General features: G+C 73.9%; 193 protein-coding genes and 5 pseudogenes (1 of these 198 cut by a window edge). 105 read left to right on the plus strand and 93 right to left on the minus strand.

What is annotated here, in order from left to right; all coding sequences use genetic code 11:
• Positions 1-93: 93 nt before the first annotated feature.
• On the minus strand, positions 94-1,095 hold the full coding sequence (locus IF73_RS0103775; RefSeq protein WP_031003377.1) for an ABC transporter substrate-binding protein: 1,002 nt from the start codon (positions 1,093-1,095) through the stop codon (positions 94-96).
• A 438-nt stretch (positions 1,096-1,533) separates the two neighbouring features.
• Between IF73_RS0103775 and IF73_RS0103780 the strand changes: the two genes are divergently transcribed.
• Positions 1,534-2,550 (plus strand): zinc-dependent alcohol dehydrogenase, encoded by a 1,017-nt coding sequence (locus IF73_RS0103780; RefSeq protein ID WP_031003378.1) that lies wholly within the window; start codon positions 1,534-1,536, stop codon positions 2,548-2,550.
• A gap of 12 nt (positions 2,551-2,562) precedes the next feature.
• On the opposite strand, the gene IF73_RS0103785 is transcribed toward IF73_RS0103780, so the two are convergent.
• The 5 genes from IF73_RS0103785 to IF73_RS0103805 all read right to left on the minus strand — a co-directional run bounded on the left by IF73_RS0103785 (position 2,563) and on the right by IF73_RS0103805 (position 8,761).
• A complete protein-coding gene (locus tag IF73_RS0103785) occupies positions 2,563-4,032 on the minus strand; it encodes a GH1 family beta-glucosidase (RefSeq protein WP_031003380.1) in 1,470 nt (489 codons plus the stop codon).
• 49 nt (positions 4,033-4,081) lie between these two features.
• Positions 4,082-4,990, minus strand: coding sequence for a carbohydrate ABC transporter permease (locus IF73_RS0103790; RefSeq protein ID WP_031003381.1), 909 nt, complete (start codon positions 4,988-4,990; stop codon positions 4,082-4,084).
• Positions 4,991-5,003: 13 nt separating this feature from the next.
• Complete coding sequence (locus IF73_RS0103795) at positions 5,004-6,008, minus strand: carbohydrate ABC transporter permease (protein WP_051716510.1); 1,005 nt, start codon at positions 6,006-6,008, stop codon at positions 5,004-5,006.
• 125 nt (positions 6,009-6,133) lie between these two features.
• Positions 6,134-7,444 carry an extracellular solute-binding protein gene (locus IF73_RS0103800; protein ID WP_031003384.1) on the minus strand — a complete coding sequence of 437 codons (1,311 nt, stop codon included), beginning with the start codon at positions 7,442-7,444 and terminating at the stop codon, positions 6,134-6,136.
• 303 nt (positions 7,445-7,747) lie between these two features.
• Complete coding sequence (locus IF73_RS0103805) at positions 7,748-8,761, minus strand: LacI family DNA-binding transcriptional regulator (protein WP_031003385.1); 1,014 nt, start codon at positions 8,759-8,761, stop codon at positions 7,748-7,750.
• Positions 8,762-9,114: 353 nt separating this feature from the next.
• On the opposite strand from IF73_RS0103805, the pseudogene IF73_RS37395 reads away from it, so the two are divergent.
• From IF73_RS37395 to IF73_RS38505, 4 genes and pseudogenes are all read left to right on the plus strand, one after another.
• A pseudogene (locus IF73_RS37395) lies at positions 9,115-10,079 on the plus strand (glycoside hydrolase family 6 protein).
• Between the two features lie 91 nt (positions 10,080-10,170).
• Positions 10,171-11,451, plus strand: a complete 1,281-nt coding sequence (locus tag IF73_RS0103815) for a glycoside hydrolase family 6 protein (protein ID WP_031003386.1) — start codon at positions 10,171-10,173, stop codon at positions 11,449-11,451.
• A 302-nt stretch (positions 11,452-11,753) separates the two neighbouring features.
• The gene (locus IF73_RS0103820; protein ID WP_234338146.1) at positions 11,754-13,892 is read left to right on the plus strand and encodes a glycoside hydrolase family 9 protein; all 2,139 of its coding nucleotides are present in this window, start codon (positions 11,754-11,756) and stop codon (positions 13,890-13,892) included.
• A 215-nt stretch (positions 13,893-14,107) separates the two neighbouring features.
• Positions 14,108-14,863 (plus strand): ricin-type beta-trefoil lectin domain protein, encoded by a 756-nt coding sequence (locus tag IF73_RS38505; protein WP_051716511.1) that lies wholly within the window; start codon positions 14,108-14,110, stop codon positions 14,861-14,863.
• Here the strand turns inward: IF73_RS38505 and IF73_RS40890 are convergent, their stop codons facing one another.
• Complete coding sequence (locus tag IF73_RS40890) at positions 14,864-15,040, minus strand: hypothetical protein (protein ID WP_158821907.1); 177 nt, start codon at positions 15,038-15,040, stop codon at positions 14,864-14,866.
• On the opposite strand from IF73_RS40890, the gene IF73_RS40895 reads away from it, so the two are divergent.
• The 5 genes from IF73_RS40895 to IF73_RS0103855 all read left to right on the plus strand — a co-directional run bounded on the left by IF73_RS40895 (position 15,029) and on the right by IF73_RS0103855 (position 20,398).
• Positions 15,029-15,376, plus strand: coding sequence for a hypothetical protein (locus IF73_RS40895; protein WP_158821909.1), 348 nt, complete (start codon positions 15,029-15,031; stop codon positions 15,374-15,376). The two genes, IF73_RS40890 and IF73_RS40895, sit on opposite strands and share 12 nt — an antisense overlap.
• Positions 15,377-16,189: 813 nt before the next feature.
• A complete protein-coding gene (locus IF73_RS0103840) occupies positions 16,190-16,654 on the plus strand; it encodes an SRPBCC family protein (RefSeq protein WP_037878204.1) in 465 nt (154 codons plus the stop codon).
• Positions 16,647-18,236: a phytoene desaturase family protein gene (locus tag IF73_RS0103845; protein WP_037878206.1), complete on the plus strand. Its 1,590-nt coding sequence runs from the start codon at positions 16,647-16,649 to the stop codon at positions 18,234-18,236. The genes IF73_RS0103840 and IF73_RS0103845 overlap by 8 nt, the downstream gene beginning before the upstream one ends.
• Before the next feature lie 78 nt (positions 18,237-18,314).
• Positions 18,315-19,601 carry a cytochrome P450 gene (locus tag IF73_RS0103850; protein ID WP_037878208.1) on the plus strand — a complete coding sequence of 429 codons (1,287 nt, stop codon included), beginning with the start codon at positions 18,315-18,317 and terminating at the stop codon, positions 19,599-19,601.
• Positions 19,598-20,398: an SDR family NAD(P)-dependent oxidoreductase gene (locus tag IF73_RS0103855; protein WP_031003395.1), complete on the plus strand. Its 801-nt coding sequence runs from the start codon at positions 19,598-19,600 to the stop codon at positions 20,396-20,398. The genes IF73_RS0103850 and IF73_RS0103855 overlap by 4 nt, the downstream gene beginning before the upstream one ends.
• Before the next feature lie 28 nt (positions 20,399-20,426).
• Here IF73_RS0103855 and IF73_RS0103860 read toward each other — a convergent pair whose 3' ends face one another.
• Positions 20,427-21,050, minus strand: a complete 624-nt coding sequence (locus IF73_RS0103860) for a LysE/ArgO family amino acid transporter (RefSeq protein ID WP_031003396.1) — start codon at positions 21,048-21,050, stop codon at positions 20,427-20,429.
• 69 nt (positions 21,051-21,119) lie between these two features.
• Between IF73_RS0103860 and IF73_RS0103865 the strand changes: the two genes are divergently transcribed.
• Positions 21,120-22,049 (plus strand): LysR family transcriptional regulator ArgP, encoded by a 930-nt coding sequence (locus IF73_RS0103865; protein WP_037878210.1) that lies wholly within the window; start codon positions 21,120-21,122, stop codon positions 22,047-22,049.
• A gap of 77 nt (positions 22,050-22,126) precedes the next feature.
• A complete protein-coding gene (locus tag IF73_RS0103870; protein WP_037878212.1) occupies positions 22,127-23,320 on the plus strand; it encodes a hypothetical protein in 1,194 nt (397 codons plus the stop codon).
• A 139-nt stretch (positions 23,321-23,459) separates the two neighbouring features.
• Here the strand turns inward: IF73_RS0103870 and xdhC are convergent, their stop codons facing one another.
• The 3 genes from xdhC to IF73_RS0103885 are packed head-to-tail and all read right to left on the minus strand — an operon-like array spanning position 23,460 to position 28,109.
• Positions 23,460-24,269 (minus strand): xanthine dehydrogenase accessory protein XdhC, encoded by an 810-nt coding sequence (xdhC, locus tag IF73_RS0103875; RefSeq protein WP_031003399.1) that lies wholly within the window; start codon positions 24,267-24,269, stop codon positions 23,460-23,462.
• 1 nt (position 24,270) lies between these two features.
• Positions 24,271-26,646, minus strand: coding sequence for a xanthine dehydrogenase molybdopterin binding subunit (xdhB, locus tag IF73_RS0103880; protein WP_037878214.1), 2,376 nt, complete (start codon positions 26,644-26,646; stop codon positions 24,271-24,273).
• Complete coding sequence (locus tag IF73_RS0103885) at positions 26,643-28,109, minus strand: xanthine dehydrogenase small subunit (protein WP_031003401.1); 1,467 nt, start codon at positions 28,107-28,109, stop codon at positions 26,643-26,645. Before IF73_RS0103885 ends, xdhB begins: the two co-directional genes overlap by 4 nt.
• Before the next feature lie 434 nt (positions 28,110-28,543).
• Here IF73_RS0103885 and IF73_RS0103890 point away from each other — a divergent pair, with 434 nt between their 5' ends.
• Positions 28,544-29,542: a MerR family transcriptional regulator gene (locus tag IF73_RS0103890; protein ID WP_037878215.1), complete on the plus strand. Its 999-nt coding sequence runs from the start codon at positions 28,544-28,546 to the stop codon at positions 29,540-29,542.
• 33 nt (positions 29,543-29,575) lie between these two features.
• On the opposite strand, the gene IF73_RS0103895 is transcribed toward IF73_RS0103890, so the two are convergent.
• From IF73_RS0103895 to IF73_RS0103910, 4 genes are all read right to left on the minus strand, one after another.
• Entirely contained in the window at positions 29,576-30,178 is a 603-nt protein-coding gene (locus IF73_RS0103895; RefSeq protein ID WP_051716512.1) for a sigma-70 family RNA polymerase sigma factor, read from the minus strand.
• 133 nt (positions 30,179-30,311) lie between these two features.
• Positions 30,312-31,685, minus strand: a complete 1,374-nt coding sequence (locus IF73_RS0103900) for a cryptochrome/photolyase family protein (RefSeq protein ID WP_031003406.1) — start codon at positions 31,683-31,685, stop codon at positions 30,312-30,314.
• Between the two features lie 172 nt (positions 31,686-31,857).
• Positions 31,858-33,384: an SDR family oxidoreductase gene (locus IF73_RS0103905; RefSeq protein ID WP_031003407.1), complete on the minus strand. Its 1,527-nt coding sequence runs from the start codon at positions 33,382-33,384 to the stop codon at positions 31,858-31,860.
• 359 nt (positions 33,385-33,743) lie between these two features.
• Positions 33,744-35,483 carry a lysyl oxidase family protein gene (locus IF73_RS0103910; protein ID WP_031003408.1) on the minus strand — a complete coding sequence of 580 codons (1,740 nt, stop codon included), beginning with the start codon at positions 35,481-35,483 and terminating at the stop codon, positions 33,744-33,746.
• A 418-nt stretch (positions 35,484-35,901) separates the two neighbouring features.
• Between IF73_RS0103910 and IF73_RS0103915 the strand changes: the two genes are divergently transcribed.
• The 3 genes from IF73_RS0103915 to IF73_RS0103925 are packed head-to-tail and all read left to right on the plus strand — an operon-like array spanning position 35,902 to position 41,025.
• Positions 35,902-37,590 (plus strand): GMC oxidoreductase, encoded by a 1,689-nt coding sequence (locus IF73_RS0103915; RefSeq protein ID WP_199806611.1) that lies wholly within the window; start codon positions 35,902-35,904, stop codon positions 37,588-37,590.
• A complete protein-coding gene (locus tag IF73_RS0103920) occupies positions 37,587-39,134 on the plus strand; it encodes a patatin-like phospholipase family protein (RefSeq protein ID WP_031003410.1) in 1,548 nt (515 codons plus the stop codon). The genes IF73_RS0103915 and IF73_RS0103920 overlap by 4 nt, the downstream gene beginning before the upstream one ends.
• A 16-nt stretch (positions 39,135-39,150) precedes the next feature.
• Complete coding sequence (locus IF73_RS0103925) at positions 39,151-41,025, plus strand: hypothetical protein (RefSeq protein WP_063833398.1); 1,875 nt, start codon at positions 39,151-39,153, stop codon at positions 41,023-41,025.
• Here the strand turns inward: IF73_RS0103925 and IF73_RS37400 are convergent.
• Positions 40,946-41,737, minus strand: a complete 792-nt coding sequence (locus tag IF73_RS37400; RefSeq protein WP_078867945.1) for a TetR/AcrR family transcriptional regulator — start codon at positions 41,735-41,737, stop codon at positions 40,946-40,948. The genes IF73_RS0103925 and IF73_RS37400 overlap by 80 nt on opposite strands.
• Positions 41,738-41,839: 102 nt before the next feature.
• On the opposite strand from IF73_RS37400, the gene IF73_RS0103935 reads away from it, so the two are divergent.
• The 7 genes from IF73_RS0103935 to IF73_RS0103970 all read left to right on the plus strand — a co-directional run bounded on the left by IF73_RS0103935 (position 41,840) and on the right by IF73_RS0103970 (position 55,761).
• Positions 41,840-43,777 carry a hypothetical protein gene (locus IF73_RS0103935; protein ID WP_031003415.1) on the plus strand — a complete coding sequence of 646 codons (1,938 nt, stop codon included), beginning with the start codon at positions 41,840-41,842 and terminating at the stop codon, positions 43,775-43,777.
• Entirely contained in the window at positions 43,734-45,491 is a 1,758-nt protein-coding gene (locus IF73_RS0103940) for a S8 family serine peptidase (RefSeq protein WP_031003417.1), read from the plus strand. Before IF73_RS0103935 ends, IF73_RS0103940 begins: the two co-directional genes overlap by 44 nt.
• A 22-nt stretch (positions 45,492-45,513) precedes the next feature.
• On the plus strand, positions 45,514-45,783 hold the full coding sequence (locus IF73_RS0103945; RefSeq protein ID WP_031003424.1) for a hypothetical protein: 270 nt from the start codon (positions 45,514-45,516) through the stop codon (positions 45,781-45,783).
• Positions 45,784-45,958: 175 nt separating this feature from the next.
• On the plus strand, positions 45,959-53,338 hold the full coding sequence (locus IF73_RS37405) for a DNRLRE domain-containing protein (RefSeq protein ID WP_158821911.1): 7,380 nt from the start codon (positions 45,959-45,961) through the stop codon (positions 53,336-53,338).
• Positions 53,339-53,405: 67 nt separating this feature from the next.
• Entirely contained in the window at positions 53,406-54,257 is an 852-nt protein-coding gene (locus IF73_RS0103960; RefSeq protein ID WP_031003426.1) for a hypothetical protein, read from the plus strand.
• A 90-nt stretch (positions 54,258-54,347) separates the two neighbouring features.
• Positions 54,348-55,016 carry a CBS domain-containing protein gene (locus tag IF73_RS0103965; protein ID WP_037878218.1) on the plus strand — a complete coding sequence of 223 codons (669 nt, stop codon included), beginning with the start codon at positions 54,348-54,350 and terminating at the stop codon, positions 55,014-55,016.
• A gap of 52 nt (positions 55,017-55,068) precedes the next feature.
• Positions 55,069-55,761 (plus strand): response regulator, encoded by a 693-nt coding sequence (locus IF73_RS0103970; RefSeq protein WP_031003437.1) that lies wholly within the window; start codon positions 55,069-55,071, stop codon positions 55,759-55,761.
• Here the strand turns inward: IF73_RS0103970 and IF73_RS0103975 are convergent.
• The gene (locus tag IF73_RS0103975) at positions 55,755-57,500 is read right to left on the minus strand and encodes a GAF domain-containing sensor histidine kinase (RefSeq protein WP_031003439.1); all 1,746 of its coding nucleotides are present in this window, start codon (positions 57,498-57,500) and stop codon (positions 55,755-55,757) included. The genes IF73_RS0103970 and IF73_RS0103975 overlap by 7 nt on opposite strands.
• A gap of 385 nt (positions 57,501-57,885) precedes the next feature.
• Here IF73_RS0103975 and IF73_RS0103980 point away from each other — a divergent pair, with 385 nt between their 5' ends.
• From IF73_RS0103980 to IF73_RS37410, 4 genes are all read left to right on the plus strand, one after another.
• The gene (locus IF73_RS0103980) at positions 57,886-58,512 is read left to right on the plus strand and encodes a CBS domain-containing protein (RefSeq protein ID WP_031003441.1); all 627 of its coding nucleotides are present in this window, start codon (positions 57,886-57,888) and stop codon (positions 58,510-58,512) included.
• Positions 58,513-58,538: 26 nt separating this feature from the next.
• Positions 58,539-59,528 (plus strand): Acg family FMN-binding oxidoreductase, encoded by a 990-nt coding sequence (locus IF73_RS0103985; protein ID WP_031003444.1) that lies wholly within the window; start codon positions 58,539-58,541, stop codon positions 59,526-59,528.
• 317 nt (positions 59,529-59,845) lie between these two features.
• A complete protein-coding gene (locus IF73_RS0103990) occupies positions 59,846-60,499 on the plus strand; it encodes a CBS domain-containing protein (protein WP_031003447.1) in 654 nt (217 codons plus the stop codon).
• 118 nt (positions 60,500-60,617) lie between these two features.
• On the plus strand, positions 60,618-60,812 hold the full coding sequence (locus IF73_RS37410; protein WP_031003448.1) for a hypothetical protein: 195 nt from the start codon (positions 60,618-60,620) through the stop codon (positions 60,810-60,812).
• 113 nt (positions 60,813-60,925) lie between these two features.
• Here the strand turns inward: IF73_RS37410 and IF73_RS0104000 are convergent, their stop codons facing one another.
• From IF73_RS0104000 to IF73_RS0104015, 4 genes are all read right to left on the minus strand, one after another.
• Positions 60,926-61,510, minus strand: coding sequence for a hypothetical protein (locus IF73_RS0104000; protein ID WP_031003449.1), 585 nt, complete (start codon positions 61,508-61,510; stop codon positions 60,926-60,928).
• A 45-nt stretch (positions 61,511-61,555) separates the two neighbouring features.
• Entirely contained in the window at positions 61,556-62,059 is a 504-nt protein-coding gene (locus IF73_RS0104005) for a flavodoxin domain-containing protein (protein ID WP_031003450.1), read from the minus strand.
• Complete coding sequence (locus IF73_RS0104010) at positions 62,056-62,511, minus strand: Hsp20/alpha crystallin family protein (RefSeq protein ID WP_031003451.1); 456 nt, start codon at positions 62,509-62,511, stop codon at positions 62,056-62,058. The genes IF73_RS0104005 and IF73_RS0104010 overlap by 4 nt, the downstream gene beginning before the upstream one ends.
• A gap of 286 nt (positions 62,512-62,797) precedes the next feature.
• Positions 62,798-63,736: a universal stress protein gene (locus IF73_RS0104015; protein ID WP_051716515.1), complete on the minus strand. Its 939-nt coding sequence runs from the start codon at positions 63,734-63,736 to the stop codon at positions 62,798-62,800.
• A 192-nt stretch (positions 63,737-63,928) separates the two neighbouring features.
• On the opposite strand from IF73_RS0104015, the gene IF73_RS0104020 reads away from it, so the two are divergent.
• On the plus strand, positions 63,929-64,789 hold the full coding sequence (locus IF73_RS0104020; RefSeq protein ID WP_031003459.1) for a universal stress protein: 861 nt from the start codon (positions 63,929-63,931) through the stop codon (positions 64,787-64,789).
• 81 nt (positions 64,790-64,870) lie between these two features.
• Here the strand turns inward: IF73_RS0104020 and IF73_RS0104025 are convergent, their stop codons facing one another.
• Positions 64,871-65,764, minus strand: coding sequence for a universal stress protein (locus IF73_RS0104025; RefSeq protein ID WP_031003462.1), 894 nt, complete (start codon positions 65,762-65,764; stop codon positions 64,871-64,873).
• 675 nt (positions 65,765-66,439) lie between these two features.
• Between IF73_RS0104025 and IF73_RS0104035 the strand changes: the two genes are divergently transcribed.
• The 6 genes from IF73_RS0104035 to IF73_RS0104060 all read left to right on the plus strand — a co-directional run bounded on the left by IF73_RS0104035 (position 66,440) and on the right by IF73_RS0104060 (position 71,148).
• Positions 66,440-66,832: an ABC transporter permease gene (locus IF73_RS0104035; RefSeq protein WP_031003465.1), complete on the plus strand. Its 393-nt coding sequence runs from the start codon at positions 66,440-66,442 to the stop codon at positions 66,830-66,832.
• A 115-nt stretch (positions 66,833-66,947) separates the two neighbouring features.
• Positions 66,948-68,456 (plus strand): DUF4246 domain-containing protein, encoded by a 1,509-nt coding sequence (locus IF73_RS0104040; protein WP_031003466.1) that lies wholly within the window; start codon positions 66,948-66,950, stop codon positions 68,454-68,456.
• Between the two features lie 184 nt (positions 68,457-68,640).
• The gene (locus IF73_RS0104045) at positions 68,641-69,099 is read left to right on the plus strand and encodes a MarR family winged helix-turn-helix transcriptional regulator (protein WP_031003467.1); all 459 of its coding nucleotides are present in this window, start codon (positions 68,641-68,643) and stop codon (positions 69,097-69,099) included.
• A gap of 75 nt (positions 69,100-69,174) precedes the next feature.
• Positions 69,175-70,137 carry a pirin family protein gene (locus tag IF73_RS0104050; protein WP_031003470.1) on the plus strand — a complete coding sequence of 321 codons (963 nt, stop codon included), beginning with the start codon at positions 69,175-69,177 and terminating at the stop codon, positions 70,135-70,137.
• A gap of 30 nt (positions 70,138-70,167) precedes the next feature.
• Entirely contained in the window at positions 70,168-70,512 is a 345-nt protein-coding gene (locus IF73_RS0104055) for a GNAT family N-acetyltransferase (protein ID WP_031003471.1), read from the plus strand.
• A gap of 63 nt (positions 70,513-70,575) precedes the next feature.
• Positions 70,576-71,148 (plus strand): antibiotic biosynthesis monooxygenase, encoded by a 573-nt coding sequence (locus tag IF73_RS0104060; RefSeq protein WP_031003473.1) that lies wholly within the window; start codon positions 70,576-70,578, stop codon positions 71,146-71,148.
• 15 nt (positions 71,149-71,163) lie between these two features.
• Here the strand turns inward: IF73_RS0104060 and IF73_RS0104065 are convergent, their stop codons facing one another.
• Positions 71,164-72,375, minus strand: a complete 1,212-nt coding sequence (locus tag IF73_RS0104065; protein ID WP_031003476.1) for a glycosyltransferase — start codon at positions 72,373-72,375, stop codon at positions 71,164-71,166.
• Positions 72,376-72,873: 498 nt separating this feature from the next.
• Between IF73_RS0104065 and IF73_RS0104075 the strand changes: the two genes are divergently transcribed.
• Positions 72,874-73,278, plus strand: a complete 405-nt coding sequence (locus IF73_RS0104075) for a PPOX class F420-dependent oxidoreductase (RefSeq protein WP_031003478.1) — start codon at positions 72,874-72,876, stop codon at positions 73,276-73,278.
• Between the two features lie 84 nt (positions 73,279-73,362).
• Here the strand turns inward: IF73_RS0104075 and IF73_RS38510 are convergent, their stop codons facing one another.
• Positions 73,363-74,772 carry a DUF5685 family protein gene (locus IF73_RS38510; protein WP_031003479.1) on the minus strand — a complete coding sequence of 470 codons (1,410 nt, stop codon included), beginning with the start codon at positions 74,770-74,772 and terminating at the stop codon, positions 73,363-73,365.
• A gap of 274 nt (positions 74,773-75,046) precedes the next feature.
• Between IF73_RS38510 and IF73_RS0104085 the strand changes: the two genes are divergently transcribed.
• Together IF73_RS0104085 and IF73_RS0104090 are read left to right on the plus strand one after the other, a co-directional pair.
• Positions 75,047-76,204: a S1 family peptidase gene (locus tag IF73_RS0104085; protein ID WP_031003480.1), complete on the plus strand. Its 1,158-nt coding sequence runs from the start codon at positions 75,047-75,049 to the stop codon at positions 76,202-76,204.
• A gap of 168 nt (positions 76,205-76,372) precedes the next feature.
• A complete protein-coding gene (locus tag IF73_RS0104090; protein WP_051716516.1) occupies positions 76,373-77,278 on the plus strand; it encodes a potassium channel family protein in 906 nt (301 codons plus the stop codon).
• Positions 77,279-77,347: 69 nt separating this feature from the next.
• Here the strand turns inward: IF73_RS0104090 and IF73_RS0104095 are convergent, their stop codons facing one another.
• Positions 77,348-78,475, minus strand: coding sequence for a LacI family DNA-binding transcriptional regulator (locus tag IF73_RS0104095; RefSeq protein WP_051716517.1), 1,128 nt, complete (start codon positions 78,473-78,475; stop codon positions 77,348-77,350).
• Positions 78,476-78,705: 230 nt separating this feature from the next.
• Here IF73_RS0104095 and IF73_RS0104100 point away from each other — a divergent pair, with 230 nt between their 5' ends.
• A complete protein-coding gene (locus IF73_RS0104100) occupies positions 78,706-81,657 on the plus strand; it encodes a polysaccharide lyase family 8 super-sandwich domain-containing protein (RefSeq protein WP_063833400.1) in 2,952 nt (983 codons plus the stop codon).
• 21 nt (positions 81,658-81,678) lie between these two features.
• Here IF73_RS0104100 and IF73_RS0104105 read toward each other — a convergent pair whose 3' ends face one another.
• From IF73_RS0104105 to IF73_RS0104115, 3 genes are all read right to left on the minus strand, one after another.
• The gene (locus IF73_RS0104105) at positions 81,679-83,610 is read right to left on the minus strand and encodes a DUF2264 domain-containing protein (RefSeq protein ID WP_031003485.1); all 1,932 of its coding nucleotides are present in this window, start codon (positions 83,608-83,610) and stop codon (positions 81,679-81,681) included.
• A gap of 90 nt (positions 83,611-83,700) precedes the next feature.
• Positions 83,701-83,871: a hypothetical protein gene (locus IF73_RS39325; RefSeq protein ID WP_420706537.1), complete on the minus strand. Its 171-nt coding sequence runs from the start codon at positions 83,869-83,871 to the stop codon at positions 83,701-83,703.
• A 238-nt stretch (positions 83,872-84,109) separates the two neighbouring features.
• Positions 84,110-85,135 (minus strand): LacI family DNA-binding transcriptional regulator, encoded by a 1,026-nt coding sequence (locus tag IF73_RS0104115; RefSeq protein WP_031003487.1) that lies wholly within the window; start codon positions 85,133-85,135, stop codon positions 84,110-84,112.
• Between the two features lie 151 nt (positions 85,136-85,286).
• Between IF73_RS0104115 and IF73_RS0104120 the strand changes: the two genes are divergently transcribed.
• From IF73_RS0104120 to IF73_RS0104135, 4 genes are read left to right on the plus strand one after another with little or no spacing between them, the layout of a single operon-like run.
• Positions 85,287-86,594 (plus strand): ABC transporter substrate-binding protein, encoded by a 1,308-nt coding sequence (locus tag IF73_RS0104120; protein ID WP_031003489.1) that lies wholly within the window; start codon positions 85,287-85,289, stop codon positions 86,592-86,594.
• Positions 86,595-86,623: 29 nt separating this feature from the next.
• Positions 86,624-87,571 carry a carbohydrate ABC transporter permease gene (locus IF73_RS0104125; protein ID WP_031003492.1) on the plus strand — a complete coding sequence of 316 codons (948 nt, stop codon included), beginning with the start codon at positions 86,624-86,626 and terminating at the stop codon, positions 87,569-87,571.
• Positions 87,571-88,389, plus strand: coding sequence for a carbohydrate ABC transporter permease (locus IF73_RS0104130; protein ID WP_031003493.1), 819 nt, complete (start codon positions 87,571-87,573; stop codon positions 88,387-88,389). The genes IF73_RS0104125 and IF73_RS0104130 overlap by 1 nt, the downstream gene beginning before the upstream one ends.
• Before the next feature lie 8 nt (positions 88,390-88,397).
• A complete protein-coding gene (locus tag IF73_RS0104135) occupies positions 88,398-90,761 on the plus strand; it encodes a beta-glucosidase (protein ID WP_420706539.1) in 2,364 nt (787 codons plus the stop codon).
• Here the strand turns inward: IF73_RS0104135 and IF73_RS0104140 are convergent.
• The gene (locus tag IF73_RS0104140) at positions 90,737-91,549 is read right to left on the minus strand and encodes an ABC transporter permease (RefSeq protein WP_031003495.1); all 813 of its coding nucleotides are present in this window, start codon (positions 91,547-91,549) and stop codon (positions 90,737-90,739) included. The genes IF73_RS0104135 and IF73_RS0104140 overlap by 25 nt on opposite strands.
• 175 nt (positions 91,550-91,724) lie before the next feature.
• Between IF73_RS0104140 and IF73_RS0104145 the strand changes: the two genes are divergently transcribed.
• Positions 91,725-91,949: a hypothetical protein gene (locus tag IF73_RS0104145; RefSeq protein ID WP_031003496.1), complete on the plus strand. Its 225-nt coding sequence runs from the start codon at positions 91,725-91,727 to the stop codon at positions 91,947-91,949.
• A gap of 41 nt (positions 91,950-91,990) precedes the next feature.
• Here IF73_RS0104145 and IF73_RS0104150 read toward each other — a convergent pair whose 3' ends face one another.
• Together IF73_RS0104150 and IF73_RS0104155 are read right to left on the minus strand one after the other, a co-directional pair.
• Positions 91,991-92,434 carry a DUF2199 domain-containing protein gene (locus IF73_RS0104150; protein WP_031003503.1) on the minus strand — a complete coding sequence of 148 codons (444 nt, stop codon included), beginning with the start codon at positions 92,432-92,434 and terminating at the stop codon, positions 91,991-91,993.
• A gap of 176 nt (positions 92,435-92,610) precedes the next feature.
• A complete protein-coding gene (locus tag IF73_RS0104155) occupies positions 92,611-93,219 on the minus strand; it encodes a TetR/AcrR family transcriptional regulator (RefSeq protein WP_031003504.1) in 609 nt (202 codons plus the stop codon).
• 94 nt (positions 93,220-93,313) lie between these two features.
• Here IF73_RS0104155 and IF73_RS0104160 point away from each other — a divergent pair, with 94 nt between their 5' ends.
• The gene (locus IF73_RS0104160) at positions 93,314-93,730 is read left to right on the plus strand and encodes a DUF4345 domain-containing protein (protein ID WP_031003507.1); all 417 of its coding nucleotides are present in this window, start codon (positions 93,314-93,316) and stop codon (positions 93,728-93,730) included.
• Positions 93,731-93,767: 37 nt separating this feature from the next.
• Here IF73_RS0104160 and IF73_RS0104165 read toward each other — a convergent pair whose 3' ends face one another.
• Positions 93,768-94,508, minus strand: a complete 741-nt coding sequence (locus IF73_RS0104165; protein ID WP_031003509.1) for a GntR family transcriptional regulator — start codon at positions 94,506-94,508, stop codon at positions 93,768-93,770.
• A 218-nt stretch (positions 94,509-94,726) separates the two neighbouring features.
• Between IF73_RS0104165 and IF73_RS0104170 the strand changes: the two genes are divergently transcribed.
• From IF73_RS0104170 to IF73_RS0104190, 5 genes are all read left to right on the plus strand, one after another.
• Positions 94,727-95,890, plus strand: a complete 1,164-nt coding sequence (locus IF73_RS0104170) for an ABC transporter substrate-binding protein (RefSeq protein ID WP_031003512.1) — start codon at positions 94,727-94,729, stop codon at positions 95,888-95,890.
• Positions 95,887-96,786 (plus strand): ABC transporter permease, encoded by a 900-nt coding sequence (locus IF73_RS0104175; protein ID WP_031003514.1) that lies wholly within the window; start codon positions 95,887-95,889, stop codon positions 96,784-96,786. Before IF73_RS0104170 ends, IF73_RS0104175 begins: the two co-directional genes overlap by 4 nt.
• On the plus strand, positions 96,774-97,616 hold the full coding sequence (locus IF73_RS0104180; RefSeq protein ID WP_031003516.1) for an ABC transporter permease: 843 nt from the start codon (positions 96,774-96,776) through the stop codon (positions 97,614-97,616). The genes IF73_RS0104175 and IF73_RS0104180 overlap by 13 nt, the downstream gene beginning before the upstream one ends.
• Positions 97,613-98,692, plus strand: coding sequence for an ABC transporter ATP-binding protein (locus IF73_RS0104185; protein WP_031003518.1), 1,080 nt, complete (start codon positions 97,613-97,615; stop codon positions 98,690-98,692). The genes IF73_RS0104180 and IF73_RS0104185 overlap by 4 nt, the downstream gene beginning before the upstream one ends.
• 67 nt (positions 98,693-98,759) lie before the next feature.
• Positions 98,760-100,277 (plus strand): HAD-IA family hydrolase, encoded by a 1,518-nt coding sequence (locus IF73_RS0104190; RefSeq protein WP_267883564.1) that lies wholly within the window; start codon positions 98,760-98,762, stop codon positions 100,275-100,277.
• 4 nt (positions 100,278-100,281) lie between these two features.
• Here IF73_RS0104190 and IF73_RS0104195 read toward each other — a convergent pair whose 3' ends face one another.
• Entirely contained in the window at positions 100,282-100,890 is a 609-nt protein-coding gene (locus IF73_RS0104195) for a DUF998 domain-containing protein (RefSeq protein ID WP_031003522.1), read from the minus strand.
• A gap of 87 nt (positions 100,891-100,977) precedes the next feature.
• Here IF73_RS0104195 and IF73_RS0104200 point away from each other — a divergent pair, with 87 nt between their 5' ends.
• A complete protein-coding gene (locus tag IF73_RS0104200; protein ID WP_031003523.1) occupies positions 100,978-101,649 on the plus strand; it encodes a DUF2278 family protein in 672 nt (223 codons plus the stop codon).
• 56 nt (positions 101,650-101,705) lie between these two features.
• Here IF73_RS0104200 and IF73_RS0104205 read toward each other — a convergent pair whose 3' ends face one another.
• The 20 genes and pseudogenes from IF73_RS0104205 to IF73_RS37420 form a co-directional block, all read right to left on the minus strand.
• A complete protein-coding gene (locus tag IF73_RS0104205) occupies positions 101,706-103,838 on the minus strand; it encodes a PQQ-dependent sugar dehydrogenase (protein ID WP_031003524.1) in 2,133 nt (710 codons plus the stop codon).
• Positions 103,839-103,877: 39 nt separating this feature from the next.
• Entirely contained in the window at positions 103,878-105,038 is a 1,161-nt protein-coding gene (locus tag IF73_RS0104210) for a sugar phosphate isomerase/epimerase family protein (protein WP_031003525.1), read from the minus strand.
• Between the two features lie 139 nt (positions 105,039-105,177).
• Positions 105,178-106,581 carry an alkaline phosphatase family protein gene (locus IF73_RS0104215; protein WP_031003527.1) on the minus strand — a complete coding sequence of 468 codons (1,404 nt, stop codon included), beginning with the start codon at positions 106,579-106,581 and terminating at the stop codon, positions 105,178-105,180.
• A 10-nt stretch (positions 106,582-106,591) separates the two neighbouring features.
• A complete protein-coding gene (gene eboE / locus IF73_RS0104220) occupies positions 106,592-107,761 on the minus strand; it encodes a metabolite traffic protein EboE (RefSeq protein ID WP_031003530.1) in 1,170 nt (389 codons plus the stop codon).
• Between the two features lie 13 nt (positions 107,762-107,774).
• Positions 107,775-108,623 (minus strand): TatD family hydrolase, encoded by an 849-nt coding sequence (locus IF73_RS0104225; RefSeq protein WP_031003531.1) that lies wholly within the window; start codon positions 108,621-108,623, stop codon positions 107,775-107,777.
• Positions 108,623-109,246 (minus strand): EboA domain-containing protein, encoded by a 624-nt coding sequence (locus IF73_RS0104230; RefSeq protein ID WP_031003532.1) that lies wholly within the window; start codon positions 109,244-109,246, stop codon positions 108,623-108,625. The genes IF73_RS0104225 and IF73_RS0104230 overlap by 1 nt, the downstream gene beginning before the upstream one ends.
• Complete coding sequence (locus IF73_RS0104235; protein ID WP_037878225.1) at positions 109,240-110,109, minus strand: sugar phosphate isomerase/epimerase family protein; 870 nt, start codon at positions 110,107-110,109, stop codon at positions 109,240-109,242. The genes IF73_RS0104230 and IF73_RS0104235 overlap by 7 nt, the downstream gene beginning before the upstream one ends.
• Positions 110,106-111,062: an SCO3242 family prenyltransferase gene (locus IF73_RS0104240; RefSeq protein WP_234338147.1), complete on the minus strand. Its 957-nt coding sequence runs from the start codon at positions 111,060-111,062 to the stop codon at positions 110,106-110,108. The genes IF73_RS0104235 and IF73_RS0104240 overlap by 4 nt, the downstream gene beginning before the upstream one ends.
• Positions 111,059-112,177, minus strand: a complete 1,119-nt coding sequence (locus IF73_RS0104245) for an inositol-3-phosphate synthase (protein WP_031003535.1) — start codon at positions 112,175-112,177, stop codon at positions 111,059-111,061. The genes IF73_RS0104240 and IF73_RS0104245 overlap by 4 nt, the downstream gene beginning before the upstream one ends.
• Before the next feature lie 362 nt (positions 112,178-112,539).
• Positions 112,540-113,547, minus strand: coding sequence for a sugar phosphate isomerase/epimerase family protein (locus tag IF73_RS0104250; protein WP_031003537.1), 1,008 nt, complete (start codon positions 113,545-113,547; stop codon positions 112,540-112,542).
• 30 nt (positions 113,548-113,577) lie between these two features.
• Entirely contained in the window at positions 113,578-114,810 is a 1,233-nt protein-coding gene (locus tag IF73_RS0104255) for a Gfo/Idh/MocA family protein (protein ID WP_031003539.1), read from the minus strand.
• Between the two features lie 79 nt (positions 114,811-114,889).
• Positions 114,890-115,933: a substrate-binding domain-containing protein gene (locus IF73_RS0104260; protein WP_031003541.1), complete on the minus strand. Its 1,044-nt coding sequence runs from the start codon at positions 115,931-115,933 to the stop codon at positions 114,890-114,892.
• Positions 115,934-116,000: 67 nt separating this feature from the next.
• Entirely contained in the window at positions 116,001-117,035 is a 1,035-nt protein-coding gene (locus IF73_RS0104265) for an ABC transporter permease (RefSeq protein ID WP_031003543.1), read from the minus strand.
• Complete coding sequence (locus IF73_RS0104270) at positions 117,032-118,567, minus strand: sugar ABC transporter ATP-binding protein (RefSeq protein ID WP_031003548.1); 1,536 nt, start codon at positions 118,565-118,567, stop codon at positions 117,032-117,034. Before IF73_RS0104270 ends, IF73_RS0104265 begins: the two co-directional genes overlap by 4 nt.
• 344 nt (positions 118,568-118,911) lie before the next feature.
• Complete coding sequence (locus IF73_RS0104275) at positions 118,912-120,093, minus strand: ROK family transcriptional regulator (protein ID WP_031003549.1); 1,182 nt, start codon at positions 120,091-120,093, stop codon at positions 118,912-118,914.
• A gap of 233 nt (positions 120,094-120,326) precedes the next feature.
• Entirely contained in the window at positions 120,327-121,766 is a 1,440-nt protein-coding gene (locus tag IF73_RS0104280) for a cellulose binding domain-containing protein (RefSeq protein WP_031003551.1), read from the minus strand.
• Positions 121,763-123,439 (minus strand): beta-N-acetylhexosaminidase, encoded by a 1,677-nt coding sequence (locus IF73_RS0104285; RefSeq protein WP_234338148.1) that lies wholly within the window; start codon positions 123,437-123,439, stop codon positions 121,763-121,765. The genes IF73_RS0104280 and IF73_RS0104285 overlap by 4 nt, the downstream gene beginning before the upstream one ends.
• Before the next feature lie 56 nt (positions 123,440-123,495).
• Positions 123,496-124,350, minus strand: coding sequence for a carbohydrate ABC transporter permease (locus tag IF73_RS0104290; RefSeq protein WP_031003553.1), 855 nt, complete (start codon positions 124,348-124,350; stop codon positions 123,496-123,498).
• Positions 124,347-125,273 carry a carbohydrate ABC transporter permease gene (locus IF73_RS0104295; RefSeq protein ID WP_051716518.1) on the minus strand — a complete coding sequence of 309 codons (927 nt, stop codon included), beginning with the start codon at positions 125,271-125,273 and terminating at the stop codon, positions 124,347-124,349. The genes IF73_RS0104290 and IF73_RS0104295 overlap by 4 nt, the downstream gene beginning before the upstream one ends.
• Positions 125,274-125,276: 3 nt before the next feature.
• A pseudogene (locus tag IF73_RS37420) lies at positions 125,277-126,535 on the minus strand (extracellular solute-binding protein).
• 254 nt (positions 126,536-126,789) lie between these two features.
• Here IF73_RS37420 and IF73_RS0104305 point away from each other — a divergent pair.
• Positions 126,790-127,635 (plus strand): GntR family transcriptional regulator, encoded by an 846-nt coding sequence (locus IF73_RS0104305; protein WP_031003555.1) that lies wholly within the window; start codon positions 126,790-126,792, stop codon positions 127,633-127,635.
• Between the two features lie 13 nt (positions 127,636-127,648).
• On the opposite strand, the gene IF73_RS0104310 is transcribed toward IF73_RS0104305, so the two are convergent.
• Positions 127,649-128,587: a GlxA family transcriptional regulator gene (locus tag IF73_RS0104310; protein ID WP_031003557.1), complete on the minus strand. Its 939-nt coding sequence runs from the start codon at positions 128,585-128,587 to the stop codon at positions 127,649-127,651.
• A gap of 202 nt (positions 128,588-128,789) precedes the next feature.
• On the opposite strand from IF73_RS0104310, the gene IF73_RS0104315 reads away from it, so the two are divergent.
• The 4 genes from IF73_RS0104315 (at position 128,790) to IF73_RS0104330 (ending at position 131,448) form a co-directional block, all read left to right on the plus strand.
• Positions 128,790-129,260, plus strand: a complete 471-nt coding sequence (locus tag IF73_RS0104315) for a DUF2269 family protein (protein WP_031003559.1) — start codon at positions 128,790-128,792, stop codon at positions 129,258-129,260.
• Between the two features lie 131 nt (positions 129,261-129,391).
• On the plus strand, positions 129,392-129,973 hold the full coding sequence (locus tag IF73_RS0104320; RefSeq protein ID WP_051716519.1) for a type 1 glutamine amidotransferase domain-containing protein: 582 nt from the start codon (positions 129,392-129,394) through the stop codon (positions 129,971-129,973).
• A gap of 35 nt (positions 129,974-130,008) precedes the next feature.
• Positions 130,009-130,197 carry a CsbD family protein gene (locus IF73_RS0104325; protein ID WP_031003563.1) on the plus strand — a complete coding sequence of 63 codons (189 nt, stop codon included), beginning with the start codon at positions 130,009-130,011 and terminating at the stop codon, positions 130,195-130,197.
• A gap of 204 nt (positions 130,198-130,401) precedes the next feature.
• Positions 130,402-131,448 carry an RNA-binding protein gene (locus IF73_RS0104330; RefSeq protein ID WP_234338149.1) on the plus strand — a complete coding sequence of 349 codons (1,047 nt, stop codon included), beginning with the start codon at positions 130,402-130,404 and terminating at the stop codon, positions 131,446-131,448.
• Here IF73_RS0104330 and IF73_RS0104335 read toward each other — a convergent pair.
• The 3 genes from IF73_RS0104335 to IF73_RS0104345 all read right to left on the minus strand — a co-directional run bounded on the left by IF73_RS0104335 (position 131,427) and on the right by IF73_RS0104345 (position 133,918).
• Positions 131,427-131,939 (minus strand): DUF6924 domain-containing protein, encoded by a 513-nt coding sequence (locus IF73_RS0104335; protein WP_031003565.1) that lies wholly within the window; start codon positions 131,937-131,939, stop codon positions 131,427-131,429. The two genes, IF73_RS0104330 and IF73_RS0104335, sit on opposite strands and share 22 nt — an antisense overlap.
• A 90-nt stretch (positions 131,940-132,029) precedes the next feature.
• Positions 132,030-132,725, minus strand: a complete 696-nt coding sequence (locus IF73_RS0104340) for a response regulator transcription factor (RefSeq protein WP_031003566.1) — start codon at positions 132,723-132,725, stop codon at positions 132,030-132,032.
• The gene (locus IF73_RS0104345) at positions 132,722-133,918 is read right to left on the minus strand and encodes a sensor histidine kinase (protein WP_234338150.1); all 1,197 of its coding nucleotides are present in this window, start codon (positions 133,916-133,918) and stop codon (positions 132,722-132,724) included. Before IF73_RS0104345 ends, IF73_RS0104340 begins: the two co-directional genes overlap by 4 nt.
• A gap of 230 nt (positions 133,919-134,148) precedes the next feature.
• Here IF73_RS0104345 and IF73_RS0104350 point away from each other — a divergent pair, with 230 nt between their 5' ends.
• From IF73_RS0104350 to IF73_RS0104365, 4 genes are all read left to right on the plus strand, one after another.
• The gene (locus IF73_RS0104350) at positions 134,149-135,084 is read left to right on the plus strand and encodes an ATP-binding cassette domain-containing protein (protein ID WP_031003568.1); all 936 of its coding nucleotides are present in this window, start codon (positions 134,149-134,151) and stop codon (positions 135,082-135,084) included.
• Positions 135,081-136,574 carry a hypothetical protein gene (locus IF73_RS0104355; RefSeq protein WP_031003570.1) on the plus strand — a complete coding sequence of 498 codons (1,494 nt, stop codon included), beginning with the start codon at positions 135,081-135,083 and terminating at the stop codon, positions 136,572-136,574. The genes IF73_RS0104350 and IF73_RS0104355 overlap by 4 nt, the downstream gene beginning before the upstream one ends.
• Positions 136,571-137,320, plus strand: coding sequence for an ABC transporter permease (locus IF73_RS0104360; protein ID WP_234338151.1), 750 nt, complete (start codon positions 136,571-136,573; stop codon positions 137,318-137,320). The genes IF73_RS0104355 and IF73_RS0104360 overlap by 4 nt, the downstream gene beginning before the upstream one ends.
• A 177-nt stretch (positions 137,321-137,497) precedes the next feature.
• On the plus strand, positions 137,498-138,160 hold the full coding sequence (locus tag IF73_RS0104365) for a hypothetical protein (protein WP_234338152.1): 663 nt from the start codon (positions 137,498-137,500) through the stop codon (positions 138,158-138,160).
• On the opposite strand, the gene IF73_RS0104370 is transcribed toward IF73_RS0104365, so the two are convergent.
• Together IF73_RS0104370 and IF73_RS0104375 are read right to left on the minus strand one after the other, a co-directional pair.
• Positions 138,102-138,857: an SDR family NAD(P)-dependent oxidoreductase gene (locus IF73_RS0104370; RefSeq protein WP_031003576.1), complete on the minus strand. Its 756-nt coding sequence runs from the start codon at positions 138,855-138,857 to the stop codon at positions 138,102-138,104. The genes IF73_RS0104365 and IF73_RS0104370 overlap by 59 nt on opposite strands.
• Before the next feature lie 346 nt (positions 138,858-139,203).
• On the minus strand, positions 139,204-139,479 hold the full coding sequence (locus IF73_RS0104375) for a hypothetical protein (protein WP_234338153.1): 276 nt from the start codon (positions 139,477-139,479) through the stop codon (positions 139,204-139,206).
• Between the two features lie 270 nt (positions 139,480-139,749).
• Here IF73_RS0104375 and IF73_RS0104380 point away from each other — a divergent pair, with 270 nt between their 5' ends.
• Positions 139,750-140,586, plus strand: a complete 837-nt coding sequence (locus IF73_RS0104380; protein ID WP_031003581.1) for a DUF4157 domain-containing protein — start codon at positions 139,750-139,752, stop codon at positions 140,584-140,586.
• Positions 140,587-140,659: 73 nt separating this feature from the next.
• Here the strand turns inward: IF73_RS0104380 and IF73_RS0104385 are convergent, their stop codons facing one another.
• Positions 140,660-142,012 (minus strand): hypothetical protein, encoded by a 1,353-nt coding sequence (locus tag IF73_RS0104385; RefSeq protein WP_031003583.1) that lies wholly within the window; start codon positions 142,010-142,012, stop codon positions 140,660-140,662.
• A 223-nt stretch (positions 142,013-142,235) separates the two neighbouring features.
• Here IF73_RS0104385 and IF73_RS0104390 point away from each other — a divergent pair, with 223 nt between their 5' ends.
• The 4 genes from IF73_RS0104390 to IF73_RS0104405 all read left to right on the plus strand — a co-directional run bounded on the left by IF73_RS0104390 (position 142,236) and on the right by IF73_RS0104405 (position 147,696).
• The gene (locus IF73_RS0104390) at positions 142,236-142,865 is read left to right on the plus strand and encodes a helix-turn-helix transcriptional regulator (protein ID WP_030758266.1); all 630 of its coding nucleotides are present in this window, start codon (positions 142,236-142,238) and stop codon (positions 142,863-142,865) included.
• A gap of 142 nt (positions 142,866-143,007) precedes the next feature.
• A complete protein-coding gene (locus IF73_RS0104395) occupies positions 143,008-145,077 on the plus strand; it encodes an HYR domain-containing protein (protein ID WP_031003585.1) in 2,070 nt (689 codons plus the stop codon).
• A gap of 13 nt (positions 145,078-145,090) precedes the next feature.
• Positions 145,091-145,675, plus strand: a complete 585-nt coding sequence (locus IF73_RS0104400) for a DUF4255 domain-containing protein (RefSeq protein WP_031003587.1) — start codon at positions 145,091-145,093, stop codon at positions 145,673-145,675.
• Positions 145,672-147,696: an ATP-binding protein gene (locus tag IF73_RS0104405; protein ID WP_031003589.1), complete on the plus strand. Its 2,025-nt coding sequence runs from the start codon at positions 145,672-145,674 to the stop codon at positions 147,694-147,696. Before IF73_RS0104400 ends, IF73_RS0104405 begins: the two co-directional genes overlap by 4 nt.
• A 645-nt stretch (positions 147,697-148,341) precedes the next feature.
• Here the strand turns inward: IF73_RS0104405 and IF73_RS37425 are convergent.
• Positions 148,342-148,720 (minus strand): annotated as a pseudogene (locus tag IF73_RS37425) (helix-turn-helix domain-containing protein); the annotation flags it as partial.
• Between the two features lie 7 nt (positions 148,721-148,727).
• Complete coding sequence (locus IF73_RS0104415; RefSeq protein ID WP_031003591.1) at positions 148,728-149,057, minus strand: hypothetical protein; 330 nt, start codon at positions 149,055-149,057, stop codon at positions 148,728-148,730.
• A gap of 332 nt (positions 149,058-149,389) precedes the next feature.
• Between IF73_RS0104415 and IF73_RS41825 the strand changes: the two are divergent.
• Positions 149,390-149,476: pseudogene (locus IF73_RS41825) on the plus strand (transposase family protein); the annotation flags it as partial.
• Between the two features lie 56 nt (positions 149,477-149,532).
• Positions 149,533-150,144 (plus strand): transposase family protein, encoded by a 612-nt coding sequence (locus tag IF73_RS37430; protein WP_234338154.1) that lies wholly within the window; start codon positions 149,533-149,535, stop codon positions 150,142-150,144.
• 126 nt (positions 150,145-150,270) lie between these two features.
• On the opposite strand, the gene IF73_RS0104425 is transcribed toward IF73_RS37430, so the two are convergent.
• Both IF73_RS0104425 and IF73_RS37435 read right to left on the minus strand, forming a co-directional pair.
• Positions 150,271-150,810 carry an SUKH-4 family immunity protein gene (locus tag IF73_RS0104425; protein ID WP_031003593.1) on the minus strand — a complete coding sequence of 180 codons (540 nt, stop codon included), beginning with the start codon at positions 150,808-150,810 and terminating at the stop codon, positions 150,271-150,273.
• 30 nt (positions 150,811-150,840) lie between these two features.
• The gene (locus IF73_RS37435) at positions 150,841-154,368 is read right to left on the minus strand and encodes a phage tail protein (protein ID WP_234338155.1); all 3,528 of its coding nucleotides are present in this window, start codon (positions 154,366-154,368) and stop codon (positions 150,841-150,843) included.
• Between the two features lie 248 nt (positions 154,369-154,616).
• Here IF73_RS37435 and IF73_RS0104440 point away from each other — a divergent pair, with 248 nt between their 5' ends.
• From IF73_RS0104440 to IF73_RS0104500, 14 genes are all read left to right on the plus strand, one after another.
• Positions 154,617-156,188 (plus strand): phage tail sheath family protein, encoded by a 1,572-nt coding sequence (locus IF73_RS0104440; protein ID WP_031003597.1) that lies wholly within the window; start codon positions 154,617-154,619, stop codon positions 156,186-156,188.
• Positions 156,189-156,198: 10 nt separating this feature from the next.
• Positions 156,199-156,642 (plus strand): phage tail protein, encoded by a 444-nt coding sequence (locus tag IF73_RS0104445; protein ID WP_031003599.1) that lies wholly within the window; start codon positions 156,199-156,201, stop codon positions 156,640-156,642.
• Positions 156,642-157,076 carry a hypothetical protein gene (locus IF73_RS0104450; protein ID WP_031003600.1) on the plus strand — a complete coding sequence of 145 codons (435 nt, stop codon included), beginning with the start codon at positions 156,642-156,644 and terminating at the stop codon, positions 157,074-157,076. The genes IF73_RS0104445 and IF73_RS0104450 overlap by 1 nt, the downstream gene beginning before the upstream one ends.
• The gene (locus IF73_RS42695; RefSeq protein ID WP_324616067.1) at positions 157,073-157,216 is read left to right on the plus strand and encodes a DUF6760 family protein; all 144 of its coding nucleotides are present in this window, start codon (positions 157,073-157,075) and stop codon (positions 157,214-157,216) included. The genes IF73_RS0104450 and IF73_RS42695 overlap by 4 nt, the downstream gene beginning before the upstream one ends.
• A gap of 22 nt (positions 157,217-157,238) precedes the next feature.
• Complete coding sequence (locus tag IF73_RS40900; protein ID WP_158821913.1) at positions 157,239-158,870, plus strand: hypothetical protein; 1,632 nt, start codon at positions 157,239-157,241, stop codon at positions 158,868-158,870.
• An 18-nt stretch (positions 158,871-158,888) separates the two neighbouring features.
• A complete protein-coding gene (locus tag IF73_RS0104460; protein WP_031003604.1) occupies positions 158,889-159,329 on the plus strand; it encodes a phage tail protein in 441 nt (146 codons plus the stop codon).
• Between the two features lie 5 nt (positions 159,330-159,334).
• Positions 159,335-160,141, plus strand: coding sequence for a LysM peptidoglycan-binding domain-containing protein (locus IF73_RS0104465; protein WP_031003606.1), 807 nt, complete (start codon positions 159,335-159,337; stop codon positions 160,139-160,141).
• Positions 160,138-161,982, plus strand: a complete 1,845-nt coding sequence (locus tag IF73_RS0104470) for a VgrG-related protein (RefSeq protein WP_037878283.1) — start codon at positions 160,138-160,140, stop codon at positions 161,980-161,982. The genes IF73_RS0104465 and IF73_RS0104470 overlap by 4 nt, the downstream gene beginning before the upstream one ends.
• A 22-nt stretch (positions 161,983-162,004) precedes the next feature.
• Positions 162,005-162,289 (plus strand): PAAR domain-containing protein, encoded by a 285-nt coding sequence (locus tag IF73_RS0104475; RefSeq protein ID WP_031003610.1) that lies wholly within the window; start codon positions 162,005-162,007, stop codon positions 162,287-162,289.
• Positions 162,290-162,297: 8 nt separating this feature from the next.
• Complete coding sequence (locus IF73_RS0104480; RefSeq protein WP_051716520.1) at positions 162,298-162,756, plus strand: GPW/gp25 family protein; 459 nt, start codon at positions 162,298-162,300, stop codon at positions 162,754-162,756.
• The gene (locus IF73_RS0104485; protein ID WP_031003614.1) at positions 162,753-164,723 is read left to right on the plus strand and encodes a putative baseplate assembly protein; all 1,971 of its coding nucleotides are present in this window, start codon (positions 162,753-162,755) and stop codon (positions 164,721-164,723) included. Before IF73_RS0104480 ends, IF73_RS0104485 begins: the two co-directional genes overlap by 4 nt.
• Before the next feature lie 5 nt (positions 164,724-164,728).
• On the plus strand, positions 164,729-165,280 hold the full coding sequence (locus IF73_RS0104490) for a phage tail protein (RefSeq protein ID WP_031003617.1): 552 nt from the start codon (positions 164,729-164,731) through the stop codon (positions 165,278-165,280).
• Positions 165,277-166,314, plus strand: a complete 1,038-nt coding sequence (locus IF73_RS41830; RefSeq protein ID WP_234338156.1) for an NADase-type glycan-binding domain-containing protein — start codon at positions 165,277-165,279, stop codon at positions 166,312-166,314. The genes IF73_RS0104490 and IF73_RS41830 overlap by 4 nt, the downstream gene beginning before the upstream one ends.
• 93 nt (positions 166,315-166,407) lie before the next feature.
• A complete protein-coding gene (locus IF73_RS0104500) occupies positions 166,408-166,665 on the plus strand; it encodes a hypothetical protein (RefSeq protein WP_031003621.1) in 258 nt (85 codons plus the stop codon).
• An 86-nt stretch (positions 166,666-166,751) separates the two neighbouring features.
• Here the strand turns inward: IF73_RS0104500 and IF73_RS0104505 are convergent, their stop codons facing one another.
• The 4 genes from IF73_RS0104505 to IF73_RS0104520 all read right to left on the minus strand — a co-directional run bounded on the left by IF73_RS0104505 (position 166,752) and on the right by IF73_RS0104520 (position 172,577).
• Complete coding sequence (locus tag IF73_RS0104505) at positions 166,752-168,677, minus strand: helix-turn-helix domain-containing protein (protein ID WP_031003622.1); 1,926 nt, start codon at positions 168,675-168,677, stop codon at positions 166,752-166,754.
• 97 nt (positions 168,678-168,774) lie between these two features.
• Positions 168,775-170,148 carry an MFS transporter gene (locus IF73_RS0104510; protein ID WP_037878234.1) on the minus strand — a complete coding sequence of 458 codons (1,374 nt, stop codon included), beginning with the start codon at positions 170,146-170,148 and terminating at the stop codon, positions 168,775-168,777.
• A gap of 111 nt (positions 170,149-170,259) precedes the next feature.
• Positions 170,260-171,051 carry a 3-hydroxybutyrate dehydrogenase gene (locus tag IF73_RS0104515; RefSeq protein WP_031003627.1) on the minus strand — a complete coding sequence of 264 codons (792 nt, stop codon included), beginning with the start codon at positions 171,049-171,051 and terminating at the stop codon, positions 170,260-170,262.
• A 95-nt stretch (positions 171,052-171,146) separates the two neighbouring features.
• Entirely contained in the window at positions 171,147-172,577 is a 1,431-nt protein-coding gene (locus IF73_RS0104520) for a 3-hydroxybutyrate oligomer hydrolase family protein (protein ID WP_031003629.1), read from the minus strand.
• 371 nt (positions 172,578-172,948) lie between these two features.
• Between IF73_RS0104520 and IF73_RS0104530 the strand changes: the two genes are divergently transcribed.
• Together IF73_RS0104530 and IF73_RS0104535 are read left to right on the plus strand one after the other, a co-directional pair.
• Entirely contained in the window at positions 172,949-173,728 is a 780-nt protein-coding gene (locus IF73_RS0104530) for a CoA transferase subunit A (RefSeq protein ID WP_031003631.1), read from the plus strand.
• Positions 173,728-174,387 (plus strand): CoA transferase subunit B, encoded by a 660-nt coding sequence (locus tag IF73_RS0104535; protein ID WP_031003633.1) that lies wholly within the window; start codon positions 173,728-173,730, stop codon positions 174,385-174,387. Before IF73_RS0104530 ends, IF73_RS0104535 begins: the two co-directional genes overlap by 1 nt.
• 16 nt (positions 174,388-174,403) lie before the next feature.
• Here the strand turns inward: IF73_RS0104535 and IF73_RS0104540 are convergent, their stop codons facing one another.
• The 3 genes from IF73_RS0104540 to IF73_RS0104550 all read right to left on the minus strand — a co-directional run bounded on the left by IF73_RS0104540 (position 174,404) and on the right by IF73_RS0104550 (position 176,729).
• On the minus strand, positions 174,404-174,925 hold the full coding sequence (locus tag IF73_RS0104540) for an HAD domain-containing protein (RefSeq protein WP_031003635.1): 522 nt from the start codon (positions 174,923-174,925) through the stop codon (positions 174,404-174,406).
• Positions 174,926-174,952: 27 nt separating this feature from the next.
• Positions 174,953-175,825 carry a membrane protein gene (locus IF73_RS0104545; RefSeq protein WP_031003637.1) on the minus strand — a complete coding sequence of 291 codons (873 nt, stop codon included), beginning with the start codon at positions 175,823-175,825 and terminating at the stop codon, positions 174,953-174,955.
• Between the two features lie 121 nt (positions 175,826-175,946).
• The gene (locus IF73_RS0104550; RefSeq protein ID WP_031003639.1) at positions 175,947-176,729 is read right to left on the minus strand and encodes an NAD(P)H-dependent oxidoreductase; all 783 of its coding nucleotides are present in this window, start codon (positions 176,727-176,729) and stop codon (positions 175,947-175,949) included.
• 140 nt (positions 176,730-176,869) lie between these two features.
• On the opposite strand from IF73_RS0104550, the gene IF73_RS0104555 reads away from it, so the two are divergent.
• Together IF73_RS0104555 and IF73_RS0104565 are read left to right on the plus strand one after the other, a co-directional pair.
• Positions 176,870-177,766 carry a helix-turn-helix transcriptional regulator gene (locus tag IF73_RS0104555; protein WP_199806612.1) on the plus strand — a complete coding sequence of 299 codons (897 nt, stop codon included), beginning with the start codon at positions 176,870-176,872 and terminating at the stop codon, positions 177,764-177,766.
• Positions 177,767-178,061: 295 nt separating this feature from the next.
• On the plus strand, positions 178,062-178,340 hold the full coding sequence (locus IF73_RS0104565; RefSeq protein WP_031003645.1) for a hypothetical protein: 279 nt from the start codon (positions 178,062-178,064) through the stop codon (positions 178,338-178,340).
• 296 nt (positions 178,341-178,636) lie between these two features.
• On the opposite strand, the gene IF73_RS0104575 is transcribed toward IF73_RS0104565, so the two are convergent.
• Both IF73_RS0104575 and IF73_RS0104580 read right to left on the minus strand, forming a co-directional pair.
• Positions 178,637-179,020 (minus strand): Imm7 family immunity protein, encoded by a 384-nt coding sequence (locus tag IF73_RS0104575; RefSeq protein WP_031003647.1) that lies wholly within the window; start codon positions 179,018-179,020, stop codon positions 178,637-178,639.
• A complete protein-coding gene (locus IF73_RS0104580) occupies positions 178,962-179,894 on the minus strand; it encodes a DMT family transporter (protein WP_078867935.1) in 933 nt (310 codons plus the stop codon). Before IF73_RS0104580 ends, IF73_RS0104575 begins: the two co-directional genes overlap by 59 nt.
• A gap of 41 nt (positions 179,895-179,935) precedes the next feature.
• Here IF73_RS0104580 and IF73_RS0104585 point away from each other — a divergent pair, with 41 nt between their 5' ends.
• From IF73_RS0104585 to IF73_RS0104605, 5 genes are all read left to right on the plus strand, one after another.
• Entirely contained in the window at positions 179,936-180,484 is a 549-nt protein-coding gene (locus IF73_RS0104585; protein ID WP_037878236.1) for a MarR family winged helix-turn-helix transcriptional regulator, read from the plus strand.
• Between the two features lie 86 nt (positions 180,485-180,570).
• The gene (locus tag IF73_RS0104590; protein ID WP_031003652.1) at positions 180,571-181,254 is read left to right on the plus strand and encodes a class I SAM-dependent methyltransferase; all 684 of its coding nucleotides are present in this window, start codon (positions 180,571-180,573) and stop codon (positions 181,252-181,254) included.
• Between the two features lie 89 nt (positions 181,255-181,343).
• The gene (locus tag IF73_RS0104595) at positions 181,344-182,021 is read left to right on the plus strand and encodes a VanZ family protein (protein ID WP_031003655.1); all 678 of its coding nucleotides are present in this window, start codon (positions 181,344-181,346) and stop codon (positions 182,019-182,021) included.
• Between the two features lie 9 nt (positions 182,022-182,030).
• Positions 182,031-182,834, plus strand: a complete 804-nt coding sequence (locus IF73_RS0104600) for a response regulator transcription factor (protein ID WP_037878238.1) — start codon at positions 182,031-182,033, stop codon at positions 182,832-182,834.
• Positions 182,827-183,927 (plus strand): sensor histidine kinase, encoded by a 1,101-nt coding sequence (locus IF73_RS0104605; RefSeq protein WP_037878240.1) that lies wholly within the window; start codon positions 182,827-182,829, stop codon positions 183,925-183,927. Before IF73_RS0104600 ends, IF73_RS0104605 begins: the two co-directional genes overlap by 8 nt.
• Positions 183,928-183,938: 11 nt before the next feature.
• Here the strand turns inward: IF73_RS0104605 and IF73_RS0104610 are convergent, their stop codons facing one another.
• Positions 183,939-184,580, minus strand: a complete 642-nt coding sequence (locus tag IF73_RS0104610; RefSeq protein WP_031003659.1) for an NAD(P)-dependent oxidoreductase — start codon at positions 184,578-184,580, stop codon at positions 183,939-183,941.
• Between the two features lie 125 nt (positions 184,581-184,705).
• On the opposite strand from IF73_RS0104610, the gene IF73_RS0104615 reads away from it, so the two are divergent.
• Both IF73_RS0104615 and IF73_RS0104620 read left to right on the plus strand, forming a co-directional pair.
• A complete protein-coding gene (locus IF73_RS0104615) occupies positions 184,706-185,284 on the plus strand; it encodes a TetR/AcrR family transcriptional regulator (protein ID WP_037878241.1) in 579 nt (192 codons plus the stop codon).
• Between the two features lie 50 nt (positions 185,285-185,334).
• Positions 185,335-185,889: a GNAT family N-acetyltransferase gene (locus tag IF73_RS0104620; RefSeq protein WP_031003661.1), complete on the plus strand. Its 555-nt coding sequence runs from the start codon at positions 185,335-185,337 to the stop codon at positions 185,887-185,889.
• Positions 185,890-186,299: 410 nt separating this feature from the next.
• Here IF73_RS0104620 and IF73_RS0104625 read toward each other — a convergent pair whose 3' ends face one another.
• Positions 186,300-187,541, minus strand: coding sequence for an MFS transporter (locus IF73_RS0104625; RefSeq protein WP_031003662.1), 1,242 nt, complete (start codon positions 187,539-187,541; stop codon positions 186,300-186,302).
• Positions 187,538-188,881, minus strand: a complete 1,344-nt coding sequence (locus tag IF73_RS0104630) for a GH1 family beta-glucosidase (protein ID WP_031003663.1) — start codon at positions 188,879-188,881, stop codon at positions 187,538-187,540. Before IF73_RS0104630 ends, IF73_RS0104625 begins: the two co-directional genes overlap by 4 nt.
• A gap of 55 nt (positions 188,882-188,936) precedes the next feature.
• Between IF73_RS0104630 and IF73_RS0104635 the strand changes: the two are divergent.
• Positions 188,937-189,245: pseudogene (locus tag IF73_RS0104635) on the plus strand (GNAT family N-acetyltransferase); the annotation flags it as partial.
• Here IF73_RS0104635 and IF73_RS0104640 read toward each other — a convergent pair.
• From IF73_RS0104640 to IF73_RS0104655, 4 genes are all read right to left on the minus strand, one after another.
• The gene (locus IF73_RS0104640) at positions 189,242-189,745 is read right to left on the minus strand and encodes a DinB family protein (protein WP_031003665.1); all 504 of its coding nucleotides are present in this window, start codon (positions 189,743-189,745) and stop codon (positions 189,242-189,244) included. The pseudogene IF73_RS0104635 and the gene IF73_RS0104640 sit on opposite strands and share 4 nt — an antisense overlap.
• Before the next feature lie 52 nt (positions 189,746-189,797).
• Positions 189,798-190,094 (minus strand): hypothetical protein, encoded by a 297-nt coding sequence (locus IF73_RS0104645; RefSeq protein ID WP_031003667.1) that lies wholly within the window; start codon positions 190,092-190,094, stop codon positions 189,798-189,800.
• Between the two features lie 30 nt (positions 190,095-190,124).
• Complete coding sequence (locus IF73_RS0104650; RefSeq protein ID WP_051716521.1) at positions 190,125-191,483, minus strand: diacylglycerol/lipid kinase family protein; 1,359 nt, start codon at positions 191,481-191,483, stop codon at positions 190,125-190,127.
• Between the two features lie 179 nt (positions 191,484-191,662).
• Positions 191,663-192,745 (minus strand): hypothetical protein, encoded by a 1,083-nt coding sequence (locus tag IF73_RS0104655; protein ID WP_234338157.1) that lies wholly within the window; start codon positions 192,743-192,745, stop codon positions 191,663-191,665.
• 187 nt (positions 192,746-192,932) lie between these two features.
• On the opposite strand from IF73_RS0104655, the gene IF73_RS0104660 reads away from it, so the two are divergent.
• Complete coding sequence (locus IF73_RS0104660) at positions 192,933-194,771, plus strand: caspase family protein (protein WP_031003681.1); 1,839 nt, start codon at positions 192,933-192,935, stop codon at positions 194,769-194,771.
• A 27-nt stretch (positions 194,772-194,798) separates the two neighbouring features.
• On the opposite strand, the gene IF73_RS0104665 is transcribed toward IF73_RS0104660, so the two are convergent.
• From IF73_RS0104665 to IF73_RS0104680, 3 genes are all read right to left on the minus strand, one after another.
• On the minus strand, positions 194,799-197,627 hold the full coding sequence (locus IF73_RS0104665) for a CHAT domain-containing protein (protein WP_031003683.1): 2,829 nt from the start codon (positions 197,625-197,627) through the stop codon (positions 194,799-194,801).
• Positions 197,628-198,342: 715 nt separating this feature from the next.
• Positions 198,343-198,897: a GNAT family N-acetyltransferase gene (locus tag IF73_RS0104675; protein ID WP_031003687.1), complete on the minus strand. Its 555-nt coding sequence runs from the start codon at positions 198,895-198,897 to the stop codon at positions 198,343-198,345.
• Between the two features lie 120 nt (positions 198,898-199,017).
• Entirely contained in the window at positions 199,018-199,830 is an 813-nt protein-coding gene (locus IF73_RS0104680) for an isocitrate lyase/PEP mutase family protein (protein WP_031003689.1), read from the minus strand.
• 158 nt (positions 199,831-199,988) lie between these two features.
• Here IF73_RS0104680 and IF73_RS0104685 point away from each other — a divergent pair, with 158 nt between their 5' ends.
• Both IF73_RS0104685 and IF73_RS0104690 read left to right on the plus strand, forming a co-directional pair.
• Complete coding sequence (locus IF73_RS0104685; RefSeq protein ID WP_031003691.1) at positions 199,989-203,426, plus strand: hypothetical protein; 3,438 nt, start codon at positions 199,989-199,991, stop codon at positions 203,424-203,426.
• A gap of 86 nt (positions 203,427-203,512) precedes the next feature.
• Positions 203,513-204,943: a polysaccharide lyase 6 family protein gene (locus IF73_RS0104690; RefSeq protein ID WP_031003693.1), complete on the plus strand. Its 1,431-nt coding sequence runs from the start codon at positions 203,513-203,515 to the stop codon at positions 204,941-204,943.
• A gap of 24 nt (positions 204,944-204,967) precedes the next feature.
• On the opposite strand, the gene IF73_RS38515 is transcribed toward IF73_RS0104690, so the two are convergent.
• Entirely contained in the window at positions 204,968-206,095 is a 1,128-nt protein-coding gene (locus IF73_RS38515; RefSeq protein ID WP_031003695.1) for a peptidoglycan-binding protein, read from the minus strand.
• Between the two features lie 270 nt (positions 206,096-206,365).
• On the opposite strand from IF73_RS38515, the gene IF73_RS0104700 reads away from it, so the two are divergent.
• Complete coding sequence (locus IF73_RS0104700) at positions 206,366-206,863, plus strand: hypothetical protein (RefSeq protein ID WP_031003697.1); 498 nt, start codon at positions 206,366-206,368, stop codon at positions 206,861-206,863.
• A 289-nt stretch (positions 206,864-207,152) separates the two neighbouring features.
• Here the strand turns inward: IF73_RS0104700 and IF73_RS40260 are convergent, their stop codons facing one another.
• Positions 207,153-208,664: a serine/threonine-protein kinase gene (locus tag IF73_RS40260; RefSeq protein WP_107049192.1), complete on the minus strand. Its 1,512-nt coding sequence runs from the start codon at positions 208,662-208,664 to the stop codon at positions 207,153-207,155.
• A gap of 90 nt (positions 208,665-208,754) precedes the next feature.
• Here IF73_RS40260 and IF73_RS0104710 point away from each other — a divergent pair, with 90 nt between their 5' ends.
• The 4 genes from IF73_RS0104710 (at position 208,755) to IF73_RS0104725 (ending at position 212,609) form a co-directional block, all read left to right on the plus strand.
• Positions 208,755-209,303 (plus strand): GNAT family N-acetyltransferase, encoded by a 549-nt coding sequence (locus tag IF73_RS0104710; RefSeq protein ID WP_031003701.1) that lies wholly within the window; start codon positions 208,755-208,757, stop codon positions 209,301-209,303.
• 268 nt (positions 209,304-209,571) lie between these two features.
• Positions 209,572-210,831 (plus strand): threonine--tRNA ligase, encoded by a 1,260-nt coding sequence (thrS, locus tag IF73_RS0104715; protein WP_051716523.1) that lies wholly within the window; start codon positions 209,572-209,574, stop codon positions 210,829-210,831.
• Between the two features lie 54 nt (positions 210,832-210,885).
• The gene (locus IF73_RS0104720) at positions 210,886-211,449 is read left to right on the plus strand and encodes a DUF4291 domain-containing protein (protein WP_031003705.1); all 564 of its coding nucleotides are present in this window, start codon (positions 210,886-210,888) and stop codon (positions 211,447-211,449) included.
• Positions 211,450-211,568: 119 nt separating this feature from the next.
• A complete protein-coding gene (locus tag IF73_RS0104725) occupies positions 211,569-212,609 on the plus strand; it encodes a vWA domain-containing protein (protein ID WP_031003707.1) in 1,041 nt (346 codons plus the stop codon).
• A 128-nt stretch (positions 212,610-212,737) separates the two neighbouring features.
• Here IF73_RS0104725 and IF73_RS0104730 read toward each other — a convergent pair whose 3' ends face one another.
• Positions 212,738-213,238 (minus strand): hypothetical protein, encoded by a 501-nt coding sequence (locus IF73_RS0104730; RefSeq protein WP_234338158.1) that lies wholly within the window; start codon positions 213,236-213,238, stop codon positions 212,738-212,740.
• Complete coding sequence (locus IF73_RS0104735; protein WP_031003711.1) at positions 213,235-213,639, minus strand: YunG family protein; 405 nt, start codon at positions 213,637-213,639, stop codon at positions 213,235-213,237. Before IF73_RS0104735 ends, IF73_RS0104730 begins: the two co-directional genes overlap by 4 nt.
• A gap of 62 nt (positions 213,640-213,701) precedes the next feature.
• On the opposite strand from IF73_RS0104735, the gene IF73_RS39345 reads away from it, so the two are divergent.
• The gene (locus tag IF73_RS39345; protein WP_078867949.1) at positions 213,702-214,166 is read left to right on the plus strand and encodes a hypothetical protein; all 465 of its coding nucleotides are present in this window, start codon (positions 213,702-213,704) and stop codon (positions 214,164-214,166) included.
• A 73-nt stretch (positions 214,167-214,239) separates the two neighbouring features.
• Here IF73_RS39345 and IF73_RS0104740 read toward each other — a convergent pair whose 3' ends face one another.
• The 3 genes from IF73_RS0104740 to IF73_RS0104750 form a co-directional block, all read right to left on the minus strand.
• Entirely contained in the window at positions 214,240-217,299 is a 3,060-nt protein-coding gene (locus tag IF73_RS0104740; protein WP_031003713.1) for a hypothetical protein, read from the minus strand.
• Between the two features lie 2 nt (positions 217,300-217,301).
• Positions 217,302-219,200: an HSP90 family protein gene (locus tag IF73_RS0104745; protein WP_078867937.1), complete on the minus strand. Its 1,899-nt coding sequence runs from the start codon at positions 219,198-219,200 to the stop codon at positions 217,302-217,304.
• 323 nt (positions 219,201-219,523) lie between these two features.
• Complete coding sequence (locus tag IF73_RS0104750; protein ID WP_031003717.1) at positions 219,524-220,501, minus strand: hypothetical protein; 978 nt, start codon at positions 220,499-220,501, stop codon at positions 219,524-219,526.
• A gap of 162 nt (positions 220,502-220,663) precedes the next feature.
• Here IF73_RS0104750 and IF73_RS0104755 point away from each other — a divergent pair, with 162 nt between their 5' ends.
• Entirely contained in the window at positions 220,664-221,884 is a 1,221-nt protein-coding gene (locus tag IF73_RS0104755) for a glycosyltransferase (protein ID WP_031003719.1), read from the plus strand.
• A gap of 25 nt (positions 221,885-221,909) precedes the next feature.
• On the opposite strand, the gene IF73_RS0104760 is transcribed toward IF73_RS0104755, so the two are convergent.
• Positions 221,910-222,902 (minus strand): RNA polymerase sigma-70 factor, encoded by a 993-nt coding sequence (locus tag IF73_RS0104760; RefSeq protein WP_031003721.1) that lies wholly within the window; start codon positions 222,900-222,902, stop codon positions 221,910-221,912.
• Positions 222,903-223,097: 195 nt separating this feature from the next.
• Here IF73_RS0104760 and IF73_RS0104765 point away from each other — a divergent pair, with 195 nt between their 5' ends.
• A complete protein-coding gene (locus IF73_RS0104765) occupies positions 223,098-223,577 on the plus strand; it encodes a carboxymuconolactone decarboxylase family protein (protein WP_031003723.1) in 480 nt (159 codons plus the stop codon).
• A 46-nt stretch (positions 223,578-223,623) separates the two neighbouring features.
• Here IF73_RS0104765 and IF73_RS0104770 read toward each other — a convergent pair whose 3' ends face one another.
• Positions 223,624-224,148 (minus strand): hypothetical protein, encoded by a 525-nt coding sequence (locus IF73_RS0104770; RefSeq protein ID WP_031003725.1) that lies wholly within the window; start codon positions 224,146-224,148, stop codon positions 223,624-223,626.
• Positions 224,149-224,205: 57 nt separating this feature from the next.
• Here IF73_RS0104770 and IF73_RS0104775 point away from each other — a divergent pair, with 57 nt between their 5' ends.
• Entirely contained in the window at positions 224,206-225,132 is a 927-nt protein-coding gene (locus tag IF73_RS0104775) for an aminoglycoside phosphotransferase family protein (RefSeq protein ID WP_031003727.1), read from the plus strand.
• Positions 225,133-225,173: 41 nt separating this feature from the next.
• Here the strand turns inward: IF73_RS0104775 and IF73_RS0104780 are convergent, their stop codons facing one another.
• A complete protein-coding gene (locus IF73_RS0104780) occupies positions 225,174-226,676 on the minus strand; it encodes a carboxylesterase/lipase family protein (RefSeq protein ID WP_031003729.1) in 1,503 nt (500 codons plus the stop codon).
• A gap of 259 nt (positions 226,677-226,935) precedes the next feature.
• On the opposite strand from IF73_RS0104780, the gene IF73_RS0104785 reads away from it, so the two are divergent.
• Positions 226,936-227,779, plus strand: the 5' portion of a protein-coding gene (locus IF73_RS0104785) for an NAD-dependent protein deacetylase (protein WP_031003732.1). It continues 41 nt past the right edge of the window; only the first 844 of its 885 coding nucleotides appear in the window; the start codon lies at positions 226,936-226,938; its stop codon lies beyond the right edge, outside the window.

A 227,779-nucleotide genomic window follows, 5' to 3' on the forward strand; every position in this document is an offset into this window, starting at 1 on the left:
GTCCGGGGGGTGGGTGGGGCTGTCATCCGCCCTCCTCTCCTGAGGGACCGGGGGCGGCGCGAGGGCCGCCCCCGGTCGGGTGCGGGCGGTGGGTCAGTACTGGCGTCCGGGCAGGGCGGCCGCGGCCTGGTCCTGCGTGAAGACGCCCTCCTCCACCTCGACCCGTCGCGGGACGGTCTCCCCCGCCGCGACCTTCTTGACGAGTTCCATGAGCTGGTCGCCGAGGAGCGGGTTGCACTCGACCACCACGTTGATCTTCTTCTCCTGCATGGCGACGAAGGCGTCCTTGATGCCGTCGACGGAGATCACCTTGATGTCGGTGCCCGGCTTCTTGCCCGCCTCCTCGATGGCCTGGATGGCGCCGAGGGCCATGTCGTCGTTGTGGGCGTACAGGACGTCGATGTCCTTGTGGGACTTGAGGAACGCCTGCATGACCTCCTTGCCCTTGGCGCGGGTGAAGTCGCCGGTCTGGGAGGCGATGACCTTGAACTTGGGGTCGCCCTTGATGGCCTCGGCGAAGCCGGCCTTGCGGTCGTTGGCGGGGGCGGAGCCGGTGGTGCCCTGGAGCTCGACGACGTTGACGGGGTCGGAGGTGCCCTCGTACTCCTTCACGAGCCACTTGCCGGCCTCCTGGCCCTCCTTGACGAAGTCGGAGCCGAGGAAGGTCTGGTAGAGGGAGGTGTCCTGCGAGTCGACGGCGCGGTCGGTGAGGATCACCGGGATGCCGGCGTTCTTGGCCTCCTTCAGGACGGTGTCCCAGCCGGACTCCACCACCGGCGAGAAGGCGATGACGTCCACCTTCTGCTGGATGAAGGTGCGGATCGCCTTGATCTGGTTCTCCTGCTTCTGCTGGGCGTCGGAGAACTTCAGCGTGATGCCGGCCTTCTCGGCGGACTCGCGCACGGACTTGGTGTTGGCGGTGCGCCAGCCGCTCTCGGCTCCCACCTGGGCGAACCCGAGCACCAGCTTGCCGTCGGAGGAGCCCTTGCCGGCACCGCCGGTGGTGCCGGTGGGCGCGGGCTCGGTGGTGCAGGCGGTCAGCACACCAGCGGCCAGGACGGCGGCGGTGATGACGCGGAGGGCTCTGTGGGCCATGTCGTGGTTCCTCTCGGGGACGTGCGTCGTACCAGGCGGAGCCCTGAAGGGGTCGGACCCGGCGAAGGCAGGGCTGCGCAGCGGTGGTTGACCGGGCAGGGGCAGGGTGAGACGTCGACCCCCGGCGATCGGTGAGCTGGCGAACGCGACACATTGTGAGCGCTAACAGACTCGTAACTCAAGGGCTTGTACGGGAGTTACCCGTTCTTGATACGCGAGTCCGCGACGGCGGTCGGGAGTATCAGCCCCACAGTTGTGAGCGTTAACACTCACCCTCACAGGAGCACGGCGACCCCCGAGAGTCCACGGGGCGAAGACCGTTGACACCCTCCACCGCGCTTCGTATCGTCGCGACACGATTTCGGACACCGCCCGAGATTTCGAACGACGGGAGTGCCTCATGCGTTCCGCCCGGTCCGGCGCCCGAGACGGCTCGCGGTGAGCCCTCAGGGGAAGGCCGTCGTCCTCGACGCTCCCGGTTCGTGCCGCCTCGTAGAGCACGTGCCCCGGCGGCCGGGGCCCGGTGAGGCGCAGGTGCGGGTGCACGCCGTCGGGACGTGCGGGAGCGACCTCGACGCCTATCTGGGCCGCCGCCCCGCCCCGTACGTGCGCTACCCGCTCACCCCCGGCCACGAGTGGTCCGGCACCGTCACCGCCGTGGGAGAGGGCGCGCCCGCTTCCCTGGTCGGCCGCAAGGTCGTGGGCGAAGGGCTGCGGAACTGCGAGAGCTGCGCGCCCTGCCGCGCCGGCGAGACCGACCTGTGCGCCGCCGGCTACGAGGAGACCGGGTTCACCCGTCCCGGTGCGATGGCCCCGACGCTGACGCTCCCCGCCCGCCTGCTGCACACCCTGCCGCCGGACACCGACCTCACCGCCGCCGCGCTCCTCGAACCCGCCGCCCGCGCGGCCGCCGCCGTCCTCAAGGCGAGCCCCCTGCCCGGGTCGCGGGTGGCCGTCATCGGCTCCGGCGCACTCGGCCTGCTCGCCTCGCAGCTCCTCGGCGCCTTCTCGCCGGGCCGGCTGACGGTCGTCGGTACGCACCCCGGCCGAGCCGGCCTGGCCGACCGCTTCGGGGCCACCGCCTACCGCACCTGGGACCGCTCCTCCGATCTCACGGACCTCGACGTCGTGATCGACGCCGTGGGCGGGGCGTCGACCGCGCGCGCCGCGACGTCCCTGCTGCGGCCGGGCGGACGCCTGGTGCTCACCGGCATCCCGGTCCACGGGGCGGAACGGCTCGACCCCGCCCACGTCGTCGCCCGGCAGCTGTCGATCGGAACCGCCTTCGGAGCCTCCTCCGGCGCCTGGTCCTACGCCGTGCGCGCCTTCACCCTGGCACGGCTGACACCGCTCGAACTCCTCACCCACGAGCTGGGCGTCGCGGAGTTCGAGCGGGCCATGGACCTCATGGCCGGCGGCGACCCAGGCGTCGGCAGGGTCCTGCTCCGCCCCTAGCGGACCACTGACTCAGAGCCCCGGGATCGCGTTCGCGGCGATGGCCCTGGCGTACCAGCGGGCGCTGCGCTTCGGGGTGCGCAGCTGGGTGGCGTAGTCGACGTGGACGGCGCCGAAGCGCTTCTCGTATCCGTAGGCCCACTCGAAGTTGTCGAGCAGGGACCAGAGGAAGTAGCCGCGTACGTCGGCGCCGTCGGCGATGGCACGGTGGACGGCCGCGAGGTGCTGGTGGAGGTAGTCGATCCGGTCGTGGTCGTGGATCCGGCCGTCCGCCGCGGGGACGTCGCGGAAGGCCGCGCCGTTCTCGGTGACCGCCAGCGGGAGGCCGGGGTGGGCGCGGGAGACGGCGGTCAGGAGGTCGTACAGGCCGGTGGGGTCGATGGCCCAGTCCATGTCCGTGGTGTCGCCGGGCGGGCGGTGGAACTGGACGTGCTCGGAGCCGGGCCACGGCGAGTGGTCGCTCTCGCCGTGGGAGTGGTCGGCCGCGGCCGTTCCGGATCCGGGGGCGGAGACGACGGCGGGCGTGTAGTAGTTGATGCCCAGGAGGTCGATGGGGGCGCCGATGGCGGCCTCGTCGCCGGGCCTGACGAGGGCGTCCCAGTCGACGACGTGGGCGGTGTCGGCGAGGAGGTCGTCCGGGTAGCCGCCGGAGAGCATCGGGCCGGTGAAGACGCGGTTGGCGACGGCGTCGATGCGGCGGGCCGCGTCGAGGTCGGCGGGGTCCGCGGTCAGCGGGCGGACGTGGTGGAGGTTGAGGGAGACCGCGACCCGGGCGTGGCCCGGCAGGGCCGCGCGCAGGGCGGCGGTGGCGCGGCCGTGGCCGAGGTTGAGGTGGTGCGCCGCGCGCAGGGCGAGGGCGGGGTCGGTGCGGCCGGGCGCGTGGACGCCGGAGCCGTAGCCGAGGAAGGCGGAGCACCAGGGCTCGTTGAGCGTGGTCCACAGGGCGACCCGGTCGCCCAGGGCGTCGGCGGCCAGGGCCGCGTACTCGCCGAAGCGTTCGGCGGTCTCGCGCACCGTCCAGCCGCCCCCCGCGGCGGAGCCGCTCGTGTCTCCAGTCTCCAGCGCCTGGGGAAGGTCCCAGTGGTAGAGGGTGGCGACGGGCTGGACGCCGGCGTCGAGCAGTTCGTCGACGAGCCGGCTGTAGAAGTCGAGGCCGGCGGCGTTGGCGGGGCCGCGGCCGCCGGGCTGGATGCGCGGCCAGGCCAGGGAGAAGCGGTACGCCTGGAGGCCGAGGTGGGACATCAGGGTGACGTCGGTGCGGTAGCGGTGGTAGTGGTCGCAGGCGATGTCACCGGTGTCGCCGTTGGCGACCTTGCCGGGGGTGTGGGAGAAGGTGTCCCAGATGGAGGGGGTGCGGCCGTCCTCGGCGACGGCGCCCTCGATCTGGTAGGCGGCGGTGGCCGCGCCCCACAGGAAGCCGGGCGGGAACCGCAGCCGGTCGACGGCCGTGGTGGCGGGGGCGGTGACGGGGGTTGCGGACATGGCGGGGTCTCCCTTTGACGGAGGGTGCGTGGACGAGGAGGGAAGGCGGTCAGCCCTTGATGGCGCCCTGGGTGATGCCGCCGACGATGTGCCGGCCGAAGAGGGCGAAGACCAGCAGGAGCGGCAGGGTGCCCATGAGCGCTCCGGCGGTGATGACGGACCAGTCGGTCGACCAGCCGGTGCCCAGTCCGGCGAGGGCGACCTGGACGGTGGGGTTGGTGGAGCCGTTCATGACGATGATCGGCCAGAGGAAGTCGTTCCAGGACTGGACGAAGGTCAGCATGCCCAGGACCGCCATCGCCGGGCGGGCGACGGGGAAGACGACGTGCCAGATGACGCGCAGCGAGTTGGCGCCGTCGACCCGGGCGGCCTCCAGGAGTTCCGTGGGCAGCGCCTGGGAGAGGAACTGGCGCATGAAGAACACGCCGAAGGCGGTGACCAGGACGGGCAGGATCAGCGCCCCGAGGTGGTTGGCGAGCCCCAGGTTCTTGGTGAGGATGAACAGGGGCACGACGCTGAGCTGCGCGGGCACGGCGAGGGTGGACAGCACCAGGCCGAGCATGACCTTCTTGCCGCGGAAGCGGAGTTTGGCGAAGGCGAAGCCCGCGAGCACGGAGAAGGTCACCGTGCTGACCGTGACGGCGCCGGCCACCAGCGTGGAGTTGAGCAGGGCGACGCCCATGCCGCGCCCGCCGGCGTTGTGCCAGACGTAGCTCATGTTCTCGAAGAGGTTGCCGCCGGGCAGCAGCGGCGGCGGGCTGGAGACGACCGCGTGGCTGTCGGTGGAGGCGGCGACCAGCGTCCAGTACAGCGGGAACAGCGAGGCCAGGGCGGCGAGTCCGAGGACGACCTGCGCGAGTCGCCCGGCCCGGTGCTGGCCGCCGGCGCTGCCGGCTCGGCCGGACGGTCGCGTCGCCGTCCGGCGGGGGCGGTCGGATACGGGGGCGGTGGTGGTCATGTGGTACTCCACGTCACTGTGAGGCGCGCAGGCGGCGGGTGATCAGCGCGTTGACGAGCCCGATGAGCAGCAGCAGGCCGAACATGATCCAGGCGACCGCGCTGGCGCGCCCGAGCATGCTGGAGTGGAAGCCCTGGTCGTACATGAGGATGCCGAGGGTCTCGTACTGGTGGTCGGTGCCGCCCTGGTGGCCGCTCTGGCCGCCGAACAGGTAGGGCTCGCCGAAGAGCTGGGTGGCCCCGATGGTCGAGACGATCACCGTGAAGAGGATCGTCGGCCGCAGGGCGGGGATCGTGACGTGCAGGAACTGCTGCCAGCGGTTGGCGCCGTCCAGGGCGGCGGCCTCGTACAGTTCGCGCGGCACGGCCTGCATGGCGGCGAGGTAGATGAGGGCGTTGTAGCCGGTCCAGCGCCAGGTGACGATGGTGGAGATCGCGAACTGCGAGCTCCAGCGGCCGGCCTCCCAGTGCACGGGTCCGGCGCCGAACAGGCCGAGGAACCAGTTGGCCATGCCGCCCTCGGGGCTGAAGATCAGGGCGAAGACGAGGGTGGCGGCGGCGACGGACGTCGCGTACGGGGCGAGGAGTGCCGTGCGCAGGAATCCGCGGGCGCGCAGCCGGTAGTTGAGCAGGTGGGCGAGGCCCAGCGCCATCAGCAGCTGCGGGACGGTGGACAGGACGCCGAGGGTGAAGGTGTTGAGGAGGGCGTTCCAGAAGTAGTGGCTGACCTGGCCGGTGAACAGGTCCGCGTAGTTGCGCAGGCCGACCCATTCGGCGCGGTCGACGTTGTACAGGCTCACCCGGTGGAAGGAGAGCCATCCCGTGTAGAGCAGCGGGAAGAGGCCGAAGGCGGCGAAGACGAGGAAGAAGGGGGCGACGAGGGCGTACGGGGTGCCCTTGGTGTCCCAGCGGTGCAGGCGGCTGCGCCAGGCCGAGGTCCGGGCGGGACGGGGCGGGGGCGGCGGGGTGGGCTGCCGGCCTGTGGGGCCGTTGCGGCTGGGTGCGGTCGTGGAGGCCACGGGCGGTTCCTTCGGTGGTGACGGCCGGTGCGGCGGTACGGGGGTGGGGGCGGCCGGCTCCCCTGTGGCCGGCCGCCCCCTCCCTCGCGACGGCGGCCGGGGAGAGGCGGGCGAGGCGGGGAGCGTTACTGGATGGTGCTGTCGACCTCGCGCACCGTGGCGTCCCACGCCTCGGCCGGGCTCTTGCCGTTCTGCTCCATGAGCTGGACGCCGGTGCCGAACGCGCCCGACAGGTCCTGCGCGTGCGGGCCGATCTCGGCGGGCTTGATGGCCTGGGCGGCGGTGGAGAAGATCTTTCCGGTGGCGGCGCCGGGGCCGATGTAGGGGTTCTTGTAGTCCACGACGCCCGGCAGGTCGTAGGCGGCCTGGTTGGCGGGGATGTTGCCGACCTTCTGGAAGACCTTCGCCTGCTGCTCGGGCGCGGTGAGCCAGGCGACGAGCTTCCTGGCCTCCTCGACGTGCTTGCCGGAGGCGGGCACGGCCAGGAAGGAGCCGCCCCAGTTTCCGGCGGCCGGGGGCTGGGCGATGTTCCACTTGCCCTTGTTGGCGGGGCCGGAGAACTGCTGGATGTTGGCCTGCTGCCAGGAGGGGCAGACGGTGGTGGCGAAGGTGGACTTGGAGAACGCGGTCTGCCAGGGGGTGTCGAACATCTTCAGGCCCTGGCTGGTCTTGCTCTGGACGGCCTTGACGGCCAGGTCCCAGGCGGTCCGGACGCTGGGCGAGTCCTTGTAGGCGAGCTTGCCGTCCTTGTAGTACTGGACGGGGCTGCTGGAGACGACGGCGTTGAACAGTCCGGTGGCGCTGTCCATGAAGTAGGTGCCCTTGGGCGCCTTGGCCTGGTACCGCTTGCCCGTCTCGACGAACTTCGCCCAGTCGCCGGCCCACAGCCGGCCGACCGACTCGGGGTCGGAGGGCAGGCCCGCGGCCTTGAACAGGTCCTGGCGGTAGCAGATGGCCATCGGGCCGACGTCGGTGCCCAGACCGATCGTCCTGCCGTCCCGGGTGGTGGCCTGGTCCCACTTCCAGGGCAGGTAGTTCTTCTTCTCGACGCCGGGGGCGTCGGACAGGTCGGCGAAGGCGTCGGCGAGGTCCTCGGAGGTGGCGAGGGATATGCGGCCGACCTCCAGGGCCTGGACGTCGTCGAGGCCGCCGCCGGACAGGCGGGTCTGCAGGGCGGTCCAGTAGTTGCCCTCGACGGTCGTCGGGTTCTCCTTGATGGTGATCCCCGGGTGCGCCTTCATGTAGGCGTCGTACAGGCCGGCCTCCTTGTAGCCGAAGGTCCCGAAGGTGCCGACGGTCAGGGTGATCTTCCCGTCGGCGGCGGCGGATCCGCCGTCGGAGGACGAGCAGCCGGCGAGGACGAGCGCGAGCGCCGCCGCGGAGGAGGCGAGAACGGCGGAGCGGACACGGGCGCGCTGCACGGTCGGGCGGGACATGGCATCTCCTCGATGCGTCAGGGAGGGGTGGGGGTTACGCCGGCGGCTCGCCCGGAGGGCGGGTGACCGGCGCGGGATGAAGGGGCCTTCGAAGGCCGGGGAGAGGCCACGCTGTCGGGGCTGAATCCCGGTTTGGGAGCGCTCCCAAACGGTGGCGTCGAAACCCTGCCGCCCCCTTGACGGTCTGTCAAGGCGGTCGGCCGGGGGCGGGCGTCGCGCGCGGATCGGCGCACGGCGGAACCCGGACGGGCACAGGCGGCGGGCGGAGGCGGCGGGCCGGGAGGCCCGCCGCGACGTGCCCCGTCAGGCGCTGGCGCGCACCACCATGCGGGTCGGGAGGATCAGCGGGGTGGGGTCCTGTCCGCCGAGGAGCGCGACGAGCATGCGCGCCATCTCGCGGCCGAGACCCTCTATGGGCTGGTGCACCGTGGTCAGCGGCGGATCGGCGATCCGGGCCACGGCCAGGTCGTCGAAGCCGATCACGGCGAGGTCGTCGGGGACGCGGCGGCCGGCCGCGCGCAGGGTGCGCAGCGCCCCCACGCCCATGTTGTCGCTGGCGGCGAAGACCCCGTCCAGGTCCGGATGACGTGCCAGCAGCTCGTCCATGGCCTCCGCCCCGCTGGCCTCGGTGAAGTCGCCGGCCCGCGGCGGATACGGCTCCAGGCCCGCCGCCAGCATCGCATCCCGGTAGCCGCGGTGACGGGCGCGCCCCACCTCGGTGTCAAGGCGCCCGCAGATCGTGGCGACGCGGGTCCGGCCGAGCGAGATCAGGTGCTCGGTCGCCGCGCGCGCTCCGCCGACGTTGTCGACGTCCACGTACCACCGGGGGTCTAAACCGACCGGGCGCCCGCCGAACACGACGGGCATCTCCGCCTCCTGCGCCATGCGGGCCAGTGGATCGTCCTCGCGCAGCGCCATGAGCATCACGCCGTCGGCCCCCTTGGACCGGAGCAGTTGCTCCACGCGCCTGCGCCCCCGGTCGGAGGCGGCCAGACACAGCATCAGATGCAGGTCGGCGTCCTCCAGGGCCGCCGAGGCCCCCACGATCACCTGGGCGAAGAACGGATCCGCGAAGATCGACGGATCCTCCCCCGAGACGACCAGGGCGGCCGCGCCGGTCTGACGGGTCGCCAGCGCCCGGGCGGTCGGGTTCGGTACGTATCCGAGGCGGTGGACGGCCCGTTCGACCGCCTCGCGTTTGGCGCGGCTGACGTGCGGAGCGTTGTTGAGCACACGCGAGGCCACCGACCGTGAGACTCCGGCCAGTTCGGCCACCTCGTCGAGGGTCGACTGCCGGCGCGGCACCTCTTCGGCCATGATCCGCCTTCCTGTCGCGGCCTGAACGCCTGGAAGGCTGGAAGCGCTTCCAGTTCCAGGACTGTAAAGGGTGATCGCCGTCATGTGAAGTGTCGGTTACACGAGGCCACTTGACAGTGACGATCAGCGGAACACACGATACGGCCACGCCCCGGACATGCAGACCGAGGACTGGAACCGCTTCCAGTGGGAGCGCTTCCAAGGATCTCCGCACGTCCGAGGCGTGCTGGTGTCCCCCGAGGTCGGAGCCACCGCCACACCGGGGACCTCGTACCACCGCACTTCCTCAGTGCGCCGCACGCTCGGGACGAGAGCGCGCGGCGCGTCCGCCGCCAGGAAACCGAGGTACAGCCATGCGCCGCCGAATCCGCGCCCTCGTCGCAGCCCTTGCCGCGCTGCCGTTGGCGCTCACCCTCGCCCCGTCCGCCCACGCGGCGGACCCCACGACCATGACCAGCGGGTTCTACGTGGACCCGGACTCCAGCGCGAAGAAGTGGGTCGCCGCCAACTCCGGCGACGGCCGCGCCCCCGCGATCAACACCTCCCTCGCCAACACGCCGATGGCCCGCTGGTTCGGCTCCTGGAGCGGCACGATCGGCACCGCGACGGGCGCGTACGTCGGCGCGGCCGACTCCCGCGACAAGCTGCCCATCCTGGTCGCGTACAACATCTACCTCCGCGACTCGTGCGGCGGGCACTCCGGCGGCGGGGCCTCCTCGGCCTCCGCCTACGCGACCTGGATCGCGCAGTTCGCCGGCGGGATCGCCAACCGCCCGGCCGTCGTCCTCCTCGAACCCGACTCCCTCGCGGACTACGGCTGCCTGAACCAGACCCAGATCCGCGAACGCCAGGGCATGATCAGCGGCGCCGTCGCGGAGTTCAACCGCCAGGCCCCCAACACCTGGGTCTACCTCGACGCCGGCAACCCCGGCTGGATCAGCGCGGCGGCGATGGCCCAGCGTCTCCACGAGGCCGGGCTCCGGCAGGCGCACGGCTTCTCCCTCAACATCTCGAACTACTACACCACCGCCCAGAACACCGCCTACGGCAACGCCGTCAACGGCGAACTGGCCGCCCGCTACGGCTACACCAAGCCGTTCGTCGTCGACACCAGCCGCAACGGCAACGGCTCCAACGGCGAGTGGTGCAACGCGGCCGGCCGCCGCATCGGCACGCCACCCGACTGGGCGGCGGCGCCGAGATGCTGCTGTGGATCAAGGCCCCGGGCGAGTCCGACGGCAACTGCGGCGTCGGGACCGGCTCCACGGCCGGCCAGTTTCTGCCGGAGGTCGCCTACAAGATGATCTACGGCTACTGACATCCGACTCCTGTGGCCCGGACTCCGCCGCCCCGCGACCGGGCCACAGGCTCCACCACCCCCGCCCCCGCCCCTCCGACCAGGAGCCCCCATGAAGCCACGCACCCTACGGCGCCGTGCGACCGCCGCCCTCGCGGCACTCGCGGCCTGCGCCGCCCTCACCGCGACGCAGGGACAGGCGCAGGCCGCGCCCGCCACGGACCCGCTCACCCCGGCCACGAAGTTCTACGTGGACCCGCACAGCAAGGCCGCCAGGCAGGCGCTCACCGACCTCGGGAACGGCGACCTCACGAACGCCGTGAACATGGCCCGGCTCGCGAGCTGGCCGCAGGCCGAGTGGTTCACCGAGGGCACGCCGGACGAGGTCCGGGCCAAGGTGAGGGGCCTCGTCCGCGAGGCCCGGGTGGTGAACCGCACCCCCGTCCTGGTCGCCTACAACGTCCCGGGCCGCGACTGCTCCCAGTACTCCAGCGGCGGCGCCGCGTCCTCCGCCGCCTACCGGCAGTGGATCGACGCCTTCGCCGCCGGCATCGGCGACAGCAAGGCCGTCGTCGTGGTCGAGCCCGACGGCCTGGCGCTCCTCCCGAACGACTGCGGACCGGACGTCGACCCGACCGGCGAGCTCACCGCGACCCGCGTCGCCGACCTCGCCTACGCCGTCAGGACCCTCAAGTCCCAGGCCCGCACCGCGGTCTACCTCGACGCGGGCAACGTCCTGTGGCGGCCCGTCGGCGAGATGGCGCGGCGCCTGCTCGACGCCGGCGTCCAGGACAGCGACGGCTTCGCCCTCAACGTCTCCAACACCCACCCGACCGACCACAACGCGCGTTACGGCACCTGGATCGCCAAGTGCATGTGGTACGCCACCGAGGGCCCCGAGCACGCCCGCGGCCACACCGACTGGTGCGCCACCCAGTACTACTCGGCCGCCGCGCCCAACGACGGCGCCTCGGGCAACGCGGTCGACTCCGCCGACCCGGCCACCTGGCGCTGGACCGACGCCTGGTACGACCAGGCCATGGGGAACCCGCCCGCCGACGCGCTGGAGCACTTCGTCATCGACACCAGCCGCAACGGCCTGGGCGCCTGGACCCCCGAGCCCGGCAAGTACACCGGCGACCCGGAGATCTGGTGCAACGCGCCCGGCCGCGGCCTCGGCCCGCGCCCGACCGCCGACACCGGTGTCCCGCTCGTCGACGCCTACCTGTGGATCAAGATCCCCGGCGAGTCCGACGGCAGCTGCACGCGCAACACCGGCGGCACGATCGACCCCGAGTACGGCATCGTCGACCCGCCGGCGGGCACCTGGTGGCCCGAGCAGGCCCACACCCTGGCCCGCAACGCGGCACCGCGGCTGACCTTCAACCGCTGACGCCCGCTCCCGCCCCCGTCCGGCCCCGGGCAGGCTCTCGCCCGGGGCCGGAGCACCCGTCGTACCGTCTCGCCCTCCGCGAGCGGGCCGGGCGGCCGCCTTCTCGCCGTCGTCGTCGCGACCGTTGACGGTGGACGGCGGGCGTCACTAACCTCCGTTGCTTGGGAGCGCTCCCACGTCCCCTGTGTCGCACGGAGGCCGAGCCTTCCGGGGAGCTCCGCTCCCCACCGGCTCGCGCGCCACCCCGCCCCGTCCCGCCGACGCCCCACGACATCCCGCAGGAGCCGCACATGCCCCCCGCCATGACCTCGTTACCCGCCGCGCTCCTCACGGGCGCGCTCCTCCTCGGCGGCCTCGCGGCCGCACCGGCCGCCCCGGGCGCGTCCGCCACGACCGCGGCGGCGACCTCGGCCGTGCGCGTCAACCAGGTCGGCTACCTGCCCGACGGACCGAAGCGCGCCACCGTCGTCACCACGGCGAGCCAGGCGCTCGCCTGGCAGCTGCGGAACGCCTCCGGCACGGTGGTCGCCTCCGGATCGACCGTTCCACGCGGCGCGGACGCCCCCTCCGGGCAGTCCGTCCAGGTGGCCGACTTCTCCGCGCACCGGGCGACCGGCAGCGGATACGTCCTGACCGTGGACGGCAGCAGCAGCGCGCCCTTCGACATCCGCACGGACCTCTACGACGCGCTGCGCTCCGACTCCATGGCCTTCTTCCACCACCAGCGCAGCGGTATCGCGATCGACGCCTCCCTGGTGGGTTCCGCCTACGCCCGCCCGGCCGGACACCTGGGCGTCGCGCCCAACAAGGGCGACGTCTCCGTCCCCTGCCAGGCCGGCGTGTGCGACTACACGCAGGACGTGCGGGGCGGCTGGTACGACGCCGGCGACCACGGCAAGTACGTGGTCAACGGCGGCCTCTCCACCTGGCTGCTCGTCAACTCCTTCGAGCGGGCCGAGCGGGCGGGCAAGGAGGCGGCGCTGGGCGACTCCACCCTGCGCGTCCCCGAGCGCGGCAACGGCGTGCCCGACGTCCTCGACGAAGCGCGCTGGGAGCTCGACTTCCTCATGCGGATGCAGGTGCCCGACGGCAAGCCGTTCGCGGGCATGGCCTTCCACAAGATCCACGACGCGGCCTGGACCGGCATGCCGATGCGTCCCGAACAGGACCCCCAGCCGCGCGAACTGCACCGCCCGTCCACGGCGGCCACCCTCAACCTGGCGGCCGCCGCCGCGCAGTGCGCCCGGGTCATCCGGCCGTACGACGCCGGCTACGCCGACCGCTGTCTGGCGTCGGCCCGCCGTGCCTGGACCGCCGCGAAGGCCAACCCGGCGATGTACGCGCCGGCTTCGGACAGCACGGGCGGCGGCGCCTACGAGGACGCGCGGGTCACGGACGAGTTCTACTGGGCGGCCGCCGAGCTGTACGCGGCGACCGGCGAGAGCGCCTACCGGGACGCGGTCACCTCCTCGTCCTGGCACACCTCCGCCGACGCCTTCAGCCCGTACGGCTTCGGCTGGGCGGACACCGCCGCGCTCGGCCGGCTCGTCCTGGCCACCGTCCCGACCGGGCTGCCCGCCGCCGACACGGCCCGGATCCGCTCCTCGGTGACCGCCGCGGCCGACGGCTACCTCGCCAGGATGGCCGCCCAGGGATACGCCGTCCCCGTGCCCGCGGACGGCTACTTCTGGGGATCGAACGGCGAGGTCGCCAACGACGCGATCGTCATGGCGGTCGCCGGCGAGCTGACGGGCGACGCGCGCTACCGCGCCGGCGCCCTGGAGACCATGGACTACCTGCTGGGACGCAACGCCCTGGGCCTGTCCTACGTCACCGGCCACGGCGAGACGTCCGCGCAGAACCAGCACCACCGCTTCTGGGCGCACCAGCTGGACGCCTCGCTGCCCCACCCGCCGGCCGGCTCGCTGGCGGGCGGCCCCAACAGCGCGCTCCAGGACCCGGTGGCCCAGGAGCGGCTGCGCGGCTGCGCCCCCGCGGCCTGCTACATCGACCACATCGACTCGTACTCGACCAACGAAGTGGCGGTCAACTGGAACGCCCCCCTGGCCTGGCTCGCCGCCTACGCCGCCGAGCGGACCTCCGACGGCGGCGGCGAACCGCCCGCCGCCGCCTGCGCGGTGACGTACACCGTGACCAACTCGTGGAACACCGGCTTCACCGCGAACGTCACCGTCAGGAACACCGGCCCGACGGCCGTGGACGGCTGGCAGCTGGCCTGGACCCACCCGGCCGGCCAGACCGTCACGAGCGCGTGGAACGCCACCGTCACCCAGAGCGGCACGGCCGTCAGCGCCCGCAACACCGACTGGAACCGGACGATCGCCCCCGGCGCGACCGTGAGCTTCGGAGTCCAGGGGACCCACACCGGCTCGACCTCCTCCCCCACGGCCTTCACGCTCAACGCGGGCGCCTGCGCCTGAACCCGGCCGGCCCGGCTCCCCCTCGCGCGGGGAGCCGGGCCCTGCGCGTTCCGGCCGGATCGGCCGGGCGGTCCGCTGGCGTGATCTCCACCCCGCGTTGTTGACCGTCCTCACACCGGGCCCGAAGCTCTCACCTGACCCGCACAACCGACACGTCGTCACCACGACCGCGTGGCGGCGGGCCGCCCGGTTCCCCGTCTCCGTAAGGACCTTCGATGCGCCGTATCGCCGCACTGTTAGCCACCGCCCTGCTCACGGGAGCCGCCGCGCTCTCCGCGCCCGCCGCGAGCGCGGCCGAGAGCCCCGCCGTCACCGCGCGGTCCGCGGCGACGACCGTCCCGGGCCCCGGCGGCGTCGGCAGCTGCACCTCGGGCGGCATGTCCGCCACCTGCACCGGCCTCGACCCGATGCAGACCTGGACCGTCGGCGGCACGTGCATGGCGTGGGACTTCACCACCAACTCGTACGTCTTCTCGCCGGCGTGGAGCAGCTGGGTCGCCGGCGACGGCACCCACTCGGCGAGCTGCTTCGGCACGAGCACGTGGTGGGCGGGCGGCGTCTCGTTCGGGTCCGCCGTCCCGCCCGGCCCGGTCGGGCAGGTCACCGGCCTCGGGGGCAAGTGCCTGGACGTGCGCGGCGGCAGCATGGCCAACAAGACGCCCACGCAGATCTGGGACTGTCTCGGCAACGTCAACCAGCGGTGGAAGATCGGCACCGACGGCACCCTCCGCGCCGTCGGCGTGTGCCTGGACATCTGGAACGGCCGGACCGACAACGGCACCCAGGTGCACACCGGCCCCTGCAACGGCAACATCGCCCAGCAGTGGTGGGTCCGGAGCGACGGAGCGATCGTCAACACGAAGTCCGGCCGCTGCCTGGACATCCGGGGCTACGACACCACCAACGGCAACGTCGTGCAGATCTGGGACTGCAACGCCACCTCGAACCAGCTCTGGAACCTGCCCGTCTGACTAGGACGCCAGCCGCCGGAACAGCTCGCGGATCTCGTCCTGGTCCGCGACCAGCGGCAGCGTGTCGAAGTACAGCTCCCACTCCCCGCCCGGGCCGAAGCGCTCCACGATCCCGAAGGGGACGCCGGTCCGGGTCGCGGTGCCGTCGTGCACGGTGGCGGTGCCGTGCCACTCCACATACGTCGTGGTGGCGCCGACGGCGACCTGCCCGGCCCGCAGCCGCAGGTCGGCCGCGGAGAACAGCCGCTCCAGGTAGGCGCGCCGTCCGGCGTCGGTGGCGAGCGGGGCGGCGAGGCCGGGGCCCGCGAGGCGGGCGCCGGGCAGGCGGCCGAGGAGGGCGCCGGTGTCCCCGGCGTTCCAGGCGGCGAGGCGGGCGGGGACCTCGCCCGCCCGGAAGCGGGGGGCGGCGGGCGCGGCGGCCGGGGCCCGGTGCCGGAGTCGGCGACGCCGGCGAAGAGGGCCGGGGGCGCGGTGTCGGGCAGCGTGTCCTGGAAGAGGACGGCGCGGTCGTAGTAGCGGCGGGCCTGGATCGTGCGGCCGTCGTCGCCGAGGACGTTCCGGGCGATCTGCGGGTAGACGACGGTACGGCCCTTGAGGGTGACCTCGTTGCGCTGGCCGAAGACGACGGTGCTGCCGTCGGCGACCACGTCGGTGCCTTCGTAGCTGAGGCTCGGGACGAGGCGCAGGGAGTTCGCGATGGAGGCGCCGATGACGGCGGGGCCGCGCTGCGCGGCGGAGCCGGCCTCCCAGAGGGAGGCGTCGGGGTCGAAGATGTCGAGGTAGGCGGCGACCCGGGGGTGGCCGTCCCCGCCGGGGGCGGGCGGGGTGCCGGTGGGCATCTCGCCGAAGGTGATCTGCCGCCGCAGGAAGGCGCAGGTGTTGGGGGTGAGACGCCCTTCGAGCCGCTCCACCCTCGCCCGCGCCTCCGGGCAGTCCGCCTGGCCGGCGGCCACGACCCCGCCGGGCTCCGCCCCCGCGGAAGCGGTGACCACGCTCCCCGCGACCAGCGCCGCCACCACCGCGATGCTCACCGTCGTCCGTCGGCCCGTACCCATGGCTCACCCCTTGTGTGTCTCGTGCGGCTTCCCGCCGGGGCGCTGCCGCCCCGGTGTGATCACCCTGCCGGTCGAGGGGGTGGGGGGCGATTACCCGTCAGGTAATGCCCGTCGACGCTGCGGAAGCGGCGGGTGCCGCACGGATCCCGGGGGTGTGGCGCCCCGTGCGGGGGTAGACGCCCGGGCGTGAACCCGGCGGAACAGCGGCGACGCGACGCCCCGCCCACGGTCGGGGGCAGCCCAGCCGCTGATCGACTCAGGAGGACTCCTCATGGCCGTCCGTCATCAGCTCATCCGGCACGCTCCCGCCGCGGTGTGGGCCGTGCTCGCGGATCCGGCACTGTACGGCGAGTGGGTGGTGGGAACGTCGCGTTCCGAGCCCCTGGACGGGTCCTGGCCCGAGGTCGGCTCCCGCATCCGGTACACCGTACGGCTGGGGCCCTGGTCCGCCGAAGGGACGACGACCGTACGTCACCAGGAGCTCGTCCGGGAGCTGGAGCTGGAGGCCGCTTTCGGACGGCTCGGCACGGCGCGGATCTTCCTCCGGCTCCGCCCGTGGGGCGAGGAGACGCTCGTCGTCTGCGACGAGCACCCGCTGCGCGGACCCGGCCAGGTCCTGCACAACGGCGTGAGCGAGGCGGCGCTCCAGCTCCGGCACCGGAGCATGCTGGCCCGCCTGGCCGAGGTCGTCGAGCACCGGGAGGAGCGGGATCGCACGAGGGCCGGCCGTGCCTGACGCGGTGGTGATCGGCGCGGGCCCCAACGGGCTCGTGGCCGCGAACCTGCTCGCCGACGCGGGATGGAGCGTGGAGGTCCTGGAGGCGCAGGACGTCCCCGGGGGCGCGGTCCGCAGCGACCGCGGCGTCCACCCGGACTACGTCTCGGACCTGTTCAGCGCCTTCTACCCCCTCGCGGCCGCCTCCCCCCTCCTCGCCGCCCTCGACCTGGGCTCGGAGGGCCTGCGCTGGAGCCGCGCCCCGCGGGTCCTGGCCCACCCCCTGCCGGACGGCCGCTGCGCCGTGCTCGAACGCGAGGCCCCGGACACCTGCGCGGGGCTCGCCGGGTTCGCGGCCGCCGACGCGGCCGCCTGGCAGCGCATGTACGACAGCTGGCGCACGCTGGAGCCCGCCCTGATCTCGGCCCTCTTCACCCCCTTCCCACCCGTCCGGGCCGGGCTGCGCCTGGCGGGCCGGTTCCGGGCCGCCGGCGGGCTGCGGCTGGCCCGCAGCCTGACGCTGCCCGTCCGGCGTCTGGGCGAGGAGGAGTTCCGCGGGGAGGGCGGCCGGCTGCTGCTGGCGGGCAACGCGCTGCACGCCGACCTGGCTCCGGAGGCGGCGGGCAGCGGCGGCTTCGGCTGGCTGATGTCGATGCTCGGCCAGAGCCACGGCTTTCCGGTCCCGGTCGGTGGCGCCGGGGCCCTCACGGCGGCCCTGGTGCACCGTCTGCGCCGTCGGGGCGGTGTGCTGCGGTGCGGGGAGCCGGTCACGTCCGTCGTCGTGCGCGGGGGTACGGCGGTCGGGGTCGTCACCGCGGGCGGGGAAGGCGTCAGGGCTCGGCGGGCCGTGCTGGCCGACACGTCGGCACCGGCCCTCTACCGGGACCTCGTGGGCGAGGAGCACCTGTCCGCCCGCCTGCTGAGGGACCTGGAGCGCTTCCAGTGGGACTCGGCCACGTTCAAGGTCGACTGGGCGCTGACCGGCCCGGTCCCGTGGACCGCGCAGGGGGCCGTCGGGGCGGGCACCGTACACCTGGCCGACGGCGTCGACGGCCTGACCCGGTTCGCCGCGCAGATCGCCACCGGGCACGTCCCCGACGAACCGTTCGTCCTCTTCGGCCAGATGACCACGGCCGATCCCAGCCGCTCCCCCGCGGGCACGGAGTCCGCGTGGGCCTACACCCACCTCCCGCAGCACATCACCGCCGACGCCGGCCCCGACGGCGTCACCGGCCGCTGGGACGCCCGTGAGCAGGAGGCCATGGCCGCGCGCGTCGAGGCACAGGTGGAACGCTTCGCACCCGGCTTCCGCGCCCTGATCGCCGCCCGCCGGATCCTGGCCCCGACCACTCTCCAGCGCATGGACCAGAACCTCCACAACGGAGCCGTCAACAACGGGACCGCGGCCCTGCACCAGCAGACGGTCTTCCGCCCCGTCCCGGGGACCGGCCGGCCCGAGACCCCCGTCAGGCACCTCTACCTCGCCTCCGCCGCCGCCCACCCCGGCGGAGGAGTCCACGGCGCGCCCGGTGCGAACGCCGCCCGCGCCGCCCTGCGGCGGCACGGCCCGCGCACCCCGCTCCACCGTGCCCGACGCGACTGACGTCCGCCGGCCGCCCCGTACGGGTGGCGGCGGTCACCGGAGGCGTGTCCGCGGTGCCGCACCGGGTACGCGCCTCCCATGAGCCCCTCCAGGAACGTCGCGCCGTGGACGGACAGCACGCTCGGGCTGCTCGCCCAGGGCTACGCGTGGCTGCCCGACCGGATGCGCCACAGCCTCGACGGCAGCGTCCGCTGCCGCCTGCTCGGCCGGCCCGCCGTCGCCCTGCGCGGCCCCGAAGCCGCCGCCTTCTTCTACGACGAGAAGCACGTCGTGCGGACCGGGGCCCTCCCCGGCCCCGTCCTCGACACGCTGTTCGGCCGAGGTGCCGTCCACACGCTCGACGGTGAGGCACACCGGGTGCGGAAGGCGCTGTTCGTGGCCCTCCTCACGGAGGACGCCGGCGTCGCCGCGCTGGGCCGGACCGTCGGCCGGCGCTGGCGGGAGGCGATGGCCGCCCGACGGGGACAGCACGTCGTGCTCTTCGAGGAGGCCGCCCGTGTCCTCGCCCTCGCCGTCCGGGACTGGGCGGGCGTGCCGCTCTCCGACGAGGCGACCGCCGGGCTGGCCCGTGACTGCACCGCCATGGTCGACGGATTCGCCGCTCCCGGCCCCCGCCACCTCCGCGCCCGCCGGGCCCGTCGCCGCCAGGAGCGGGCCTTCGCCGACCTGGTCACGGAGGCGCGCCGGACCCCGGAGGCGGACACCGGGGGTTCGGTGCTGCAGACGGTGGCCTGGCACCGGGACCGGGACGGGGCGCTCCTCTCCCCCGCGACCGCCGCGGTCGAGATGCTGAACATCATCCGGCCCACCGTCGCCATCGCCTGGTTCGCCGCCTTCGCGGCCCATGCCCTGCACCGGTGGCCCGCCCATCGCGACCTGCTGCGCGCCGACGCCTCCGGCGCGCACGCCGAAGCGTTCGCGCACGAGGTGCGCCGCTTCTACCCGTTCGCCCCGTTCGTGGGAGGGCTCGCGGCACAGGACCTGACGTGGCGCGGTGAGGGCATCCCCCGGGACACCCTGGTCCTGCTCGACCTGTACGGCCAGAACCACGATCCGGTCCTGTGGGAGCACCCGTACCGATTCGATCCGCACCGGTTCACCAGCCCCGGCCGGCCGCGGAACCCGCTGGACGTCCTCGTCCCCCAGGGGGGCGGGGACGCGTCCCGCGGCCATCGGTGCCCGGGCGAGGACATCACCGTCACGGTGCTCGCGGTCCTCGCGACGGAACTCGCACGGCTCGACTACGACGTCCCCGAGCAGGACCTCGCCATCCCGCTGTGCCGCGTCCCCACCCTCCCCGGCAACGGTGTCGAGCTGCGTGTGCGGGGGCATGGCGGGCCCCCTGCGGGTAGGCGCGGTGCATGACCCAGAACCGAGAACTCGCGATCGTGACGGGCGCGTCGAGTGGCATCGGGTTCGAGCTCGCCCGGCAGCTCGCCGAGCGGGGCTTCGACCTGATCGTGAACTCGGCCGACGAGGAACGGCTGCGGCCCGCGGCGGAGGAGATCAGCCGACGCACCGGAGCGCACGTGCAGCCGGTCCGGGCCGACCTGCGCAGCTACGCGGAGGCGGAGCGTCTCGTGGCGGCGGTGGCCGCCACCGGGCGTCCGGTGGCGGTCGCGGTGCTCAACGCCGGCGTCGGGGAGGGCGGGGCCTTCCTCGACACCGAGCTGGAGGACGAGTTCGAGATCATCGATCTGAACGTCCGCTCCACGGTGCACCTGGCCAAGCGGCTGCTGCGGTCGATGGCCGCGGCGGGCGAGGGACGGGTGTTGATCACCTCGTCCGTCGCCTCCGCCATGCCGGGCCCGTTCCACTCCGTGTACAACGCGTCGAAGTCGTTCCTGCAGTCCTTCTCCCAGGCGTTGCAGAACGAGCTCAAGGACACGCCGCTGACGGTGACCGCCTTGATGCCCGGCCCCACCGAGACCGACTGCTTCCACCGCGCCGACATGGACGACACCAAGGTCGGCCGGAGCCGGAAGGCCGATCCCGCCCAGGTGGCCGCGCAGGGTCTCGACGCCCTCTTCGCCGGCAGGGACAAGGTCGTCGCCGGCTCGCTGAAGACCAAGGCGCAGGCGCTGGCCAACAAGGTGCTGCCCGACAGCGTCAAGGCAGCGGTCCACCGCCGCATGGCCGAACCCGGATCCGCGGACCGCTGAAGCGTCTCGCGGCCTGCCGCGGCGCGCGTCAGGCGCCGGCCACCAGCATGCCGCCCATCGTCAGCATGGTCGCCGCGACCAGGCCGTCCAGGACGCGCCATGCCTTCGGGCGGGACAGGATGCCGCTGAGGAGCCGGGCGCCGAAGCCCAGGGCGAAGAACCAGGTCAGGCTGGCCAGGGCCGCGCCGACGCCGAAGGCCCAGCGCAGGTCGCCGCGGTCGGAGGCGAGCGAGCCCAGGAGCAGGACGGTGTCGAGGTACACGTGCGGGTTCAGCCACGTCATCGCCAGGCAGGTGAGGACGGCCCGGCGGGCCGAGCCGGCGTCGGGGCCGCCGGCGGTGAGGGCGGCGGAGGCGTCGGGGCGCAGGACGCGCCGGGCGGCGAGGAAGCCGTAGGCGAGCAGGAACGCCCCGCCGGCCAGGCCCACGACGGTCAGCGCGGCCGGCCACGCCGTGACGACCGCGCCGACGCCGGCCACGCCGAGGGCGATCAGGACCGCGTCCGAGACGGCGCAGATCGCGACCACGGCGAGGACCGCGTGGCGGCGGGCGCCCTGGCGCAGGACGAAGGCGTTCTGGGCGCCGATGGCGACGATGAGGGAGAGTCCGGTTCCGAAACCGGCGAGTACGGCGGCGAGGAGGCTGCTGGTCATGAATGCGACCGTAGGAACCGTCAGCCGATGAGTACAGCTAAAGATTCTTAGGTACCCTTAGCCGTACTTATGGATGAGCTTCCCCTGGACCAGGTGCGGACACTGCTCGCGGTGGTCGACGAGGGCACCTTCGACGCCGCGGCCGCGGCCCTGCACGTGACGCCGTCCGCCGTCAGCCAGCGCGTCAAGGCGTTGGAGCAGCGCACCGGCCGGGTGCTGCTGATGCGCACCAAGCCGGTGCGTCCCACCGAGTCCGGCGAGGTGGTGGTGCGGTTCGCCCGCCAGCTGGCCCGGCTGGAGCGGGACGCGCGCGCCGAGCTGGGCCTGGCGGCCGAGCCCGGGCCGGTCCGGGTGCCGATCGCGGTGAACGCCGACTCGCTGGCCACCTGGTTCCTGCCCGCGCTGACCCGGGTGCCGCAGGATCCGCCGATCTGTTTCGAGCTCCACCGCGAGGACGAGGCCCACACCACCGCCCTGCTGCGCGAGGGGCAGGTGATGGCGGCCGTCACGTCGTCCCCCGACCCGGTGGCCGGCTGCACGGTACGGCGGCTCGGCCTGGCCCGCTACCGGGCGGCGGCCACGCCCGGGTTCGCCGCCGCCCATCTCGCCGGGCCCCTGCCGGAGGCGCTGCGCGAGGCGCCGACGGTGGTCTTCGACCGGCGTGACCGCCTGCAGGACGCCTTCGTGCAGTCGCTCACCGGGGGCCGGTGGGGCGCGGGGCCCGTGCGCCATCTGGTGCCGACCTCCGACGGGTTCCGGGACGCGGTGGCGTTCGGCCTCGGCTGGGGCATGGTGCCCGAGCCGCAGGCGGAGCCGCTGTTGCGCTCGGGGCGGCTGGTGGAGCTGGCGCCGGGGCGGCCCATGGACGTCCCGCTGTACTGGCAGCAGTGGAAGCTCGACTCGCCCGCCCTGTCCACCGTGGCCGAGGTGGTGGCGACGGCCGCCGCGGAGGCGCTGCTGACCGGTCGGGCGAGCGGCGCGCCCGCCGGCCCGGTGTGACGGGTCGCCTCGTCCTTCCCCCGGGCCGCGGACCATACTGGTCAGGCCCTGATCGCCATCGCCCACCGAACGGTTCCATGGCCAAGAACACGACCTCATCGACCACCGTCCCCGACACCGCCTGGGTCGGGCGCGGGCGTCACCTCGGGCCCGAGCCCGAGCAGGACGTCCGGCGCAACCTGATCGCCCTCAAGGCGGCCCGGGTGATCGACGACTTCCTGGATCTCGACCCCGTCGAGGCGGCGCGCTCCACCGACCTGTACCCCCGGGACGAGTCCGCCGACCCCGGCCCCTCCGCCCGCCGCCTCTTCGAGGCCCGCTGGCGCGTGGCCGACGACGTGACGGTGCGGGCCCAACTGACCACGTACCAGCCGGAGTCCCGCGCCATGAAGCGCGAGGGCGTCCTCTGGGTCCTCGCCGCCGAGGCCGAGCGGGCGTGGGAGGCGAGCTGGCCCTCGCCGGCCACCGTCTTCTGGCCCGACAGCGACCAGGTCGCGTGGGACCACGAGACGGTCCCGGGTGTGCGGCTGCGGACGCCGAACCACCTGCCGAAGGACGACGACGACCTGCGGCGCCTGCTGCGGGCCTGCATCCGGCAGAGCTGGTTCATCCACGTCGTGGTGCACGAGGCGATGACGCCGGACGCGCTGGGCCGCCGGCCGGTCACGGCGTTCCTGCCGCCCGGCCTGCGCCACCGGGTGGTCGAGCACCGGGCCACGCCCGAACAGGCCCTGATCGCCGACTTCGTGATGAGGCGTGAGCTGGGTGTGGGGCTGCCGCGCGGCGGCGCCGTCGTCCTGCCCCCGGCACCGCGCCCGCCGGAGGACGACGAGGAGCGCTTCACGGTGCGCAACGTGTTCCTGGACGGTACGGAGCCGACCGAACTCATCCGCAAGATCGAGGAGTTCGCCGCCCTGCCCCAGCCGATGCCGGCCGAGGCCGAGCAGGCCCTGACGCGGCTGCGCCAGGGCTGGCACCTGCTCACCCCGGCCGAGGAACTGGCGCACGCGCAGGCCATGGTCACCCGGTACGCCAAGGCGCTCGAGGCCATGACCACGTCCTGCGACGCGTACCGGGAGGCCGCCGAGGCGGCGCTGGAAGCCCTCGCCGCGGCGAACGGCGGCGAGGGCCCCGTCCGGACGGCACCGCCCGCGGCGACCAGGCAGGACGACTCGCCCTGGAAGAGCTTCGGAAAGGCGTTCGCCCGCTTCCGCGGCCCGAACGGCCCGGCGCCGGAGACGGAGGTCGGGCAGCCGCCGCCCGGCCGGTGAGACGCGGCTGCGGGACGACCACGAGGTCGCGGGCCACGACCCGGCTGGCCCGGCGCGCCGGCGTCGGCCGGCCCGCGAGGTCGTCCTGCCGTGACGGCGCCGACGTACGGGACGTCCGGCCGGCGGGCACGTCCGACCGTCAGGTGGCCTCCGTCTCGAAGGTGCGGAGCAGGTCGGCGGCGACGCTCACGGCGATGGTCGCGGGTTCCTTGCCGGTGATGTCGGGCAGTCCGATCGGCGTCTTGATCCGGTCGACGGTGGCCTCGTCGTGGCCCCCCTCCGTGAGGAGACGGGCGCGGAACCGCGCCCACTTGGCCGCCGACCCGATCAGGCCGATGGAGCCGAGGTGCGGTGTGCGCAGGGCCGCGTCGCACAGGGCGGCGTCCTCCGCGTGGTCGTGCGTCATGATCAGGACGTGCGTGCCCTGCGGGAGTTCCGCGAGGACCTCCTCGGGCAGCAGGGGCGTGTGGTGCACCCGTATCCGCGCGACGGCGTCCGTGAGGGCGGCGAGCCGCTCCTCGGCGAGGACGTCCTCCCGGCTGTCGACCAGATGGAGGTCGAGGTCCTGACGCGCCAGGATCCGCGCCAGTTCCGTCCCGACGTGTCCGACGCCGAAGACGGCCACCGCCCGTACCACCGGGAGGGGTTCGAGCAGCACCGACACCGTGCCGCCGCAGCACTGGACGCCGTGCCGGTTGGTCACCTTGTCGTTCAGGGCGAAGTCGAGCAGCTCCGGTTCGGAGGCGGACGCGGCCATCAGCTCCCGGGCCCGGTCGACGGCGACGGCCTCGACGTTGCCGCCGCCGATCGAGCCCCACGTACCGGTCGGACCCACGACGAGTTTCGCGCCGGCCTTGCGGGGGGCGTGGCCGCGCACGGTCGCGACGGTCACGAGCACGCCGGGCTCCCGGCGTGCTCGCAGCCCCGCGACCGCGGTGACCCAGGTCATGTCAGGCACGGTGCGACACTTCGGCCTCGGCGTCCGGGGAGGGGTCCGCGGCGCGGGCCGCCTGGATCGCCCAGTACACCGCCTCCGGCGTGGCGGGCGAGGCGAGTTCCACGCTCGCTCCGGCGGGCCCGAACGCCGCGGCGGCCTGCCGCAGCGCCTCGCGCACCGAGAACGCCAGCATGAGGGGCGGCTCGCCCACGGCCTTGGAACCGTAGACGGCTCCTTCCTCGGTGGCGTTCTCGAGGAGCCGGACGTGGAACTCCTCGGGCATCTCCGAGAAGCTGGGCAGCTTGTACGTGCTCGCCGCCTGCGTCAGCAGCCGGCCGCGGTCCGGCCCGTCGCCGGTGTCCCAGCGCAGGTCCTCCAGGGTCAGCCAGCCCGCGCCCTGTACGAAGCCGCCCTCGACCTGGCCGATGTCGATCATCGGGGAGAGGCTGTCGCCGACGTCGTGCACGATGTCCACCCGCCGGATCCGGTACGCGCCGGTGAAGCCGTCCACCTCGACCTCGGCCGCCGCGGCGCCGTAGGAGAAGTACTTGAACGGCGAGCCCCTGAACGTCCGCGCGTCCCAGTGCAGGCCCTCGGTCCGGTAGAAGCCGGCCGCCGACAGCTGCACCCGCTGGAGGTACGCGGTGCGCACCAGCTCGTCCCAGGCCAGTTCCTCGTCCTTGCCGAGGACCCGCGCGACTCCCTCGACGATGCGGACGTCCGAGGCGTTCGCTCCCAGGCGGGTGGCGGCCACCTGCGTCAGCCGGTCGCGCAGCTGCTCGCAGGCGTTCTTCACCGCGGCGCCGTTCAGGTCCGCTCCGGAACTGGCGGCGGTGGCCGAGGTGTTGGGCACCTTGTCGGTACGGGTCGGGGCGAGGCGGACCCTGTGCGGCGGGATGCCCAGGGTGGTCGTCGCCACCTGCAGCATCTTGGTGTGGAGGCCCTGGCCCATCTCGGTTCCGCCGTGGTTGATCAGGACGGAGCCGTCCTTGTAGATCAGCACCAGCGCGCCCGCCTGGTTGAAGGCGGTGAGGTTGAACGAGATGCCGAACTTGATGCCGGTGACCGCGAGGCCGCGCTTGGTGTGCGGGTGCGCGGCGTTGAACGCCGCGATCTCGCGCCGGCGGTGGTCGACGTCACCGTCGGACCGCACCTGCCGCCAGACGGTGCTGATCCGCTCGGGCTGGCTGACCGGCTGTCCGTACGGTGTCGTCTGCCCCTGCCCGGGCCGGTAGAAGTTGCGCTCCCGCAGCTCCATCGGGTCGAGGCCGAGGAGCGGGGCGCACCTGCCCATGATGTCCTCGATCACCAGCATGCCCTGGGGGCCGCCGAAGCCGCGGAAGGCGGTGTTGGAGACCTTGTGGGTCTTGGCGATGCGGCCGGTGACGCGGGCGTTCGGGATCCAGTAGGTGTTGTCGATGTGGCAGAGCGCGCGGGCGACCACCGGCTCGGAGAGGTCCAGGCTCCAGCCGCCGTCCGCGGTCAGGGTGGCGTCCAGGGCCTGGACGCGGCCGTCGGCGTCGAAGCCGATCCGCCACGCGGCGTGGAAGCCGTGGCGCTTGCCGGACATGGTCAGGTCCTGGGTCCGGGTGAGGCGCACCCGGACCGGTCGGCCGGTCAGCCTGGCGCCGAGCGCGGCGACGGCCGCGAAGCCGTGCGGCTGCATCTCCTTGCCGCCGAAGCCGCCGCCCATCCGCAGGCACTGCACGGTCACCTCGTGGCTGGGAACGCCGAGGACGTGCGCGACGATCTCCTGTGTCTCCGAGGGGTGTTGGGTGCTGCTCTGGACGAACACCTGCCCGTTCTCGTCGACGAGGGCCAGCGCGGCGTGCGTCTCCAGGTAGAAGTGCTCCTGGTCGGAGAACTCGAACTCGCCCGAGAAGACGTGCGCGGAGTCGGCGAAGCCGGCGTCGACGTCGCCGGTGAGGAGCTCGGGGCGGGCGCCGTGGAAGCTGTCCGCCGCGATCGCGTCCCGCAGGGCGATCACGGAGGGCAGTTCGTCGAGCTCCACCTCGACGGCTGCCGCGCCGAGACGCGCCGCCTCCAGGGTCTCGCCGAGCACCCAGGCCACCGCGTGGCCGTGGAACATGACCTCGTCGGGGAAGAGCGGTTCGTCGTGCTTCATCCCGGCGTCGTTGACCCCGGGCACGTCGGCGCCGGTCAGCACGCGGACCACGCCGGGCACGGCGAGCGCGGGCGCGGTGCGCAGCGCGGTGATCCTGCCGTGGGCCTTCATGACCTGGACGGGATGGGCGTGCAGCACGTCCTTGGTGCGGTGCACCAGGTCGTCGGTGTATAGGGCGGCGCCCGTGACGTGCAGGTGGGCGCTCTCGTGGGGCATCGAGACGCCGACGACGGGGTTCTCGGGACGTTCGGACAACCGGCTCATGACGACACCGCCTCGGTGGCTCGCGCGTACAGCTTTCTCAGGCTCTGGCCGAGCATCTCGGCGCGGTAGGCGGCGCTCGCGCGATGGTCGTCCAGGGGGGTGCCCTCGGTCCGCAGCACCCGGGCCGCGGCCTCGACGGTCTCCGCCGTCCACGGCTCGCCCTCCAGGGCCGCCTCGGCGGCGAGGGCGCGGATCGGGGTGGCCGCCACGCCGCCCAGGCCGATGCGGGCCTTGCGGACGGTCCCGTCCACGATGTCGAGGGCGAAGGCGACGGCCACGCTGGAGATGTCGTCGAAGCGCCGCTTGGCGATCTTGTGGAAGGCGGTGACCGGCGACAGGGGCAGCGGGACGCGGACCGCGCGGATCAGCTCGCCGGGCCGGCGCACGCTCTGCCGGTAGCCGGTGAAGTACTCCGCCAGCGGGACCTCGCGCTCGCCGTCGGCGTCGGCGAGCAGCACCGACGCCTCCAGCGCGAGCAGGGCCGGCGGGCTGTCGCCGATGGGGGATCCGGTCCCCAGGTTGCCGCCGAGGGTCGCGCCGTTGCGGATCAGCCGGGACGCGAACTGCGGGAGGAGCGCGGCGAGGAGGGGTACGGCTCCGCCGAGGCGGCGTTCGATCTCGGTGAGCGTCAGTGCCGCCCCGATCTCGATGTGGTCGGACGCGACCCGAAGCTCGCGGAGTTCGGGCAGCCGGTCGACGGCGACGACGCAGTCCGCCCGCCGGGACCGGATGTTGACCTCGACGCCCCAGTCGGTCGAGCCGGCGACCACCACCGCGTCGGGGCGCTCGCGCAGCAGCCGCAGGGTCTCGTCCAGGGTGCTCTTCCGCAGGTACGTGCTGCCGTCCCGGGTGTACGTGGTGGCCACCGGTTCCGGCGGGGACTGCTCCCGGCGCCGGGCCAGGGGGTCGTCCTCGGCGGGCGTGCCGACGGCGAACGCGGCGTCGCGGATGGGGCGGTAGCCGGTGCACCGGCACAGGTTGCCGCTCAGCGCGTGGAGGTCGAAACCGTTGGGACCGTGCTCGGGGTCGCCGCCGGGGCCGGCCGGGTCCGCGTGCGGCCGGCGGTCGGGGCGGTAGTACTCGGCGGCCATGCTGCAGACGAAACCCGGTGTGCAGTAGCCGCACTGGGAGCCGCCGCGGGCCGCCATCTCCGCCTGCACCGGGTGCAGCGCGCAGGTGTCGCCGACGCCGGTGGTGGGGGCGAGCCCTTCGGAGGTGACGACCTCCTGTCCGTCGAGCGACGCGGCCGGGAGGAGGCAGGCGTTGACGGCCACCCAGTCGGTGGCCTCGTGCGTCCCCGGCCGGGCGACCAGGACCGCGCAGGCGCCGCACTCGCCTTCGGCGCAGCCCTCCTTGGTGCCGGTGAGACCGCGCTCGCGCAGGAGGTCCAGCAGGGAGGTGTGGGGGGCGGCAGGTGCGATCGGGGTGTCCTGCCCGTTGACCGTGATCCGTGCCGCTGTCACGTCAGGTCCTCGATTCGGCGCTCGGTCGACACGTACGTCAAAGGCATCATTCTTCGGGCGGCTTTCTGTTCTGGGACGCGCCACGGGAGCGTGGAGAGGGAGCGGGCGCGGGACGGCACACGGCAGCGAGGTGCCGGGGGAAGGAAGGAAGTGGGGAGACCCACGCGGTGCCACGAGAGGGCACGTGAGGAGACGGCGCTCAGCAGCCGTGCGCGATGCGGCCCGGGACCCAGGCGGTGCACTCGGCGAGGCGGCCGAGGTCAGAGTAGGTGAGCATCTGCGGGTCGCCTCCTTCCGGGAGCCACGGGTGGTGATGTCGACGGCAAGGTAGTGGGCGGCGCCGCGGGGGGTCAAGGGGGCGGGGACCTCTCGTCGGCGGTCCCGCCGCACCGCCCGGGAGGCTCGCACCGTTTCCGCGTCGTATCGTGGTGGCCATGGACGACACCGCGCACGGCATCACCACGGGCGCCGTCGCCCGACGCCTGGGGGTCTCCCCCACCACCGTGCGGTCCTGGGACCGGCGGTACGGCATCGGGCCCGCCGTCCGCGCGGACGGGCGGCACCGGCGCTGGAGCCCCGCGGACGTCGCGGTGCTGGAGGAGATGTGCCGGCTCACGGCGTCCGGCGTCCCGCCCGCGGAGGCCGCGGAGGCCGCGCGGGCCGCCCGGCACGCGCGGTCCCCGCAGACGCCGGAACCGCGTCCCCACCCGGCCGGGGGCGCCACGGCCGGCAGCGGTCTGCCGCTGGGCGACGTGCGGCAGGAGTGCCGCGGGCTCGCCCGGGCCGCCGTGCGCCTCGACGGGCCTCTCATGGAGGCCATCCTCCGGTCGGCGCTGGCGACGTACGGGCTCGTCACCGCCTGGGAGGAGATCATGACCCCGACGCTCCACGCGGTGGGCCGCAAGTGGGAGTCGTCGGGCGACCGGTACGTCGAGGTCGAGCACCTGCTCTCCTGGCACGTCTCCACCGCCCTGCGGCGGGCCGCCGTCACCGGACCGCCGGCCGCCCCCCAGGCGCCTCCCACCGTGCTGGCCTGTGTCCCCTCGGAGCAGCACACGCTGCCCCTGGAGGCACTCACCGCCGCTCTCGCCGAACAGGGCCTGCCGACACGGATGTTCGGCGCCGCCGTGCCCGCCGAGGCCCTCGACGCGGCGGTACGCCGGTCGGGACCGGCCGCCGTCGTCCTGTGGTCCCAGGCCCGCTCCACCGCGAACCACGCCCTGGCCCGGCACGTCGCGGGCACGGAGTTCGGCGTACGGGGCGCGCGCACCGCCCCTCTGGTCGTCCTCGCGGGCCCGGGCTGGCGCGGCCGCACCCCCGACGCCGGTACGGCACGCCCCGCCGGCCTGCGGGAGGCGATCGACGTCGTCTCCCGGCTGTACGGAGAACCGGCCGCGGACGGGGACGGGCGGGCCGCGGGCACCGGAGCCTGACCGGCGGAGGGCCGGGCGGCGATCCGGCACGGGTCAGCGGGCGGCGTGGACGCCGGCGAGTTCGAGGCTGTTCCGCATGCGCCGGAGGCCGCGCCGGGTATGGCTCTTGACCGTGCCGAGCGGCATTCCCGTGCGGTCGGCGATCTGGGTCTGGGTCAGGTCGGCGAAGTAGGCGAGTTCCAGGACGTCGCGCTGCACGCGGGGCAGGCGGGACAACTCCTCGGTGACGATCAGCCGTTCGAGGACCCGCTCGGGCTCCTCGTCCCTGCGGCCCTCGTGCTCCAGGGAGGCGCCGAGGGACTCCGTGAGCCGCGTGCGGCGGGTGCGCGCGGTCAGCGCGTCGGCGACCTTCCGGCGGGTGATACCGACGAGCCAGGCGCTCAGGGTGCCCCGCTCGGGACGGAAGTTCGCCCGGCCCCGCCAGACGGCGACGAACACCTGCTGGGTGACGTCCTCCGCCTCGCGGGGGTCGCCCAGGGTTCGGGCGGCCAGGGCGTGGACCAGGGGGCTCCAGCGCCGGTACGCGGCGGCCAGACACCGTTCGTCGCCGCCGACCAGGCCGCGGGCGATCCGGTCGTCGGCGTCGGCGGGGTCCTCCGCGACAGCGAGCACTCCGCTCGTCCGGTCTGCGGTCATGACGCTTCCTCCTCTGCCGGGACCTCGGAGAGGCCGTGCTCCCTCACGGTCCCGCCGACCGCACCCGGGGAACAACATGCGTCGTTTCCGCATCGAAATCTTCCGGAGATGCCCTCACGGGCGCGCCGCGCGCTCAGGAAGGGACTCGGAGCCGGCGGAAGCGCGCCAGCCCTTCCGAGAGGTCGACCAGCGGATCCGGATAGTCGAAGGCAGCCCGGTCCAGCCCCGTGAGCCGCCACGGCTCGTGGACGGCCGGCCCGTCGAGACCCGCCAGTTCCGGCACCCAGCGGCGGACGTAACCGCCCTCGGGGTCGTACCGCTTGGCCTGGGCGACCGGGTTGAGGACGCGGTGGGGGCGGGTGTCGGTGCCGGTGCCGGCCACCCACTGCCAGTTGAGCTGGTTGTTCGCCACGTCGCCGTCCACCAGCAGGCCGAGGAAGTGACGGGCCCCCTCGCGCCAGTCGACGCAGAGGGTCTTCGCCAGGAAGGAGGCCGTGACCAGCCTGCCCCGGTTGTGCATCCACCCCTCGTGGGCGAGCTGCCGCATGGCGGCGTCGACGAGGGGATAGCCGGTGCGGCCCTCGCGCCAGGCCGCGAGGTCCGCCTCCGCGTCCGCGCCGGTCCGCCACCGCCCGGACCGGCTCCGGTAGTCGGCGTCGGCCGCCTCGGGGCGCGCGGCCAGCACCTGGTGGTGGAAGTCCCGCCAGCAGAGCTGCCGTACGAACGCGTCGGCGCCCGCCCCGCCGCGTGCGGCCGCCCGGTGCACGACCTCGGTGGCGGAGAGGGCGCCGAAGTGGAGGTAGGGCGAGAGGCGGGAGGTGGCGTCGCCCGCCAGGTCGTCGTGTCGCTCCTCGTATCCGTCGAGATGAGCCGCCAGCCATGAGGTGAGCCGCTTGCGCCCCTCGCGCTCCCCGCCCACGAGGAGGGCCGGTGACACGTCCGGGACGGCGGAGCGCCGCGGGACGGGCTCGGAGCGGGGGCCCGACGGGACGCGCAGCGTTCTCGGGGCCGCGAACGGCGTCCGGAGGGGCTCGGCGGCCCAGCGGCGGTGGTAGGGCGTGAAGACGGCGAAGTGGTCCGAGCCCTGCGGGACGACGTCGCCGGGCGGGACGACGGTGACCACGCCGTCGTGCACGTACAGCCGGCAGCCGTCCTCCTCCAGCGCCTCGCGGAGCCGGGCCTCCCGCCGCCGGGCGAAGGCCGTCACGCCGGCGGCCATGTGGACCTCGTCGGCGTCGGTCTGCCGCACCACGGCCCGCACCTCGGAGACCGTGTCGCCCTCCCGCACCACGAGACGGCCGCCCCGCTCCCGCAGGGACCGGTCGAGGTCCTCCAGACAGTCCGCGAGGAAGGCCAGCCGGTTGGGCACCGCGAATCCGGCGCGGGCCACCGCCGGGTCGCGGACGAACAGCGGCACCACCTCGTCGGCCCCGTGGGCCGCCGCCCTCAGCGGCGGATGGTCGTGGACCCTGAGGTCCGAGGTGTACAGAACGACGGAGACGGTCATCGCGTCCTCCCTGCTCGGCCGCCGGTCACGGACGCGCGGCGCCGCGCCGGGGCACTGGTGTGGCACTCCTGCCCTCGCGGTTCCCCCGTTCGCGAGCCGCCGGATGCACGGGACGGACCGGCTCGCCCCCGTGCGTGCCGAACCGGCACCGGCGCGCCCACGCGCCCGGGGATCACCCTCCGCCCGGTGCCGCGCCCGTCCGCTCGCTCTCCCGCTCGGCGGTCCGGGCGATGTTCCTGGCCATGCCGCCGAAGACCACGGCGTGGAAGGGCGAGACGCCCCACCAGTACGCCTGCCCGGCGAGGCCGCGGGGGTGGAAGATCGCCCGCTGCCGGTACGACGTGCGGCCCCGCTCGTCCCGGTCCACCGCCATCTCCAGCCAGGCCAGACCGGGGAGACGCATCTCGGCCCGGAGGCGCAGCAGGCGCCCGCGGTCCATCGCCTCCACCCGCCAGAAGTCCAGGGCGTCGCCGACCCGGAGGTGTGACGCGTCCCTCCGGCCCCGGCGCAGTCCCACTCCCCCGGCGACCCGGTCGGCCCATCCCCTGACGGCCCAGGCCAGCGGGAAGGAGTACCAGCCGTTCTCCCCGCCGACCCCCTCGATGACCCGCCACAGCGCGTCGGGGCTCGCGTCGACGGTGTGGGACCGCTCGTCCGTGTAGAGGCTGCCGCCCGCCCAGTCCGGGTCGGTCGGGAGCGGGTCGCTGGGTGCCCCGGGCGGTGCGGCGGAGGACCAGCGGGTGGTGACCCGTGCTTCCCGCACGCGGCGGAGGGCCAGCCGGAGGGCCTCGGTGAAGGGGAGGGGCCGGCCGGGAAGGTCGGGGACGTGGCGGGCGATGTCGTGCTCGGTGCAGACCACCTCGTGCCGCAGCGATTCGGTGAGGGGGCGGGCCAGGGAGGCCGGTACCGGTGTGACGAGGCCGATCCACTGGCTGGACAGCCGGGGGGTGAGCACCGGCACGGGGACGATGATCCGCCTGCGGAGCCCGGCGACCTCCGCGTACCGTCCCATCATCTCCCGGTACGTGAGCACGTCGGGGCCGCCGACGTCGAAGGTCCGGTTCACGTCGGCGGGCAGGGCGGCGCTCTCCGCCAGGTACCTCAGCACGTCGCGGACCGCGATGGGCTGGACGCGGGTGTCGACCCACCTGGGGGTGACCATGACAGGGAGCCGCTCGGTGAGGTAGCGGAGCATCTCGAAGGAGGCCGAACCGGAGCCGATGACGACGGCCGCGCGGAGCACGGCGGTGGGGACGCCCGAGTCGAGGAGGATGCGGCCCACCTCGGTGCGGGAGCGCAGATGCGGCGAGAGCTCGCTCTCCGGCACTCCGCTCGGGACCAGGCCGCCGAGGTAGACGATGCGCCGCACCCCGGCGGCACGGGCCTCGGCGGCGAACGTGCGGGCGGCGAGCCGGTCGGCGTCCTCGAAGCGTGCCGTGGAGCTCATGGAGTGCACGAGGTAGTAGGCGACGTCGACGCCGGCGAACGCCTCGCGGAGGCTCTCGGCGACCGTGACATCGCCGCGTACGGTCTCCACCCGGTCGGCCCAGGGGAAGTCCCGGAGCTTGTCGGGGTGCCGGGCGAGACAGCGCACCCGGTACCCCTTGTCGAGCAGCTCCGGTACGAGGCGGCCCCCGATGTAGCCGCTCGCGCCGGTGACCAGGCACAGGGGTCCGTCGCCAGGGGTGGGAATGTCCATGGGCTGATCCGTTTCACCGGCTGCTGTGGCGTACACGCTCCATGGGGTTGTTTCGTCGCCACGGGGCACACGGATGCACCCCGATGACGGCGCGTGCCGGTCAGGCGGCGTGGATGACGTGGGGGGCGGGGGTGGTGGCGCGCAGGTCGGAGGGTGCGCTCGCCCTGCCGCGTCAGCGTGTGGGAACGCTCCCACGGGAAGGGAGCGTAGGAATCCGCTGATGCCCGGTCAAGAATCCTGTCGCATGTCGTTGTTGGCCGATGTGGGGATCCGTGAGGTTCCTTGCCGGACGTGACGACATGACGACCGAGCCGGCCCGTTCGGGCCGGCTCGGTGGGTACATCGGGTGCGCGCCGGTGTCAGTTCGCGTTCACGAGCTCGTGGGCCGGGACCTTGACGGTGCGTCGGCCGGGGGTGCCGCCGAGGACGACCTTGCGCAGGGCGCTGTTGTTGTCGAGGTTGGTCTCCTTCAGCCGCTTGGCCGGGTTGGCGAGGACCTGGATGTAGTAGGTGCCGTTGGGCAGGTCCGTGATGTCGAAGGACTGGCCCGGCAGGTCCTGGGTGTAGGTGTCACCGGAGCCGACGTCCAGGACCTCGCGGACGGAGATGGAGTTCTCCTGGCCGCAGGCGGTGGACAGGTCGGTGTTGTTCGGGTGCCAGTTGGCGTTCTTCACCGTGTAGTCGACGGCGTCGGTGTTGGCGAGGCAGAACGCCTCCTTGCCGCTGCGGACCGCCTCCTTCTTGTCGGCCTTCAGCAGCCGGTAGCTGGCGAAGTCGGTGAAGTGCCAGTGGACGTGGCCGGGGCGCGGGTCCCACTCCATGGTGCCGGTGGGCGTGTAGCCGACCTGCTTGCCCTTGGCGTCGTAGAAGTACTGGTAGGCGTCCATCTTGGCCTTGCCGGGCGAGCGGAAGCCGTCGACGACGAGCTGGGCCGGGCCGGCGTTCCAGACGTTCGCGCTGAAGGCGAGGTAGTCCTTGCCGGGGGTGCCCTGGCCGGCGCCGTCGCTGATGGTGATGCCGTACGCCGGCAGCGACCGCAGGTCGGGCTTGGGGACGTTCGGGACGGACGGCGTCCCGGTGGGGCGCGCGGCCCGGGGGCTGAGGGCGGGGGCCTTGCGCGAGCCGTCGGTCTGCCCGGTGGTGTCACCGGCGGCCTGGACGCCGGCGCGCCCGGCCTGCTGCACCTTCATCGCCCACGGCAGGGCCGGGGGCGCGGCCTTGAGCGGGCCGTGGCCCACGTTGTACGAGGGGGTCGCGCCGCTGGTCTGCGGTGCGCCGGCCTGGGCGGGGGTCGGGGCGTGCCCCGGTCCGTGCCCGGCGTGGGCGGAGGGGGCCTGGTGTGCGGCGCCGTGTCCGGCGTGCTCGCCGGCGGCGGCCGCCCGGCCGTTCTCCCAGCTGCGCTCCTCGATGGTGAGCTTCACCGTGGCGGGCTTGTCCGCGATGCCGAAGAGGTCGCGGTACTTCTTGGCGACCCTGACCTTGGCCGTGTACGTGCCCGCGGCGAGCTTCACGGGGTCGGTGTAGGAGCCGGCGTACGTGTTGGCCGCCCACCCCTTCTCGACGCCCCACACGGAGCCGAGGGTGAAGGGGTTGGTGGGACAGCTCTCCGGATACTTCGAGGTGGCGGGCGCGTCGGGCCGGATCCGTCCGCTGGCGTTGTTCGGGCAGAAGCTCTCCGCCCGCTTGACGACCACCTTGCCGTTCTTGTCCGTGACGGTGATCTCGGCGAAGCCCGGCAGTCCGGAGAAGTCCTTCACGGTGCCCAGGGGCAGCGGCTTCGCCTTGGTCTTGCCGTTCTCGAACACGGTCTGGGTGACCGTCACCGGGTCCTTGTAGGACTTCCGCGTGACCTTCAGCTCCAGCGGCCTCCCCTCGGCGGTGAGGTACGTGCCCAGGTCCAGGTAGACGCCGGGCTCCTCCTTCCACGAGGTGAGCGTGACCGAGCCGGTCGCCGCGACGAGGCTCAGCTTCGGCCCCGTCGCGGCCGTCGCCCGCTCCGGGGCGGCGGTCATGAATCCGACCGTCACGGCCATGGCGGCGACCGCCGTGGTGCCCGCGAGCAGGGGCCGCCGTAGCCGGTGGGTGCGCGTCGTGCTCATCGTTCTCTGGTCCTCCGGATGCTGTGGGGAAGCACATCGGCCGCGTCCCGGCGGGGCGGTCTCCGCCCCGCGGCTCACGCGGTGTGGGGTGCTCGGTGCACCCGCGCTATGAGAGGAGGGCGGCGGACGTCCGGTTGTCCCGCGTGCCGAAACGGCACGATGTTGGCCGGAAGACGCCGCTGCGGCGAAACCCGGGCACGTCCGTCGAAGCGGCGCCCCACCAAGGGAAACGGGACCCGGTTGCGCAGGCGCCCGGAGAGTCTCCGCTGGCCCGAAAACACCCCTGCCCGATCCCGTGCCCCGAGGTGCGTCCCGCCCCGCGCGGGTGAACCATGGAGAGAGGTCGTGCGTGCGGCAACCGCCGGCGAGGGGGAAGCGAAGGCAGCTGTTCCGGTTCTTCCCTCCAGAGGTGGCGAGCGTGGACGTATTCGATGCCGTCGTCGTCGGCTCGGGTTTCGGCGGGTCCGTGACGGCGTATCGCCTGGCCGAGGCCGACCTCGACGTGTGCGTTTTGGAGCGGGGCAAGCCGTTCCCGCCCGGGTCCTTCCCCCGCAGCCCCCACGAGGCCGCCAAGAACTTCTGGGACCCCGACTCCGGGCTGTACGGGATGTACGACATGTGGAGCTTCTCCACGATGGACGCGCTCGTCTCCAGCGGGCTCGGCGGCGGGTCGTTGATCTACGCGAACGTGCTGATCCGCAAGCCGGAGAGCTGGTTCGTGCACGAGTCGTTCGACGGCGGCTACGAGAACTGGCCCGTCACCCGCGAGGAGCTCGACCCGCACTACGGAACCGTCGAGACCATGCTGGGCGCGCACCCGTACCCCTTCGACGTGGAGCCGTACCGGAGCACGCCCAAGACCCTCGCCATGCGGCAGGCGGCCGAGCGGCTGGGCCTGCCGTGGGAACTCCCGCGGCTGGCCGTGTCGTTCGGGGATCCCCCGGTGCCCGGCGCGCCGCTCGCCGGCGGCGAGGACAATCTGCACCACGCCCCCCGCTATGCGTGCCGGCTCGTCGGCGAATGCGACCTGGGCTGCAACTTCGGCAGCAAGAACAGTCTGGACTTCACCTACCTCAGCGCCGCGCAGCGGCTCGGCGCGGACATCCGGCCCCGCTGCGAGGTCCGCTCCTTCGAGCCGGTCCGGGAGGGCTTCCAGGTCTCGTACGTCGAGCACCGCGCCGCCGGCGACGAGGACCCGTCGGCGCCTCCCGTACGGCGGACCGTCCGGGCCAGGCGGCTGATCCTCTCCGCCGGCACGCTCGGCACCACGTATCTGCTGATGCGCAACCGCAGCGCCTTCCCGGCGCTCAGCCCCGCGCTGGGCAGCCGCTTCTCCGGGAACGGGGACTTCCTCGGGCTGGTGCTCAAGGCCCGGAAGCCGCGTCCGGACCGGCCGGGAGAGACGGAACCCCGGCTGCTGGAGCCGAGCTTCGGGCCGGTCATCACGAGCGCGCTGCGGGTGGACCGGAAGGGGAGCGGCGAGCGGGACCGCGGCTTCTACATCGAGGACGCCGGGTACCCCGAGTTCCTCGACTGGCTCGTCGAGCACAACGTCCTCACCCTCTCCCACCGGGTCGCGAGGTTCCTGCTGCGCCGTGGCTGGTCACGGCTGACCTGCACCGCGCGCAGCCAGGTGGGACGGCAGCTCGGCGACGCCATGGGCAAGGGCCTGTTCACCGCGACGACCCTGCCGCTGCTCGGCATGGGCAGGGACGTCCCCAACGGCCGGATGTTCCTCCGGGACGGGCATCTGGACCTGGACTGGCGACTCGCCGCGTCCGACGCGTACTTCGAGCAGATGAACGCGACCATGGAGGGCGTCTCCCGCAGTCTCGGCGGACGGTACGCGGCGAATCCCCTGTGGTTGCTGAACCGCCTGATCACCGTGCACCCCGTGGGCGGCGCCCCGATGGGGCGCAGCGCGCGGGAGGGCGTGGTGGACCCCTTCGGCCGCGTGTACGGCTACCCGGGGCTCTCGGTCGCCGACGGCTCGGTGCTGCCGGGCCCGGTCGGCCCGAACCCCTCGCTCACCATCGCGGCGCTGGCCGACCGTTCGGCCATCCGCATCCTCGAAGACCACCGGCAGACCCCCGAGGGGCCCTCATGACGACCGGACCGGGCACGGCGCCCCCCAGCGGATCCCCGCGCAGATCCCTCCTCCTCGCCGGCGGCGGCCTGAAGGTGGCCTACCAGGCCGGTGTCCTCCAGGTCCTGCTGGACGAGGCCGGGCTGACCTTCGACCACGCCGACGGCGCCAGCGGTGGCGTGTTCAACCTCGCGATGTACTGCCAGGGGATGTCCGGGCGGGAGATCGCGGACAACTGGCGCACCCTCTCCCCGCTGGAGGGCGTCACCCCGAACTGGCGCGAGCTGCCGAAGGGGCCGTACGCCCGCTCGCTCTTCACCCTGGACGGCTACCGGCGCCGGGTCTTCCCGAAGTGGGGGCTCGACTGGGAGCGGATCCGGGCCACCGACCGCGAAGCCACCTTCAACCTCTACAACTTCAGCGCCAACGAGCTGGAGCCGGTGACCGCCGACCGCATGGACGAGGACCGGTTCTGCGCCGGGGTGGCGCTGCCCATGTGGTTCCCCCCGGTCGTCATCGACGGGCAGACGTACATCGACCCGGTCTATCTCACCGACGCGAACGTGGAGGAGGCGATCCGGCGCGGCTGCGACGAGCTGTGGATCATCTGGACGGTCAGCCGGCGCCACCGCTGGCGCGACGGCTTCGTGGCCAACTACTTCCACATCATCGAGACGACGGCCAACGGGCGGCTGAAGGAGTGGCTGCGCCGGATCGAGGCCAGCAACGCCGCGCTCCGCGCCGGGGAGGACGGCGAGTTCGGGCGCCCGATCGAGGTCCGGCTGCTGAGCGGGGAGGTCCCCCTCAACTACCTGATCAACTTCGGCCGGGACCGGTTCGCCCAGGCCGTCGAGCTCGGCGTCCAGCACGCGCGCCGCTGGTGCACGGACCAGGGGATCGCCTGGAAGCCGAGCGGGCCTCCGGACCTCCCCGACGACCCGACCCGCATGCGCTTCACCGAGCGCATGGTCGGCCGAATCGTCTTCGGGGCGGACGACGCCCGGACGGCCGACCCGTCGACGGGCGGAGCCGTCGCCGGCCTCGCCCTGCACCTGACCGTCGACATCCGGGGCATGGACCGCTTCCTCGCCGACCCGGAGCACGAGGCCGAACTGCGCGGCGAGGTCGTCTGCCAGGAGCTGGGCGGGCGCCTGCCGGTCGAGCACGGCACCTTCGGGCTGTTCGTGGAGCACTCCGACCCCCAGCACCTGCGGATGCTCTACCGCCTGCACTTCACCGACCGGGCCGGCCATCCGCTCACCCTCAGCGGGTACAAGGACGTCAGCGAGGACTCGCGCCTGGGGATCTGGAAGGACACGTCCGTCCTCCACACCCGCGTCGTCCGCGGCCACGTCGGGGCCGACGAGGAGCCGGACGCCGAGCCGGTGGCCGCGGGGACCGTGCGCATCCGCCCCGCCGACTTCCTGCGACAGCTCACCACCTTCCGGGCCGAGGCGCCGACGCTGCCCGGCCGGGTGACCACCCTGGGACGGTTCGGGCGGTTCTTCGCCGGCAAGCTGTGGGACGTGTACGCGCAGAACGTCCTGCCCTGGTCCCCGCTCTGACCGAGGAGGTGCCGGCATGGACTTCGCAGAGCTGCGCGGACGCGCGGAGGAGCTAGGGTTCACTCCCCGGGAGCCGGTGCGCTGGCTCGCGCCGAAGGAGCTGGCGCGCACGGCGGTCAAGGTCGGTCTGGCGGCCGTCTTCGCCGGCTACTCCGACAAGCGGGAGATCCAGGGCGCGCTGGAGGCCGGGCTCCTGCGGGCGCCGGCGGCGGATCCCGACGCCGAGGAGCTCTGGATCGACTTCGCCGCGGACCTCGGCGACGGGTTCGAGGCGACGGCCTCGGTGGCCGCCGCCCTCGGGGCGGACCGGCTCGCCGTCGAGGGGCCGGGCCCGCTCCCCCGCGGCTCGCTGCTCGTCCTCGGCGGCGACCAGGTGTACCCGGTGGCGTCGGCGGCCGCGTACGAGGACCGGATGAAGGGCCCGTACCGCGCGGCGCTCCCGTCGGCGGCGGACCGGCCGCTCATGGTCGCGCTGCCGGGCAACCACGACTGGTACGACGGACTCACCGCCTTCCTGCGGATGTTCGCCCAGGAGAACGTGATCGGCGGCTGGCAGACCCGGCAGACCCGGAGCTACTTCGCCGTGGAACTGCCGCAGCGCTGGTGGCTCGTCGGCCTGGACAGCCAGCTCGGCAGCTACGTCGACGATCCGCAGCGCCGCTACTTCGAGACCCACCTCTCGCCGCGGCTGTGTCCGGGGGACAGCGTGATCGTCTGCTCGGCCGAGCCGACCTGGGTGCGGAGCGACGAACGGCCCGACGCCTTCAACTCGCTGCACTGGTTCGACCGCACCATCGTGCGGACCCGCTTCGACCGGACCACCGGCACGCGCGAGGAGACCGGCGCCGCCATCCGGCTGTGGCTGACCGGCGACAAGCACCACTACGCCCGCTACGCGGAGCGGCTGCCCGACGACGTGGCCGGGGCCGACGCGATCCTGCCCCCGGATCCCCGGCGGCGCCAGATGGTGACGTGCGGCCTGGGCGGGGCGTACCTCTCCTCGACCCACCGGCTCCCGAAGGCCCTGCCGCTGCCGCCGGACGCGTCGCGGATGCGGGCGAAGGACCGGCCGCCGACGGCGTTCGCCCTCGCCCAGCACACGTATCCGGACGCGGCGGAGTCGCGGGCGCTGGCCCGCGGGATCGCCGAGCCCTGGTCGCGGTACTGGCTGCCGCGGCGCAACCCGGGCTTCGCCGTCCTGGCCGGGGCGGTGCAGACGGTGCTCGTCCTGCTGATGAGCGGCGTGTTCGCGCTGGCCGAAGGGCGGCACCATCCCGTCGGGGCGCTGCGGAGCGCCGGCGCCGACGACGTGCTCGGCCTGCTGTGCACGAGCGCCGCCCTCTTCCTCCTGCCCTTCGTGATCGGCTGGTGGCGGGGGCTGCTGCGCGAACGGCGGCCCAGGGCGCCGTCCGGTCCGGTCATGGCCGTCCTGTTCCAGGCGGCCGTCGCGGCCGCGGCCCTGACCGTCGCAGTGGCGATCGCCCGGGCGGTCCCGTCCTCCTGGAACGGGCTGGTGTTCCTGGCGGTCCTGCTGGTCGTCGCCGCGGTGATCGGCGCTCTCCTCGGCTCCCAGTTCTTCGCCCTGTGGGTGCTGTGGACGCACCGGGGTCTGCCCGCCGAGTGGCAGATGTCCGGGCAGTCCATGGACGACCGCAAGGGCTTCCTCCGGATGCGCCTCGGCCCGGACGGCACGCTCACGCTCTACCCGCTGGCGCTCGACCGGACCTGCCGCGACTGGAAGGTGGAGGACGTCGAGGACGCCGAGGGGGTGTGGCGGCGGCCGGTGCCCGACCCCGCGCCGACCGTACGGCTCATCGAGGAGCCCGTCGTGATCGCCCGGAACGCCCGGCGGCCGGACCCCGACCGGCCGTGTCCGGACCCAGGACGGTGAGCAGGGCGTCGAGTCCGGCGGCGAGCTCCTCCTCGCCGCCCCGTTCGGCGAGGGCGGGGCCGTACGCCCGGAGCAGGGGGAAGTCGCGGGCCGGGAGCCGGTGCAGGCCGAGCCGGAAGGCGGGGTCGGGTTCGTCCGGATCGTCGACGACCGCGCGCAGATCGATCACGACGTAGCCCAGCACCCAGGAGATGAAGGCCCGGTAGGTCCGCAGCGCCGCGCCGTCGTCCAGGCCGGCCGCCCGGAACAGCGTCAGCAGGCGTTCGTGGACGCGCAGCACCGCGGCGGGCCGGCGCGCCAGCGGTACGGTGAGGGGACGGCTCGCGCACAGCGAGATGACGTGGGGGTGCTCGACGGCGACCCGGTACAGCTCCCTGGCGATGCGGTGCAGTGCGTCCCGCAGCTCGGGGAGGGCGACGGTGGCTCCTCCGGGCGCCTCGGCGCCGCCGGGCCGCCGGGCCCCGTCCGGCCGCGCGGCGTCGGACAGCCGCTCCTCCACCTGCATGAAGAGGGTCTCGACGAGCCCGTCGAGCAGGTCGTCCTTGCTCTCCGTGTAGCGGTAGAGCGCCATGGTCTCCACGCCGAGCTCCACCGCGACCCGGCGCATGCTCAGGGCGGGGAGCCCCTCGGCGTCCGCCACCGCCAGCGCGGCGCGCAGCACGCGCTCGCGGGTCAGCCGTTCCCGACGCGAGGTCGACGGTTCGCCGCTCATGACCAGGACCACCCTTGACGACTCGGCCCCCGCCGGAGCAGCATATACCACATAAGCGTACGAAGTACGCATACGGTGCACGCGTAGGGTGGTGTACTGGTCATGGACCCCTGGTGGCTGCCGCTTCTGCTGTGGGTCGTCCTCGTCTCCGGCGCGGGACTACTGCTCGCCGCGCCCCTGGTGTCCCGGTGGACCAACCGGCTGCTGCTCCTGACCGCGATCGTCACCTGGTGCGTGCTCGCCGTGAACGTGTCCATGGCGGCCGCGACCACGACCGGGAGCCGGACCATCGACGTCTCCGTCGCGGACGGACTCGGCGTCACCACGGGCTGTCTGCTGGACCACGGGGTGCTGTGCCTGGGCCCGCAGAAGGACCTGGCGTACCCGTTCTCCCCCGGCATCGTCACCTGGATCGTGCTCGGCGCCCTGCTCGTCGGATTCGTACGGCTCCTGGAGATCCGCAACGCCCGCGGCGACTCGATCGCCATCGAGGTCGACGACCTGATCTACGCCAACCCGGGGAGCGACGGCGACAGTCCGGGTGCGGCGGGACGCCACGCGGCCACGTGCACCGCGAAGATGCGCACCATCCTCGCCACCCAGGTGCAGACACCGCCGCCGCTGCCCGGAGGCGAGCCGGTGCTCAGCCTCCCCACCGTGCTGTACGAGGCCAAGCCCAAGGACGGCGACCTCGTCACCAAACTGCTCGCCCTGGCCTGGCAGTCGGCGTTCCCCGAGCGCGGCTGGCGGCTGACCGGCCACGTCCAGCAGTCCGGCGAGGGGTTCGGCGTGACCGTGAACATGACCGAGAAGTCCACGCACCGCAGCGTCCTCCAGGACACCTACTGGGAGGAGACCGAGGAGGAGGCCGTCCACAAGGCCGCGTACACGGTGGCCCAGCTCGCCGTGGCGAGCACCGTGGGGATTCCCCGCTGGACCAAGTGGCGGGCCAAGAACGGCCGCGGGCTGCGGCACTACCGGGACGGCGTGGACCTGCTGCGCAACGGCGGCGAGAAGGACCGCGCCGCGCGGGAGTTCAGCGCCGCGGTGAACCTGGACCCGTCCAACGGCCTGGCCCGCTCCGAACTGGGCCTGCTGAAGGAGGGCACGCCCGAGGGGTACCTCCAGGCGCTGGAGATCTATCTGGGGCTCATCACGGCGTACCCGGCGATGGCGCAGCCCCGCTACCGGGCCGGGATCGTCCTGGACCTGGTGGACGAGTGGCTGGACGCCTGGCTGGCCGACCCGGCCTGGCAGAAGCGCCTGGACCGGGCCCTGACCGGCGCACGCCTCCCGGCGGCGACCGGACCGGACGGTGAGGTGAGCCGGCGGGCGGCGCGCGAGCACTTCCTCGACGCCTCGCTCCACGTGCTCACGTCCCTGCGCGCGGATCTCGACACCGTCCCGCTGATCAGGGGCTGGTGGGCGACCGAGACCCGGGGGCTCTACCGCGAGCTGATCCGGCCTGCCGGGAGCCTGCGCGGCCAGACCCGCGCCGCCGTCGACGCCGCGATCCTCGCCCGGGGCCTGCACGTGCGGTTCGACCGGGGGGCACACGTGCCCTCACTCCAGGACCTGCGGAAGGACGGAAGCGACTTCGCGGAGTGCGAGGAACGGCTGCGGACCGCGTGCGGGTACGACAGGAGCCGCCGGTACCGGGCCGCCTCCGCCCGCTCGACGAGCGACGGCGAGGCCCAGGGCCGGATCCAGATCGCGGGACTCGTCCAGTACAACGCCGCCTGCTTCTACGCCCGGCTGATCGGCCCGCCTCCCGGCGACGGGGACGGCGACGGCGGCTGGGCCGGGCGCACGGAGGAGGCCGCCGCCCTGGCACTCGACCATCTCACGGCGTCGATGCGGAACTCGGAGCTGCTGGACGACTGGTTCGACTCCCTGGAGGGCGACCCGGACCTGCGGCACCTGCGCGGTCATCCGGAGTTCCGGGAATGGGCGCTGACGCGGCAGACGGGGGCCGACACACGAGGAGGAGACGGTCATGACCGTCGAGAAGTTGGCGCCGCCGCTCGCAGCGGCGTATGAGCGCTACGTCCAGGAAGGCCGCCGCCGCGCCCCGCTGAGGAGGCCCGCGGCCATGATGGGGCTCGTCTCCGTCGAGCAGCGCGCCAAGCCGGTGCGGGTCGTCGTCTCGGTCGAGTGCGACCCGGACACCCCGCCCGTCGGCGTGGGCGACACCGAGATCAACGACGGCGGACGGTCGATCCGAACCGGCATCGTGCCCCTCGACGCCCTGGAGGAACTGGCCGCGCAGCCGGGCGTGCGCCGGATCGCGCCGGCCGCGCAGCTGCGGCCGTGCCTGGACGTGGCCCTGGCCAAGGTCGGCGTGCCCGCCTTCCGCAGCCGTCTCGACCGCAGCGGGGACGGCGTGCTCGTCGGAGTGGTGGACACGGGCATCTTCCTGGGGCATCCCGCCTTCGAGGGACGGGTCGAGCGCATCTGGGACCAGACCCTGGCGGGCGGCAGCGGCGTCCCCGAGGGCCGGTACGGGGCGGAGTTCACCGGCCTCGCCGGCGCCGTGGACGTGCTGTCGCACGACGAGGACGGCCACGGCACCCATGTCGCGGGCATCGCGGCCGGCAGCGACGGCGTCGCCCCCGGGGCCCGGATCGTCGCCGTCAAGACCGACTTCCAGGACGCCCACATCATCGACGGCATCCAGTACGTGTTCCGGCTGGCGGACGAGCTCGACATGCCCGCGGTCGTCAACCTCAGCCTCGGCGGCCACTCCGACCCGCACGACGGCACGGACGTCATGTCCCTCGCCATCGAGGAGGAGAGCGGACCCGGCCGGATCGTGTGCTGCGCCGCCGGCAACGAGGGCGAGGACGACATCCACGCCCGCCTCACCGTGCCCGAGGGCGCCACCCGGTCCGTGCCCTGCCATCCGGGGCGGATCGACGGCTCCCCCGACCTGTTCTGGCTCAACGGCTGGTACGCGGGCGGGGACCGGCTGGAGGTCGCCGTCGCGTCCCCGTCCGGCGACTCGACCGACTTCCAGGCGGTCCTGACGGCCGGCTCGCCGGTCCGCGCCTACGACCTGGCGGACGGCGTCGTGCAGATCGTCACCCCCGGCCCCGACCCGGGCAACGGCGACCACAACTTCTTCGTCACCGTGGAACCCACCTCGCCCACCTCCGTCACCGGGTCGCGGCGGTGGCGGCTCGTCCTGCGCGGCGCGCGGGTCGGCGGCCAGAGCTGCCGGGCCGACGTGTGGATCCTGGGCAGGGCGGAGGCGGACCCCCAGCCGCAGTTCAGCGGTCCCGCCGTGCAGGACGCGCTGAAGATCGGCTCGCCGGGCGCGGCGACGTCCGCGATCACCGTGGCCGCGTCCACGACCCGCACCCGGTGGCGGGACGTCGACGGCGTGGAGCGCACCGCCACCTGGCTGGTCGAGGACGACATCGCGGGCTTCAGCAGCGAAGGGCCGCGCCGGGACGGCATGCCCAAACCCGACGTCGCGGCCCCGGGCGCGATGATCCTCTCCGCCCTCTCCCGCGACGCCGTCGGCGTGCGCCGGGCCTTCATGCTCGACGACGGCCTGCTGGCGCTCCAGGGCACCAGCATGGCCTGCCCGTTCGTCGCGGGACTCACCGCGCTGCTCCTGGAGGGCGACCCCAGCGCCGACCCCGAGAAGATCCGCTCCTTCCTGACGGCCGCGTCGGCGGTCCCCGGCGGGGCGCCCGGATCCTTCGACCCCCACTGGGGGCACGGGCTCGTCGACGCGTCCCTCCTGTGACCCGCCGAGGCAGAATCGGGCCATGGACTACGCCAAGCTCGACCCCGCCCTGTCCGCCGCCGTGGAAGCCGGCGACGGCGGTTCCGAGGTCAGGAACCTCCTGGTGACCGTGGTTCTGGAGGCGGCGCCCACGGAGGCGCAGCGCGCGGTCCTCCGCGGCGCGGGCGTGGACGCCGGCGCCGCGGACCGGTCCGTCGTGAGCGGCACGCTCTCGCGCCGCGGGGTCGAGGAGCTCTCCCACGCACCGTGGGTCCGTTCCCTGACCCTGTCGTCGAGCCGCCGCCCGCTCTGAGCGACACCCGGGACCCCATGAACAGGGGTCCCATTAGCGTAAAATGACACCATATCAGTTTGCTGTACATTCCTCCCTCGTCACCGACGGGTGATCGACAGAGGGAGGAACGAACAGGATGAGACGACGGACGTCCGCTCTGCGTGAGCGGCATCCGCTGCCTTCGCCCGGCCGGATGAGGCGCATAGCCCTGGCCACGGCGCTGGTGATGACCTTCGGGTTGATGGAGGGAATGGCGTCCGCGGCGATACCCGACCGGGTGGCCGCCGACGAACCGCGGGACGTCAGGGGGGCGGCGGAGGCACAGGACGCCGCGTCGGCCCTGCTGATGGCGCGGCTGCAGGACCGGCGGATCGAGGTCACCGGGGAACGCACCGAGACGACGACGAGCTGGGCCAACCCGGACGGCTCGATGTCGCTGGAGTCGTACACGGGGCCGGTCCGGTTCAAGGACGACGCCGGAACCTGGCGGATGGTCGACCCGAGTCTGGTCGAGACGCCCGGCGGCGGGGTGCGCGCCGCGGGCCACCCGCTCGACCTGGCGCTGGCGGGAGAGTCGTCGGCCGAGGAGGTCGCGCGGATCGAGGCGTCGGGCGGCGAACCCGGCGAGAAGCGGACGCCGGCCGTCCCGCTGGTCTCGCTCGACAGCGGCGAGGGCCACGAGATGACCCTCTCGTGGCGCGGCGCCCTGCCCGATCCGACGGTGCACGGCACCGAGGCCCGCTATCCGGGGGTGACGACCGGCACCGACATGGTGATCGAGTCGACCCGCACCGGCTTCGAGCAGTTCCTGGAGCTGAAGGACCGCAGCGCCGTCGACGCCACCGGTTCGGTGACACTGTCGCTCAAGGCCAAGGGCCTGACCGTCAAGGCCAACGCCGACCGCTCGGTGACCTTCCTGGACCGGAAGACCGGCAGGCAGGCGGGCGTCCTGCCCGCCCCGGTGATGTGGGACGCGACGGTCGACCCGCGGACGGGCGAGCACGAGAACCGCGCCGACGTCGGCCTGAAGGTCACGCAGAACGGTGACACGGTCGACCTCACGCTCACCCCGGACCCGGCCTTCCTCGCCGACCCGGCGACGGCGTTCCCGGTCACCGTCGACCCGGCCGTCAACATCGGCGCGAGCTTCGACGCCTTCGTCCAGCAGGGGTTCACGTCCGACCAGTCGGCCTCGACGGAGCTCAAGCTCGGCTACAACGGCGAGGGCCAGATCGCCCGTTCGTTCCTCGCCTTCCCGATGGCCAAGATCACCGGCAAGGTGATCAAGTCGTCGAGCCTGAACCTGTGGAACTTCCACTCCTGGTCGTGCAGCGCGCGCAGCTGGGAGGTGTGGGACACCAGCTCCGCCTCCACCGCCACGCGCTGGACGGCCCAGCCGAACTGGAACCGGAAGTGGGCCACCTCCACCGCCACGAAGGGCTACTCGTCCTCGTGTGCCGACGGCTGGGTGTCCACCGACATCACCAGCCTGGCCGCCGCCTGGGCGGGGAACGGCAACGGGACGAACACGCTCGGCATCCGGGCCACGGACGAGACCGACGAGTTCGCCTGGAAGAAGTTCAACTCCGGTAACGCGGCCTCGAACACGCCGTACATCTCGGTCACCTACAACACCAAGCCGGGCGCGGCCACGCCGCTCTCCCCGCTGACCGGTGCGGCGACGAACGACACGACGCCGACCCTGTCCGCCAAGGCGGTCGACGCCGACGGCAACACCGTCCGGCTGACCTTCGAGGTCTGGGCGTCGAACGGCACGGCCGCGCTGCAGTCCGGCACCTCGGCGTACGTCGCCTCCGGCGCCACCGCGACCTGGACACCGGGCACGGCCCTGGCGCAGGGCTCGTACAAGTGGCGGGCGGCGGTCTACGACGGCCAGGACTGGAACGGGACCTGGTCGGCCTGGCAGACCTTCACGGTCGACACCACCAAGCCCGGCGCGCCGTTCGTCTCCTCGACGGACTACCCGCAGGACAACCAGTGGCACGGCGGCGGCGGAGTACCGGGCACCTTCACCTTCACCCCCGCCTCCGGTTCGACGGATCTGGCCGGCTACGTCTACTCGCTGGACGGCGCCGCGGCCGTGACCGTCGCCGCGACCGGCACGACGTCGGTGTCCGTGACCCCGGCCGCCGACGGCCACCGCACCCTGCGCGTCCAGGCGAAGGACAAGGCGGGCAACCTCTCGACCGCCGTCGTGTACGACTTCCTGGTCGGCCAGGGCGCGATGCTGCGGCCCGCCGAGGGAGCGGTCACCGCGCGGCGCGTCCAGATCGCGGTCGACGCCCAGCCGAAGTACACCCGCGTCACGTACCAGTGGCGGCGCGGCCCCGGTGCCTCGGTCTACGACGTACCGCTGGCGAACCTGACCAAGCAGGACAACACCCCGGTCACCGCCCCGAAGACCCCGCTCGCGGAGATCGGCGCCTACGCGAACTGGTCGGTCCTGGAGACCCTCGGCCAGGTCGGCGGCGTCGTCCAGGTCCGCGCGATGCTGTACACCAACAGTGACAGCGACCCCGCGTACATCAGCGAGTGGCGCGGCTTCACCGTCGACCCGGACGCCGACGGCGCCGCCACCGACGAGGTCGGCCCCGGTTCGGTGAACCTGCTGACCGGTGACTACTCGGTCAACGTGACGGACGTCGACGAGTTCGGTCTGGCCTCGACCCGTACGGCCTCCTCCCGGGGCACGGACCGCGGCTGGATGCCGCAGGGCCAGCGCCTGACCGCCAACCAGCAGGACGTCTCCACGGACCTGACCGGCTTCTCGGCGACCACGGCGACGCTCACCCGGGACACCGCGCTCGGCCAGGACGGCTCCACCGACTCGCTGAAGATCGTCCCCACCACCCACACCAGCGGCGACTCCTTCGCCATGGTCGGCGGCGACCAGAACGCCCTGCAGCTGGGCATGAAGCCGGGCCGGACCTACCGGTTCTCCGCCTGGGCCTACGTGCCCTCGTCGACCGGCCTCTCCCCCCAGCACGCGCGCGGCCTGCGTCTGTACGCGGGCTTCGCCACGCCGGCCGGCTACGTCGAGCCGACCTCCAGGAAGGTGCCGTACACCGACGCGTGGGCCGAGCTGACGCTCGACTTCACGGTCCCGAAGGACGCCACCACGGCCTTCCTGCGGCTGTACAACGGCTTCCCGGCGGGCTCGGGCAAGGCCGTGTACTTCGACCACCTGTCGCTGCGCGAGCTGGTCGCCCCGTTCGGTCCCGAGTGGGCCGGCGGCGCGGCGGGCGGCGTGACCGACAACGAGCTGCACTCGCTGACCTTCCCGGGCAAGGACGTCGCGGTCATCACCGGCTACGACGACTCCACCATCACCTTCGCGAGGAGCTCGGACGGCACGTTCAGCCCCGAGCCCGGGTCGGAGGGGCTGATCCTCGCCGCGTCCGGTGCCGACTACGTCCTCACCGACGACGACGGCACGATCACCCGCTTCCGGAAGCAGCCCGGTTCGGACGTGCACGTCGTGGACGCCGTCTCCGGTACGGACGAGGCGTCGACCAGCCGGTACACGTACGACACGACCGACGGCCGCGTCCTCGTCAAGCGCGTCATCGGCGAAGTCGAGCCGGGCGTGGACGACACCGGGCAGTGCACCGGGGCCGTTCCCGCGCGTGGCTGCGAGGTGCTGGAGTACGTCTACGCCACCGCCACCACCGCCACGGCCGCCACCCCGGGTGACGTCGCCGACCGCGTGAAGGCCGTGCGGGTCTGGTCGTGGGACCCGGCGGCGAACGCGGTGAACTCCGTCGACGTGGCCGCGTACCGCTACGACGTCCAGGGCCGTCTCGTCGAGGCGTGGGACCCGCGCAAGGCGTCGGCCGAGGACACGACGGTCTTCAAGACGGTCTACTCGTACGACTCCGGAAACCGCCTCGCGAAGATCGACACCGCGGGCGAGCTGCCGTGGATGTTCGACTACGGCAAGGCCGGGGCCGACCAGGACCCGGGCAGGCTGCTCCAGGTCCGCCGCCCCGCGCTCAAGCCGGGCAGCAAGGACGTCGTCGAGGGCGAGACCGCCTCGACGGTCGTCTACGAGGTCCCGCTGACCAAGGCGGCCGGCGGTCCGTACGACCTCGACGGCGCGAGCGCCGCGAAGTGGGGTCAGGCGGACGTGCCGACGGACGCGACCGCCGTCTTCGACGTCGAGTCCACCCCGGCCGTGAACACGGCCACCGCCACCGTCCCCGGCAAGGACGGCTACCAGCAGGCCGTCGTCCACTACCTGAACGCCTCGGCGCAGGAGGTGAACACCGCCACCTGGTCGCCGACCGGGGCCGGTGACATCGACACCGCCGAGTACGACCGCTTCGGCAACACCGTCCGCACCCTCGACGCCACCGGCCGCCTCCTGGCGCTCGGTCTCGGCGAGAACGTGGACGAGAAGGTCGTCGAGCTCCAGTTGCCCGACGAGTCCGCGGCCCGTGCCGCGCTGCTCGACTCCCGCAGCGTCTACAGCCGCGACGGCCAGGACCTCCTGGAGGAGACCGGTCCGGTCTTCCGCGCCCTGCTGGACGAGGCGGTGCCGGCGCAGGCCGACCCGCCGATGCCCGCGCTCGGCGCCGGCGCCTCGGTGGTCGCGCGCGAGCACACCGTGCACCGGTACGACGAGGGCAAGCCCGACGGCGCGGCGTACCACCTGGAGACCACCACCCTCGACGGCGCCCGCATCGAGGGGTACGTCAACGACGTCGAGGTCCGGGTCACCAAGACCGGCTACGGCACCCCGATCGGCGGCACGTCCGGCTGGGCGCTGCGCGCCGAGACGTCGGTGACCACGGACGCGGTGACCGGCGGCGCCAACCTGACCGCCACCATCCGGTACGACGCGGCGGGCCGCGCGGTCGAGTCCCGCAGGCCGGGCTCGAACGGCGCCGACACCGGCACGGTCAGGACGGTGTTCTACACGGCCGGCGCCAACCCGGACGACGCCGCGTGCGGCAACCGCCCGGAGTGGGCGGGCGAGCCGTGCGTCACGCTGCCCGGCGGCAAGGTCACCGGCGCGGACACCACCCGCATGCCCGACACCCTGCCGGTCAAGCGGATCACCCGCTACTCCCGCTTCGGCGACATCGAGGAGACCACCGAGACCAACGCGGGCAGGACCCGTGTGGCGACCACCGTCTACGACGCGGCCGACCGGATCGTCTCCACGAAGATCACCGGCGACCTCGGCCAGGACCTTCCCGAGGTCACCACCGAGTACGACCCGGTGACCGGCAACGCCGTCAGGACCACGGCCGGCGGGAAGACCATCACCCGGGTCTTCGACGCGCTCGACCGCCTGATGTCGTACACGGACGCCGACGGCGGCACGACCACGACCGAGTTCGACAGGTTCGGCAAGCCGGTCAAGGTCACCGACGACACCGGATCCACCACCTACACCTACGACCGCGCCCAGGAACCGCGCGGCATGGTCACCTCGGTGACCGACTCCGTCGCCGGCACCTTCACCGCGAAGTACGGCCCCGACGGTCAGCTCACCGAGCAGACCTACCCGGGCGGCTACGTCCGCAAGGACACCTTCAACGCGAGCGGCGCGGCCACCGGCCGCACGTACAGCCGGGTCTCCGACGGCGAGGTCGTCTACGGCCAGCACCTGGACATGACGACCCAGGGCGCCGTCGCGGCCGACACCAACTCCACCGACAGCAAGGAGTACACCTACGACCGTCTCGGCCGGCTGACCAGGGCCGCCCAGACCACCGTCGCCGGCTGCACCACCCGCGCCTACGCCTTCGACGAGGCCGGCCGCAGCATCACCGGCCGCATGAACCGCACCTCCAGGACGGTGTACGCCGCCGCCGAGGACGGTTCCTGCACGTCGGCGAACGGCACGGTCACGACCAGCTCGTACGACAGCGCCGACCGGCTCCTGACCGCCGGCTACACGTACGACGCCTTCGGCCGCACCACGGCCACCGGCACCGGCTCGGTCAACACCTACTGGGACAACGACCTCGTCGCCTCCCAGACCGTCGGCGACAAGCGCCAGTCCTGGTCCCTCGACCCGGCCCACCGCTTCACCGCCTTCACCACGGAGGCCAAGCAGGCGGACGGCACCTGGGCCAACGCGACCAGCAAGCTCAACCACTACGGAGACGACTCCGACGAGCCCCGCTGGATCATCGAGGACACCACCCAGGGCACCCTCACCCGCAACGTCTCCGGCCCGGACGGCGACCTGACCGCCACCACCTCCGCCACCGGCGACGTGGAGCTGCAGTTCGCCAACCTCCACGGCGACGTGGCCGTCACCCTCGACACCGCCATGACCGCGCCGAAGGTCCTCACCTTCGACGAGTTCGGCGTACCGACCGAGGGCCAGGCCACCCAGCGCTACGGCTGGCTCGGCGCCGAACAGCGGTCCTCCGAGGCGCTCGACGACGTCATCCTCATGGGAGCCCGCCTCTACGCGCCCGCGCTCGGCCGGTTCCTCCAGGTCGACCCGGAGCCCGGAGGCAACGCCAACCCGTACGACTACTGCAGCGGCGACCCCGTCAACTGCACGGACCTCGACGGGAACTGGGGCTTCAGCTTCAAGAAGATGTTCAAGAAGGTCGCCCGCGTCGCGGAGATCGCCTCGTACATCCCCGGCCCCATCGGCAACATCGCCTCCGCCGTCGGAGCGATCTCCTACGCCGCCACCGGCAACTGGCGCAAGGCCGCCGAGATGAGCGTCGGCGTCGCCTTCGGCTCCGCCGGCCGCCTCGCGGTCAGGGGCTTCAAGGCGGCCCGGGCCCTCCGCAAGGCCGGCCGCGTCAAGCGCGCGGCCTCACGGGCGAAGAGGACCTTCCGGCGCTCCCGGTGCAACTCCTTCGCGCCGGACACACCCGTGCTGATGGCCGACGGCAGCTATCTGCCGATCGGCGACGTCCGGCCGGGCGACCTGGTGGCGGCGACGGACCCGACGACGGGTCTGACCGGCGCCCAGCCCGTCCTGGACGTCCACACCGGCGCCGGCACCAGGCACATGGTGGCGATCGACACGGACCTCGACCCGGCGACCCCGCCGCTCATGGCGACGGCGGACCACCCGATGTGGGTCGAGGACAAGGGCTGGACCAAGGCCGTCGACCTCGTGCCCGGCGACGCGCTCCGGTCGGCGGACGACACCGCCCACCCGGTGCGGGCCGTCCGCAACCTGGGCGAACTCCCGGACCAGTTGGTCTTCAACCTCAACGTCGGCAACGTCCACACGTACCTCGTCTTCGACGGGACCGCCGACACCCTCGTCCACAACGCCAGCTGCAACCTCAACCGGCACGCCCGGAAGGCCCCCCGCAAGCGGGGCGTCTACGTCATCAAGTACAAGAACGGCTCGTACTACGTCGGCAAGTCGAAGAACATGCACCGGCGTATGCACCAGCACGACAAGAAGGGCAAGCTCAACAACGTGAAGTCGATCCGCTACCACGAGCGGAGCAAGGGAAGCCTCCGTAAGCTCGAACAGGGCTTGTACAATCGCTACAAGTGCTACGGCGGCGCGAGACTGACCAACAAGATCCGGCCGTCCAGGAAGTACGCTCACTGCTGACGGAGCGGGGGGTGGGGACGTTCCGTCCCCACCCCCCTTCTTCTTCTCGTTTTCCGGAGGAGTACGCATGAAGATCGCCCGACGGCGCGACGGGTGGTCCGAGATGTTCGTGGCCGACGAGCCGTGGGACCCCGCCTACGCCGAGCGGTTCGCGGACGGCACCTGCGACGGACTGGTCGTCGGAGCGCCCACGCGGGCGAAGTCCGCTCCCGCCGTCGACCTCGCCTTCCTGCCGGACCTCGTGGGACTGCGCAGTCTCCGGATCCTGAACGGCCTGCCGGACCTCTCCCCGGTGGCACGCTGCGCCGGACTCGAACGGCTGCGGCTGCCCGCGTCGACCACCGGCGAACTGGACCTGTCGGCGCTGTCGCGCCTCCGGGAACTGGAGGCGCCCTGGCCGGTCGTCGCCCGCTCCCTGCCTCTCCTCGCGGCCCTCGACGACCTCGTCCTGCCGGAGTGGAAGGGCGCCTCCCTCTCCGCGCTCGGGCCCCAGCCGGCCCTGCGGGCGCTGCGGCTGGAGACGACCCGGAAGCACGTCACCGACATGGAGGGGGCCGCGCTCTTCCCGGCCCTCCGCGAACTCCGCCTCTACGACGGCCGGCTGGACCACCCGGAGCTGCTGGCGGGCGCCACCGCGCTGGAGGACGTGTCCCTGCTCTCCGCCAGGACCGACTCGATCGCCTTCGTCTCCGGTCTCCCGCGGCTGCGGCGCCTGGAGCTGGAGAACTGCGGCGACATCGCCTCGCTCGCCCCGGTCGCGGACCGTGCGGCGCTCCGCGAGGTGATCCTCTCCGGCTCGACGCGGGTGGCCGACGGAGACCTCTCCCCCCTGCTCGCCAACACCCACCTCGCCTTCGTCGCGGTCGAGCGCGGCCACGCCCACTACAGCCACCCGCCGCGCGAGGTCCGCAAGGGCTGACGGGACCTCCGTGCGGGAGGGGACCGTTCGGCCCTCCCCCACGCGCCGGGCCCCGCCGAGAATGGCAAGGGACGATACCGAGGAGGCGCCATGCCCGCCGCAGTCCCTTCGCGCTACACCGTCAGTGAGGTGATGACCCACACCGCCGTGGCGATCGGCCGCGACGCGTCCTACAAGGAGATCGTCGCCCTGATGGACCAGTGGGCCGTCAGCGCCCTGCCCGTGCTGGAGGGGGAGGGGCGGGTCGTGGGGGTGGTCTCCGAGGCGGACCTGCTGCCGAAGGAGGCGTACCGGGGCGAGGATCCCGATCCGGAGCGGTTCGCCGACGCGGCGAAGGCCGGGGCGGTGCGGGCCGGGGACCTCATGTCGGCCCCGGCGGTGACCGTGCACGCGGACGCCTCCCTCGCGGAGGCGGCGCGGATCATGGCCCGGCGCGGGGTGAAGCGGCTTCCGGTGGTGAACGACGTCGGGCTGCTGGAAGGGGTCGTCAGCCGGAGCGACCTGCTGAAGGTGTTCCTGCGCGAGGACGACGAGATCGCGCGGGAGGTCCGCCGTTCGGTGCTCGGAGGCGGGGCCCTCAGCGGGCTGGACGTGACCGTCACGGAGGGGGTGGCGACGCTTCGGGGCACCCTCTCCGACCGTTCGCTGGTGCCGCTGCTGGCGCGTGCCGCGCGCGCCGTCGAGGGGGTCGTGGACGTGCGGGTGGAGCTCGTCGGCCCGGCGGACGTCCCCGAGGCATCACACGAAACCGGGTCATGACGGACAATCCTTGTGGGGGTGGGTACGCCGCCCATCGAGCACAGGGGTCGCCATGACCGAACTTCCGGCCGCCGGGACACCGACCCGGGTCTTCCTCGTGGACGACCACGAGGTGGTCCGGCGGGGACTGCGTGACCTGATCGACGACGAGCCCGACATGCGGGTGGTCGGCGAGGCGTCGACGGCCGACCAGGCGCTGGCCCGGGGGCCCGCTCTCCGTCCCGACGTGGCCGTCCTCGACGTGCGGCTGCCCGACGGTGACGGGATCGCCGTGTGCCGCGAGCTGCGCTCCCGGATGCCCGAGCTGGCCTGCCTGATGCTGACCTCGTTCGACGACGAGGACGCGCTGCTCGACGCCATCATGGCGGGGGCGGCGGGGTACGTCCTCAAGCAGATCAAGGGCTCCGACCTGGTGTCGGCGGTGCGCACCGTGGCGACGGGACAGTCGATGCTCGACCCGGCCACCACCGCCCGGCTGATGCGTTCGCTGCGGGACCCGGAGGCCGCCCAGCCGCCCGAGGACGAGCGTCTCGCGGCGCTCTCCGAGCGGGAGCGGTCCGTGCTGGAACTGATCGGCGAGGGTCTCACCAACCGGCAGATCGCCAAGCGGCTCTACCTGTCGGAGAAGACGGTGAAGAACCACATCTCCCGGCTGCTCGGGAAGCTCGGGGTCGAGCGGCGAGTCCAGGCCGCCGTGATCGCCGCGCAGGCCCATGAGACCGAACACCCCGACAGGGATCAGTAGGACGGCTCCTCCGCCGCCGGCAGGGGGACGCGCCATTCGATCACCGTGCCGTGCCCCGGCGCCGCCGGCGCCCGGACGGAGAGCGAGCCGCCGAGGCGTTCGGCGCGTTCGGCGAGGTTGCGCAGGCCCCTGTGCTGCCGGTCCCGTGGCATGCCGACGCCGTCGTCGCTCACCGTCACGGTCAGGACGCCGTCCTCGGCGAGGACCGCGACCTCGGCCCGGCGGGCGCCCGCGTGCCGGGCCACGTTGGTGAGCGCCTCCCCGACGACCGCGACGACGTCGTCGGCCACCCCGACCGGCACGTCCGTGTCCAGCAGTCCCTCCATCCGGAGCGCGGGGGCGAACCCCAGGGTCGCCGCGGCGGAGTCGGCCGTGCTGACGATCCTGCTCCTGAGCCGGGGCGTGCTTCCGGGCGTGTCGTGTTCCCGGAGGCCGAAGATGGACGACCGGATGATCTTGATGGTGGCGTCGAGGTCGTCGATCGCCCGGGTCAGCCTGGCTGCCGCCTCCGGGTGCTCGACGAAGCGCCGGGCGCTCTGGAGCGTCATGCCGGTGGCGAAGAGGCGCTGGATCGCGAGGTCGTGCAGGTCGCGGGCGATGCGGTCGCGGTCCTCCAGCAGGATGACCTGCTCGGCGTCCCGGCGCCGGTCGGCCAGTTCGAGGGCCAGGGCCGCCTGGCCCGCGTAACCGGGAAGGGCGGCGGCCTCGGTGCTCAGGAACGGGGCCCGCCCGCGCCGCCGGGCCAGGATGAGCACCCCGCTCATCCGCTCCTTGGTGCCCACGGTGACCGCCACGGCGGGGCCGAAGCCCCGCCAGCGCTCGGGCTGCACGGTGACCCGCCCGTCGCGCTCGACGTCCGTCATGATCACCAGGCCGTCCTTCTCCGCGAGGGCCGCGGCGGCGAGCGTGCCCTCGCTGCTCGGCAGGACGACGCCCCGGTGGAGCTCGGCCCCCTCGCCGCGGGCCAGCGAGCCGCGCAGTTCACCGCCCGCGCCCACCAGGTAGAAGACGCCCATGTCGGCGCCGGCGATGTCCACCGCCTGCTCCAGCATCCCGTCCAGGACCTCGGCCTCGCCCGTGCCGGAGAGCAGGGCGCTGGTGAAGTCGGAGCTCGCGGCGAGCCAGCGGGCCCGCCGCCGCCCCTCCTCGTACAGCCGGGCGTTCTCGATCGCGATCCCCGCGGCGACGGCCAGGGTCGACACGACGGCCTCGTCCTCGGCGTCGAACTCTCCGCCACCGCGCTTCTCGGTGAGGTAGAGGTTCCCGAAGACCTCGTCGCGGACCCTGATGGGCACGCCGAGGAACGAGTGCATGGGGGGATGGTGGGCCGGGAAGCCGTACGAGGCCGGGTGCTCGGACAGCTCCGCCAGACGCAGCGGCTCCGGATGGCGGATGAGCTCGCCGAGGATGCCGTGTCCGGACGGCAGGGCCCCGATCCTCTCGCGCTGGTCCTCGTCGATCCCGACGGGGAGGAAGGCGGACAGCCGCTGGTCCTCGCCGATGACGCCGAGCGCCCCGTACCGGGCGTCGACCAGGACGACGGCGGCCTCGACGATGCCCTGCAGCACCTGGGGGAGGTCGAGCTCCCGGCCCACGGACATGACCGCTTCGAGGAGCCCCGTGAGCCGGTCCCGGGTACCCCTCACGTCGTCGATGCGTGCCTGGAGCTCGTCGAGCAGCTCGTCCAGCCGGAGGCGCGGCAGCCTGGTGTCGGCTGCCCCGAGGTCTTCCCCGCCCATCGGAACCTCCGGTCGTGTCCAGGACGTGCGCCGCCCGCCGTGCCTGCCTTCACGGTAGTCCGGGTGGCCCGCCGGTTCCTGACGAGGCCGTCCCCCGGAGGACGGTCACGGTCGGGCCCGCCGTCCCCGCGGCGGGTGCGGTGGCCGGGGTCGTCCGGGCGGGGTCACCCGGGCGGGACGGTGATCACGGGCAGTGGGCGCGGTGCGGCAGGCCGTGGACGACGGAGCCGACGCGCGTCCCGGAGTGGCCGCCGCGCAGGGGGGGGCGCGGGTCCGGTCGGACCTGCGGGTGGCCCGTTCGGCCCCTCGCGGTCGGCTCCCGTCCGGCGCACGGTGGTGACGAAGGACCGGTCCCGCCGTCGAGGGTGCGAGGAGGAGGACCGCGATGAAGCACATGAAGGTCGGTGGTCTGATGACCGACGACGTGGTCACCGCACTCGCCGGCACGCCGTTCCGCGAGGCGGCGAAGCTGCTCGCCGAGCACGACATCAGCGGGCTCCCGGTCGTGGACGACGACGACCACGTCGTCGGAGTCGTCTCCGGGAGCGACCTCCTGGCCCGGCGGGCGCCGACCGTCCGGGGCGTGATGAGCGCTCCGGCGGTGACGGTGCACGCCGAGGAGGCGGCCGCGGACGCCGCCCGCCTGATGGTCCGCCGCGGTGTGGAGCGCCTGCCCGTGGTCGACGAGGAGGAGCGGCTGGTGGGCATCGTGACCCGCCGCGACCTGCTGCGGGTCTTCCTGCGCCCGGACCCCGAGATCCGGCGCCGTATCCGCGAGGAGATCCTCGCGGACGCCATGGCGCTGCCCGAGGACGCGGTCGACGTGCACGTGCTGGACGGCGTGGTCACCCTCGTGGGCCGGCTCCGGACCCGCGGTCAGGTCGTGACGCTCCTGCGGCTCGCCGAACGGGTGGAGGGAGTCGTCACGGTCGTCGACGGGCTGTCCGCCCGCGACGACGACACCGGCCTCGCATCGTCGTCCGCCCGGACGGCGTACGCCCTTCCCGACTGACCGTCTCCGCACAGACAGGACGCGACGTGTCCCCCACCGCTCTTCCCCTCCCGCTCGTCACGGCTCTGGTCGAGGACGCCGTCACGGCTCCGTCGATGCACAACGCCCAGCCCTGGAGGTTCGTCCTCCGTGAGGCGTCCGGCACCGTGGAGCTGCACGGCGACCCCGCTCGCGCGATGCCCCGGGAGGACCCCGATCACCGCGCTCTCCATCTCGGCTGCGGCGCCGCCCTGTTCGGTCTTCGGGTGGCCGCCGTGCACCGGGGCCTGCGCCCCGCCGTACGGCTGCTGCCGTCCCCCGCTGACCCGTGGCACTTCGCGGACGTCCGGTTCGGCGGAGCCGAGAACGCCGACGACGGGCTCGACCTCCTGCATCCCGCGCTGTCCCGTCGGCACACCAGCCGCTTCCCCTTCACCGAGGAGCGGATCCCCGGCGAACTGTTCGACGGTCTCCGCGCCGCCGCCCTCCTGGAGGACTGCCGTCTGGTCGTCCCCGGGGACTGGCATGCGGACACCGTGATGGGCCTCGTCCACGCCTCCGAGCTGTTCGAGGCGGCGGACGAGGCCGTACGGGCGGAGATCGCCGCCTGGATGCGCACCGGCGAGGCCGGGGAGGCCGCCTCCGCCGACGGCATCCCCGCGTACGCGCTCGGTCCGCGGCAGTACGACGTGACGGCCCCGGTCAGGGAGTTCGCCGGACGGGACCGGCTGTCCGGCCGTCCGTCGGAGCGCTTCGAGAAGAACCCCCAGATCGCCCTCCTCGGCACCGCGGACGACACCCCGGAGGCATGGCTGAAGGCGGGTCAGGCGATGCAGCGGATCCTGCTCCAGGCCACCCTCGACGGACTGGCCACGTCCCTCATGTCGCAGCCCCTCGAATGGCCGGAACTCCGTTTCGACGCGCGTGATCCCCTCTCGGCCGTCGGCTACGTCCACATGGTGTTCCGTCTGGGCTACGGACCGACGGGCCGGGCGACGCCCCGGCGGCCGGTCTCCGAGGTGCTCGACCTCGCCTGAGCCCGCGCGCGTCCGGCGATCCGGTGTGCCTCGACGGCCGGACCCGGGCACGTCCTGCCCGACCGGGGCGGAGTGTCCGCGTCCATGGGCCGGCCGGCCCCCCCCGGCGGGGCCCGAGGGCCCCTTCCGCGGCGGGCCGGCGCGGCGCGAGGGTGGGGGTGGGCCGCCACGGACCCGGCGGGATCCCGGAGGCGCAGCCGAAGGACACCATGACCACCGGGTCCCTGCCACCGGGACGCGTGCCGGACACCTTCGACGGCATCGCGCCCCCGCCGGAGCGGAAGCCCCGGCGTACGCCCGCTGAGAAGGAGACCGAGATGACCTCGCGACCGTTCACCGTCGCCGACGTGATGACGAAGAAGGTCATCGCCGTCCGGCCCGACACCTCCTTCAAGGAGATCGTCGCCGCCATGGAGCGCTGGAAGGTGACCGCGCTCCCCGTCCTGGAGGGCGAGGGGCGGGTCGTGGGGGTGGTGTCCGAGGCGGACCTGCTGCTCAAGGAGGAGTTCCACGACCAACGTCTCGGCATGCTGGAACAGCTGCGCCGCCGCGACGCCACCGCGAAGGCGGGTTCGGACCGGGCGGCCGACCTCATGAGCGCGCCCGCCGTCACGGTCGGTCCCGGCGCCCCGCTGTCGCACGCAGCCCGTCTGATGGCGACGCGCCGGGTGAAGCGGCTGCCGGTCGTCGACCGGGAGGGCGTGATCCAGGGCGTCGTCAGCCGCTCCGACCTGCTCAAGGTCTTCCTCCGCCCGGACGAGGAGCTCGCCGACGAGATCCGCCGGGAGGTCGTCGGTCACCTGTTCCCGCTCTCGCGGGACCGGGTCGGGGTCCGCGTCGAGGCCGGTGTCGTCACCCTGACCGGCGACGTGCGCGACAGCACGCTCATCCCGGTCGCGGAGCGTCTGGCGCGAGCCGTCGAGGGCGTGGTGGACGTGCGGTGCGGGCTCACCCTCGCCACCGATGCGTGACCGCAGACGCCCGAGGAGACCCGCCGGCCCGCCCGCCGCCGGCGGGGACGGGGGCCCTGGAATCAGGGGGCATCGCCCGGAAGGCGACCGGCCATGACGCACCGCGGTGTCGCCAGGCGTGGCCTTCCTCACCGGCGGCCTGCGCGCCGGCTGGTGGGGCGGCGGCTGGTGGGGCGGCGGCCTGATCACCCGGCTCCCCCTGATCGCGGGCTTCGTCCTGGCCTTCACCGCTCGGTATCCGCGTGACCTGTTCGACCTGCTCGTCGGGCTGGACCGCTGGGTCCTCCGCGTCGCCGCCTGCGCGAGCCCATGACGGACGCCCACCCGCCGATCCGCCTCGACCGGGGCGGCGACGAACCGGCCCCCGGCCCGGCGGGCTGACGGCCGCCCCCTCTCGGCCGACCCGGCGGGCCGCCGACGGTGGGGTCAGTCCTCGTCCGCCCCGGGACCGCGCTCCCGCCGGAGCCGGCCGGACCAGACGGGCTCGACCCGCTCCCACTCGCGCTCCAGGGCGGCGAGGGCGCGGCCCTCGGCACGGCGTCGGAGGAGGGCGAGCGCGGCCGCCCCGGTCGCCCCGACCGCGCCGGCCGTCGCGATACCGCCGACGACCGAGGTCAGCCAGCGGTCGGCGGCGTTGTCCAGCCTCCTGACGGGCGCTCCGGCGTCGTCGACCCAGACCGTCACGCTCCGCCCCCGGGGTGTCCGGGGCGGGACGTCGACGGTGCCCGAGCGGCTGACGTCGTCCGGGTACTCCCACACCGCGGGGGCGACGGCCCGCGGCCCCGTCCCGCTGCGCGTCTGCACAGGCGGCTCCTGGGCGGGTCCCGTGGTGGTCGCCGTCACCTGGTGGAGCTCGGCGGCGCGGGCGCGGTCCGTCCGGGCCGAGAAGGCCCACAGGTAGCCGGTGGCGACCGCGCCGCAGATCAGGGCGATGGTCAGGACGACGATCAGGGCCGCGCGCCGGCCGCGGCCGGTGCCCGGCGCGCGGGAGGGCTGTTCGTGTTCGGTCATGGCACACCTCCGGCCCCCCGCCCCCGGGCCCGGGCGCGGAACGGCTCAGTCCGTCGTGCCGAGTTCGGCTCCGATGTGGTGGGCCCACTCCCGGATGCGGGCCGGGTCGCGGAAGTCTCCGCCCTTGCCGTGGCGGACCATGGCCCGGGCGACGAGATCTGGGTTGTCGGCGGTGAGGGCGCCGCCGAAGGTGACGTGCTCACGGGCGTCGAGCTGCCTCATTCTGCGGGCGACGCCCCGCACCGGCGGGATCTCGTGCTGCTCGGCGGAGCTGTCGACGGGACCGCTGCTGAACAGCCAGACCGGACGGGCGCGGAGCTGCTCCGCGTGACGCCGGGCGCACGCGCGGGCCTTGCCGCTCCACCGTCCGGCGTACAGGGCCCCGCCGAGGACGACGCCGTCGTAGCCGCTGACGTCGGTGACGGTGTCCGCCGGCAGGACGTCGGCGTCGAACCCGTCGTCGCGCAGGGTCCGGCCGATCTCGTCGGCGATGCCCGCGGTGGCGCCGTGTCTGCTGCCGTAGGCGACGAGCACCCGCTTGGTGTTCACGACCGGTCCCCTCCGTCCCCCTCGTCCGCCCGCCGCACGGGGATGGTGCGCGCGGACCGGGTCTCCCGCGCCGGTGTCGGGACGCGGACGGTGAGGATGCCGTCCGCGTAGGAGGCTTCGACCGCGTCGGCGGGGATCGTGTCCGGGAAGCGTACGGTCCTGCGGAACACGCCGTACCGGAACTCGGAGTGGTCCTTGTCCTCGGTGCTCCCGCTGTGCTCGGCCCGTACGGTGATCAGGTCGTCGTCGACCGTGAGGGTGATGTCGTCCGGGTCCATGCCGGGGAGTTCGGCCCGCAGCACGGAGCAGCCGCCGCCGCTGGTGACCTCCACCGGGATGGAGTGGGCGGCCGTGGCCGGGCGCCATCCGGGAAGCCCGGGGAACTCGCGGCCGAACCAGGTGTCGAAGTCGGGGACGAGGCTGTGCCTGCGTTCCATGGGGGCTCCGGTCATCGTTCCGCTCCTCGTGTACGCGTCGGGGCCGTCGCCCCGGCGGGATGTCCGGGTGCGGGGCCCGGTCCGGCTCCGCACCTCCACCTTTCCGCGCGGGCGGGGCCCGGGGCAGTGTCCAAGGGGGCTGTCGGGAGGGCCGAACGGTCCTGCCCCCGAGGGGACCGACCGGCCCCGTGTTCCGGTCGGGTGCCGGTCGGGACGGCAGGGTGCGGCCCGACGGGGCGCGCGGGTCGTGCGGGGCCGGTGCGGCGGGTCGTGGCACCGGCCCTGACGCGCCCCATGGTCCTCACTCCTTCGCGGGCCCGCGCGAGCCCGGGGCGACCGGGGCACCGGCCTCGGTCGCGAAGCCGGCCGGCACGATCTCCACGGGGCAGGGGGCGTGGTGGATGAGGGTGTGCGCGACGCGGCCGAGGGACGGCCCGACGCCGAGCGGCCGGTGGCTCCGGCCCATCACGAGCAGGTCGGTGTGGGCGGCCGCCTCGACGAGCTTCCCGGGGGTCGTCGTGCCGGTCTCCACGTGCGGGACGACGTCCAGGCCGGGGTACCAGGCGCGCACCCGGTCGGCGAGGAGCCCCGTCTCCTCCACGCGTCGGCGGGCGGCGCCGTCGAGGTCGTCGAGCATGGTCGCCACGCTGCCGACGTGGGTGAGGATGTTCCACACGCTCACGAGGCGCAGCGACGCCTTCCGGGCGGAGGCTTCGGCGGCGGCCAGCAGCAGCCACCCCAGGTCCGCGGAGTCGCGGACCGCGGCGGTCACGGTCCCGGCCTCGGGCCGGTCGGCCTCGCCGCGCACGACGATCACGGGCACCTCCGCGCGGGCGGCGACGCCCAGCCCCACGGAGCCGAGCAGGAGGCTGGAGAAGCCGCCGAGGCCCCGGCTGCCGACGACGATCGTCTTGTCGTCCCCGGCCGCCTCCCGGAGCCCGGTGACCGGCTCCTGCCGCCCGAGGGTGCGGGTGACGACGAGGTCGGGGAAGCGTGCCGTGACGGCGGCGGCGGTCTCGGCCAGCAGCTCGCGGCCCGCTTCCCGGATCGCCTGCATCCGCTCCGCGTCGCTCCAGTAGGCCCGTCGGTCGGTGTCGGCGGCGTGGACGAGGTGCAGGGGGCGTGACCGGAGACTGGCCTCCGCGGCGGCCCAGAACACCGCCGTCCTCGCCGAGGGCGATCCGTCGACCCCGACGACGGGATCGGTCAGCTCGGGGCGGACGAGGGTCTCGCTGTCCATGGTTCCTCCTCGGGGGTGTACGCCCCGGGGCTCGTGAGGCGCCCGGAAGGACGACACTCCTCACGCTGGCACCGCCGCGGGCCGCCCGCGAGGGGCCGTTCGGCCCCCTGCGGAGACCTGCCCGGCCCTCTCGGCGCGGGGGCGTCCGGGACGAGTCTGGAGCCCTGGACGGACACGGCCGAGGAGGCAGTGATGACGGCGCAGGTCACGGTAGGTCTGGACGGCTCGGAGGAGAGTCTCACCGCGGCACGCTGGGCGGCGGAGGAAGCCACCCTGCGTGAGGTGCCGCTCCGCCTGGTCAACGTGGAGGAGTGGCCGAACACCCCGGAGGTTCCCGTCGCGTACGCGCGGGCGCTCGCCGAGCGGGCCGAGGGCCTGCTGCGGGACGAGGCCGCCCGGGCGCGGAAGGAGCACCCCGATCTGGAGGTGATCACCGAGCGGACGCGCGGCCGGGCGGCGGACGAGCTGACCGCCTCGGCGAACGAGGCGGAGCTGCTGGTGCTCGGTTCGCGCGGGCTCGGCGGCGTCCTCGGGTTCGTCGTCGGATCGGTCTCCCTCGCCGTCGTGGGCACGGCCGCGCGGCCCGTCGTCCTGGTGCGCGCCGAGCGTGCGGGGCCGGCGGCCGACGCGGGTGACATCGTGGTGGGGGTCGACCTCCGCCACCCGTGCGAGCCCCTGCTGGCCTTCGCCTTCGGGGAGGCGGCCCGACGGCGCGTCCCGCTGCGGTTCCTCAGCGCCTGGACCCTGCCCGCCTCGTACGGCTACGCGGCGGCCGTGGACCCGGTGATCGGCGAGGAGCTGGAGGCCGGCGTGCGTACCGGTCTCGAGGAACTGCTGTCGCCGTGGCGTGCGACGTATCCGGGAGTGGAGGCGACGGCCAAGGCGGTCGTGGGCTCGGCCGCCCACCAGATGATCGAGGCGTCGCGGGGCGCCGGACTCGTCGTGGTGGGGCGCCGTACCCGCCGGCTTCCGGTCGGCTCTCACCTGGGCCATGTGGCGCACGCGGTGATCCACCACAGCCCTGCTCCGGTCGCGGTGGTCCCCCTGGCCTGAACGGCGGGCACACGCGGGACGGGGAGAGGACGACCCTCTCCCCGTCCCGTGCGCCCGGCGCCGGGCGCCCACGGCGTTCCGTCACTCCTCCTGCGTCTCCGGGCGCCGCTGCGGTACGACGGCGACCGGGCACGCGGCGTGGTGCAGGGCCCGATGGGCCACCCGACCGAGCTGGAGACCGAACAGACCGTCCCGCCGGCGCGCGCCGACGACCAGCAGATCGGCGGCGGCGGAGCGCTCCGTCAGGATCCGGTGCGCGCTTCCTTCGACGGCGCTCCGGCGCACGCGGACGCCCGGGTACTCCCGCCCGCCCGCGGCGAGCGCCTTGTCCAGCGTCTCCGAGGCCAGCTCCGCAAGATAGACCCCGGCCTCACCGCGCAGCAGCGGGTGTTCGAGCGGGTCGTGGGCGGGCCGGCGCCATGTGCGCACCACGTCCAGCTCCGCGTCGCGGGCCGCCGCCTCCTGGAACGCGAACCCGACGGCCGGGGAGTCGACGTCGTGGTCACCGACGCCCAGGAGGACCTTCCCGTGGCGCGCCTCCAGGGCGAACCGGTCGCCCCGTACGACGACGACGGGGCAGGAGGCGCGGCTCGCGACGGTCAGGCCGACGGATCCCAGGAGGAGGTCACCGGCTTCGCTCCTGCCGCGCGATCCCACGACCACGGCCATGGCCGAGCGCCCTTCGCCGAGCAGCGCGCTCGCCGCGTCCGTTCCGGCGACCTCGCTGGTCACGGGGAGGGCGGGGGCTCGTCGCCCGGCCCGTTCCGCGGCCTGGCCGACGATGGTGTCGGCGAGGACCTGGCCCCACGGGCGTTCGGTGGCCCAGGGCGGGGCGACGCCTTCGTACCGCTCCCAGAGCGAGGCGTACACGATGCGCAGGGCGCGCCGGTGCCGCACGGCCTCGTCGACCGCCCAGTCCAGGGCCGTGAGGCTGGCGTCGGAGCCGTCGACGCCCACCACCAGGGGGAGTTCCATCGTGCCCACCGCCTTTCGCTCGGGTGAGGGTGAGGGGCCTGCTGTCACGCTCGCACCGGTCGGCCGGACCGGGACAGGGCCGATCGGTCCCCGGTCGCTCCCGTGGGGGGCCGACCGTCCCGGGAAGGGCCCGTTCGTCGCCCACCGGCGCACCGAGGCGGCGTTGGTGATGTACACCCTGATCGTGTTCGTCCTCGTGCTGCTGACGGAGATCTCGGGCATTCTCCGGGCCGGCGTCGACGGTGTGATCGCCGACGCCACGGCCGGATACTCGCTGCGGCTGGACTACAACCCGCCGGTCGCCGGCGACCGGCTCGTCGCGGAGCTGCGGGCCGGCCCGTCGGCCGCCGGGATCTCCGCCGTGACGCCGCTGCTCAACGCCGCCGGGCGGGCCACCGATCCGGGCGGACGCGGCGCCCGGCCGCTGGACGCCGCGGTGGTCGGCGTGCCGGACGGGGCGATCACCGGCATCTCGTTCCGGGAGCGGCTGCCCAGCCTGGCGGACGACCCCGCGGTGTGGCGGGCCCTGGCCTCCGACTCCCGCCATGTCGTCCTCGACGGCTTCTTCGGCAGCACCGGCGGCCCGGCCGGCGGCTCTCCGCCAGTCTGGTCGCGACGCCCGTCGAGTCGGACATCCGGCGCCAGTTCGACTCCAGCACCGCCTTCTTCCGTCTCATGCAGGGCTTCCTCGCCCTGGGCCTCGGCGTGGGCATCACCGGCCTCGGTGTCGTCATGGTCCGGGCGGTGCGCGAACGCCGGCGCACCATCGGCATCCTGCGGGCCCTCGGCTTCCGGGCGCGGACGGTGCGGCGCTCCTTCCTCTGGGAGAGCACCTTCGTCGCCGTGGAGGGCATCGTGCTCGGCTCGCTCCTGGGCGTGCTCACCACCTGGCTCATGTACCGGAACAGCGCCGCCTTCGCGGGACTCGACGGCGGGTTCCCCGTCGAGTGGGGCAGCATCGGCGTCCTGGCCGCGGCCACCTTCGGCGCATCGCTGCTCGCCACCCTGGGTCCGGCCCGCCGCGCCGCCGCGATCCGTCCCGCACGCGCGGTCCGCGTGTCGGACTGAGCTCCCGGGTCCCGTCGGACCCGCGTGCGCACGGCGGCGATCGCCCGCGGCCCCGGTGTCAGCGCGCTGAACTATCCTTCCGGCGATCACACACCGACCCGGAGGATCACGAGAGTTGACCGGCCAGCCCGCTTTCCCGCTGCCCTTCTACGCCGCCCGCACCATGTCCCTTGCGCCGCCCCGGACGCTGCGCGAACTCGAGATGATGCGGTGCAGCGCGCATCTTCGGGCCAAGCCGGGGTGGTTCGACAAGATGAACGACCCCGAGATCGCCGCCCGCTGGACCCGGGAAGCGGTCGACCAGGGCCTCACCGAGGCCGAGGTCCGCTACGTCCTCGCCGAACTCGCCCACTACGCCGCGCTGCGGGACGAGCGGACCGGAATGGAGGTGTCCGCGGTCGACGGCGTGTGGCAGTCGGACTCGCTCGTCGACGACGGGCTCAGGTCCCGGCTGCGCGAGGCGGTCCGGGTCCTGGAGGAGGTGCCCGAGGCGGAGCGGGACTGGCATCCCGGCTCCGACGGCCAGGTGCTGGACCTGGTGCATCCCTCGCTGTTCTGCCTGGTGCGCGAGGTGAGCGGCGCACCCGAGGAGGCGTGGCGGAACCCGACGGACCGCTACTCGAAGCACGAGTTCTCGGAGCGGTTCCAGTGGCTGCCCACCGACGCCGACGTCAGTGACGACGGCACCGTCACCTTCCGTTCGTACGTCAACAACGTCCATCCCGACAGGCACCGGGAGCTGGCCGCCGTGCTGCCGGACCTGGTCGCGCGCATGCGCCCGCTGTGGGAGAACGTGCTCACCGACCTGCGCCATCCGCGGCCGCCGCGGATCGAGGTGGATCCCTACGAGTGGTACGACTCGAAGCCCGCGTACCCGGACCGGTCCGCCTTCGACGACGACGAGTCCTACGCGCAGGCGTGCCGCGCGTGGGAGAGTGCGCAGGACGACTGGTGGGAGAACCGCTCCCCCACCGTCCCGGACGCCCCGGAGTTCACCCCGCCCGAGGTGCCCGCGGCAGGCGACCGGGTCGATCTGCGCGGCCGCCGTCTCCAGGTCATCGTCAAGCTCGCCACGATCCACCTCACGCCGGAGAAGCCCGAGTACCCGGGCGGTTCCTGGCACGTCGAGGGGATGCTGAACGAGCGGATCGTCTCGACCGGCATCTACTACTGGGACAGCGAGAACATCACCGAGAGCGGGCTGAGCTTCCGGGCCGGGATCGACGACCCGGAGTACGAGCAGAACGACCACAACGGCATGCGGGACGTCTACGGCCTGGAGAACGAGGACGCCCTCAACCAGCTCCTGGGGACGGCATCGACCCCGGCGGGCCGCTGCCTGGCCTTCCCGAACGTCCTGCAGCACCGCGTCGGCTCGTTCCGCCTGGCGGACCCCGGGCGCCCGGGGCACCGCAAGATCCTCGCGTTCTTCCTGGTCGACCCGGAGCGGCGGATCGTCTCGACGTCCGACGTGCCGCCGCAGCAGCCGTGGGCGGACACCTCGACGATGACGCTCGAACAGGCCATGAAGTACCGCGAAGAGCTCATGCAGGAGCGGAAGTTCTTCGTCGACGAGCACAACGAGCAGCTCTACGAGCGGGAGTTCTCGCTCTGCGAGCACTGACCCTCCCGGCCCGGCGCCGGCCGCCCCCGCCCGTTCGCGGGAGGCGGCGGGCGAAGGGCGGAGGGTGCGGGGGGTACGACGACCGCCGCGCGTTTGATTGCAGCAGCCTCATACCAGCCCTAGCCGGTATTTTCCCTTATGCCGTATCCTGGAGGCAGTCGCACCCGGAAGGAGACACGGACCCATGACCGCCACGGACCCCGCGCTCACCGCACTCGCCAGTGGCTGGGGCGCCCTGTCCCTGCTGCACGGCCGGATCGAGTCGCACATCGAGCGCGCCCTGCAGTCCCGGCACGACCTGAGCGTGCGCGAGTACTCGCTGCTCGACGTGCTCAGCCGCCAGCACGACGGCGAGGGCGGCCACCTGCAGATGAAGCAGGTCGCGGACGCGGTCGTCCTCAGCCAGAGCGCGACCACCCGCCTGGTGAGCCGCCTCGAGGACCGGGGGCTGCTCTCCCGCTACCTGTGCCCGACCGACCGGCGCGGCATCTACACCAACGTCACCGAGGACGGTCTGAAGCTCCTGGAGGAGGCCCGGCCGACCAACGACGCCGCCCTCCGGGAGGCGCTCGACCAGGCCGCCGCCCATCCGGAGCTGGCCTCGCTCGTCGCGGCGGTGGAAGCGGTGAAGGCCCCGCACTGAGCCGGCGGCTTGCCTTCCGGACCAAGATCCCCCATGATTGTTGAAAGTAGAACTAATCTGGGAGAGGGGTCGGGGATGGACGGCACGGAGATCGAGGTCCTCACCGCGCGGGACGTCCCGCTGACGGAGATCGAGGTCCTCACCGCGCGGGACGTCCCGCTGGGCGGGCCCCGGGCGATGACCGTACGGCGCACGCTGCCGCAGCGGGCCCGTACCCTCATCGGCGCCTGGTGCTTCGCCGACCACTACGGCCCCGACCGGGTCGCCGAGTCCGGCGGCATGGACGTCGCGCCCCACCCCCACACCGGGCTCCAGACCGTCAGCTGGCTCTTCAGCGGCGAGATCGAGCACCGCGACAGCCTCGGCACCCACGCGTACGTCCGCCCCGGCGAGATCAACCTCATGACCGGCGGCCACGGCATCAGCCACACCGAGGTCTCCACGCCCGGCACCACCGTCCTGCACGGCGTGCAGCTGTGGGTCGCGCTGCCCGACGAGCACCGCCACGCCCCCCGCGACTTCCAGCACCACGCGCCGCGGGCGTTCCGGGTGGACGGGGCCGAGCTCCGGGTCTTCCTCGGCACCCTCGCCGGGGACACCTCGCCCGTCCGCACCTTCACCCCGCTGCTCGGCGCCGAGGTCCTCATCGACGCCGGGGCCACCGTCACCCTGGACGTCGACCCCGGTTTCGAGCACGGCCTGCTCGTCGACGAGGGCGACGTCACCCTCGACGGCACCGTGCTCAAGCCCGCCGAGCTCGGATACGCCGCGCCCGGCCGCACCACGATCACCCTGGCCAACGCCTCCGACCGCCCGGCCCGGACGGTCCTGCTCGGCGGCCCGCCGTTCGAGGAGGAGATCGTCATGTGGTGGAACTTCATCGGCCGCAGCCACCAGGACATCGTCGAGGCGCGCGAGGAGTGGGAGCGCGCTTCCGACCGCTTCGGCGAGGTGACCGGCTACCCCGGCGACCGCCTTCCCGCGCCGGCGCTGCCGAACGCCGTCATCACGCCCCGCAGGAACCCCGCCCGTCCCTGACCCCCGCGCCACTCTCCTGGAAGGACCCTCATGAGCGAGCAGACCACCGCCGCCCCCGTCGTCCGCCACGTCGACGCACGCCACCGCTACGAGATCCTCGTCGACGACCGGCGCGCCGGTCTGACGGCGTACCGCGACCGCGACGACCGGCGGGTCTTCTTCCACACCGAGATCGACGACGCCTACGCGGGCCAGGGGCTGGCCTCGGTCCTCGTCGAGCAGGCGCTGACCGACGTCCGCGCCTCCGGCCTGCGGATCGTCCCGGTCTGCCCGTACGTCGCCAAGTTCCTGAAGAAGCACACCGAGTTCGCGGACATCACCGACCCGGTCACCCCCGAGGTCCTGACCTGGCTCGACGCCCGGCTGGGGCGCTGACGCCGGTCGCCCGCACGGCGCGTAGAGTACGCGGGGGCGCGGCGCGATCACGAGGAGTCCGTCTTGACCTCGGTCAGCCTTGAGCACGCCACCGTCCCCGCCGACACCGGCGAGGTCACCCTCCTGATAGCCCGCCGGGTGGACCCCGGCCACGAAGCCGCCTTCGAGCGGTGGGCGCAGGGGATCCTCGCCACCGCCGCGACCTTTCCCGGCCACCTCGGGTACGGACTCTTCCGCTCCTCCGGCGGCGCCGCCCCCTGGTTCCTCGTCCACCGGTTCCGGGACGCGGAGGCGTGCCGGACCTGGCAGGAGTCGCCCGAGCGGGCCGCCTGGTTCGCCGACTGCGCCGGCCACCACCACACCGAGGTCGCCCGGCGAAAGCTGACCGGCATGGAGACCTGGTTCGCCGAGCCGGGCTCCACCCGGCCGGCGCCGCCCCGCTGGAAGATGGCCGTCAGCGCGACCCTCGCGATCTATCCGATCTCCGTCCTCGGCGGGCTCTTCCTCCTCCCCCACCTCACCGCCCTCCCCCTCCTCGTGAGCAGCGCGGTGACGGCCGGCGTCTTCAACGTCCTCATGACGTACGCGGCGATGCCGGCCGTCAGCCGGCTGCTGCGCGGCTGGCTCACCCCGTAGCCGCCGCCCGCGCCCCTACGGCCGGCGCGCGAGCCGGTCGAGCGCGGCGAGGACCGGGGCGACGCCGTCCTCCTCGGCCAGGCGGTCGGCCAGCGCGCGGGCGGCGGCGCGGTGCGAGCCGTCCCGCGCCGCCCGGTGCACCGCCCCGGCCAGGGCCGTGGAGGTGAGACGGCGCAGCGGCAGCACCCCCGGCGCGGTGCCCAGAGCGGTGAGCCGCGACGCCCAGAACGTCGCGTCGAACTGGACCGGCACCGGTACGGAGGGCACCCCGGCCCGCAGCACGGCGCCGGTCGTGCCCGCTCCCGCGTGGTGGACGACGGCGGCCGTCCGGGGGAAGAGGAGGGAGTGCGGCACCTCGTCGACGGTCAGGATGTCGTCGCCGTCGCGGGCGCCCAGTCCCGCCCAGCCGCGCTGGACGATGCCGCGCACCCTCGCCGCGCGCAGGGCGGTGACGATGTCGCGGCTCACCCGCCCGGGATCGGGGACGGTGGCGCTGCCCAGCCCGACGAAGACCGGTGGCGGCCCGGCCGCGAGGAAGTCCTCCAGTTCCGGGGAGAGCCGCCCGGTCCGGTGCGGCCACCAGTACCCGGCCACCTCCAGCTCGGCCGGCCAGTCCCGGGGCCGGGGGACGACGAGCTCGCTGTAGCCGTGCAGCACCGGCCGCGGCCGCCGGGAGCGCCGTGCCGTCACGATGCCATGGCGCCGCAGGGAGCGCAGGGCGTCGAAGAACAACAGCTCCACCGATGTCATGACGGCCCGTCCGCTGAGCCGGTTCCCGACGCTGCCGAGGGGGCGGGCCCCCAGGACCGGGGCGGGGAAGTCGCGGGTCGGGTGCAGCGGCTGGAGGTGCAGTCCGAGGGCGGGGACCGACAGGCCGTCGGCGAGGGCGTACCCCAGCGGGCCCAGCGACCCGCCGACCAGCAGCACCTCGCCGTCCCGCGCCGCCTCCACCAGGGCCGCCGTCATCTCGTCGGCCACCTGCCGGGCCATCGACGCCAGCCGCACGAGCTTCCCCGCACCGGTCCGGGCGTCGTGCAGCCGCCGCCCCCGCGCGGAGTGCAGCTCGGCACGGGGGTCCACCGGCAGCGGATGGAACCGCACCCCCGAACCCGCCACGAGCGGCTCGAAGATCCCGTGCGTGGCCAGCGTCACCTCATGCCCGGCCCGTACGAGACCGGCCCCCAGACCCGTGTACGGCGCGACGTCGCCGCGCGATCCCGCCGTCATCATCACGATGCGCACGGGTCCCAGTGTGCCCCACCGGGACGCCGCACCCCAGGGGGCCGCGCGGGTCGGCCCGCGTCGGCGGGCGCCGTCAGCCGTCGAGCCGCGCGACCTCGGAATCGACGGCCTCGCGTGTCGGGGTCCTGGCGCGGGAGGGCGGCAGCGCACCGCCGAGCCGGCGCATGCTCAGGCCCTCCAGGGGGCGGTCAGCCGCGCGGCGGCGGCCGTCAGGGCGGCCGCCGGGGCGGCCGGACGGAGACCCGGCCCAGCAGGGCCGCCACCTCCCCGGGCGGGACGTCGTGCGGCTGACCGTCGACACCCTCGCCACCGGCGGGGGCGGCATCCACCGTGCCACCCACGACCAGCCGGGCGAGCCGGGCGACCGACCGCGTCTTCCGCGCGTCGGATCCCGGCCGAGTTGCGCCGGTCGGACGTCACCGCGGCGGTGGATGCGCTAGGAAGAGATCACGACATCCGCACCCCGTCCCGGAGGGAGCCACCGTGTCTGCTGAGCTCAGCGACAGGCTCAAGGAACTGCTCGACGGCCCCGTCTTCGTCTCCGTGTCCACCATCCAGCCCGACGGAAGCCCGCAGGCGTCCCCGGTCTGGGTGAAGCGCGACGGTCACGACATCCTGTTCTCGACGACCGTCGGCCGGCGCAAGGAGCTGAACCTGCGCCGGGACCCGCGTGTCACCGTGCTGCTCCAGCCCTTCGACTCCCCGTACGAGTACGCGGAGATCCGCGGCACCGCGCTCATCACCACGGAGGGCGGCCAGGAGCTGATCGACGAGCTGTCGGTGAAGTACAGCGGCAAGCCGTACCGCGACTTCAACCCGGCTTCGGTCCACGACGCCCAGCGCGTGGTCGTCCGGATCACCCCGCGGAAGGTGATCGGGCGGATCTGAGCGGCACCGGCGCCCGGCCCGCCCGGCCGGGGCCGGTGCGACGCGGACGCGCGTCGCACCGCTCCGGCCGGGCACCGCCGTCGGTCAGTCGCAGCAGTCGCAGCAGCACTTGCACGGGTTGCAGCAGCCGTCGCCCGAGCCACCGCACCCGCCGGAGCCGCCTGAACCACCGGAACCGCCGGAACCGCCCGAGCCGCCCCAGCCGCCGGACCCTCCCGAGCCGCCGGATCCTCCGGAGCCCTGTCCGCCGCCGCCCCAACCGCCTTGCGAGCCTCCCGAGTTGCCGCCGCCGCCACGGCCGCCGCCGAACCAGCCGTCGCCGCCCGAACCGCCGTGGTTCGAACCGCCGTCGCCGATGGGGTCGTCCGGGCCGGAGTCGTCGGCGCAGCTGCAGCAGCCGAAGCAGAGCCGGCAGTCGGCGCACAGCCGGCGCCACTCGCGGCACCGCCGGCACTCTCCCTCCGGCGGCCGGCCGGACGCCATCGACGGGCCGTCCGGTGCCATGCCGGTGAGGGCTCCGACGCCGCAGGCCGCGTCCGTGCCGTGCTGCGCGGCCGGATCCGCCGCCGTGCGGCGCTCCCCGAGCCAGGGCAGCATGCGCCGCAGGCCGGGCGCCGGGCGGCGGTGGTGGTGCCGGTGCCGGGGGTCGAAGACGCGGTCGACGGCACGCTCCAACTCGCCGCCCAGCAGCGTCCGTACCAGACGGTCGTCGACGAACTCGGCGTCGGACAGGGCGAGTCGGATGCCATGGACGGCGTCGTCGCAGAGCCGGCGCACCTCGGCGCGGCCGGCGCCGGTCGCCGCGATCGGGTTCCACGCGCCCGACGCCGCGTCCGCGTCCAGGTCCTCCACCGCGTCGAGGAGATGCGCCAGGCGGCCGAAGAGCCGGCCGGCCTCCGCCAGCGGTGCGGCGTTGCCCGGGCGGTCCGTGAGCACGGCGGTGTACGAGAAGGCGGCGGCCGTCGCCGTCTCGGTGGGCTCCGTGACCGCCAGCAGCGAGCCGCCGGGGCCGGTCGACCGCTCGATGTCCGACTGGCGTTCGACCGCGTCGAGCAGCACCGCCGTGTCGAAGCCGAGCCGTTCGCCGCCGGCCGCGCCCGCGCGGTCCCAGCCCCGGGCGATCCGGCGGGCCGCCACCGCCACCGGACGGCGGGCCACCAGGCTGTCGCCGTCGGCCACATGGTCACGTATCTTGGCCGCGGCCAGCACCAGCGAGACCGTCGCGGCCAGCCGCGCACCCTCGCCCTGCGCCACGTCCGCCGACCGCATCCCGCGCAGCGGGCACGGCCCGGCACCGCGCCTCCAGTCCCCGGTGCGCTCCGACTGCGCCTCGGTCAGCACCGAGACGATGAGGCCGTCGTAGTTGGTGGCCACTCTCGCGAACTGCCCGTACTCGCTGCGCAGGGCGAGGCAGAGCCCGCAAAGATGCGCCATCCACTCGGTACGCAAGCCCTCGCCGAGGCGATGGCGGCATGGCCTGATGATTCCGAACACCGGTGTTCTCCCCCGTAGGACGTGAAGTGCGGTCGCGCGTCCACGTCAACCGCGGGTGACATGGACGCGCGGCCGACATCCTAGAGGGTGCCCCCCGAGGAGCGTCCGCCAATGTGAGCGCCCCTTCGCCCGGCGGCAGTTCGCCCTCCGCTCGCGGCGCGTGGCCCGCGATCTCGCACATGGTATGGACCTGACAAGTCAGGGCCGCTAGCGTGTCCGTGCGCTCGCTTGAGAGCGCTCTCAAGCGTTTGGCTCCCCCACACCTGGAGGTCCCGTGAAACGCACCACCCCCCTGCGCGCCACCCTCGCCGCCGCCCTGCTCCTGACGGTCGGCCTCGGCGCGGCCCAGGCCGGCGCGGCGAGCGCCGCGCCGGTCCCCGAGCCCACCGCCGCGGCGCCGGCCGCCTCGGCCGGGCTGCTCGACGCGATGCGCCGCGACCTCGGGCTCACCGCCCCCCAGGCCGAGGAGCGGCTGCGGGCCGAGAAGACCGCCGCCGCGGTGGAGAAGGCCGCCCGGGAACGCGCCGGCGCCGCCTACGGCGGCTCGTGGTTCGACCCGTCGGCCGGCCGGCTCGTCGTCGCCGTGACCGACCGCGCCGAGGAGGCTGAGGTACGGGCCCTGGGCGCCGACACCCGGCTGGTCCGGCACAGCGCCGCCGCCCTGGACCGCGCCAAGGCCCGCCTGGACGGGCTGCGCGCCCCCGCCGGGGTGGCCGGCTGGCACGTCGACCCGAGGAGCAACAGCGTCGTGGTCGACGTCGTGCGCGCCGAGCGGCACTCCCCCGCCGTCCGGGCGTTCCTGGACCGGGCGCGGGCCGGCGGGCCCGTCACCGTCACCGAGACGGAGCAGGCGCCCCGTACGTACGCGGCCGGCACGGTCGGCGGCGACCCGTACTACACCGGCAACGTCCGCTGCTCGATCGGCTTCTCCGTGCACGGCGGCTTCGTGACGGCCGGGCACTGCGGGCGGGCCGGTGCCTCGGTGCGCGGCTGGGACGGGTCCGCGATGGGCACCTTCCAGGGCTCGTCGTTCCCCGGCGACGACTACGCGTACGTCTCGATCCACAGCGGCTGGTGGACCGTGCCGGTGGTGCTCGGCTGGGGCACCATCCCCGACCAGCTGGTACGCGGCTCGGCCGAGGCCCCGGTGGGCGCCTCGATCTGCCGCTCCGGCTCGACGACGCACTGGCACTGCGGCACGGTCCTGGCCAAGAACGAGACGGTCAACTACAGCCAGGGCGCGGTGTACCAGATGACCAAGACCAGCGTCTGCGCCGAGGGCGGCGACTCCGGCGGCTCCTTCCTCAGCGGCGACCAGGCCCAGGGCGTCACCTCCGGCGGCTGGGGCAACTGCTCCACCGGCGGCCAGACGTGGTTCCAGCCGGTCAACGAGATCCTGAACCGCTACGGTCTCCGCCTCCACACCGCCTGAGCCCGCCCGGGCCCGGCGGGGCCGTCCCCGCGCGGGGCGGCGTCCGGCCGCGCATGCTCGAAGCATGAGCGAGGAGGTCGCCCGCGCGGAGCGGAGGGCCGGCGCCGTCGGGTCCGGGTCGCCCGCCGGGGGCGGGAGTGCGCCGCCCCCGGCGGGAGAGGTGCCGGCATGACGTGGCTCGTGACGCCGCTGGGGGCGCTGCTCGTGCTGTTCGTCCTCCGGGACCTGTTCCACACGCTCTGGCATCCGACCCGGCACGGCGGGCTGAGCCGGGTGGTGATGCGGGCGGTGTGGCGCGTGGGCGCCCACCGGGGTGCCCGGTGGCGCCCCGCCGGGCTGGCGGGGCCGCTCGGAATGATCACGGTGCTCGCCGTGTGGGCGCTGACGGTGGCCGTGGGGTGGGCACTCGTCTACTGGCCGCACATGCCGGACGACTTCTCGTACGCGACCGGGCTCGATCCGCCCGAGCACGCGAGCCCGGTGGACGCCCTGTACGTCTCCCTGGTGACCCTGGCGACGCTCGGACTCGGCGACGTCGCGCCGACCGCGGGCTGGCTGCGGGTGCTGGCGCCCCTGGAGGCCCTGGTGGGCTTCGTGCTGCTGTCCGCCACCGTCGCGTGGATCCTGGGCATCTACCCCGCCCTCGCCCGCCGCAGGGCCTTGGCGCTGCGGCTGTCCCACGTGCGCCGCAGCCGGGTCGGTGCCCGGGCGCTCGACTCCGACGGCGGGGCGGCGCTCCTCGACGGACTCGCCGCCGCCCTGTCCACCACGACCGTCGACTTCATGCAGTACGCCGAGTCGTACTACTTCCACGACGGCGACGCGAACACGGCCCTCCCCCGCCAGCTCGGCTACGCCCTCGACCTCGCGGACCGGGCCGACGAGGCCGACCATCCGGACGTCCGGCTCTCCGGCTCGGTGCTGCGCAGGGCGCTCGACGACCTGGCCGCCGTGCTCGACGAACGGTTCCTGCGCACCGGCGGGGGAACCGAGCAGGTCTTCGCCGCCTACGCCGACGACCACGGCCACCCGTGGGGACCGGACCGCCGGGCCGACGGGGACGAGGGAACCTGAGCGACGCGGGAGGGGCACCTCGTGAGGGGCGCGCCGGGCTGCCGCCCCGCACGCCCGCCCGCCGTCCGCTCAGCCGTCCGTCGGCAGCGGTGGGGGCAGGCCGCCGCAGGAGTCGCGGACGGTGATGGCGGGGCGCAGCAGGACCTGGCGGCGGGGTCGGTCCGGGTGGGCGAGCCGGTGCAGCAGCAGTTCCGCCGCGGTGCGGCCGAGCTGGTGTTTGGGCGGTGCCACGGCGGTCAGGGGGATCTCGGCCAGGTCGGCGATCTCGTCGTCGTAGGCGACCAGCGCCAGGTCGTCGGGGACCGCGAGGCCGGCGCGCCGGGCGGCGGCGGCGAGGAGGGCGGCCTGCCGGTCGCCGAAGCAGAGCGCGGCCGTGGCGCCCGCCGCCCGCAGCCGCGCGAGGCAGCGGTCGGCGGCGGCCGGGCTCCACTCCTGGAGGGCGGCGCTGAACTCGACGGCGTGGCAGCCGAGTTCGTGTACGGCCTGGCGGAAGCCGGTGGTCACCGGCTCGGCGGTCGGGCTGGGGGCCCGGAGCACCAGGCCGACGGCCCGGTGGCCGAGGCGGGCGAGGTGGTGGACGGCGTCGTAACCGCCGGCCTCGTGGTGGGTGCACACGTTCTCGGTGGTGTCGCCCGGCGTGCCGCCGCGCCGCTCGATCAGGACGGCAGGGACGCGCAGTGCGGCCAGCCGGCGCAGATACGCCTCGGGGTGGTCGAGCCCGAGCAGGGTGGGGACCAGGAGCAGGCCGTCGACGCCGGAGTCGAGCATCTCCTCCAGGGCGCGGAGTTCGCGTGTCCGGTCGTAGCCGGAGCAGACGATCGCGAGCCGGGCGCCGGCCGCCGTGACCTCCTCCTCGATGCCCTTCAGGACGCGCGGGTAGTAGAACGCGGTGTCGGGCACGATGACGCCGATCCGGGCGGCGCTGCTCGGCCTGGACTCCGGGGCGAGGACGTAGGTGCCCGAGCCCTGGCGGCGTACGACGAGTTCCTCGGCGACCAGGTCGTCGACGGCCCGGCGCACGGTGCTGACGGAGGCCGCGCTGGCCCGCGCGAGTTCCTGCTCGGTCGGCAGCCGGCTCCCCGGCGGCCAGACGCCGTCGGCGATCTCCCGGCGCAGCCGGTCCGCCAGCCGCCGGAACTTCAGCTCCCGGCCGGATCGCCCGCCGGTCTCCGTCCCGTGCCGCGTCGCGCCGGTCATCCGCACTCCCTGGTCCCTCACCCGCCCAGGATTTGGCACGGGTCGGGCGAGGTCAACGCCCCTTCGACCGCGTGATTCCCCCAGGGAGCGGGCTCGCGTGCCGGCGGGCCGCCCGCGCAGTCGTCGCGAAACATACGGTCGGTCATGTGCTGTCGGCGCGTTGCCGCCGCCGGAGCGCGGCCCCTAGCGTCCTCGCCAACCCGATCAGGGTCTCGTCAAGGAGGACGCCGATGGACGCCGACCAGCTCACTGGGCCTCTCAGCGCGGCGATGAGCCGCAGACGGCTGCTCCGGCTCGCCGGGGCGGGCGCCGCCCTGGCCGGTGCCGCCCAGTTCCTCGGCCCGGCCCCGGCGCGGGCCGCCGACACCTACGACGCCATGCGCGGCACCTGGGTGGGGCTGCTCACCGGCACCGGCTTCGATCCGGCCGCCGCCCCGTTCGCCGCGGCGCTGTCCGCCCTCGGCGACGAGGCCCGCGCGCGGATGACGTCGATGGCGCCGACCGCCTCCTCGCTCTGGCCCGACCTGCCGATCGGCACGGTCTCCGCCCACGTCACGACGAGCTGCGGCCGGCTGCGGAGCATGGCGCTGGCGTACGTCCAGCCGGGCACCGGACTGACCGGCAGCGCCTCGCTCGCCGCGGCCGTCTCCACCGGCCTGGACTGGCTGGCCGCCCACGCGTACACGCCCTCGACCTCCCCGTACGACAACTGGTGGGACTGGGAGATCGGCGCCCCGCAGCGGCTGCTCGACGTCTGCGCGCTGATGTACGCCCGCCTCGACCCGGAGCAGATCGCGGCCGGCTGCGCGGCGGTCGACCACTTCGTGCCGCTCTCCGAGTTCGCCTCGTACAGCGGGCACAGCACCGGCGCGAACCGGGTCGACCTGTGCCGGGTCGTCGCCCTGCGCGGCGTGATCGGCAGGAACGGGTCCCTGATCGACGCCGCCCGGAAGGCGCTGTCCCCGGTCTTCCCCCGCGTCCTCACCGGTGACGGCCTCTACGCCGACGGCAGCTTCATCCAGCACACCTGCGTCCCCTACGCCGGCACCTACGGCACGGTGCTGCTGGGCGGACTCGGCCGGATGTTCGTCCTGCTGGCCGGGACGCCGTGGGCCGTCACCGATCCGGAGGCCCAGGTCTTCTGCTCCGGGGTGACCGCCGGGTGGGCGCCGTTCGTCTACAACGGCCTGGTCATGGACGGCGTGTCGGGGCGCGGCATCAGCCGGGGCGTGCAGAAGAGCGATCCGCTGCAGGTCCAGCAGGACGACCACACCCGGGGGCACGCCGTCGTCTCGGACATCCTGCGGCTCGCCGCCTCCGGCCTGGCGCCCGCGGCGCAGTCGGCGGCCTGGAAGGCGATGGTGAAGGGCTGGCTGCGGCGGGACTACTACGCGCCCCTGCTGAGCGACAGGTCCCTGGGCATCCCCGAACTCGCCGCCGCCCAGGCCCTCTTGAACGACTCGACCGTCACCGCCGCTCCGGAACCGGTCGAGCACCGGCTGTTCTCCATGGACCGGGCCGTCCACCGCCGGACCGGCTGGGCCGCGCAGATCAGCATGTGCTCCGCCCGCACCACCTTCTACGAGACGGGCAACGGCGAGAACCTGCGCGGCTGGCACTCCGGCTCCGGCATGCTCTCGTGGTGGGGGGACACCTACGGCAACGGCCAGTACGCGGACGCCTTCTGGCCCACGGTCGACCCGTATCTGCTGCCCGGCACGACCGTCTCCACCCGCCCGCTCGCCGACGCGGCCGGCGGCCAGTGGAACGCGACGCGGCCCACGAACACCTGGGCGGGCGGCACCACCGACGGCACCTACGCCGCCCTGGGCCAGGACGTGCGCGGGCTGCAGTCCACCCTGACCGGCAGGAAGTCCTGGTTCTGCCTCGACGACGCGAACCACTGCCTCGGCGCCGGCATCACCTGCGCCGACGGCGTGAGCGTGCGGACCACCGTCGACAACCGCAACCTCGGTCCGAACAACCACCAGGTCTTCACCGTCGACGGCACGGTGCAGCCCGCCACCCTCGGCTGGAGCCGGACCTTCACCGGCAGCCGCTCCATGGCCGTCGGCGGCATGGGCGCCTGGGTCTTCCCGGAGGGCACGACCGTCCACGTCCAGCGGGTGGCGCGGACCGGCTCCTGGTCCACCGTCAACACCTCCTCCTCCACCACGCCGCTCACCCGCAACTACCTCTCCCTCTGGTTCGACCACGGCACCGACCCGACCGGGGCGAGCTACGAGTACCAGCTGATGCCCGGCGCCACCGCCGCGGCCGCGGCGGCCCGCGCCGCCGCCCCCCGCGTCACCGTCCTCGCCAACAGCGCCGGCGTCCAGGCGGTCAGCTGCCCGTCGCTCGGCCTGACCATGGCCAACTTCTTCGCCGCCGGCACGGCGGGACCGATCACCGCCGACGCGCCGTGCTCCGTGCTCGTGCGGGAGCGGAACGGCACGATGACCGTGGTGGTCTCCGACCCCACCCGGGACGCGGCCACCGTTCGGGTCACCCTCGCCCGCAGCGGTTACGCCTCCGTCTCCGCCGCCGACGGCGTGCAGGTGCTGACCACCTCGGGGCAGGTCGTCCTGCTCGCCGAGACCGGAGGAACGCAGGGCGCCGGCCGGACCGTCACCCTCAGCGCCTCCGGCCCGGCCGCCGCGCCGCGGACCGCCGCCGCGCTCGGCGCCACCGCCACCACGTACGTCCGCGACGGCGCGTACGGCGACACCAACTACGGCGACGCCGCCACCATGGTCGTGAAGAACACCGGCGGCACCGGCAACGGCTACAACCGCCGGTCGCTCCTCGCGTTCGACGTCTCCGGGCTCACCGGGACGGTCTCCCGCGCGGTGCTGTGGCTGCACGGCAACGTCCAGGACTCGGGCGGCGGCCAGACCGTCCTCCAGGCGTTCGCCACCGCCTCCGCCGCGTGGACCGAGACCGGGGTCACCTGGAACAGCGCCCCCGCCCTGACCACCGCCCTCGGCGCCGGCCCGGTCTCCACGCGGCACGACTGGGTCGGCCTCGACGTCACGGCCGCCGTCGCCGCCGCCCGGGCCTCCGGCGGCGGCACCGCGTCGCTCGCCGTCTTCGAACCGCTCGGCGCGGTCGGCCTCGCGGCCGTCCTGACCACCCGGCGGAGCGGCGCCCGCCCGCCCCGGCTGGAGGTCATCACCGCCTGAGCCTCCGCACCACGGGCCCCGTCAGGTGGTGACGGTGACCTCGCCGGGCGCGAGGAGGGCCCGGTGGACGCCGCCGCCCGGCCACCGCACCTCCACCCGCGGCCCGTCGACCGTCACGCGCGGCGGCGGGGGCGGTGGGGTCGCCGTGCCGGTGAGCCGTGCCGCCGCGACGAAGAGAGCGGGGCCCTCCGCCGGGGTGCGGCCGGCCAGGACGGGCACGGCCGCGGCCTCCCCCAGCGCCGTCCCGCCGGGAAGCGCGCCGCAGCTCGCGCGGGTGTAGCCGTGGAGGCCGCGCAGGGTCGAGGTGAGCCGGGTGCCGTCCGGTCCGACGGACACGGCGGTGGCGGTGGTGTCCGGTCCGCCGGAGGCGACGTGCGCCTCGCCGCCCGCGGCCGCCCAGCCGCTGTGGCGTATCTCGGTGCCCGGTGCGGCGCCGGTGACGAGGTGGAGACGGAGCTCCTCGGCTCCGGCCGTGAGCACGAGCGAGGTCACGGTGAGGCCGGGCGGTGCGGCGCCGTCGGCGCGCGGGCTGTGCGCGGAGGCCGCCCAGCCGTCGCCCGCGCCGAGGGGGCGGATCGGTCCGCGTGCGGTGAGCACCCCGTCGACCAGCAGGCCGAAGTGGTTGTCGGGGGTGTCCCCGTGGGCGGGGCCGGTGACGGTGGAGTGGGCGAGGCGGGCGTAGAGCGGGCTGTCGGGCAGCGCCTCACCGGCCGGCTGGTCGTCGCTGCCGTGGTTGTGGAGCCGTACGATCCCGTCGGCGGCGGTGGACTGGATCAGCCAGCCGGGCTTCGGCAGCGGGACCACGTGGTCCGCCGTCTCGGCGGGGCCGGGTTCCTCCACGGCGGTCCACACCGGGTGGTCGGCGGGCAGCAGCAGGCCGAGGAAGCCCTTCGACGCCCAGTAGGGGGAGGCCGGGCCGGAGTACGGCTGGACGGTGGCCGGGTGCGGTCCGAACCAGCCGAGGGTGAGCAGGCCGTCGGGGTCGAGGGCGCCCCGGTCGAGGAAGTACCGCAGGGCGCCGGAGGCGAGGCGCCGGGTGGTGCCCGGGGACAGCGGGGTGTGCCCGGTGAGCGCGCCCGCCCACAGCGGCGCGGCGGCGGCGAAGCGGTAGGTGAGGGAGCGGCCCTGGTGCATCGGGGCGCCGTTCGCCCCGAAGGTGTGGGCGTAGCCGCGGAGGTAGGCGGCGAGCCTGCCGCCGTACGTGGCGAGCAGGGCGCGGTCGCCGGCGAGGTGGGCGTGGAGCAGGGGGTAGAGGTGGAAGGCCCAGCCGTTGTAGTGGTCGAAGGCGCGCGGGCGGCCGTCGGTGTACCAGCCGTCGCCGAGGTACCACTGTTCGATCCGGCCCAGTCCGCGGTCGAGGGCGCGCCGGGCGCGGCCGTCGGGGTCGGGGCCCGCTTCCGCGAGGAAGCCGCCGACCATGGCGGGGAAGAGCCACCAGTTGTTGTCGACGGGTGAGGGGGCGAGGCCGGGGGCGAGCCAGGCGCGCAGGCGTTCCCTGGTCCCTTCGTCCAGGCGGTCCCACAGCCAGGGCCGGGTCAGGCGGAGGGCCAGGGCGATGGACGCGGCCTCCACCAGGGCCTGCGGCCGGTCGGCGATCGTCGGCCAGGACACCGCGTCCCCGTCGGCGAGGTCGCGTTCCGCCGTCGGTGTCCTGGTGCCGGCGGCGAGCCCCGCCGCGTACCGCGGCAGGAGTCCGTGCGGGTCCTCGCCGTGGGCGCCGGCCACCCGGAGGGCCGCGAGCAGGAAGGTGCGCGCGTAGCCCTCCAGGGCGTCGGAGCGGCGGCCGGAGAGGCTGGGCCGTGGGCCGGGGAGGTCGATGAGCGCGTGCTCGGGTCCCGCGTGCCTGCTCACCGCGGCGAGCAGGGCGTCGGCGACGGCTTCCCAGTGCGCCCGGGTCCAGCCGGTGTGGGGGCTCAGCGCCCGGTCCTCGGGGGGAAGGGGGAACGAGGACATGACGGTGCTCCTTGGTCGGCATCGATTGATCGAATGTAGAAACCGTCTGATCGATCGTCAAGATGCGTGATCACATGATCAAAGCGGTCGTCACGTAGGGGCGACGAGCCGCCGGAGCAGGGACGGGTCCACGTCGGTCAGACCGCGCACGACCGTCCGGCGGCGGGCGGGAGGGATCGGCGTGAGGGAGGGGACCGCGAGGACCGCGCAGCCGGCCGCCTCGGCGGAGGCGACGCCGATCGGGGTGCCCCCCGGCGACACAGGCCGGCGGGGAGGCGCCGAGTGCGGCCAGGGCCGCACGAAGGGCCACGGGGGCCGCGGTCCGCAGGAGCGGACGGCGTGGATCGCCGCGTGCGGTCCGGGCGCGTCCGCCGCACCGGCCCGGCCGGTGCTCCCTCACGCCGACGTGGCCGCCCCGGTGTACGCCTGCGTCGGCATCACGCCTGACCCGCACCGGCCCCTGGACGGCGCCCCGTTCCTCGTCCGACCCGCCGGCCCGTCAGCCGGCGTGGGGCGCGGGCGCGGCCGTGCTCTTCCTGACGACGAGGCTCGTCGCGAGTTCCAGGCGGGTGACCGCGGGCTCCCCGGCGCGCAGCCGGAGCAGCATCTGCACGGCCTCCTCGCCCATCGCGCGCAGCGGCTGGTGGATGGTGGTGAGGGGCGGGCTGGACCATTGGGCGATCATCACGTCGTCGTAGCCGACGACGGAGAGGTCCTCGGGCACGCGCAGCCCGCACACGCGGGCGGCCTCCATGGCGCCGAGCGCCTGGAGGTCGCTGCCGGCGAAGATCGCCGTGGGGCGGTCCGGGAGCCGCAGCAGCTGCATGGCGTGCTCGTAGCCGCCTTCGACGTGGAAGTCGCCGAAGCGGACGAGGGTGTCGTCGTGGGCGATGCCGGCCATGTTGAGGGCGGAGCGGTAGCCGTCGAGCCGGGCGAGGGAGCAGAGCATGTCCTCGGGGCCGGTGACGATGCCGATGCGGCGGTGCCCGAGGTCGACGAGGTGGCGGGTGGCGGCGACGCCGCCGGACCAGTTCGCGGAGCCGACGGACGGCACGTCGGGCTCGGGGTCCCCCGCCGGGTCGACGATGACGAAGGGGATCGACCGGGCGTCGAGCTGGCGTTTCACGGCGTCGGGGAGCGAGGAGAAGACCAGGACCACGCCGATGGGGCGGCGCTGGAGCACTCCCTCGATCCAGTCCGGCGCGGGGGCGTGCCGGGTGCCGCTCTCGGTGAGCACGACGCTGGCCTGGTGGGCCTTGGCGAGGTTCTCCACGCCGCGGATCAGCTCCATGGCCCACACGCTGTCGAGCTCGTGGAAGACGAGTTCGATGAGGGGCGCCTCGCGGGCGACGCGGGTGGTCCGCCGGTACGAGTGCGCTTCGAGGAGCTGTTCGACCTTGCCGCGCGTGGTCGCCGACACGTCCTGCCGACCGTTGAGGACTTTCGAAACTGTCGAAAGTGACACTCCGGCCTGCTGGGCCACCTCCGCCAGCGTGATGCGCCGGTTCTCCTCGTCGTTTCGCATCCGCGCAGCATAGAGCACCGTTCCCCGCCCCGACATGGTCACGCTTTGATAACGCCCTGCCGGAGGGTTGCCCCTCCGCTCCGGCCCGCCTAGCGTCCCGCTGCATGAAGTTTCGGCGTTCGGACCGAAACTCTTTCGAAAGGTTGAGGCGATGAAGCGGCACACACGACTTCTCAGAACGGCTGTCGTCGGCGGGGCGTCGCTGGCGCTGACCGTCTCCCTGGCGGCCTGCGGCGGCTCGGGGGACTCCGCGGAGGGCGGCTCGGGCACGATCCACGTCCTGGTCTACGGCGACGCCACCAACAAGGTGGAGAAGCAGCTCGTCGACACGTTCAACAAGACCTCGAAGGTCAAGGCCGTCCTCGACACCATCCCGGGCGCCGACTACCAGTCCAAGCTGCAGACGATCATCAGCGGCAAACAGGCCCCGGACGTCTTCTTCAACTGGGGCGGCGGCAGCATCAAGCCCTTCGTCGACGCGGGCCTCCTGATGCCGCTCGACGACTTCATCGCGAAGGACCCCGGGCTCAAGTCGAACTTCCTGCCGTCGGTCTTCGAGACCGCGGTCGTCGGCGGCAAGCCGTACGGCGTCCCCATGCGCGGCACCCAGCCCGTCCTGCTGTTCAGCAACAAGAAGGTCCTGGCGGACGCCGGCGTCACCGCGCCGCGCACCTGGGACGAGCTCCTGACCGCCGTCAAGGCCCTCAAGGCCAAGGGCGTCACCCCCATCGCGCTCGGCGGCGGCGACCGGTGGCCCACCCAGATGTGGTTCCAGTACCTCTACGACCGGGTCGCCGGGCCCGAGCTCTTCCAGAAGGCGGTGAACGGCGACAAGAGCGTCTGGGCGAGCGAGGACAGCAAGAAGGCGCTCGGGATGCTGAAGGAGCTGATCGACGCCGGCGCCTTCGGCACCAACTACGACTCGGTGAAGTTCACCGACGGCGGCTCCCCCGCCCTCCTCGCCACCGGCAAGGCCGCCTTCGAACTCATGGGCTCCTGGGAGTACTCCACCCTCCAGGACGCCTACCCGGACTTCGTGAAGAGCGACCTCGGCTACGGCACCTTCCCGGCCATCGAGGGCGGCAAGGGCGACCCGGCCAACCTCGCCGGCAACACCAACAACTACTACTCGGTCCTGAAGAACACCGAACACCCCGAGGCCGTCGCCGAGTTCCTGAAGCTCATGTACTCGGACCAGTTCGTCAAGGGCCAGCTCGGCATAGGCAACCTGCCCACGACCACCAACACCCCCGAGTTCCTCGACGGTTCCGCGAACCCCGCCTACTCGAAGTACCAGTACGACCTGGTCAAGAAGGCCCCCGCGTTCCAGCTCTCCTGGGACCAGGCGTACCCCCCGGCCGCCACCACCACCATCCACCAGGCCGTCCAGCAGTTCTTCAACGGACAGACCGACGCCGACGCCTTCATCGCCGCCATGCAGAGCCTGCCCGCGGCCTGACCCGCGGCCCGACCTCCGGAACGCCTGACATGACCACTGCCACAGCCTCCGCCGTGGACAGCGCCGCGAAGACCCGACCGCGCGGGCGGCCCGACCGCCCCGCGACCGGAGTGGGCCGCCCGGGCTTCGCCTGGGCGGCGCCCGCCGCCGTCTTCTTCGGCCTGTTCGCCCTCGTCCCGCTCGTCCTCGTACTCGTCCTCTCCTTCACCCGCTGGAACGGCCTCGGCTCCCCGCAGTTCGCCGGCCTGGACAACTGGCGCGCACTGCTCGACGACCCCGTCCTGGTGAAGAGCCTCTGGCTGAGCCTGCTCCTCACCGTCCTCGGCGTCGTCGTCCAGACGCCCCTCAGCATCCTGCTCGGCGTCTGGGCGGCCGGACGGCAGCGCAACCGCGCCGTCCTCTCCGCCGTCTACTTCGTCCCGCTGCTGCTCTCCATCACCGCCGTCTCCGTCCTGTGGCGCGCCGTGCTCGACCCGAACTTCGGCGTCCCCTCCCAGGCCGAGTGGCTCTTCGGCGACGGCAACCTCTTCGGCACCCAGACCGGCGCCCTCGGCGTCCTGGTCCTCGTCAGCACCTGGCAGTTCACCCCGCTGCACACGCTGATCTACCAGGGCGCGGCGCGGTCCATCCCCGAAGTCCTCTACCAGGCCGCCCAGATCGACGGCGCCGGCCGGGTCCGCCAGTTCTTCCACATCACCCTGCCGCAGCTGCGCAACACCATCGTCACCTCGGGCATCCTGATGGTCGTCGGCGGACTCACCACCTTCGACACCATCCTGATCCTCACCCAGGGCGGGCCGGGCACCGACACCACGAACAGCGCCTACTACATGTACCAGAAGGCCTTCAAGAGCTTCGACTTCGGCGCCGCGTCCGCGATCGCGCTGCTCCTCGTCCTCGTCGCCACTCTGGTCTCCCTGGTCATGGTGCGCCTGACCGGCTACGACAGGATGCGCAGCACCATGGAGGGCGTGTGATGCGCAAGCGCCCCAACTACCTCGCCGGACTCGGCTCGTTGGTCTGGCTGTTCGTGGTCGGCCTGCCGCTGTACGTGATGCTGGTCGCCACCTTCCAGACCCGGGCGGAATACGCGCGGAACGGACCGCTCGCCTTCCCCGACCACTTCACGCTCGACAACTACGTCAACGACCTGGGCGACGGCTTCGGGCAGTACTTCCTCAACACGGTCGTCGTCACCGTCTGCGTGGTCGGCATCGTCCTGCTGCTCGTGCCGCCCCTCGCGTACGCCATCGTGCGCAGCGACGGCAAGGCCACCGGACGGGTCTTCCGGCTCTTCCTCCTGGGCCTGGCCATCCCGTCCCAGGCCGTGATCGTCCCGATGTTCTACCTGATCAACGAGGCCGGTCTGTACGACAACCTGCTGGGCGTCATCCTGCCGACCGCCGCCTTCGCGATGCCCGTCTGCGCGCTGATCCTCACCGGCGTCATGCGGGACATCACCCCCGAGCTGTACGAGGCGATGACCGTCGACGGGGCCTCGCCCCGGCGGATCTTCCTGCGGCTGGTGCTGCCCCTGTCGAAGAGCGGTCTGTCCACCATCGTGGTCTTCTCCTCGCTCCAGGCGTGGAACGGCTTCCTGTTCCCGCTCGTGCTCACCCAGTCCTCGGAGAACAAGGTGATCACCATGGGCCTCTACGACTTCCAGACGGAGCACGGCGTCGACATCCCGGGGCTGCTCGCGGCCGTCGTCCTGTCCATGCTCCCCATCCTGCTCGTCTATCTGTTCGCCCGTCGTGCCCTGGTCCAGGGGCTGATGGGGGTCGGAGGAAAGTGACCGACACCGTGGCCATCCAGCCCCCCGCCCCGCTTCCCGCCTGGCGCGACCGCGCGCTGAGCGCGGAGGCCCGCGTCGACGCGCTGATCCGCGAGATGACCCTGAAGGAGAAGACGGCCCAGCTGTACGGCGTGTGGGTCGGCGCCTCCGACGAGGGCGCCGAGGTCGCGCCGCACCAGCACGACATGGAAGAGCCGGCCGACCTCGACGCCCTGCTCCCCGACGGTCTCGGCCAGCTCACCCGGCCCTTCGGCACCGTCCCCGTCGACCCCGCGCTCGGCGCCCTCTCGCTGATGCGGACCCAGGCCCGGATCGCCGCCGCCAACCGCTTCGGCATCCCCGCCGTCGCCCACGAGGAGTGCCTCGCCGGCTTCGCCGCCTGGGGCGCCACCGCCTATCCCGTCCCCCTCTCGTGGGGCGCCACCTTCGACCCGGCGCTGGTCCGGGAGATGGCCGCCGCCATCGGCCGCGACCTGCGCGCGGTCGGCGTCCACCAGGGCCTGGCGCCGGTCCTCGACGTCGTCCGGGACGCCCGCTGGGGGCGCGTCGAGGAGACCATCGGCGAGGACCCGTACCTCGTCGGGACCGTCGCCACCGCGTACGTCCAGGGCCTGGAGTCGGCCGGGATCGTCGCCACCCTCAAGCACTTCGCCGGCTACTCGGCCTCCCGGGCGGGCCGCAACCTCGCCCCGGTCGGCATGGGCGCCCGTGAGCTGGCCGACGTGATCCTGCCGCCGTTCGAGATGGCGGTCCGCGAGAGCGGCGTCCGGTCGGTGATGCACGCCTACACCGACACCGACGGCGTGCCCTCGGCCGCCGACGACCGGCTGCTCACCGGACTGCTCCGGGACACGTGGGGCTTCACCGGCACCGTCGTCGCCGACTACTTCGGCGTCGCCTTCCTGAAGACGCTGCACGGGGTCGCCGGCACGTTCGGTGAGGCTGCCGGGGCGGCCCTCGCCGCCGGCGTCGACGTCGAACTGCCCACCGTCAAGACCTTCGGCACGCCGCTCGCCGAGGCGATCCGGGAGGGGCGGGTGCCGGAGGAGCTGGTGGACCGGGCCGTGCGGCGGGTCCTCCTCCAGAAGGTGCGGCTCGGGCTGCTCGACCCCGACTGGAGCCCCGTCCCCCCGGTGCTGCGCGACGCCGACACCGCGGCCGACCCGGAGACCCTGCGGGGCACGGTGGAGCTGGACCCGGAGGCCAACCGCGCGCTGGCCGGCCGCATCGCCGAGCAGGCCGTCGTGCTGCTCCGCAACGACGGCATCCTGCCGCTCGACCCGACCACCCCGCGCCGGATCGCCCTCATCGGCCCCAACGCCGAGGCCCCCACGGCCGTCCTGGGCTGCTACTCCTTCCCCGTCCACGTCGGCGGGCAGCACCCCGACACGCCGCTCGGGATCGAGCTGCCCACGCTGCGCGAGGCGCTGGTGGCCGCCTTCCCCGACGCCGAGATCGTCGTGGCGCGCGGGACCGGCGTCGACGACGCCGACACGGACGGCTTCACCACGGCCGTCACGCTCGCCCGCGGCGCCGACGTCGTCGTGGCGGCGCTCGGCGACCGCGCCGGGCTCTTCGGCCGGGGCACCAGCGGCGAGGGCTGCGACGCCGGGTCGCTCAGCCTCCCCGGAGCGCAGCAGCAGCTGCTCGACGCGCTCCTGGACACCGGCACTCCGGTCGTCACGACCCTGCTGGCGGGCCGGCCGTACGCGCTGGGCCGGGCGGCCGACGAGTCCGCCGCGATCCTCCAGGCGTTCTTCCCGGGCGAGGCGGGAACGGCCGCGATCGCGTCCATCCTCAGCGGGCGGACGGAGCCGAGCGGCCGGCTGCCGGTCAGCGTGCCCCGGGACCCGGGCGCCCAGCCGTCGACGTATCTCGCCTCCCGGCTGGGCCACCGCAGCGAGGTCTCCAGCATCGACCCGGCTCCGGCGTTCGGCTTCGGGCACGGCCTCACCTACACCACCTTCCACTGGGGCGATCTGACGGTGGAGGAGGCGGAGGTGCCCACGGACGGTGTCGTACGCCTCGCCCTCACCGTGACGAACACGGGCGACCGGCCCGGCACCGAAGTCGTCCAGCTCTACCTGCACGACCCGGTGGCGTCGGTGGTGCAGCCCGTGCAGCGCCTCGTCGGCTACGTACGGGTGGACCTGGCGCCCGGTCAGGGCCGGCGGATCCACGTGGAGGTCCCCGCGGACCTCGCGTCGTTCACCGGCCGGGCGGGGACCCGGATCGTGGAACCGGGCGAGCTGGAGCTGAGGTTCGCGGCCTCCAGCACGGATCCGCGGCTGACCGCCCGGGTGACGCTGACCGGTCCGGTGCGGCAGGTGGACCACCGGCGGAGCCTTCACGCCGGCTTCGGCGTCGGCTGACCGTCCGCGTCGGGAGCGGGGCGACGGTGCAGCCTGCCCCGGGCGGCGAGTTCGAGGGTCAGGGCCACGGCGATCGCCTCGACGGCGAGGAGGGCGATCAGGACGAAGACCTGGACCGCGCCGGCGGTGAGCGGGGACGCCCCGCCGAGGAGCATGCCGACGAACGCGCCCGGCAGGGTGACCAGGCCGACGGTGCGGGTCTGGTCCAGGGCGGGCAGCAGCGCGTCCGAGGCCGCGGCGCGGGCCACTTCGAGGCGGGCGTCGCGCTCGGGCAGACCGAGCGCGAGGCCCGCCTCGACCTCGCCGTGCCGCTGGTCCAGTTCGTCGAGGGTCCGGCGCCCGGCGAGGGCCGTCGCGGTCATGGCGCCGCCGATGAGGATGCCGCTGACCGGCACCACCGCGATGCCGGGCACGGTCACCAGCCCGGCCGCGACCAGGCCGGCCACGGTGGGCACGACCGGGGCCGCGATGGGCAGCACCGCCCACCACCAGGTCCCGTTGCCGGTGATGCGGCGGCCGGCGGTCCGCGCCGCGACGGCGAGCATCAGGAGCAGGAAGCCGACCAGGGCCGGGGTGTGGTGAACGGCCCAGCCGATCAGCGCCGAGACCGCCGCCAGTTGTGCCACCGCCCGCAGTCCGGCGGTGACGACCTCCCGGGCCCGCGCGGACGACCCGTCGGGCGACAGCCGGAACCCCGCGGTGACGGCGGCGGCCACCAGGAGCAGCACGACGAGTGCCACGGCGAGGGAGGTGTCGACGGGCAGCAGGGTCTCGGCGGCGAAGTGCATGGGACATCGCTACCGCGCGGGGCGGGGGCTCCGCCAGGGCGACCCGCGTCGGGGGTCACTCCAGCGTCCGGTGGCCGCCCTGGGGGATGACGAGCGGGGTGCCGGCGACGGGGCAGTCGATGGGCGGAACGCCCGGACAGGTGATGGACCGCGCGTACGACGCACGGGCCGTCCCGTGCCGGGCGGCACTCCGCGCGACGCCGCCCGCGCGCCCCGCCGGCGCTCCCTGCCGGAACCGCTCCTGCCGGACCCGGAGCGGGGACTGGGCGACGCCGACGCCCGCGTCCTGGAGACCAGGCTGCGGCTCGCCCTCGACACCTACCAGCTCGGCGACCACGAGACGGCGCTCCCCCACGTCGCGCGGCTCCTGCCCGGCAACCTCACGTGGTTCGGCCGGTGAAGCCGCGGGGGGCCGGACAGCGACTCAGGCGAGTCGGTCCGTCACCGCCGCAGGGCCGCAGCGATCTCCCGCACCCGGTCCAGGGTGATCCCCGTGCGCTGCTCGACGGCGAGGGGGTGGTCGGTGGGCTCCAGCTCGATGAGGGGGCGCCGGCCGACCGGGCGGGTGTGGACGTGCGTCTTCAGGTTGAGGGTGGTGGCCGGATAGACCGGCAGCTCGGTGGTGAGCCAGCCGAAGTAGGGCTTCTCGGCCTCGCGGCCCGGCGTGTCCCACAGGTCCGCCGCCCGGGCGAAGTTCTCCCTGCTGAGCGAGACCCACACGCCCCAGGAGAAGACCTCGTCGCCGTCGAGGACCGGTATCTCGATCAGGCCCCTGACGAAGTGGTGCTCACCGCGGATCACGCACTGGTCCGAGGAGAGCAGACTGTCGTCGGCGCCGGTGTAGGCGGGGTCCCACACGGCCGGCGCGTCGGCCGTGTAGTGCATCGGCAGCTCATGGTGGCGGTCCCCGCAGCACGTGCAGGCGAATCCGCGGTCACTGGTCATGGCGCCGAAGCCTAGAGGGTGCGGCAGCCCCCTGTGATCTGGGGTCATGCCGTGTCCGGGGCCACGCCGACGGCGCCCGCCGCGCGCCGGGTCGGCGCTCGCCCCCTGGGACGTCGTCAGGGGTGCCGGCCCGGGTCGGGGTCCTCCGTGAGGAGGGGGCGGAGGGCGCCGAGGGCCGCTCCTACGCAGACGTCGCGCAGTTCGGTGCGGGTGCAGGTTTCGCGGGTGAGCCAGTCGACGCAGAGGACCTGGACGAAGACCAGCCAGCTCTTCAGGACGCCGGAGACGGCTTCGCGCGCGCCGTCGTCCGTGAGGGGCAGCACGGCCAGCAGCCGGGTGCGGAGGGCGTCCAGTTCGTTCGTCATGATCGTCTGGATCACGGGGTCGCCCGCGAGGACCCGGTTCGCGGCGAGGACCGCGTTGCGGTTCGCCACGAAGTAGTCCAGGTGGACGTCCATGCCCTGGACCAGCTGCTCCGCGAGCGACCGGCTCGGGTCGAACCGTGTCTCCGCCAGCAGCCGGTCGGCCGCCTGTTGGTAGACGGCCGCGAACAGGGCGTGCTTGCTGGGGAAGTGACGGTACAGCAGGGCCCGCGAGACGCCCGCCTGTTCGGCGACGTCCTCCATCAGCACGTCGGCGTACGGGCGCTCGGCGAAGAGGCGGGCGCCGACGGTGAGGAGCTGGGCGCGGCGGTCGGCGGGGGTGAGCCGCTGTCGGGGAGGCACGGCCCCAGACTAGTTGACATGTGTCTACTTGCGCACCCAGTCTGCTGGTAGACACACGTCAACCAAGCGTCTCCCGCGACCTCTTGGAGGAACCATGGCCCGAGCCCTGCGCGTACTCGTCCTCGTGATGGGCTGGGCCTGCGTGGCGATCGGCCTGCTCCATGTGACCCTCGGCAACGCCGCGATCCCGGGAGCCACCGACGCCGGCCCGACCGTCGACAGCCTGGGCCGGTTCCTGGGCGCCACCTTCGCCGGCTACGGCCTGGCCTGGCTGTGGGCGGCACGGCAGCGCCCGATCCCGGCGCGGGCCGTACGCCTGCTGGCCGGCGTCTTCCTCCTGGGTGGCGTGAGCCGGCTCGCGTCCCTCGCGGTCCACGGGTGGCCCCACGGCTTCCAGATCGCCCTGACCGTGATCGAACTCGCCCTGCCCCCGGTCTACTTCTGGCTGGCCGACGCGGACGAGCGGTCAGCACGCCCCGGCGAGGAGGCGGCAGCGCCGGCCGCCCGGTGACGGCGGTCGCCCCCGCCACCGGGCGGGGCGGCGCCCCTCAGCCCGCCGTCGTCCGCACCAGCGGGCTGTGGCCGATCGCGTTGTGGACGGTGAAGCTGACCGCGTCCGGGCGGTAGCGGTCGTCGGACCATTCGACCGGGCGGCCGTCGTGGGTGGTGGTGACGCGGCGGACGCGGAGGAGGGGGCTGGTGCGGCGGACCGCCAGGAGGTCCGCGTCCCGGGCTCCGGCGGCGACCGCGTCGATGACGTGCTCGCCGTGCGCGAAGACCAGGCCGGTCTCCTCGTAGAGGCGCTGGGTGACCGAGGCGCAGTCGGGGTCGAGGGTCGCGACGGCGGGCGATATCCAGTCGGCGTAGACGGTGCGCTCGACCAGGACCGGCTCGCCGTCGAGCCCCCGGAGGCGCAGCACGTTGAGCAGGGGGACGCCCTCCGCGAGGTGCAGCCGGGCGGCGTCCTCCGGGGTGGCCGGGCGGTACTCCTGGGCGAGGACGCGGCCGGTGGCCTCCCGGCCCATCGCCCGCGCCCACTGGGCGAAGCTGCGGAGTTCCGCGAAGCTCTGGCTGCGGTGGCCGGCCAGGACCACGCGCCGCGCGCCCTGGCGGGAGCCGATGAGGCCCTCGGCGGTGAGGGCGGCGACGGCCTGGCGGACGGTGCCGCGGGAGACGCCGTGGCGGGCGGCGAGTTCGGTCTCGGCGGGCAGCCGGGCGCCGACCGGGTACTCCTCGCGCTGGATCGCCCGCCGCAGCTCCGCGGCGATCTGCTCGTGGCGCGCGGTCATCGCCGGCCCCCTCCTCTGACGGTGTGCGGTGTGCGGTGGCGGTGTGCACCGACACACCAGGGTAGTTGAGCGTTTCCGTGGCTGAAAAGCGACGCCAATGTGCAGGAGATCGCGGGGAAGCGTTCCGACCTCGTTCACCTTCGCGTCACCGACGCCGGGCGTACTGAGGCCGACTTGTTCAGACAAGTCGACTCCCCGACCCTCTCCCTGGAGCTTCCGTGCCCGTCCCCGCGCACCTCCCGAGAAACACCGTCCTCGGCGCTTCCCTCGCCCTCGTCGCCGCGCTCGCCCTCACCGCGTGCGGCGCCGCCCCCGAGAACTCCGGCACCACCGCCGACGGCAAGAACGCCGCCACCGCCACCTCCGCCGCAGCCTTCGGCGGCATGGACGCGCTCGTCGCCGCCGCCAGGAAGGAGGGCACGCTGCACGCCATCGCGCTCCCCCGCGACTGGGCCAACTACGGCGCGCTGATCGACGGATTCCAGCAGAAGTACGGCATCGAGGTCGAGGTCGAGAACCCGGACGCCTCCAGCCAGGACGAGATCAACGCCGTCACCTCCCGCAAGGGCCAGGACCGCGCCCCCGACGTCCTCGACCTGGGCAGCTCCTTCGCCCTCAGCGCCGCCCAGCAGGGCCTCCTCGCCCCGTACCAGGTGGCCGCCTGGGACGACATCCCCGAGGGGCAGAAGGACCCCAAGGCCCGCTGGTACAACGACTACGGCGGCTACGTCTCCATCGGCTGCGACGCCAAGCGCGTCAGGAACTGCCCCACCACCTTCAAGGACCTCCTCAAGCCCGAGTACAAGGGCCAGGTCGCGCTCAACGGCAACCCCACGAAGTCCGGTTCCGCGTTCGCCGGCGTCTTCGCGGCCTCGCTCGCCCAGGGCGGCTCCTTCGACGACATCCAGCCGGGCATCGACTTCTTCGCCGAGCTGAAGAAGAACGGCAACTTCACCCCCGTCGAGTCGACCCCCGCCACCGTCGAGAAGGGCGAGACGCCCATCAGCATCGACTGGGACTACCTGAACGCCGGCTACGCCCAGGAGTTCGCGAAGAAGGGCCTCGACTGGAAGGTCTCCGTCCCCACCGACGGCCGCTACGCCCAGTACTACTCGCAGGCGATCAACAAGGACGCCCCGCACCCGGCCGCCGCCCGCCTGTGGCAGGAGTACCTCTACAGCGCCGAGGGCCAGAACCTGTGGCTCAAGGGCTTCGCCCGACCGGTCCTGATGCCCGCCATGGAGAAGGCCGGCACCCTCGACCAGGCCGCCGCCCTCAAGCTGCCGGCCGTCTCCGGGGTGCCGTCCTTCCCGGCCGAGGCCCAGCAGGCCGAGGCCAAGACGGCCCTCGCCCAGGGCTGGGGCAAGGCCGTCTCCGGATGACCGCCTCCGCCACCGTCGCCGTCGCCGCCGGGCGGACCCCCGCCCGGCGGCGGCGCCGCCGCTCCCCCGCCTGGCTGGCCGCCGTCCCGCTGCTCGCGTTCACCGCGATCGCCTTCGGCGTCCCCGCCGTCGCGATGCTCGGCGGCGCCCTCACCGTCGGCGACCCGGTCACCGGCGCGAGCACGTACGGCACCGGGAACCTGACCGCCTCGCTCCAGGGCGCCTACCGCACCGCCCTCCTCGGCAGCGTCCAGCTCTCCGCGACCGCCGCCGTACTCGCCGCCCTGCTCGGGCTGCCGCTCGCGCAGGCCGTCGTCACCTCCCGCTCCCGAGCCCTGCGCGAGGCCGTGCTCACCGCCTCCGGCGTCCTCGCCAACTTCGGCGGCGTGCCCCTCGCCTTCGCGTTCGTCGCCACCCTCGGCAACGCGGGGGTCCTCACCCGGCACCTCGGTCTCACCGACCGGGGCTGGAGCCTGTACAGCTTCTGGGGCCTGGTCGTCGTCTACCTGTACTTCCTGGTCCCGCTGATGGTGCTCACCATCACGCCGGCCCTCGACGGCCTGCGCGTCCAGTGGCGGGAGGCCGCCCGCAACAACGGCGCCACCACCCTCCAGTACTGGCGGCACGTCGCCCTGCCGGTGCTGGCCCCGAGCCTGCTCGGCGGGTTCGTGCTCCTCTTCGGCAGCGCCTTCGCCGCGTACGCCACCGCCGCCGCGATGGTCGGCAGCACCGTCCCGCTCGTCACCCTGCAGATCTCCGACGCCCTCTCCGGCAACGTCCTCGTCGGCCAGGAGAACGTGGCGCTCGCCCTCAGCCTCGACATGGTCGTCGTCGCCGGGCTCGTCATGGCCGTCCACCTGCCCCTGCAACGCCGGAGCTCGCGATGGCTCGACTGAACCGCCCCGCCGCCTGGCGCCCCCTGGTCCTCGGGCTCGCCGGACTGTACTTCCTGGTGCCGCTCGCCGCCTCCGTGGTCTTCACGGTGGACGTGCCCGGCCAGGGCCTCACCCTCGACGCGTACACGAAGATCGTCGGCACCGAGGGCTTCGCCACCAGCCTGCTGCTCTCGCTCGGCCTCGCCACCGTCACCATCGCCGTGGTCCTGCTGCTGATGGTGCCCGCCCTGGTCGCGCTGCGGCTCGGCGCGCCCCGGCTGCGGCCGATCGTGGAGGCGGTGTGCTCGCTGCCGCTCGTCGTCCCGCCCATCGCGTTCGTCGCCGGCATCGGCACCGTCCTGAAGTGGGGCCCCGAGCACCTCGCCCGGACCCCCCTCTTCCAGACCTTCGTCGCCCTGCAGAACCCGGACTTCCCCGTCGTCCTCGTCCTCGCGTACGTGGTGATGGCGCTGCCCTTCACCTACCGCGCCCTCGACGCCGGCCTGCGGGCCGTCGACGTCCGCACCCTCGTCGAGGCCGCCCGCAGCTGCGGCGCCGGACCCGTCCGCGCCCTGGTCACCGCCGTGCTGCCGAACCTGCGCGGCGCGCTGATGAACGCGGCCTTCCTGACCCTGGCCCTGGTGCTCGGCGAGTACACGGTCGCGCAGCTGCTCGGCTTCCGGCCGTTCGCCGTGTGGATCGTCAACATCTCCGGCTCCCAGGCCCAGATGTCCGTGGCCGTCTCCGTGCTCAGCCTCCTCGTCACCTGGGTGCTCCTGCTCGCCCTCGCCGGGGCCGGCGGCCGCGCCCCCGGCCCCCGCCGCACCCGTACCGCCAAGGGAACCCCATGACCGTCACCGTCACCGCCCCCACCACCGCCGCCACCGAGGCCGCCACCGTCGAGTTCCGCGCCCTGCGGCGGACGTTCGGGGCGACCACCGCCCTCGACGGGCTCGACCTGACCGTCGCGCCCGGCGAACTGCTCGCCCTGCTGGGCCCCTCCGGCTGCGGCAAGACCACCGCCCTGCGGATGCTCGCCGGCTTCGAGACGCCGGACTCCGGGGCGGTGCTCGTCGACGGCCGGGACGTCACCCACGTGCCCGCCCACCGGCGCGACGCCGGCATGGTCTTCCAGTCGTACAGCCTCTTCCCGCACCTCGACTGCGTCGACAACGTCGCCTTCGGGCCGCGCATGCGCAAGGCCGGAAAGACCGAACGGCGCCAGCAGGCGGCGGAGTTGCTGGAGCTCGTCGGTCTCGGCGACAAGGGCGACCGCTACCCCCACCAGCTCTCCGGCGGACAGCAGCAGCGCGTCGCCCTCGCCCGCGCGCTCGCGCTGCGCCCGCGCGTCCTGCTGCTCGACGAGCCGCTGTCCGCGCTCGACGCCAAGGTGCGGCTCACTCTGCGCGACGAGATCCGCCGCATCCAGCGCGAACTCGGCATCACAACCCTGTTCGTGACGCACGATCAGGAGGAGGCGCTGTCCATGGCCGACCGGGTCGCCGTGATGCGCGACGGGCGCCTCGAACAGTGCGCCCCGCCCGCCGAGCTGTACGGGCGGCCGGCGACCGCCTTCGTCGCCGAGTTCGTCGGCACCATGAGCCGTGTCCCCGGCCGTCTCGACGGCGGCACCGTAGAGGTGCTCGGCCACCGGCTGCCCGTGGACGGGGAGGCGCCCGCGGCGAAGGACGTCGACGTGCTCGTACGCCCCGAGGACCTGCGGGTCACGACGGACGGCGCCTGCTCGGCCCGGATCGTCGCGACGGCCTTCCTCGGCGCGACCACCCGGCTCACCGTCCGGCTCGCCGACGCCACCGAGGTCAAGGCCGACCTGCCCACCCACGAGGCCACCGTCCTCGCGCCGGGGGACGCCGTGACGGTGACCCCGCGCGAGCGCCCGGTCCTCGTCGCGCCCCGCGCCGCCTGACACGTCACGGCACACCCGCCGTCACGAGACCTCCACCGCAACCGACCCGAAAGCGAATGCGATCCGCGTGACCACCGAACTCCCCCTCCGCGCCGTTCTGTTCGACATGGACGGCACACTCGTCGACACCGAGGGCCTGTGGTGGGAGGCGGTGGAGCTGGTCGCGGGTCGGCCCCTGACCGAGGCCGACCGGCCGGACGTCCTCGGCCGGCCCGTCGAGCACACGGCGGCCTGGCTGGCCGCCGGCGGCGCCGCCGAGCGCGCCTCCCCCGGCGGCGGCACCGCCGGCCGGCCGGTCGCCGACGCGCTCGCGGCCGCGCTCCACCGGGAGTTCGCCGACCGGGTCGGGGCCGGCGTCACCCCCCGCCCCGGCGCGCTCGCCCTGCTCACCGCGCTCGCCCGCGACGGAGTGCCGACCGCCCTGGTCACCGCCTCGCCCCGGTCCGTCGCCGACACCGTGCTGCGGGCCCTCGGCGCGCTCGGCGCACCGGAGTTCGCCGTGTCGGTCACCGCGGACGACACCGTACGCACCAAGCCCGAGCCCGACCCGTACCTCGCCGCCTGCCGCGCCCTCGGCGTCGAGCCCGCGCACTGCGTGGCCGTCGAGGACACCCCCACCGGCGTCGCCTCCGCCGAGGCGGCGGGCTGCGCGGTCCTCGCGGTGCCCTCCGTCGCCCCCATCGACGCGGCCCCCGGACGGACCGTCCTGGACGGGCTGACCGGGGTGACCCCGGAGCGGCTGCGGGCGCTGACGGGTCGTCGCCTCACCGTCATGAGCTGGAACCTGTGGCTCGGCGGCTCCCTGGTCGAGGACCACCGGTCCAAGCAGGTCGCCGCGATCCGGGCCTCCGGAGCCGACGTCGTCGGACTCCAGGAGACCGGCGGCACCGCGGCCCGGGAGCTGGCCGGGGCGCTCGGCTGGCACCACCACCAGGCCGGCGGGAACCTCGGCCTGCTCAGCCGCCACCCGATCGTCGCCCGGCTCGGCGACCCGGACGTCGGCTTCTACGGCGCGGCGGGCGCCCGCCTCCTCGTCGACGGCGGGCACGAGGTGGACGTGTGGACGGCGCACCTCCACCCCGCCCCGTACGGGCCGTACGGGGCCGACTTCGACGGCCTCGCGGCGGACGAGCTGATCGCGCACGAGGAGGTGCGCCTGGCGCAGCTGCGGGAGGCGCTGCGGCGGATCGCGACGGAGGCGGGGGCGGCGCGGCCGGTCGTCCTGGTCGGCGACTTCAACGCGCCCTCGCACCTGGACCGGCCCGCGGTCGCCTGGCCGGTCACGAGGGCGGCCGAGGAGGCCGGGCTGCGCGACTCCTACCGGGAGGCGCATCCCGATCCGGTGGCGGAGCCGGGCGCCACCTGGTCTCCGGTCCATCCGGTGCACCCGGAGGAGGGCGGCCGGGCGGGGCTGCCCGAGCCGCAGGACCGGATCGACTACGTCCTGCACAACGCCCGCGGTCTGCGGGTGCTCGGTTCCCGCACCCTGGTCCTGGGGACGCCGGCCCCCTGGCCGGACGTGGCCGCGAACGCCTGGCCGTCCGACCACGCGGCGGTGGTGACCGCCTTCGCCCTCCGGCCGTGACCGCTCACTCGCCCTCCTCGGCGGTCGGCGTCTCCACGGGGCACCGGAGGCAGGAGGCGACGACGACGAGCGGCCAGACCGACTGGACGCAGGTCACCAGCCGCTCGGCGACGCCGGCCGGTCCCTGCCGGGTGGTCTCGACGAGGAACCAGAGCGCGCCGGCGCCCATGAAGGCGGTGGCGGCGAGGGCCGGGACGAGCCGCAGCCCCCAGGGGGCGGCCGGGTCCCTGCGGGCGGCGAGAACCGGCCACAGCGCGAGGAGGGTGAAACCGACGGCGGCCAGTGAGCCGTGGCGCAGCGAGCCGCCGCTGCTGGGCGTGGGGACCAGGGCGACGAGCACCGCCGCCACCCCGCCGCCGGCCAGCGCGAGCCGGCCGGCGGGCACCGCCACGCGCAGGCCCAGGGCGGTCAGCAGGTGGCAGGCGCCGAGGCCGAGGAGGGCCGAGGTCATCACCCAGAAGCCGGGGGCGCCGTAGGCGGCGAGGACGCTGATGCTCTGGGTGACGGGGTCGTACGCGGCGCCTTCCAGCCGGCCCGCGACCACCCAGCCGGCGGTGAGCAGGACGGGGGCGCATCCCGACGAGACCAGGGCCCAGAGGGGTACGGATCGCATCGGACCACCGTAGGACCGACACACGACACGCGTACGCACCGTCACCGACGCGTCGCGCGGCGTGGTCCCCGGTGGTTCACTGGCGGCATGCCTCTCGCCAGCTACGGCGTGCTCGTGGGCCAGCTCCACCGGCACTTCCGCGACGACCCCGACAACCAGGGGCGGTGGTTCCACGTCAATCTGGAGGTGGACGCGCCCGCCGGGCGGTTCCACTGCGCGGTGGACGTCGACAGCCACAAGTCCAACGTGGGCGTGCGGTGGAAGGTGCTCACCCTGGGCCCGCTGGAGCTCGGGCCCGCGGCGGGGCTGGCCCTCGGCTACCACGGCCTGTCGTCCGCGCCGGACTCCGGGGCCCTGGACTACCTGCGCCATCCCTTCCTCGTCGACCACGCGGGGGTGCTCTTCCGGCGCCGCCCGCCGGACTGGCTGACCGGGCTCATGGACCTGCTGGGGTCGCACCCCTGGCAGATCGGTTCCTATGCCGACGCCACCGCCGCCCTGGAGCCGATCCTGGTGGTGGGGCGCCGGACCCTCGTCTTCGGCGAGCCGTTCGCCGACGACGACCTGGGCCGCCTGGGCATGCACAACATCCACCAGAACCAGGGCGATCCGGCCGGTTCGCAGTGGTGGGAGGAGAACGGGATCTGGCAGGACGGCGCCACGCTCACCGAGCGGCCCGACGGACGCTACGACGTCTTCCTGAGCGCGTTCTCCTCCCAGGCGGACCACACGGACGGCTCGGGTCACCCCGTCGGGTGAGGGCTGGGCCCTCGGGGCGGCGATCCGCCCCGAGGGCCGTACCGAGCCGGTGTGTGTCAGTCGGCCGGCGTCAGGGCCACCTCCGCGCTCCCCGAGAGGGACGGCAGTCCCGCCGGGGGTGTGTCCTTGTAGGAGGCGTTGAAGACGGCCTTCAGGTTGTCGGAGCCGGCGTGGCCGCCGTCCACGAAGGTCCTGAAGGAGCCCGAGCAGCCGGTGCTCGTCGACAGCGGGTGCCCGTGCGAGTCGTGGCCGAGGATGAACGAGACGGTGACCTTCGAGCAGTCGACCGGCTGGTCGTCGGTGACGTCGACCTTCCAGGTGACCGTGTCGCCCCAGTGGAACGGGGTGCCTCCGTGCGGGGCGGGGTCGGTCGTGAGGGAGACGACCGGCGCCTTGTTGCCGACGACGATCTGGACGGCGGCGGACGCCGAGCGCCCGGTGCTGTCGGTGACCTTCAGGGTGGCTTCGAAGACGCCGTTCGTGGTGAAGGTGTGCGTGGGGTCGGCCTGGGTGGAGTCCACGGTGCCGTCGGCGTCGAAGTCCCAGGCGTAGCGGAGCGCGTCCCCGTCGGCGTCCTTCGTGCCGGCGGCGGAGAAGCGCACCGTCAGCGGGTTGACGCCGTTGACCACGTCCGCGGTGGCCTTGGGTTCCGGGGTGCGGTTGCCTCGGACGTAGTCGATGCGGGAGAGCTGGGCCTCGGGCAGTTCCGCGAAGTAGCCGGTGCCGTACTCCAGGACGTACAGGGCGCCGTCGGGGCCGAACTCGGCGTCGATCGGTCCGTCCGTCCGGATGCCGGGGACGGCGTCCTCGATCGCGAGCACCTCGTTGCGCCTGCCGAGGGTGAGGGCCTTCATCTGGTCGCGGGTCCACTCGTAGAAGAGCGGCTTGCCGGCGAGGGAGGCGGGCCAGCGGTTCTCGGCGGTGTTGTGCTTGTCGTACCGGTAGGCCGGGCCGCCCATGGGGCCGATGCCGCCCGTGCCGAGCTGCGGGAACTGCGCGGAGGTGCCGTAGCCGTAGACGATCTCGGCGTCCGTGACGGGCGGCAGCTCGGTCAGTCCGGTGTTGTGGCGCGAGTCGTTGACCGGGGCCGAGCAGTCGAAGGCGCCGGCGGACTTCTGGGTGGCGAAGTCGTAGTCCTGGTAGGGCTGGTCGCGGGTCACGCAGAACGGCCAGCCGTAGTTGGCGGGGCGGTCGATGACCATCCAGCGGCCCTGCCCGGCGGGTCCGCGGTCCGGGCGGGCGGTGCGGGCGTCGGGCGAGTAGTCGCCGACGTAGACCTCACCGGTCCGTTTGTCGACCCCGAAGCGGAAGGGGTTGCGCAGGCCCATGGCGTAGATCTCGGGGCGGGTCTTCGGGGTGCCGGGGGCGAAGAGGTTGCCGTCGGGGATCACGTAGCCGCCGTGGCGCTTGACCTTGATGCGGAGCACCTTGCCGCGCAGGTCGTCGGTGTTGCCCGAGGTGCGGCGGGCGTCGTAGGCGGGGTTGCGGTCGGGGCGGTCGTCGATCGGGGCGTAGCCGTCCGAGGAGAAGGGGTTGGAGTCGTCGCCGGTCGAGAGGAAGAGGTTGCCCCGGTGGTCGAAGTCGATCTTGCCGCCGACGTGACAGCAGAGGCCGCGGTCGGCGGGGATGTCGATGATCTTCTGCTCGGAGGCGTAGTCCAGCTTGTCGCCCGTGAGCTTGAAACGGGAGAGCCGGGTGTAGCCCTTGTACGGGGCGAAGTCCGCGGGCGTGCCGGTCTGCGGGGCGTCGCCCTCGTTGACGCCCGGGGTGGCCGGGTCGTCCATGGGGGTGTCGAGGCGGGGCGAGTAGTACAGGTAGACCCAGTGGTTGCGGGCGAAGTCGGGGTCGACGGCGACGCCCTGGACGCCCTCCTCGTCGTGCTGGTAGAGCCCGGCGGGGCTCTTCTTCATGTCGGCGGCGAGGAAGTTGACGCCGCTCTTCGGGTCGTGGATGCGGATCTCGCCGGTACGGGCGGTGTGCAGGACGCGCAGGTCGGGCAGGACGGCGAGGGCCATGGGCTCGCCCGGCCGGTCGTTGAGGGTGACCTTCTGGAAGGCCGGCGCGGCGGACTCGGCCGACGGGGCCGCGTCCGGTGCGGTGGTGGCCTGCACGGGGGCCAGGGGCAGCAGCCCGAGGGCGCCGGCCAGCGCCGCCGTGCCGAGGAGGGTGACGATCCGTCTGGTGCGCACGCGGAACTCCTTCGCTACTGGTTCGGGGGGCGGCTGCGGTCAGCGACGGGCGCGGAGGGCGGCGAGGTTGTCGTAGCCGATGCGGGCGTACTCCAGCGACTGGCCGGGGACGGTGGCGCTCGGGGCGGTGTCCTGCTCGACCATCGGGTGGTGGCGGTTCTTCGCCCCGACCCGGGTGAAGAACCGCCGGTAGTCGATGTCGCCGGTGCCGAACGGGACCATGTCGTAGCCCAGGCCGCTCTGCGGATTGACCACGCCGTCCTTGGCGTGGAAGAGCGGGAAGCGGGGCGTGTGGCGGACCACGAGGCCGGCCGGGTCGAAGATCCGTTCGTGGCGGGAGCCGTCGTGGGCGGTGTGGGTGTGGAACTTGTACTGGGCGACGTGGGCCCAGAAGACGTCCAGTTCCAGGTAGACGCTTCTGGGGTCGCTGATCTGCAGGAAGTACTCCAGCTTCCGGATGCCGGAGCTGCGGGTCGGCCGGCCCTGGGCGTCGAGCGGGCCGCCGTCGAGGAGGAAGTCGTAGGCGCTGTCGTGGTTGTGGGTGTAGAGCTTGATCCCCTCCCGGGCGGCGAGGGCGCCCAGGGTGTTCCACTTGTCGGCGGCGACGTCCCAGTCGGCGCGGTAGGGGCTGCCGGTGGGGTCGCCGCCGGTGCCCATGTGCTCCATGCCGAGGATGTTCGCGATCTCCAGGGCCCGCCGGAACGCGTCCAGGTCGGCCGCGGTGAGCGGCCAGGAGCTCGGGATGAAGCCGTGGCTGCCCTGGGCGCGCAGTCCGTACTCGTCGAGCCAGGAGCGCATCAGCCGCGCGCCCTCGACGGTGCCGAGGTCCGCGCCGCCGGGGGCGTTGGCGTGCTGGCGGTAGCCGGCGAACTCCACCTGCCGGTAGCCGTACCGGGCGAGCTGCCGGAACACCTCGCGGAAGCCGGACGGCAGGTCGGAGGCGAGCGGGTCGCGTGCCACCGCGTCCCGGACGGTGTAGAGGATCAGCCCGCGCTTGTCCGGCGGGACGAGGGCGGAGCGGCCGTGGTCGACGGCCGTCCCGGGCTCGGTCCGCGCCAGGGCGGGCGAGGAGCCGAAGACGGGGGCGGCGACGGCCACGGCCGCGGTGGCCGTGCAGGTGCTGAGGAAGCGGCGGCGGCTGACACCGAGCGTGCGGCGCAGTTCGTCGGCGGCGGTGGTCTCTTCGGGGGACGCGGTCACGGTGTGCTCGCTTTCGTGGTGACGGAGGTACGGGTGGGTTCCGCGCGCCGGCCGGAAGGCTCGGGGCCGGGCGGCGGAGGGCGCGCGGGATCGCGGAGCGGCGGTACGGGGAGCGGTGGTACGGGAGCGGCGCGCCGGCTCAGGCGAGGCCGGCGAGCCGCAGCAGGAGCGGCTTGACCTCGGTGGCCGCGGTGCGGCCGGGCAGGGCGCCGGGGGCGGAGCAGAGGACGACCGGGCCGTCCGCGTCGTCCGCGGGGAGGCGGCCGTGGCTGCCGCGGACGGGTGACGGGTCCAGGGGCACGACCGCGACGCGGTAGCGCAGGCCGGCCTTCTTGCGGGCCACGGCGGCCGCGGCCCTGAGCCGTACGTAGGGGTCCTGGGGGTCCAGGAACAGTTCGGCCGGGTCGTAGCCGGGCTTGCGGTGGATCTCGACGAGGCGGGCGAAGTCGGGGGCGCGCGCGTCGTCCAGCCAGTAGTAGTAGGTGAACCAGGCGTCGGGTTCGGCGACGGCGACCAGTTCGCCGGAGCGGGGGTGGTCGAGGCCATGTGTCTTCTTTCCCTCGTCGTCGAGGAGCCGCTCGACGCCGGGCAGGTCCCGGAGGGCTGCACGGGTGGCCGCGAGGTCCTCGGGGCGGCGGACGTAGACGTGGGCGATCTGGTGGTCGGCGACGGCGAAGGCCCGGGAGGCCGCCGGGTCGAGGTACTCCATGCCGTCCTGGGTGTGGACGTCGAGGAGTCCGGCGCGCCGCAGCGCGCGGTTGATGTCGACGGGGTGGCTGACGCGGGTGATCCCGTACTCGGACAGCACGACGACCGTGCGGCCCTCGGCCCGGGCGTCGTCGAGCAACGGGCCGATGAGCGTGTCGAGTTCGGTGGCCGCGTGGAGCGAGCGCGGGTCGTCGGGGCCGTACCGCTGGAGGTCGTAGTCGAGGTGCGGGAGGTAACAGAGCGTCAGGTCGGGTCGGCGGGTGCGCATGATGTGCCGGGTGGCGTCCGCGATCCACCGGCTGGAGGCGAGGGACGCCCCCGGTCCCCAGAACTGGAAGAGGGGGAACGTGCCGAACAGTTCGGTGAGTTCGTCGTGGAGGGCCGGTGGCCGGGTGTAGCAGTCGGGCTCCTTGCGCCCGTCGGAGTGGTAGACGGGGCGGGGGGTGACGGTGATGTCGGTGTCGGCGCCCATCGCGTACCACCAGCAGATGTTGGCGACGGTGTAGCCGGGGTGGGCGCGGCGGGCCGCGTCCCAGATCTTGTCGCCGGCGACCAGGCCGTTGTGCTGGCGCCACAGCAGGACGTCGCCGAGTTCGCGGAAGTACCAGCCGTTGCCGACGATGCCGTGCTCGGCGGGGAGGGTGCCGGTGAGGAAGGTGGACTGGGCGGCGCAGGTGACGGCGGGCAGCACGGTCGACAGGGGCGCCCGCGAGCCGGAGTCGGCGAGGTCGCGGAGGCGTGGCATGTGGGCGAGGAGCCGGGGGGTGAGGCCGACGACGTCGAGGACGAGGAGGGGGGTCGGGCGTCCGTCGGCGGGGAGCTTCGCGTCGGTCACGGGAGGTCCTTCACGGGAGTTCCTTCAGGCCGAGGTCGGTGAGCAGGTCGCGGGCGAGGGTGAGTTCGGCGGCGATGCCGTCGGCGAGCCGGCCTCGGGTGCGGGGCCGCGCTCCGGGCGGGAGGGCCTGCCAGGTGTACGTCTCGACCTCCAGGTGTCGGGTGCGGGGGTGGGCCCCGCCGACCAGGAGGGCCAGGGCGTCCTGGAGGACGGGGAGCGTGGAGGTGAGCGGCGGGGCGGGCGGGGCGTGCAGGGGGACGTGGAAGTGGGCGCGCCAGGGGGCGGTGTCGGGCAGGACCTCCCCCGTGAGCGCTTCGGTGAGGTCGTCGGTGCCGCGGAGTCCCGCGACGGTGGCCGTGCGGGTCTGGTGCAGGAAGCGCGGTTCGGCGTAGCCGGCGAGCGCGGCGCGTACGTCGGGGCGGTGGGGTTCCTCGGCGTGCAGGGCGGTGGAGAGCTGGGCCTTGGGGACGGGGACGCCGGCGGCGGCGAGTGCGGCGAGCGCCGTGGCCGGGTCCTCGAAGGAGGTCGCGAGGTGGCAGGTGTCGACGCAGACGCCGACGCGGTCGCCGGGGAGGCCGGTGAGCGCTCCGATGGCGTCGGCGGTGGTCTCCACCGCGCAGCCCGGCTCGGGTTCGAGGGCGACGCGGACGGATTTGCCGGTCAGCTCCTCCAGGGCGTCGAGCCGTTCCGTCAGGGTGGCGAGGGCGGCCCGGGCGGTGGCGGCGGCGCGCCGGTCGAAGCCGGTGCGCCAGGCGAGCGGCAGGGTGGAGACGCTGCCCTCGGTGACGTCGTCGGGGAGCAGGGCGGCGAGGAGGCGGGCGAGGTCGGTGGTGTGGGCGAGGCGCTCGGGCTCGGTCCAGTCGGGGTGGTAGACGCGGTGCTTGACCGCCGCGGCGCCGAAACCCTCGTAGGGGAAGCCGTTGAGGGTGACGACTTCGAGGCCGCGGCGGTCCAGCTCGGTCTGGAGCCCGCGCAGCGCCACCGGGTCGGCGGCCAGGGCGCGGGCGGCCTCCCTGGCGAGCCAGAGGCCGATGCCGAGCCGGTCGCGGCCGAGCCGCCGGCGCACCGGCTCGCAGTGGTCGCGGAGTTGGGCGAGGACGCCGTCGAGGGTCTCGGCGGGGTGGACGTTGGTGCAGTAGGAGAGGTGGACGAGGGTGCCGTCGGGGTGGCGGAAGCGCACGGGGCGGCCCTCCTCATTCCCCGCCGCGCAGCACGGAGTTGCCCTCGTGCAGGGCGTCCGGGACGGGGACGTCGAGCTGGAGCCGGCCGCCGAGTCCGTAGAAGGCGACGGGGTTGCGCCACAGGACCCGGTCGACGTCGTCGTCGGTGAAGCCGGCGGCGAGCATGGCGCCGGCGACCTCGCGGGTCTTCAGCGGATCGCTCCTGCCCCAGTCGGCGGCCGAGTTGACGAGGATCCGCTCGGTGCCGAAGGTGCGCAGGACGGCCACCATGCGGTCGGTGTCCATCTTGGTGTCGGGGTAGACGGAGAAGCCGAGCCAGCAGCCGCTGTCCACGGCGGCGGCGACGGTCGTCTCGTTGAGGTGGTCGAGGAGGGTCCGCTCGACGGGCAGGGCCGACTCGCGGACGACGTCGAGGGTCCGGTGGAGTCCGGCGAGCTTGTCCCGGTGGGGGGTGTGGACGAGGGCGGGCAGGCCGTGTTCGGCGGCGAGCTGGAGCTGGGCGGCGAGGGCGGTGTCCTCGGCGGGGGTCATCGCGTCGTAGCCGATCTCGCCGACGGCGACGACGGAGTCCTTGACGAGGTAGCGGGGCAGCTCGTCGAGGACGGGCGTGCAGCGCGGGTCGTTGGCCTCCTTGGGGTTGAGCGCGAGCGCGCAGTGGTGGGCGATGCCGTACTGGGCGGCCCGGAACGGCTCCCAGCCGAGCAGCGCGTCGAAGTAGTCGAGGAAGCTGGCGGGCGAGGTGCGCGGCTGGCCGAGCCAGAAGGCCGGTTCGACCACGGCCCGGACGCCCGCCGCGTACATCGCCTCGTAGTCGTCGGTGGTGCGTGACGTCATGTGGATGTGCGGGTCGAAGATGCGCATCACGGCTCCTCGGTCGGTACGCCGGTCAGGGTCAGGGCGTGGCGGAGGTCGCGGGGGACCTCCCGGCCCGCCGCGGTGCGTTCGGCGGCGAGCGCGGCGAGCATGCGGGCCAGCTCCGCGTCGCCGGCCGCCCGTCGCGCCAGATCCGCGACGGTGCTCAGCGGGACGCCGGTGAAGAGGCACTTCAGGACGGCGTGCCGCCAGGCGTGCGGGGCCAGGTGGGCCGCGGCGTAGGGACCGACGGCGGCGGCGATCAGCCGGGTGTCGTGCGTGCGCAGCGCGTCGTCCACGAGGGGCGTGGCCTGCGGGCCGTCGACGAGGGCGGGCAGGGCGTGGAGCACGGCGCGGCGCTCGGCGGCGCCGCCTTCCCGGTAGAGGCGGGTCAGGGTCTCGGTACCGGCGCGGGCCTCGACCAGCAGCAGGGTCCGTACGGCGTCCGCGGCGTCCCGGCCGCAGTGCCGGCCGGCGGTGACGAAGCGGAGCTGCCAGGCGGAGGGTGCGTGTGGTGCTGTCGCCGCTCGGCGGGCGTCGGCGACGGCCTCGGCGAACCAGGCGCGGGCGTGGTCGTCGGGCAGCCGGGCCGCGACGTGCGCGCGGGTCAGGGACGGTGGCGGGGTCAGCATGCCGGTGCTCCCTTCACGGCCGCGTCCCGAAGGAACGCGGCCGATTCCGCGGCCAGTCGCGGTCCCGCGTGCGCGTGGCGGGGCAGTTCGACGACGGTCAGGCCCTGGTAGCCGGTGGCCGCGAGGGCGTCGAGGACGGGCGGGAAGTCGATCTCGCCCTCGCCGAACGGCAGGTGCTCGTGCACCCCGCGCCGCATGTCCTCGATCTGCACGTGGCGCAGCCAGGGTGCCGCCGCCCGGACGCAGTCGGCGGGCGGCGCCGCCTCCAGGCACTGGCAGTGGCCGATGTCGAGGGTGAGGCCGAGGGGCGCGGGGTCGCCGAGCGCCGCGCGCAGCCGGTGGAAGTCGTCGAGGGTGGCGAGGAGGTGTCCCGGTTCGGGTTCGATCGCGAGGGGCACGCCCGCGTCGGCGGCGGCGTCGAGGACGGGCGCCAGCGACCTGGTCAGGCGCTGCCAGGCCGTGGGGTCGTCGGTGCCCGGCGGGGTGACGCCGCTGAAGCAGTGGACGGCGTGCGCCCCGAGGTCCGCCGCGACGCCGACCGCCGTGAGCAGCAGGCGGACCCGGGCGGCGCGGTCCCGCGGGTCGGCGTCGAGCAGCGTCGGGCCGTGCTTGCGGCGCGGGTCGAGGACGTACCGGGCCCCGGTCTCCACGGTCACGGTGAGTCCGAGCGCGCCGAGCCGGCGGGCGACCCGGGCGGTCCGGGCGGCGAGGCCGGGCGCGAGCGGGTCGAGGTGCATGTGGTCGAGCGTGAGCCCGACGCCGTCGTAGCCGAGGTCCGCGAGCAGCCCGAGGGCGTCGTCGAGCCGGAGGTCGGTGAGCCCGTTGGTGCCGTATCCGAGGCGGAGTCGCTGTCGTGCGCTCATGTGGCGCTCACCTTCCGGGCGAGGGCGCGGGCGAGGGGGGCGAGCCCCAGCACGGCGATCCCGGTGCCGGCCGCCCCGGCCCGGGCCGCGAGCGCGGCCTGGAGCGGGATGAGGGCGCGGATCCCGCCGCCGACGGCCCGCTGGGTGAGGGCCGGGGAGGGGTTGAGCGCGGCGTGGAGCAGGGGGCCCGTGGTGGTGCCGAGGTACAGGGCCGTGGGCAGCAGGCGGGCGAGTGCCGCCGTGCCGCCCGGCTTCCGGAGCGCCCCGATCGCGGTGGCGGCCCCGAGCGCGGACGTCGCGGCGAGGGCTCCGAGCGGGGCGAGCGTCGCACCGCCCCGCGTCTCGTGCCGGGACACGGCGGTGACGGCGTACGTGTGGAGGGCGAGCGCTCCGGCGGGCGCCGCGACCCGGAGTCCGGTACGAGCGGCCGCACCGCGTCGCGCGACCGGCGCCGTGCCGGCGGTCCGTACCGGGGCGGGGCCGGTGGCCGTGGCGCCCAGGACGAGGTCGAGGGCGCGGGCGGCGGCCATGGCGGCGGGGCCGGCGGGCGTGTGCTTGAGACGGAGGTCGTAGGCCCACACCGTGCCGGCCAGGGCGGTGGCCACGGTGAGGGCCGGGCGGCCGGCGCGGGCGGCGAGGGCGAGGCCGGCGGCGGTCAGGAGGCCGGCCGCGCCCAGCGCCGCGGCCGGGGTGATCCGGCCGGAGGGCAGGGGGCGGTGCGGCCGGTCGACGGCGTCCTCCTCGCGGTCGGCCCAGTCGTTGAGCGCCATGCCGGCCTGGTACAGGCAGAGCGACGCGCCGACCGCGTACGCCGTCCCCGGGCCGGGCCGCAGGCCGCGGGCCGCGGCCCCGGCGAGCGCGTCCCCCGGCACGCTGAACAGCGCGGAGACGCGCAGCAGTTCGGCCCAGGCCCGGATCCGCCGGGTGCGGTTCGGGCGGCCGGGGCGCGTCACCTCGCCTCCCGCAGCCGGTCGGCGAGGGCCAGCAGCGCGGCGAACTGCTCCGCGAGGCCGGTGGGCCCGCCGTCCGGGTCCTTGAAGTAGAAGCCGAGCTCCGGCAGCGGCCCGGAGAGCCCGGCTTCGTGGGCGCGGGCGACCAAGCGGGCCAGGTCGAGGACGAGGGGTGCGGCGAGTGCCGAGTCGCAGCCCTGCCAGATGGTCTGGAGGACCATCCGCGATCCGAGGAAGCCCTCGAAGGCGATGTGGTCCCAGGCCGTCTTCCAGTCGCCGAGCGCGGGGACGTCGTCGATGTGGACCCGGCCCTCCGGCCGGTGGCCGAGCGTCTCCGTGAGGACACGTTCCTTGCCGGCGTTCTTCGCCGCCGCGGCGGCGGGGTCGGCCAGGGTCGCCCCGTCTCCCCCGCCCAGCAGGTTGGTGCCGGACCAGGCCCGTACGTCCAGCGCCCGCTGGACGAACATCGGGGCGAGCACCGAGCGCAGCAGCGTCTGGCCGGTCTTGCCGTCCCGGCCCGCGTGGGGCAGTCCGGCGGCGGTCGCGGCGGCCGACAGGTCCGGGGTGCGCAGCCCGGTGGACGGGGTGAAGTCGACGTAGGGACAGCCGGCTTGGACGGCCGCGGCGGCGTAGAGGGAGCTCGGCGGCAGGCGTGCGGCGTCGGGCGCGGGCGGCGGCTCCGTGCTGGAGACGTTGACGACGACCACGCGGGCCAGTGCGTGGCGGCCCCGGAAGGAGTCGAGGTCGGCGGCGAGGTCGGCGATGATGTCGTGGTCGGTGCGGGGGTCGTCCGGGAGGGGGCCGCCGGTGCGTATCTCCTCGTCGGCGGCGGCGAGTTCGGCGTGGACGGCGGCGGCGAGGCCGTGCGGGAGGACGCCGGCGCCGGTGAGCTGCTCGGCGCGTTTGGGGAGCGGGCAGGTCGCGATGTCGTGGCCGCCGAAGACGAGCGCGGCCAGGGACGGCAGCCCGGCGCCGGCGAACGCGGGGGTCTCGGTGACCATGCCGGTCGCCGGGTGGAGTCCGGCGCGGACGGCGGCGCATCCGGCGACGGCCGTGGTCGCCACGGAGCCGCGTGCTCCGGCGAACCAGACTCCGGTGCGTGCGTGGGTGTGAGTCACGGGCTGCCTCCTTGCCAGGTCGTGGGTGCGTGGGGTGGAGGGCTGGGGGTGAGCCGGGGGGTGCGGTGCCTCCCGGGTGCGGCCGGCGGGTGGTGCGGGCCGCCCCGAGGTCCGGAGGTGAGGTGCGAGGCGCCGTGCGGGGCGGGGGCCTTGCCCGGTCCCGGCGGGTGCGGGGTCGGGGCGGGCCGGGGACGGGACGGTCGCTCCGGGGCCGGCTGAGGGGACCGTAGCCCCGTTCGTCCGCGACCGAAAGCCCTTGCGCAGCAGATCGGTCGAACTTTCTCCTCCATCAGGACAAAGCCGTGCGCGGGCAGGCCGGACCGCCCGGTGGCGCCCCTCGCCACCGGGCCCGGCCGGGGGTCCTACCGGTCGCCGCCGGAGAACGCCGCGTCGAACGAGGCGGACGGCGGGTCGAAGTCGAACCGCTTCAGATGGGCCAGCGCCTCGGGCGCCCCGGTGAGCCGGTCCATCCCGGCGTCCTCCCACTCGACGGACACGGGGCCCTGGTAGCCGATGGACCGCAGCATGCGGAAGACGTCCTCCCAGGGCACGTCCCCGTGTCCGGCGGAGACGAAGTCCCAGCCGCGGCGCGGGTCGCCCCACGGCAGGTGGGAGCCGAGCCGGCCGTTGCGCCCGTCGAGGCGCTTGCGCGCCTCCTTGCAGTCGACGTGGTAGATCCGGTCCCGGAAGTCGTACAGGAAGCCCACCGGGTCGAGGTCCTGCCAGACGAAGTGGCTGGGGTCGAAGTTGAGCCCGAAGGCCGGACGGTGGTCCACCGCCTCCAGCGCGCGGCGCGTCGTCCAGTAGTCGTAGGCGATCTCCCCGGGGTGCACCTCGTGGGCGAAGCGGACCCCCTCCGCGTCGAAGACGTCGAGGACGGGGTTCCACCGCTCGGCGAAGTCCTCGTAGCCGCGCTCCACCATGCGCTCCGGCACGGGCGGGAACATGGCCACCAGGTGCCAGATGGAGGAGCCGGTGAAGCCGACGACGGTGTCGACGCCGAAGGCGGCCGCGGCGCGCGCGGTGTCCGCCATCTCGGCGGCGGCCCGCCGCCGCACGGCCTCGGGTTCGCCGTCGCCCCAGATCCGGGCCGGCAGGATGCCCTGGTGCCGTTCGTCGATCGGATGGTCGCAGACCGCCTGGCCCACCAGGTGGTTGGAGATCGCGAAGCACGTCAGGCCGTACTTGTCGAGCAGGGCGTGCCGTCCCGCCAGGTACGACGGGTCGGCGAGGGCCCTGTCGACCTCGAAGTGGTCGCCCCAGCAGGCGAGTTCGAGGCCGTCGTAGCCGAAGTCGCGGGCTAGCCGGCAGACCTCCTCCAGCGGCAGGTCGGCCCACTGGCCGGTGAAGAGCGTGAACGGACGCGGCATGAAGCCTCCAAACGAGTGCGGGCGGGCCCTCTAGCGGACCTCGGCCGGCACTTCCTGGACGGGTGTGTAGACGGCGTTCTTCCGGGCGCTCTCCTCGACCGCGGCGAGCACCCGCTGCACCCGCAGCCCGTCGGCGAAGGACGGCGACGGATCGGTGCCGGCGCCGATCGCGGCGACCAGGTCGCGGGCCTGGTGGGTGAAGGTGTGCTCGTAGCCGAGGGCGTGGCCGGGCGGCCACCACGCCTCCAGGTACGGGTGTTCGGCCTCGGTGACGAGGATCCTCCGGAAGCCCGCGGTGGCGGCGGGCTCGCGGTGGTCGTGGAAGGAGAGCTCGTTGAGCCGCTCCAGGTCGAAGGCGAGCGAACCCCGCTCGCCGTTGATCTCCAGCCGGAGCTGGTTCTTGCGGCCGGAGGCCATCCGGCTCGCCTCGAAGGCGGCGAGCGCCCCCGAGGCGAGCCGTGCGGTGAAGACGACCGCGTCGTCGACGGTCACCGGCCCGCGCGGGGCGCCGCCGTCGGCCCGCCCGGACGGCGCGGACAGGCCGGCCGCCGCGGCGGCGGGCCGGGGCCGCTCCCGTACGAAGGTCTCCGTCTGGGCGGACACCCCGACGATCGCCTCCCCCGCCAGGTACTGCGCGAGGTCGACGATGTGCGCCCCGAGGTCTCCCAGCGCCCCCGACCCGGCGTGCTCGCGCTCCAGCCGCCACGTCAGCGGGAAGTCGGGGTCGACCAGCCAGTCCTGGAGGTAGCTGACCCGGACGTGTCGCAGGGTGCCGAGCCGCCCCTCGGCGATGAGCCGACGGGCGTACGAAAGGGCGGGCACGCGCCGGTAGTTGAATCCGACCATCGCCACCTGGCCGCGGGCGCGGGCGGCCTCGGCGGCGGTGGCCATGGCCTCGGCCTCGGCCACCGAGTTCGCGAGCGGCTTCTCGCACAGGACGTGCTTGCCGGCCTCCAGCGCCGCGATCGCGATCTCCGCATGGCTGTCCCCCGGGGTGCAGATGTCGACGAGCTGCACGTCGTCCCGGGCGATCAGGGCACGCCAGTCCGTCTCCGCCGCCGCCCAGCCGTGCCGCTGGGCGGCGGCCCGGACGGCGTCCGCGTCCCGGCCCGCGATCGCCGCGAGCACGGGCCGCAGCGGCAGGTCGAAGACCCGGCCCACGTTGCGCCAGCCCTGTGAGTGCGCGGCGCCCATGAACGCGTACCCCACCATGCCGACGCCGAGTCCGGGCGGCGCGGTCGCGTCGCTGTCCCGCTGTTCCATACGGTTCCTCCTGGTCAGAGAGTCACTGACTCGTCGGTGTGCTGCGCGGCCGGGCATCCCCCCGGGAGCCCGGACCCGGTCAGTTGAAGCCGGTGGGCAGGTAGTCGTCGACGTTCTCCTTGGTCACCACGGCCGAGTAGAGCGTCAGCGAGGACGGGATCTCCAGCTCCGCCAGACCGCCCACGCCCTTGCCCTGGCCGAGCGCGCGGGCCAGGTCGATGGCGGACGCGGCCATGGTCGGCGGGTAGAGGACGGTGGCCTTGAGCACGCCGGTGCCGGCCTTGATGGCGTCCATCGCGGACCTGGCCCCCGCGCCGCCGACCATCAGGAAGTCGTCACGGCCGGCCTGCGCGATGGCGCGGAGCGCGCCCACGCCCTGGTCGTCGTCGTGGTTCCACAGGGCGTCGAAGGCGGGCTGCGCCTGGAGGAGCTGGGCCATCTTGGCCTGGCCGGACTCGACGGTGAAGTCGGCTGCCTGCCGGGCGACCTTGGTGATGTTGGGGTAGTTCTTCAGGGCGTCGTCGAAGCCCTGGGTGCGCTGCCGGGTGAGTTCGAGGTTGTCGAGCCCGGCGAGTTCGACGACCTTCGCGTTCGGCTTGTCCTTGAGCTGCTCGCCGATGTAGGTGCCGGCGTTGAGCCCCATGCCGTAGTTGTCGCCGCCGATCCAGCAGCGGTACGCCTGCGGGGACGCGAAGACGCGGTCCAGGTTGACGACGGGGATGCCGGCCCGCATCGCCTGGAGGCCGACCTGGGTCAGCGCCTTGCCGTCGGCGGGCAGGATGACGAGGACGTCGACCTTCTTGTTGATGAGGGTCTGCACCTGGCCGATCTGGGCGGCGGTGTCGTTGGAGCCCTCGGTGATCTCCAGGGTGACGTCGGAGTACTTCGCGGCGCGGGACTTGGCGTTCTGGTTGATGGCGTTGAGCCAGCCGTGGTCGGCCTGCGGTCCGGCGAAGCCGATGGTGACCGGCTTGCCGGGCTTGTCGTCGGCGGCAGGGGTGCTGCCGGCCGGCTGTTCCTGCTGCTTGGGCTCGTTGCTGGTGCAGGCGGTCAGCAGCGCTCCGGCGGAGACGGCGGCGGTGCCGAACAGAAGTCCTCTGCGGCTGGGGGCGGTTCGGGACATGGCGGATCAACCCTTCGGCTGGGCGGGGCGGGACGGGTCGAGGAGCGGGGGTGCGGCGGGACGGCGGTCAGGCGTCGCCGCCGCGCAGGCTCCGGCGCTGGACGAGGACGGCGGCCACGATGATCGCGCCCTTGGCGATCTGCTGGACGGCCGTCTCCAGGTTGTTGAGGGCGAAGATGTTGGTGATGGTCGTGAAGATCAGGACGCCGAGGACGGAGCCGACGATCGTGCCGCGTCCGCCGCTGAGCAGGGTGCCGCCGATGATGGCGGCGGCGATGGCGTCGAGTTCGTACAGGTTGCCGTTGGTGTTCTGGCCGGATCCGGCGAGGACGATGAGCATGAACGCGGCGACCCCGCAGCACAGTCCGGACAGCAGGTACAGGTACAGGCGCTGCCGCCGGACGTCGATGCCGGCGAGCCGGGCCGCCTCCGCGTTGCCGCCGACGGCGACGGTGCGGCGGCCGAACGTGGTCCGGTTGAGCAGCAGCCATCCGACGACGGTCACGGCGGCGAAGACGAGGACGAGCGGCGGGACGCCGAGCACGTAGGCGTCCTTGACGCCGAGGTCGAGGACGTCGGTCACGGTCACCATCTGGGTCCTGCCGTCCGTGATCTGCAGGGCGAGACCGCGGGCGGAGGCCAGCATGGCCAGGGTGGCGATGAACGGCACCATGCCGCCGTACGCGATCAGCAGCCCGTTCACGAGACCGCAGCCGACGCCGACGAGCACCGCGGTGAAGAGGATGCCCGCGAAGCCGAACTCCTGGGTGGCGACGGTCGTCGCCCACACGGACGCGAGGGCCACGATCGCGCCGACCGACAGGTCGATGCCGCCGCTGGTGATGACGAACGTCATGCCGACGGTGACGACGCCGATCACCGACGCCTGCGTCAGAACGAGTTGGAGGTTGCTGGTGGCGAGGAAGGAGTCGGGCTGGGTGATGCCGCCGACGGCGACGAGGGCGACGAGGACGCCCAGCAGCGACATGCTGCGCACGTCCCACCGCATCAGCGCCGGTCGGCGGGTCCCCTTCCCGGCGGTGTCGGAGGTGGCGGCGGACATCGGCGCGTCCTTCCGCGCGGCGGAGGCCGGCTGCGTCATGGCGTCGGGTTCCCTTCCATCACGAGATCGAGTACGCGGTGCTCGTCGAGCTCCCGGGCCGGCGCCGTGTGCACGACGGAGCCTTCGCGGAGCACCAGCACGCGGTCGGCGAGCCCGAGGACCTCGGGAACCTCGCTGGAGACGAGCAGTACCGCCAGTCCTTCGTCGGCCAGTCGGCGTATCACGGCGTAGAGCTCCGCCCGGGCGCCGATGTCGACGCCCCGGGTCGGCTCGTCGAGCAGCAGCACCTTGCAGCCGCGCAGCAGCCAGCGCGCGAGCACGGCCTTCTGCTGGTTGCCGCCGGAGAGCGTCCTGACCGCCGCGTCCGGGTCGTCGGGCCGCAGCGACAGCTCGCGTACCGCCCGGTGCGCGGCGGCCCGCTCGGCACGCCGGTCGAGCCAGCCCGCGCGGGAGTAGCGGGAGAGGGTGGCGACCGAGACGTTGCTGCCGACGGACTCCAGCATCAGCAGCGCCTGCGCCTTGCGCTCCTCGGGGGCCAGTCCGATCCCGGCCCGGACGGCGGCGCGGACGCTGCCCGGGCGCAGTGGGACGTCGTCGACGAGGACGCGGCCCGCGTCGGGCCTGCGCGCCCCGTAGATCGTCTCCAGGATCTCGCTGCGGCCGGAGCCCACCAGTCCGGCGAGGCCGACGATCTCGCCGGGCCGCAGTGCGAGGTCGAGGGGGGCGAACTCGCCGGCACGGGTGAGGCCCTCGACCCGGAGGACGGGGTCCCGGGCGGCGGCCCCGTCGGTTCCGTCGGTGGCCTGCGGGCGGTCGGGGAAGACGTGCTCGACGGTGCGGCCGGTCATGAGGGCGACGATGTCCCGGGTCGGGGTGGTGTCCGCCGGCAGGCCGCCGGCGACGGACCGGCCGTCCTTCAGGACCGTGACGCGGTCGCCGATGCGGCGGATCTCCTCCAGCCGGTGGGAGATGTACACGACGGCGACGCCGTCGGCGGTGAGTTCGGCGACGATCCGGAAGAGGTTGTCGACCTCGTCGGGGTCGAGCGCGGCGGACGGCTCGTCCATGACGATCAGCCGCACCTCGTGGGAGAGCGCCCGGGCCATGGAGACGATCTGCTGCTGGGCGGCGGACAGCTCGCCGACGTGCCGGGCGGGATCGATCTCCGGGTGCCCGAGGCGCTTCAGCAGCCGTGCGGCGGCCGTGCGCGCCCTGGCCCCGCGTACGACGAACCCGGCGGAGGTCGGCTCGTTGCCGAGGAACACGTTCTCGGCGACGGACAGTCCGCCGACCAGGTCCAGCTCCTGGTAGATGGTGGCGATCCCCAGCCGCATGGCCGCGATCGGAGAGGTCAGGGAGACCGGTTCGCCGCCCCAGGTGATCTCTCCGCCGTCGGGCTGGTGGGCTCCGGCGAGGACCTTGATGAGGGTCGACTTGCCGGCGCCGTTCTGGCCGAGGAGGCAGTGCACCTCGCCGGCCTGGACTTCGAGGTCCACGCCGTCCAGGGCGCGGACGCCGGGGAACGACTTGGTGATGCGGTTCATCGTGAGCAGTGGTGGGCGTGATGCCATCGGGATCCCCTCGGCGGATGCGGCCGTGAGCGGGCAGGGCGAAGCGGGGCGCGGTGAGCGGCGCGGGAGGAGAGGGAGCGGAGCGAAGGGCTCGGGGCCCCGCGGCCTCGGACGTGCCGGCGCGTGCGGGGTGAGCGGGCATGGCTGACAGCCACGGGACCGTTGCGTGGTGCGGGGCGGGGTGGTGCGGGGGCGGTGACGCGGTGGTGCCGGGTCGTGCGGTGGTGCCGGGTCGTGCGGTGGTGCCGGGTCGTGCGGTGGTGCCGGGTCGTGCGGTGGTACGTGCCGCGGCGCGCGGCGTACCGCTGCCGGAGAAGGGGGAGCCGGGCGCGGGCCCGGCCCCGTCAGGCGGGTGAGAAGACGTGGTCGCTGATGAGGCGGGCCGCGCCGATCACTCCGGCGGTGGGACCCAACTCGCCCAGCACGATGGGGAGGTTGCCGGTCGCGAGCGGCAGCGACTGGCGGTAGACCTGGGTGCGGACGCTGGCCAGCAGGGTGTGGCCGAGGCCGGTGACACCGCCGCCGATGACGACGAGTCCCGGATTGAAGAAGCTGACGAGCCCGGCGATGACCTGGCCCAGCCGCTGTCCGCCCTCGCGGATCAGCTCCAGGGACACGGTGTCGCCCGCCGCCGCGGCCGCCGAGACGTCCGCGGCGGTCAGCTCGCCGGCCGCCTCCAGCCGCGCGGCGAGCTGCGCCGAACGGCCCGAGCGGGCCGCGTCCTCCGCGTCGCGGGCCAGTGCCGCGCCGCTGAAGTGGGCCTCCAGGCAGCCCAGGTTGCCGCAGGCGCAGGCCCGCCCGTCCGGCTGGACCTGGATGTGCCCGATGTCGCCGGCGCTGCCCGTCGTACCGCGGTAGACCTGGCCGCCGATCACGATGCCGCAGCCGATGCCGGTACCGATCTTGACGCACAGGAAGTCGCCGACGGAGCGGGCGACGCCCGCGTGCTGCTCCCCCATCGCCATGAGGTTCACGTCGTTGTCGACCATCACCGGGCAGCCGAGGTCCTGACTGAGGGCCTCGCGGACGGGGAAGCCGTCCCAGCCGGGCATGATCGGCGGGGCGACGGGCACGCCCTCGGGGAAGCGGACGGGGCCGGGGACGCCGATTCCCGCGCCGTCGAAACCCTCCGCGGCCCCCGACGCCTTGAGCTTGTCCGCCATGGCCAGCACCCGCTCGAAGACGGCGACGGGCCCTTCGCGGACGTCCACGGGCTGGTTCAGGTGCCCCAGGACCTCCAGCTCGGCGTTGGTGACGGCGACGTCGATCGAGGTGGCCCCGATGTCGACCCCGAGGAAGCGCAGCGCCGGGGCGAGCCGGAGGTTGTGCGAGCGGCGTCCGCCGCGTGAGGCGGCGAGCCCGTCCGCGACCACCAGTCCCGTCTCCAGCAGCCGGTCCACCTCGACCGCCAGCTTGGATCGGGACAGGTCGACCAGATCGCCCAGCTGCGCACGGGAGTTGGGCCCTCCGTCACGCAACAGGCGCAGCAGTCGCGCCTGGTGCACGTTCGCGGGTCGAGCGGTCATCCGTCTCACGAATCCCTCCCCTCCCCCGCCACCGGCTGGGGGCCCGAATGCCTGTCTCCGGTGGTTCACCCGTCGGGCTTTCGAGAGGAACGTAGCAGCGCCTCACCGGCCTGGGAACTACTTGAGCAGGAAACGGCGACGACTTCTTCCACTCCCGGGACAAAGGGCGGTCCCGGCGGAGACGACGGAACGGCCCCCTCGGCGGAAGGGGCCGTTCCTCGGGGCACGGGTCGTCAGGACGCGGGGACCTCGTCCACGAAGGACGTGCCGGCGCCGCGCAGGGCGGCGACCTTCGCGGCGACCTGGGCCGGGGTGAGGACCTGGTCCTTGACGTGCAGGACGTAGTCGACCTGCTGGTCGTAGGCGCGCGGGGTGGTGGAGGTCTGCCCGTCGAGGTCGATCAGCCACTGGTTGAAGTTGATGGACATGGGCCGCTCGGGCAGGTAGGCGGCGTCATGGGTGCCGAAGAGGGCGCCGTCGACGTAGTAGGTGATCCTGCTGTTGTCGATGGTGACGACCAGGTCGTGCCAGCCGGCAAAGCTGGTGCGGCTCTCGCTGTGCTGGTTGACCGCCTGCCAGGGGTCCGGGTTGTAGGTCTCCCAGGAGGTCGTGTACAGGATGTTGGCGGGCTCGCCCCAGCCGCCGTTGGGCAGGTACTCGAAGTCGTACTCGGCGTAGTCGTCGGCCATCGGGGCCTTGAGGTCGTTGATGGTGAAGAAGGTCTGGACGACGCGGTCGCCGTCGGGGCCGTACTTCGGGGCGTCGGAGAACTTCGCCCGGGCCGCGTAGGTGCCGTTCCTGAACTTGGTCGCCTTGGTGAGGACTTCGGTGTGGACGGTGGTGGATCCGGTGCCGGCGCTGGAGGTCTCCAGGTTCATCACGGTGTTGCCGCTCTGGGTGGCGAAGGTGACCTTCGAGGGGTCCCAGGTGGCGCCCGGGACGCCGGGGCCGCCGGAGTTGGAGCGGACGTTCCAGCCGTGGGAGGCGAGCGCCGGGTCGGTGTGCGAGGTGTACGAGAAGTCGTCGAAGAGGGTCTGGCCGCCGCCGGTCGGCGGATCGGTGGGCGGGTCGGTCGGGGTCGGCGGGTCGGTCGGCTCGTTCCCCGCGGGCGCGGTGCCCCACACGGTCGCGCCGGCGAGCTGCGCGGTGACCCTGGTCCAGTCGGCGTAGGCGGTCTGGGTGCCGGAGAAGGAGTAGTCGTCGCTCTGGGTCAGGGTCTGCCAGCTGGACTGGTGGAAGCGCAGCTGCATGTCGCCGGTGTCGGCGCCCGGGGCGAGGGAGCCGGCCCCGGGGGTGAAACCGATCTCCAGGTAGCGGTCGGCCGTCGCGGTGGGGTTGGCGAGGGTGCCGAAGGTGCCGGTGACGACCGAGCAGCCCTTGACGGCCCAGGAGCAGGCGAAGCGGTACGAGGCGGTCGGGGAGTCGGCCTTGAAGTAGTAGCGGATCTTGACCTGGCTCAGCTCGACGGCGGTGGTGCCGGTGTTGCGCACCTTGAGCCAGGGCTCGCTCTGGTCGGCGGTGGCACCGGAGGCGCTGGTGCGGTACTGGACGGCGAGGCCGTCGCCGGGGGCGGCGGAGGCGGTGGTCAGGGGCAGGGTGGCCAGGGCGGCGCTGCCGGCGAGGGCGGTCAGCGCGAGGGCCGCCCGGGTGCGGCTGGTGGTACGGGGACTCATCCGGCGGTTTCCTTCCGTTCGCTCCCGCCGGCCGGCGGGAGGGTTCGTGGGGGCGGGGGCGCGGCACCTGTCACGCGGGGGGCGGGTGCCGTCCGGTCCCGGAGGGTGTCGTGGGGGACGCCGAGCGCGGTGAGCCGCGCGCGGTGCCCGTCCATCCGGGTGCGGAAGTCGGGCCAGTCGTGGTCCGGGTTCCACGCCCGCTCGGCGAGGGCGCACAGGCGGGGGTAGGTGAGGTACTCGATGTGGTCGGGGGTGGGGACGAACTCGGTCCACAGCTGTCCCTGGGCGCCGAGGACCCGTCCGGCGAGCTCCGGCGCGCTGTCGGGCGGCAGCAGGTCGAGGCCGTACACGGTCCGCAGGTCGAGGCTGTGGCCGGGCTGGGCGGGGGGTTCGCCGGGGCCGGGGCCGCGCGCGTAGTCGAAGTAGACGCGGCGGTGGTCGGCGTGGACGACGTCGTGGCCCCGGCGGGCCGCCGCCCAGGCGTGTTCCGGGGTGCGCCAGCTCATCACGGTGCACTCCGAGGGCAGGGCGGCGCCGTCCTCGGCCCAGGCGACCGGGCGCCGGCCGGCCCGGAGGACGTGGTCGGCCATCCTCCCCAGGAACCAGCCGTGCAGTTGGCGGGGGCCGGGCAGCCCCTCCCGTGCGGCGCGGGCGATCGCCGCGGGGCTGGACTCCCATTCGGCGGTCGGGACCTCGTCGCCGCCGAGGTGGACGTACGGGGAGGGGAAGAGGTCCATGGTCTCGTCGAGGACGGTGCGGAAGAAGTCGAGGACGTGGTCGCCGACGCCGAGCACGTTGGTGCAGACGCCCCACCGGGTCCAGACGTCGAGGGCCCGTTCGGGGTGGTTCCCGAGCGCGGGGTAGGCGGCGAGCGCGGAGCGTACGTGGCCGGGCACGCCGATCTCCGGTACGACCGTGACGCCCCGGCCGGCGGCGTACGCGACGAGACCGGCGAGTTCGGCGCGGGTGTACGAGCCGCCGTGCGGGCGGCCGTCGAAGCGGTCGCTGCCGGCGGGTCCGACCATCGACTCCGCGCGGCGGCCGCCGACTTCGGTGAGTCGCGGGTAGGCGGCCACGGGCATCCGCCAGCCCTGGTCGTCGGTGAGGTGGAGCTGGAGCACGTTGAGCTTGTGCAGGGCGAGGAGGTCGACGAAGCGGTGCAGGTACGTCACGGGCTGGAAGTGCCGGGCGACGTCGAGGAGCATGCCGCGCCAGGGGTGCGCGGGGACGTCGGTGATCTCCACGCCGGGGAGCTCGACCCGGTGCGGCGGGGCTCCGGCCGGGGTGCCCCCGGCCGGCTCGGGACGGTGCGTGCCGCACCCGACCGGAGCGGTGTCCGGACCGCTCGGCAGGGTGAGTGCTTCGGGCGGCAGCAGCTGGCGCACCGTCTGCACTCCGCGGAGGAGACCGGTGGGGCGGGCGGCGCGCAGCAACACACCGTGCGCGGCGACGGTGAGTCCGTATCCCTCCTCCCCGAGGCCGGTGAGCGCGGGGTCGAGGGCGAGGACGAAGGTGCCGTCGTCGGCGTGGTCCAGGCGCAGCCCGGTGGCGGGGGTCAGATAGCCGCGCAGGAGGCGGGCGGCCCGTTCGGCGCCCGGGGCGACGCGCAGCCGGGTGGCGGTGTCGAGACGGAAGCCCCCGGGGCGGAGGGAGATCCGGCTGGGGCGCGGCACGAGGGCGAGGTCGGGGCGGGGGCGGGTGGGCGGGTGGTCGTGTCGTGTCGGCTCGGTCAGCCCTTGACCCCACCCGCGGTGAGGCCCGAGGTCACATGGCGCTGGAGGGCGAGGAAGACGATCAGGGCGGGCAGGGCGAAGAGGGTGGAGGCGGCCATGGTGGCGCCCCAGTCGGTGCCGAAGGTGGTCTGGAAGGAGGAGAGCCAGACCGGCAGGGTGCGGTTGTCCTGCTGCTTGATGATGAGGAAGTTGGCGTAGGTGAACTCGTTCCAGGCGGTGATGAAGCCGAAGAGCGAGGTGGCCATCAGGCCGGGGGCGAGCAGCGGGAAGGCGATCCGGCGGAAGGCGCCGACCCGGGTGCAGCCGTCGACCTGCGCGGCCTCCTCCAGTTCGGGCGGGATGCCGGCGAGGAACCCGCGGAGCACCACCACCGTGAACGGCAGCGTGATCATGAAGTAGACGAGGGTGAGGGTGGGCAGCCGGTCGAGCATGCCGGTGTCGCGGGAGATGATGTAGATCGGGATGACCAGGGACTCCCAGGGCGCCATCTGGGCGATGAACACCGCGAGCATGAACGGGCGGCGGCCGCGCCAGCGCAGCCGCGCCACGGCGTACGCGGCGCCGAGCGCGACGACCAGGGCCAGGAGGACGGCGCCCAGGGTGACCAGGACGCTGTTGCGCCAGAAGAGGGCGAAGCCGTCGGCCTGGACCGCGGTGCGGAAGTGGTCGAAGGTCCATTCGTCCGGGATCAGGCGGGGTTCGTAGGACTGGATGTCGCGGGAGGGCCGGAAGGCGGTCGTGACCATCCAGTACACGGGGAAGAGGCAGATCGTGACGGTGAGCGTGGCCGCCAGGCGCAGCGGGAGCCGGCGGAGCGCGCGGCGCGGTGCGGTGCCGCGGGTCGTGGTCACAGGTGCTCCCCTTCCTGGCGGAACAGTTGGCGGAAGTAGAGGACCAGGACGCCGCTCATCAGCAGGACGGTGACCATGGAGGCGGCCGCTCCGAGGTCGTAGCGCTGGCTCGCGAGGGCGGTCTGTACGGCGTGGACCGGCAGGATCGTGGTCGCGTCGCCCGGTCCGCCGCGGGTCATGACCCAGATCTGGACGAACGCCTTGAAGGTCCAGATGACTTCGAGGGAGACCACGAGCATGAAGATCGGCCGGACGAGGGGGAAGGTGACGGAGCGGAAGACGCGGGTGGCGCCGGCTCCGTCGAGGCGGGCGGATTCGTGGAGCTCCGCGGGGACGGTGGTGAGGGCCGAGTAGAGGGTGATGGCGGCGAACGGCACGGACTGCCAGACGACGAGGAGGACGAGGATGGTGAAGGCGGCGCCGCCGTCGGCGAACCAGGGGTAGCCCTCGAAGGAGGTGAAGCCGAGGTCGGTGAGGGTTTCGTTGACGATGCCGAACTCGGAGTGGAACAGCCACTGGAAGACGGTGGTGGCGGCGACCACGGGCACCGCCCACACCAGGACCAGGGAGCCGAGGACGACGGCCCGGCCGACCCGGCCGAGCCGTTCGATCATCAGGGCGACGAGGGTCGAGAGGATCATGATGGCGAGGACGTTGACGGCCATGAAGAGGAAGGTGCGGCGGACGACGTCCCAGAACCGCGGGTCCCCGAGCAGGGTCTGGTAGTTCCGCAGCCCCACGAACTCGGCGTCTCCTCTGATGAGTTCGCGGAGCCGGAAGTCCTGGAAGGAGATGAGCAGGGCCCGGCCGAACGGATAGAGCAGGAGGTAGAGCATGCCCAGGACGGCGGGTGCGACGAGCAGGTAGGGACCGAGGGCGGGGCGGCGTCCGCGCGGCGGACGCCCGCGTGCGGTGGTGAGCATCCGTCAGGAACCGCTGTTCAGCGTGGTCGTGATGGACTGCGACGCCTTGGCCGCCTCGGTCTTCGCGTCGCGGCCGGTGAGGACGGCGGTCATGTAGTCCTTGATGGGGTTCTTGGCCTCGACGGCCGCCCACTGGGGTGTGTTGGGGGTGGCGTGCCCGTTGGCCGCGCCGACCGCCATGGCCGCGGCGCCGGGGTCGGAGGCGACGGCGGTGGCGAGGGTGGTCCTGTTGGGGACGTAGCTCATCGCCAGGGCGAGCTTCGTCTGCCAGGTGTCGCCGGTCAGCTCCTTGACGAAGGTGTACGCCTCCTCCTGGTGCCGGGCGGCGGCGGGCACGACCAGGTCGGATCCGCCGGTGAAGACGGCGCCGGGCTTGTCCGCGGTCTTGCCGGGGATCGGGAAGAAGCCCAGCTTGCCCTTGAGCGCGGGGTTCTTCTGTGCGATGACGCCGGCGCCGCCGGGGGTGGCGATGACCTGGGCGACCTGCCCCTTGGCGACGACGTCCGCCTGGAGGGGGCGGGACTCGTCGGAGTCCTTGGGGCCCCGGCCGAGGGCCTGGAGCCGCTGGTAGAACGCCATGGCTCTCGCCGCCTCGGGGGTGTCCAGGCCGCCCTTCCATCTGCCGCCCTCCTGGAGGGCGAGGTCGCCGCCCTCGTCCCAGACGAAGCCGGCGAGGGCGTACCAGTTCTGGCCGGGGAGGTAGATGCCCTGCACGCCGTTCTTGTTCAGCTTCTCGGTGGCGGCGAGCCACTGGTCACGTGTCTTGATCTTCGTGGCGTCGATGCCGGCCTGCTGGAAGAGGTCGGTGCGGTAGATGACGACCCGGTTGGCGGCGTAGTACGGGATCCGTACTGCCTGCCCTCCCAGGCGCCGGGCTCGGCGAGTCCCTCCAGCCAGAAGTCGCCGTCGAGGTCGTCGACCTTGCCGGTGAAGTCGGTCAGGCCGCCGCTCTGGGCGTACTGCGCGACCTGGGTGTTGCCCACCTCGATGACGTCGGGGGCGTCGTTGCTGGCCAGGGCGGCGGTGACCTTCTCGCCGATGCCTTCCCACTCCTGGATCTGGATCTTGAGGTCGATCTCCGGGTGGGCCTTCTCGAAGCCGGCCTCGAACTCCTTCTGGAAGGCGTCCGAGACGCTGTCGCGCATCAGCCAGACGTCGAGGACGGTGGGTCCGCCGGCGTCCTGCTCGCCGGGCGAGGAGCAGGCGACGAGTCCGGAGCTCAGCAGCGTGGCGGCGAGCAGGGCAAGGGGGCGGTGCTTCACGGTTCACCTCTGGGGGCCTGGGAACGATGGAACCCCCGAGCTGACCACTTGCCCGCCAGGGGTTTACCAGTTGGCGCGAGATGAAGGTGGCATGGACCAATGAAGCCGTCAACCCCCGTAACGCAGAGGGTTTTTCGGCCAGCATCCGGCCGGAACGGGGGCCATGGCGCCTCGACGCCCTGATCATTGCCACCTGACCAGTTGACCAGTTATGGTTGACCAGCGAACTTCCCGACGACGAACGAGAGCCCCGTATGGAGATCGACGCGGCAGCCTCCGGCGCGATGCTCAAGCGCGAGCGGGTCCGGGACGCGATCCTCGAACTCATCGACGCACGGCGCCCCGGTGACGCGATCCCGTCCGAGCGGACGCTCTGCGCCACGCTCGGCGTCTCGCGCCCCACCCTGCGGGCGGCGGTGGACGAACTGGTCGTCGCGGGCCTGCTGGTCCGCGAGCACGGGCGCGGCATGTTCGTCGCCGCGGAGAAGATCACCCAGGAACTGGTCTCCGACCGGAGCTCCTTCAGCCTGCCGCAGGCCGGCGGGGAGTGGACCAGCCGGCTCCTGGAGTTCAGCACCCTCCCGGCCGGCGCCCGCGTCAGCCGCAAGCTCCGCGTCTCCCCCGCCGCGGAGATCCTCTACGTCGCCCGGCTCCGCCTCGTGGACGGCTCCCCGATGGCCATCGAGCACCTGCACGTACGGGCCGACCTGGTACCCGGCCTGACCAGTGACGAACTCGAACAGGGCGACCTGTACGAGCACCTCCGCGACCGGCACGGCGTCCGGGTCAGCGAGGCCGTCCAGTCCATCGAACCCACCGTCGTCACCCGCGCCGAGGCCGATCTCCTCGACGTGCCGGAACTGTCCCCGGCCCTCCTCTTCGAGCGGCTCACCACCGACGACCGCGGCCGTCCGGTGGAGTACGTGCACTCGCTCTACCGCGGCGACCGCTACCGCATCGTCTCGCGCCTCACCCTCGGCGCCCACGACGAACAGCCGGCGGGAAAGGAGGGACACCACCCGGGCATCCCGCCGGGCGACTTCACCGGCGGCGACCCCGTCCCCTTCTCCACCCGGGGCGTCGTCCAGCAGAACCCGTGAACCGCGCCCCGGCTCAGCCGAACGTCCGCCGGTAGGTCCGCGGGCTGACGCCGGTGGTGCGCTTGAAGCGGTCCCGGAAGGCGGTCGGCGAACCGAAGCCGACCTGACCGCCGATCCGCTCGACGGAGTGCTCCGTGGTCTCCAGGAGGTGCTGCGCCTGCCGGATCCGCGCCCGGTGCAGCCACTGGAGCGGCGTCGTCCCGGTCTGGTCGCGGAAGCGCCGGATCAGCGTCCGCGTGCTGGTCCCGGCCCGCTCCGCGATGTCGGCGAGGCTGAGGTCCCGGGCCATGTTCTCCCGCAGCCAGTCGAGCAGTCCCTCCAGCTCGGAGCCCTGCGGCGTCGGCGTGTGGTCGTGCACGATGAACTGCGCCTGGCCGCCCTCCCGTTCGAGGGGCATCACCGACAGTCTGGCGGCGTCGGCCGCCACCGCGGAGCCGTAGTCACGGCGGATCATGTGCAGGCACAGGTCAAGCCCCGCGGCCGCGCCGGCCGAGGTGAGCAACCGGCCGTTGTCGACGTACAGCACGTCCGGGTCGACGTCGACGTCCGGGTGGAGCGCGGCGAGCAGCCCGGCCGCCTGCCAGTGGGTCGTGACGCGCAGCCCGTCGAGCAGCCCGGTCGCGGCCAGGGGGAACGTCCCCACGCACAGCGAGGCGATCCGCGTGCCGCCGGCGGCGGCCGACCGGAGCGCGTCGCGCACGGCCGGCGAGAGCGGCGCCGTCGGATCGGCGACACCCGGCACGATGACCGTGTCCGCCTCCCGGAGGCCCTCCAGTCCCCAGGGGGCGCGCAGCGTGAAGGCCCCGGCGTCGATCTCGTCGCGCTCCGCGCAGACGCGGACCTGGTAGGCGGGCCGCCCGTCCGGCAGACGGGTCCGCGAGAAGACCTCGATCGGGGTGGACAGGTCGAAGGGGATCACCCGGTCCAGCGCGAGAACGGCGACGGTGTGCATGGCCGGAACCTACCTCGCCGCCGCACTGCCGATCCCTGGCGGATCGAGCGTCACCGCAGTTCAGAGCCGTACCGCCGAGGTTGGCATTTTTCCGTTGATACCTGTCGCCGGTGCCACTGGGCCATCACGCGGCCGGCCGGTTGACTCGGAGGCGTCCCGACGAGGACCCCCTCCCGCCCCCGAAGAAAGTGGAAGTCCGGGCATGACCAAGCTGCTGCTCTCCGTGCACGTCCTGGCCGCCATCGTCGCCGTCGGCCCGGTGACCGTCGCCGCGAGCATGTTCCCCGCGACGCTCCGCCGGGCGCTCGGCGGCTCCCCCGCCGGGGACGCGCTGGTGACCCTGCGGACCCTGCACCGGATCTGCTGCGTCTACGCGTACGTCGGCGTCGCGGTCCCCGTGTTCGGCTTCGCCACCGCCCGCGGCCTCGGCGTCCTCGGGGACACCTGGCTGATCGTCTCGATGCTGCTGACAGCGGCGGCCGCCGGCGTCCTGGGACTGCTCGTCCTGCCCGCCCAGGGGCGCGCCCTGGAGGAGGCGGCGCAGGCGGCCGTCCGGTCGCCCGCCTCCGTCGCACCGGCCCGGCTCGCGATGCTCACGGGCGTCTTCAATCTGCTGTGGGCCACGGTCACCGTCCTGATGATCGTCCGCCCCGGTTCCACGACCGGGGCGTGACCGAGCCCCCGCGGGCGTCCGCCGGCCCGGCTCGGCCGGGGCGGGGCGCTCCGGACGTTTGAGCCGCCCGTGAGGGGTGAGGCGCACAGGTGACGGGGCCGCGACGACATCGACAGCGGAGAGGACTCATCGTGTCGCACGACGGAAAGCTCGAAGGACGTCATGTGCTCGTCCTCACGACGAACTACGGCACCGAGCAGGACGAGTTGCGGAAGCCGGTGGCCGTGCTGCGTGAGAACGGCGCCCGGGTCACGGTCGCCGCGCAGAAGGACGAGCCCGTACGAACCCTGGTGTCCGACCGCCGGCCCGGCGCCGACGTCACCCCGGACACGACGCTCGCGCAAGCGACCGCGGACGGGTACGACGCCGTGGTGGTGCCGGGCGGCACGATCAACGCCGACCACCTGCGGGCCGACTCCGACGCACGGCGCCTCGTCGCGGCCTTCGCCGAGGAGGGCAAACCGGTGGCCGCGATCTGTCACGGGCCGTGGCTCCTCGTCGACAGCGGGCTCGCGAGGGACCGCGAACTGACCTCGTACCCCACCCTCCGTCCCGACCTGGAGAACGCCGGCGGCACCTGGCTGGACCAGGAGGTCGTCGTCGACACCGCCGGAGAACACCCCCTGATCACCTCCCGCAAGCCGGATGACGTCGACGCCTTCGCGGCGGCGCTCGTCCGCTCCCTGGAAGACGACGGAACGGCTGCCGCGTGACGGGGGCGGGGCCACGACGAGAAAGGACGCGCGCCATGCGCAAGAGCGACGTGCAGAAGGGCAAGGGCAAGATCAAGGAGACCGTGGGGAAGGCCACGGGCAACGAGCGGATGGAGGCGGAAGGCAAGGCCGACCGCGCGGAGGGCAAGACGCACGAGGCCGGCGAGAAGGTCCAGAGGGTCGCCGAGAAGGCCCGCGACGCGATGAGGCGACGCGCTTCATGACGTTCACCGGAAGCACCACGACGGCCCGAGGGCGGTGACGAGGACGCAGTCGAAGGGGACCGGATCCCCTCCCCTCCCTCCCCTTGGCCGGCCGGAAGGGTGTCCACGCGGTCGCCGTTCCGCGCGACGGTGTGGACCCTTTCCGTGAGGGGGAACGCGGAAAAGGGGAATGCGGAAAGATCGCCCCGCGTCGAGAATGACGCCGTGCTCCCCTACGTCTACCGCGTCACCATGTACGACCCGGCCGACCGTGACGCTCACGGCCACTACACCGGCCCCGAGGACACGGTCAGCGACCACGGGCCGGTCGAGGCGGCCTACCTCCAGGCGGTCGCCGCCTTCGCCCGGGACAGCGGCGTCGACCGACTCGCCGTGCGCGAACCGGGGATCCCGGCCCTGGCGCACTTCGGCGTCGAGAAGCCGGTCGAGGGCTTCGGCCTGGGCGGACTCCTCCCGTCCGGCCTCGCCGGCTTCCACGACGGGGCGGAAGTGCCGCTCGCCGTCGGGCTCGAGCTGGTGCGGGCCATGCTCAGGGACAACGGCGCGTGGTGCCGCCTGGAGGTCGAGGAGACGTTCGCGGTGCACGTCGGATGGGACCAGTACCTCTACGTCGGCAGCCGCCGCCCCTGCCCGGACGCACTGGCCCTGACCCGCGCGCTCGGCCTCTTCCCGGAGCGCCTGGACGCCTCCCCGTACCGCTTCGAGGACGAGGAACCCGGCATCCAGCGCCCCGGCGACGACGCCTTCTGGGCGGAGCTGCGCCGGGCCGTGGACACCGGCGTCGCCGGGCTCCTGGAGGATACGTACGCGGACGGCGGCACACGCTGGCACCGCCTGAGCGTCCACTCCGCCGACTCCGCCCACTCTGCCGACAGGATCCGTACCGCTCTGGCCCCGAGAGCCCGCCTGGAGGTCTGGCCGCCGCTCTCCCCCGACGTCGAGACGGTCCTGGCCACGCTGCCCGCCGACGCCACGTTCGAATGCGTCTGGCAGGACGCACACGGCGTCCTGCACGGCGTCCTGGCCGACGAGACCGACCTCCCCGAACTCCTCCCGCTGGTCGCGGACGCCACCGCCGCCGCGGTCCTCCCCCTCTCCGTCGACGACCGGGTCCCCCTCTTCACCGCGGTCATGCCCGACCCCGACGGAGTCCTCCGCGCCCGCTGGCGCACCACCCCCACCCCCCTCGACCTGACCTGGTCCCGGCAGCTGACCGACCGAGGCGCGGATCAGAACGGCCGGAGCACCTGATCGGGCTCCTTGGAGGCGGCTGCGGCGAACTCGCCGAAACCCATGGTGCCGAGCGTCACGTTCACGTGCACCGCGTGCACCTGCCCGGGCACGGTGCGGAACTCCCGAGGCTCCGGCGCGTCGAGGAGTTCCTGGTAGTACACGGGATCCAGCCCGCTCTCGTCCTCCCAGATCGTCGACAGGGCCAGGAGCGCCCGCACAGGCGACTCCGTGGTGTGGCGGTCGGCGAGGAAGACGACGCTCAGGTAGTCGTCGTCGTCCACCGCGGCAAGCACCTCGTCGGCGGCCGCTCCCGACCAGGCGGGCTCATCGACGACGCACACACGGGCGGGAAACTCACCGTCCGGCCCCCAGGGCAGACGCAGCTCGCCGAGCACGGCCTGCCACGACTCGTCGTCGCCGAAGTCGGTCCGGATCACGAGGGCGTCGAAGGTGTCGCGTCCGGGCGCGACCTGAGGCAGTACGCGGGCAGAGCCCTCTGGCGTCGTCATACGCCGGACTCTCCCACGCGGCGCTGACAGCCGCGGCGGCGCAGCTCGCCCGGCTGCGGGAGCAGTGAGCGTCCCGTCGGCGCCCGGCGGTCAGTGGTCCGTGTCGTCGATGCGGTAGCCGACCGTCGGGACGGTGGTGATGATCGGCGGGGTGCCGAGTTTGCGGCGGAGGCGGCCGATGGTGACCGCCACCGTGTTGGTGAAGGGGTCGGCGTGTTCGTCCCAGACCTGTTCGAGCAGCGCTTCCGCGCTCAGGAAGCCGGGGCTGGCGCGGAGCAGCGCGGCCAGGGTCTCGAACTCCTTCACGGACAGGTCGAGTCGGCGGCCGTCCCGGGTCACCGTGCGGCGCATCGGGTCGAGTTCGAGGCCGGCGGCGCGCAGCAGGCGGGCCCGCGCGTACGGGCGGCGGTGTGCCAGGGCGCGCACGCGGAGGACGAGTTCGGGGAAGTGGAAGGGTTTGACCAGGTAGTCGTCCGCGCCGAGGGTGAGGCCGTCGACGCGGTCGGCCGGGGAGTCGGCGGCGGTCAGCATCAGGACCATCGGCCGGCCCTCTCCGCCGCTGCGGCTCTCCCGTTCGGTGATCATCCGGCAGAGCGTGTCGCCGTGCAGTCCCGGCAGGTCCCGGTCCAGGACGACGACGTCGTAGACCGCGTGGCCGTTGACGTCGAGCCTGGCCGCCGCGTCCAGCCCGTCGTACGCGAGGTCCACGGCCATGCCCTGGTCGCGCAGGCCCTCGGCGACGAGGTCCGCGAGCGCGCGGGCGTCCTCCACCACGAGCACCCTCACGCCGTCTCCCCCTCCCCGGCCGGTCCGGGCGTCCTGGGCAGGGTGACGGCGACGCGCAGGCCGCCGTCCTCGCGCGGGTGCAGCACCAGCCGTCCGCCGTGCGCCTCGGTGACGGCGGCGACGATGGCGAGGCCGAGGCCGGAGCCGGTCCCGCCCGTCCTGCCGGGTCCGCCGCGACGGAACGGGCGGGTCAGTTCGGCCGCCTGGTCGGTGCTCAGCACCTTGCCCCCGTTCTCCACGACGAGTTCGACGGCCGCGGTGTCGGCCCGGAGGCGGACGAGGACCCACCCGCCGGGCTCGTTGTGGACGACGGCGTTGTCGACGAGGTTCTCGACGAGCCGCCGCAGCAGCGTACGGTTCCCGCGCACGCGCGCCTCCGGGGCCCCGTCGTCCAGCGTCCGCTCGACCGGCTGACGCTGCGCGGCCAGCGCGTCGGCGGCGAGCCGGCCCAGGGGTACGGCCTCCGGGTCGGGGAGCTCGTGCTGGGCGCGGGCGAGCGTGAGGAGCCCGTCGAGGAGGCTGTCGACCTGGTCGAGCTCGGTACGGACGCGCCCGGCGAGGACGCGGGTCTGGTCCGGCAGCGGGCCGGGCTTGGCCAGGGTGACGTCGACCGCGGCGCGCATGGTGGCCAGGGGTGTGCGCAGTTCGTGGGAGGCGTCGGCGACGAACCGCCGCTGGGCGGCGAAGGAGCCCTCCAGGCGGGTGAGCAGTTCGTCGATGGTGTCGCCGAGGTCGCGCAGCTCGTCGTGCGGGCCGCCGACGGCGAGCCGTTCGTGCAGGTTGTCGGCGGAGATCCGGCGGGTCGCGGTGGTCATGGCGCTCAGTGGCCGCAGGACGCGGCCCGCCGCGTACCAGCCGAGGAGCAACGAGAGCGCGCCCATGACGAGCAGGCCGACGGCCGAGCCGAGCAGCAGCTGCCGGGTCTGCCGGTCCTGCGCGGCGGCGAGCTGGTGCTCCAGGGCGGCGATCCGCTCCAGCGCGGCGGCCGGCGCGCCCTCCCAGTCGCTGCCGGGACCGGTGCCGGAGGACTCGGGGCCGGGCGCGGCGTCCAGCGAGCCGCCCGCGAAGGCGGCGACGACGGCGAGCATCACGACGCCGGAGGCCAGGAACAGCCCGGCGTACAGGCTCGTGAACCGCCACCGCACGCTGCGGCGGCGCCGTCCGCGTAGGGGCGGCACTCCTCCGTCCGTCACGCGCGCTCTCCCTCCGTCCGTCACGGGCGGTCTCCCTCCTCCTCCGTCTCCGTCACGGGCGCTCTCCTTCCTCCGCTGTCCGGCGCGTCTGGTTCCTCCGCCGTCCGGCGCGTCTGGTCCGACCCTAGGCGAGCCGGCCTAACAGCGGCATGACAGTGATCGTTCCGCTCGTGTCACGCGGTCGCGCGCAGCATCGGGCCGTGGAGACGAACCGAGCGGAGAGGTGGCCGATGGAGGTCGGGATCGAGGTCGAGGGCCTGCGCAAGCGTTTCGGCGCGACGCGGGCGCTGGACGGGATGAGCTTCGAGGTGCGGCCGGGGCGGGTGACCGGGTTCGTGGGGCCGAACGGGGCGGGCAAGTCGACGACGATGCGGGTGGTGCTGGGCCTCGACACGCCCGACGCGGGCCGCGCGCTGGTCGGCGGACGCCCGTACCGGAGCCTGCCGGAGCCGCTGTGCCGGCTGGGTTCGCTGCTGGACGCCGGGGCGCTGCAGCCGAGCCGTACCGCCCGCGACCACCTGCTGTGGCTGGCCCACACCCAGGGGCTGCCCGCCGACCGGGTGGCCCGGGTGCTGGCCCGGGTGGGGCTGGCGGACGCGGCCCGGCGCCGGGCGGGCGGTTTCTCGCTGGGCATGCGGCAGCGGCTCGGGATCGCGGCGGCGCTGCTCGGCGATCCGCCCGCGCTGATGCTCGACGAGCCGTTCAACGGTCTGGACCCGGAGGGCATCCGGTGGATCCGGGCGCTGCTGTCCTCGCTGGCGGCCGAGGGGCGGGCGGTGCTGGTGTCCAGCCATCTGATGAGCGAACTGGAGGGCGTCGCCGACCATCTGGTCGTCGTCGGCCGGGGGCGGGTCGTCGCCGACACGGGCGTGGCCGAGCTGCTGGCGGGCGTCGCGGCCGGGCGGGTGACCCTGCGGACGTCGGCGCCGGCGGAGGCGGCACGGGCACTGGCGGGCTCCGGGACGGCGGCCGTCCAGACCACCGGGCCGGACACCCTGACCGTCTCCGGTCTGCCGGGCGAGGCGATCGTCGCCCTGCTCACGTGGGCGGGCGTCCCCTTCGCCGAACTCGCCTCGCACCGGGCGACCTTGGAGGAGGCGTACCTCGAACTCACCCGGGACTCCGTGCAGTACCGGGGCACCGACGCCGGGGAGGCGGCCCGATGAGGACGCTGCGCTCCGAGTGGACCAAGTTCCGTACCGTACGCGGCTGGGTGCTCGGCACCGTGGCCGCGGCGGTCGCCGCCGTCCTGTTCCTGCTGGTCGGCACCGTGTCGTCCAGCCGGCACCAGGGCGAGGTCGGCGCACTGCCGGTCGGACCGGGCGGGGTGGCGGTCAACGACAGCTTCTCCTTCCTGCACCGCACACTGACGGGGGACGGTTCCCTGACCGTGCCGGTGACGGCGCTGACGGGCGTGCTCACCGACCCCGCCGGCGGCCCGGACGGCACGCTGCCCGGCGTCACGCCGTGGGCGAAGGCCGGGATCATCGTCAAGTCGGGCCTGCGGCAAGGTTCTTCGTACGCGGCGGTGACCGCGACCGGCGCGCACGGGGTCCGCATGCAGGACGACTTCACGCACGACCGGGCCGGGCATCTCACCGGTGCGCCGTCGCGGGGCGCGCCGCAGTGGCTGCGGCTGGTGCGGGCGGGGACGACGGTGACGGGCTACGACTCCCCGGACGGCGTGACGTGGCGCGCGATCGGCACGGCGGCCGTCGCCGGCGCGTCCGTCGAGGCGGGGCTGTTCGTCACCGCGCCCGCCGCGGTGGACGCCGCGGGCGGGGGCGGCTCCTCGCCGGCCACGGCGACGGGCACGTTCGGGCGGCCCGCGGTCACCGGCTCGTGGCAGGGCCACTGGGCGCACACCCGGGTGGGCGACGGCGCGGGCACCTCCGGCAGCTACGTCCCCGGCACCTCCGCCGGCCATCGGACGAGCGGCGACGGCTTCGTCCTCACGGGCGCCGGCGACATCGCGCCGGTCGTCGGCGGCCCGGCGCTGGGGCCCGCGTTCACCGTGGAGACCTTCCTCCTCGGCACGTTCGTGGGCCTCGTCGTACTCGGCGTGGTGGCCGTGCAGTTCGCCACCGGCGAGTACCGGCGCGGGCTGCTCGGCGTCACCTTCGCGGCGACACCGCGACGCGGCCGGGTGCTGGGTGCGAAGGCCGGGGTCGTCGCGGTGGCCGCCTTCGTGGTGGGTGCCGGGGCGGCCGCCCTGAGCCTGCCGCTCGGCGAGGCACGCGCCGCCTCCGCGCGCTTCACCGTGCTGACCGTCCCGGTGTCGGAGCAGACGCGGGCGGTCCTGGGCACGGGCCTGCTGGTGGCCGCGACCGCGGTGCTCGCGCTGTCGCTGGGCTTCCTGCTGCGCCGCAGCGCGACCGCGCTCACCGCGCTGGTCACCACCACCGTCCTGCCGTACGTGCTGGCCCTCGGCGGCATGCTCCCGAGCGGGCCGGCCGACTGGCTGCTGCGGCTCACCCCGGCGGCCGGTTTCGCCGTGCAGCAGACCCTGCCGCGCCACGACCACGTCCTGTCCGTCTACACCCCGGCCACGGGCTACTTCCCGCTCCCGCCGTGGGGCGGTCTCGCGGTCCTCGCCGCGTGGGCGCTGCTGGCCCTGGGGGCGGCGTTCCTGGTGCTGCGCCGGAGGCCGGTGTGAACGCGCGGACCCTGCGGCGGGCGTGCCGCGCGGAGTGGACGAAGCTGCGGACGGAGACGGGCGTCCGGTGGCTGGTGGTGGCGCTGGTCGTCGTCACGGTGGCCGTCGGCGCGGCGACGTCGAGCACGGTACGGCCGCCGGTCGGCGACCCGGCGCGGACGGCCCTCGGCGGGGTGGCCGCGGGCCAGGCGGTGGCCGCCGTCCTGGGCGTGCTGAGCGCGGGCGGCGAGTACGGCACGCGGATGATCCAGCTGACGCTGGCGGCGGTACCGGACCGGTCGGCGGTCCTGGCCGCCAAGGCCGCGGTGCTGAGCGTGGTCGTCGCGGCGGCGGGCACGGTCGCGGTGGCGGGTTCGCTGGCGGCCGGGAAGGTGCTGTTGCCGGGCGCGCCCGCGCTGACGGACGGGCCGGCGCTGCGGGCGGGCTTCGGCTCGGTGCTGTACCTGGTCCTCGTCGCCCTGCTCGCGCTCGGTGTCACCCTCGCCGTCCGCGACAGCGCGGTCGCCTCGGGCGCGGCCCTGACGCTGCTGTACCTCTTCCCGCTGCTCAGCAAGGTCGTGGCCGACCCCTGGCTCCAGCGCCAGCTGGCCCGGGTGGGACCGATGCCCGCGGGCCTGGCCGTCCAGGCGACGACCGACCTGAGCCGGCTCCCCCTCGGACCGTGGGTGGGGCTCGGCGTGCTGACGCTGTGGGCGGCCGCGGCGGTGCTGGTGGGCGGCGCCGTGCTGCGACGACGGGACGCCTGACGCCGCACGGCAGAGCTGTGGCGTGGGTGCCGTGTCGTGGGTGCCGTGTCGTCCCGGAGGACGGCGACGGGTACGCCGGGCGGTCGATCCCCCGGCCTCGGTGTCGTCCTCCGGAACCACCCGACTCGGACACGGAGGCTGATGGAACGCGGCTACCGGGCCGACACGATGGGCCACATGGGTCCTTCAGTCACCGCGATCGCCGCGAACCACTCTTCTCCACCTCCGCGTTGGGCTGTCTGGTCGGCACATCTGACGACGCTGGTCGTCCTGCCGAGCGGGTTGTGGCGCATCGCCATGGCGCTGGGCCGGCCCGCCGGTTACACCACCGAGGGCTTCCGCCCGTTCCAGACGGCCGAGGCGAAGCTGTCGATGGTGGCGCTCAGTGTGGTCTGCGAGCTGCTGGCCTTCCTGACGATCGGCCTGGTGCGGCCCTGGGGCGACGTCGTGCCCCGCTGGATCCCGCTGATCGGCGGCCGGGTGGTCCGCCCGGCGGCCGCGATCGTCCCGGCGGCGCTCGGCGCCCTGGCCCTGACCTGGCTGTGGTCCGACCTCCCCTGGTGGTGGACCTATCCGCACGACGACATGACCGCCGTCGGCGCCCTCGTCGTCGGCATCCTCTACCAACCTCTCGTCCTGTGGGGCCCGTTGCTCGGCGCGGTGACCTTCTCGTACTACCGCCGCCACCGCCGGGGGCGGCCGATCCCCCCGGCTGAGCGCCACCTGAACGCACCGACGTCCTCCGCGGGCAGGCGACCGGTGCCGTCGGCCGCCGCCGCGGTCAGCGGTTCGGGAAGGATCCGGTCAGGCCGCCGTCGACGACGAGGTCCTGGCCGGTGATGTACGCCGCGTCGGCGGAGGCCAGGAAGGCGACGGCGGCGGCGACATCGGCGGCGCGGCCGATCGTGCCGAGCGGAACCTGCGCGGCGTTCCGGGCGTCCGCCTCGGCGTCGGCGGTCGCGCCGCGGTACATCTCGGTGTCGATGAAGCCGGGGCTGACCGAGTTGACGCGGATCCCGCGCGGGGCCAGGTCGGAGCCGAGGGTGCGGGCCAGGTTGTGGACGGCGGCCTTGGTCGCGGAGTAGACGGAGGCGACCGGCAGGCCGCGGTGAAGGGTCCAGGAGGCGTTGAGGACGATCGCGCCGCCGTCCTTCAACAGCGGCAGCGCCTTCTGGACCGTGAAGAAGACGCCCTTGAGGTTGACGTCCGTCGTGTGGTCGAAGTCGGCCTCCGTGATCTCGGCGCCGGGCTTGAAGACCCCGGTGCCCGCGTTGGCGAAGACGGCGTCAAGGCTCCCCCGCCACGTCTCGACGCGGCGCATCAGGACGTCCAGTCGGGGCAGGTCCGCGACATCGGCGGGCACGGTCAGCAGCCGCTCCCCCGCGGCGAGTTCGGCGGCGGCCTTGCCCAGACGGCCCTCGTCGCGCCCGGTGATGACGACATGGGCGCCTTCGTCGAGCAGGCGGCGTGCCGTGGCGTACCCGATGCCCGAGGTGCCGCCGGTGATCAGAACGGTGTGGTGGGTGAATCGCTCCATGCCGACGATCCTGCGCGGCAGGGCCGGGCCCCGACAGTGCGGGACAAACCTGGGTCTGTCACCACCACCTTCGGACGCGCGGCTACGCCGCCGTCTCCCGCCGCACGCCCGCCGGCCGCTCCTGGGCGGCCGGACCGCCGGTCGAGGTGTGCAGCATGAGGCCGTGCCCGGGCAGCTCCGGGGTTCCCGACGCCCTCCCCGAGAAGCACCTCGAACCGGTCTTCGTCCGCGACCGCCACGCTCGACAGGTTGGGTGACGTGCGCCGGGCGGCACACCGAGGCGGCCCCGCCGCACGAGGAAGGGGGTCACCGCCTGCGCCCCGGCGCGCGAACTGCCCGTCCAGGCTCAGCTCACGGACTCCGCGTCGCCGTAGCGCACTTCGGCGGTGTCCCAGTCGACGCCGAGGTCCTGCGTGAACTTCTTCGCCAGCGGCAGCTCCGCGAGCGGGGCGATGAGGGCGAGGCGTCCGTCGAGTGTGACGGAGCCGCCGCCGAGCTCGTCCCGGGCCTGCGGGTTCGCGAGGAGCGCGTCGTGGAGGCGGGCGGCGGTGACGCCGGGCGCCTCGATCTCCACGGCGTCGGTCTCCGGGGAGGTACGCGGCAGGCAGCGGAACGTCAGCACGGCCTCCTGGCGGTACTCCGGTCCACGTCGGCACCCGCGCGCCTGACCCGCCCCGCCCCAGCCGATCCGCCCGGCGCCACCCGAACCGCCCGGCCCACCCGATCCGCCCCGGGACCGCGCTTGCGCGAAGGGGCACCGCTTCCTGCCCCCGGCGGCCGGGGCCGGGCCTGGACGGGGCACGGGGCGGTGGAGAGGCTGGGGATACGGGGGCCGGCCGCGCTCCCGCGGAGGACGTCTTCGGGGACCGTTCGGGGAGCTGGGGAGCAGACGATGAGCGTGTACGACCACGATCACGACCATGAGCACGACCACGAGCTCCACCAGGAGCACGCCCCCGAGCAGGCGGGGGACGACCGGCTCCGTGACGACCGGGCCCAGGACGGCGGCCCCGGCGCGGCACGGCTCTTCGAGGCCGCGGCCACCGGGCGTACCGACGTCGTGGGCGCGTCCGGGCTCGGGGCGCTCCAGCGGGCGGTGGGCAACGGGGCCGTCGGGGCGATGGTCCAGCGCAGCCGGAGTGCGGCGCCGGAGGACGGGGCCGCCGCCGAGGAGGGCGCGCGTTCGCCGGTGCACGACGTGCTGGCCTCGGGCGGCGGGCAGCCGCTCGACTCCGCGACACGCGGCGACATGGAGGCCCGGATGGGCGCCGACTTCTCCGACGTACGCATCCACACCGACGCCGCCGCGGACGCCTCCGCCAAGGGGATCGGGGCGCACGCGTACACGGTCGGCAACAACGTGGTGTTCCAGCGGGAGGCGTACGATCCGGCGTCTCCGCAGGGGCGGACGACGCTGGCGCACGAGCTGACCCATGTGATCCAGCAGCGCAGCGGCCCGGTGGAGGGGACGGAGGCGCCCGGCGGGATCCGGGTGAGCGACCCCTCGGACCGCTTCGAGCGGGAGGCGGTGTCCAACGCCGAGCGGGTCATGGCCGAGCCGGCGGCCCCGTCCGGGCCCGCCCCGGCCCCGGCGACCGCGCCCGCCCCCTCGGTACAACGGTCGGCGACGGAGGACGAGGACGAGCAACCGGCGGATGTCCAGGGCTCGTTCGTGCAGCGGGCGGCGGAGGGCGGGGCCGAGGAGGAGGAAGAGGCCCCGCCCGCGTAGGCCACGTCGGCGGGGCCCCTGTCCTCGCGGTCCCGGCCCTCGGTGCGCTGAGGGCGAGGGGGCTCGACGGACCTCAGGGCTTGGTGGTCTGCATCGTGCCGCCGAGGAAGAGGGACTCGGCGCAGCGGCTCGGGGCCGGGGCGTTGACCGGGCGGCCGACCTTGCGGCAGGTGACGGTCATGGTGACCTGGCCGCCCGCGGGCACCAGGATCGGGGTGACGAAGTGGTAGTCGGAGTCGCGGAAGTTCTCCAGCGCGAGGCTGAGGACCCGGGAGCCCTCGCCGACCGTGACGACGACCGTGCCCGCGTCGCCCTGCGGGTTCTGGACCACGATGTCGGTGAGCCGGAACGCCTGCCCGTCCGGCACGCTCAGCGCCGTACCGCTGCTCGATCCGCCGCCGACACCGTCCCTGACCTGTACCTGGGCACTGGTCGGCACGGCCGGCGGGAGCGTCTTCGCGCTGGGCTTGGGCTTGGGCTTCGGCTTGGCCGTGGGCTTCGGGGCGGGCTTGGAACTGGGGTTGGGGGGCGCGATGGGCGTGGGCGTGGCGGTCGGGGTCGGCGTGGCGCCGCCGACGCCGCCCGACTGGCCGCCGGGATCGCCGGTGCCGGTGGTCGCGGAGGCGATGACCTCGGGCGTGATCGCCTCGCGGGCCGCCGACTTGACGGCCGGCCGCAGCAGCCCGTACCAGAAGCCGGCCAGGACCAGGGCGAGGACGAGCGCGAGGGCGAGGGCGCGGGGCAGCCAGCGTGGCAGGAGGGCGTCCTGCTGGTAGGTGCCGTCGAGGACGACCGGCGGTGCGGCGGGTTCCTCGCCCTCGGGCGCGGGCGGCGCGACGACGGCCTGGAAGGTGTGGACGACCGGGGTGCCGCGCCACAGGCGCCTGCCGGGTTTGACGCGCAGTTCGGAGAAGGCCGCGCGGCCGGGCTCGATGGTCAACTCGGCCTGGGTGAAGGAGATCCGGGCGTGGTCCGTGCCCGAGCGGGCGGCGAGCCCGACGGTGAGAGGGGCGTTGCCCCGGTTGTCGACGGCGACCTTGTGGGCGCCGCGCCGCACGCCGTGCGAGCCGCGGGGCACCAGTTCGGCGGTGACCTCGGTGAAGGGCGCGACGGTCACCTTGCCCTCGGGCACCACGGGCTCGGAATGGTCGCTCGTGGGCACGACGCGCACCCCGAAGGGCGTCTCGCCGGCGGGTACGGAGGGGTCGCGGGGCGGCCGGAAGGTGACGGAGACGGTGTCCGCGCTGCCGGGGTAGAGGGAGAGCGTCGCCGGTTCCACCGTCGTCCAGGCGGCACAGGCGCCGGCCACCTCGAAGCGGTACTCCTCCACGGTGGAGCCGGAGTTGCGCACCTGAAGCGGGAGGATCGTCTCTTCGCCCGGTACGGCGGTGACGGACGATGCGTCGAGGCTGGCCGTAAGACTCATGGGCGCACCGTAGGATCCTCGCTCCTCCACAGCATCGTCAGAGGAGGAACACTTTCGGGCAGATTCCGTGCCCGAAGCAACGATCCAGTTTTCATGACGGGCAGTCAGGGCATTTCCAGACGGCCGAACTACCAGAGAAACTGGCGTTGTTGACGTTACTGGCGGTCCAGGGGGTCCATCAGTCATCCGCGTCGGCCGCCGCTCGCCCGGGGGGAGCCAGACCATGGAACGTACGGCTGTGGCATTGCGCGCGCAGGACCCGATCTCGCAGGCGGGGGTGACGAGTCAGTTACGGACCCGGCCCGAGATCACGGTGACGGAATGGAGCGAGACGGCCGACCCCGCGCCCGAGGTCGTCGTGCTCGTGGTGGACACCGTGGACGAGGACGTCCTGCGGCTGCTGCGGCACATCAACCGCACCAGTACCGCCCGTCCGGTCCTCGTGACGACGGACATCGACGAACAGAAGCTGGTCAGCGCGGCGGAGTGCGGGGTCGCCGGGGTGATCCGGCGCGCGGAGGCGACGCCGGAGCATCTGGTCCATGTCATCGGCACGGTCGCCAAGGGCGCCGGCCATCTCCCGTCCGACCTGGTCGGACGCCTCCTGGAGGAGGTCGGCCGCCTCCAGGGGCAGGTCCTCGGCCCGCGCGGCCTGCACTTCACGGGGCTCGCGGCGCGCGAGGTGGATGTTCTGCGCCTGGTCGCGGAGGGGTACGACACGGCGGACATCGCCGCCAAGCTGTCGTACTCCGAGCGCACGATCAAGAACGTGCTGCACGCGGTCATCACCCGGCTGCAGCTGCGCAACCGGTCGCACGCGGTGGCGTACGCGATGCGGCAGGGGCTGATCTGAGGCGGGGCGCCCCCTGCTGGTCCGGCTGCCCGTAGAGGCAGAACTTCCTTCCCCTGACCGTGACTTGAGGCGCGCTGACACCACCGGGCGGGTCCGGCATCCTCGGGGCCGTCGAGCGACGCGAGGCCGAGGGGGTTGTGCCGTGCGCTGGTTCCAGTCGTCCGGGCGTACGGGGCCGACGGCGCCCCGCCGGTCCGGCCGTCGCACGTCCGCCCGGGCCGCGCTCGCCCTGCTGCTGCTCGCCGGGGCCGTACCGGCGTCGACGTCGGCGCTGGCGGTGCCCGTGCCGGTCGAGCCGGTGACTCCGGCGAGCGTCGCCCAGGCGCTGGATCCCGGTGCGTCGCTCGCCGTGGACAAGCGGGTGCGGACGCCGGTGGTGCCGCCGATGCCGGAGGTGGTGCTGCTGGTGGACGGGACGTTCAGCATGGAGCCCGTCATCAGGGACGTACGTGACGGGCTGTCGAGCATCATCCAGAAGGTGCGGTCCAGCCAGCCCGACGCACGGTTCGCGGTGACGACCTTCGGTGACCAGCAGGTCGATCCGGGTGCCGGATTCGACGTCACGGCCGAACTCACCCAGGACGACGCCACGTTGCGCAGAGGGGTCGACGCGCTCGGCATCAGCCGGGGCAACGGCAGCATGGGCCCGTCGGAGGACTGGATCAACGGCCTGTGGCAGATCGCGAACGGGGCCGGCGGCCGCACCGTCTTCCGGGAGAACTCCAGCCCGGTGGTCGTCCTCGTCAGCGACGCCTCCAGCCACAACCCGAGCAACGGGCACACCATCGAGGACACGATCTTCGCCCTCCAGGACAAGAACGCCCGCGTCCTCGGCATCGACGTCGACACCCCCGTCGGGGACGGCCTCGACGGCACCGGCTACGCGGGCATACCTGGCCAGATCGAGAACCCGCGCACCACTCCCGGGCAGGCCACCCGCATCATCGGGGCGACCGGCGGCCGCAAGCTCAGCGGCATCGACCCCGACCGGGTCGCCGAGGCGATCGTCGAGGGCCTCGGCAACCTGCCCACCCGGGTCGGCCACCGCCTGGACGCCTGCGACCCCGGGCTCACGGTGACCCTCGACCCGCCCACCCGCGACGTGGTCAGCGGCGAGACCGCCGCCTTCGCCGAGACGATCACGGTGGCCCCCGACGCGCCCCAGGGCGCCACCCTCACGTGCACCGTGGAGTTCCTGCTCGGCACCCAGGCCCCGGACACCGCGTCGATCGGGGCGGCCGCCGCCGACCCGGCCTACGAACAGCAGATCTCGATCACCGTCAACGACGTGACCGCGCCGGTCGTCACCGTCGACGACCGCACCGTCCGCGCCGGCGGTCTCGGCGGCACGCCGATCGACTACACGGCGACGGCCGTCGACGCCAACGACGGTCCACTGACACCCACGTGCACCCCCGCCTCCGGCTTCGTCTTCCCCGTGGGCACCACCACCGTGACCTGCACGGCCACCGACAGGGCCGGCAACACCGCGTCCGACACGGCCGTCTTCCGCGTCCTGCCCCGTCCGTCGCCGCCCACCGGGAACCCGCCGCCACCGGAGACTCCCCCGTCCGCGGACCTGGCCGTGTCGCTGTCCGTCGCCCCCGCGCGCGCGTACACGGGCCGGGCGGTGGTCGCCCGGTACACACTCACCAACGCCGGGCCGGACACGGCACAGCACGTCACCCTCGACGCGGGCTGGCCCACCGGAGCGGGCCGCGGCCTCACCCGTACCGACCGCTGCACGACCGCCGCGCCCTGCACCGTCCCGCCCGGCGGCCGGGTGGTGGTCACCCAGACGGCCACCTACCGGGAGGCGGTGTCCGGCACCGTCCGGGCGACGGCCGGCGGCCGCCTGCACGACCCCGAGCCCGGGGACAACACGGCGACGGCACCGCTCCGGGTCCTCCAGCCCCGCCTGGAGGTGACCCCGCAGGTCGTCAGGCCCGGCGAGCCCGTGACCGTACGCGGCACGGACTTCCCGCCCGGTGAGCGCGTACGGCTGGTCTGGTCGACGGGTCTGACCGCCGACACCGCCCCGCTGACGGTGGGCCGCGACGGCCGCTTCGAGGCGCAGGTCCTCGTGCTGCGCAAGGACCGGATCGGCCCGCGCACGCTGCGCGCGGAGGTCGCCCGCCTGGAGCGCCTGGAAGAGCCCGTACTCGTCGTCCCACACGCGCTCCAGCCACCGGACTTCGCGGGCCGAGGGTGAGGGGGCGGACCCGGTGATCCACGAGGTCGACGACGTCCTGCGCGCCCTCATCCGGGCGGAGGTCCTGGAGGGCGGGCAGGTGGCGGTGGTCTTCGACGCGCCCACACGCGAGTGGGCGGCGAAGGTCAACGCGCCGATGGTGAACCTGTACCTGTACGACATCCGCGAGGACATGCGGCGCCGGGAGCGCGGCCTGCACAACGAGTACGACGAGCGGGGCGTGGTCGTCGCGCGCCGGCGCCCGCCGCGCTACTTCAAACTGTCGTACCTGATCACGGCGTGGACGAAACGCCCGGAGGACGAACACCGCCTCCTCTCCTCGCTCTTGGCGTGCCTGCTGCGGTACGACGCGCTCCCGCCGGCCCGGCTCACGGGCACCCTCGCGGAACTCGGCGCGGCCGTCCCGCTGTCGATCGCCCTGCCGCCGCCCGAGGACCGGTCCTTCGCGGACGTGTGGAGCGCGCTGGGCGGCGAGCTGAAGCCGTCGCTGGACCTGGTGGTGAGCGTGCCGGTGACGGCGTCGCCGCGGTACGTGGCGGGCCCGCCGGTCGGCGAGGAGGGCCTGGAGGTCCGCTTCGGCGACAGGCTCGACTCATGACGGAAGAACTCCTCGCCGGGGCAAAGGAGATGGAGCTCCGCATCCGCCGCGCGGTGGAGGCGCGGCGGGCGGTGGACCCGGATCCGGACGACGCCTTCCGCGGCCTGTACCTGACGGAGGAGGCGGTGGAGCGCCTGCTGGAGGCGCCGCGAGCCTTCCCGCCGCCGGAACCGCTGACGCCGGCGTCGTCCTCGTCCCGGCTGTGGTCGCTGGCGCGGGACTTCGGCCTCTCCGCCCTGGACGTGGACATCCTGCTGATCGCGCTGCTGCCGGACCTGGACGACCGCTTCGAGTCCTTCTACGGCTACCTCAACGACGACGTGACCCGGCGCCGCCCCTCGGCCGGCCTGGCCCTGGGCCTGTGCGGCATGCCGCACGCCGACCGCGACGCGAGGGCGAGGCTGGGCGAACGGGCCCCGCTCCGCGCGGGCGGCCTGCTCCTGGTCGAGGACCGGGACCGCCCCTTCCTGGGCCGAGCGCTCCGCGTCCCGGACCGGGTGACGGCGTACCTGCTGGGCGACGACACCCCGGACCCCCGCCTGGCCGACGTACGAGCCCCCTGGGAGGCGGTACGAGGCGTGGCCGACCCGAAGGCGCTGGCCCGCTTCCTGTCATCGTCGGGGGCCACCGCCCTGATCTACCTCCAGGAGGACCAGGGCGGCGCGGGTACGGCCCTGGCGGCGTCGGCACTGGAGGCGGCGGGCCGCACCGTCCTCGGCCTGGACCTGTCCCGCCTGGCGGAGGACCCCGCCCCGCCGGAGGCGATCCGCTGCCTCGTCCGCGAGGCCCGCCTGACGGGCGCCGGCCTGGTGTGCGCACCGGTCGACGCGGTGGCCCGGGAGCGGCCGGGCCTGCTGCGCGCGCTGACGGAACTCCCGGTCCCGGTGACCCTGGTAGGCCGCCTCCCCTGGGACGCGGCCTGGTCGACGGCACCCCCGCTGCTGGTCCGCGCACCGAGGCTGGGCCCGGAGGCGAGGGCGGAGCTGTGGCGCGAGACGGCGGGCGAGGACGTTCCCCTGCCGGTGGAGGACATCCTGGCCCCCTTCCTCCTGACCCCGGAGCAGACCGTCCGCGCGGCGAGGGCGGCGACCCAGAAGGCGGGCCTGGAGGCCACGAAGCTCACCGCGGACCACATCCGCCAAGGCGCCCGAGCCCAGAACGCGGCGGGTCTGGACCGGCTGGCCCGCCGCATAGAACCCACCGTCACCTGGCGGGACCTGGTCCTCCCCCCGGACACGGAAACCCAACTCCGCGAACTGACCGCCCGAGCCCGCCACCGCGACCACGTCCTGGGCACATGGTCGATGCGCCCGGGCGGCGGCAGGGGCCGGGGAGTAGCAGCCCTGTTCGCCGGCGACTCGGGCACGGGCAAGACGATGTCGGCGGAGGTCATAGCGGCAGACCTGGGCCTGGACCTCTACACAGTCGACCTGGCAACGGTGATCGACAAGTACGTAGGCGAAACGGAAAAGAACCTGGAACGCATCTTCACGGAAGCGGCAGGCGTCAACGGCGTCCTCCTCTTCGACGAGGCGGACGCCGTCTTCGGCAAACGCTCGGACGTGAAGGACGCCCACGACCGCTACGCGAACGTGGAGTCCGCCTACCTCCTCCAGCGCATGGAGTCCTTCGACGGCCTGGCCATCCTGGCCACCAACCTCCGCGCGAACCTGGACGACGCCTTCACCCGCCGCCTGGACCTCATCATCGACTTCCCCGTCCCCGACGCCCCCCAACGCCTCTTGCTGTGGGACCGCACCCTGGGCCCCCACCTCCCCCGAGCCACGGACCTGGACCTCGACTTCTGCGCAAACGCCTTCGAACTCTCAGGCGGCAACATCCGCTCGATAGCGGTAACGGCGGCGTACCTCGCGGCGGAGTCGGGCGGCCCCTTGACCATGGGGATGCTGATCCACGCGGTACAGAGGGAGTACCAGAAACTGGGCCGGCTGACCCTGGCCTCGGAGTTCGGGCCCTACGCTGAATTGCTGAGCTTCTTCAACGTTGACGTTGCCAGGTGACAATGGCTGCGACAATTGGGGGTCAGGTAGCCAGGACAGTAACGCACCCTGGGACAAGACTTCGGCCTCGCGATGCTTCGTTCGACCGGTGCTCGTGCCGCCCACAAGGGCCGGTGGGTCGTGGGGCGTTCGCAGGTTTGGGGGATGCAGTCGCTCTGGGCCGCAATCACGTCATGTCGACAGCCGGGCAGCGAGGGCGAGATCCGCAGCAACTCCCCGGGGTCGGCGACACCTGAACGGTCACACCGTAACGACGACGCCCGGGAGAAGCCGGCCACGCCGGCACGTTCACACTCGGCGAAGAGCCTCGATCAGATCGTAATCGCGGTCGGTGTGCACGCACGAAGCACAGCAGCCCGGGGCCCTGCGAGACAGCACTCGACGACGACCGCGGTACAGGCGGGGCGGTACCGACGAATGTGCCGATGCCGGCGGCTGTGCCCACGAGGGCACTCGGATGGGTCGGGAGCCTGCGGTGGCGGCCACTCTCGATGAGCTTGGCAACCCACTCAGCCCGGGCGGGCGGCTGGTTGAATGCGGCAGCTTTAGGAACCAAAAAGGCCGTGCATCGAAAAGTTGCGACGCCGGTCACCTCTCTCAACGACCTAGGAGTTTACGCATGAGGGAGACTAAGGGCTGTCCCGTAAATGATCTAAACTGCTCGGCCATGGTGGGGTCGCGGGTGGGGACCAGAGTGCCGTCCACGATGAGCACGGTGTCCTTGGCGAACCGTTTGCGGGGCTGGAGCGCAAACATCGGTCCGAGATGGTCGATGATGCGGTCCACCGCCGACTTGGATACCCCAAACAGTGGTGCGAGTTGTCGCATCGTCAGGTTCGTACGCCAGTACGCTGCGACCAGCAGGGCCCGGTTCTCCAGCGGAAGTCTCCAGGGCCGACCTTTACGCCTCGGGGTCGGCACCCTCCCGCCGCAGGGCTGTCACGAGCCTTCCGAACTGTCGCGGGCTCAGCCCGGTAAACGGACCTATCCATGACGGCTCCGACGCCTTGATCACACTAGCCATTGCATGATCATTGCACTGCTTCAGGTTCGCCCTGCTCGAACGCGATGCGGCAGCGTTCCACCTGGTCAGCCACCTCCTCCATGAACCATTGCATGATCTCGTAGGGGACGGCGTGCCCGTCAGGGCTATAGACATGGACGGTTGGCTCCAGATCAGGGTCCTCGTCGGGGACGAGCGCCGCAAGAAAGGGCGGCCCAGGCAGATAGGTCGTCTCAGCCCACGCGGCTGGCGCAGGCACGGCCTCGCTCAGCTCCACAGACCAGGAGTCGTCAGGCAAGGCGTAGTGGAACTGGATGGCGTAGTGACGGCCTGCATGTTCTCTCAGTTCTGCTGGCATGACGGCAGGTTGCCACAACACGCGGTCGCAAGCCCGCGGATATTGGCTGAGGCCCAGTCGCTGGGCAGAAGCTCCGACTTACGGGACAGCACTTACGAGCTGGTGCATGGTTGGCGGTGAGACGTCGAGCCCCAGACAGTTGATCATGGTCGGGTGGTGGGAATGCGACTCGTGCAGTAATCATCAGCAACCGGCGGATCACGGGCCTGACGGCCGGAGTGTTGGTCGAACTCGTCCGCGAAATCGGCCCGTTGCGGCATGAGCGTCACCAGGCCAGGCTTGCCTCCCGACCGCGGAAGCGGGCTGTGGGGGCTGGCGCGAAGCACCAGCTGGTGTTCGTCGACCGACTGCTGGCCACCCTCGTCCATCTTCGTCACGGGGCCACCCACGACGTGCTGGCCTGCTGGTTCGGCGTGGACCGCTCAACCATCACCCGGGCCATCGGTGAGGTGCGGCCCCTGCTCGCCGAGCGAGGGTGCACCGTCAGCCCCGACGTACAGCTGCGGACCCTGGCCGAGGTCGTCGACCATCTCGGCGCGAGCGGGAAGACCGGCACGTTGACGGCACCGCGATCCGGGTCCGCCGACCCGCCGCCGGACGCAAGGACCGGGACAAGTACAGCTCCGGCAAGAACAAGCAGAACGCCGTCAAATCCCTGGTGGTCACGGACGGCGAAGGCCACGTGCTGTGGTGCAGCCCGGCCCGTCCCGCAAGCTGCGCAGGCATCACCCATGCCCGCCAGTTAGGGCTGGTCAAGCTCCTGGCCGACGGGCCCGCGGTCGAAGTTCTCGCCGATGCCGGCTACCAGGGACTGAGCGCCCAGACCGGCGGACGCGTGGTGACACCGCCACACCGCAAGTTCAAGAAGAACGCCCCGGCCTGGTACGAGGAGATGCACGAGCGCCAGCGCAAGGCCCATTCCTCACGCCGCATCCGTGTCGAGCACGGCATCGCTCACCTGAAGAACTGGCGAGCCCTCGCCCGTCACCTCGGCCGCCGCGAGCACATGAGCGACACCATCCAAGCCATCGCCGGCCTGCTGTCCCACCAGCAGACCGTGGACCTGAACTCGACACGGCAGATGTGAACACGAGCCACACCGAAGTTCTCGACGTCTCACCGCCAACCATGCACGAGCTCGTTAGGGGACTAAAAGCGAACTCCGCAACGCCGAACACCTTGCGCTCACAAGAAGCGCGTCCGAGACGATGGCTTACATGACGAAGCCGAAGCTTCGTCGGATCAATTTGCGCCATTCTCCCTCAGACGAGTTCAAGGAGACAAGGTCGCACTCATACATCGACGAGACCAGAGCATCTTCCAGCTGATCCAGAGACGCATCGGATGAATCCGGATGCACGCTAAGAATGGCTTCGTTAAGGTCGGCCATGAATTCCAGAAAGTTCTTCAGCGTACTTGCCGCCTGAAATGAGTTCTCCATACCCTTCGGCACGAAGTAGCATTTTCCCGATTCTCCATCAAGGCACGCCGAGTGAAGATCGGAAACTCCGATGAGATACAGCCTGGAAAGACTCTCGGGTAGAGTGGGAGAATTCCTGAAGTCGCCGAGAGTCTCGAGACCATCCTCCAGGTCCTCGAAGAAGAAGAGCGACACCACATGTTCCGGAAAACCGACATCGAGCAGAAGATTGACCGTGGCATGATCTACAATTCCCGGCGGCAAACTGTCGGGCGAACCGACCGTGAAGTCGTCGTCGGGAAATGCCGCGACCAAGCGATCCTTGAACGCCACTACATTCTCCTGGGCAATTATTTGGACACTTCAGTTTACAAGTTGATTCTCTGCCTCATGGAGCCATTTCATGAGCTGCTTCTTGCGCCTCTGGAGGAGCCTCTCATCTTCCGGCTCAATGGTTTCCGGAATTGTCGAGGGATCCATACGGTCCCTGTCCAGAAACTTTACTACCGCTCCGGCATTACGCAGGATCGCGAGAGCTGCTTGGGACTGCTGTTTCCCGCGACGTACCTCATATGTCGACTCCGTCTCGGTCGGCGCGTCTGCAGCTCGGCCCCACGATCTTGCCGCATGTGTCGTTGGCGATATTTTGCCCGCATTCCGTAGCTTCTCGAACTCCGCCCTGTTTTTTGTGGATTCTCGCACAACGGTCTGGTGGCCGACGACATTACCATCTCCATCCTTGCTGGGCGACTCACCTTGATAGGCTCGACTGAAGTAGAAGGTCGCATTGACCGAGCAGCCAGCACCCTCAAGCCTCTTGATGAACTTTTCGGAAATATATTCGGCACAGTTGATGCAACAGCTCGCCGAGACGTCGATCTCAAGGCTGACGTTACATTTCCGCTGCTCCAGCTTACCCTCCCAGACATTAAGGAAATGCGCGACCAGCATTTCTTCCGCATGAGTACCTTTAGCCACCCCGACTTCGTTCTGAACACTCCGCTTCTCCCCGCTTCTCGTAGGTCCGTACTCCGTAGCCTCGGCGTCATAGGAGAAGACTCCGCGCGCCCAGGTCGGTACGTTCCGCGTATCTTGACTGCCACCCGGCTCTGGCTGCCCCATTGCTTGCTGATAAGATAAAAACGCCTGCTCTTCCAGAATGACTGCCGCCGGCCCCGTACGCTCGACAGGGTTAACCGCGGCCTCGACAGAGTAAGTATGTTCGCCACTCCGTACGACACGAAGGTCTTTTACACCTTTCGGTTTCCACTCGGCCAGAGTTTGAGAGATGATCCCTGGCGCCTGCTCCGGGCTCACGTCTCCCTTTGTCAGACGACGGTGTGCGTCGCGTGAGGCCGCTTTTGCCACCTTCTGCTTGGCCGCCAGCGATTGCGTAGAGCCATCCTTCGCGGGGCTTTTTGAGTCCTTTCGCAGCTTCTGCCAGAGGGCCTTGCCCTTCTTCGCTATGAAGTCGACGATCTTGTCGATGGCGCGGTTGACCGGGCGGGAGACGGCCTGGAAGACGGACTTGACCTTGTTCGCCAGGCCGCCGATGCCCAGGAGGGCCGCCAGGAAGCCGATCAGGAGGGGGATGCTGGCGGCCAGGGCCGTTTCGACCATTTTCGGGACGCCGGCTGCGCCGCCGTTGGCTATTTCTATGACCGCGTCCAGGACCGCGTTGACGAAGTCGGCTATCTGGGCGCCCTGGTTCACCACGAAGGTGACGATGTCGATGATGCCCTTGACCGCTCGGATGAAGGCCGAGGCCGGGTTGAGGAGGGAGACGATCCAGGTGATGCCGGCGATGATGACGGTGGGGATCAGGTATTCCGTCAGCTTGGAGAGGATCGTGGACTTCAGGTCGCCCGTTTCGGCCTTGATCTCCTCGAAGGCGCCCGCCGGGCCCTCCGTGGCGAGCTTCTTCGCTACCGGGACGCTCGTCTCGACCGCGCCCAGGGCCTCTTCCGGGGCGCCCTTGCGGGTGATGCGGGAGCGGATGTTGTCCCAGGTCAGGCCAAGGAGGCCGGTGATGAGCTGGATGATGCCGCGCAGGTCGAAGCGGTCGGGGAGTTCCAGGCCCGCCTTCGTCGCCGTGCCGAGGAGCCAGGAGACCAGGCCCTTCTTCAGGTGCTCGCCGATGTTGCTGACGAAGAGGTTGAGTCCGGCTCCCACCGCCTTCACCAGGTTGCCCAGGAAGCCGATCGGGTCCTTGATGATCTTCATGATCGCGGAGGCGGCCTTGGCCAGGATGCCGAGGAGAAGGTTCTTCAGTTCGTTGATCGTCTTGATGACGCCGACGATCGCGTCCTTCGCCTTGTCGATGAGGCCCTTGTTCGCCTCCTGGAGCTTCTTGATCTCCTCGTCGACCGCGTTCAGCGCCGCCGTGTACTTGTTCGCCAGGTCCTGGACCAGCTGTTCCGACTTCTCGTCGACGCTCGCTTCCAGGTCCTCGAACTTGCCGGCGAAATCCTGCTGCGCCTCCTCGCCGAAGGCGCGCAGCTCGGCCGGGAGGCGGTCGACCTCCGCCTTCAGCTCCGTCCTGCCCTGCGCGATCCTCGCCTTCGCGCGGCCGAGTTCCACGCCGATCAGGTCCGCCACCTGTGAGATGACCGTCCGCATGCGGGCCACGTACAGCTTGCGCGACTCCTGGTAGAGGTCGTTCGCCTCCTGGGGCATGCCGGCGAACTTGTCCTTCAGCCAGCGACCCTTGCCGAGAAGGCCCCCGTAGCGCTTGTCCTTGTACTTCTTCATGCGGGCCTTGTGGTCGGCCGTGAAGGCGTCCCGGGCCGCCTTCTCCCCTGACGTGAAGGCCGTGTCCACCTTCTGGTCGAGGCCCGTGAGCGTCGCCTCGACGTCCTTCTTCGTCGCGTCGAAGACCTTCTGGAGCTTCGCGGTGACCTCGGCCCGCTTCTGCTCGTCCTTCGACTTCGTCTCGCCCTTTCCGCCGTCGACCGCCTTGCCCGCCGCCGCCCGCGTCGCCGTCAGGGTGTTCATCGCCTGCGCGCCCGCCGCTGCGGCGCCCGCCTTCGCCGTCGCCAGCTGCTGGTCCTCGGCGGTGTGCGCCTTGCCGGGGGCCTTCGCCGAGTCCGTCTCCGCCGTCTTCTTCGCCTTCAGGGCCTCGTCGAACTCCGGCTCGTTGCCCTTGGCGAGCTGCTCCTCCGTGACCTCGGCGTCGGCCATCGCCTTGTCGTTCTCGGCCGGGCCCTGGGAGAAGTCCGTCACCGCCGGCGGCTGCTTCTCGGGGATGGCGTCGGTGGCGCTCGGCGCACCCGGATCGGCCGGCGGGCGGTCGGGGGCGAGCGGGGTGACCGGCTTGTCCTTCGCCGCCGACGTGTCCGGCGGGGCCTTCGTCGCGGTCTCGATGTCCTTCGCCGAGGTGTCCTTGCCCTCCCCGACCTTCCCGTCGACCTCCTCCTTCACCCTGTCGGCCTTGCCGGACTTGGAGAACTTGTCGGCCTCGTCGAGGTTCTTCGGCGCCTGCGCCTCGATCGCCTTGTCGACGGCGGCGACGAACGCCGCCTTGTCGAACTCCCCCGGCTTCGCCGCGTTCATCTTCTCCGCGTTCGCGGCCTTGCCCTGCGCCTCCTTGTCGTCCGGAGGCGCCACCGCCGCGTCCTGCGCGGCCTTCGACTCGGCCGCCGCCGGCGCGTGCGCCGCCATCGTCCGCTTCTTCGCGGCCACGTCCGCGCCGACCCGGCGGAAACCGGGCGCCGCGTTCGGCGGCGTCTTCACGGGGGCGGTGTACCGCTGCGCAACGAGCCGGGCCACCGCCGCGTTGCCCACCGCGCCCTGGAGGCGCTGCACACTGTGGGGGGCAAGGCCGCCCGCACGGGAGGAGGTCGGTCCTGTCGGACGGTCTGCCGACGGCTTCTTCTCCGGGACCTCCTTCATCCATCGCCTCCCGGTCGCCGTGGCCGCACGGCCAGCCTGGCCGCCGCCCCGTGCTCGCACGGAGAGCGAGGAGGGTTCGGTGCGGCCCCGACTCCCCTGCACCTTCGGGCAGTTCACGCTGCCCGGGCGGGCGGCCGATCATCCGTTCCGGGTGATCGGCCCGCTCGTGAGAATGGCCCGGTTCCACGGGAGCCGTTCCCCAGCCGGGGCCCCGGTCGAGGAGTGACGTCGAGGAGAGAGAGCACCGCATGCCGTCGTATCTGTCCCCTGGCGTCTACGTCGAAGAGGTCCAGTCCGGCTCCCGTCCGATCGAGGGGGTCGGCACCTCGGTCGCCGCGTTCGTCGGTTTCGCCCGCAAGGGGCCCTTCGACGAGCCGACGCTGATCACGAACTGGAGCCAGTTCGTCAGCCGTTTCGGCGACTTCGTCGAGGGCACCTACCTCGCCGCCTCGGTGTACGGATTCTTCGCGAACGGGGGCGGGACCTGTTACGTCGTCCGCGTCGACGACGGCACCGCGCCGGCGCCGGAGGACGTACCCGACGGAGCCGGCGAACGTGGCCGGCCCGGCGAGGTCACGGCCACCGGACCGACCGCCATCGGCGCGTACTCGGTCGTCGCCCGCCCCGGCGTCACCGGCACGGTCACCGTCGAGATCGCGGACGTCGAGGGCGACGACCCGCCCTCCGACGCCTTCCGGCTGATCGTCCGTCAGAACGGCGAGGAGGTGGAGACATACCCCTCCGTCACCACCAAGCGCAGCAAGGAGAACGTCGCCACCCGCGTCAACGCCGCCTCCGCGCTCATCGAGATCAGCGAGCCCGGCACCGGTGCCGCGCCGGCGCGCCCCGAGCCGCAGACCGTCACGCTCGCCCCGGCGCCGCCCGCCCCGGCGAGCGGCGGGGCGACGGCCCTCACCCCCGAGGTGTACGTGGGCGACGCCGACCGGCGCTCCGGACTCGGCGGCCTGGAGGCGGTGGAAGACGTCACCACCGTGGCCGTGCCGGACCTCATGAGCGCGTACGAGCGCGGGCTCATCGACCTCGACGGGGTGATCGCCGTCCAGCAGGGGCTGATCACGCACTGCGAGCTGATGGGCGACCGGGTGGCCGTCCTCGACCCGCCGCCCGGGCTGAGCCCGCAGGAGGTCGCCGCCTGGCGCTCCGAGCGGGCGGGGTACGACTCCAAGTACGCGGCGCTGTACTACCCCTGGATCGACGTCGCCGACCCGTCGACCGGCCGGATCACCCCGGTGCCGCCGAGCGGGCACATCGCCGGCGTCTGGGCGCGCAACGACGACCAGCGCGGCGTCCACAAGGCCCCGGCCAACGAGGTCGTGCGGGGCGCCGTCGCCCTCCGGACGCAGCTGACGAAGGGCGAGCACGACCGGCTCAACCCGGTCGGCGTCAACTGCATCCGCGCGTTCCCCGGCCGGGGCATCCGGGTGTGGGGCGCGCGCACGCTCTCCTCCGACCCGTCGTGGCGGTACCTCAACGTGCGGCGGCTCTTCAACTACCTGGAGGAGTCGATCCTGGCCGGCACCCAGTGGGTGGTGTTCGAGCCGAACGACGACGCCCTGTGGGCACGGATCCGCCGCACCGTCGCCGCCTTCCTGGTCAACGAGTGGCGCAAGGGCGCCCTGTTCGGGCTCAACCCCGAGGAGGCGTTCTACGTGAAGTGCGACCGCGAGACGAACCCTCCGGAGAGCGTCGACTCGGGCCACGTCGTCTGTGAGATCGGCGTCGCGCCGGTCCGGCCGGCCGAGTTCGTCGTCTTCCGCCTGTCCCAGCTGACCAGCGGCACCGGTGCCGTCGACGAGTGAGGAGTCCCTCGTGCCCCTTCCCGATCTCGACAGTTCGGTCGGACACTCCTTCGGCCTCGAGTTCGACAGCGTCATCATCAGGCAGATCACCGAGGTCAGCGGCCTGAAGATGGAGCAGGACGTCATCGAGCTCAAGCAGAACACCGCCGACGGCAAGTACGCCGTCAAGAAGCTGCCCGGACGGCCCAAGGCCGGCGAGGTCACCGTCTCCCGCGGACTCACCGAGGACAGCAGCTTCGAACGGTGGATCAAGGACTCGCGGTTCGGCCGCATGAGCGACGCGCGCCGCAACGGCGCCATCATCGTCTACGACTACGAGGGCCTCCCCATCAAGCGGTACAAGCTGATCAACGCCTGGCCCAAGTCCCTGGAGATCGGCGCCCTCAAGGCAGGCGACACCTCCGTCCTGACGGAGAAGCTCGTCATCACCTACGAGAGCATGGAAGTCGACTGATGCGGCGTACGACGGCGGCCGCGCCGGCCCCGGCGGGCCACGGCGACCACGACACCGGGGCGGGGCTGCGGACCGAGTTCCCGTTCCGGCTGCCCCGCGGGTACGTCGACGAGCACGGCACCGTCCACCGCGACGGCGTCATGCGGCTGGCGACCGCCCGCGACGAGCTGGTGCCGCTCCGGGACGACCGGGTCAGGGAGAACTCCGCGTACCTGTCGGTGGTGCTCATCTCCCGGGTGGTCACGCGGATCGGGACGGTCGACGACATCCATCCCGGCGTCGTCGAGGACCTGTTCGCCTCCGACCTCGCCTTCCTCCAGGACTTCTACCGGCGGATCAACGCCGAGGGGCACACCCGCGCCGCCGTCACCTGTCCGTCCTGCCAGGAGGAGTTCGCGGTGGACCTCGCCGGTGGCCGCCTGGGGGAATCCTGACGTACGCGGCCGACCAGCTGTACGAGGAGGTCGCGTACCTCGCCCACCACTTCCACTGGCCACTGGATCAGCTCCTCGACCTGGAGCACGCGGAACGTCAGAGGTTCGTCGCCCAGGCGGCCCGCCTCGGCGGAGGATGACCGACGGGGAGGGAACGGAACCATGGGACTGCTGTCCTGGCTGCGCGGCGGACGGGGGGCAGAGCGCCCGGCCGGCCCGCCCGCGCCCGCGGCCCGCGAGGACCGGTTCGACGTCGCCGAACTCCCGCCGATCCAGCGGACCTTGGGCGCCCCGGCGCTCGTGACCGACCCGTCCGCCTTCGAACGCGGGCTGCCCACCCGGCAGCCGACCGCCCTCTCCACCCCGCTGGGCCACCTGATCAGCGCGGAGGCGCCGGGCGGACTCGTCCGGGGAGTGACGAAGCCCGTCCAACGGTCGGTGTCGGTGGTGGAGTTTCCCGTACGTGACGGGGTCCGGCCGGCGGAGTCGGTGCCCCTGGCGGGGTCACCCGTGCCGGAGCTCCCGGGCGTACGGCCGCCTGCGACGGCGCCGTCGGCGGCGCCCGTGCAGCGGGCGGCGTCCCTGCCCGTACCCGGCCGCCCTGGTCCCGATCCTGCTCCTGGTGCGACGCACGCTCCCGATCGCAGGGAGAACCCCGAGATCCGAGAGATCCAACGGGCACCAGAGGGGCCGACGGGACCGACGGGACCGACGGAGAGCGTGGCGAGCCGGGGAGCGGCGGAGGTCGAGACGAGGGCACCGGACGTGCCGCCCTTCTCTCCCGCCCCCACGGACGGTGCGGACGTGGAGCCTTCGGTACGCCCCCTGGTCGGCGAGCGGCCGCTCCTGGACACCGCACCGGAGCCCGACGCCGCTCCCGAGACCGCCGCCCCGCCCGTCCAGCGTTCCCTCCCGCCCACCGGCGCACCACGGCCCTCGCGCCCGTCACCGGCGCCGTCACCACCGCCCCGTCGCTCCCCCGGCCTCGGCGCGCCGCTCCCGGCGCTCCCGCCGACGGCGCAGCGCGAGGCCCCCGGTGCCGCGCCGGCCGTGCCCGCCCCCGTTCCGGCCGCCGCGCCCACCCGCGTACGGACAGACTCCGCCGCGCTGCCCCCGCTCCCGGCGCCGACGCCCGCGCCCGCCCCCGAGCCGGTGGCGCAGCTTCTCGCGGACCGGCCCCTGGTGCTGCGGTCCGTGAGCTCGGAGCCCGCCCCGAGCGCCACCGCCCCGGCCGCCGCGGCGGCCGTCCCCGTCCGGTGGGAGGCTCCGGCCGTACCGCGTCAGACCTCCCACCTGTCGTCGCGCCCCACCCCCGCCCTCGTCCAGCGCGCGACCGCGCGGCCCGTACCGACGCCACCACGGCCGCCGCAGCCGCCGCAGCCGCCCCGCGACGCCGGGGACGTGGCCGTCGCCGCCGGTGTCGCCCAGCGGATGGCCGACGGCAGCGTGGTCTTCGGGACACCGCCACCGCCCCCGCCCGTGGTCCACCACCGACCCGCGACCCCGTCGGCGGCCCTCTTCGTCCAGCGCGAGGTCGCCGCCGAGGAGCCCCCGCCCCCACCACCGGAGGACGTCGAGGCGGCCGCGCCCGACCCCGTACCGGACGAGGACGTCGGCCCCGCCCCCAGCCCTGGCCCCACCGGTGAGACCACCGCCCCACCGACCCCACCGACCGCACCCCCCGTCACCGACGAGTTCGTCCGGGCCCTCTACCCCCGGCTCGCCCGCCTCTTCAAGGCCGATCTGCGGCTGGAGCGCGAGCGCGCGGGCCGGCTCATCGACACCCGGCTCTGACAAGGAAGGACCGGCTCCATGGCCACCGCCGCCCCGAACGACGAACCCGCCGTCAGCGTCTGCTTCGTCGTCACCATCGACGACATCGAGCTCGGGTCCTTCAACACCTGCGAGGGCCTGGGCTGCGAGGTCGTCCTGGAGACGCGCGAGGAGGGCGGCAACAACGGGCACGTGTGGCAGCTGCCGACCCGGCTCAAGTACTCCCACGTGAAGCTGTCGCGTCCGCTCACCCGGGAGACCGAGAAGGTGGCGCGCTGGTTCGCCGGCATGACGACCGGGTTCACGCGGAAGACCGCGCACATCGAGGCGCGGACCGGGGACGGGCGGACGGTGGCCCAGTGGGGGCTGCTGGAGGTGGTGCCGGTGCGGTGGACGGGGCCGTCGTTCACGCCCGAGTCGCCGAAGGTGGCGATCGAGACGATCGAGATCGCCCACCACGGCTATGTGATGGAGGGCTGACCGGCATGAGCGCCCCCATCGCCTTCAGCGCGGCCGGCACCTCCGGCGTCGCGTCCGCCGGGAAGGGCCGGGCCGCCCGGCCGAAGCTGGAGCACGCCTATCTGGAGCTGCGGACGCCGCCGTCGGGTGGCGGTCTGACGCCCGGGGCGCCGTGCGGGCGGATCGACTTCCAGTTCAATCCGAAGGAGTTGAGCCTCACCAAGGCGGCGGCGTGGAAGCGGACGCCGGCCAAGGGGGCGAAGAGCGCGGGGCCGCCCGAGTACCAGGGGCCGCAGCCGAGCAAGCTGACGGTGGAGATGTTCTTCGACGCGGGCGACACCCAGGACACCCGGGTGGTCACCTCGGTGGAGCAGCTCTTCGCGTGCTGTGTGCCGACGAGCGAGACGCGGCAGCAGCAGCGGTCGTCGCCGCCGTGGGTGGTGTTCCACTGGGGCGGGCTGACCGGTTTCCCCGGGTACGTGAGCCAGGTCCAGGCGAAGTACACGCTGTTCACGACCTCGGGCGTGCCGATCCGGGCGGTCTGCCTGGTCACGATGGAGGAGATCAGCGGGGAGACGCCCGGGCAGAACCCGACGTCGGGGGCGCTGACCGCTCGCCGCACGCACCGGGTGGCGGCCGGGGACTCGCTGCCGTCGCTGGCGCAGCGCGAGTACGGCGATCCGGCGGCGTGGCGGGTGATCGCGGAGGCGAACGGCATCGACGACCCGCTGCGGCTGGCGCCCGGCACCCGGCTGCTGCTGCCGGCGCCGGACGAGCTGGGCCGGCTGCGTCAGGGGGCTGCCGGGGGGCCGGCTGTGGGTGGTGGTCGCTGATGGCGCCGGGGGTGGCGTCCGCGCTGCTGGTGGAGGTCGGTGGCAGCCCGTTGCCGGTGCGGTTGATGAACACGCTGGTGGAGGGGTACGTCGACGACAGCCGTACGCTGCCGGACCTGTTCCTGCTGCGGTTCCGCGACCCGGACCGGACGCTGCTCGCGCAGGGCGGGATCGCGGTCGGCGCGGAGATCCGGCTGCTGGCGCGGGGCGGCGGCGGCACGGAGCCGCTGCCGCTGCTGACCGGGGTGGTGACGGCGCTCGAACTGGAGCTGGACGAGTCGGGCACGTACACGGTGGTGCGCGGGCTCGACGAGACGTACCGGCTGCTGCGCGGGGCGCGGGTGGCCGGGTACCAGAACATGACGCTGTCCGACATCGTCGCCCAGGTCGCCCAGCGGGCCGGGCTGAAGCCGGGGACGGTGGACGTGGCGGGGCCGGTGCTCGACCACGTGGCGCAGGCCAACGTCAGCGACTGGGAGTTCGTGCGCGGTCTGGCCGAGGAGGCGGGGGCGCAGGCGTACGTACGGGACGGGCGGCTGCACGTGGTGAGGCCGGCGGAGGCGGGCGGGGCGCCGGACGCGTCGGCGCGGGCGGACCGGGATCCGCTGGTGCTGGAGCGGGGGGCCAATCTGCTGCGCTGCCGGGCGTCGGTGTCGGCCGCCGAGCAGGTCTCCGAGGTGGAGGTGCGGGGCTGGGACGTGCGGGGGAAGCGGGCCCTGGTGGGCCGGGCCCCGGCGGGGACGTCGCCGCGGCTGGCGCTGGGGGTGACCGCGGCGCAGGTGACGGCGCCGTTCGGGGAGGCACGGCACGTGGTCACGGACGGCGGGTACGGCACGCAGGAGCGGGTGGACCGGGCGGCGAAGGCGCTGGCGGAGCGGATCGCGGGGTCGTTCGCGGAGCTGGAGGCGGTGATCCGGGGCGATCCGCAGGTGCGGGCGGGCACGGCGGTGGCGCTCAACGCGGTCGGCGCGCCGTTCGAGGGCCGGTACACGGTGACGTCCTCGCGGCACGTCTTCGACGCGGTGCGCGGGTACGAGACGTGGCTCACCGTCTCCGGGCAGCAGGAGCGGTCGCTGTTCGGCCTGACGGGCGGCGGGGGGCCCGCGGAGGGGCGCCGGCCGGGCGGGCTGGTCAACGCGACGGTGACGGACACGCAGGACCCGGACGGTTCGGGGCGGGTGAAGGTGACCTTCCCGTGGCTGTCGGACGAGTACGCGAGCGACTGGGCGCGGACCGCGCAGGCGGCGGGTACGGGCGGCGGTGAGCCGTACATCCCGGAGGTCGGGGACGAGGTGGTGGTCGGCTTCGAGCTGGGTCGCCTCGACCGGCCGTACGTCCTGGGCGGGCTCTACAACGGTCAGGACCGGCCGTCCGGCGGCGGGGCCGTGGATCCGACGTCCGGGGCGGTGGACCGGCGGGCGTTCGCCTCCAAGGGCGGGCACAAGCTGGAACTGCTCGACGCGGCGGGCGGGGCGCAGGGGGTGCGGCTGCGCACTGGCGACGGGAAGCTGACCATCGAGCTGGACCAGGCGGGGACGACGGTCACCATCGGCAGCGACGGGGCGGTGCGGATCTCCGCGAAGGAGAAGGTGTCGATCACGGCGTCGGGCGGGGTGAGCGTCGCCGCCGAGCGGGGTGCGCTCGAACTCAGCGGCGACCGCGTCTCGGTGACGGCCCGTCAGGGTGTGGAGGTGGACGGCGGGCAGGGTGCGGTGAGGCTGGCGACCGGCGGGGCGCTGGAGGTGCGGGGGTCCGCGGTGACGGTGGACGGCACGCAGCGCACCGAGTTGAAGGGCGGCACGACGCTCTCCGTCAACGCGCCCCTGGTGAAGATCAACTGACGGGTACGGGGGGGGGAGAGTCATGGCACAGGCAGCGGCCGCCGCGCGGGTCGGCGACCCGACCACGCACCCGGGGGTGATCGGCCCGCCGGGGGTGGCGTCCGTCCTCGTCGGCGGGCAGCCCGCCGCCACCGTCGGCACCGCGCACCAGTGCGCGTCCCCGGCGGCCCATCCGCCGACCGCGCTGGCGCCGCCCGGGTCCACGACGGTCCTGATCGGGGGCCGTCCGGCCGCCCGGGTCGGCGACCTGTCCGGCTGCGGCTCGGCGATCGTGTCGGGCTGTCCGTCGGTGCTGATCGGAGGCTGAGGGGAACCATGGGGCAGGAGTTCATCGGCGCGGGCTGGGCGTTTCCGCCGCGCACGGACGCGACCGGGTCGATCGCGCTCGTCCGGGGCGAGCGCGAGCTGGAGGAGTCGATCCGGCTGATCCTCGCGACCTCGCCCGGGGAGCGGCCGATGCGGCCCGAGTTCGGCTGCGCGATCAACGACTACGTCTTCGCGCCGGCCGACGCGGGCACGGCCGGACAGCTCGCGTACGAGGTACGGCTCGCGCTGGAGCGCTGGGAGCCCCGGATCGAGGTGACGGAGATCGCGGTCCGCTTCGACGAGGTCGACAACGGCGTGCTGTACATCGACATCGGCTACACGGTGCGCGGCGCCAACGACCCCCGGAACCTGGTGTTCCCGTTCTATGTGATCCCGCGCCACGACACCGCCCTGCCGTCGGACCCGGGGACTCCCGGGACCGGCGGGCCGGAGGAGGACCGCTCATGACCCTGCCCAGCCCCCATCTGGACGACCGGCACTTCCAGAGCCTGGTGGACGAGGCCAAGCGGCTGGTGCAGCGGCGCTGCCCGGAGTGGACCGACCACAACGTGTCGGACCCGGGCGTCACCCTCATCGAGGCGTTCGCGACCATGGTCGACCAGCTCGTCTACCGGGTGAACCGGGTGCCGGAGAAGAGCTATCTGACCTTCCTGGACCTCATCGGGGTACGGCTCCACCCGCCGACCGCCGCCACCACCGACGTCACCTTCCGGCTCTCCGCGCCCCAGCCGGAGCCGGTGTTCGTGCGGGCCGGTACGGAGGTGGCGACGGTCCGCACCGAGACCGAGCCGGCCGTCGTCTTCGGCACCACCCGGGACCTGACGATCGTGCCGTGCGCGTACGCGGCCCTGGCGACCCTGCCCGCGGGGGGTCCCGGTGCGGGCCCGGCCGCCGACCCGGTGGACCGTACCGACGAGCTGGCCCTCGGCCGCGACGTCCCCTGCTTCTCCCCCGCGCCCGCCCCCGGTGACGCCCTCTACGTGGGCCTGTCGACGCCGGTCCCCGCCGGGGTGGTGGTGCTGCGCCTCGACTGCGACGTGCAGGGCGTCGGCGTCGACCCGCTGCGGCCGCCCCTGGTGTGGGAGGCGTGGGACGGGGCCCGCTGGACGGCCTGCGAGGTGGAGAAGGACGACACGGGCGGCTTCAACCGGTCCGGCGAGCTGATCCTGCACCTGCCGGCCACGCACACCGCGCTGAGCATCGTGCGGCGCACCGCCGGCTGGCTGCGCTGCCGGCTCGTGGCGGCGGCGCCCGGGCAGCCGACGTACGTGGCGCCGCCGGTGGTCCGCGGGATCACGGCCTTCACCATCGGCGCGACGGTCGGCGCCGAGCACGCCGAGCGGATCACGGACGAGCTCCTGGGGACGGCCGAGGGCGTGGCGGGACAGTCCTTCACCGTCGACCGACCCCCGGTCGTCCCCGGCGAGTTCACCCTGGAGGTGACCGCGCCCGACGCCGGCGACGACACCGCACCGCCCTGGACCCGGGTCGACGACTTCGCCCACTCCGGCCCCGCAGACCGGCACTTCACCCTCGACGAGGGCACCGGCCGCGTCGACTTCGGCCCGGCCGTGCGCGAACGGGACGGCACCGTACGGCACTTCGGCGCCGTCCCGCCGAAGGGGGCGACCGTCCGGGTCCGCGCGTACCGCACCGGCGGCGGGGTCCGCGGCAACGTGGCCCGCTCCACCCTGCGCGTCCTGCGCGGGACGGTGCCGTTCGTGGCGCGCGTCGAGAACCGCCGGCCGGCGCTCGGCGGCGTCGACGGCGAGACGGTCGACAGCGCCCGGATCCGCGGCCCGCTCACCCTGCGGACCCTCCAGCGGGCCGTCGTTCCCCGCGACTACGAGCTGCTCGCCCGCGAGGTCGCCCCGGACGCGGCCCGCGTCCACTGCGTCCCCGACGACGACGAGGGCGGGGTGCGGCTGCTCGTCGTGCCGTCCGGGCGTGGTGACGCCCGCGGCCGGATCGCCTTCGACGAGCTGCGGCCGCCGCCCCGGACCCTCGAACGGATCGCGGCCCACCTCGACGCCCGCCGCCCGGTCGGCGCCCGGCTCGTCGTCGAGCCGCCGTTCTACCAGGGCGTCACCTTCGTCGCGACCGTGCAGGCCGGCCGCGGCGCCAGCGCCGAGCGGGTCCGGGAGAAGGCCCTCGCCGCCCTCGACGGCTACTTCAACGCGCTGACCGGCGGCCCCGAGGGCACCGGCTGGCCGTTCGGCCGCCCGGTGCAGACCGGCGAGGCGTACGCGGTCCTCCAGCGGGTCCCCGGCGTCGACCTGGTCGACGACGTCCGGCTCTACCGCGCCGACCCCGTCACCGGGCAGCGGACCGAGGTGCCCGACGGGCGGATCCCCCTCGACCGGCACGCCCTCGTCTTCTCGTACGAGCACCAGCTGCGGGTCCGGGAGGTCTGACCGCCGTGCGCACCGACGTCCCCGGGCTGCCGAGCCCGCACCCGCTGATCGACCTGCTGCCCGCGGTCTACCTGGAACACGACTTCCTCGCCCGGTTCCTGGCCGCGCTCGACGAGGTCCTGGCGCCGGTGCTGCTCAGCATGGACAACCTCCCCGCCCACCTCGACCCGCGCACCGCGCCCGAGGACTTCCTCGACTGGCTGGCCGGCTGGGTGGCCGTCGAACCCCACGAGGACAGCCCCCCGGACCGCCGCCGCGCCGCCGTCCTCGGCGCGGTGGACCGCCACCGGTCCCGTGGCACCCTCCACGGCCTCGCGGAGGCGCTCCGCCTGGAGACCGGCGGCGCACCGGTCGCGATCGAGGAGAGCGGCGGCACGGTCTGGTCGCCCACGCCCGGCACCCCGCTGCCGGGCACCCGCCGCCCGTGGGTCACGGTCCGGCTCGCCCCGCCGGATCCGGGCCGGGTCAACCGGGCACGCCTGGAGGAACTCATCGCCGCGGAGCTCCCGGCCCACGTCGGCTTCACTCTGGAACTCACGCCCGGCGGTACGAGATGACCTGCCCGACGTGCGGCCTGCGCAACGCGCCGGGGACGCCGTTCTGCGCGTCCTGCGGGGCGTTCCTGGACTGGGAGGGCGAGGAGACCGAGCCCGCCGGTACGGGGCCGGCCCCGGCGACGGCGGACGCCGCCGCGCCGCCTCCCGTACCCGTACCGCCCGCCGAGCCAGACCCTGCCCCCGCCCCCGCCCCGGTGGAGGCGCCCGCGGCGGCGGGGCCGCGGCGGCCCGGGGCGGAGACCGACGCGCCGGTGCCCGGTCCCCCGCCCGAGACGCCGGCCCCGGAGCCCGTCGTCTCGTCGCCGGCGGCGACCCTCCGCTGCGGGGCCTGCGGCACCGGGAACGAGGCCGACCGCACCCTGTGCGTCCGGTGCGCCCGGCCGCTGGCCCCCGGGCCCCGGCCCGAGGCGCGGCCGCCGTGGTGGCGCCGGCTGCTGCGCCGCCGGGGGCGGCAGGCGCCGCTCGCCGGCACCCGTCCGCGCCGGTCCCGGCGCAGGCCCCGGATCCTTATGCCGCTGGTGCTGGTCCTGCTGGCGGGCGGCATCTGGTTCGGCCTGCCGCACGCGGGCCGCCTGCTCGGCCTGGCCCGGGAGGAGACGAGCCCGCCGGAGTCGCTGCCGCCGTCGGCGGTACGCGCCTCCCGGGCGCTGAAGGGCCATCCGGCGGGCGCGGCCTTCGACGGTTTCAGCAACCGCTACTGGGCGGCGCCCGCGACCGGCGCGACGCTGGAGGCGGAGTTCGGGGCGCCGGGCGTCAGGGTGACGAAGCTGGTGGTCTTCGCGGGCACGTCGGCGAAGAAGGACGAGTTCCTGACGCAGGCCCGCCCGGCACGGATCCTGGTGGAGGTCGTCGCGGCGAACGGCGACACCGACACCCGCCGCCTCACCCTCAAGGACCAGCCGGGCCAGCAGACCTTCACCCTGCGCGCCTCCCGGGTGACCCACGTCCGCATCACCCCCGAGACCGCCTACGGCACGGCCCGCGGCCGCCATCTCGCCCTGGCGGAGGTCGAGTTCTTCGGCCACCGCGGCTGAACGCGTCGGGCCCCACACGAGCCCGGCGGCCCGCCTCTTCTCGTTCAGCCGTTCGCCTCGTTACCTGCACGGTCCGCCGCGCGTTCCCCGACCATGCGAAAGATCATCACCTGCGGCCTGATGGCCGCCGCGGCCCTCACCGCCGCCACGCCCGCCTTCGCCGACCACGACGGCGGCTTCGGGAGCGGTGTCGACGCCGCGAACCACTGGAACTCCACCGCCGCCGACGTCTGCGTCCAGGAACTCGCCGTGGTCCCCGCCCTGAGCGACTGGACGGGCGACCACAAGAACAACTGCTCCCACGGCAACGTCGTCGACCACGCCACCGGAGCACCGCAGCCCGGGCACTGACGCCCCGCCCCCGTGCCACCCGGGCCTGTGAGAGGCCGGCCGGCACGGGGGCGACCTCACAGGACCAGGGTGCACGGGTTGTCGCGTCAGGGGCGCGCGGCGGTGAGCTGGTGGAGGCGGAGGGCGAGGTGGATCTCCAGGGCGCTGGCGGGGGTGTTCCAGTCGGGGCCGAGGAGCTGGGCGACGCGGTCGAGGCGCTGGACGACGGTGTTCACGTGCACGTGGAGGGCGTCCTTGGCGCGGGAGAGGCTGGCGCCCTGGTCGTAGTAGGCGTGCAGGGTGCGGACGAGTTCGGTGCCGCGTTCGGTGTCGTAGGCGAGGACGGGGCCGAGGACCCGTTCGACGTACGAGCCGATGTCGGCGCGGTCGCCGAGGAGGACGCCGATGAAGCCGAGGTCGGCGATGTCGGCGCCCTCTCCGGTGCGGCCGAGGGCGTGCAGCGCGGTGAGGCAGCGGAGGGCTTCGGCGTGGAGGGCGGCGTGGTGGTCCGGGCCGGTTCCGGGGCCGGCGGTGCCGACGGTGACCGGGGTGCCGAGGATCCGGGCGAGGTCGGCGGCGAGGCCGTGGGCGAGGAGGCCGGGGCGGTCGGAGGGCACGAGGAGGACGGTGTGGCCGCGGCGGGTGCCGGCGAGGCCGCCGAGGCCGCGGACGACCCGGGTGGCCTCGGCCGTGAGCCGGGAGCGCGCGGCGGGTTCGCAGTCGAGGACGGCGACGGCGTGCGGCCGGGTGAGGTCGAGGCCGAGGCGGCGGGCGCGCAGGGTGAGGCTGCCCGCGTCCCAGTGGGCCGAGGAGGCGGGGCCGGCGAGGAGGTCGTCGAGGAGTTCGCCGCGTACCCGGTCCTCGGTCTCGGCGACCGAGCGGCGGATCAGGAGGAGCATCGCGGTGACGAGCGCCGACCGTTCGAGGAGGCGGCGGTCCGCCTCGGACAGGTCGCCGCGGCCGGTGAGGACGATGCTGCCGAGGGGTTCGGCGCCGGCGAGGACGGCACAGGTCCAGACGCCGTCGGCGCGGACGGCGCGGCCTTCGGTGTGGGAGGCGGTGAGGCTCGCGGTGGAGGGGGCGACCGGTGGGGTGCCGATGCGGGCGAGTTCGCTGCCGTCGGTGTCGTGGACGGCCACTCCCCCGCCGAGCAGGGCGGCGATCTCCGCGGCGACCTCGTCGGTGCCGGCGCCGCGCAGCACCAGTTTGGAGAGCCGGTCGTGGGCGTCGGACGCCTGGTGGAGGGCTTCGCTGTGGGCGCGGGCGGTGGCGTTGGCGGCTTCGAGGCGGGCGAGGGCGCTCCGGGTCTCGTCCAGGCGGCGGGCGCTGTCGATGGCGACGGCGGCGTGGTCGGCGAGCGAGGCGAGGAGGGCGATGGCGTCGGGGGTGAACTCGCGCGGGGTGCGGTCCGCCGCGAACAGGACGCCGATGACCTCCTCGCCGAGGCGCAGCGGGACGCCGAGGATGCCGCGGAGCCCTTCCTCGGCCACGCCGTCGTCGATGGTGCCCGTGTGCCGGTAGCGGCGGTCGGTGCGGTAGTCGGTGCTGGCGTACGGGCGGGCGGTCTGGGCGACCAGGCCGCCCAGGCCCTCGCCCATGCCGAGCCGGAGCTGCTGGAAGGCGGCGGAGACGGATCCCTCGGTGACCCGCATGAAGGTGTCCCGGGCCGCCGGGTCGTTGAGGGTGAGGTAGGCGACGTCCGAGCCCAGGAGCGTACGGGCCCGGCGGACGATGGCGCGCAGCACCGCGTCGAGGTCCCGCAGCCGGGCGAGGTCGCCGGCGGTGTCGTACAGCGCCACCAGCTCGGTCTCGCGGCGCCGGTACTGGTCGAGGACCCGTCGCACCGACAGGGCGACCCGGGTGGTCTCCTCGATCCACGCGAGGTCGGCCGGGGTCGCCCCGTCGGCCCGGGAGCGGGCGGGCTGGGCGGCGAGCTCCTCGCCGGGGGCGTCGGCGGCGAGCAGGTCCAGCACGCGGCGTGCCGCCTCGGTGGACGCGTGCGTCCGGGCGTCGGTCGGGCGGCCGGTGGCCATGGCGCCTCCTCGCGGGGGGGGGATCGGTGGGGTGCGGTCGTGGCCCGGTCCGTCGTCCTCCCCCTGGGGACGCGGACCGGGCCGGGGTGGCCTCGGGTCAGACCCGGTCGCCCGCGCCGACGGCGGACGGGACGGCGGCGGCCGGTTCCTCGTCCCGGCTGCGGGTGAGGTCGCGGCCGAGGGTCTCGCGGGTGACCGCCACGGTGATCGTGGTGACGACGGCCGCCGCACAGAGGTAGACCGAGATCGGGGTGGAGGAGCCGTAGTCCTTGAGCAGTTCGACCGCGATGATCGGGGCGAGCGCGCCGGCCAGGATCGAGGCGAGCTGGGAGCCCATCGAGGCGCCCGAGTAGCGGACCTTGGTGTCGAACATCTCGGAGATGAACGCGGCCTGCGGGCCGTACATCGCGCCGTGCAGCAGCAGGCCGGCGGTGACGGCCAGCGTGATCACCACGAACGACTTCGAGTCGACGAGGCCGAAGAAGGCGAACGCCCACACCGCCATGCCCACCGAGCCGATCAGGGTGACCGGGCGGCGGCCGATCCGGTCGGACAGCGCGCCCCACATCGGGATGGTGACGAAGTGGACGGCCGAGCCGATCAGGACCGCGTTCAGGGCGGTGCTCTTCGACAGGCCCAGGTGGGTGGTGACGTACACGAGGAGGAAGGAGGTGAGGATGTAGTACGAGATGTTCTCGCCGAAGCGGGTGCCGATGGCCGACAGCACGTCACGCCAGCTGCGCTTGAACACCTCGACGACCGGGGCCTCCTCCTTCGCGCCCGCCGCCGCGGCCGCCTCGGCCTTCGCCTGGGCCTCCAGGAAGACCGGCGACTCGGAGACCGAGACCCGGATCCACAGACCGATCATCACGAGCAGGCCCGACAGCAGGAACGGGATGCGCCAGCCCCAGGAGTGGAAGGCGGCGTCCGACTGCACGGCGGCCAGCAGCGACAGGACGCCGGTGGCGAGCAGGTTGCCGCCGGGCGCGCCGGCCTGCGGCCACGACGCCCAGAAACCGCGGTGCTTCTCGCCGCCGTGCTCGGAGACGATCAGGACGGCGCCGCCCCACTCGCCGCCCAGCGCGAAGCCCTGCACGAGGCGCAGCACGGTCAGCAGGATCGGCGCCCAGACGCCGATCGACTCGTAGGTGGGCAGCAGGCCCATCGCGAAGGTGGCGCCGCCCATCATCAGCAGGCTCAGCACCAGCAGCTTCTTGCGTCCGATCTTGTCCCCGAAGTGGCCGAAGACGATGCCGCCGAGCGGCCGGGCGGCGAACCCGATGGCGTACGTGATGAACGCGATCAGCGTGCCCACCAGCGGGTCGGCGCTGGGGAAGAACAGCGTGTTGAAGACGAGCGCGGCGGCCGATCCGTACAGGAAGAAGTCGTACCACTCGATGGTGGTGCCGATCAGGCTCGCTCCGACGATGCGGCCGATGCCGCCTCTCGGCTGGGTGGTGGTGTCAGACATGGTTCACCGGTTTCACGAACGGACGGAAGGGGGGACGGGGACGATCGCGGTGGTGCGGGTGGAGCGGGGGGGTACGGGGTGGAGTGGCGCGGTTCTTCGCCGGGGCGGGGCTCAGCCCGCCGTCCAGCCGCCGTCGAGCGGGAGGGACGTGCCGGTCAGGTAGCCGGAGTGCGGGCCGCAGAGCCACAGGACGGCGGCGGCGACCTCCTCGCTCTCCAGCAGCCGCTTGACCGGCGAGCGGGCCAGCATGACGTTCGACAGGACGTCGCCCTCGCTGATGCCGTGTGCGGCGGCCTGGTCGCGGACCTGGCCCTCGACCAGCGGCGTCCGCACATAGCCGGGGTTCACGCAGTTGCTGGTCACGCCGTGCGGGGCGCCCTCGATGGCGGCGACCTTGCTCAGGCCCTCCAGGGCGTGCTTGGCGGCGACGTACGCGGCCTTGTAGGCGCTGGCCCGCAGGCCGTGGACGCTGGAGATGTTCACGACCCGGCCCCAGCCCTGCCCGTACATGTGCGGCAGGGTCCGCCGCATCAGCAGGAACGGGGCCGTGACCATCACCTTCTGGATCAGCTCGAAGCGCTCCGGGGGGAACTCGGTGAGCGGGGCCACGTGCTGGAGACCGGCGTTGTTGACGAGGATGTCGGCATCGGCGGGGAGGAGGTCGATCGCGGCCGGGTCCGCGAGGTCGACCTCGTGTGCCTCTCCACCGGTGGCCTCCGCGACCGCCTCGGCGGCCGCGCCGTCCCGGTCCACGACGTGCACGGTGGCCCCGGCCTGTGCCAGGGCCAGCGCGCAGGCCCGGCCGATGCCGCTGCCGCCACCGGTCACCAGTGCGGTGCGCCCGCTCAGGTCGGTCGCCCCGATGGCCGGCAGGGGTACCGGGGTGGGAAATGTGTTCGTCATGGCCGGAAACAGTAGGGAGAGCTCCGGTGCCCTCCCATGGGTGAGGCAGCCATAAAGTGACGCCGTTCAGTGGTGGCGGACACCACTGCCGGTGTCTACCGGCCGAGGGAGCAGTGGTCCAGGAGCGCCGCCGGGTCCGTGTCGGCGGGCAGGGCGACGGTCGTGGAGGCCGGCGGGCGGCTCCCCGTGGTCAGCCACCGCTCCAGTGCGGTGAAGCCGCTGCGGTGGCACGGGACGAGCGGGCGGAGCCTGTCCGGGAAGGCGTCGACGAGGGAGTCGGTGTGGGTGCCGCCCTCGATGCGGTAGTAGCGGTGCAGCGCGCCGCGGCCGGCGTCGCGCACCATGCGGGCGTAGACGTCGGAGTCCTCGCCGATGGGGAGCAGCACGTCCAGGGTGCCGTGCAGGGTGATCAGGGGTTTCCCGATCCGGCCGGTGAGCTCGATCTTCTCCACGGCCTGCCGGACCTCCTCGGGGCGGGCCGCGTAGTCGTAGTCGGTGTCACAGGCGGGTGTGCCGGTCGCGCAGTACGGGGTGCCGGCCTCGGTCGCGCCGTCGAAGCCGGGGTCCAGCTCCTCGCGGTTGATGCGCTGGGTGAGGTCCCAGTAGACCTTGTGGTGGTACGGCCACAGGAACTCCGACCCGGCCGGGAAGCCGGCGGCGTGCATCCGCCGCCGGGCCGTCTCGGCGCCGTCGCCGCCCGCCGCGTACACGGGATAGGCGCGGAGTGCCTCCGGCAGGAACTCCAGCAGGTTCGGGCCGTCGGCGCGCCAGAGGGTGCCCTCCCAGTCGACGCCGCCGTCGTACAGCTCGGGATGGTTCTCCAGCTGCCAGCGCACCAGGTAGCCGCCGTTCGACAGGCCGGTGGCCAGGGTGCGGGCGGGGGGCCGGTGGTAGCGCTGGGCGAGGGTGGCGCGGGCGGCGCGGGTCAGCTGGGTGACGCGCTCGTTCCACTCGGCGATGGCGTCGCCGGGGGTCTTCCCGTCGCGGTGGAAGGCGAGGCCGGTGTTGCCCTTGTCGGTGGCGGCGTACGCGTAGCCGCGGGACAGCACCCAGTCGGCGATCGCCCGGTCGTTGGCGTACTGCTCGCGGTTGCCGGGGGTGCCGGCGATCACCAGGCCGCCGTTCCAGCGGTCGGGCAGGCGGATGACGAACTGGGCGTCGTGGTTCCAGCCGTGGTTGGTGTTGGTGGTGGAGGTGTCGGGGAAGTAGCCGTCGATCTGGATGCCGGGCACTCCGCCGGGGACGGCCAGGTCCTTGGGGGTGAGCCCCGCCCAGTCGGCGGGGTCGGTGTGGCCCGAGGCCACGGTGCCGGCCGTGGTCAGCTCGTCGAGGCAGGCGGCCCGCTGGTGCTCGGCGCCCGGCACGCGGAGCTGCGCCATGCGGGCGCAGTGGCCGGCCGGGGCCCCGGCGGCGTCGGTGGGGGCGGCGGCGGCCGGTACGGCGGTGAGGGTCAGGGCGGACACGGCGAGGGCCGTGAGGGTGGTGCGGCGCAGGGCGCCCGGCGGGGAGCCGGGGGTGGGACGCATCGGGGTGCCTCCGGGGGTCGGGTTTCTGGGACGCGCGAGAGGCTATGCCGCCGGTTCGGCCCGACCCATGGGCGTATCGCCCATTCTTGGCCCGTGGGCGGTGGGTGTCGGCACCATCCGCTCCCCGTAGGGGAGTTCACGCCACCGCGCGCGGGCGGACGGCGTCGCTCCGGGGCTCCCGCGCCCGTCGCGGCCGAGCGCTTCCGGTGGGGGCGGTGGGGGTGGTCGTCGCCATCTCCACCGGGGTCGGTGTGTGGATGAACGCCATGGTCGCGCCCTGCGGCGGCTGCCTAGGCTCGCTGCCCATCGGTCGTATCGGCCACCGGCTCTGACCTGCGGGGTCATCCGGCTGTCTGAGGAAGGGATCCTCCATGGGTCTGGACAAAACGGTCGCGAGCGCGGCGGAGGCGGTGGCCGACATCCCCGGCGGCGCCTCCCTCGCGGTGGGCGGCTTCGGGCTGTGCGGGATACCGGGCACGCTGATCGACGCGCTCTGGCAGCGCGGCACGGACGGCCTGCGGGTCGTCTCCAACAACTGCGGCGTCGACGACTGGGGGCTCGGGCTGCTGCTCGCGGCCGGGCAGATCTCCCGGATGACGAGCTCGTACGTCGGCGAGAACAAGGAGTTCGCCCGCCAGTACCTCAGCGGGGAGCTGGAGGTCGAGCTCGTCCCGCAGGGGACGCTGGCCGAGCGGCTGCGGGCCGGCGGCGCGGGCATCCCGGCCTTCTACACCCCGGCCGGCACGGGCACGCAGGTCGGCGAGGGCGGACTGCCGTGGCGGTACGCCGCCGGGGGCGGGTCCGTCGCCGTCGCCTCCCCGCCGAAGGAGACGCGGGAGTTCGGCGGGCGCCCGTACCTCCTGGAGGAGGGCATCACGACGGACTTCGCGCTCGTCCGGGCGACCATCGGCGACCGGCACGGCAACCTCGTCTTCCGTTCCTCCGCCCGGAACTTCAACCCGCTGGCCGCGATGGCCGGGCGGATCACCATCGCGGAGGTCGACCACCTCGTGGAACCGGGCGAGCTCGACCCCGACGAGATCCACCTCCCCGGCGTCTTCGTCCAGCGCGTCGTCCGGGTCACGCCCGGAGACCCCGCCGCCGAACGCCGCATCGAACGCCGTACCGTCCGACAGGAAGAAGCCGCCTGATGGCCCTCACCCGCGACCAGATGGCCGCCCGCGCCGCCCGCGAACTCACCGACGGGAGCTACGTCAACCTCGGCATCGGCCTCCCCACCCTGGTCCCCAACCACCTCCCGCCCGGCATCGAGGTGGTCCTCCAGTCCGAGAACGGCATCCTCGGCGTCGGCCCGTACCCGACCGAGGACGAACTCGACCCCGACCTCGTCAACGCCGGCAAGGAGACCGTCACCACCCTCCCCGGCGCGTCCTTCTTCGACTCGGCCCTGTCCTTCGCGATGATCCGGGGCGGCCACATCGACGCGGCGGTCCTCGGCGCCATGCAGGTCTCCTCCGCCGGGGACCTCGCCAACTGGATGATCCCCGGCAAGATGGTGAAGGGCATGGGCGGCGCGATGGACCTCGTGCACGGCGCGGGGCGGGTCATCGTCCTCATGGAGCACACGGCCAAGGACGGCACGCCCAAGCTCGTCGAGGCGTGCACCCTCCCCCTCACGGGCCGCGGCGTCGTGCAGCGGGTCATCACCGACCTCGCCGTCCTCGACGTCACCCCCGACGGCTTCGCCCTCGTCGAACTCGCCCCGGGCGTCACGCTCGACGAGGTCCGGGAGGCGACGGCGGCGGACCTCCTCGTGCCGGCCGAACGGGGCGGGGTGCGGGCGGCCTGACCGGCGCCCGGTGATGTCAGGCCGCTCGGTCGCGCTCGCGGCGCAGCCAGGCGTCGCACGCCGCGTAGTCGGCGTCGGTGAGGCCGACGCGGGCGTCCACCCGGAGGAGCAGGGCGGGTCCCCGGTGGTGGGCGGCGACCCAGGCCCGGTCCCGGTCGGTGATCTCGTCGTCGACCCAGACGAACGGCCGGCCCGCCGCCCACGCGACCAGCGGCCGGGTCTTCGGGTGCAGTCCCCGGCGCACGTCCTGCTCGTCGGCGTCCGACGGCTCCGGCCAGGGGACGACGGCCAGGCGGGGCAGGCCGAGCAGCGGGGCGACGCACTCGTTCGCGTCGTCCCCCCACGTCGTCGCCCACACCAGAGCGCACGGCAGCGCGGCCAGGCGCGCCCCGTGCGCCGGATCGATCCGGGACAGCAGGGGGTTCGGGGCGTCGGTACCCGTGGGGAAGGTCGGGTACGTGCGGGGATCCGCGCCGAAGGGGATCAGCGGGCCGTCGACGTCGAGGAACAGGAGCGGAAGCCGCTCGGAACCGGTCACAGCGGTCGAGGATAGGGCCGGCCGCCGTCAGAGGGCGACCGCTCCCACGACGGCCGTCGCCGCCACGACGACGAATCCCAGCGTGTCGAAGACGATGCCCTGGCGCCAGGCGCGGTGCGCGCCCGCGATGTCCGCGGTGAAGTCGGCTGGATCGTCCGGTGCGTGATGGATCGTCAGCTCGCGCCCGTACGAGCGGGCCGGGTCGGGGATTCCCCACTCGCAGGCGGCGGTGACCGCCGTGCCGTCGTGGGTGGTGAAGGCGACGACCGGGACGATGGTCGTCAGGGTGTTGCCGTCCTCGTCGGTGCCGACGCTCTTGAGGACGGCGACGACGCGGCCGGGCACGGCGGTCATGGCGGCGAGCGTGTCGCGCCGGCGGCGGGTGTCCCGTACGTTCTCCGGCAGGTGGTGGACGAGGGAGAGGGCCCAGGGGCCGGCGAACCCGAGCAGCGCCCAGGGCCAGCCCCGCTCGATCGCCGCGACGGTGACCACTCCCGCGTACACCAGGAAGAGCGCGCAGTTCGGCAGGCCGAGGCCGCCGTGCGGGCGCTCGGACACGTCGTGGGTGAAGCGGTGGGCGTGCGGCTGTCCGCTGAGGTACCGGACGCCGATCGGGCGGCCGACCCACGCCGCCTTGACCCGCTCGCCCCGCTCGCCTGCCTCTCCGTCGTTCGTGACGGTGAACTCCGCGCCGGTGGAGGGGTCCTGGAAGGAGACGACCACGCGTATCCCGTCGGTCCGGGAGTCGCCGTGGCGTGGTGGCGTCACGTGCTCGATCCGGCCGACGGTCCTGACCGTGCGCTGGGCCTCGGTCGCTCCGGCCAGATAGCGGACGTACCCGACCAGCGCCACGCCGCCGAACCCCGCGCACCACAGCCCCAGATACCCGTACCAGCCCATGCGGCCCCCTCCCGTGTACGGGTGATTGTGCCGGGCGGGGGGTGGCGTCCGGCAGCCCTTCGCCGGCCGGGGCCGCGGTGCCGCGCGGCCCCGGTGTCGGGCGGGCCCTCGCGGCCCGGTGTCAGGCGTCCCGGACGTGGAGGCCGAAGCCGGTGCGGCCGGCGGGTTCCAGGCCCGGCTTCAGGTGGAGGGAGGGGATCTCGTAGTCGCCGAAGTTCTGGCGGCGGAAGGGGATCGGCTCGGTCGACTCCAGGGTCAGCAGGCGCTCCTGCCACGCCTTGGCGGCGACCTCGTACTCCCCGGGGGTGATCCGGTCGCTGCCGTACACGACGAACGGCGGCAGGGGCTCGATGCCGGGGTAGTAGAGGATCCCGTGCTGGATGGGGAAGAGCAGGTCGTCGATGGGGCCGTTGATGCCCCGGGCGGCGTAGTGGGACCCGGGGCCGCCGACGGTCACCGACAGCAGGGCCCTGCGGCCCGCGAGGGTGCCCTCGCCGAAGCGCTCGCCGTACTTCGTCTCGCTGTGCTCCCCGACGCCGTAGGCGAAGCGGTAGGTGAAGACCCGGTCGACCCAGCCCTTGAGGATCGCGGGCATCGTGTACCACCACAGCGGGAACTGGAAGACGATCGTGTCGGCCCAGAGGAGCTTCTCCTGCTCGGCGAGGACGTCCGGGGTGAGCCGGCCGGAGTCGAAGGCCCGGCCCGAGTCCTGGGCGACCTTCAGCGGGCTCGACGCGTCGGGGCCGTAGTCCTCGGCGTCCACGGTCGCCTTCCACTTCATCGCGTACAGGTCGGTCACCCGGACCTCGTGCCCGGCGGCCTCCAGGGTGGCGACGGCGAGGTCCTTCAGCGAGCCGTTGAGCGACCGCGGTTCCGGGTGGGCGTAGACGATCAGCGTCTTCATGGGGTGCTCCTTCGGATCGGATGCCGCCGAGTCTGGCCGCGGCTGCGGCCGGTGTTCAGGGGCGCCCGTTCCGTCGGAACGGTCTTCCTGGTAACGGCGGTACCACCCTGGGAACGGCGGTCGGGCCGATACTGGAGGGCATGGACGATCTCGCGGGCTTCCTGCGGACCCGGCGTTCCCGGGTCGATCCGGCGGCCGTCGGCATTCCCACCGACAGCCGCAGAAGGGTGGCGGGGCTGCGCCGCGAAGAGGTGGCACACCTCTCGGGCGTCAGCGTCGACTACTACGTGCGCCTGGAGCAGGGGCGCGCCACGCAGCCCTCGGAGCAGGTCCTGGACGCCCTCGCCCGGGTCCTCGGTCTCGACGAGACCGAGCGGGGTCACCTGTACCGGCTGGCGCGGCAGCGCCGGCGGCGGGCGAAGGCGCCGGGCGGGCGGGTCCGGCCGGAGCTGCTGCGGGTGCTGGACCTGGTGCAGGGCACTCCGGCGCTGATCATGGACCACCGGCTGGACGTGCTGGCCGCCAACCGCATGGCCGGCCTCCTCTACGGGCGGCCGACGGCGGGCCTGAACACGGCCCGGCACCTGTTCCTGGAGGAGGACGAGCGGGGCCTGTACGCGGACTGGGAGACGTGCACCCTCGACGTGGTCGGGCACCTGCGGCTGGCCGCCGGGAAGTACCCGGACGACCCGCGGCTCGCCACGCTCGTCGGCGAACTGGCCATGGGCAGCGAGCGCTTCCGCCGCCTGTGGGCCCGCGCGGACGTCCGCGCGCGGACGCACGGGCGCAAGGCGTACCGGCATCCGCTCGTCGGGCTGCTCGAACTGCACCAGGAGAACTTCGCGCTGCCGGACGGTTCGGGCAGGGAGCTGCTGGTGCTGTCCGCCGCGCCCGGCAGCCCCGCCGAGGACGGGCTGCGCCTGCTCGCGGGCCTGGACGACCCTGCCGGGCCCGGCGACGGGGACGGGGGCGTGGGAGGCTCGGCGCACACGGCGCACTCGACGCACGAGTCGCGGCACGGTGGGGGGATGTCATGAGGCGTGCGGGGTACGGAGCGGTGGCCGCGGTCGCCGCCGTCGTGTGGGGTGTCGGCGGGGGCGGCCCCGTCGTGGCCGCGGACGGTGTGTCGCCCGCCGCGTCGGCCATGACGCTTGAATGGCCGGACTTCCCCCGGGCCGCCTCCCTCGCCGGCCGGGCCCCCGACCACCCGCTCGGCGAGAACGCGCCCGGAGCGGCCTTCGCGGTGAACGCCTGACGGAGGCGGGTGCTGGTCTACCGTGGGAGCGGACGCCTCGTCAGGAGGCGCCGCCCGCACGGAAGGAGAGCGCGCGCGTGCTACCCCGCCCCGCCGAACCCGGCATCCCCCGTACCGCCGACGCGATCGCGGCCGCGCTCGCGCCGGCCCGCAAGGGCGCGTTCCTGGAGGAGCTGGACGCGGCGCGGGCCGGGGACGAGCAGGCGGCGGTGATGGACCGCTGGCATCTGCGGGCCGTCGCCGACACCCGGCGCACCGACGCGGACCGCGCGCGGGCCGCGGCACTGCGGACCGGCGGGCGCGACGGGGTGCGCCCGCTCGACGCCCTGCTCGCCTCGCTCGGCGGGGCCCGGTGAGCCACGGGTTGACCGATCAGGCCGCCGCGGTCCTCTCGGCCATGTCCGCCCAGGCTCCCGAGGTGTTCGCCGCGACGGTCCGGACCCTGACCGCCGTCGCGGACGCGCACGAGCGCGGCACCGTACCGCCCGGGCGAGCCCCACCGACCGGTGGGGCGACGTGTACGACCTCGACGTCCCCGGCCATCCCGTGCTGGTCGAGTGGTTCACCGGCGACCCGGACGAGGTGACGGTCACCCGCATCACCTGGCTGAGGACGGGGGGTTAGGGGGCGGGTCGCGGGACGGACCAGCCGGCTACTCCTGCTCCAGCTTCGGGATGCAGGGGGACAGCAGGGGCTCCGTGTGGTGGGTCACCTCGCCCCGGGCGAGCCGGAGGACGCGGACCTCGTTCTCGTGCCCCGGGTCCTCGTCGTCGCGGATGTGGAGGAGGCCGTACGAGCCGGGGGCCACGGCGGCGACATGGGCGAAGAGGTCCGTGACGTCGGTGGAGCGGTGGTTGGCGTGGCCGCCGAGGTGGAGGAAGGGTTCGCCGTTCATCCACCTGAGGTCGAGCAGGTAGGGGCTCGCCGTCCCGGCGATGCGGAGGCGCAGGTCGTCGACGATCCGCCGCAGCCGTACGTCATCGTCGTCGCCGGCCGGCTTCTCGCGGATCGTGATCCATCCGTGGTATTCGAACACGCCGCCATGCTAGGGGGATCGGGCGTCCGTCGCCGCGTCCCGGCCGTCCGAGGAGGACGCCGCAGAGGACCAGGGCGAGGCCGCCCAGCTGGCGGAGGGTCAGGGCCTCGCCGGCGACCAGGACGCCGAGGAGGACGCCGGTCACCGGGTTGAGGAGGCCGAGGAGTCCCACGGTCGCGGCGGGCAGGTGGCGGAGGCCGGCGAACCAGACGGTGAAGGCCATGGCGGTGGCGACGAGGGAGACGTAGCCGAAGGCGAGGAGCGCGGAGGGGGACAGCGCGGGCGGTGCCCCTTCGACGGCCGCGGCGACCGGAAGCAGGAGGAGGCCGCCCGCGGTGAGCTGCCAGGCGGTCGAGGCGAGCACGTCGACGTCGGCGCTCCACCGCTTGGCGAGGATGTGGCCGAAGGCCGACACGAGCATGGCGGCGACGGAGGCGAGGACCCCGGGCCCGCTCACGCCGCCCTCCCCCGTGAGCAGCATGAGGGCGACGCCCGTGAGGCCGACGACGGCGCCGGCCAGATGCGCGAGGCCGGGGCGTTCGGCGACGAGGGCCCAGGCGATGAGCATCATCGCCAGCGGCGACACCGCCATGACCGTGGAGGCGACGCTCGTCGGGAGGAGCTGGGAGGCGGCGTACACGAGGACGAAGAACACGCTCACGTTGAGCAGCCCGAGCACCGAGGAGCGCCACCACCAGGCTCCGTGCGGGCGCTTCCTGGCCAGGGCCAGCAGGACGGCGCCGGCCGGGAGGGCGCGCAGGGCGGCTCCGTAGAGCGGGGCGTCCGGGGGCAGGAACGCGTGGGTGACGTAGTAGTTCGCTCCCCAGGCCACCGGCGCGACGGCGGTCAGCACGACCCAGCGATTAGCTTCCATGGAAGCCAATATATAACTTCCACGGAAGCTAAGATGCGGCCATGGACGATCAGCCCCCGCCGGACCGCGTGGCCCGCATCCAGGCCGACTGGCGCCGCGAGCGCCCCGACCTCGACGTCACCCCCCAGGGCGTCATCGGCCGACTGCACCGGCTCGCCGACCGCCTCACCGGGGAGCTGCGCCTCGTCTACGACCGGTACGGGCTCGGCGAGGGCGAGTTCGACGTCCTGTGCGCCCTGCGCCGGGCGGGCGCGCCCTTCGAGCGGGCCCCGGGCGAACTCGCCGCGCACACCATGGTCACCACGGGCGCGATGACCAAGCGCATCGACCGCCTGGAGCGGGCGGGACTGGTCACCCGCCGCCGCTCGGACGACGACCAGCGCGGCCGTATCGTCGCCCTCACCGAGCCCGGACGCGAGCTGATCGACCGCGCCTTCACCGACCACATGCGGAACGAACGCCGGCTCCTCGACCTGCTGACGCCCGCCGAGGCGGAGTCCCTGGAGGTGCTCCTGACCGGCTGGCTGGGCCGCCTGGAACCGCCGGCCGGAGCCGGGCCGACGGGCCCGGGCGCGCCGACGGGAGAGTGACGACGGCCGGGTGACGGCGGCACTCTCCTTTGCCGGTTCGGCAACAGGACTGGCCCGGTCGGAAGGGGGTGGGCGACCGTGGGGGCATGGCCGACGACATCACCGCAGACGTGCTCTCCTCCGACAGTCCCTCGTTCGCCGACGGCTACGTGGGCGACCCCGCCGTGCGCGACGAGTGGGACAACCGCTACTCCGAGCGGCAGCGGCTCTGGAGCGGGCAGCCCAACGGGGCGCTCGTGGCGGAGGTGCGCGACCTCGCCCCCGGACGGGTCCTCGACGTCGGCTGCGGCGAGGGCGCGGACGCCATCTGGCTCGCCCGGGCCGGCTGGGACGTGACCGCCCTGGAGGTGTCGGGCGTGGCGCTGGCCCGGGCGGCGTCCCACGCGCGGGACGCCGGGGTGGACGTGCGCTGGGTCCACGCGGGGCTGACCGAGGCGGCGCTCCCGCCGGGCTCCTTCGACCTGGTCTCGGCGCAGTACCCGGCGCTCCTGCGCACCCCCGGGGCCACCGCCGAGCGGACGCTGCTGGCGGCCGTCGCCCCCGGCGGCGTCCTGCTGCTCGTCCACCACGCCGGCATGGAGGAGCACCGTGACGCCCAGGAGAGCGGCTTCGACCCGGCCGACTACGTCTGGCCGTCGATGGTCGCCGCGCTGTTCGACGACGGCTGGCGGGTCGAGGTGGACGAGGAACGGCCCCGGGTGATCCCCGAGGGCGGCGCGGGGGCGCACCACACCCACGACGTCGTCCTGCGGGCCCGCCGACTGCGCTGACCCGGAGCCCCCACGAGGGACGCCGCATATCGTCCGCGTATCGAAAAGCGCATACGCCGTCGCAACCGCCCTCCATGTGCAATGGCCCCATGCTCGACGACACGGCTCTGCAGACACCGCCCCGCCGCACGCGCGGGTACCTTCCCGCCGGCCTGGCGGTCCTCGCCCTGGCGAGCGTCCTGTTCGTGATGCGGGGGCCGCTCATGATGTCCGCCCCGACGTGCCGGGCCGGGCTGTGGGAGCGGTGCCTCGGCACGTTCAACGGGGTCGTCCTCATGACGGTGGTCGCGCTGCCGCTGGCGCTGTCGGCGGCGTGGGGCCTGGCGCGGCTACGGCGGCGTTCCGCGGGCGCCGCGGCGTGGCGGTGGTCGCTGGCCGAGGTGGGCATGGTGTACGGGACGCTGCCGTTCCTGTGGATGACGCTGATGCCGGGCGGCGAGGACCAGCCGCCGCGGGTGAGCCTCGTACCGCTGCGGGACCTGGTCACGATGGGGCCGCTCGGCATCGGCGGCAACCTGCTGGTCTTCGCGTCGCTCGGCTTCTTCGCGCCGATCCGGTTCGCGGCGCTCGCGACCGTCCCGCGCGTCCTCGCCCTGGGGGCGGGCTGCTCGCTCCTGGTCGAGACCGCGCAGTACGTGCTCCGCCTGGACCGGGTGTCGTCCGTGGACGACGTCCTGGTCAACGCCGCCGGCGCGGTCCTCGCCGGGCTCGCCTCGCGCCACTGGTGGCGCGGCGCGCATACGTCGGCGACACGTCGCACTGCCTAGGCTTCGCCCATGCGCGTACTGATCGTGGAGGACGAGCCGTATCTGGCCGAGGCCGTCCGTGACGGGCTCCGGCTGGAGGCGATCGCCGCCGACATCGCCGGCGACGGCGACACCGCCCTGGAGCTGCTCGCCGTCCACTCCTACGACCTGGCGGTGCTCGACCGCGACATCCCCGGCCCGTCCGGCGACGAGGTCGCCCGCCGGATCGTCGCGTCCGGCAGCGGCATCCCGATCCTGATGCTCACCGCCGCCGACCGGATCGACGACAAGGAGTCCGGTTTCGCGCTCGGAGCCGACGACTACCTCACCAAGCCGTTCGAGCTGCGGGAGCTGGTCCTGCGGCTGCGGGCACTCGACCGCAGGCGGGCGTACGCGCGGCCCCCGGTCCGCGAGCTCGCGGGGCTGCGCGTCGACCCGTTCCGGCGGGAGGTCTTCCGCGACGGGCGGTACGTCGCGCTCACCCGGAAGCAGTTCGCGGTGCTCGACGTCCTCGTCGCCGCCGAGGGCGGGGTCGTGAGCACCGAGGAGCTGCTGGCCCGGGCCTGGGACGAGAACGCCGACCCGTTCACCAACGCCGTCCGCATCACCGTCTCGGCGCTGCGCAAGCGGCTCGGCGAACCGTGGATCATCGCCACGGTGCCGGGCGTCGGCTACCGCATCGACACCGGCACCGGGGCCGGATCCGACACCGGGCCGGGGGCCGGATCCGACACCGGGCCGGGGGCCGGATCCGACACCGGGCCGGGCACCGGGCCCGGCACCGGGTCCGGCTCCGGCTCCGGCGCGCCGAGCCCCGGGCGTCCCCGTGGCTAGGCGCCGCGGGCTGAGCGTCCGGCTGAAGCTCACCCTCAGCTACGCCGGGTTCCTGACCGTCGCCGGGGCCCTGCTGCTGGCCGTGGTGTGGGGGTTCCTGCTGCGGTACGTCCCCGACAACGACCAGGGGCTCCTCGGCGTCTCGCCCAACCGCTACCTCCTCGTGCGCACCTTCTTCCCCGCCGCGGCCGTGGCGATGGGCTTCCTGCTCGTCTTCGGCCTCGTCGGGGGCTGGCTGCTCGCCGGCCGGATGCTCGCGCCGCTCACCCGGATCACGGCGGCGGCGCGGGCGGCCGGGAGCGGTTCGCTGTCCCACCGGATCCGGCTGGAGGGCCGCGAGGACGAGTTCCGCGAACTGGCCGACACGTTCGACACCATGCTGGACCGGCTGGAGGCGCAGGTCGCCGAGCAGCAGCGGTTCGCCGCCAACGCCTCCCACGAGCTGCGCACCCCGCTGGCCGTCTCGCGGGCGCTGCTCGACGTCGCCCGCGAGGACCCCACGCGGGACCGCGACGAACTCGTCGCCCGCCTGACCGCCGTCAACACGCGGGCGATCGACCTGACCGAGGCCCTGCTGCTGCTCAGCCGCAGCGACCGGGGGCTGGTCTCGCGTGAGCCCGTCGATCTCTCGCTGGTCGCCGAGGAGGCCGCCGAGACGCTGCTCCCCCTCGCGGAGCAGCGCGGGATCGCGCTGGACGTGACCGGCGGCGCGGCCTGGACGAGCGGCTCGCCGGAGCTACTGCTGCGGATGGTGACGAACCTCGTCCAGAACGCCGTCGTCCACAACCTGCCCGCGGGCGGGACCGTGACGGTGCACACCGAGGCGCGGCGCGACGGGAGCGTGGTGCGGGTCGAGAACACGGGCCAGCCGCTCCCGCCGGACCTGGTGCCGACCCTCACCGAACCCTTCCGGCGCGGCACGGAGCGCGTCCGCACCGACGAGCACGCGGGCGTGGGCTTGGGACTCGCCCTCGTGCAGAGCATCGTCCGCGCGCACGGCGGCACGCTGACCCTGGTCCCCCGGGCCGCCGGCGGTCTGCTCGTCACGGTCCTGCTGCCCGGCACGCCGGAGGGCTCCCTCCCCGGTCGGTGACCTCGGGAGCGTCAGTAGCCCAGGCCGATGGTGTGGCGGACGGAGCCTGGCTCGGCCAGCGCGGCGAGGATCGCGCGGGCGAGGTCGGCGCGGGCGAGGGTGATGCCGCCGCGCACGTTGCGGTCGGTCGCGGTGCGGTAGGGGCGGGGGGCGCCGTCGGTGAGGCGCGGCGGCCGCATGATCGTCCAGTCGAGTCCGCTGTCCCGGACGATCCGGTCGGTGCGGGCGAAGTCCGCGAAGTTGCCCGCCAGGACGCGGCGCACGACGGGTTTGACGAGGGCCCGGGTGAAGGGCCCGTCGCCTTCGTCGACGACGTGGCCGCTCGCGGTGACGACGATCAGGCGGCGGGTGCCGGTGGTCCGCATCGCGGCGATGACCGAGCGGGCGCCGTCACTGCACACCGACGCCTCGGTCCTGGGGGCGGAGCCGAGGGCGGAGACGACGGCGTCCCGCCCGGCCACGGCCGCCGTCATCGCCTCGGGATCCATGACGTCCGCGGTGAGGACGTCGAGCCGTGGTGCGTCCGCGCCCTGCCGGAGCCGCAGGCGGGACGGGTCGCGGACGACCGCGGTGACGTGGTGTCCGGCGTCCAGGGCCTGCTCCACGAGCTGCCTGCCCGTGCCGCCCGTGGCGCCGAGAACGGTGATGCGCATGACGAGTCTCCTCCCCCAGAGGGTTAGTGAACACTAGCCCCCAGCCTGCGCTAGTGTTCACTAACCCGTCAAGGGGAACGGCGAGGGCGGGCGGCGACGGCCGGACCGAGAGCGAGAGGACGGCGATGGGCAGCACACGGGAGCGGATCCTCGACGCGGCCGCGGACATCCTGCGGACCCGGGGCGTCGTGCACGCCACGACGAAGGTGATCGCGCAGGCGACGGGCGTGTCGGAGCCGACGCTGTACAAGTACTTCGGCGACAAGGAGCGCCTGCTCCTCGCCGTCCTGGAGGAACGGGTGCCGGGCCCGTCCCGCACACCGGTCCGCCCGGGCGAGGGCGACGTCGAGACCAACCTCACCGAACTCGCCCACGCCGCCCTGGACTTCTACCAGCAGTCGATCCCGATGCTGGGCGCGCTCCTCGCGGACCCCGAACGGATGGCGGCGCACCGGACCGCGATGAGCCGGCACGGCGGGGGCCCCGAGAGGCCGCTCGACGGCTTCGCCGCCTACCTGAAGGCCGAGCAGGACCTCGGGCGCGTCGCGGCGCAGGCGGACCCGCGCGCGTCCGCGGCCCTCCTCCTCGGGGCGTGTTTCCAGGAGGCGTTCCTGCGCTACTACGCCCACGGCCCCGCCGCCGAACCCGCCCCCCGCACCCGGGCTCAGGCGCTCGCCCGGGCGGTGGTCGCCCCGCTGCTGTGACCGACGGGGCACGGCTGGCCGCGATCGGGACGCCCCCGTACGATCGGCCGATGATCGCTTCCGTCGTCCTCCACGCCGACCCGACTCCGCACGCTCCAGGGCTCGTTCTCCGCCCCTGGTGCGCGGACGACGTCACCGCGCTGGCCGGGATGTCCCACGATCCCGCCCTCCGCCGCTGGGCGAACCTGCCGGCGGAGGGCGAGGCGCCGCGCTGGGTACGGGACCAGGAGCGGGACTGGGCGGCGGGCGCCCGGTTCGGCTTCGCCGTCCTGGAGGCACCCCTCGACGCCGCCGCGCGTCTGGTGGGCGGCGTGGTCCTCAAGGAGGTCGCCCCCGGCGAGCCCACCGCCGAGGTCGGCTACTGGACGGCGCCGGGCGCCCGCGGTCGCGGGGTGGCACCCCGCGCCCTGGACGCCGTCACCGCCTGGGCCTTCGCCACCTTCCGGGCCGGCGGCCTGGAGCGGCTCCACCTGCTCCACCAGGTGGACAACGCGGCCTCCTGCCGGGTCGCGGCCAAGAGCGGTTACGCCTTCGACCGCGTCCTGCCGGCCTTCCCTCCCGCCTTCCCGCTCGACGGCCACCTTCACATCCGCCGCACGCGCTGAACGACTCCTCGGTGGTGCGGCGGTGATCGTCCCCGGGTCCGCGGGCGGTCGGGTGGGTCAGCGCGCCGGCCGGGCGGCCCGGAGCCAGTCGCGCGCGGCGGCGAGGGTCACCTCGATGTCGTCGCTCCACGAGCAGACCTCGAGCCACGACAGGCATCCGCCCCGCGTGAAGACCAGGACCTCCCCGGGGCACTCGCCGGTCTCGCGGTGTCGAGTTCGAAGGAGGCGGTACCGCAGCCGCAGCCGCAGCGGCCCGTCACCCGGAGGTACGGCACCTGCCGGAGCAGTGCGGCGTGCACGGGGTCGGCGACGTCGGCGGGCGGGGCGTCGGGCATCCGGTCACCGTATCCGGGCGGCCGGCCGATGCCGCCGCCACCCTCTCGGACGACGCCTCCTCGGGCGACGCCCCCTCAGGCGACGCCTCTGATGCGCCGCACCAGCAGGGAGCCCACCAACCCCAGCGCGGCGGCCACCAGGTACAGCGACCGGTAGCCGCCGAGGTGGTTGACGAGCGGGGCGGCCAGGGCGGGGGCGGCCACCTGGGGCAGGGCGTTGGCGACGTTGACGATGCCGAGGTCCTTGCCGCGGTCGTGGGCCGTCGGCAGGACGTCCGTCATGAGGGCGAAGTCGACGGAGGTGAAGACGCCGAAGCCGACCCCGAGGAGGGCGGCGGCGACGAGCGCCCCGGGCCACGTCTGCCACCCCGCCAGCAGGCCGGTCGCCGCCGCCATCAGGACGCCCGACCACAGGACGAACGGCTTGCGCCGCCCGGTCCGGTCCGACCAGACGCCGCCGACGACGACGGTGGCGAGCAGGGTCACGCCGTTCACCGCCGTCAGGACCAGCACCCCGGTCTCCGGATCCGCGTGGTGCAGCCGGTCGCGCAGGTAGTAGAAGAGGTAAAGCAGGACCAGTGCGTTGCTCAGGTTGACGAGGAAGCGGGTCAGCCAGGCCCAGGCGAGATCGGGATGGGCGCGGGGGCTCAGCCGGAACCCGGCCGCGAACCGCCGCCAGGACCAGGCGGGCCGGTCTGCCGGGGCGAGCCGCAGGTCCGGATGGCGGAGCACGTACGGGGCGACGCCGATCAGCGTGAAGACGGCGCAGGCCGCATACCCGGCGCCGATCCCGCCGGCCGCCGTCGCGAACCCCGTACCGACGACCACCCCGAGGATCTGCGCCGCGCCCAGCCAGCCGCCGACGGCACCCCGCTGGGACCGCGGCACCCGGTCCGGCACGGCGGCGGTGACCGCGGCGAAGGCCGCGTTCAGCGTCAGCTGCACCAGACACCAGCCGGCGAACACCACCCACACCGCGTCCGCCGCCCCGAGCAGCAGCAGGGACAGCGCGCCGCCCGCCGACCCCGCCACGATCCACGGCGTCCGCCGCCCGAACCGCGACACGGTACGGTCCGACAGGGCGCCGAACAGCGGGTTGGCGGCCAGCGACACCACCGCCCCGACGCCCGTCACCCAGGCCAGCAGCGACTCCTTCGACAGCCCGGCGCCGGGCGCGAACCGCTCGGCCTGCTGCGCGAGCAGGATCTGCAGCGGCCCGTACCAGCCCACCCAGATCGCGCCGTTGGCCAGCGACAGCGCGGCCGTCCAGCCGCGCCCGACCCGTCCGGCCGGCTCCTCCAGGGCGAGGGCCGTCATGCCCGCTGGGCCCGCAGCGCGTCCCGCAGCCAGCCGTACGACGCCTTCGGGGTGCGCACCTGCGTCGCGTAGTCGACGTGGACGAGCCCGAAGCGCTTCGTGTAGCCCTCGGCCCACTCGAAGTTGTCCATCAGCGACCACACGAAGTAGCCGCGGACGTCGACGCCCGCCTCCAACGCCCGGTGCAGCGCCCGCAGATGCCCGTCCAGGTAGGCGATCCGCTCCTGGTCGTCGAGTCCCTCGTACGCGCAGCCGTTCTCGGTGATCACGACGGGCGGCAGCCGGTCGCCGTACCGGTCACGGAGCGAGGTGAGCAGTTCGGTGAGCGCGTCGGGCACCACCGGCCAGCCGAAGTCCGTCAGCGGATAGCCCTCGATCTGCCGCAGGGAGAAGGGGAGTTCGGAGGGGAGGGTGACGCCGGAGAACTCGACGTCCTCGGCGCGCGGCGCGCCCGCCTTCGTCGGCTGGTAGTAGTTGATCCCGTACCAGTCGAGCGTCCCCTCGGAGATCACCTTCAGGTCCGCCTCGACGTCGCCGCCCGGCATGAGGTCGCCGAATCCGTCCGGGTAGCGGCCCAGCAGCAGCGGGTCGGAGAACAGCCGGTTGAGGATGACGTCGTACAGGTCGGCGGCCTCGGCGTCGGCCGGTTCGGCGGACGCGGGCCAGGTCGGGCCGTGGGAGTTGGCGATGCCGATGTCCGTGGCGCCCGCCGCGCGCAGGGCGCCCGCGGCGAGGCCGTGCGCGAGCAGCTGGTGGTGGGCCACCGGCAGGGCGTCGAAGAGCAGCTTCCTGCCGGGGGCGTGCTCGCCGAGCGCATGCCCCAGGAGGGTGTGCTCGGCGGGCTCGTTGAGGGTGATCCACTTCGTCACGCGGTCACCCAGCCGCTCCGCGACGGTCGCCGTGTACGCGGCGAAGCGGGACGCCGTGTCCCGCTCCAGCCAGCCGCCCGCCTCCTCGACCTCCAGGGGCAGGTCCCAGTGGAAGAGCGTCGGCACCGGCCGCACCCCCTGCGCGCACAGCTCGTCGACCAGCCGGTCGTAGAAGTCGAGCCCACCGGGCGCGAGCACCCGCGGCCAGGAGACCGAGAAGCGGTACGCGTCCGCCCCGAGGTCCCGGACGAGCGCCACGTCCTCCCGGTACCGGGCCACGTGGTCACAGGCCACGTCCGCCGTCGACCCGTCCCTGATCCGCCCCGGCTCCGCGCTGAACGCGTCCCACACGGACGGCGCCCGGTCCCGGACGGCGCCCTCGATCTGGTGGGCGGCGGTCGACACCCCCCACAGGAATCCGGGCGGGAACTGCGGCAGGGGGTCCAGGGAAGAGGCCATGGCCGCGATCATCGGTACCGGCCAGTAGTAAGTCAACACCCGTGCGACAGGCAACAGTTGTCGCCGGCGCGCCCGGCTGGAACGCCACAGCCTCGGTTGGGTCTGCGCGCGGGAGGACGGCGTGCTGATCGGGTTCGTCGACGTGGCCCGGGACGGCGGGGCCCACGCCTTCGTCCTGGACACGATGGTCGCCCCCGGCCACCGGACGGCGGGCGTGGGCACCGCGCTCGTCACGACCGCGGCGGACCACGCCCGCGCCGCCGGCTGCGCCTGGCTGCACGTCGACTTCGAGGAGCACCTGCGCCCCTTCTACCTCGACGCGTGCGGCTTCAGGGAGACCGCGGCGGGGCTCCTCGCCCTGGAGGACAGGCCCTAGCCTCGGGTGCCGTCGAGCTGCTCGCGCAGGATGTCCAGGTGGCCGTTGTGGCGGGCCGTCTCCTCGGTGAGGTGGAGGAGGATCCAGCGCAGGTCGACGTGGAGGCCGCCGCGGACCGGGCGTTCGGCCCGGGCGTCCAGGTCGTGCCGGGCGACGAGGTCGCGGTAGCGGGCGCTCTGTGCGGCGTACTCGTCGAGCAGCTGCGGGAGCGGGAAGTCGACCGCGACGCGCATCTCGCGGTCGGGGTCCTCGTCGGTCCAGGGGCCCTGGTCCTCCTCGCCGAGGAAGACCACCTGGAACCAGTAGTACTCGACCCAGCGCAGGTGGTTGATCAAGCCGCTCAGGGTCATCAGCGGCGAGCCGGGGAGCAGCGCCCGGCGGGCGTCCTCCGCGGAGACGCCTTCGCACTTGGCGCGGGCGGTGGCGCGGGCGTAGTCGAGGAACGTGGTGAGCTGGGTGCGCTCGTCCCACGCGGGCGGTGTGTCGTCGATTCTGGTCATCGCGCGAAGCCTCCCCGATCACCGCGGGCGGTGTCGAACGAATTCCGGCGGGTCAGGCGTCCGGGCCGGGGACGACCCTGAGGTCGTAGAGGTACGAGCGGTCGTCCTTGAAGCTGCGCCAGACCGTCGCCGGCGGCTCGGGGCCGTCGGCGCGCCCGTCGAGGGGGTACGCCGTGACGAGGCCACCGGCGATCACACAGTGCCAGCCCTCGGCCCGCGACCAGACGCACCGCACGGCCCCGTCGGTGCGGCGGTAGACGGGGCGGCCGTCGCGCTCGCCGTCGGGTTCGAAGCGGTGGCGGAGGCCGTCGGTGTGGCGCACGAAGACGAGGGAGGGGCGTGTGGTCATGCCCGGGACCCTAGTGCGTCCCGCGGCCCGTCAGGGGCGGGGTCGCCCCTCGGCCGCTCCGCCGCCGCGGCCGAAGGCGAGCTCGAGGATCCGGGGCCATTTCACCGGCGGGGTGGGGACGGCGACGCCCGGCCGGTCGCGGGGCACCCGGACCCGTAGCGCCAGGGGGCGCAGCGTGCAGACGACGGGGGTGGCCATCCGCAGGGCCTCGCCGTCCACCGCCACGGGGATCTCGGTGGAGTCGGCGGTGACCTCGACGCGGTGGGCGGACAGCACGGTCAGCGCCGTGGACTGCGTGCCCCGCACCGCCAGGTCGGCGGCCTGGGCGGCGTCCTCCACCCGGATGCCGAGCACGCCCAGTTCGCCGTCGTCGAGACGGGGCCGGCGGCCGGCGCCGCTGAGCTCGTCGGGCGAGACGTACGGGTTGTTGCTGACGAGCAGCGCCTGCTGGGAGGCGAGCGAGGTGTCGTCGACCCGGGCGTCGAGCCGTCGCAGCCCGTCGCCGAGGAGCAGGTCCGGCATGTGGGTCAGCGCGGTGCCGGCCTTGTCGTCGCGGTACTCGGGCCGCTGGACGACGTCGGCGTAGACCCCGAAGGAGACCGTGTTGACGAAGGGCCGGCCGGAGACGTCGCCGAGGTCGACGCGGAGTTCCTCGCCGTCGGTCAGCGCGTCGAGGCAGCGGGACGGGTCGGAGCGGTCGAGTCCGAGGTCCATGGCGAAGTGGTTGCGGGTGCCGGCGGAGATCACCAGGAACGGCAGGTCGTGGTCGGCGGCGACGGCCGCGACCAGCGCCTGCGTGCCGTCGCCGCCCGCGACGCCCAGCAGGTCCGCGCCGTCGGCGACGGCGTCCCGGGCCAGCGCGGCGACATCGGCGGGGGCGGACGGATCGAGCAGGATGACCTTCGCCCCGAGCTCCTCCGCCCGTGCCACGAGCCCGAAGCGTTCGACCTTCCCGCCCCCGGACTTGGGGTTCATGATGAGCACGGGACGGTCCGGCGGGTCCGCGGGGACCGCCGGTGTCGACCGCGGCGGACGCGATCGGCGGAGCGCCGCCCGGGCGCAGGCCAGGGCGGCGCCCCAGCAGAGGACGAGGACCAGGGCCGTCAGCCACAGGCCGTCGCGGGCGAAGAGCACGATGACGCCGACGGGGGCGGCGATGGCGACGAGCGCGCCGAGGAGCCGCAGGGCGCCGCGGTGGGCGACGAACCACCACCCGCCGGCGGCGACGAGGACCAGCCCGAGGAACCCGGCGATGATCACCACCAGCCCGCCCTCCCCGATGGCCAGGACGAGCACGACCAGGGATCCGACCGCCGCGAGCACGGCCAGGCGCGCGAGCAGCCGCGCCGCCCCGCTCGCTCCGGCACCCGTCGTCCGTGTCCTCGCCATGTCGTCCTCCCCGCCCTGCCCATGAGCCGGTCCAAGGCACCAGCCTGCACACTCCCGGACCGCGGGGCATCCCCGAAGGGCCATGCGGATGAAGCGGCCCGCGCCGGGCCCGTACCGGCCGAGGAGGGTACGGGTGCCCCGGCAGCCGAACCAGTCTGAGCCGCGTACCCGAGCTCCGGTCAGTGGTCGCGGGCGCGGAAGGTGACTCCGTGGCGCTCGCGGAGGCGGGTGAGTTCCCACCAGGCCACCGCCGTGACCGAGGCCGGGCCGCCGATGACGGCGCAGAGCTGGACGGGGAGGGGGCCCGGGGGCATGCCGGAGAAGGCCAGGCTGACGGCGGCCAGCTCCCAGACGAGGACGCCGGTGACCAGGGCGGGCAGGGCGGAGTGGACGCGGGAGAGGCCGAAGACGGAGGGGACGAGGGTGAGGGAGGAGAAGACCACGTAGAACAGCATCCAGAACACCGGCACCAGCAGGGCGATCATGAACAGCGGGCGCAGCGCCGACTGGAACGTCTCGCCCAGCGCCACCATGCCCGCGGAGAGCAGCGGGACCGCCGTGAACGCCCCGAAGTACCAGAGCGCCGCGCGGCCCGAGGAGGCCAGGTGGGACCGCATGTGGGGGCGGGCGGACGGGGGCGCCAGGCGGAAGACGACCAGGATGATCAGCGGGGCCGTGAGGAGCACCAGCCACGGGGTCGTCGTGACCCGCAGGAAGTACTGCGCCTGGAGGTCCCCGAGGTCCTGGTCCGCCCCGTACGCGAAGAAGATCAGGCAGCTCGCCGCCAGCGCCGTCCAGGCGCGGACGTCCTGGACGCGCTTCATGAACGGGTCCACCACCCGCGGGTACTCCTGGACGGGGAACCTGCGGTGGGCTTGCCGGGCCGCCGAGCGGGCCAGCGGATACCAGAGCACCGGCAGCAGGAGGGGCCAGAGGCAGACCAGCATGAGCGCCCAGGCGCAGCCGTGCAGGCGCACCCGCCGCACCAGCGCCGTGAACGGCGGCCAGTCGCCCTCGCGGAACCGGATCCAGCGCGGGCGCGGCGGGGCGGAGGGCGGGTAGGCGGGCTGGGGAGGGATGCCGGCGCCCGGTGCCGGCGGCACCCAGGGCGAGCCGTAGCCGTGGCCCTGCCCGTACCCCTGCTCCTGCCCGTAGCCGTAGCCGTGGCCCTGCCCGTACCCCTGCCCGTAGCCGTGGCCCTGCCCGTACCCCTGTCCGTAACCCTGCCCGGGGGCGTACGGGTTCCTTCCCCCATCGGTCACGTCTGTTCCCCTTCCGCACGCGCTTCACCGTCGGTCGATCCGTCGCGGCCGTCCGCCCTGGTCAACTGATCGGCGGGGAACGGCCGGACCGGTTCTACCATCTCGCGCCGACGGCGCCCCGACCGCGCCCGGGCCCCGCCCCGGAATCGACCGGACCACGCCCCTTCGTCCCTGGCAGGATCGGTCCATGCGCACCGTGCACGCCCTTCTCGTGGGCATCGACGACTACCCGGGCAAGCCGCTCTCCGGCTGCGTCAACGACGTGGCCGCGGCGGAGGAATGGCTGCGGCGGCAGGACGGGATCCGGCCCGAGATCCTGCGGCTGCGGAACACGGCGGCCACCCGCGACGCGCTGCTCGCCGGCCTCCGGCGCCACTTGGGGCGCACCGGCCCCGGCGAGACGGCGCTGTTCTGGTTCAGCGGCCACGGGTCGGAGCAGCCGACGAGCGATCCGCGCGCGGCGACCGGCATGAGCCAGGCCCTGGTGTGCGCCGACAGCCTCGACCCGGGCGGTCAGCCCCTGCTCTGGGACGCCGAACTGGGCGCCGTCCTCCGGGAGATCGCGTCCCGGGGCGGCCATGTCGTCGCCGTCATCGACTCCTGTCACTCCGGCGGCGTCGACCGCGACGCGCCGCCCGGGACGGAGACGCGCGGAGTCGCCTGGCAGCCGTGGTGGGTGCCGACGCCCTCCGGCGCCCCTCGGGGGGCCGGGGGTCCCGCGGCGTCGGCGGGGGCCGACCACATCCTGCTCGCGGGCTGCCGGGAGTACGAGCGGGCCCACGAGGCGGTCATCGACGGCGTCCGGCGCGGGTACTTCAGCCACGCGCTCCTCGGCGCGCTGGACCTGCTCGGCCCGGCCGCCTCGTTCGGGAAGGTCCACGCCCTCGCCGAGACGGACGTCCTCGACCGGCACCGGGGCCAGCATCCCGAACTGCGCGGCCCGGAGCATCTGCGGTTCCTGTACGGCGATCCCCTGCCGGACGCGCCGTTCCTGCTGCGGCACACGACGGCCGGGTGGGAGGTGAACTGCGGTGCGGTGCACGGACTGCGGTCGGCGGGCGCCGAGTTCACACTCCAGGGCGGGGCGCCGGCGGCGCTCCGGACGGTGGTCGTACGGGAGGTGCGTGCGGAGTCCTCGCTCGTCGAGCCGCTCGGCTGGACGCCGGCCCCCTCGGACCTGATCACGGTGCACGGCGTGACGCCGTCGGCGCTCGCCTTCCCGCCGGCGGCGGTGTCCGTCGTCGGGGATCCCGCCGCGGCGGCGCTGATGACCGAGGCCGTCGAGGCGTCGCCGCTGCTCGACAACGGCGGTCACGGGCTGCCGCTGCTCGTCGAGGCGCGACACGGCCGGGCCCGGGTCTCCGGCGGGGGCGGAGCCGATCCCGGCGCGCTGCCGCTGCGCACGGCCGCGGACGCCGCACGGGTGGCCGACTGTCTGGCGCACATCAGCCGCTGGCGTGGGATCCGCGACCTCGCGAACCCCGACCCCTGGCTGTCGTCCCAGGTCCGTGTCAGCGTCGAACCGCTGGTCGGGGAGGTGCGGTACGCGGCGACGGGCGAGATCGTGTGCGCCTACACGCCGGACGGCCGGGAGCCGCAGGTCATGGTGCGGGTCCACAACCACTCGCCGCGGATGCTGTGGTGCGTGCTCCTCGATCTGACCGACACCTACGCCTCCTCCCCTCACCTCCTCGACGGCGACTTCGTCGGTGCCGGGCGGGCCGCCACGGCACGGGCGGGCGAACCGGTGTGGTTCCGGCTGCCGCCGGGCCGGTCGCTTCGGCGGGGCGCGTTCACCCACGACTGGCTGCGGGTGGTCATCGCCGAGAACGAGTTCAACCTCGCGCCCTTCCGGCTGCCCGCGTGGTCCGCCACGGCGCCGGGAGGGACCCGCGCCGGCACCGGCTCCGACGGCGGCGGTCTGCTGCGCCTCGCGCCGACGGGTGGCCGCGACGCGGGCGGCCCTCCGCACGAGGTGGGCCGGTGGGGCACCACGTCGGTGGTCATTCGCACGGAGGTGCCCTGACCGGGCCCACGGGCGGCGCTCCCGGGTTCACCAGCCGAGGTGGGTGAACCCGGCCCAGGCCGCGAGGTCGTCGGCGTCGAGTTCCGGCACGCGTGCCGCCATGTCGGCGGGCATGCCGGGCGGTGCCTGCCGGGTGCGGCGGTCCTGGAGCATCCACGACTGGGCCTCGCGCAGCGCCTCGCCGGGCGTCCGCCCCTCCCGGGCCATGTAGTGGTGGGTCATGTACATCAGCAGCGACGTCGCGCCGTCGGGCACGGTCCACAGCGAGCCCAGGACGCTGCGGGCGCCGGCGACGAGGAACGCGGTGGCCAGGCTGTACGCCTCGTCGTAGCCGTGCCCGGACACGTGGGTACGGCAGGCGGCGAGGACGACGAGTTCCAGCTCCCGGTAGCGGGCGGAGCCTTCGGTGAGCTGCTCGGCGGACAGCTCCCCACCGGACAGCTTCAGGTAGGAGCTGTGCCGGTCTCCCTGGTTGAGCACGCCGTGGCAGGCGAGGTGGAGCATGCCGCCACGCTTCTCCGAGAGCCAGCCGGTGACGGCGGCGGGGGTGGCGGTGCCCGGCCCGAGGAGGGTGCCGTGGGGGTGGAACACCCGGTGGATGGCCTGCGCCTCCTCGCCCGCGTGGTACAGGTCGAGCGTCGGATTGCCGACGACGAGCGCCTCCCGGACACCCGCCGGCCGCCGCGCCGCGAGTTCGCACAGCAGCCGCGCCGAGGGGACGTACGAGATCGAGGCGGCCTGGCAGGCACGGCGGCGGCCGATCCGGGCCGCGTGCCAGGGCACCACGCCGAGCTCCCCCATCGGAACCAGCACCAGGGACGGCGCCCGCCCGATGCCGCGCGGCACCGCCTTGAGGAGCGGCTCCATGACGGCGCTGCCCGCCCAGTCGCAGAGTCGCGTCAGTTCCGCCCCGCCCCGGTACCGGTCCTGTGGGGCGGCGGGTGCGGGGGTCGTCTCCGGCGGGCCTCCGGCGTCCCGTCCTGGCGCGCCCACCTGGTGATAGGCCGTCAAAGCCACGGCGTCAGCTCGCAGTTCCGGCAGGTCGAGCGCGGTGACGGTGCCACGCGCGTCGACGATCAGGGCCGCCCCGCCCCCGCCCTCGCCCCCGGGAGCGAGGTACACGAGGGCCGTGCGTCCCATCGCGGTCAGCGCCCGGCCGATCTCGTCCGGCGTGGGGACGTCGAGGAGCCGGCGGCGGTGCGGGGAGGCGGCGAGGGCGTCCAGGACGCGGCGGCGCAGCCTGCTGGGCGGGCCGGAGGAGCCGAAGCCGGCCGGATCGACCTGGTCCACCGGTCCGGCCGCCGAGGCGCGCCATTCGGCGGCGAGCTCCTCCTGCCCGAGGGAGGCCAGCATCTCCGGGACGCTGTCCGTGACGGTGGCGGAGTGCAGGACGAGGCCCCGGCCGGCGTCGAGCGCGCGGACGGCCTCGTCGTAGGCGCCGTCGGCGACACACCAGTGGGCCACCTCCAGCGCTTCCTCGCCGATGCGTCGTCCGACGCCGGCGGCGTGCGCGGTACCGGACTGCAGGAGCACCGTCCAGGCAGAGGCCCGGACGGCCTCGAGGCCGACGCGCCGGGACTCGGCGTGGTTCAGGCGCGTGGCGCGGGCGTTGAGGAACTGGTTGTCCCCACGGTGGCGGTAGGCGCGGGCGAGGGACAGCCCCGTCGAGGCCCAGAGGGGATGGGCGGGGCCGCCGGCCATGCGCCGGGCGTGCTTGAGCCAGGAGATCCCCTGGTCGAGGTGGTGGGGCCGGTCGGCGCGCGGGACCCCGGCCAGCCCCGCCAGGACGACGTGACCGCCGCCGAGGGTGCTGGCGGCACGGATCCACCGGGGGTCGTCGGGCTGGAGGAGGTCGAGGGCGTCGTGGATCAGCGCGAGCGCTTCGGTGACCCCATGGGCGTCCCGGGCGAGGATCGCACGGCCCATGCGGCTGATCCCCGCCTCGCCGTAGCGGTCGGCCTGCGCGTCCGGGGGGAGGGCGGCGATCCGGCGCCGCACCTCCTCGACGGGGGTGACGCCCGCACGCCTCTGGTCCTGGCCGGGGGTGACGTCCTCGAGCCGTCCGGTCCGCCGGGCGCGCAGGATCTCCAGGTTGCCCCGCGCCACGTCGAGGTTGGCCTCCATGCCGAGCCGGTCCATGTGGTCCGGGGAGAGCCTGCGGACGACGTCGTCGAGTTCCTGGATGTGGCGGGCGAGCGCCGTCTCGTCCTCGCGTCGGGTGGCCTGGTGGGCGCGGAACAGGGCCACTTGCGCGTCGATGCCGAGGCGGTTGGTCTCGTCGAAGACGGGCGAGTTCCGCAGCCGTGCCAGGTCGTCGACGGCGGAGTCGAAGTCGTCCTCGCCGCCCCCGGCCTGGGCGAGGTGGGCGCGCAGTCCGGCGTGCTGGACGTCGAGCGCGTCGCGTTCCGGGCTGCCGGGCGGGAACGCGCCCCGGGTCTGCTCCAGCCGCCGCAGGGCCCGCTCCATGTCGTCGGGTCCGTCGATCCGCTGGAGTCCGGCGCTGCTGTCCAGTGCGGTGATGAGCGCCTGCCGGCGCTGGTCGCCCGGCCCGTACGCCTCGGCCTCGTTCTTCAGCTCGTCCAGCTCGGTCTGGTCGACGACGGGGTTGTGGAAGCGGAGCATCGGCAGGACCGACAGGATCTGTCCGGCGCGCAGGCCGGACATGACCGTCCCCCGCGGCAGCGCCTTCCAGTCGCCGTACAGCCGGTTCCACGCCTCGTCGGCGGTGGAGCAGCCGAGGTGGTCCATGACGGTGGCGGTGATCCGGGTGAGGTCCTGGGCGTCGACCATGCCCTGGGCGGACGCCGCCTTGAGCTCGTAGAGCAGCGCCTGGAGGTCGTACGGCTTGTCATGCATGGGGGTCGTTCCCTCCCGGCCGCGGCGCGGTCCGTGTGCGGTACGGGGCGAGGGCGGCGTTCAGCCATGCCTCCCCCTCCTCCGTGTCGAAGTCCACCGGTGGCCGGTCGTCGGCCTCCAGCGGGGACGCCGGGCCGAACCGGTCCTCGAAGAGCACCGCGACGCGGTCGGCGGGCTCGCGTTTGGACGGCCAGACGAAGCCCTGAGCCCAGGGCGCGGTGCGCCGCCGGCTCCAGTGATCCGCGCGGCGAGCCGCCGCCGGTCCGCCGCGGGCCGGTCGCGCATGCCCGGCGCCAGTCCGAGGGTGACGGCGGCGGCCTCCTCCAACTCGCCCCCGCCGAGCCGGCCGACGGCCGTGCGCAGCAGGTTCTCCACCTCGACGGGCCACGCCTCGGCCACCGCCCCTGGCGCGGCCAGGGCCGCCGCGCGTAACAGGGGCAGCTCCGACTCCCGGACCCGCACGATCCCTTCCAGCCGCACCCGCTTCACCTCCAGGAGAATCGACGCGACGTCCAACGGTTCAGCCAGAGGCGCCATGGGCCCATGATCGTGTGCCGGGGAATCGCACTTCAAGTCCGGTGTGCACCGGACTCCCGGCGATCACCGTACGCCGGTGGGCACGGTGGATCCGGCCGACTCCGGGTCGTCTCCCGGGCGTTGGCGGGTCGGTCGCGGGTCGAGGAAAGGGAGGAAGCGTGGGGGAAGGAGCCGCCGGTCAGGAGGCGATGGGGAGTCCCCACGTCTGGAGGACGAAGGGGCGTCCCTTCTCCTCCCCCTCGATCAGCGGTACGTCGAGGAGGGTGAATCCGGCCTTGGTCGCGACGGCGACGCTGGCGGCGTTCTCGGCCTCCAGTTCGAGGATCACCCGCTCCGCACCGAGCTCCTCGACGGCGTACGCGGCCATGAGCCGTACCGCGCGCGCCGCGAGGCCCTGGCCGCGGTGGGCGGGGCCGACGGCGTAGCCGAGCTCCACGCCGCCCGGGATGCGCCGCAGCATGCCCTCGCCGAGGGGCGCGCCGCCGTCGACGGTGATGGCGAAGAGGAGGGTCGTGCCCTCCGCCCGGAGGTTCCGGGCCCGCTCCAGCCGGGTGGCGGCGGCCTGCGCGTCGAAGGGCGAGACGATCGGTGTCCAGTAGGCGACGTCGGGGTCCTCGAACAGCTCCGGCATCGCGGCCAGGTCCGTCTCCGTCCAGTCGCGCAGGACGATGCCCTCCCCGCGGAGCTCGGTCCGCTCGGGGAACGGGGCGGAGGTCGTGTTGCTGCTGCTCATGGTGCGGTTCCTTCCTGGCCTCGAATGCGACGCAGCATAGCGAGACGATCACCGGATCATCCGGTATCCGGACCGCTGATCGCGTGCACCGGGTCCCCTTCCCGGCGTGCGGGCCCGGGTTCAGCCGGTCGCGGTGAAGAGGCCGTTGAGCTCCGGGTAGTCGATCGCGTCCCGGAGGGAGTCGTAGCCGCCTGCCTGGTGGAGGTCGAGGGCGGCGCGCCGGGCGGTGGCGTAGGCGGCCTGGGCCACGCCCGAGCCGAGGCTCACCCGGGCCACGCCGAGCGCGCCCAGCTCGGCCACCGGCGGGGCGCCCGGGCCGGCCATGACGTTGAGGGGGACCGTCAGGCCCGCGGCCAGTTCCTCGATGAGGCCGGGGTCCGTGACGCCCGGGACGAAGACGCCGTCCGCGCCGGCGTCCACGTAGCGGCGGGCCCGGTCCAGGGTGTCCCGCAGCCGGGTGGCGGGGTCGCCCAGGCCGAGCAGGTACGTGTCGACGCGGGCGTTGACGAAGAGGTCGGCGCCCGCCCGCTCCGCCGCCGCGCGGGCGGCCGTCAGGCGGTCGGCCAGCGCGCCCGGCGGGCGGGTGCCGTCCTCGATGTTGACGCCCGCCACGCCGGACTCCAGGACACGGGCGACCGTGTCCGCCACTTCGGCGGGCGTCCCGCCGTAGCCTCCCTCGATGTCGACGGTCACCGGCACGGCGACCGCGGCCGTGATGCGGCCGATGACGCCCAGCACCAGGTCCCGGGAGACGCGGTCCCCGTCCGGTGCGCCGAGCGACCAGGCGACGCCGGCGCTGGTGGTGGCGATCGCGGCGGCGCCCGCCGCCTCGACGATCCGGGCGCTCGCGGCGTCCCAGACGTTGGCGAGCGCGAGCGGACGGGCGGGCGTGTGGAGGGAGCGGAAGAGCGAGGACCGGTTGTCGTGGATCATGCGCTCAGCCAATCAGCGGGCGCGGCCGCTGTCCGGCAGGAATGCGACATCGACGTCAGCGGGGTCCGTGAGTCGGCAGGGTCCGTTCGCTCCGCCCCTCCCCCGGGCCGCGGTATTTCGCTGGGCACCCCCCGCACCCCCGGGGCACAATGCCCGCGATGATCTCCACCGCCGGCGCCCTGCTCGCCGCTCTCGAACCCCTCCCCCACTCCGCGCGGCTCCGGTTCACCGCCGTCACCGCGCACCGGCTCGCCGCCGACGGCGGTCTTCGGCCGCTGCTCGGCGAGCTGGACGCGCGCGGCCCGTACGAGCGCCGGCTGGCCGCGCTGGCGGCGTTCGCCGCCGGTGAGTCCAGCCACCTGATGGCACGGCTGGGCGATCTCGATCCGGTGGTCCGCCGTTACGCGCTCCGCGCCGTCCGGCGCCTGCCCACCCAGGGGCCCGCCGCAGACCCCGGCGTCGACTCCGCCGTCGAGGCCGCCATCACGGCCGCCTACGACGACGCTCCGGCGGTGGTCCGCGCCGACCTCGCGCGCCTGTTGCGCGACGGCCGGCGGTCCGCGCTCGCCGAGCGGCTCGTCGAGCGGGTGCGCACGGAGTACGGCGAGCGGGACGCGGCGCTCCTGCTGCCGGGCTGCTCGCCGCGGTTCACCGCGCGGCTGCTCCCCGAGCTGGCGGGGGCGCTGAGGTCCGAGGACTGGAGCACGCTGGCGCTCCGCCACCCCGTCGCCGTGCTCGACCAGGCGGAGCGGCAGCTCGCCGGGCTCACCGGGCGGTCGCGCGACGAGTGGTGGCGGCGGTACGCGGCGGGACTGGCCGCCGCGCTGCCCGCGGCACCGGAGCGCGTCCTGGAGCTGCTGGAGACGTACGGCCCCGACGAACTGCCCGGCCCGGTCCACGACCGGCTGGGCGACCTCGTCGCGGTGGACGCCGAGCGGGTCGTCCGCCTGCTCGCCGACCCGGACCGCCGGCAGGTGCGGTGGGAGCGGGTCGCGGGGCCGGCGCTGATCCGCCTGCTCGTGGCGGCGGATCCGCCGTCGCTGCCCCGGCTGGGGCTCCGCTGGTTCCACCGGGGCGCCTTCGGCACGCTGCTGCGGACGGTGCCGCCGGAGCGCCGGGGCGCCTTCCTGGACGCGGTCGTCGGCGCGGCCGGCCCGCAGAACCACAACGTCCGCGTCCACCCGGGCGTCCTCGCGCTGCTGCCGCCGGCCGAGCGGCACGCCCGGGCCCGCGCCCTGCTCGACGACGCGCAGGACTCCTGGGACCGCTGGAGCCTGCTCACCCTCCTGCCGCCCGAGGAGGCGCGCCCCGAACTGTCGGCCGCCCTCGCCTCGCGGGACGCCGAACAGCGCGGCGGGGTCTGGGACATGCTGGTGCGCAACGCGGCGCACAGCCGCGACCCCGAGCAGGTCGGGGACGTGCTCGCGCGGGCCGCCGACCGGCTGGCCGACGAGTGGGACCCCGTGCGCGGGGACCTCCTCTCGGCGCTCGCCGACGTGCCGACTCCCCTCCTGGCGGCCGCACTCGAGAGCGCCGACGGCTCCGCGTCACTGGAGCGGCTGTGCCGCGACGCGCTGGCGGCCCGTGACTGCTCCCCCGTGACCCGCGACGCGCTCCGCACGCTGGCGACGGCCCTGCTCGCCGACCGTACGACGGCGACCGCCCGGCCGCTGGGCGCGCGTCTCCTGGAGACGCTGACCGCGCACACGGGCACGGTCGAACTCGTCTGCCTCGACCAGGCGTTGGACGATGACGGGGTCCGTTCCGTGGCCGCCGCGCTCGGCCCCTGGCTGGACCGGAGCACCGCCCGGGGCGACGTCGCGCCGCTGCTCGCGCTGGTCGCGTCCTGCGGCCGCCGCGCGTACGGCGTACCGGAGCTCCAGGACCGCCTGGAGAAGGCGCTCGCCACGTGCCCGGACCCGGTCCTCGGCGACGTCGCCGCCGCCTGGCTCGCCGACCCCGCGACCCGCGGCGGGCGGGTCGAGGCGCTGCTGGCGCGGGAGCCCTCGGCCGTCTTCCTTCCCCCGGTGCTCGCCGTCCTCGCCGCGGAGCGCACCGACCTCCTGGACGCCGCCCTGGGGGAGACCGTAGGCCCCGGCGGGCGGTTCCCCGTGGCGGGGGCTCCCCGGCCGCTGCCCGCGTTCCGGCACGCCGACCGGTGGCTGCCGCGGCAGCAGGAGGCCGCGGTGCGGCTGGCGGCGGCCGTCGTCGCCGACCCGGACCGCGGGGTCGGCGAACGGGCCGCGGTCCTCCGCGCGGTGGCCCCGGTGCCGGAGCACGGCCGCGCCCTGCTGCGGCGGTACGCATCCCCCGTACCGGACGCCCCCGGGCCCGAGCGCGCGCTCGCCGCGGCGGCACTGGACGCCGCCGCGCACACCGACGATCCGGCCTCGGCCCTCGGCGCCCTCCTCGACCACGCCGGCGACGACGGGGCCGCGGCGGCCTGGTCCGCCGCCGGGCGCGCCGCCGCGCATGCGCGGCCGAGCCGGGTCGCGGCCCTGCTCCATGACGTGCTGACGCGGGAGTCCGGGGTGAAGGTCACCGTCAGGAAGGCCGCCGCCCGGCTCGCCGCCCGTCATCTGCCCCGGAGGGCGGCCGTCACGCTCCTGGCGAACGTGGCCGGTGCTCCCGGTGTCCATCCGGACGTGCACGCGACCGTCGTCGGTCTGGCCGCGACGCTGCTGCCCGCCCCGGAGATGTGGGCCCTGCTGGAGTCCGCGGCAGCCGCCGACGGGCCGGAGACGGTCCGGACCGCGCTGCTTCACGTGAACCCGGCGGACCTGGCTCCGGCGCACCGGGGGCGGTTCGGGGAGCTGATGGCCCGGCAGGCGTTCACGACGAGTCACAGCACGGCGTACCTCGCCCTGTCCGGACTCGCCGACTGGGCGCGGTACGCCCCCGAGGCGGGCACCGCGCTCGCGGACCTCTACACCGACCTGACCAGGTCGGAACAGCTCTGGACGGTGCGAAGCGGGCTCCAGGACCTGGCCCGGTCCGGCCTTCCGCATCCCGTCGGCGGTGCGGCTCCGGGCAGTCTCCTGCACGGCGTGGTCGACCGGCTGCTGGCGTACGTCGCCGTCGGCGAACCGGAGGGCGGAGGACGGGGCGGGGACCTCCCGGCGCTCCGCCGGCTCCACTCCCTCCTGGAATCACCGCGGCAGGACCCGGGCGCGTGCGCCGACCTGGCCCGTCAGCTCGCGGACGAGCCGCTGGCCACCGCCACCCGCACGGCCCTCCTCGTCCGCGCGATCGACCTGACGGCGCCCGCGCCCGAGATCCTGGGCGCCGTGCGGGACCTGCTCGCCGTGGTCGCCGGCCGTCCCGTCCTCGCCGCCCGGGCGGCCGAGGAGATCGAAGAGGCCCACCAGAGCGGCACACCGCTCGCCGACCCGGCCGCCGCCCTCGCCGCCGTCCGCGCCCTGGGCGACGACGGCGGACTCGTCCCGGGCCTGCTCGCCGTCGGCCTCACGAACGGCGTCGGATCCCGGCAGGGCTGGCCGGACCCCTGCCGTACGGCCCTGCTCGCCCTGCGCCGGCATCCGGAACCGGACGTCCGCGACCTGGCGTACGCGACGGACCTGAGCAGCTGTCACTGACAGCTGCCGGAGGGCACGTTAGCGGGGCGTGAGCGAGACGGCAGGGGCGCCGCCGAAGGTGGAGGCCGACCACACCAGGAGGCATCATGCGACGACGTACGTTTCTCAGGGGGACCCTGCTGGGCACGGCGGCCACGGCCGTCCCGCTCACCGCCCTGGCCCAGGGCACGGCCGCGGCGGCCGGCACCGTGACCGTCACGAGCATCGGGGCGCTGCAGAGCGCGATCGACGCCGCCGTCCCCGGGGACCGCATCGTCCTGGCCGACGGCGCCTACACCGTGCCGTCGGCGGGCATCCGGGTGACCGGCAAGCACGGCACCACCAGCGCGCCGATCACCATCGTCTCCGCCAGTCGCGGCGGCGCCGTGCTCGGCGGGTCCGCCGGCTTCGTCCTCTCGGGCTCCAGCAACATCACCATCAGCGGCTTCGCGTTCCGGCAGACGACGACGCTCGCCATCCCGGCCGACTGCTCCCGGATCCGGCTGACCCGCAACGACTTCAAGCTCGCCGACACGGCCGGGCTCGACTGGCTGGTGGTCCGCGGCGACGACGCCAAGATCGACCGCAACCACTTCCACCACCGCACCTCGCAGGGCATCTTCCTGGTCGTGGACGGGCCCGGGACCACCGCCATGGCCCAGCGGACCCACATCTTCCGGAACTACTTCGCCGACCACTCCTACACCGGCGCCAACGGCGGCGAGGCGATCCGGCTCGGCGTCAGCCACCGCGCCCTGTCCACCGCGGACGCCCTCGTCGAGGGCAACCTCTTCGAGCGCTGCGACGGCGACCCGGAGGCGATCTCGGTCAAGTCCTCCGGCAACACCGTCCGCCACAACACCCTCCGCGGCAACAAGGGCGGCATCGTCCTGCGGCACGGCAACGCCACCACCGTCGAGGGCAACCACGTCCTCGGCGGCGTGAACGGGGTGCGCCTGTACGGCAACGACCACCTCGTGGTGAACAACCACATCTCGGGGACGACCTCCCGCGGCCTCGTCATCGGCAGCGGCACCACCCGCGACCACCACGAGGGCGAGACCACCGAGGAGCGGCGCGGGAACGACGCGTGCGACCGGGCGGTCATCGTGCACAACACGCTCGTCGGGAACTCCGCCACCCTCTCGGGCGAGAGCCGGACCTACGAGCCGCGTGACGTGGTCGTCGCCGACAACATCCTCGTCGCCTCCACCGGCACCCTCGTCGACCTGGCCGCCGCCCCCGGCTTCACGTGGCAGGGCAACATCCTGTGGGGCTCCGCCGCCGACGGCACCATCCCGTCCGGCGGTTTCCGCCGCGTCGACCCGCTGCTCCGCAAGGACGCGGACGGCGTCCACCGCCTCACCGCCGGCAGCCCGGCCGTCGACGCCGCCACGTACGCCTCGCTCGGCGTGGCGGAGGACGCGGACGGGCACGCGCGCACGGGCGCCCGTGACGTCGGCGCCGACGAGTACTCCACCCTGGCGCCGGTCCGCCGGCCGCTGACGACCGCCGACGTGGGCCCGAACGCCGCCTGACCGGACCCCGGGCCCGCGCCGCCGTCAGCCGTGCAGGCGCGGGCCCTGGTGGCTCACCAGCGAGAGCCAGTCGCGGGTGGTGGCCCGGCCGGTGACGAGGAGCCCCCGCTCGGCCTGGTAGATGCGGAGCACGTCCTCGGTCTCGGAGGTGAAGTCGCCGCTCACGACCGTCGGATGGCCGGCGCCGGTGAGCAGCGACTGCAACGCCTCGACGGCCGGACCGTAGTCACCGCCGGCGAGCGGCACGACCAGCCGCGGCCAGGTCCTGGGGCCCACCCGGCCGTCCTGGACGAGGCCGAGGGACCTCTGGAAGCGGGTGACCGCGCCGACGGTGGCCGCGTCGACCGTGCCGGTCACCTCCACCTCGTACTTCCTCTCCCGCAGCAGGTACTGCACCGTGCGGGCCTCCCACAGCACGTCGCCGAGGCGCACGACCGGCCACTCGTCCCGGACGGGCGTCGCGCCCGCGCCGGCCGGACCGGCGGCGGGCGGGGTGATCACCGGCCGCAGCCAGAGCCCCGCGACGAAGGCCGCACAGGCGAGCAGCAGCCAGAGCACCCGGCGTACGTACCCGAGGACGGGGGCGCTGATCGGCGCCGCCACGCGCGCGTGCGACACGGTGGGGCCGGAGACGCCGGGACCGGCCGGGTCCGGGACCGGTGCCGGGTCCGCGCCGGGGCCCGGCGGCGCGGCGCCCACGGGGACGGCCACGCGCGCGCGTGGGACGCGTCGGGCCCCCTGGGCCGCGCGGGCGAGCCGGAGTGCCTCGTCGAGCTCGCCGGGCGGTGCGCCCAGGGCGTCGTGCAGGACCTCGACGACCGCCGGCGGCGCGGCCATCGGCCGGCCGGGGTTGAGGTAGCGGGACATCGTCGCCTGGTCGACCCCGGCCCGGCGGGCCAGCGCCTTCTGCGTGGGGCGCACTCCGGTGCTCCCCTGCCACCACGCGCGGAGTACGGCGGTGAGCGCCGCGGCCGGATCGGCGAGGGCGGACTCCCCCGTCGTCTCCCCTCCGGTGCCGGTGGTGCCCTTGCCGGGTCCTCCGGTGCCGGTGCCCTTGGCGGTTTCTCCGGTGCCGGTGCCTTTGCCGGTTTCTCCGGTGCCGGTGCTCCCGTCGACGATTCCTCCGGTGCCGGTGGCCCGTGTGCAGTCCATGACGCATCCCCTATGCATGTGCATCTCCGCAGGTCAGCGAGGCGCATGCAGGCGTGCATGGACGCATGTCCGCTGACGGGTGCCCGAGGGTAGCGGCGCGGGCCGGGGACGCGGCACGGTGATCGGGCCGGGACGGCGTCGCCGCTCCCGCCCCTCTCCCCGCTCCCCCCGCGGTACGTCCGCGTGCCGTCGTACCGGAGCGGGGGACGACCCCACCTCCGCACCTCACCCGAACGGGTGAGGTGCGGGCCGACGAAAGGACCCGCAGTCATGCGTACGTGGACCGGACCCGCCCTCCTCGCCGCCGCGGTCGCCGCCCCGCTCCTCGTGGTCGCGCCGGCCGCCGACGCGGCGCCCGCCAAGTACACGCACTCGGCCGCCGCGCAGCAGTTCCGCGCGGCGGGCATCTCGTGGACGTCGAGCAGGAACTGCTCGGACTGGAACCGGAAGGGCTGTACGTCCTTCACGAACATCAACCGGGCCACGGTCGCGGGCGCCATCGCCTTCAAGAAGGCCAGCCGCTGCACGATCGTCGTCACCGGCGGCACGGAGACGGGCCACAGCACCCGGGGGACGTACACGCATCGCAACGGCTACAAGGTCGACATGTCGGTCCGGACGTCGTGTCTCGACACGTACATCAAGAAGCACTACAAGAAGGCCGGCACGCGCCGCGACGGCGCCAAGCTCTACACGTCCCCGAACGGCAACGTGTACGCGCGCGAGAACCACCACTGGGACATCACGTACTACAACAGCAAGGCGTGACCGCCGGGCCCGACGCCCCGGCACCGCCTCGCGCGGGCGGTGCCGGACGGGACCGGACGCCCCGCTGACCCCGGCAGGTCGCGGGTGCGGCTGTCACCGCTCCTTCGGCCGTGACGCCCGGGCGACCAGGAGGAGCAGGAGGCCGCAGGAGGCCACCAGGATCCAGCCCGGGCGGGACGCGTGCGCGAGCTCTGCCGGGCCGGCGCCGGTGACCAGGGCGCCGGCGAGCGCGATGCCGACGGCGGCGCCGAGCTGCCGGGCGGTGGAGGTGATCGCCCCGTCCGAAACGTCAACGCCCGCCGGACACCGCGCGGAAGCCCGTGCAGCCGAAGCGCTTCCAGCCGCTCCGGTCGTCGCTGTCGGCCCGGTAGACGACCACCGTCCAGTCCCCGGCCTTCGCGGTCACGGGCGGGGCGCCCGGGAAGTCCCGGGGGTAGACCAGCGTCTTCTCGGCGGAACCGACCTGGACGGGCCGGGAGGTGTGGCCGAATCCCTTCCCGCCGGGCGGCTTCACACCGGCGACCAGGCGGTACGTCCCCTCGCCGGAGAACGAGAAGCTCACATCGACCGACGCGGCGCCGGAGAGGTAGGTGACGGAGGTCGAGGAGGTGCTGCCGGACGGGCCCGCCTCCGCCGGCCGGTCGCACTCCCCGGCCCCGAGCCGGGCCTGCTTCGGGTCCTTCGACAGGGCCCAGCGGACGTCGGACGCGGACTCGGAACCAGCCGCGGACGGGGACGTGCCGACGGAGCCGGGGTCCGCGGTCCGGGTGGGCGGGGCAGCCGCGCCGCCCGGGCCGCCCGGGCCGCCGCTGTCGCTCCCCGTACCCCCCTTGGCCCACTGCTGCCAGGCGACCGTGCCCGCCCCGCCGGCCAGCGCCAGCACCAGCACGGCCGCGCCCCAGCGGCTGCGGCGGGCAGGGGCGGGCACGGTATCCCCGGTTCCCGGGTCCCGTCCCGGGTCGAGGCGGGTGGGCGGCAGCGGCGCGCCGCTCGCGCCGCGGCAGCGCGCGATCACCTCCGGCGTCCCCGGCCGGTCCGCCGGGTCCTTCGCCACGCAGGCGCGGATCAGCGCGACCAACTCCGGCTCCGTGTCCGCGACTTCACCGAGGTCGATGTCCTCGTGCACCGCCCGGTAGGAGACGGCTTCGGCGAGGCCCTCGCCGAACGGCGGCCGGCCCGTCAGCGCGTACGCCATGGTCGCGCCGAGGGCGAAGACGTCGGCGGCCGCGGACGTCTCATTGCGGAGCAGCACCTCGGGTGCGGTGAAGCCGGGTGTCCCGGGCGCCGCGCCGGTCCTGGTCAGGGCCGTGTCGTCGGGGCCGCGCGCGATCCCGAAGTCGATGAGCCGGGGGCCGTCGGCGGCCAGGATGACGTTCTGCGGCTTGAGATCCCGGTGGGTGATCCCGTACGCGTGCACGCTCGCGAGGGCCACCGCGAGCGCTTCGAAGAGGGAACGGCACTCCACCACCCCCAACGGCCCGTCGGCGCCGATCTTCTGACGGAGCGTCGGGCCTGGCACGTACTCGGTGGCCAGCCAGTAGGGTGCCTCGTCCAGCGAGGCGTCCACCAGTTGCGCGGTGTGCGGGCCGCGGACGGTGCGGACCGTGGCGACCTCCCGGCGGAACCGGGCCAGCGCCTCCCGATGTCCGGTGATCTCGTCCCGGATCACCTTCAGCGCGACCAGCCCGCCGTCCGGCGAACGCGCCAGGTACACCTGCCCCATGCCGCCCGCCCCGAGCCGGCCGAGGAGGGTGTGGTCGCCGATGTGCGCGGGGTCCTGGCCAGGTCTCAGTGGGTCCACGCTGCCGTACTCTAGTGCGGCCGCCTCGGCGCCCGACGGGCCCGGCGCGATCCCGTCGCGCCCGCGCGGCCGTCCGGTAGGTTGCCCGCCATGACCGAACTGGGATCCGACACCTGGCCGCCCGCCCCGATAACCACGGAACGGCTCGTGCTCCGCGCGTCCGAAGCCCGTGACCGGGCCGGCTTCATCGAGCTGTTCGCCTCGACCGAGGTCGGCACGTACGTCGGCGGCGCCCGACCGCGTGACGAGCTCGAGCGCGCGGTCCCCGAGGTGCCCGGCCGACGGCCCGGCGCCTTCGTCGTGACGCTCGACGACGCGATGATCGGGATGGTCACGCTCGACCCGCGTGGCCCGGACCGCCTCGGGCACGTCCGCCCCGAGGGCGGCGAGACCGAGCTCGGGTACCTCTTCCTGCCGGCGGCGTGGGGGCACGGCTACGCCGCCGAGGCGTGCACCGCGGTGCTCGACTGGTTCGCCGACGCGCGGCCCGACGAGCCGGTGGTGCTCTCCACGCAGAGCGCCAACGACCGCGCGATGCGCCTCGCGGCGAAACTGGGCTTCACCGAGGTGGAGCGGTTCGAGGAGTACGGCGCCGAGCAGTGGTTCGGCGTACGGAGCCCGGCCCCGCGGACGGCCTGAACGATCGGCCCTCCCCGTACAACCCTGCGGCTTCGCCGACGCCATGATGCCGACCGACGCCGTCGAGTAGCCCGTTCTCCGGGCGCGGAAAACGGGAGGCCCTCGCATCCCGCGCCTGTTAGCGTCTCCCGCATGAAGCCTGCAGCTGTGACGACGACGCCGGAGAGTGTCCCGGCGCGCTGACCGTTGTCTCAGTCCGAAGCCCCGGGGCGAGTGCCCCGGGGCTTCGCGCTGTGGTCACTCGCCCGCTGACCGCGAGGAGACCGCCATGCACGACCACGCGCACGACCACGCCCACGACCACGACCACGACCACGACCACCGCAGGCTCGGCCGCGAACTCGGCCTGTTCGACACCGACCCGCTGATCGGCGCCGGGCTGCCGTACTGGCTGCCCGACGGCGCCGCCGTACGGCACGCCCTGGAGGAGTACATCCGCGACGCCGAACGGCGCGCCGGATACCGGCACGTGTACTCGCCCGTGCTGGGCAAGCGGGAGCTGTACGAGATCTCGGGGCACTGGGCGCACTACAGCGACGACATGTTCCCGCCGATGGACCTCGGCGGGGAGCAGGTCGTGCTGCGGCCCAGCCTCTGCCCCCACCACGCCCTCATCTACCGTGCACGGGCCCGCAGTTACCGCGAGCTGCCGCTGCGGATGGCCGAGCTCGGGGGCATGTACCGCTCCGAACTCTCGGGCGTGCTCGGCGGGTTGACCCGGGTGCGGGCCATCCAGCTCAACGACGCACACATCTTCTGCACCCTGGAGCAGGTCGCGGAGGAGGCGCGGGCGGCGCTGGAGCTGATCCGGAGGGCGTACGAGGCGCTGGGCGTCGCCCCGGCCCGGTACCGGCTCTCCCTGCCGGGCCCGGGCGGCAAGTACGTCGACGCGCCCGAGATGTGGCGGCGGTCGACCGCCCTGCTGACCGAGGCGCTCGACCGGTCCGGGCTGCCCTACGAGGCGGCGGAGGGCGAGGCGGCGTTCTACGGCCCAAAGATCGACGTCCAGGTGCGGGACGCGGCCGGCCGGGAGTCCACCCTCTCCACCGTCCAGGTCGACTTCCACCAGCCCGAGCAGTTCGATCTGCGCTACATCGGCGCGGACGGCGCCCGGCACCGGCCGGTGATGGTCCACCGCAGCATCGTCGGGAGCGTGGAACGGGCCGTCGCCCACCTCATCGAGCGGCACGGCGGCGCCTTCCCCGCCTGGCTCGCCCCCACCCAGCTGGCGATCCTCCCGGTCTCCGACGCGGACGTCCCGGCCGCCGTCGCCCTCGCCGACCGCTGCACCGCCCTCGGGCTGCGCGCCGAGGTCGCGCCCCCGGACCGCGGCAGCCTGGGCGCCCGCGTCCGCGCGGCCCGCCTGGTGCCGTACCAGGCGGTCCTCGGCGCCAGGGAGACCGCGGAGGACCGCCTGTCGCTCCGCCTCCGGGACGGCCGGCGCCCGGGCCCGCTCCCGGCGTCCGACGCCCTCGCCCGGATCGACGCGCTCGTCCGGGCCCACAGCACCGAACTGTGGGACGACTGACCGGTCCGGAAAACGGTTCGCGGGGTGCGGGAGGGCGGTGACAGGGTGCGGCGCATGGCAACCCCGTATGAGATCCGTGCCGACTTCGACGCCGACACGATCGTCGTCTACCAGGCGTACGCGCCCGCCCTCGCCGACGCGGCGCTGCGCGCGGGGCGGTTCGTGGCGCCGTTCTCGTTCCACCGGATGACCTGGATCAAGCCGTCCTTCCTGTGGCTGATGCACCGCAGCAACTGGGCCCGCAAACCGGGGCAGGAGCGGATCCTCGCCGTGCGGATCACCCGGCAGGGGTGGGAGGAGGCGTTGTCCCGGGCGGTGCTCACGACCGCGGACCCGGCCGCCTTGGCGCGGGCGGCCGTGCACGTCCAGTGGGATCCGGAGCGCTCGCTGCGCGGCGCGGCGCTGAACCAGTACAGCATCCAGGTCGGGCTCGGGCGCGACGTGATCCGGGCGTTCGCCGAGGACTGGACCGTCGGCCTCACCGACCTCACCCCGCGGGTCCGGAAGGCCGCCGCCCTGGTGCAGGGCGGACAGGCGGCCAAGGCCCGGCGGTTGCTGCCTCCGGAGCGGGTCTATCCACTGCCGCGGGCACTGGAGGGCCTCACCCTTCCCCGGTAGCCGGCCCGCCCTGGACGGCCGGCCTTCCGGGCGGAGAGGGCGGTTCCGGTCTCGGTCGACTGTCAGTGCCGGGTGAGACGGTAGGAACATCAAGTCGGCACAAAGACGGGGAGTTCGCCGTGTCCGTTTCCCAGAACTACATCAATCACGTCGCTCTCGTGCTGGACGCGAGCTCGTCCATGTCGCACCTGCGGAGCAAGGTCGTCGAGGTGGCGGACCAGCAGATCGCGTACCTGGCCCGCCGCTCGCGGGAGCTGGACCAGGAGACCCGGGTCACCGTGTACGTGTTCGCGGACAAGGTGCAGTGCGTCATCTACGACAAGGACGTGCTGCGGATGCCGTCCCTGAAGCAGCTGTACAAGGTCGGGGGGATGACGGCCCTGCTGGCCGCGGCGCTGAAGTCGCAGCGGGAGCTGGCGCAGACCGCGCAGCTGTACGGCGACCACAGCTTCCTGACGTTCGTCCTGACGGACGGGCAGGAGAACGCGAGCCACCGCTGCCCGGACGCGCCCAGCAAGCAGCCGCGCGCGCTGGTGGCGGCCGTGGCCGAGATGATCGAGAAGCAGGACGACAACTGGACGCTGGCCGTCCTGGTGCCGGACCAGATGGGCCGCCGCGAGGCCATGAACTGCGGCTTCCCGAAGGACAACGTGGCCATCTGGGACGCCACGAGCACCCAGGGCCTGGAGGAGGCCGGGCAGGTCATCCAGCAGGCCACCGAGAAGTTCATGGTGGGCCGCACCAAGGGCATCCGGGGGTCGCGGGCGGTGTTCTCCGTGGGCGCCGAGGCGGTGAACCAGAAGACCATCGCGGCGGCCGGCCTCACCCCGGTCGACGCGTCCGGGTACGCGCTGATCCCGGTGGCGCGTGACGCGGCGATCCGCGAGTGGGTGACCGAGTCCGGGCACACGTACAAGACCGGCTGCGCGTTCTACCAGCTGAGCAAGTCGGAGAAGATCCAGGCGCGGAAGAAGATCGCCGTGCTGGAGAAGAAGACCGACCGCGTCTACACGGGACCCGAGGCGCGGGCGCTGCTCGGCCTCCCCGACGAGGAGGTACGCGTCAAGCCCGACCAGAACGACGAGTTCACCATCTTCGTGCAGAGCACCAGCGTGAACCGCAAGCTCGTGCCGAACACGCGGCTGCTGCTGATGCACTGACCGAAGCCGCTGGGCCCGGGTGGCGTACGGGCGCGTGGCCTGTGGGAGCGGCGGAGGGTACGGGTCCGGCCGAGCGGGGCCGGGCCCGTACCCTCCGCCGGCACCGGGAGCGTGCCCCCCTCGGGGGGTCAGTCGTCGGCGACCTGGAGGGCGACGGCGTAGTGGGTGCCGTCCGTCCCCGCGAGGACGCTGTCGAAGATCGTGGTGAGCCCGTTCACGGCGCCGCCCGCGTCGTCGTGGTTGGTCCACCAGCTGCACTCGGGCCCGAGCAGCCGGACCACCCGGTCCGCCGTGCGCTCGGCGGCCTCGACGGGCATGTGGAGGTGGGTCGGCCAGTACAGGTCGACGGTCGCGAGGCGGGCCAGGAAGGGGGCCGCCTCCGCCGGTTCCAGCGGTTCCAGCGCGGCGCAGATCTCCGGGACGGGAGGCGGCACATAGCCGGGGATGAACCGCCGCCACTCCTCGTCCGCCGCGACCTCGGCCAGCACGGCGCGGATCCGTGCCGCCAGTTCGGGCAGATCGGGGTCCGGCTCAGTGAACCGTCCGGCGGCCACGAACACCCGTGACGGCGTGGCCAGGTCCGCCATGCCCGCGCGCAGTTCGGCGAGGAACGCCTCCGTGGACGTCACGCCGGCGCCCCCTCCCCGACCCCGAGCCTGTCCAGGACGCGGCCGCGGAGGATCTCGTACTCCTCCCGGAGTCTGCGCCACTCGGCGACGGGCGGGCGCGGGACGACGACGCCCTCGGTGACGCTCTCCTCCGGGCCGAACTGCTCACGGGTGAGGTCGATCTCGACGCCCGCGCCCAGGCGGTTCCACCAGTGGTAGTCCACCCGCTTCCCGTCGACGTGCACCTCGCCGCGGAGCAGTTCGCCGCCGAGGAGGTCGTGGAGCACCATCGCGGTCACCCCGCACTGGTCCCGCGCCGGGTTGTCCTCGGTCCAGCGGGACCGGTACTCGGGCGTGCAGGTCTCGGCGCTCCAACTGCTGCGCACGGCCCGTTCGATGTCGGAGAGGAGCAAGGGTGTCATGGCGGGGATCATGTCACCTGGCACGGACAATGGACGCACTCGGCAGGGGAGGGGTGGAGCTCATGGAGGACGACGAGGTACGCGCGCGGTTCGACGACCGGAGCCACGTCGAACTGATGCTGCACAGGCGTCGGCTCTCGGATTCCAAGCGGCAGAGGATCGAAGACATCGCCCACGCGCTCGGATACCGCCTGACGGGGAGCACGAGCGGCTACAACACCACGGTGCTCACCTTCCAACGCGTCGAAGCGCCCGACGCCCGCCGTCGTCGCGAGCTGACCATCGAGCGCCTGCGTGCCGGCGGTCCGGTTCTGCCGCCGCTGGCCGAGGCGCCTCCGCCACCTCCTCCTCCGCCACCGCCGGCGAACCACCCGTCGCAGACCCCCCGCCCGCGCGCCGGCGGCCTCCCGTCCCCGCCTCCCCCGCCCCCGGCGGCGCCGCCGCGGCGCGGCCCCCGTATCCCGCCGATGCCCTCCGTCCCGCCGCCTCCGCCGCCTCCGCCGACGTCGGGGTCGCCGATGAACTGAAGGCCCGTGCCCCGGCACGCGAAAAGGGGCCGGCCCCGGCCGGTCGGGCCGGGGTCCCGCCCCCCTTCGTCCGTCAGCGGGACAGGAACTCCTGTCGGAGGGCGTCCAGGACCTGGGCCGCCTCCGGGTGGCCGGAGTTGCGGCAGCGGGCCGCCGCCGTGGTGAGGCGGGCGATGGCCTCGTTGGTGCGCTCCAGGCCGTTGCCCTCGATGAGGGCGGCGACGCGGACCGCTTCGGCGCGCGCGAGTTCGCCCTCCTCGCCGCCGCCCTCGTGGGTGGCGACGGCGGCCTCCGCCTCCGGCAGGGCCTCCTCGAAGCGGCCCGCCTCGGCCAGGACGCGGGCGCGGCGGTAGTGGATCTCGCCGCGCTCGTACCAGACGGCGAAACCCTCCTCGCCGGGCGGCAGCGCGTCGAGGACCGCGTCGGCGCGGGCCAGGTGCGCCAGGGCCGCGTCGACGGGCTGGGTGCCCACGGCGCCTTCGGTCTCGGCGGTGTCGTGGCGCTGCATGGTGAGGCGTGCGAACTCCCGCAGCATCAGGCAGACGATCGGCGGGTTGGGGGCCTCGGCGTGGGCGGCGACGGCCCGGGCGTACGCCGTGTCCGCCGCGTCCCAGCGGTCGGCGAGGGCGAGGGTGGTCGCCGCCTCCGCCGCCACCAGGGTGAGGACGGCGCGGTCCTCCTCCGGCCAGCCGGCGACGGTGTCCGCGAGGCGGAGCAGTTCCTCGGCGGCGGGCAGGTACTCCTCCAGTTCGCGCAGGCCCCGGCCGAGGGTCAGGCGGGCCTGGGCGAGGGCCCGTTCGTCGGCGCCGGACGCCGCCTCGTCCGCGAGGACGGACTCCAGTACGGCCACCGCGTCGGCGTTGCGGCCGGAACGGCCGAGGACCATGGCGAGCTGGAGGCGCGCGTCGGTGGCCTCGCCGGGGTCACCGGCCTGGTCGAAGCGGGCCGCGGCCTCGGAGAGGTGGCGGACGGCGCCGTTGTAATCACCGAGGTGCGAGGAGGCGTGACCGAGCAGCATGTACGTCGGGGCCAGCGCGAAGGACGTGTCGTCGTACGTGACGGCGTCGGCGATCGCCGAGTGGAGGAGCTCCACCGCCTCCTGGGGCCGGTCCTGGGCGAGCAGGATCTGCGCGAGGAGGGCGGTCGGGCGCGGACGGCGCCAGGGCCGCCCGGCGGCTTCGAGGTCCTGGAGGGCGGCACGGAGTTCCCGCTCGGCGTCGGCCATGGCGCCGCGCCGGCCCATCATGTCGGCGACGAACTGGCGTGCGTTGGCGCTCTGGTGGGGGTAGCCGAGGCGCGTCGCCTCGGTGCGCAGGGTGTGGACGGCCTCCTCGAAGCGCTCCGTGAGGGCGTCGACGTCCTGGTCCTCCCCTCCGTCCCCGTCACCGGCCGCGTCACCGCTCGCCGCCTTGCCCAGGGCGGCGAGGAGTTCCTGGTACGCGGCGAAGGCCGCCGAGTAGCGGACGGAGAGGTACGCCAGGGTGCGCTCGGCGCGCAGGTCGGTCCCGAAGGACGCCTCCGCCTCGCCGCGCGGCTCGCCGTCGAAGGGGGTCTCCGCGAGCTGCTTGTCCACCGCGCGCAGCAGCTCGTCGAGCGCGGTGCGGGTCGCGGCGCGGTCCGGGGCGGGCTCGTCGTCGCGGGGGCTCGGGGAGGTGCTCCAGGCGAGGGTGCGGGCGCGGGCGGACAGGGCGTGCCAGGGCATGTCCAGTCGCTCGAAGTGCGCGACGGCGGCATCGAGTTCGGCGACGCCCTTGGTGTGCCGGTCGTCCAGCCAGTGCTTCTGGGCCTCGTGCTCGGCGAGTTCGGCGCGGAGCAGGTCCTCGGGGCCGAGGGTGGCGTCGTGCGGTTCGGTGGCGGTGGCGCGGCGTTCGGCGATGCGGGTCCAGAGCCGGGAGTCGCCGGGGTGGCCGTCGCGCGACATCCGGCGGGCCTCGCGCACGAGGGCGGCGAAGTCGTCGGGGATCGCGGTCCGGGCAGCGGCCGGCGGCGCGGTCGCGGGGGTGGCCTGCGCGGTGGCGCGGACGGCGGCTGCCGCGCGCAGGCCGAGCGGCAGCGGCTCGTCGAGCAGCGGGCGGCGGGCGAGCCGCTCCCGGCGACGGTCGCCGACGGCGCTGGTGCCGTTGCGGGCGTCGAAGGCGGCGGCGAGGGGTTCGGCCTCGGCGCGGACGTGGGCGAGGAGCTCGGCCGCCGTCCAGTCGCGGCCGGGCGGTCCCGCCACGGCGGTGGCGTCGTGGCCGTCCTCGACGAGCCGGGCGAGGAGCACCTCGACGCCGGTGAGGAAGCCGAGGCGGTCGAGCGGGGCGCCCGTCGCCTCGAAGAGGGGCCGGTTCTCCGCCAGGATCTCCAGGCCGCGGCCCTCGTTGCGGGAGAGGGCGCAGAACTCCAGGTGGAGGCCGACCTCGGCCTGCATGCCGGTGTTGCCGCGGACCTTGCGGTAGCCGGTGAGGTGGTGGGAGCGCGCCTCGTCGGTGCGGCCGGTGCGGAGCAGCGGCAGCAGGGCGCGCGCCTGGCTCATCTGCGGTTCCTCGCTGCAGACCTGCTCGCCGTCGAGGACGGGCCGCCAGATGTCGAGGGCCCTGGCGTCGTCGCCGGCGGTGACCTGGTACCAGGCGTGGTGGCGGGTCTCGCACGCCTCGCAGTCGCTGAGGTCGGTGCGGGGCCGGGTGGCCCACAGGTCGTACGCGTCGGGGACGCCCGTGCCGGTGTGCTGGGCGAGGTGGTAGCGCATGGCGGCCACGGGCTGGACGCCGTGGCCGGCGGCCTCGTACCGCTCGCGCATCTGGTCGATCCAGCCGGCGACCGTGGCCAGCGGCATCTCGGGGACCTGGAGGAGGGAGGTGGTGACCCACTTGAAGCGCCAGAAGACCTGGTGGGCCTCGTAGGGGCTGAAGGAGTCGGGGGCGGTGTCCCACAGCTTGAGGATGCGGGCGAAGGCGACGGGCGACTTGCGCTGCTCGCCGGTGAACTCGTACGCCGTCATCAGTTCGAGGAGCGCGGTGACGAGCACGTCGGGCTTCTCGAAGACCTCGGCGGCCTCGACGAGTTCCTCGGCGGTGACGGTGCGCGCCAGTCCGTGGGGGCGCTCGTGGTTCTCGCGGAGCGCCTCGACGACGGCCTCGGGGGTGTCCAGCATCTCTACAGTTCCTTCCGGGGCTCGGAGCCGGGGGCGGCGTCGCCCGGGTGGTGCATGGCGTGGGTGAGCAGGCCGATGAAGGCCCGGTTGAGCAGGGCGCTCTCGCTGGCGCGCAGCGGGCGGCGGCTGAGCAGCAGCGCCTGGCCGTAGAGGGCTTCGGCGGTGGTGACGGCGAGGCCGCGTTCGCCGATGGTGAGGGCCTGGCGGACCAGCGGGTTGAGGTGGTTGAGGACGAGCTGGGCGCGCGGGGTCTCGTTCCGGAGGGAGCCGAGGATGTCGGCCCACAGGCCGTCGCTGTCGGCGGCGAGGCTCGACCGGGTGCGTTCGTGGCGGGCGTCGCGGTTGTCGAGGAGCAGCGCGGGGGCGGTGACGGGCTGGAAGTCGCGCAGGACGACGTCGCAGTCGTGGACGCCGATGGTCTCGCGGGCCACGGCGAGGAAGGCGGCGGCGCGGAGTTCGGCGCTCGGGTCGACGGCGTCGAGGTGGGCGGTGACGGTGGCCGGGTCGAGGTCGGTGACGGTGGTGCCGGGCCGGATCTCGGGCAGCCGGTGGACGAGGTCGCGGTCGTAGGTGTAGCCGCCGTTGACGACGCCGAGTCCGGCGGCGGAGGCGATCGGCGCGACCTGGCGGAACTCCTCGACGCTGCGGGTGACCAGGAGCGTGGGGTGGGTCCGCGCGAACTCCTCCAGGGTGACGTTGCCGTCGGTGGTCTCGAACGGCAGCCAGGGCAGCACGATGCGCAGCAGCTCGTCGTCGTAGCGGGCGAGCGCCTTGACGGCGAGGTGGTGGGTGTCGATGAAGCGGTGGAGGAGGGCGGGGTCGCTGGCGGCGAGCCCGGTGAGCCAGTCGCGGATCCGGTCGCCGAGGGCGTCCCGTACGGCGGAGAGCGTGCCGTCCTCGTACAGCGACTCGCGGGAGGCGGTCGGCCGCAGGCTGGTGGTGTCGACGACGCAGCGGACGAAGAACGCCCATTCGGGGAGCAGTTCGGGCGCCTGGTCGGTGAGCAGCATGCCCTTGAGGTGGACGCGGTGGCCGGCGCGCTGGGCCGGGCTCACGGCGGTGGGCAGGACGTAGGCGACGCCGCGCAGTCCGGCGGCCGGCAGGTCCAGCTCGATGGTGTCGAGCGGGGTGAAGTCGAAGAGGTCGCGGCAGTACGCGGTGTACGCCTCGCGCTTGGCGAGCGGGGAGCGGTGGGTCCTCTCCCACGGCGGCGCCTCGTTGACGCGGTGGGTCTCGCCGCGCGGGTCGACGACGGTGACCTCGTGGCGGAGGAGTCCGCCGTAGTGCCGGGCGAGGGTGACGACCTGGTGGGGGCTGGTCCATTCGGCGTTGTCGGCGCGGGGGACGAGCTTCACCGTGGTGCCGGGCTCGGGGAGGGTCGCGGAGGGCAGGGTGCGGATGGTGTAGCGGCCGTCGGAGTGGCCGCGCCATTCGACGGTGGGCGCGGCCGGGTCGGCGGCGGACCGGCTCAGCACGGTGATCTCGTCGGCGACGACGAAGCAGGCGAGCAGGCCGATGCCGAACTGGCCGATGAAGTCGCCGCGTTCGGCGGCGATCCCGGCACCGTCCAGGGCGCCCTCGGCGGTCCGCTTGGAGCTGCGCCCGATGGTGGCGAGGAAGCGGTGCACGTCGGCCTCGGTGAGGCCGACGCCGGTGTCGGTGACGGTGAGCGTCTCGCCGGTGCGCACGGTGATCGTGCCGGGCGCGCCGGGGGTGAGGGCCTGGCGGGCGGTGATGGCGTCGACGGCGTTCTGCAGCAGTTCGCGCAGGTAGACGCGGGGGCTGGAGTAGAGGTGGTGGGAGAGCAGGTCGACGAGGCCGCGCAGGTCCACCTGGAAGGTGTGGGCGGTCTCGCCGGTCGGGGAGCTCGGGGTGTGCGGGGAGGTCTCGGAGTGGGACACCTGGCGCGGTCCTTCGGTGCGCGCCCGCGCGGTGTGGGGCGCGGGCGGGGTGCGATGGGGCGGGACGAGGGGTGGGACGAGGGACGAAGGGTGGTGTGAAGGGGCGGGTACGGGTGGGGGCGGCGGTCCGAGCGGGTTCGGGCCCGGGGCGTACCACCGCGGCGGTCCGGGGACGGCCACGGCGGTCGGCCGGACCGGGGCCGCGGGGACTGCCGTCCTGGGCCGGTCCCGGACCGGGGCCCGCCGTCCTGGGGCCGTGAGGGCCGAGGGCAGCGACCTGCCCCCGGGGCGTCCCGGGGAGGGTCGGTCGGCCCTGCCGCGGCTCAGCGTCCGGCGTAGGAGCGGTACTCCTTGTACGCCTTCGCCGGGTCGGAGCCGTTGAGGTAGTACCAGGGGAACTCGGTGACGCGTCCCTCCGTGGCCCGGAAGCACTCCCGCGCCGAGGCGACGTCGCCGGCGAGCGAGAACGCCATGGCGAAGGTGTTGTGGACCTGGAGCCAGCCGCGCCCGCGGACGAAGTCCGGGTGGCGGATGGAGTGGTCGGCCGCCTCGCGGAGGGAGGCGATCACCTCGGGCCGGCCGATGTACCGGGCGTCGGGGCCGGAGTCGAGGGCGAGCCAGTGCTCCAGGTGCGCGACGGCGACGAGCTGGCCGAGGAGCGTCCCGCCGGGCGCGCCGAACGCCGACGCGCGGGCGAAGGCGTGCATCTCCTCGTGGGAGCCGCTCCACTTCTCGCAGACCTGCTGCAACTGCTGCTGGTGCGCGCCCAGGTGGTGCGGGTCGCGCCGCACGGTCGCCTCGAAGCGCCGCCGCGCGATGTCGGGCCCGACCTGGAGTCCGCGCCCGGTGACCTGGAGGCCGTACCAGGGCGAGGTCCAGCCGGGCTCCTGCTCGGCGACCTCGTACAGCCAGGTCTCGGCCGTGGCCAGCCGCTCGTGGAAGATCTGGAACTGCTCGCGGGAGACGTCCCTGGCGCGGGCGGAGGTCCGGGCCTCCCAGCCCCAGCTGATGTGCCGGACGGCCGCGACGAGGCGCGGCAGCGCGGCGTCGGGTTCGGCCGCCATCACGTCGGCGATCCACCGCTCCACCCCGGCGACGTCCCCGACGGCCCACAGGAGGCCGGTGCGGTCCTCGCTCTCGGGCCGCGCGTCGAGGACGTCCCGTACGGTCGCCCAGTCCGCGGCCTCGGCGGCCGCGCGGACCCGCGGCACGTCCGGGTCGCCCGCGTCCTCGTCGACGCGCGCGACGGGCCGGCCCGTCCATCGTCCCAGCGTGATGCCCACGTCACGGAGCAACGCCATGTCCCCACCCCTTGTTGTGTTCACACGAGGTGGCTGATGATCGTCCCACCCCGTGGGTGTAGTGACTATCACGCGCGACCGACAATCGCACACCCGTATAGAGGTGCAGGTCAGGTCGGTCGGGTACCGGCGGCAGCGGGCGGAGAAGGGGGAGGGTGCGGCATGCGGGTGGTGTTGTCCACGTACGGGGCGCGCGGGAGCGTGGAGCCGATGGCGGGACTCGCGGTGCGGCTGCGCGAGCGCGGCGCGGAGGTACGGGTCTGCGCGCCGCCCGACGAGGAGTTCACGGAGCTGCTGGCCGCGGCCGGGGTGACGTCGGTGCCCGTGGGGGCGCCGGTGCGGCCGCTGGTGACGACGGTGAAGCCGGGCTCCGCGGAGGGGCTGGCACAGCGGGCGGCGGATCTGATGGCCGCGCAGTTCGGCGCGGTCGCAGAGGCGGCCGAGGGGTGCGACGTGCTGGTGGCGACGGGCCCGCTGCCGGTCACCACGGGCGCCCGGTCGGTGGCCGAACTCCTCGGCGTCCACTACGTGTACGTCACGCACACGCCGGTCGTCCTGCCCGCCCCGCACCAGCCGCCGCCGGGGCGGCGCGGCCGGCCGCTGCCGCCGGAGGTGAAGGACAACGACGAGCTGTGGGCCCTCGACGCCCGCCTCGCGGACGACATGTTCGGCGGGACGCTGAACGGGCTGCGGGCGTCGGCCGGCCTGCCGCCGGTCTCGGACGTCCGCGACCACGCCTTCACCGCCCGCCCCTGGCTGGCGGCGGACCCGGTCCTCAGCCCCTGGCCGCCGACCGGCCTCGGCGTCGTGACGACCGGTGCGTGGCTGCGCCCCGACGACGGCCGGCTGCCCGCCGAGGTGGCGGCCTTCCTGGCGGCCGGCGCCCCGCCGGTGTACGTGGGCTTCGGCAGCACGCCCCTCGGTACGCGGGCTCCCGGCATCGCCCGGGCGGCCGTCGAGGCGGTCCGGGACCGGGGCCACCGCGTGATCGTCGCGCGCGGCTGGGCCGGCCTCGACGCGCCGGACGCCGGCGACGACTGCCTGACGGTCGGCGAGGTCGACCACCGGGCGCTGTTCGGCCGGGTGGCGGCGGTGGTCCACCACGGCAGCGCCGGCACCACGACGACGGCGGCCCGGGCCGGCGTGCCCCAGGTGATCGTCCCCCAGGGCGGCGACCAGCCGTACTGGGCCGGCCGGGCGACCGCCCTGGGCATCGCCGTGACCCACGACGCCCCGACCCCCACCTCCGGCACCCTGGCGGACGCCCTGGCACGGGCGCTCCGCCCCGACGTCCGGTCACGCGCCCGGGCCGTGCGCGGGACGGTCCGGGACGACGGCGCGTCGGTGGCGGCGCGGCTGCTGTACGAGACCGCCGGCCGCTAGGCCCCGGTGCCCCGGGCAGGCGCCCTCACGTCAGCGGGTCGTCGTCCGCGTGGCGGCGCAGCGGCGTCTCGCGGTGGAGGTGGTGCAGCTTCTCCGGGTTGCGTACGGCGTAGAGGCCGGTGACCAGGCCGTCGGCGACGCGGAGGGCGAGGACGGTGTCCACGGTGTCGGCGGCCCGCGCGTCGCCGGCCGTCGCGGCGGGGTGGACGGTGAGCGCCGGGGCGCCGTTGATCTTCGCCGGGCGGAGGGACGCCGTGGCGGCGAGCCGCGCCAGCACCCGGGCGACCTGGTCCGCTCCCACGACGGGGGCGAGCGCGGCCCGGACCACGCCGCCGCCGTCGGTGAGGAGGACGACGTCGGGGGCGAGGGTGTCGAGGAGCCGTTGGAGGTCGCCCGTCTCGACCGCCCGGCGGAACGCCTCGACCGTACGCCGGGTCTCCTCCTCCGAGGCGGCTCCGCGCGGCCGGCGGGCGGCGACGTGGGCGCGGGCGCGGTGGGCGATCTGACGGACCGCGGCGGGGCTCTTGCCGACGGCCTCGGCGATCTCGTCGTAGCCGAGGTCGAAGACCTCGCGCAGCACGAAGACGGCCCGCTCGGTCGGCGCGAGCGTCTCCATCACCAGCATCATCGCCATCGACACGCTCTCGGCCAGTTCGACGTCCTCGGCCACGTCCGGGGCGGTCAGCAGCGGCTCCGGCAGCCAGGGGCCGACGTACGACTCCTTGCGCCGCCCGAGCGCGCGCAACTGGCTCAGCGCCTGGCGGGTGGCGATCCGCACGAGGTACGCCCGCGGCTGCCGGACGGTGCCGGGGTCGACGCCGGCCCAGCGCAGCCAGGTCTCCTGGAGGGCGTCCTCCGCGTCGGCGGCGGAGCCGAGGAGCTCGTAGGCGACGGTGAAGAGGAGGTTGCGGTGGCGGACGAAGGTCCGGGTGACGGCGTCGGTGCGGTCGTGGGTCTGCTGTCCGTCCGTGGCCGGGCCGGCCTCGGTGCGTGCGGTCGCGGTGGTGCGGTCGTTCATCGGCGGGTCCCGTCCCTCGGTGTCGCGTGCGTGCCGCGCACGAGACGCCGGCCGGCCCCGCCGTGTGACAGCGGGCCCCCGTGAGTCACGCCACACCGCCACGCCGTCACAGGATCCGGGCGGTCGGCGTCTTCTGGTCGTCCCGCGCCGCACCGCGTCGGACGACCCGATACGACCACCAGTGAGGACGACGCCATGGAACCCCGCTTCAACCTGTTCGACAGCCCGACCGCCGCGAAGGTCGCCAAGCGCTTCTACGCCACCTCGCAGGCCCTGGACGCCTCGACGCTGCCGAAGCCCCTGCGGGAGCTGGTCGAGCTGCGGGTCGGCCAGCTCAACGGCTGCGGCTTCTGCGTGGACGTGCACACCAAGGAGGCCGCGGCCGCCGGAGAGTCCGCGCGCCGGCTCCACCTGGTCGCCGCGTGGCGGCACAGCACCGTCTTCACCGGGGCGGAGCGAGCCGCGCTCGCGCTCGCGGAGGAGGGCACCCGCCTGGGCGACGGCGGGGTCTCCGACGCGACCTGGGCGGACGTCCGCGCCCATTTCGACGACGACGAGGTCGGCGCGCTGGTCTGTCTGGTCTCCCTGATCAACGCGGCGACCCGGATGAACGTCATCGTGCGCAACCCGGGCGGCTCGTACGAGCCCGGCGCGTTCGCCTCCCTGTCGGACTGACGCGGCGGGGGTGGGGGCGGGCGCGCGTCCGCCCCCACCCCCCACCTCACATACCGAACGCGTCTTCCGGCGCGCACACGGCCAGCAGGTCGGCGAAGGCGGCGTCGACGGCGTCGCCGGGGAACTCCCGTACGACAGAGCCGCCCGCCCCGGACGTGATGACGTAGCTCCATGCCAGGAAGGAGAGGCCACCCCAGGGCTCCCGGGTGTGCCTCCGCGTCAGCACCCGTCCGCAGCGGTCGCAGCCGATCCACGGCACGAGGACGTCGCCGGTGCCGCCGTCGTGCCCCTCGGCCTGCTCCGACAGCCGTACCGGGGACGGCTCCCCGTCCCCCCGGCACCGCAGGATCCGCGGCGTGAGGAGCTCCCGCTCGCCCCACCCCTCCGCGAGCACCGAGATCCGCGCCCTGTCGGTCTCGCCGATCGGCACCCGATGGTCGACGAGCCCGGAGACGAGCAGGCCGAGCGCCGCCTCCTGCTCGCCGACGGCCCAGCACTCCCCGGCCTCCCGCGCCTCGGCCTCCGGCAGCAGCGCGACGAGGCGGTTCCAGGTGTCGGCGTCGTCGGTCATCCGCCCGACTCTACCGACCGGCTCCGCGCCCGGGACGGACACCGTAGGTTGCTGCGCATGACGGACACGCGCACCCACTCCGGGACCGAGATCACCGCCGAGCTGATCCGGGAGCTGCTGCGGGAGCAGCACCCCGATCTGGCGGGCCTTCCGCTGCGGCTGGGGGCGCGCGGATGGGACAACCAACTGTGGCGGCTGGGCGAGGACTTGGCGGTACGGCTGCCGTGGGCGACGGATTCGGCGGACGAGCTGCTGCGCAAGGAGTACGCCTGGGTGCCGGGCCTGGTGGCGGGCCTGCCGCTGCCCACCCCGGTCCCTCAACGCCTCGGTGAGCCCTCGGAGTCGTTCCCGCGTCCGTGGCTCGTCACCACGTGGGTTCCGGGCAGCCCGGCCGACCTCTCCCCCGCCACGCGCGCGGAGGACTCCGCCGACCGCCTCGCGGCCTTCCTGACGGCGCTGCACCGGCCCGCGCCGGAGGGCGCGCCGGTCGGCAGCGGACGCGGCGGCCCGCTCTCCGCCCAGTCCGATTCCTTCCTGGAAGGGCTGGCCGCGGCGACCGGGATGGGCCTGATCCCCGATCCGGACGCGGCCCGGGCGCTGTGGGACGATGCCGTCGCGGCGCCCCCGTGGCCGGGGCCCCCGGTGTGGCTCCACGGCGACCTGCACCCGGCCAACGTCCTCACCGAGGACGGCACTTTCTGCGGCGTGATCGACTTCGGGGAGGTGTGCGCGGGCGATCCGGCCTGCGACCTGGCCGCCCCCTGGGTCCTGCTCCCCGACGGCGCCGCCGACCGCTTCCACCGCGCCTACCGCCCGACGGCGGACCCGGCGACCCTCCGCCGCGCCCGGGGCTGGGCGCTGTGGCGCGCCCTCGGCGGCCTCCTCGTCGGCGAGGCCGGCCGCCAGGGCCGCCCCGGCGGCAAACCGAGCTGGGGCCCGCCCGCCGCCCTGGCCCTCCGCCGCCTCCTCGCCTCCGCCGCGTAGAACGCCGCTCCGGGGCGGCGGACGGCCCCGGTCCTGGCGGGTCAGGGGCGCAGGACGGGGAAGTCGGCCTTCGCCCACACGGCGCGCGGAGGGGCGGGGAGCCGGCCCGGCGGCTGGTCCTCCGGCCTCCAGGTGTGGACGGGCTCGGTCGTGCCGGCTGCGAGCGGTGTCCAGCCCGGGTCGCCGGTCGTGGCGAAGTCGGCCCAGGCGCGGACCATGCGGCGGGCCATCGACCGGTCCTCGGGGGTGGGGGTGCCGCCGATGAGGAAGGACAGGCGGGGGTCGTCGTGGTTGCCGAAGGCGAAGGGAATGTCCGCGCAGTGCCAGGCCCGGACGGCGGCGCCGTCGGCTCCCCCGCGGCGGCGGTCGAAGCGGGACAGGTACGTCCGGCCGCCCGCCGCCGCGTGGGCCTCGGCGAGCCGGTGGGCGAACTCGCCGAAGAGCAGGTCGCCGAAGACGGCGAGGTGGACGTCGCGGACCGGGGCGTGCGGCAGTGCGGCGCGGTAGCCGGGGATCAGCTCGTCGGGGAGGCCGAAGTCGGCGGCGAAGCGGGCGAGTCGCGTCTCGGTGGAGATCCTCGCGCAGCTGCCGACGGCGTCGAGGAGCCAGTACTCCTCCGTGGTGTGGCAGACCAGCAGGTCCACCTCCCGGCCGGCTCCGGCGGCCAGTGCCGCGAGGGGGTCCGCGGGCAGGTCCCCGCCGTCGAGGACCGGGGCGAAGAGGGAGGGGTCGTAGTGGCGGGAGCCCGACGCGGGGTCGTTCCGGTACGCCTCGACCACCTGGTCCGCCGCGGCGAGCAGCTCCCGCGGCGTCGCCGACGCCAGGCCGGCGGCGGTGGCGGGGCGGCCCGCGGCCGCCGCGATCTCGCGGGTGGTCGTCTCGGCGATGTCCGGCGTGTGGAAGACGCTGGCCGGGCTGTGGGCGACGGCCCGGTGGAAGAGGCCCCGGGCCCGCTCCATCACCATCAGGCAGGCCACCGAGGCGGCTCCGGAGGACTGGCCGGCGATCGTGACGTTGCCGGGGTCGCCACCGAAGCCGGCGATGTTCTCCCGTATCCAGCGCAGGGCCGCGACCTGGTCGAGCAGCCCCCGGTTGCCGGGAGCGTCCGGCACATGGCCGAACCCCTCGAAGCCGAGCCGGTAGTTGAGCGTCACCACGACCAGTCCGGCGCGCGCCAGGGCCGTACCGTCGAAGTCGGGCTGGGCGGAGGAGCCGAAGGTGTAGGCGCCGCCGTGGAACCAGACCAGCACGGGCAGGCGGCCGCCGCCGATGTCGGCGGCCGGGGTCCAGACGTTGACGGTGAGGACGTCCTCGTCGCCGGGCGACCAGACGGGCGCGCCCGGGAGCTCCGCCGACTGCGGCGCGATCGGCCCGAACTCCGTACCGTCCCTGACCCCGCTCCACGGCGCGGCCGCGACCGGCTCCCGGAACCGGTGCGACCCGAACGGCGGCGCCGCGTAGGGGACGCCGAGCACGGCGACGACGTCGTCCGCGGCCCGGAAACCCCGGACGGTTCCGCTCGTCGTCTCGAAGACGTCGTTCACGAGGACTGCCTCATCTCTCTTGTACGGAGGGCAACTCGCGGGCAGTGCGGGGCGCCGGGACCCACCTTCGCGTCCCGCGACCGGCCAGGTCCAACACCGCGACCATCATGATCCACGCACGTGTGTTGTGAATGGACCGGCACCGTCCATCCCCCCCCCGTCCCCGCCCGACCGGCCCGAACCCCCGCGCCCGGCCCCCACACCCGCCGTCCGGGCCTCGTCGGCGCGCTTCCCGGGTGTCCTTTCGTACGCTGGCGGCATGCGTATGCGGCCTACTTTGAGCTGGACACCGACCGAGGACCTGCCGCCGGGCACCACGGACCTGGAACCGGTCGTCTCGGTGGTGCGGGCGGGGCGGGTGGTGGTGCTCAGCGGGGCCGGGATCTCGACCGAGTCGGGGATTCCGGACTACCGGGGCGAGGGCGGGAGCCTCAGCCGGCACACGCCGATGACCTACCAGGACTTCACCGGCGGCGCTCCGGCGCGGCGGCGGTACTGGGCGCGCAGCCACCTCGGCTGGCGGACGTTCGGGCGGGCGCGGCCCAACGCCGGGCATCGGGCGGTGGCGGCGTTCGGCCGGGCGGGGCTGCTGACCGGGGTGATCACCCAGAACGTCGACGGGCTGCACCAGGCCGCCGGCAGCGACGGCGTCGTGGACCTGCACGGGAGCCTCGACCGGGTGGTCTGTCTCGGCTGCGGAGACGTCAGTGCGCGGCGCGAGCTGGCGCGGCGGCTGGAGGAGGCCAACCCCGGCTTCGACCCGGTGCCGGCCGCGATGAACCCGGACGGTGACGCCGATCTCACGGACGAGCAGGTCGCGGGCTTTCACGTGGTGCCGTGCGTGGTGTGCGGCGGTGTGCTCAAGCCGGACGTGGTGTTCTTCGGCGAGACGGTGCCGGCGGCGCGGGTGGAGCGCTGCCGGGAGCTGGTGCGGGAGGCGGCGTCGGTGCTGGTGCTGGGGTCGTCGCTGACGGTGATGTCGGGGCTGCGGTTCGTGCGGCAGGCGGCGGAGGCCGGTACGCCGGTGGTGATCGTGAACCGGGATCCCACGCGCGGTGACAAGCTCGCCGCCGCCCGGGTGGCCCTGCCCCTCGGGAAGGCGC

Source organism: Streptomyces sp. NRRL F-5727, assembly GCF_000719555.1.
Classification (GTDB): Bacteria; Actinomycetota; Actinomycetes; order Streptomycetales; family Streptomycetaceae; genus Streptomyces.

Bases quoted from the DNA above. Each gene is read 5' to 3' on its own strand.
- IF73_RS0104020 (WP_031003459.1), top strand. From the start codon at position 63,929: ATGACGGCGCAGGTCACGGTAGGTCTGGACGGCTCGGAGGAGAGTCTC.
- IF73_RS0104200 (WP_031003523.1), top strand. From the start codon at position 100,978: ATGCCTCTCGCCAGCTACGGCGTGCTCGTGGGCCAGCTCCACCGGCAC.
- IF73_RS0103865 (WP_037878210.1), top strand. From the start codon at position 21,120: ATGGATGAGCTTCCCCTGGACCAGGTGCGGACACTGCTCGCGGTGGTC.
- IF73_RS0104315 (WP_031003559.1), top strand. From the start codon at position 128,790: ATGACCAAGCTGCTGCTCTCCGTGCACGTCCTGGCCGCCATCGTCGCC.
- IF73_RS0104150 (WP_031003503.1), bottom strand. From the start codon at position 92,434: ATGCACTACACGGCCGACGCGCCGGCCGTGTGGGACCCCGCCTACACC.
- IF73_RS0104255 (WP_031003539.1), bottom strand. From the start codon at position 114,810: ATGGAACAGCGGGACAGCGACGCGACCGCGCCGCCCGGACTCGGCGTC.
- IF73_RS0104595 (WP_031003655.1), top strand. From the start codon at position 181,344: ATGCTCGACGACACGGCTCTGCAGACACCGCCCCGCCGCACGCGCGGG.
- IF73_RS0104390 (WP_030758266.1), top strand. From the start codon at position 142,236: ATGGAACGTACGGCTGTGGCATTGCGCGCGCAGGACCCGATCTCGCAG.
- IF73_RS0103895 (WP_051716512.1), bottom strand. From the start codon at position 30,178: ATGACCGCAGACCGGACGAGCGGAGTGCTCGCTGTCGCGGAGGACCCC.
- IF73_RS0104720 (WP_031003705.1), top strand. From the start codon at position 210,886: ATGGCAACCCCGTATGAGATCCGTGCCGACTTCGACGCCGACACGATC.
- IF73_RS0103870 (WP_037878212.1), top strand. From the start codon at position 22,127: ATGGCCAAGAACACGACCTCATCGACCACCGTCCCCGACACCGCCTGG.
- IF73_RS0103860 (WP_031003396.1), bottom strand. From the start codon at position 21,050: ATGACCAGCAGCCTCCTCGCCGCCGTACTCGCCGGTTTCGGAACCGGA.
- IF73_RS0104475 (WP_031003610.1), top strand. From the start codon at position 162,005: ATGGCACAGGCAGCGGCCGCCGCGCGGGTCGGCGACCCGACCACGCAC.
- IF73_RS0103900 (WP_031003406.1), bottom strand. From the start codon at position 31,685: ATGACCGTCTCCGTCGTTCTGTACACCTCGGACCTCAGGGTCCACGAC.
- IF73_RS0104665 (WP_031003683.1), bottom strand. From the start codon at position 197,627: ATGCATGACAAGCCGTACGACCTCCAGGCGCTGCTCTACGAGCTCAAG.
- IF73_RS0103940 (WP_031003417.1), top strand. From the start codon at position 43,734: ATGACCGTCGAGAAGTTGGCGCCGCCGCTCGCAGCGGCGTATGAGCGC.
- IF73_RS0103890 (WP_037878215.1), top strand. From the start codon at position 28,544: ATGGACGACACCGCGCACGGCATCACCACGGGCGCCGTCGCCCGACGC.
- IF73_RS0104615 (WP_037878241.1), top strand. From the start codon at position 184,706: ATGGGCAGCACACGGGAGCGGATCCTCGACGCGGCCGCGGACATCCTG.
- IF73_RS0104600 (WP_037878238.1), top strand. From the start codon at position 182,031: ATGCGCGTACTGATCGTGGAGGACGAGCCGTATCTGGCCGAGGCCGTC.
- IF73_RS0104175 (WP_031003514.1), top strand. From the start codon at position 95,887: ATGACCGCCTCCGCCACCGTCGCCGTCGCCGCCGGGCGGACCCCCGCC.
- IF73_RS41830 (WP_234338156.1), top strand. From the start codon at position 165,277: ATGACCTGCCCGACGTGCGGCCTGCGCAACGCGCCGGGGACGCCGTTC.
- IF73_RS0104050 (WP_031003470.1), top strand. From the start codon at position 69,175: ATGGACGGCACGGAGATCGAGGTCCTCACCGCGCGGGACGTCCCGCTG.
- IF73_RS0104640 (WP_031003665.1), bottom strand. From the start codon at position 189,745: ATGACCAGAATCGACGACACACCGCCCGCGTGGGACGAGCGCACCCAG.
- IF73_RS0104305 (WP_031003555.1), top strand. From the start codon at position 126,790: ATGGAGATCGACGCGGCAGCCTCCGGCGCGATGCTCAAGCGCGAGCGG.
- IF73_RS0103855 (WP_031003395.1), top strand. From the start codon at position 19,598: ATGACCCAGAACCGAGAACTCGCGATCGTGACGGGCGCGTCGAGTGGC.
- IF73_RS0104015 (WP_051716515.1), bottom strand. From the start codon at position 63,736: ATGGACAGCGAGACCCTCGTCCGCCCCGAGCTGACCGATCCCGTCGTC.
- IF73_RS0104510 (WP_037878234.1), bottom strand. From the start codon at position 170,148: ATGTCTGACACCACCACCCAGCCGAGAGGCGGCATCGGCCGCATCGTC.
- IF73_RS0104025 (WP_031003462.1), bottom strand. From the start codon at position 65,764: ATGGAACTCCCCCTGGTGGTGGGCGTCGACGGCTCCGACGCCAGCCTC.
- IF73_RS0104225 (WP_031003531.1), bottom strand. From the start codon at position 108,623: ATGCGCATCTTCGACCCGCACATCCACATGACGTCACGCACCACCGAC.
- IF73_RS0104555 (WP_199806612.1), top strand. From the start codon at position 176,870: ATGGACGATCTCGCGGGCTTCCTGCGGACCCGGCGTTCCCGGGTCGAT.
- IF73_RS0104350 (WP_031003568.1), top strand. From the start codon at position 134,149: ATGGAGGTCGGGATCGAGGTCGAGGGCCTGCGCAAGCGTTTCGGCGCG.
- IF73_RS0104195 (WP_031003522.1), bottom strand. From the start codon at position 100,890: ATGCGATCCGTACCCCTCTGGGCCCTGGTCTCGTCGGGATGCGCCCCC.
- IF73_RS0104545 (WP_031003637.1), bottom strand. From the start codon at position 175,825: ATGGGCTGGTACGGGTATCTGGGGCTGTGGTGCGCGGGGTTCGGCGGC.
- IF73_RS0104250 (WP_031003537.1), bottom strand. From the start codon at position 113,547: ATGCCGCGTCCGTTCACGCTCTTCACCGGCCAGTGGGCCGACCTGCCG.
- IF73_RS0104265 (WP_031003543.1), bottom strand. From the start codon at position 117,035: ATGACGCAGCCGGCCTCCGCCGCGCGGAAGGACGCGCCGATGTCCGCC.
- IF73_RS40900 (WP_158821913.1), top strand. From the start codon at position 157,239: ATGGGACTGCTGTCCTGGCTGCGCGGCGGACGGGGGGCAGAGCGCCCG.
- IF73_RS0104180 (WP_031003516.1), top strand. From the start codon at position 96,774: ATGGCTCGACTGAACCGCCCCGCCGCCTGGCGCCCCCTGGTCCTCGGG.
- IF73_RS38505 (WP_051716511.1), top strand. From the start codon at position 14,108: ATGCGCCGTATCGCCGCACTGTTAGCCACCGCCCTGCTCACGGGAGCC.
- IF73_RS0104585 (WP_037878236.1), top strand. From the start codon at position 179,936: ATGGACGATCAGCCCCCGCCGGACCGCGTGGCCCGCATCCAGGCCGAC.
- IF73_RS0104000 (WP_031003449.1), bottom strand. From the start codon at position 61,510: ATGACCGAACACGAACAGCCCTCCCGCGCGCCGGGCACCGGCCGCGGC.
- IF73_RS0104100 (WP_063833400.1), top strand. From the start codon at position 78,706: ATGGACGCCGACCAGCTCACTGGGCCTCTCAGCGCGGCGATGAGCCGC.
- IF73_RS0104090 (WP_051716516.1), top strand. From the start codon at position 76,373: ATGACGTGGCTCGTGACGCCGCTGGGGGCGCTGCTCGTGCTGTTCGTC.
- IF73_RS0104520 (WP_031003629.1), bottom strand. From the start codon at position 172,577: ATGCGTCCCACCCCCGGCTCCCCGCCGGGCGCCCTGCGCCGCACCACC.
- IF73_RS0103920 (WP_031003410.1), top strand. From the start codon at position 37,587: ATGACGACCGGACCGGGCACGGCGCCCCCCAGCGGATCCCCGCGCAGA.
- IF73_RS0104700 (WP_031003697.1), top strand. From the start codon at position 206,366: ATGCGTACGTGGACCGGACCCGCCCTCCTCGCCGCCGCGGTCGCCGCC.
- IF73_RS0103960 (WP_031003426.1), top strand. From the start codon at position 53,406: ATGAAGATCGCCCGACGGCGCGACGGGTGGTCCGAGATGTTCGTGGCC.
- IF73_RS0104735 (WP_031003711.1), bottom strand. From the start codon at position 213,639: ATGACACCCTTGCTCCTCTCCGACATCGAACGGGCCGTGCGCAGCAGT.
- IF73_RS0104235 (WP_037878225.1), bottom strand. From the start codon at position 110,109: ATGAGCGCACGACAGCGACTCCGCCTCGGATACGGCACCAACGGGCTC.
- IF73_RS0104440 (WP_031003597.1), top strand. From the start codon at position 154,617: ATGCCGTCGTATCTGTCCCCTGGCGTCTACGTCGAAGAGGTCCAGTCC.
- IF73_RS0103965 (WP_037878218.1), top strand. From the start codon at position 54,348: ATGCCCGCCGCAGTCCCTTCGCGCTACACCGTCAGTGAGGTGATGACC.
- IF73_RS0104325 (WP_031003563.1), top strand. From the start codon at position 130,009: ATGCGCAAGAGCGACGTGCAGAAGGGCAAGGGCAAGATCAAGGAGACC.
- IF73_RS0104355 (WP_031003570.1), top strand. From the start codon at position 135,081: ATGAGGACGCTGCGCTCCGAGTGGACCAAGTTCCGTACCGTACGCGGC.
- IF73_RS0103820 (WP_234338146.1), top strand. From the start codon at position 11,754: ATGACCTCGTTACCCGCCGCGCTCCTCACGGGCGCGCTCCTCCTCGGC.
- IF73_RS0104370 (WP_031003576.1), bottom strand. From the start codon at position 138,857: ATGGAGCGATTCACCCACCACACCGTTCTGATCACCGGCGGCACCTCG.
- IF73_RS0104685 (WP_031003691.1), top strand. From the start codon at position 199,989: ATGATCTCCACCGCCGGCGCCCTGCTCGCCGCTCTCGAACCCCTCCCC.
- IF73_RS0104160 (WP_031003507.1), top strand. From the start codon at position 93,314: ATGGCCCGAGCCCTGCGCGTACTCGTCCTCGTGATGGGCTGGGCCTGC.
- IF73_RS0104770 (WP_031003725.1), bottom strand. From the start codon at position 224,148: ATGACCGACGACGCCGACACCTGGAACCGCCTCGTCGCGCTGCTGCCG.
- IF73_RS0103815 (WP_031003386.1), top strand. From the start codon at position 10,171: ATGAAGCCACGCACCCTACGGCGCCGTGCGACCGCCGCCCTCGCGGCA.
- IF73_RS0104620 (WP_031003661.1), top strand. From the start codon at position 185,335: ATGATCGCTTCCGTCGTCCTCCACGCCGACCCGACTCCGCACGCTCCA.
- IF73_RS0103805 (WP_031003385.1), bottom strand. From the start codon at position 8,761: ATGGCCGAAGAGGTGCCGCGCCGGCAGTCGACCCTCGACGAGGTGGCC.
- IF73_RS37405 (WP_158821911.1), top strand. From the start codon at position 45,959: ATGAGGCGCATAGCCCTGGCCACGGCGCTGGTGATGACCTTCGGGTTG.
- IF73_RS0104740 (WP_031003713.1), bottom strand. From the start codon at position 217,299: ATGCTGGACACCCCCGAGGCCGTCGTCGAGGCGCTCCGCGAGAACCAC.
- IF73_RS0104230 (WP_031003532.1), bottom strand. From the start codon at position 109,246: ATGCTGACCCCGCCACCGTCCCTGACCCGCGCGCACGTCGCGGCCCGG.
- IF73_RS0104460 (WP_031003604.1), top strand. From the start codon at position 158,889: ATGGCCACCGCCGCCCCGAACGACGAACCCGCCGTCAGCGTCTGCTTC.
- IF73_RS0104405 (WP_031003589.1), top strand. From the start codon at position 145,672: ATGACGGAAGAACTCCTCGCCGGGGCAAAGGAGATGGAGCTCCGCATC.
- IF73_RS0103925 (WP_063833398.1), top strand. From the start codon at position 39,151: ATGGACTTCGCAGAGCTGCGCGGACGCGCGGAGGAGCTAGGGTTCACT.
- IF73_RS0104125 (WP_031003492.1), top strand. From the start codon at position 86,624: ATGACCACTGCCACAGCCTCCGCCGTGGACAGCGCCGCGAAGACCCGA.
- IF73_RS0104055 (WP_031003471.1), top strand. From the start codon at position 70,168: ATGAGCGAGCAGACCACCGCCGCCCCCGTCGTCCGCCACGTCGACGCA.
- IF73_RS0104270 (WP_031003548.1), bottom strand. From the start codon at position 118,567: ATGGCATCACGCCCACCACTGCTCACGATGAACCGCATCACCAAGTCG.
- IF73_RS0104535 (WP_031003633.1), top strand. From the start codon at position 173,728: ATGGCCCTCACCCGCGACCAGATGGCCGCCCGCGCCGCCCGCGAACTC.
- IF73_RS0103785 (WP_031003380.1), bottom strand. From the start codon at position 4,032: ATGTCCGCAACCCCCGTCACCGCCCCCGCCACCACGGCCGTCGACCGG.
- IF73_RS0104280 (WP_031003551.1), bottom strand. From the start codon at position 121,766: ATGAGTCCCCGTACCACCAGCCGCACCCGGGCGGCCCTCGCGCTGACC.
- IF73_RS0103980 (WP_031003441.1), top strand. From the start codon at position 57,886: ATGAAGCACATGAAGGTCGGTGGTCTGATGACCGACGACGTGGTCACC.
- IF73_RS0104185 (WP_031003518.1), top strand. From the start codon at position 97,613: ATGACCGTCACCGTCACCGCCCCCACCACCGCCGCCACCGAGGCCGCC.
- IF73_RS0103975 (WP_031003439.1), bottom strand. From the start codon at position 57,500: ATGGGCGGGGAAGACCTCGGGGCAGCCGACACCAGGCTGCCGCGCCTC.
- IF73_RS0104690 (WP_031003693.1), top strand. From the start codon at position 203,513: ATGCGACGACGTACGTTTCTCAGGGGGACCCTGCTGGGCACGGCGGCC.
- IF73_RS0104095 (WP_051716517.1), bottom strand. From the start codon at position 78,475: ATGACCGGCGCGACGCGGCACGGGACGGAGACCGGCGGGCGATCCGGC.
- IF73_RS0103910 (WP_031003408.1), bottom strand. From the start codon at position 35,483: ATGAGCACGACGCGCACCCACCGGCTACGGCGGCCCCTGCTCGCGGGC.
- IF73_RS0104515 (WP_031003627.1), bottom strand. From the start codon at position 171,051: ATGACGAACACATTTCCCACCCCGGTACCCCTGCCGGCCATCGGGGCG.
- IF73_RS0104775 (WP_031003727.1), top strand. From the start codon at position 224,206: ATGACGGACACGCGCACCCACTCCGGGACCGAGATCACCGCCGAGCTG.
- IF73_RS0103970 (WP_031003437.1), top strand. From the start codon at position 55,069: ATGACCGAACTTCCGGCCGCCGGGACACCGACCCGGGTCTTCCTCGTG.
- IF73_RS0104295 (WP_051716518.1), bottom strand. From the start codon at position 125,273: ATGCTCACCACCGCACGCGGGCGTCCGCCGCGCGGACGCCGCCCCGCC.
- IF73_RS0104650 (WP_051716521.1), bottom strand. From the start codon at position 191,483: ATGGCGAGGACACGGACGACGGGTGCCGGAGCGAGCGGGGCGGCGCGG.
- IF73_RS0103945 (WP_031003424.1), top strand. From the start codon at position 45,514: ATGGACTACGCCAAGCTCGACCCCGCCCTGTCCGCCGCCGTGGAAGCC.
- IF73_RS0104755 (WP_031003719.1), top strand. From the start codon at position 220,664: ATGCGGGTGGTGTTGTCCACGTACGGGGCGCGCGGGAGCGTGGAGCCG.
- IF73_RS39345 (WP_078867949.1), top strand. From the start codon at position 213,702: ATGGAGGACGACGAGGTACGCGCGCGGTTCGACGACCGGAGCCACGTC.
- IF73_RS0104625 (WP_031003662.1), bottom strand. From the start codon at position 187,541: ATGACGGCCCTCGCCCTGGAGGAGCCGGCCGGACGGGTCGGGCGCGGC.
- IF73_RS0104385 (WP_031003583.1), bottom strand. From the start codon at position 142,012: ATGAGTCTTACGGCCAGCCTCGACGCATCGTCCGTCACCGCCGTACCG.
- IF73_RS0104590 (WP_031003652.1), top strand. From the start codon at position 180,571: ATGGCCGACGACATCACCGCAGACGTGCTCTCCTCCGACAGTCCCTCG.
- IF73_RS0104335 (WP_031003565.1), bottom strand. From the start codon at position 131,939: ATGACGACGCCAGAGGGCTCTGCCCGCGTACTGCCTCAGGTCGCGCCC.
- IF73_RS0103775 (WP_031003377.1), bottom strand. From the start codon at position 1,095: ATGGCCCACAGAGCCCTCCGCGTCATCACCGCCGCCGTCCTGGCCGCT.
- IF73_RS0104065 (WP_031003476.1), bottom strand. From the start codon at position 72,375: ATGACGGCGGGATCGCGCGGCGACGTCGCGCCGTACACGGGTCTGGGG.
- IF73_RS38515 (WP_031003695.1), bottom strand. From the start codon at position 206,095: ATGGACTGCACACGGGCCACCGGCACCGGAGGAATCGTCGACGGGAGC.
- IF73_RS0104365 (WP_234338152.1), top strand. From the start codon at position 137,498: ATGGGTCCTTCAGTCACCGCGATCGCCGCGAACCACTCTTCTCCACCT.
- IF73_RS0103990 (WP_031003447.1), top strand. From the start codon at position 59,846: ATGACCTCGCGACCGTTCACCGTCGCCGACGTGATGACGAAGAAGGTC.
- IF73_RS0104500 (WP_031003621.1), top strand. From the start codon at position 166,408: ATGCGAAAGATCATCACCTGCGGCCTGATGGCCGCCGCGGCCCTCACC.
- IF73_RS0104415 (WP_031003591.1), bottom strand. From the start codon at position 149,057: ATGCCAGCAGAACTGAGAGAACATGCAGGCCGTCACTACGCCATCCAG.
- IF73_RS37400 (WP_078867945.1), bottom strand. From the start codon at position 41,737: ATGAGCGGCGAACCGTCGACCTCGCGTCGGGAACGGCTGACCCGCGAG.
- IF73_RS0104380 (WP_031003581.1), top strand. From the start codon at position 139,750: ATGAGCGTGTACGACCACGATCACGACCATGAGCACGACCACGAGCTC.
- IF73_RS0104675 (WP_031003687.1), bottom strand. From the start codon at position 198,897: ATGAGCAGCAGCAACACGACCTCCGCCCCGTTCCCCGAGCGGACCGAG.
- IF73_RS0104480 (WP_051716520.1), top strand. From the start codon at position 162,298: ATGGGGCAGGAGTTCATCGGCGCGGGCTGGGCGTTTCCGCCGCGCACG.
- IF73_RS0103850 (WP_037878208.1), top strand. From the start codon at position 18,315: ATGAGCCCCTCCAGGAACGTCGCGCCGTGGACGGACAGCACGCTCGGG.
- IF73_RS0104680 (WP_031003689.1), bottom strand. From the start codon at position 199,830: ATGATCCACGACAACCGGTCCTCGCTCTTCCGCTCCCTCCACACGCCC.
- IF73_RS0104710 (WP_031003701.1), top strand. From the start codon at position 208,755: ATGACCGAACTGGGATCCGACACCTGGCCGCCCGCCCCGATAACCACG.
- IF73_RS0104580 (WP_078867935.1), bottom strand. From the start codon at position 179,894: ATGGAAGCTAATCGCTGGGTCGTGCTGACCGCCGTCGCGCCGGTGGCC.
- IF73_RS0104310 (WP_031003557.1), bottom strand. From the start codon at position 128,587: ATGCACACCGTCGCCGTTCTCGCGCTGGACCGGGTGATCCCCTTCGAC.
- IF73_RS0104630 (WP_031003663.1), bottom strand. From the start codon at position 188,881: ATGATCGCGGCCATGGCCTCTTCCCTGGACCCCCTGCCGCAGTTCCCG.
- IF73_RS0104760 (WP_031003721.1), bottom strand. From the start codon at position 222,902: ATGAACGACCGCACCACCGCGACCGCACGCACCGAGGCCGGCCCGGCC.
- IF73_RS0104165 (WP_031003509.1), bottom strand. From the start codon at position 94,508: ATGACCGCGCGCCACGAGCAGATCGCCGCGGAGCTGCGGCGGGCGATC.
- IF73_RS0104105 (WP_031003485.1), bottom strand. From the start codon at position 83,610: ATGTCCTCGTTCCCCCTTCCCCCCGAGGACCGGGCGCTGAGCCCCCAC.
- IF73_RS0104450 (WP_031003600.1), top strand. From the start codon at position 156,642: ATGCGGCGTACGACGGCGGCCGCGCCGGCCCCGGCGGGCCACGGCGAC.
- IF73_RS0104530 (WP_031003631.1), top strand. From the start codon at position 172,949: ATGGGTCTGGACAAAACGGTCGCGAGCGCGGCGGAGGCGGTGGCCGAC.
- xdhC (WP_031003399.1), bottom strand. From the start codon at position 24,269: ATGACCTGGGTCACCGCGGTCGCGGGGCTGCGAGCACGCCGGGAGCCC.
- IF73_RS0103905 (WP_031003407.1), bottom strand. From the start codon at position 33,384: ATGGACATTCCCACCCCTGGCGACGGACCCCTGTGCCTGGTCACCGGC.
- IF73_RS0104260 (WP_031003541.1), bottom strand. From the start codon at position 115,933: ATGTCCCGAACCGCCCCCAGCCGCAGAGGACTTCTGTTCGGCACCGCC.
- IF73_RS0104120 (WP_031003489.1), top strand. From the start codon at position 85,287: ATGAAGCGGCACACACGACTTCTCAGAACGGCTGTCGTCGGCGGGGCG.
- xdhB (WP_037878214.1), bottom strand. From the start codon at position 26,646: ATGAGCCGGTTGTCCGAACGTCCCGAGAACCCCGTCGTCGGCGTCTCG.
- IF73_RS37435 (WP_234338155.1), bottom strand. From the start codon at position 154,368: ATGAAGGAGGTCCCGGAGAAGAAGCCGTCGGCAGACCGTCCGACAGGA.
- IF73_RS0104505 (WP_031003622.1), bottom strand. From the start codon at position 168,677: ATGGCCACCGGCCGCCCGACCGACGCCCGGACGCACGCGTCCACCGAG.
- IF73_RS0103800 (WP_031003384.1), bottom strand. From the start codon at position 7,444: ATGTCCCGCCCGACCGTGCAGCGCGCCCGTGTCCGCTCCGCCGTTCTC.
- IF73_RS0104765 (WP_031003723.1), top strand. From the start codon at position 223,098: ATGGAACCCCGCTTCAACCTGTTCGACAGCCCGACCGCCGCGAAGGTC.
- IF73_RS0103840 (WP_037878204.1), top strand. From the start codon at position 16,190: ATGGCCGTCCGTCATCAGCTCATCCGGCACGCTCCCGCCGCGGTGTGG.
- IF73_RS0104485 (WP_031003614.1), top strand. From the start codon at position 162,753: ATGACCCTGCCCAGCCCCCATCTGGACGACCGGCACTTCCAGAGCCTG.
- IF73_RS0104550 (WP_031003639.1), bottom strand. From the start codon at position 176,729: ATGAAGACGCTGATCGTCTACGCCCACCCGGAACCGCGGTCGCTCAAC.
- IF73_RS0104645 (WP_031003667.1), bottom strand. From the start codon at position 190,094: ATGACCACACGCCCCTCCCTCGTCTTCGTGCGCCACACCGACGGCCTC.
- IF73_RS0104140 (WP_031003495.1), bottom strand. From the start codon at position 91,549: ATGCACTTCGCCGCCGAGACCCTGCTGCCCGTCGACACCTCCCTCGCC.
- IF73_RS0104130 (WP_031003493.1), top strand. From the start codon at position 87,571: ATGCGCAAGCGCCCCAACTACCTCGCCGGACTCGGCTCGTTGGTCTGG.
- thrS (WP_051716523.1), top strand. From the start codon at position 209,572: ATGCACGACCACGCGCACGACCACGCCCACGACCACGACCACGACCAC.
- IF73_RS0104115 (WP_031003487.1), bottom strand. From the start codon at position 85,135: ATGCGAAACGACGAGGAGAACCGGCGCATCACGCTGGCGGAGGTGGCC.
- IF73_RS0104045 (WP_031003467.1), top strand. From the start codon at position 68,641: ATGACCGCCACGGACCCCGCGCTCACCGCACTCGCCAGTGGCTGGGGC.
- IF73_RS0104610 (WP_031003659.1), bottom strand. From the start codon at position 184,580: ATGCGCATCACCGTTCTCGGCGCCACGGGCGGCACGGGCAGGCAGCTC.
- IF73_RS0104275 (WP_031003549.1), bottom strand. From the start codon at position 120,093: ATGACCGCTCGACCCGCGAACGTGCACCAGGCGCGACTGCTGCGCCTG.
- IF73_RS0103790 (WP_031003381.1), bottom strand. From the start codon at position 4,990: ATGACCACCACCGCCCCCGTATCCGACCGCCCCCGCCGGACGGCGACG.
- IF73_RS0104035 (WP_031003465.1), top strand. From the start codon at position 66,440: ATGCAGGGCTTCCTCGCCCTGGGCCTCGGCGTGGGCATCACCGGCCTC.
- IF73_RS0104010 (WP_031003451.1), bottom strand. From the start codon at position 62,511: ATGACCGGAGCCCCCATGGAACGCAGGCACAGCCTCGTCCCCGACTTC.
- IF73_RS0104750 (WP_031003717.1), bottom strand. From the start codon at position 220,501: ATGGCGTTGCTCCGTGACGTGGGCATCACGCTGGGACGATGGACGGGC.
- IF73_RS0103935 (WP_031003415.1), top strand. From the start codon at position 41,840: ATGGACCCCTGGTGGCTGCCGCTTCTGCTGTGGGTCGTCCTCGTCTCC.
- IF73_RS0104465 (WP_031003606.1), top strand. From the start codon at position 159,335: ATGAGCGCCCCCATCGCCTTCAGCGCGGCCGGCACCTCCGGCGTCGCG.
- IF73_RS0104660 (WP_031003681.1), top strand. From the start codon at position 192,933: ATGCGCACCGTGCACGCCCTTCTCGTGGGCATCGACGACTACCCGGGC.